The organism is Luteolibacter sp. LG18 (genome assembly GCF_036322585.1).
In the GTDB taxonomy this organism is placed as follows: domain Bacteria; phylum Verrucomicrobiota; class Verrucomicrobiia; order Verrucomicrobiales; family Akkermansiaceae; genus Luteolibacter.
Map to the genome: position 1 here is coordinate 4,204,259 of NZ_AP024600.1, position 230,686 is coordinate 4,434,944.

Below are 230,686 nucleotides of genomic sequence, written 5' to 3' on the forward strand. Positions count from 1 at the left end.
CCGGAGGATGTGGACCGCCTCGGCACCGTGATGCGGGAACTGGCGGACAAGCTCGCTCAGGCCGGTGCGAACGAGGATGAACTCGCGCGCGCCAAGAAGCCGGTGCTGGCCAGCTTGGACAAGTCCTCCCGCGACAACAGCTACTGGCTCGCCACCGTGCTGGCCCAATCGCAGGAAGATCCGAAGCGCCTCGACCTGGCCCGTCAGCGTGACAGCGACTACCGCTCGATCACGCTCAAGGAAATCAACACGCTGGCGAAGAAGTACCTCGGGTCCGCCAACGCGATCAACGTCGGCATCAAGTCGGTGGAGTAATTGCAGCCTCCACCGTGGGAATCCCTCCCCGATCGGGGGGAGGGAGGGTTTTTGCATGCATTGACGGGGCGGGGGCTTTAGCGTGGCCGGAGAGGCCCGGCGCGTCCGCGGGGCTCGTCAGCTTTCGTTCCCGCCATGTTCCCACGCCCTCTCTTGTTCTCCGTCCTCCTGACGTCCATCGCCGCCGCCGCCGACCGCAGTCCGGTGGTGGAGGTGACCGACAAGCCCGCGAAGGTGGAGAACCTCGGCGGCGGGCGCTTTTTCGTGGATTTCGGCGAGGAGACCTTCGGTAACATCCGCATCACCTCAAAGGATGTGCCGTCCGGCACCAAGGTCCGGGTGCACATGGGCGAAAAATTGTCCGCGCCGCAGACGATCGACCGCAAGCCGGGACCGTCCATCCGTTACCAGACCCAGGAGCTGGCCCTGTCCCCGGGCGTGGCCGCCTCTCCGGCGCTGAAGTGGGCGCCGCCGGATTGGATGAAGGAAGGCTGGCTGGAGCTTCAGAAGGGAGCGGGGCAGGTGATGCCATTCCGTTACGTCGAACTGGAAAACATGCCCGCCTCCTTCACCGCGGAGCAGATCCAGCGGGTGTCGTTGCAGGTGCCGTTCGATGAAAACGCCGCCGCGTTCACCTCCTCGAGCCCCGAGCTCAACGCGGTCTGGAACCTGTGCAAGCACAGCGTGAAGGCCACCAGTTTCATGGGCCTCTATGTGGATGGCGACCGCGAGCGGAAACCCTACGAGGCGGACGCGCTGATCAACCAGCTCTCCCACTACTGTCTCGATGCCCGCTACGACACCGGTCGCCTGACCCACGAGTATCTCTTGGAAAAGCCGACCTGGCCCACCGAGTGGCGGCTGCAATCGGTGATCCTCGCGTGGCACGATTACCTGTGGTCCGGCGACGATACCTCGCTCAAAAAGCACTACAACGAGCTGGTGGGCCGCGCGATGGTCCAGCAACGTACGCCCGAGGGACTGTTCCAAGGATGGAACAAGGGAGACATCCGCGACATCGTGGATTGGCCCGCCGTTGAGCGCGATGGCTACGACATGAATCCGCCGGTTAAGACGGTGGTGACCGCTTTCCACTACCGCGCCGTGGTGCTGCTGGCGGAGATCGCCGGGCAGCTCGGGAAGCGTGAGGACGCGGCGAAGTTCAAAGCGATGGCCGAGGCCAGCTACAAGGCGGTGAACGACACGCTATGGGACGAAACGAAGGGCTGCTACGTCGATGGCTTCGACCCCGCGACCAAGAACCGCAGCGGCCATGCCTCCTCACACGCGAACTTCTTCCCGCTCGCGCTCGGCCTGGTGCCCGCCGAGCGGATGCCGCGGGTGGCGGCGTTTTTGAAATCCCGCGGCATGGTGTGCAGCGTTTACGGCGCGCAGTTTCTCCTGGAGGCACTTTACGATTCAGGCGAGGCGGAAACGGCGCTGTCCCTGCTCACTTCGAACGGCCTGCGTTCGTGGCGGAACATGTCCGAGAAGGTCGGAGCGACGATCACGCTGGAAGCCTGGGACCCCTCGCTGAAGCCGAATCTCGATTGGAACCACGCCTGGGCCACCGCGCCGTCCAATGTCATCCCGCGCAAGCTGATGGGCATCGATCCGCTCGAGCCCGGCTTCAAACGCTTCCAGGTGAAGCCGCAGACGGCGGGGCTGAAGGAGGCGAAGGTGAAGCTGCCGACGCCGAAGGGCGCGATCGTCTTGGACATCACCGGCACCAGCGCCGCGGATTGGAAGGCGAAGATCGTGGTGCCCGCGGGCACGGCCGCGGAGTTCGAGTGCCCGTTCGCCGGACAACCGGTGGTGACCGGCAGCGCGAACAAAACCCCGTCCCGGGTGCTGCGTCAGGAGAAGGGGCGTTCGGTGGTCGGGCTGCCGCCGGGAACCTGGGTGCTCGCCCTGAAGTAAGGACGCGCGCGTTCTACCTCGAATGGATTAACCGCCAAAGGGTAACGCCGGGTTGGCGGATGGTGTGAGTTTGTCGTGATCCGGGTCTTGTCGGTCGCAGGGCAATCATGACACTATCTCCCGGATGGACCGGAAAACTCCAGTCAGCGCCTACAGCCACCACTATCTGCCGATCCCGGACGACCTGCTGCACAGCGGCATGTACGTGACCAGCGTGGGGCGTTCCGTGGTGGCGCCTGGAGCTCCGTATCCCGCGCACCAGCATCCCTCGTTGTATCACTTCTCTTGGGAGCAGGGCCGCACCCTGCCCGAGTTCTCGCTGTTGCTGGTGGCGAAGGGCAGCGGTTTGCTGGAGACCCGCGAGATTGGCCGGACCCGGTTGAAGGAAGGGAACGTGGTGCTGGTCTTCCCGGGTGTGTGGCACCGCTACCGGCCGGATCCGGAGACGGGCTGGATGGAGAAGTGGGTGCATTTCAATGGCAAGTTCGCCCACACGCTCATGGAGCAGAACCTGATCACGCCGCTACGCCCGGTGCTGGAGCCCGCCGATCCGGAGGAGGTTGGCCGCAGCCTGGACCGCTTGCTGGGGCTGGTGGACGAGGCGCCGACGTCGAATTCATTGAAACTCTCGCTGCTCGCGATGGGCGCGCTCGGGCTGGCACTTGGTTCGGTGCCGGTGTCCGCACCGCGCTCGCCACGCCGCCAGAAGGGGACCGCGGGAGATCCCGTAGTGGAGGCTGCCATCGATTACATCTGGACGCGCAGCCACAAGGTGTTGTCGGTGCCGGACGTGGCCGCCGCGCTCGGTATCACCCGCCGGACCTTGGAACGGCGCATGATGGCCACCACCGGCCATAGCGTGCTGGATGAGATCATCGGCTGCCGTTTCTCGCGCGCGGAGCGCCTGCTGCGGGAGACGGACCTGCCGGTACGGACCATCGTGGATCTGGCGGGATTCGGTAGCACCGAGAACTTCCGGCAGGTGTTCGTGAAACGGGTCGGCATGTCTCCGGCGGCTTACCGGGCGCAGTACCGCCATTTCCCGAATGGGGAGGGCGAGTCGCCGGCTTGAGCAAAAGAACGACTGGAACCCGGCCGGGTGATGTCGTAATCTGTGCGATGGTGGATCTAGACCAATCCCGCTGTTGCATGGTGAAATCCTTGAATGCCCGTTTGTCCACTGAACGGAGCACCATCCACTTGTCACGACACCCATGAATCCCCTGATCGGCGTTTTCTACCACTGGCTCGGCGGCCTGGCGTCCGCGAGTTTCTACATTCCCTACCGCGGGGTGAAGAAATGGTCCTGGGAGACCTACTGGCTGGTGGGCGGCTTCTTCAGCTGGATCATCGCGCCGATGGGCTTCGCCTACGCGCTGGTGCCGGACCTGTGGTCGGTGATCGCCTCCGCGGAGGGCAAGACGCTCGGGTTGGCGTATTTCTTCGGGATGCTGTGGGGCATCGGCGGCCTGACCTTCGGTCTCACGATGCGCTATCTCGGCATCGCCCTCGGCATGGCCGTGGCGCTCGGATTCTGTGCCGCATTCGGCACGCTCGTTCCGCCGATCTTCGAAGGCAAGTTCGGCGCGCTGCTGGCGAATACGTCCGGCCAGACCATCCTCTTCGGCGTGCTCGCCTGCCTCGCAGGCATCGGCGTGAGCGGCATGGCCGGCATGTCGAAGGAGAACGAGCTTTCTCCCGAGCAAAAGGCCGCGACGGTGAAGGAGTTCAATTTCGGCAAGGGCATGATGGTCGCGACCCTGTCCGGCATCATGAGCTCCTGCTTCGCCTTCGGCTTGGCCGCGGGCAAGCCGCTCGGTGAAATCACCAAGGCCGCCTTGCTGAAATCCGGCGGCAGCGACCTGTGGCAGAACCTGCCGGTGCTGGTGGTCGTGCTGTGGGGTGGCTTCACCACCAACTTCGTGTGGTGTGTGATTTTGAATGTGCGTAACCGTTCGAGCCACGAATACTTGAACCTGCGCCGCAGCGCGGTGGCCGAGGTGAGCGCGGCTGAAGGAATGATGCTTTCCAGCGCGGCAGAGGAGAAAGGTGTGCAGGATCCTTATGCTTCTCCAGCCACAAGCGCTGAGGAAGAGACGCGGCACGATGCCGGTCCGGCTCCCTTGCTTCGGAACTACGTCTTGTCCGCCATCGCCGGGGTGACGTGGTATCTCCAGTTCTTCTTCTACAGCATGGGCGAGACGAAGATGGGGGAATACGGCTTCTCCAGTTGGACGCTGCACATGGCGAGCATCATCATCTTCAGCACCCTGTGGGGCATCGCGCTGAAGGAGTGGAAGGGTACCAGCAAGCGCACCCACGTGCTCATCGGCATCGGCCTGGCCGTGCTGATCGGCTCCACGGTGATCGTGGGCTACGGCACCCACCTCGCGGCCACACCCGCCGCCCACTGAACGGATTTCCTGGGTAATGCGATAAGCCGGCCGTGTCGCGATCCATGCGACACGGCCGGCATTGCTTTGAGGTGCTTTCGATTAAATCCGGCTCAGCGGCCCGCCTGGCAATCGCGGACCCAGCCCGCGAGCAGCTTGTCGTCGTCGTGGGCGGCCCAGACGTGGCGGAGAAAATCGGGGGCCGGGATGTTGCCGTGGTCGCGGAGGAACTTCCGGTCGCCGCCGCAGCCGAACATGATGTCCGGATCGAGCTCGCCGCGCAGCTTCGCACGGGCCTTGGCCAGGATGCGGGGCAGGTAGGCCATGCCCTCCAGCACGTCGCCGAAGGTCGGCAGCTCGTCGCGGGTCAGCACCTCGTTGCTGGTGATGTTTTCCTGCATCACGATGAAGTAATCGCGGCGGACGGCGGCCACCAGCAGCGCGGAGGACGCGGAGGGCTCGCCCTCCTCGCAGAAGTCTTCCACGAAATCGAAGAACTCGCGGGTCTTGTAGCCGATCGAGGCCAGGAAGGCGACGTCGCCGCCGTCGAAGTAGCTGGTGAAATCGGTGTTGCCGCCGCGGTAGAGGGCCACGCAGCGGTCGAAAAGCTCGAGGAAACGGTCGTTCCAAGTCATGCGGACAGGATGGGGGACCACCCGGGGAGTGCAAGCGTTTGTCTAACGGGATTCCGACACGAAAAAGCCCGCTTCCGGGAGCGGAAGCGGGCTTTTCACACGCGAAAATCAGCCCTCGGCCTCTTTCTGCGGCACGCCGGGCGAAACGGCGTCGATCGCGGCCAGCAAGTCGCCGTCCAACGGCGGGGCTTCCAGGCAGGCCAGCGTGTCGTCCAGCTGCTTCACGGTGCGCGCGCCGATGATGGCGGAGGTCACCGCCGGATCGCGCAGCACCCACTGCATCGCCAGGTGGTGGAGTGGCATGCCCGCGGCGGCGGCCAGATCGCCCAGCGCGCGGATCTTTTCCTGCTGCGCCTCAAGCTGGGCCGGTTGCAGGAAGCCCTCGCTGCGGGCGGCACGGGAGCCTTCCGGAATGATGCCACCGAGATATTTCGGAGTGAGCATGCCCTGGGCGAGCGGGCTGAAGACCACGCAGCCGATGCCTTCGTCGAGCAGCCAATCGAGGATACCCTCGGTGTCCGGCCAGCGGTTCAGGATGGAGTAGGGGGGCTGGTACACCAGGCAGCGGATGCCCATGTCCTTGAGGATCTTCACCGCTTTCTTGAGACGTTTGAGCGGATATTTCGAAAGACCGGCGTAGAGCGCCTTACCGGAGTGCACGGCGGTGGCGAGCGCCGACATGGTTTCCTCCAGCCGCGTTTCCGGATCGGGGCGGTGGGAGTAGAAAACATCGACGTAATCGAGGCGCAGGCGCTTCAGCGATTGGTCCAGCGAGGACAGCAAATGCTTCCGCGAGCCGCAGTCGCCATAGGGGCCGTCCCACATCAGGTGGCCCGCTTTGGTCGAGATCACCAGCTCATCGCGGTGGCAGACGAAATCCTCGATCAGGATGCGGCCGACGTTCTCTTCCGCGGAGCCGGCGGGCGGGCCGTAATTGTTGGCGAGATCGAAGTGGGTGATGCCGCGGTCGAAGGCGCGGTGCATGATCCGGCGGCCTTCCTGAAGGTCGTCGACGTGACCGAAATTGTGCCAAAATCCGAGCGAAATGGCCGGGAACATCAGACCGGAATCCCCGCACCGCCGGTAGGGCATGCGGCCGTCATATCGCTTGGGATCGAACATGGCCGGAAGGGTGGGGGAAGGCCGCCCGGCTGCCAAGTTCCATCGGCCTTCCGTGGCGCTTTGTCACAGGTCCGGGCATGAGGCTGGCGCATATTGGGAGGTATTTCGATAGCTGCCGGTGCATTTCCCGGGCAGGGGGACGGGTGGGGGTAAATCCACGTAAATGTTAGTGCCACAAGGCTTGGCGCTAATCGGGCGTGGATGGGGCACTTTAAGGGAATGAGCCCCGTTCATCGGGGAATAAATCTTTCAAATGTCGCATTCATACACCGCTCGTGCCCTTCGATACAAGCGGGATGCATTTTCCACCCTATTGTGGGGGAAGCATCGAACCCAAGTATCCGACCCCCACATGAAAAAAACCTTCGCTTTCGCCTGGTTTCTCGCCGTAACCGCTTCGACGATCGTTGCCTCCTCCACCGCGGGTGGGGCGACTTTGACGTGGGACGGTGGCGGCGTCGGCGGCACCGATTTCGGTACGGCCGCCAACTGGACCACCGACACACTGCCCAGCCCGGCCACCCCGGACACGGCCCAATGGGACAACACCGTCACGGGCAACCTGAGCCTGATTTACAGCAACACCGCGTTCTCGGGAGCAGCCGGCAACGCTGGTATCAATCTGAGCCTGCTCGCGGCCCAGGTCAGCAACCTCAGCATCGACAGCGGCAGCAATACCGGTTCCGCGCGTTTCAACAACGTGACCGTCGCGACCGGAGCCGGTGCGTTCACGCTCGGCGACAGCGCGAACACCTTCAATATCACGCTCGGCGGCGCGGGTGGCCAGACCCATACCTGGACCAATGATTCCGCCAACGCCCTCACGGTGAACAGCGATGTGCTCTTCGGCCTTGGCGGCGGCGGTGCCCACACCCTGGCGCTGGCAGGTGCGGGCAACCTTACCTTCAACAACGCCATCAACCTGAGCACCCTCACGGTGACCAAGGCCGGTGCTGGCACGGCCACCCTGAACGGTTCGGCCACTTTGGCCGGCATCACCGCCACCGCTGGCACGCTCGTCATCAACGGGACGACCAACACCGCGCCTGTCCTCACGATGAACGGCGGCACGGTGGATCTGAAAAAGGACATCAGCCTGACCGCGGCGGCGATCGTTACGGGAACTACTGGCGGCACGATCAGCGCGAGCGGCGGCGGCAAGATCCTCCTGAACGTGGCGGGTGGCGACCTCGGTGTGAACAACGGCGGCACGCTTAACGTCAACGCGGTCATTGCCAACGGCACCCAGTCCTCGATCGATTTCTGGAACACCGCCGGTGGCACGGGCGTGGTCAACCTGAATGCCGACAATACCTTCGACGGTACCACCAACCTCCAGTCCGGCATTACGGCAGGGGGCAAGATCGGGGACGCGGGCGTGGCCGGCTCCTTCGGCAAGAATGGCACCCTCAACATCGGCAGTGCTACCAACGGGGCGCCCACTCTCCGCTACACCGGCACGGGTGAAACCAACAACCGCGTGCTGAACCTCGCTGGCACCACCGGTGGCGCGATCCTCGAGCAGGCGGGCACCGGACTGCTCAAGTTCACCTCCGCCCTCACCGCGACAGGCGCGGGTTCGAAGCAGTTCATCGTGCAGGGCTCGACGGCCGGCACGGGTGAGCTTGCCGGGGCGATCGTCAACAACAGCGCGACGAACGTCACCAACTTCAAGAAGGACGGCACCGGCATCTGGACCGTGTCCGGAGCGAACACCTACACGGGCCAGACCCGCGTCACCAACGGCATCCTCAATTATTCCGGTACGCTCGCGGCCGGTGGGCTGATGTATGTCGCGGATACCGCGAACATCAACTCGATGTTGAAGGTCTCGAACAACATCACCGCATTCCAGATGTTCGTGGGGGACAACAACCCGGCCTATGGTTCGGTGGTCCAGACCGCGGGTAACGTGGTCTTCACCCAGGCGGCGGGCATCGACAACCTCCGCATCGGTTCCGCCACCAACGGCCGCGGTTCCTACAAGATTACCGGCGGAACGCTTACAGCCAATGAAATGGCCGTCGGCGCCAGCCTTGCCGGCACCGTCGGGGTGCTCGATGTGTTCGGGGGCTCCGTCACCTCGAACGGCTGGATCACGATCGGCCGTGGGGGTACGACCAGCTCCGGTGTCATGACCGTGGACAACGGCTCGGTGGAATACAGCAAAACGGCCGGTGCGGCCGATGCCAACAACAGCCGCTTGGCTTTGAACTGGGCTGGCACCGCTGGCGCACAGTCGATCGTCAACGTCCGGAACAACGGAACGATCACCGGTGACGATTATATCGATCTTGCGGCGGCAAACACGGCAGGCACCCTGGGAGAAATCAACCTTCTTACCGGCGGCACGCTGACTGGTTCCCGCGTGATGGCGACCAACGGCAACCCCACCGCGCTGCTCAACTTCAATGGCGGCACCTTGAAGGCGAACTCCGTCAACGGTGGCGCGAACTTCCTGGCCAACGCCAACATCGACGCCGTCAACGTCTACCCAGGCGGTGGCACGATCGACAACAACGGCACCAACATCACGGTGTCCAATGCCCTCATCGTTCCCAGCGGGCTCGGTGTGAGCACCATCGCCGTGACCGACGGTGGCAGCGGCTACCTCGGTGCGCCGATGCTCACGATTTCCGGTGGCACCGGCTCCGGCGCGAGCGCCGTGGCGAACATGATCGATGACGGCACGGGCCGCGGCACCTTCAAGATCGGCTCCATCACCGTGACCAGCCCCGGCAGCTACACCGTGGCACCGACCACCGTGACGCCTTCCGGCGCGGGTGCCACCACCGTGGCCACCATCGGCGCGATCAGCACCGCCACCAACACCAGCGGTGGCATGGCCTTCAATGGCAGCGGCACCACCACCGTCTCCGGGGTGAATACCTATTCCGGTGCCACCTCCATCGGCGCCACCGGCGGCATCAGCCTCACCGGCACGCTCGGTTCGGCGGGCGGCACCGCCATCACCGCGGCGGGCAGCCTCAACCAGTCCGCGGCCGGTTTGATCGTCGGAACCTCCTCGCTCAACGTGACGGGCGGCACCACCACCCTGGCCGGTACCAATACCTACACCGGCTCCACCGCCGTGGGCGCGGCCGGCACCTTGTCCCTCACCGGTACCATCGGTTCGGCCGGTGGCACGGCGGTCAGCACGGTCGGCACCTTCACCGAAAGCTCGGCGGGTGTGATCACCGGAACTTCCTCGCTCGCGGTCAGCGGGGGCACGACCACCCTGGCCGGCACGAACACCTACACCGGCGGCACTTCGGTTACCGGTGGTAAGCTGCTGTTGAACGGCACTGCGGCCATCAACTCAAGCAGCGGCATTCTTGTCAACGGGGCCACGGCCAAGCTGGTCGAAAACAGCTCCATCATGCTCAACGTTCCGGTGAGCCTGACGACCGGCACGGTTGACGGCACCGGAGGGATCGATTCGGTCACGGTCGGTGCCGGCACCGGCGGCGTGATCGCCAATGGCGACGGCACCTCCGCCCCGCTGTTCGTGAACAACTTGACCTACCTCGGCGCCGGCGCGATGAGCCTGAACGCCAGCAACCTGAGCCCCTCTCTGACGGTGGGGAACCTCACGGTCAACGGCGCTGTCACCGTCAACGCCACGAACTCGAGCTGGGCCACGGGTTCCGATTACACCCTGGTGAGTTTCACGAACTTGCTGGGCACGGGTGGCTCCTTCACGCTCGGCACCGTGGGAGGGCTTGGCGCTCGCCAGATCGCCACGCTCAATACCCTTGGCTCCGCTCTCAGCCTGCACATCGCCGGTGATGTTCCGGTGTGGACCGGCGGACTCAGCAACGAGTGGTCGACCAACACGCTGTCTTCTCCGAAGAACTGGAAACTGCAGAACGCCGGCACCAACACCGACTTCCTCACCAACGACGGAGTGGTCTTCGGCGACAGCGCCACCGGTTCCACCTCGATCAACATCGTCGGTGCGAACGTCAGCGTGACGAGCATGCAGTTCACGAACTCGTCGCTGCCCTACTCGATCTCCAGCACCGGCGGCTTCGGCATCGTCGGCACCGGCGGCCTGCAGAAGAGCGGTTTTGGTTCGCTCACCCTCAACACGGCCAACACTTTCTCCGGCGGAGTCACGCTGCAGGATGGCCAACTCAACATCAACAACGCCTCCGCGCTGGGCGGCGGCCTCGTCACGATCGCGGGTGGTTCGTTCGACAACACGAGCGGTTCCGCGATCACGCTGAGCACGAACAACGCGCAGCACTGGGATGGTAACCTGCTGTTCCTCGGCTCCAACTCGCTGAGCCTCGGCACCGGCGCTGTGACGCTCTCGGGCGACCGCATGGTGATCACGAACGGCTCGACCCTCACGGCTGGCGGCTCGATCAGTGGTGCCTACGGTCTGACGAAGGCCGGTGCGGGCACCCTCGTTCTCGGCGGCGCGGCGAGCAACTTCACCGGTGGCGTCAATGCGACCGATGGCGGCCTGGTGGTGAACTCGGCCACCGCGCTCGGCACCGGCACGTTGCACATGAGCGGCGCCACCGTGCTGAACAACACCAGCGGTTCGGCGATCACGCTCACCAGCAACAACCCGATCCTCTGGGACAATGACTTCACCTTCGCCGGTGGTCAAAGCCTGAGCTTCGGCACCGGCCCGATCACCATGGGTGGATCCGGCACGGACCGCACCCTCACGGTGACCGCGAACACGCTGACGGCGGGCTCCTTGAACGGCACCTTCGGCCTGATCAAGGAAGGCGCGGGCAATCTCGCGCTCGGCAGCGCCGGCACCAGCACCATCGGCGGCACCCTCGCGGTGAACGCCGGCAAGCTCCAGATCGGCATCAACGATTTCACCGCCACCGGCTTGACCGGTGCCGGCACGATCGAAAACGGAGGCGCGATCGGACGTTGGCTGTATATCAACAACAACGCCGACAACACCTTCACCGGGGTCATCCAGAGCGGCACTGGCGGTGCCGGCGTGGGTCTGCGCAAGGCGGGGACTGGCAAGCTGACGCTGACGAACAACAACACCTTCAGCGAGCAGGTCACCTCGGCCGGTGGCCTCCTGAACATCAACGGCACCGCGACGGTCACCCGCGCGATCGCCCCCAGCGTGCTGGCTTCCGGCGGCAGCATCCACGTGCCGTCCGGCGCGACGATCACCGCGACCAGTGAGCTCTGGCTCGCCAGCGTGGAGGGCCAGTATGGCTCGCTCACGATCGATGGTGGCACGGTGTCGGTGGGTAGCTGGCTGCCCTTCGGCCGCGGCGGTGGCAATGGTTTGCTCAACCACAACGGCGGCACCCTGACCGTCTCGTCGAACAACATCTCGATCGGATCCTTCGGTGGTTCCACGGTGGCCACCGATCTCCACGGCGTGGCTACCCTGCGCGGGAACAGTATCACGAACGTGACCGCCACCGCGGCCAACCAGGGCAACGTCTACGTCGGCGAGAACACCACCGGGGTTCTCACCATCCAGGACAACGCCCAGTTGACCGTGAGCGGCACCCTCGGTGTCCAGATTGGCAAGCAGAACACGACGCTCTCCAACGGCATCGTGAACCTGAACGGCGGTCTCATCCTGACCCCGATCGTTTCGCCCGGCACCGGCACCAGCCGCTTCAACTTCAATGGCGGCATCCTCCAGGCGAAGGCCGCGAACGCCGCCTTCATGACTGGTCTCGGCCGGGCCAACGTTCGCGAGAACGGCGCGATCATCGACACCAACGGTTTCGCCATCACGGTGGGCCAGGCGCTGGTGGCTCCGAGCGGCTCCGGTGTTTCGGCCACCGGCCTCTCGGTGAGCGGCAGCGGTTACTATGACACGCCGATCGTCCAGATCTCGGGCGGTGGCGGCACCGGTGCCACGGCCGTGGCCACCATCGACTCCGCCGGCAACCTGACGGGCATCGTGATGACCAACGCGGGCATCGACTACACCAGCCCGCCGACCTTCACCCTCGTCGGTGGCGGCGGCACCGGTTCGGTTCTCGGCACCGCGACGTTGGTGACGAATACCAGCGGCGGCCTGAACGTCCTCGGCGCGGGCACGCTCACCTTGTCTGGCGTGAACACCTATGACGGCGTGACGAACATCGGCAGCAGCCTGACCACGAACGTGACCACGGTGGTGGCGAACAACGCCGCCGCGCTCGGCTCCACGGCCGCGGGCACCGTCCTGAACGGCGTGGCCAATGGCACGGGCACCGGCACGCTGCTCCAGCTCGGCTCGGGTATCGTCGTTCCCGCCGGTGAATCGCTCACGATCGCCACGGGCGATGCCACGCAGCGGGCGTCGATGTCCGTCGCCGGCACCACCGATGTCGCCACCTGGAACGGCCCGATCACCCTCTCGGGACTCGGCCGCGCCCAACTCTACTCGAGCGGCAGCACCAGCAGCACCCTCACGATCAATGGCAACATCACCGGCTCCGCCGGCAGCGGATTCGCCGTGCGCGGTGGCACCGTCGCCGCGGCCACCGGGGTGCTGAACGGCACTATCTCGATCGGCTCCACGACGTTCCTGAAGACTGACGTGAGCACCTGGACCATCAACTCCACCGGCAACACCTGGGGCGCGACCACGGTGGCCCAAGGCACCCTGAAGCTCGGCGCGAATGACGCCCTGCCGGTGACCACCGGCGTGACGATCGGCCAGGCGGGAGCCACCGCGGTGCTCGACTTGAACGGCAAGAACCAGACGATCACCGGTATCGCCGGTGTGGCCGGTTCCACCGCGATCAGCGTCACCAGTGCCTCGGCTGCCACCTTCACGGTGAACAACGCCCTGGCCCAGGCCTACGGGGTCAACGGCGGTGTCATCACCGGCGCGATCACCCTGGCGAAGACCGGGGCCGGCACGCTGACCCTCAGCGCCGCCAATGCCTACACCGGCGACACGCTGGTGAACGGTGGCACGCTCAGCATCACGCCGAACGTCGGGGTGACCCCGAACTTCGCGGATGGGGCGGATGTCAAGCTGGCCACGGGTGGTGTGCTCGACCTGAACTACACCGGCACCGACGTGGTGGATGAGTTCTACATCGATGGTGTGGCGCAGGCCCAGGGCACCTGGGGCTCGCTGGCCTCGACGGCGACCAACAAGACCAGCCGCATCACGGGTAACGGTATCCTCAGTGTCACGACCGGCCCGGTGGGTGGAGTCTTCGACACTTGGGCGTCCTCCAAGGGCCTCACCTCGGGTAACAACGGCAAGTCCGATAACCCGGACAACGACGGCCTGAACAACCTCGGTGAATTCGGTTTCGATGGCAATCCGCTCTCGGGCGACTCCAGCGGCAGCAACGCCAAGGTGGTCGTCAAGGTGGCTCCGGTCGGTGGTGTGAACTATCTCACGCTTTCGATTCCGGTTCGTGGCAACAGCACGACCTTCTCGGGCACCACCGAGCAGATCTCCACGCTGGTCGATGGCATCTACTACCACGTGCAGGGTTCCAACGACCTCGGACCGTTCACCGCCACGGTGGTGGAGGTGACGGGAGCGGATGCAACCAGCATCCAGTCCACGCTGCCCTCGTTGTCCACGGGTTGGTTCTACCACACCTTCCGCTCGCAGAATCCGGTGAGCGGCCTCTCGAAGACCTTCCTCCGCGCGAAGGTCACCGAGTGATCTGATTCCCTAGCCGTCTGAAACCTCGGCATGACGTCGCCCCGACCGGTTCACCCCGGTCGGGGCGATTGGTTTTGGTTCCGAGCATCGGAGGCCGGGAATCCTCGTGGGCGAGGATGAGGGGTGACGAAACGTGGCCGCGCTCGTGAGAGCGTGGGTGGGATGAATTCGCCCTCTACCTTGCGGCTCAAGTCGTGGATCCGCCTCCAATTTAGCTAAGCCCGGAGGGCGACGTATCCTAGCCGGTGGCGCGAGCTGCCGGTATGGGACGCCATGAGTCCCAAGCCCCGGTAGGGGCGACGTAAACGGAGGCCAAATGACATTCCCAATGGAAGCCCGCGTCCGATGTTTGATGAGTTCCGAATTGTTTCAAAGCGCTGGAATGATTGATTCGCTGGAAGAGCGTAGGCAGCGCCGTCCCTTGACGGGACTTGAATGGATTTCTCGACCTGATCCGGTGGCTTGCGCCACCGGCTAGGATACGTCGCCCTCCGGGCTCAGGGAGGTTGGTCGTGAATTGGCGACTGGGACTGCAATGGGAAGGGCGAGGTTGCCCAGCCCACGCTCTCCCGAGCGCGGCTACACAGAAACACCCGCCGCTGCTTATTTCCCGCGCTCGAGGGCCGCCAGCCGCTCGATCAGCGGAGGATGCGAGTAGTCCAGCCACACCCGCAGCGGGTGGGGGGAGGGATGGGAGAGTTGGTCGGCGGAGAGTTTCTTCAGGGCATCCGCCAGCGGCATTGGATCACCGGTGACTTCCGCGGCGTAGGCATCCGCTTCGAACTCGTGGCGGCGTGACCACGCGTTGGCGAAGACCCCGAGCAAGCGGCTCACTGGATCGAAGAGCAAGGTGAACAGGACGATACCCATCTGGGGAGAGATGGTCTTCACGCCGAAGGCATCGAAGAGCTGGCGGGCGAATGCCCCGTGTGGATCGGTGGCCAGGCCGAGGAGGAAGAACAGGGCTGCGGATTGGACAATGCCGACGAGCAGCCGCTGGCGGATATGGCCGCGGCGGAAGTGGCCGATCTCATGCGCCAGCACACCGAGCAATTCATCGTCGCTGTGTTTTTCCATCAGCGTGTCGAAGAGGGCGATCTTCTTGCGCTTGCCGAAGCCGGTGAAGAAGGCATTCGCCTTGGTCGAGCGCTTTGAGCCATCCATCACGAACACGCCATCGAGTGGGAATCCGCAGCGGGTGCCGAGTTCCTCGATCCGTCGTTTGAGATCGCCATCCGGCATCGGCGTGAACTTGTTGAACAACGGCAGGATCAGAGATGGGGCCAGCCAGGTGAGCAGGAGCTGGAAGAGGGTGAACGCCGCCCACGCCCACAGCCACGCATGCGGGACGTGCTGGAAGATCCACAGGACCGCCGCGCCGATCGGCAGCCCGAGCACGGCCATCATCAGCAGTCCCTTGATCTGATCACCCCAGAAGGTGCCGGGAGTGGAGCGGTTGAAGCCGAATTTCTCCTCGATCACGAAAGTGTGATACCAGGAGAAGGGCAGGCCGAGCAGCGTGATACCCAGCATACAGAGCGCGAAGAACACCAGCCCGCTGGTCACCGGGCCACCGTGGGCCAGGGCGCGGCTGGTTTCATCGAGCTGCTGGAAGCCGCCCAGCATCCAGAAGGCGATCAGAAGCGCGAGGCTGACACTGGCGCGGATGACGTTGAAGACCGAGTTTGTCCGCAGGTAAGCGCGGCCCCGGTCGAGGCTTTCCGCGGTGATCACTCCAGCCAGGGGCGTGGGCACCGTTTCGGGAAACACCTTCAGGTTCAGCAGGGCGGCCGCAAAGTCGAGATTCCAGAGGGCGAACATCGATACCAGGATTACAACCGCCAGGGCATTCCATTCCGTCATCGCCGCGCAGCATGCACCCGGATGCCGGTGGAGCAAGCGCGGCCTATGAAGGGAAACGCATGGAATGCAGTGGTGGGTTTGTATGTGGCGTATGATGAATGGATTATCGTGTTTTGGATTGGCGTTGCGGCGACCCGGTCCCGCCGCTACATTCCGGCGATGCGTTTCCGCCGCCTGTCGTCCCAACTCCGCGCTCTTGCCGCCTTGTGCGTGGTCGCGACATCGTCCGCCGCACCGGAAGCGCCCGCGGTGGCTTCGAATGGAACGCCTGCCGCTGGCCGCGGTGCCAACGATGCCTCGATCAGCACCCGCAAGGATGCCCGCACGATCACGCTGCGGATTCCCGCGCCGCGCGGCCAGATCGTGGACCGCGAGGGTGAGCCGATGGCGCAGAACGTGGTGGCCTACCAGGTGGCCCTTCAGTTCAAGCAATTCGAGAACCCGGATCGCGATTTCATTGTGAACTGGGGCCGCACCCGAATCGATCTCGCGCGGGCGCTGGTGAAGAACCTCACCGTTCCCTCGGACGATGAGGTCTATGATCACTACCGTAATCGCCGCTGGCTGCCGTTGATCCTTTCCGAGCAATTGTCCGCGAAAGAGGCGAAGGCGCTGGAGTCGAAGATCGGCGCGGATCTGGTGCTGCATCCGGTCTACCGCCGCTTTTATCCGGAGGACGGTCTGGCGGCCCACGTGCTCGGGTTCACCGGCAGCGTTGGCAAGTTGCCGACCGGTCCCATCAATTTCAACGAGCCCTATTGGGAGGAGATCGAAGGCCGCGCGGGACTGGAGAAGATCTACGACAAGCGCCTCATCGGCGAGCCCGGCACACAGAAGCTGCTTTTCGACGAAAGCGGTAACAAACTGCTGAGCGAGGAGACGAAGCGCCCGCGCACCGGTGGCACCGTGGTGAGCACTCTCAATGTCCGTTGGCAGCGTTTGGCGGAGAAGGTCCTGAAGTCCGGCTGCAAGCGCGGGGCCTTCGTGGTGATCGATGCCGTGACCGGTGATGTACTGGTGATGGCGTCGAAACCGACCTTCAGTCTCAACACGATCGACACCGAGTATAAGAATCTGGACGCCGATCCGACCCACCCGATGGTCGGTCTGGCCTACCAAGGCACGTATCCACCGGCTTCCACCTTCAAGCCGATCGTGGCGCTCGCAGCCTTGAACAACGGCACCGTCGGCGAGGACACCCAGATCTACTGTCCGGCCGCGATCGAGATCGGGAACCACGTTTTCAACAACTGGAACAAGAATCCGGAAGGGGAGATCGATGTCAAACGCGCCATCGCCCGCTCGTGCAACCCGTGGTTCTACCAAGTGGGCATCAAGGTCGGTCCGAACGCGTTTCTCAGTCTCGCCCGGCGCCTCGGCTACGGCGAGAAGACCGGGCTGCCGTTGCTCGGTGAGAACTCCGGTCTGGTCCCGAATAACGAGTGGTTCCTCCAGCACGAGAAACGCCGCATCCTCGATGGCGACACCGCGAACCTCTCCATCGGCCAGGGCGTGCTGCTGGCCTCGCCGCTTCAGGTCGCCCAGGCCATGGCGGGAATCGCCAATGGCGGGGCCGTGCCGAAGCTCCAGCTCGTCCGTCAGGTGCAGGATGACCGCGGCCGAGTTGTTGAGGCGAACCGGCCCGAGCGCCGCGTTTGGCTGGGAGTCGATCCGGTGGCCGTCGATGTGGTCCGGAAGGGCATGCGGGACGTGGTCAATGCCGGCTACGGCACCGGCAAGGCGGCCCAGCTGAGTTTCACCGAAATGTGCGGCAAGACCGGCACCGCCCAGTGGGGACCGGCCTCCAAGGAGCAGCGCCTCGCGTGGTTCGCGGGCTTCTTCCCGTTCGACAACCCGCGTTACTCGTTCGCGGTCCTCTACGAAGGCCGCCCGGGGGAAACCGTGTCCGGTGGCCGGATGGCCGCGCCGATGGTGAAGGCTTTCTTCGAACCGCTGAAGGACGAGATCAAGGAGACGATCGCGCCACCGCCGAAGGCCGTGTTGATTGTCGACGACGAAGCCGAGGCTAAAACCGACGGCAAGCATCAGGAAGGCATTCTCAAGGCCATCCCCGTGGAGCCGTTGTCGGGTGAAGGAGTCACTCCTTCACCGAATGCTCCCACGCCTCCGGACGACGAAGCCCCGCCGCTCAAGGCGGTGCCGGTGGATCCGAAGGACCTGCCGGTGGAGACCGATGACGGACCCTGAGCCGGCTCATTTCGTGACCGGAAGCCCGTCTTGGGTTTCCGGTGCCTTGCCCCGGAACAGCAGGCCTGCCTGTCCGGCGATTCGCAGGTAGCGGTCGTTCGGAACATCGGGCTCGCTGACGAAGAGGCTGACTCCGGTCGGGGGATCGTTGCGGGTTTTGAAAATCGCCGTGCCTTCGTCGAGTTCGTCGAACATGGCGATGTAGAGCGCCTTCGCCCCGGCGTCGTGGTATTGGGTGGCCTGGGACCAGAGGAAGCGTCCTCCATCGCGCGCGATCTGGTTGACGGGCAGGTCCCTGCCGCGCCCTGCCATCAGGTTGTGCCAACTGAAGCCGGGAAAGGCCACCGGCAGGTAGTCGAGCCGGTGATCGCGGCACCACGCCAGATCGTCCTTCACGGTACCGGTGGCATGGCGGGTGACTTCCGGGATTTTGCCATAGCGTCCGACCGTCCACGGGCTCACGACATCCGCCATGGCGATGATTTGGAGCAGTGCTGGATCGGCGATGGCATCGCGGTCGAGCGTCCGCCAGCAGGCGGGCACGCCGAGCATCACCGAGCACTTGGCGTCATCCTTGAAGAACCGCACCAGCTCGCGCCACTCGTCGAGCATCGGCGGGCGGTCGTTGAAGCCGAGCCCCCACAGGGCGACCAGCGGCTTGTCCCGGTGCCTGAGGTAGGCGGTGTCGCTGGCATCCGCCACTTTCAGCGTGTTGGCGAGGCGTTTCCAGTCCTCGATCAGCAGCTTGGTTTCGCCGGGCTTCAGGCCGCTGAGGTCGTACATCAGCACCCACTGGCGGCCGGTGGCGGCGGCGGACTTCCGGCAGTTCACCAGCACATCGTCCAAGGCTCGGCGGTAATACGGGTCCTTCATCGTGGTGGCGAAGCGCTGGAGGAAAATCCCGTCGATGCCGTAATCCCGCATCCACTCGAAGTGCTTCGAGATGGCCGCGGGATTCGTGCTGGAATAGACCTCCGCCACGCTGCCGTCGGGGTGCCGGAAATCGGTCTTCACGCGGGCGCTTTCCGGTAGCTCGCGGACGTCCGGCCACAGGTCGATGCCGCAGGAACCGGGGGCGAATGCCCTACCGCCGTAGTGGCTCCAGCCGGTTCTATAGCCGTCCTCCGGGGTGCGGAACCATCCCTGATAGCCGCACATTACCTTGCCTTCGAGGCCCTCGCCATGGAGGAACGACGTCAGGAGGCCTATCAGTGAAAGCGGCAGCAGGGCGATCTTCATGGCGTTCCGCGCGCTACGGTGGCCCCGGGAGCGATTGTGTCAATGGAGAGCGGGGGCAGCCGGGCATTTTGCCACCGAATGGCCGGGGGTGGCGAAAGCGGGAAAACCGCGCTGGAATCGCAAATTTCCTCTTTCCTCGACGCCAATTTCGCGCCAGAGAAGGGACGCCACGGCGTTACCGCCATGGCTATTCCGAACATCCCAATACCCAATCATGGATATCCAGATCGCCACTCTCGCCGACTTCGCCGCCGACTACAACGGCAAGCTCGTGATTTCCGGCACCTTTGACACCCTCGTGGCGCGCGCCGTACCGGTGGTTCACCCGCAGTGCTCGCTCGCCCTGCGCTTCTGCTTCACCCCGGAAGACATCGGCCGTCACAAGCTTTCCATCAACATCATCAACGAGGACGGCGAGTCCCTCGACCCGAACAACATGCCGATCGAGCCGGAATTCGAAGTCCAGCTTCCGAAGGGCACCCCGTTCCTGACCCGCAACATCATCATGAACCTGCAGGGTCTCAAGTTCGACGCCGCCGGCATCTACTCCATCGATCTTGGCATCGACGGCGAGATCCTGATGCGCGTGCCGCTCCGCATCCTCCAGGTCGACCAGGCTGGTCAACCGGTGGTGGCATAATCGCCCGCATGGCGCTAACATCCGCGCCATGCCCTTATCCAAACGCTTTGCGTGTGCCCTCGTCACCGGCGCTTCCGCCGGACTGGGCGAGGAATTTGTTCTCCAGCTCGCGCCACGGGTCGATTCGTTCGTGCTCGTGGCGCGGCGCGAGGACCGCTTGAACGAGCTGTCCGCCGTCATCCGCGCCCGCCATCCCGGGAAGCTCGTGGAGGTCATCGCGGCGGACCTCAGCCGGCCGCAGGACGTGGCCCGCGTGCTCGATCATCTGCCCCAGCGCGGGCTGGTGCCGGACCTGCTGGTGAACAATGCCGGTCTGGGCGACTACGGTGAATTCGCTGATGCCGAATGGCCGCGTGTCGAGGCGATGCTGCGGGTCAACATCGAGGCGCTCACCCGCCTGACCCACGGGGTGATCCCGGGCATGATCCGCCAGAAGCGGGGGGCGATCATCAACATCAGCTCGCTGGCGAGCACGCTGCCGATCCCGGACATCGCGGTGTATTCGGCCACCAAAGCCTATGTGACGAGCTTTTCGGAGGCGATCCGGGTGGAACTGCGCGATCACGACATTCCCGTGCTCGCCGTGTGCCCTGGCCCGGTGAAAACCGAGTTCGGCGAGGTGGCCCGCCGTTCCGAGGAGGATTCGATCCCGATGAACGCCGCGTTTTACGTGAGCAAGGAGCAGGTGGTGGCGGAATCGCTGGCCGCGTTGGATGCCGACAAGCCGCGGGTGTATCCGGGCCTGAAGGTGGCGATCGCCGCCGCCGTGATCACCGCGCTGCCGCTTTTCGCGATCCGGATGATCATCAGCCGCCGCCCGCGGAGGTGAAGATTCCGGTGGAAATTTGCCGGAGCGGTGGGAGGGTGATCAGGTATCATCCACTTTCCGGTTCCGGCCCAGCCGTCGCCCGGAACCCTCGCATCGACGCGGCGGCCATTCCAACCACCCAAAGCCATGGGCGACAAGAATCCAAAAGCCAAACGCAAGATGATGTCCCAGAAGCAGCACAAGGCCGATGAGGCCAAGCGCGAGCACGAGCGGATCGCCGAAGAACGGCGGCACGCCTGGGAACACCGGCATGAGCATGAGCTCGGCCCGGACATCGGCCACGCCTGACCGGGCGTGAATGCCGGTTGATGCCATCAACTTGCTGCACTGCCGCCCATCCCGTCGTCCACCGGACGCGGGAGCGGGCGGTTTTTTAGGGCTGAGGCACTCCCTTTGGTACATCCGGATTCCGGCATTCCTGGCGGTTCCAAGTGCGGAATGCCCATGGGAAGAACAACAGCGCCGCGATGATGAGCATTGGAACCTGCCAGGTCAGCAGGAAGGGCAGGGGTTGCTCCGGATGGGTGATCCGGGCGTGGGAGAGGGCGGTCGAGAAGGCGAGGCTGCACGCTCCATAGCCGAGATTGAACACCAGCCCCTTCACCGAGAGAACGGTGGCGCGGCGCGAGGAGTCCGCCACGGCATGCAGGGAGCGGCTCACCGTGAAGCCAAGGTAGCTGATGCAGGGAATGAGCAGCATCGCCGGAATCAGGCCACCGAGCCCGCTCCAGGCCGGGGCCAATCCGGCGAGCATGAGGATGGCGAAGGCGGCCACCAGTGCGAGGCTGCCGGGGGTATCGAGGTGGCGGTTCACGCGGCGGGCGATTCCCGGGACGAGCAGGGTCAGGGCTCCCGTCAGGGCTCCGATGATGCCGAATGACCACTCGGGGATGTGGATCAGACGGAAGTATTCGCTCTGGATGGTGGTCATGTTCCGCACCACGGCGTCGATCAGCACGCCGCCGGTGACGATCACCAGCGGACGCGGTGTGGTGAAAACCCAGCGCGCGGCATCGAGGGTCACGTGAAACGCGCGTTTCAAGGTGGTGCCGGTTTCGCCGTGCGGATGAGGTGGTTCCACCATCCGCAGGGTGATCGCCACGCACACCAGCGCTTGGATGAGGACCAGCAGCACCGGCAGGCGGTGCGCGACCGCGGTGGGGATCTGAAGGGCCTCTGGCAGCAGCCGGTTCAGGAACGAGGGGTCGTAAAGAAGTCCACCGGCGATCATGGCGACGATGATGCCGGCGGAACGCCACCGCATCGCCGCGGCTAGAACCCGGTCCCAAGCCTCGGCCCGGTTTTCGGCGGGCAACGAGTCGTAGGCCAGAGCCTCGTCCGCGCCACTTGCGGCGGCTTCAGAGGTGCCGGAAAGCACTCGATTCGCCAGGCACAGGCCGAACAACAACATGCCCCCGTCCCGCGGGGCGAACAGCAGGCAAAGCATCTCCGCCACCATCAGCAGCGAGGAAAACACCAGCAGGCGCTTCCGTCCGAGCGTGTCCGCCAGTGCACCGGAGGGCACCTCGAACAGGAAGATGGCGGCGGCCCACACCAGGTTCAGCAACACGAATCGCTCCAGCGTGAGGCCGAGGTCGGTGAAGAGAACAGCGAGCACCGGGTAGTAGGCCCGTGAGTTGTAACAGACCGTGAACAGTATGAAGCGGCGCGGATTTCCGCTCAAGCGGGCCTGGGTGCGTTCGTCCATGGCGTGACCATCGCGGCGGTGTGAGAAAATCTCGACTGTTTTCGAGATATGGGGGTATTGCGGTTCGCCCCGGCCTGTGCGCAGGCTCGTCCGTGGACCGGGAGTTCGAAGACCAGAAGCGGGTGATGAACCTTTCGCTGTGGGTGGCGGTGCTGCTGCTTGGCACCAAGGTCACGGCCGCGGCGATCACGGGTTCCTCCGCGATCTATTCGGACGCCGCGGAGTCGGTGGTGCACCTGCTCGCGGTGGCCTTCGCGGTGTGGGCCCTGCGCTTGTCCCACAAGCCCGCTGACGAAACCCACCACTTCGGCCACGACAAGGTGGCGTTCCTTTCGGCTGGCTTCGAGGGCGCGATGATTTCCGCCGCCGCCCTGCTCATCATTTACGAAGCCGTGCGGCAGTTCGTGTTCGGCTTCGAGATCCACGATATCGCCGTGGGTGCCACGCTCACCGGTGTCGCCGCGGTGATCAACCTCATCCTCGGGCTGATGCTGGTGCGGGTGGGGAAGAGGCGGGGCTCCCCGCTGATCCGCGCGAACGGCATCCATGTGCTCACCGACGTGTGGTCGAGCGTGGCCGTGCTGATCGCGCTGCTGTTGATTGTGCTGACGAAGTGGAAATGGTGGGACCCGATCGCCGCCTCCCTCGCCGCCCTGAACATTCTGCGCGCGGGCATCAAGCTCATCCGGGAAAGCCTCGGCGGCCTTCTCGACGAGGCGGATCCCAAGGTGGAGCGCGAGATCCGCGAGCTGCTGACCCGCGAGACGGTGGCACGTGGCATGACCTTCCACAACCTGCGCCACCGCCACTCCGGTCGTACCCATTGGGTGGAGTTCCACCTTCTTACGGACGATGACCTCACGGTCGGCAAGGCCCACGATCTCGCCACCGAGATCGAGGCCGCGGTGGCCGCGCTGCTGCATCCGGATGGCCGGGTGATCTCGCATCTCGAACCCCGCTCGGTGGGGCATCACGACGAAGCTTGGGAAGGCCGCTGAGGCACGAAAAAGGGCGGGGGAACCTGGTTCCACCGCCCTTTGAAAAAGAACCGTCGTGCAATCAACGCCGCGCGAACAGGTGGCGCGAGGGCACCGCAGGCATCGCCATCACCAGAAACGCGCACAGGGCGGCCACCAGCATCGGAAGCAGGGACACCGGATTGTCGTTCAGGTACTGGCCGAAATAGAAGTAAGCCTGATGCTGTGGCGTGCAGAAAAGGAACGCGGGCACCGTCAGGAACAGCGCGCACAGGATCGCGGGAGCCGCGCCGACGATCATGAACGCCGCCGTGCGTTTCGGCAGCTTGCCGGTGAAAAGCATCCGGGGGCCGGTCCAGAAGGTGGCTTTCAGGGCGCAGAGCAATTTCCGCAGGCGCCGCTTCATCGGGCCTGGACGATGAATGTTGGGATGATCAAGGGACATTGAAGGTCGGGAACGACCATTCATTACGCGCGATCGCGTAGGTTGCCAAGCATCTTCGAAAGTTCAGGTGCCCGAATGTTCAAAAAAAGATAGGAATTTTGGTTTTAGTGCATTTGGGGTGCAAATTGCACCGAGCTGAACCCTTGAGTGATCGTCAAACGAGGGCACGCGAAACCCCGGTGGTGGAATGGATTTTGATCGGTTCGGTATTGGCGACCGCGTGTGGCTGGATTACAAAAAGGTTCAATGCAAGCGCCGCGGATCGAAGGGCTGAGAGTGACGGACCTGACCGGTGCCGGCCCCTGCGGAAATGTTTATGCCGCTCATGATGAAGCGGGTGTGAAACTGGCGGTGAAGGTTTTCCACGGCATGGCGATCAACCGGTCGCTGCTGCAGAAGACGACCGCCAAGCTTGAGGCCGCCGGATGGCCGGCGGGGGTGATGCAGGTGGTGTCCGCCGATTTCGAATCCCGTCCGGCGCTGTTGGTCATGCCGTGGATGGCGGACCCGGCGGAGGGCGGTCATGGCGTTCCCCGGGCTCTGCAAAACAGGCTCGCGGATTACCCCGGCGACCGATCGTGGCCGGTGGTGCTGGAAATGGCCCGCGCCTTGGCGGCTTTCCATAACCTTCAGGTTGCCCACGGTAATCTGAAGCCGAGCAACGTGTTTTTCGACGACGAAGAGAAGCTGGCGATCGGTGATTGGGCGCTCGGCAACATGCCGGGGGTCACCCACGCGGACTACTCCGATGCCTACCTTTACCAGCCGCCGGAGCAACTCCGTGAGCCGGAGGGCTATTTCGACGAAAAGGGTTACAAGTGGGATATCTTCGCCTTCGGCGTGCTATCGTTCCGGTTGCTGACGGGAATGTTTCCACGCTGCAATGAAACCTTCCTGCAGGTGGCACCGCCGCCGGGAGAGATCCGGCGGGATGCCAGCATTCACGCGGATCTCCACAAGATCGCCAAAAAGCTGGAAGCCCAGCCCGACATGGCCTGGCCGGACGAGGCTGCCAACCCAGTGGAAGCGGGATACCGGGAGTGGATCACGCGCTGTCTCGCTCTCGATCCGGCGGATCGTCCCGCGACCATGGCCGAGGTCGTGCGCGGCTTCGAGCGGGTGGAGGAGCTGGTCGCCGCGGAAACGCAGCGGGACCAGTTGCTCGATCAGCGGCGCCGTTCCGACCACGGCAAGTGGCGGGCCGTGTTCGCGATGATCGCTGCCATGGCGGTCGCGCTGGTGCTTGGGATGTTATGGCAGATTTATTTCGGCCTCCTGCGGAACGAAAAGACCGCCCGCGCTGAAGATGTGCGCGAGTTGAAGACCCGGGCGGATGCCGCGATTCAGGCCCGCGACCTAGCGGTGAAGGGTGAAGCGGAGGCCAAGCGTGCGCTCGATTACGAGAAGGACGTGGCGCTTTCCCGGATCGAGGCCTCCCGGGCCATTGGTGACCACTTGTTCGAATGGGCGATGGAGAAGGGCCATCGCAGCCTTCCTCCGCTGGATGGGCGCGAGCTGCGCTTGCTACGACTGGAGCGTTACTTCGATGATTTCCTGCGGCGCACGGCGGACATTCCGTCGCTGGATGACGAGCGGGCGCGGGTGAAGCTGGAGCTGGCGGAGGTCTCGCTGGCGGCTGGGGATGCGAAGGCAGCCCAAACCCGTCTCGGGGACGCTCTCGAAGCGTGGAAGAACCGCCCGACCGACGCGGCGTGGAAAATGCGGATCGGGACCGACCGCCTGTTGCTCGCGCTGCTGCGCCAATCGAAGGAAGATCCGGCGACTGCGGGGGCGTTCGTCGAGGCGCGCCAGTCATTGACGGCGGTGCCGCAGGGAGAAGTGGATGCCGACCGCCTCCAGCAATTGATCGCGGTGCTGGATTTCCACGAGGCCCAGTTGCTGGCGCAGAAGGGGCAGGACGCGAAGGCGCTGGAGCAGCTCATGCGCGCCACCCAGACCTTGAACCGGCTGGTGGACCAGCGTCCGGATGTGGCGGTGCTGCGGTCCGAACTGGCCAATTGCTATCTCTCTTCTTCGACAATCCTCGATGGCATGGGCAGCTTGGGGGACGCGCGCGAGGTCCGGAACCTGGCGGCAGCGGAATTGATCAAGCTGCTCAAGGTGAAGCCGGGCGATCCCACGCTGCGGCTGGAGCTTGCCGGTTGCTACGGCGCGATGGCGGAGGCCGCGGTGTTGTCCGGCGACGTGGCTTCGGCGGAGGCGCTTTCCAATCAAGCCACTGGATTGCTGGAAGCGTTGCTTCGAGAGCAACCGGACAACTCCGAGGCTCTGTCGCGTCTCGGTGCTCAGCGGTGGATCCGGGCCGGATTGCTGCGTGACCGCGGCAAGACGGAGGAGGCGATGAAACTCGTCGACGATGGCATCCGCATGCTGGAGGGCGCGCGCGCCTCGGATGCAAACAATGGCACCGTGGCCTACCGTCTGGCGTTGCTGTGGTGGCAGAAGGGACGCATGGTCGGTGGCGCGGGACAGACGGACCAGGAGCTGGTGCTCATCATGAAGGCGCGCGACGCGCTGGCCGCTCTGATGGAGCGCTCCGAGTATGGCTTGGTCCGCGGGGACCAGTTGAAGAAGTCGGTCGCGTATCTGTTAGGTGACCTCGGCCACGCGCAGCAGTTGGTCGGGAAGAACGACGACGCGAAGAAGACCTTCGCCCAGGCGGTTGCCGCGTGGGAAGCGCTGGTGAAAGCGCAGCCGCGCAGCGAGGAGGCCGAGGAGGCCTTGTCGTGGTGCCGCCAGCGGCTCAAGGAGATGCCGTGATGGCTCAGTGCGTCGCACCGCCGGTCTCACGTTTGTCGCACTTGATCCGGATCGCGGTTTCGATGGCAATGCGGATCGCCGCCACCAGTTGATCGAGGGTGAAGGAGGAATTCCATGGTGCGGGAACATGGATGAAGCCGCCGCGGATGGAGGTGTCCGCCAGTTCGTGCATCAGTCCATAGAAGACGTGGTTGCAGACGAAGGTGCCGGCGGTTTGGGAAACCTGGGCGGCGATGCCTTGTTCCGACAGGGCTGCCACGATCGCCTTGATCGGCAGGGTGGACCAGTAGGCGGCGGGGCCGTTGCGAACGACCGGTTTGTCCACCGGCTGTCTGCCCGCGTTGTCCGGGATGCGGGCGTCGTCGATGTTGATTGCCACCCGCTCCGGCGTGATGGCGGGGCGTCCGCTGGCGAGGCCGAGGCAGATCACCAGCGAGGGTTCCGTGCGCGTGATATGAGCGCGGAGCTGGCGCAGCGACTTGCCGAATTCGCAAGCCAGCTCGAGGCCGGTGATGCGGTGGTTCGCGATCACGGTTCCATCGAGCAGGCGCGCGATTTCGCCGGAGGGATTCGAGTCGTCGCCGCCGAAGGGTTCGAAGCCGGTGAGGAGGACGGTTTTCATCAGAAACGGAACACGCAGGCGTAGAGGATGAGGATGTTCGCGGCGAGCACGACGAGACCGATAGGGACCTGGGCCTTGATGACCGCGTGCGGATCCCGCAGCTCCAGCAGCATCGCGGGCACCAGGTTGAAGTTCGCGGCCATCGGAGTCATGAGGGTTCCGCAATAGCCGCTGAGCATGCCCAGCGAGGCCATGATCGCCGGGTTGCCGTGGTGCTGGTGGACGATGATGGGCAGGCCGATTCCAAGGGTGACCACCGGAAACGCGGCGAAGGCATTGCCAAGGCAGATGGTGAAGAGCGCCATGCCGATACAATAGACGGCCACCGCGACGAAGGGGTATTGGGTGGGAAACGCGCCGGCCACGAGGTCCGCCACCACTTGGCCGACTCCGGCCTTGGTGAAGATGCCGCCGAGGGCCGCGAGCAACTGTGGCAATAGTAACGCCCAGCCGACGGCGTGAAGAAGCCGGCCTCCTTCCCGCAGCGGGTCGCAAGGCCGCGCGCGGGTGAGGCGTAGGCCGATGACGAGCGCGAGCAGGGAACCGAGCCCAAGTGCGGCGAGGGTGGGTTGTTTCGGGTCAAACAGGTGGACCTGGCCGGTAGGGAGCTTCGAAAGCACGACCGTGGCCACCACTGCGGTCGCGGGAATGGCCAGCGCGGGGATGAAGATCCGGTTGCCGAGTCGTCCGGCCTCCGCCGCGCGTTGCTCCGGGGTGGCGGTTTCGGCGGCGGGGGTGGTGATCCGTTTCAAGGCGGCGAGCACCGTGAGCCCGAGCATGATCCATCCCACGACCAACGGCGGCAAGGAGCCACCGAACAGATAGATGGTGGCCAGCGCGCCCCAGAACAGGGCGGTGCCGAAGCGTTGGGCGTGCCCGCGGTTGCGAACGGACGTCACGGCTACGAAGACCAGGATGAGACCAGCGACGATGTAGAGGGCCTCCAGCGAAACGATCGTCATGGCTGTTCCTTTCCGGTTTCGGTGGATGCCGAATCTTCGGTTTCACGGGCGATGCGTTTGTCGAGCAGCCGCGTCCGCCAAGCCATGGCCCCGCAGGCGACGAAGGCGGTCGGGATGCCCCACAGCGCGAGCGACCACACACTCACTTGAATCTGCTGGGCATCGAAGAAGCCCTTCATGAGCAGGACCGCGCCCACGGCGATGAAGACGTCCTCGCCGAAAAAGTTGCCGACGTTTTCCGCGGCGGCGGCATGGGCGCGGATGGTGTCGCGGGTGGACTCCGGCAGGTCGCCATGCTTCGCATGGGCGGCACCTTCCGCCATGGGGGCGACGATCGGCCGGACCGCGCCTGCGTGGCCGCCGATGTTCACGCCGAGCGCGATGCTGATTTGGCGCACGGCGCAATAGAGGAAGATGACCCGGCCCGCGGTGGCACCCCGCGCACGGCGGATCAGGATTTCGGCGCGTTCGCGGAGACCGTGGCGCTCCAACAGGCCGATCACCGGAGCGATCAGCAGCACCGGCAGGGTCATGTAGCGGTTTTCCACGAAAAGCTTGCCGAAGAGTTCCAGGACTTCCTGGAGCGACATCTTCGCGGCCATGCCGGTGGCGATGCCTGCCGCCATGACTACCAGCAGCGTGTTCAGACGAAGGGCGAAACCCACCGCCACGACGAGAATGCCGACGAGCTTGATCACGGGGTGAAGCGTTTGATTTCGATGCCTGCGTCCGACAGCGCTTGCCGGAGGGCGAGCGCGAACTCCACCGCGTGCGGTCCATCGCCATGAAGGCAGACGGTGTCCGCGATGCCGGATCGGATGAGCCGTAGGGTTTGGGCGCAGGCTTCGGCAGGATCCTCGATCAGGGCGTCTGGTTGTGAACGCGGCACCAACGAGCCATCCGGCCGGTAGCGGCGGTCGGCGAAGATCTCGCGCGCGGTGGCGAGACCGCGGGCCTTCCCGGCGGTGATCAGTTCGCTGTCCGCGAGGCCGTAGAGCGCCAGTGCGGGATTGGTTTTGTAGACGGCGCCCGCGATGGCCGCGGCGATTACAGGATCACGCGCTGCCTGGTTGTAGAGGGCGCCATGCGGCTTGATGTGATGGAGTTCCATTTGCTGGAGTCCGGCCAATTCACGGAGAATGAAGATCTGTCCGGCAACCTCCTCGCCGATCTCGTAAGCGGAGAGCCGAAGTTCTTTCCGGCCGAAGTTTTCCGGGTCCGGATAGCCGGGATGGGCTCCCACCGCGGTGCCATGGAGGCGGGCGAGCTCCAAGGTGCGCGTCATGGTTTCGAGATTTCCGGCGTGAGCTCCGCAGGCGATGTTCGCGGAGGTGATGAGCGGCATCAGCTCGGCATCGTGGAGCGCGCCCTCGCCGAGGTCACAGTTGAGATCGATGTGCATGGAAACCGGAATGCCGCGGACCTTAACACCTGCGGCTCCTGATCAGAAAGCAATCTCGCGGCTCAGAGGCGTGGTGTGGCGAGATGTCCGGCGGCCACCGCGAGATCGCGCTCGCGTTCGATCAGCAGCGCGTGGGCCACGGCGGGAAGAATCTCGCGGAAACGGACCGGCTCGCCCGGACGAAGCTGGGCCAGTCGACCCGCATCGGCGGTGGCCACCACTCCGATCCGCGGATAGCCGCCGAGCGTCTGGCGATCGACGCCTAATGCGATCGGTTGGCCTGAGGGTGGAACCTGGACCACGCCGTGCTGGATGGCGCTGGAGACCATCTCGCGGGGGCTGGCGAGCGCGAGCGGCGCGCCTTCCAAGCGGGTGCCCATGCGGTTGCTGTCCTTGGTCACGGCGTAGATGGTGCCGGTGAAACTTTCCTGGGCCTTTGGTGTGAACCAGTCCCATTCCGGGCCGCGGATGACACGCAGCACGCCTTGGCCGTTGGTTTTGCCCAGCCGCTCGGGAACCAAGGACCAGGAGGCTTGCCTGCCGCCATCTAACAGGCGAGTCATCGAGGCGGCCCACTCGGACGGCGAGCCGGTTTGCAAGATGTCGCCGGTTTCCAACTTCCGGCCTTCATGTCCCCCGAAGGTGGCGGACAGATCGGTGGCGCGGCTGCCCATGACTTCCGGTTCCTGAATGCCGCCGGCGATTGCCAACCAAGCCATGGCTCCGCGGCGGGCTCCCGGAAAGTCGACGATGCCTCCCTCCGGGATCAGCACCGGTCGGTTCTTCGGCAACGGGGCGTCGCCGAGTTTCGCTTCGAAATCGGCACCGCACCACGCGACCAGGGTTGCCCGGTCGAATTGGAGCCGTGGACCGGAAAAAGCCATCTCCAGCACCGCGGCGCCATCGGAGTTTCCCACCAGGAGATTGGCCACACGGGCGGCGAAGGGATCGGCGGCGCCACCCACCACCACGCCGAGGTGCTGGTAGCCGGAGCGTCCGTTGTCCTGAACGGTGGTCAGCAGGCCGGGGCGCAGGACGTGGATCATCGCGAGGCCTCCCATCGTTGGAACTCTTTGGCAGGGATCGCTCGGAAGCGGACCCGGTCCCCGGGTTGCAGGAGGGAGGGCGAGTCCGCGTGGGGTTGGAACAATTTCAAGGGCGTGCGTCCGATGAGATTCCAGCCGCCGGGAATTTCATGGGGGTAGATGCAGGATTGCCCGTTCGCGATGCCGATCGAGCCGGCGGCCACCCTGATGCGTGGGGTTTCGCGCCGCGGCAGCGAGAGGCTTGCAGGCAGGCCGTGCAGATAGGGGAAACCGGGTGCGAAGCCGAGCTGGAGCACGAGGTATTCCGCGGCGCTGTGTCGGCTGACGACATCGATCACCGACATGCCGGTGCGGCGCGCGACATCCTCCAGATCCGGTCCATGGTTGCCACCGTAACACACGGGGATCTCTACGAGACGGGAGGGTGCCATCTTGCCGTTATCTGGCAGCGTGGCGAGTCGGGCCAGGATCCGCTCCGCCAGCCACCCGGCGAGGTTGTCCGACGGGGCCCCGGCTTCCAACAGATCGAGAGGGGAATGAAAGACCGTCAGTGAAGTGGAGGCCGGAACGATTTCCATCACGCCGGGCAGGGCGGGGGAGGAAAGCCACGCACGGGCCGCATGGATGCGCCGCGGCGGCACCGCGCCGATGCGGTCCGCCAGTTCGACGATCAGGGCGCTATCGCCCAAGGGTATGACACGTGGCTCCATGAAGGAGCGGTACTGGTAACGTAAATCGCGGTGGGAACAAGCGGGTTCGAACCCGTCGTGTCAGTTGAACCTGGATCGAAGGCCGCGAATGCTTCGAGAGCTCACACCTTGCGGGTGAAAGCCGCCTCGTAGCGGACATGATCCGTGTAGCGACCCACGGGAGTGAGGAACAGTTCCATTTCGCCCAGCTCCTGATGGCGGATGTGGTAGGTGCCGTCCTCCGAAGGACTGCCCTGCGGGGCACGGAAAAGAATCGAGAACGCGGTGTATTTGTCCGCGCCATTGACGAGGGTGCTTTCGGCGCCGACCTCGACCAGGGTCATGTCCACGGTGCTGTTGCCCGTGAGGGACATCGAGAAGCGGCTCTTCAAGTGCGGGAGGAACCACGCGCGGCTGAGTTGGTCCGGCACGCGAATCGGATCGGCTTGCGCGGTGGCCTCATCGGCAGGTTCCGTGGGGACGTCCGCGGGGCGAGCCGGGCGGGAAGGTTTCGCGGAGGGAGTGGCCGCGACGGACGCCTTCTCTGAAGAACCGACCCGGGTGATCCCGACCGCGGCGGCACACGCGCCAACCGCCAGACCTGCAAGAAGGGCCCGGCGTTTTGGGGAGGGGGCGGGGGACTCAGGACTCATCGGCGTTTTCATGGAGGGGTGCCTTGCATCGGCCACACGAGTCCTCGGAGGGGATGCGGGTGGCGAGGGATCGCAAACAGCGTGATCGCGATCTTGCGGATCGACAATGAAATTCCATCATGCGGCCGTGCGCGCGGGAGTGTTGGAATATGTCCAATTCGTCACGTGGTTGGCGTGCAAAATGCCTCGACTTCGAAGGATAAGAAAATTGTAGATTGAATTTATTGACCGGGCTGCCGATGGCGATCTAACAGATAACAAGTTCCATTTCATCCTCCCATGGCTGAACCATTCCTCTCCGAAATCCGTATCATGAGCTTCAGCTTTGCTCCTAAAGGCTGGACTCTTTGCAACGGCCAACTCCTGCCGATCAATCAGAACCAGGGGTTGTTCTCCCTGCTTGGAACGACCTACGGCGGTGATGGCCGGGTGACCTTCGGTCTACCGGACCTGCGTGGTCGCGTGCCGATCCACATGGGTGGTTCCCACACGCTCGGCGAGCGTGGCGGGGAGCAGGCCCACACCCTCAGCATCGCCGAGATCCCGACCCACACGCACACGCTGAACGCCTCCAGCAACCTGGCGACCACCAACTCGCCCTCGAACACGATGGTGCTGGGTCAGTCGACGGCAGCGAACCTTTACGCTCCGGCCAATTCCTTCGCCGCGATGGCACCGACGGCGTTGTCCAATATCGGTGGCTCCCAGGCCCACCTTAACATGCAGCCCTTCCTGACGCTGAGCTTCTGCATCGCGCTCCAGGGCATCTTCCCGTCTCAAAACTAACTCCCCAAAACCATGGCACAACCTTACGTCGGAGAGATCCGCATGTTCGCCGGCAATTTCGCCCCCGCTGGCTGGATGTTTTGTGAAGGGCAGCTTCTCCCGATCTCGGAGAACGAGACGCTCTTCCAGCTCATCGGCACCACCTACGGTGGCGACGGGGAGTCGACCTTCGCCCTGCCGGACCTGCGCGGCCGCCTCCCGATCCACCAGGGGAATAGTTTCATCCTCGCGGAAACCGGTGGCGTCGAAGAAGTGACGCTGACGGTGAACCAGATCCCGGTTCACACCCATCCGATGCTGGCGACCGGAAACCCGGCCACCGCGACGGCTCCGGGCCCGAACGTGGTTCTCGGTGTTTCCTCCGCCTCCACGATCACTCCCTACGGAACGGATGCCCCGAACACCACGCTGTCCACCCAATCGGTGGGGTCGGTGGGGGGGAGCCAGCCGCACACGAATTTCCAGCCGTATCTGTGCGTGGATTTCATCATCTCGCTGTTCGGTATCTTCCCGTCTCCCACCTGATTTTCCTCCGCCCTTTTCCTCAACCCCCAAAACATTTCCATCGTTATGGCTGATCCATTCGTGGCGGAAATCCGCATCTTCCCGTTCAACTTCGCGCCCAAGGGTTGGGCGTTCTGTGACGGCCAACTTCTGCCGCTCTCGCAGAACACCGCCTTGTTCTCCCTGCTTGGAACCACCTACGGCGGCAACGGCAAGTCGAACTTCGCCCTCCCGGACATGCAGGGGAATGCCCCGATGCACCCGGGCCAGGGTCCGGGTCTGTCGCTCCATGACCTCGGTGAGACCGGCGGCTCGGAAACCGTGACCCTCCTGGAGTCGGAGATTCCGGCTCACAACCACATCGTCAGCGTCAGCGTGGCGGACGGCACCGAGCAGACGCCGGTGAACCAGCGTCTCGCGACGGGTGTCGGAATCGGCCAATACACGGCAGTGGCTTCCCTTTCGCCGCTGAATTTCAACGCTTTGGCTCCGGCTGGTGGCGATCAGCCGCACAACAACCTGATGCCGTATCTCACGCTGAATTTCTGCATCGCATTGCAGGGCGTGTTCCCGCCGCGTGGTTGAAATGACCGCTGAGGTAACTTTGCGAAACATTGAGGCGGAGGATATGGATTTCCTCCGCCTCGTTTACGCCAGCACCCGTGAAGAGGAGTTGGCGCTCACCGACTGGGCAGACGAGCAGAAGGGCGAGTTCTGCCGGATGCAGTTCGAGGCCCAGCACGCCCACTACCGCGAGCACTACGCGGCGGCCGATTACCAGGTGATCGATTGCGGAGACGAGCCGGTTGGACGTTTGTACGTCAATCGTGGTACCAAGGAGATCCGGATCATGGATCTGGCGCTGCTTCCGGCTTGGCGGCGGCAGGGAATCGGGACCCGGTTGCTGACGGCGTTGCGGGATGAGGCCACTGCCGTTGGAAAGCGACTGTCAATCCACGTGGAGAAGTTCAACCCGGCCTTGAACTTGTATCAGCGGATGGGATTCGTGGCCGAGGAAGATAGGGGGATGTATCTCCTGCTTGTCTTTTCCGAGGGCTGAAAATTGAGCCGGAAAAGATGTGCCAATTGCTCGGATGCGCGAGGGCGATCTTCAGGTGAAAACCGCCTCGAATTCAGAGCCTTGCGGGCTGCCGCTCACCTGGGTGATGAAGAGGTGCAGTGTGCCGAGTTCGGCGTGCTCGAAGTGGTGGATGCCTTGGGCGATCCGGATGTTGCCGGGGTGCGCGAAGACGAGTGCGAACGCATCGCGCGTGGCTCCCGGATGATGGTGTCCGAGCAGTCGTGCACTTTGCAGTATAAGGGAAAAATCGTTGCCCGCCTGGGGAAGCGCGAAGGCGGTTCCCTCGTGTTTGGCGAAGTCGGCGTGCTGCAGGCTCTCGAGTGCGGTCACAAGTGCAGTGTGTTCATGGGGTCCCGTATGAGGCAAAGAAAAAGCGATTCGCGGGATCGGTTTTTTGGTGGGGATTCCTATGGCCGATTTTGAGGTCATAAAGACGTGTGACAAGACCGTCACTCACGTGATTTTTTATCTTAAAGAGATTGATCCTAACTGACCTGTAGATAGCATGCGCCGCGATGAACGGAAAATGCTTCCGCTTGTCATTCCCTTGCTTGTCCGCTATTGGCCGCGCCCCCTCCTGCGAACCTTTCCTTTTCACGATTCCCCTTCATCGTCATGAGCGTCACGAACCATCCCCACCGTGCAGCGTTACTTTTACTGGCGGCCTTGGGTCTCCAGAGCACGTTGCTCGCCGCTCCAGCCATTACGGCGACCAAGGACGACGGTGTAGCGGCCGGCACGCGCAAGCTGCCGGGTTCGACGGTGACCTACACGAACACGATCACCAACACGAGCGGGACGGACGCGGCGACGGGGGTGACCTACACCGACCCGGATGATGCGAACGCTCCGACGGATACTTCGACCGTTTCGGCGACGGCGGTGGCTGTGGATGACGTTTATCCCGACACGGTCCTGCCGAACATCGGCGTGAACACGGCGACCAGCAGCCAGTTCAGCGTGGTGACGAACGATTTCACCGGCATTACCGCCGGAAATCCCGTGGCGGCGTCCTCGCTGACGCTCACCTACGATGCGGCCAGCTTGAACGGCGGCCAGGTGGTGATGACGACCACCGGCGCGAACGTCGGCAAATTCACCTACACGCCGCCGGCGGGTTTCACTGGAACGGATTCCTTCAATTACGTGCTGTCCACGGCGAACGGCACCGTTCCGAACAAGACCGCGAAGGTGACGCTCACGGTGGGCGGGCCGGTGATCTGGTTCGTGAATGTCGGCGCTGGTGCGGGTGACGGACGTTTAAACACCCCGTTCAATACCCTGGGTGCCCTCAACGCGATCAACGATGGCACGGGGCTCCATCCGAAGATCAACCACACCATTTTCCTCTACCAGAATGCGACGGCCTACACCGGCCCGATCACTCTTCTGAACGGCCAAAAGTTGATCGGTCAGGATGCCACCGCGACGCTGGCCAGTCTCTCGGGGGTGACGCTGCCGCAGGACAGTTTCGCGCTGCCCGCGATGGACACCGCCAATGCCGTGGCGAAGATCACCAACGGTTCAGGCAACGCGGTGGTCTTGAACAGCACGGGTGCGGCGGGCACCAATACGGTGCGCGGCCTCACCATTGGTTCGACCACCTCCGGCAGCGGTATTTCCGGCAGCGGCTTCGGCACGCTGACGGTGGACGATCTCCGGTTCACCGATTCAGCGAGCCGCGCGGGTCAGGCACTCAATCTCTCCACGGGCACGGTGAACGGCACCATCGCCACCCTCGAGTCCACCAGCGGGACCAACGGCATCAGCCTCACCACCATCGGTGGTTCGCTGACCATCACCACGGGAAGCATCAACGGTCCGACCGGTGCCGACATCCTGATTTCGGGTGGTGCCGGTAGCCTGAGCTACGGCGGCACGATCACGAACAGCGCCGGCCGATCGGTCGACATCTCCTCGCACACCGGCGGAGCGATCACCTTGAGCGGGGCCATCACCGATACCGGCACCGGCATTCTCCTCAACAGCAACGGCGGCACGACATTCGCGTTCAGCGGCGGCATCACTGCGAACACCGGGTCCAATACCGCCTTCGCCGCGACCGGCGGCGGCACGGTGACGGTGACCGGCACCAACACGATTGGAGCGACCACGGCACTGACCACCACCGGCGTGAACATCGCGAACACCACGATCGGTGCCAGCGGCGTGACTTTCCGCAGCGTGTCGGTGAACGGCGGCACCAACGGCATCGTGCTCAACACGACCGGCTCGACCGGTGGCTTCACGATCACCGGCACCGGGGACACCTCGGTGGGCGGAAACAACTCGGGCGGCACGATCCAGAACACCTCCGGTCACGGCATTTCGCTGACCAGCACGAAGGGCGTTTCGCTGACCAACCTGAACCTCCAGAGCAACCTCGGCAGCGGCATCAATGGCACCGGGGTGACCGACTTCACCTTCGCCAACGGCAAGATCAATAATTCCGGTGACGTTGTCACGGAATCGAACATCTCGTTCAACGGCGGGGCTCCGGTGGGAACCAACATCAGTGGCGTGGTTTCGATCACGAACAGCAACCTCACCAACGCCTTCAACTCGGGCATCGATTTCGTCAACGACGGCGGGACGATCTCGAACCTGACCATCACCGGCAACACCATCACCAGCACGACCTCCAGCACCACCTCGAAGGGTTACGGCATCAGCTTGGTGGGCGCGGGTACGGCAAGCAGCTCGCCGACCCTGACCAAGGCACTGGTCGATTCCAACACGATCCGGAATTTCCCGGGCGGCGGCGGCATCCAGGTGGTCTATGGCAACGCCACCGCCGGTGGCACCGGCGCGGTCTGCGGCACGCCCGGAAACGCGACCAACATTGTCACGATCACCAACAACGTGGCCCGCGGTGAAACCGCGGCGAACCGCATGAACACCAGCGCGGTGATCGTGTCCCTTTCGGGTGCCACCTCCGGTTCCCGGACCCAGGCGAACTTCAATATTTCCAACAACGGCTCCGCGGGCAGCCCCCTCGGCCATTGCTCCGGCACGGCGATCCTGATCGGTTGCAACGGGTTCTCGACGGCGACCGGCACGGTCAACAGCAACTACATCGTGGCGAACAACACCGTGGCCTCGAACGGCATCGGCGGCGGCAACGGCATCACGGTGAACAACGCGGACACCCCGGACCTGACCCTCACGGTCAACAGCAACAACATCAGCCAGGTGGACGGCAACGGCATCCTGCTGGTGGGCCGTGGCGTGACCGGCACCGCCCGCTACAAGATCCAGAGCAACACGGTGGCGGCTCCGTTGACCGGCACCCGCCCGGGCATCCGCGTGGATGCCGGCAATGCCTCATCCGCGGATGACGCGGTGTTCGTCAACATCAGCGGCAACACCTCCGGCGGCAGCGGTGGCAGCGCCGGTATCGGCCTGCGCAAACAGGGCACCAATGCGAGCGTTAACGATCTGGGTATCCAGGGCCTCTCCCCAAGCCCGGCCAACGGCGTGCAGATGGAAGATTATGTGTCGGGACAGAACCCCGGCAGCGTGGTGGGCCTTGCATCCACGGGCGTGAACAAAGGAGCGATTGCGATTTCGGGAGACAACTTCGTGGCGACCTCCTTGGTGCCGCTGATGTTCGCCGAGGGCGGCGTGGAAGCCGTGGCCCCGGTGGTGGCCAAGGCTCCGGCTGCGGTGATCGACGAGCTGCCAGTGGCGCCGGTGGTCGATGCCGAACCGGCGGTGGCCGTGGTGCCCGAGGTGGCGGCGAAGCGTGCTCCGTTCCAAGGTGATCTGACCGAATCCCAGCTTCAGGCGACGGTGGAGGCCGCGATCGAACGCTGGGCGGCCACCGGCTTGAATGCCGACCAGGTGGCGTTGCTGCGCGGCATGCGCTTCGAGCCTGCCGACCTCCCGGGCCTGCGCCTGGGTGAAGAAGGCGGCGGCCTGATCCGGGTCGACCGCAAGGCCGGTGGCAATGGCTGGTATGTCGACAGCAGTCCGATGGAAGACAGCGGTTTCGCCGGTGCCTCCACCCGCCTCTACACCAGCCCGACCGGTGAAGCCGCCGGCCGGATGGACCTCCTCACCGCAATGCTTCACGAGATGGGCCACGCGCTTGGTCTCGATGACAGCTATCGTTCCGAGGACCGGGACAACCTGATGTATGGTTACCTGACCAAGGGCGAGCGCCGTCTCCCGGTCAGTGGCCAGGCCCGCGGAGCGGTGCCGCACGATCATGACGGAGGCCACTTCCTGACCGCGCCGATCACCATCGGCACGCTGCCTCCGGGCAAGTCGGTGGTCATTACCGCCACGGTCACGATCAGCAACAGCATCAACGTTGGCCAGATCAGCAGCCAGGGCACCGTGGCCGGAACCATGACCGCCACTCCGTTCAGCGTATTGACCGACGATCCGAACGTGGGTGGCACGGCCGACCCGACCGTCACCCTGATCGGCATCCCACCGGCGTTCACGAGCGGCAATGCCACCACCTTCAAGGTCGGCACCGCGGGCACGTTCAATTTCGCGGCTTCCGGCATTCCGGCTCCGACCTTCTCGACCGTCAGCCCGCTCCCGGGCGGGGTGACCCTCGCTTCCAACGGCTTGTTGAGCGGCACCCCGGCCGCCGGCACGGGTGGAACGTTCACGCTGTCGGTCAAGGCGGCCAACACGGTGGCCCCGGATGCCACGCAGTCGTTCACGCTCACGGTGAACGAAGCCCCGACCATCACCAGTGCGACGACGACGACGTTCGAGACGGGGGCCCCGGGCACCTTCACGGTGCAGACCGGCCACAGCTTCCCGGCCAATGCGGCGCTCAGCGTGACCGGCACCCTTCCGAGCGGCGTGATCTTCACGGACAATGGCGATGGCACCGCGACCCTGTCGGGCACGCCCGCCGCGAATGCCGGTGGCAGCTACCCGCTGACTTTCACCGCGAACAACGGCATCCTGCCGAATGGTTCCCAGAGCTTCACATTGGTGGTCAATCAAGCCGCTGTATTCACGAGCACGAATGCCACGACCTTCACCGTGGGTTCCGCGGGCTCCTTCTCGGTGACCACGACCGGTTATCCGATCTCCGCGATCACCAAGACCGGTGCGCTGCCCAGCGGCGTCAGCCTGGTGGACAACGGCAACGGCAGCGCCACGCTGGCCGGCACCCCGGCCGCCCTTACCGGCGGGACCTACCCGATCACGCTCATCGCCACCAACGGCGCGGGTTTACCGGTCAACCAGTCCTTCACCCTGACGGTCAACCAAGCCGCGGCGATCACCTCGGCCAATGGCACCACGTTCACGGTGGGATCCGCAGGCAGCTTCACGATCACCACGACCGGTTTCCCGACGGGAGCCGGAATGACCCTCGGTGAAAGCGGCACACTGCCTTCCGGGGTGTCCTTCACGGACAACGGCAACGGCACGGCCACGCTGGCTGGCACGCCGGCCGCCGCGACCGGTGGAACCTACCCGATCACGATCAACGCCTCCAATGGCATTGGGTCGCCGGCGAGCCAGAGCTTCACCCTCACGGTGAACCAGGCCCCGGCCATCACCTCGGCGAACACGACGAGCTTCACGGCCACCCAGGCGGGCACGTTCACCGTGACCACGACGGGTTTCCCGACCAACGCGTCGATGACGATTTCGTCCTCGGGCTCACTGCCTTCCGGTGTGACCTTCACGGACAACGGCAACGGTACGGCCACCCTGGCGGGCACCCCGGCCAGCGGCACCGATGGCAGCTATCCGCTCACGATCACCGCCTCCAACGGCGTGAGCCCGCAGGCATCCCAAAGCTTCACGCTGGTCGTGAAGCCGCCGGTCGACCACTTCACCGTGACCGCCCCGGCGAACGCGACGGCAGGCACCGCGGTGAATGTCACCGTGACCGCTTTGGACGCGGCCAATGCCGTGGTCGCCAACTACCAGGGCACCGTTCACTTCACCAGCAGCGACGTCCAGGCGGGTCTCCCGTCCAACTACACCTTCACGGCCGGTGACAATGGCAGCCACACCTTCAGCGTGACGCTCAAGACGGCAGGCAACCAGACGGTATCGGTCAATGACACCCTCACGGTGACGGCGGCTGGCACCAGCGGTTCGATCGCGGTGGTGGCGGGTGCCGACGCGAAGCTCGCCTTCCTCCAGCAGCCGTCAAACGCGGTGGCCGGTGTGGCGATCGCCCCGGCGGTCACCGTCCAGGTGCAGGACGCCTTCGGCAACCCGACGACGAGCACGGCGAACGTGACCGTGGCGATCGGGACGAACCCGGGCAGCGGCACGCTTTCCGGCACCACGACGGTGGCGGCGGTGGCGGGTGTCGCGACGTTCAATGATCTCTCCATCAACAAGACCGGCACGGGCTATACGCTGGCGGGTTCCTCCTCCGGCCTGACCGGTGCGACTTCCGGCACGTTCAACATCACCCCGGCGGCGGCCAACAAGCTGGCGTTCGCGCAGCAGCCGTCGAACACGGTGGCGGGTGTGGCGATCGCTCCGGCGGTGACGGTGCAGGTCCAGGACACCTTCGGCAACCTGACGACGAGTACGGCGAGCGTGACAGTGGCGATCGGGACCAATCCGGGCAGCGGCACGCTTTCCGGCACCACCACGGTCGCGGCGGTGGCGGGTGTCGCGACGTTCAGTGACCTTTCGATCAACAAGATTGGGACGGGCTACACGCTGACTGGTGCTTCCTCCGGCTTGACCGGTGCGACCAGCGGCACCTTCAACATCACTCCGGCGGCGCCGAACAAGCTCGCGTTCCTCCAGCAGCCGTCGAATGCGGTGGCGGGTGTGGCGATCGCTCCGGCGGTGACCGTCCAGATCCAGGACACCTTCGGCAACCTGACGACCAGCACGGCGAACGTGACGGTGGCGATTGGCACGAACCCGGGCAGTGGCACGCTTTCCGGCACGGCGACGGTGGCAGCGGTTGCGGGGACGGCGACGTTCTCGACCGTCTCGATCGACAAGATGGGCACGGGCTACACGTTGACCGGTGCTTCCTCCGGTTTGACCGGTGCGACCTCCGGCACGTTCAACATCACCCCGGCGGCGGCCAACAAGCTGGCGTTCGCGCAGCAACCGTCGAATGCGGTGGCGGGTGTGGCGATCGCTCCGGCGGTGACGGTGCAGATCCAGGACACCTTCGGCAACCTGACGACCAGCACGGCGAACGTGACGGTGGCGATTGGGACCAACCCGGGCAGCGGCACGCTTTCCGGCACGGCGACGGTGGCCGCGGTTTCGGGCACGGCGACGTTCTCGAACCTTTCGATCGACAAGACCGGTACGGGCTACACGTTGACCGGTGCTTCGTCCGGCTTGACCGGTGCGACCTCCGGCACGTTCAACATCACCCCGGCGGCCCCGAACAAGCTGGCGTTCGCCCAGCAGCCATCGAACACGGTGGCGGGGGTGTCGATCGCTCCGGCGGTGACGGTGCAGATCCAGGACACCTTCGGTAACCTGACGACGAGCACGGCGAACGTGACGGTGGCGATCGGGACGAACCCGGGCAGCGGCACGCTTTCCGGTACGGCGACGGTGGCCGCGGTCTCGGGTGTTGCGACGTTCTCGAACCTGTCGATCGACAAGATCGGCACGGGTTACACGCTGACGGGCGCCTCCTCCGGCCTCACCGGTGCGACGTCCGGCACGTTCAACATCACTCCGGCGGCTCCCAATAAACTGGCCTTCCTTCAGCAGCCGTCGAACGCGGTGGCGGGTGTGGCGATCGCTCCGGCGGTGACCGTCCAGATCCAGGACACCTTCGGCAACCTGACGACCAGCACGGCGAACGTGACGGTGGCGATTGGCACCAATCCGGGCAGCGGCACGCTTTCCGGCACGGCGACGGTGGCGGCGGTTGCGGGCACGGCGACGTTCTCGAATCTGTCGATCGATAAGGCGGGCACGGGTTACACGCTGACCGGGGCTTCGGCCGGTCTGACCGGTGCCACTTCCGGCACCTTCAACATCACGGCGGCGGCTCCCAATAAACTGGCCTTCCTTCAGCAGCCGTCGAACACGGTGGCGGGTGTCTCCATCACTCCGGCGGTGACGGTGCAGATCCAGGACACCTTCGGCAACCTGACGACGAGCACGGCGAACGTGACGGTGGCGATCGGGACGAATCCGGGCAGCGGCACGCTTTCCGGCACCACGACGGTGGCGGCGGTGGCGGGCACGGCCACGTTCAGCAACCTGTCGATCAACAAGACCGGCACGGGCTACACGTTGACCGGTGCTTCGTCTGGCCTGACGGGGGCGACCTCCGGCACGTTCAACATCACCCCGGCGGCCCCGAACAAGCTGGCCTTCCTGCAGCAGCCGTCGAATGCGGTGGCGGGTGTGGCGATCGCTCCGGCGGTCACGATTCAGATCCAGGATACCTTCGGCAACCTGACGACGAGCACGGCGAACGTGACGGTGGCCATCGGTACGAACCCAGGCAGCGGCACGCTTTCCGGCACGGCGACGGTGGCAGCGGTTTCGGGCACCGCGACGTTCAGTAACCTTTCGATCAACAAGGTCGGCACGGGCTACACCCTGACGGGCGCTTCCTCCGGTCTGACCGGTGCCACTTCCGGCACCTTCAACATCACTCCCGCGGCCGCCACCCACTACACGGTTTCGGCTCCGGCGAATGCGACCGCGGGCACGGCGTTCAACGTCACGGTGACGGCGCTCGACCAGTTCGACAACACGGCCACCGGCTACGCGGGCACCGTCCACTTCACCAGCAGCGATGCTCCGGCCACCCTTCCGGCCAATAGCACGCTGACCAACGGTGTCGGAACGTTCAGCGCCACACTGAAGACCGGTGGCAACCAGACGATCACCGCCACCGATACGGTCGCCGGTTCCATCACCGGCACCAGCGGCAATATCTTGGTCGATCCGCGCTCCGATCTGGCCGTGACGGTCACGGATTCCCCCGATCCGGTGGTGGCTGGAACCAATCTCACCTACACGATCACGGTGGTGAACAACGGGCCGAGCGCCGCGGCGTCCGTGTCGCTGGGTGACACCCTCCCGGCTGGAACGACCTTCGTCTCGCTGTCGTCCGTTGGTGGCTGGTCCCCGACGACCCCGGCGGTCGGTGCCTCTGGTTCCATCACCGTCACCAAGGCCTCCGTGGCTCCGGCGGAAAGCGCCAGCTTCACGCTGGTGGTGCAGGTGGCTGCCTCGGTGGTGAATGGCACCGTGATCAGCAACACCGCGACCGTTTCGACCACCACGACCGAGCTCAATTCGGGCAATAATTCCTCCACGGCCACGACCACGGTCTCGACCAGTGCGGATCTCTCGGTCACGATGACCGATTCCCCGGATCCGGTGACGGCGGGCCAGAACATCACCTACACGGTGAATTACTCCAATGCCGGTCCGAGCGACGCGGCGGGTGTATCGGTCAGCGACACGCTTCCGGCGGGCACGACCTTCGTTTCATCCTCGGCTCCTGGTGGCTGGTCCACCTCGGCTCCGGCGGTGGGTTCTTCGGGAACCGTGACGTTCACGTCCCCGAGCGTGGCCAATGGTGGCTCGGGTTCGTTCACGATCGTTGCCAAGGTGGCGTCCAGCGTGACCGCCGGCACGGTGATTTCGAACACCGCGACGATTGCCGCGACCACGACCGATCCATCGGGCGGCAACAACAGCGCCACGGCCACGACCACGGTCAACCGCTCGTCCGATCTGGCCATCACCATGTCCGATTCCCCGGATCCGGTGAATGCCACCCAGAACGTCACCTACACCATTGACCTGACCAACAATGGTCCGAGCGATGCGTCCTCGGTGTCGATTTCCGACACGCTCCCGCTCAACACGACCTTCTCCTCGGCCTCGGCCCCGGCGGGTTGGAGCACGAGCGCGCCGGCGGTCGGTGCGGCTGGCACCGTGACCTTCACGAAGTCGTCCTTCGCCGCGGCGGCCACCGGCCAGTTCACCATCGTCGCAACGGTGGACCTGCTGGCCCCGAACAACTCGACCCTCACGAACACCGCGACGGTGACGGCGACGGAGAGCGATCCGAATTCTAGCAACAACTCGGCCACTACTACTACTCTGGTGAAGAGCGGCGCGGATCTGGCGATCAGCGGCAGTGCTTCCAGCCCGGCGATCGCGGGCACGGATGTGACCTACACCTTCACCGCCACCAACAACGGCCCGCTCGATGCGGACAATGCGGTGGTGACGGATGTGTTGCCGGTTGGCACGACCTTCGTGTCCGCCGTGGCTCCTTCCGGTTGGACGCTGTCGTCGGCCCCGGCGGTGGGCACCAACGGCACGGTGACCTTCACGAAGGCCTCGTTCGCCAATGCCGCGACGGCTGACTTCACGGTGGTGGCCCACATCTCTCCGAGTGTGGGTTCCGGCACGGTGCTCCACAATGGCATCGCCGCCAGCTCGTCGACGCTCGACATTTTCTCGCAGAATAGCAGCGCGAGTCTGGACTCCACCGTCATTACCCGTGCGGATCTCGCCGTGACGCTCACGGCGACGCCGAACCCGGTGCTGGCGGCTGGCAACATCACCTACACCATCGGCGTGTCGAACATCGGCCCGAGCGATGCCACGGGCGCCAGTGTCAGCCTGCCGCTGCCCGCGGCCACGACCTTTGTCTCGGCCTCCGGTGCCGGCTGGTCGATCAGCTCTCCGGCGGTCAACAGCGGGGGAACGGTGACGTTCTCCGGCGGCTCGCTGGCCCTGGGCGGCTCCACCTCGCTCACCGTGGTGGCCAAGGTGAACACGGGGACAGCCAATGGCACGGCCATCCCGGCCACGGCGACCGTGTCCGGCGGCAGCGATCTTGACCCGGCTGGCGGCAACAACAGCGCCTCCGCCTCGGTGGACGTCGGCACCGTTGACCCGACCCCGCTGCAGCTCGCCACCACCGGTACCCTCAATCGTCAGACCGGCATGTTCGAACTGAACGTGAAGGTCACGAACACCACTCCGTATCCGATCAACGGCTTCCGCCTGCATGTGGATTACAGCGCCTATGTCGGTGCCTACCCAAGCCTGCGTCTCTACAACGCGACCAGCCTCAATCCGGATCCGCATGTGGACTACCCGTTCCCGGTGCCGGTCGATGGCTTCGTGAATGTGAAGCTGGTCTTCTACACCAGCACCCGCACCTTCCCGGCCCAGTTCAACCCGGTGCTGACGGTCGAGAAACTGGGTTCGTCCCAGGTCACGGACACCAATGGCGGCGGTGTGGCGGCCACGGCGAAGAAGTTGACGGATGGCACGGTGCTCATCGAGTTCCCGTCGATCATCGGTCACTGGTATCGCGTCCGCTACAGCTCCGACATGGTGCACTGGCAGGATTGCCCGGTGCCGCTCCAGGCCGGTGGCACGAAGGTCCAGTGGATCGATAGCGGTGCTCCGTTCACCAACATCTCCCCGGCCGATCCGAGCGTGACCAGCCGCTTCTACATCGTGAACGAAATCGCCGCTCCCTGAGCGTGAGCCGTCTGACTCCGAACGTCGAAACCGACCCCCGATCCGATCCATGAATTCCCGTTCTTCCCTGATGATGCTCGCCGCTCTGGTTGCCGTGCCGGTCATGGCACGCGGTGGTGATTTGCGTGATCCCGCCCCGGACGATTCGAAGGCGGCCGCGAACATCTCCGTGCCGTCCGCCCCGTCGCCGTGGCGGGTGGGGGCCAGCTACGCGCCGTTCCTAGGCCTGAAAACCACGTTCTCAGGCCTGGGCCGGTTCAACAGCCCCTTCACTCCGCAGCCGCTGGGGGGCGGACAGAACCGCGACTACGATGATGGCTTTGTCCACGTCGATTCGAGCGGTCCGAACAGCGGGGGAACGTGGAACTGGGGGTATCAGAACAACAGCCAGTACAACCCGGCCGGAGACGGTTCGATCAGTTTCTCGATCACCAACAGCCAGTCCAACGCGAGCGCGGAGGAACGGAACGGTGCCCAGGGCTTCGAGCTCATGGCCTACCGGGATCTCGGCCCGATCGAGTGGGCCACGGTGTCGGCTCGGAAATCCACTTGGGGTCTCCGCGGGGGCTTTCAGTATGGTCGCGTGGAAGTCGGCAACCACGACTTCCTTTCCGCCAGCGCGGTGACGACCACGGATACGTTCGGCCTCGGCGGTTCGTCGCCGGCGGGAGCGCCGTATTCCGGTTCCTTCAGCGGGTGGGGAGTGGTGCTCGATGACAATCCGACCCGCACCACCACGTCCAACGGCCAAGCGATCGTGAGTGGCACCCGCGATCTGGAATCGGATCTCTTCATCGCGAACTTCGGTCCGTATTTCCAGATCCCGGTGACGGATCATTTCGACGTCACCTTGGAAGCGGGAGTGAGCCTCGCGGTGGCCTCCGGTTCCTACGACTACCTTTCGTCCACCTCGCTCGGTGTGCTGGGCACCCAGGTCAGCCGCGGCAGCGGTTCGGACACCAGCTTCCTGCCGGGCCTCTATGTCGGGCTCAGCGGGATTTACCAGCTGAACGAGAAGTGGGCGCTCCAAGGTTCCGGTCGTTACCAGTACATGGAGTCCTTCGAGATCAGTGCCGGTGGCTCGCAGGCCGAATTGTCGTTTGATTCCGCCTTCGTGGTGTCGTTCGGCGTTCTCTATTCGTTCTAAGAACGACGGCTTTCCTCCAAGCGGGACGGGTAAACACCGGTCCCGCTTTTTTGGTTTTGAGGAAGCGACCGGGAGGAAAAATCCGATCGCAGTTCCCGGAGACCGGGAAGAAGAAAAAATAACCGCTGTGCCGTCCAGGCGAGGTGAGCCACGTTCCAGGAGCCCACTAGGTGGGGACGTCCGGTGTTGGTTGGTCGTCCTGTAAAGGCGTGACCTGATTGACCGGAGTAATGTCCCCGTGTTTATAGCATCGGTTCGGGCACGCTTGCCAGAGCGGACGCACACAGCAGTTGGTGGAATGCTACCGCTCGTCGTGCCGCTGGCAACCGAATTCAGTCGGTCTTTCCACCGTTTTTCGACGGACAGATTGCAACGTGAAAAGTTTGATGAATATGCGCACCCATGTCATTCGTCAAAGAAGGCACACCGCCCAAATCCCATGAAACCAAAACGTTTGTTTTCCCTCGCCACCCTGGCAGTCCTGACGGTCACCGGGTGCGACAAATCGTCCACGGGTGACCAGTCCCGTGCGGATCTCGACCGGCAGCTCCAGGAATCCCGCGACCGCGAAGCGGACCTGAAGAGCCAGCTTGAATTGCAGAAGCTGGATGCCGAGCGCGCCGCCCTCGATGCGGAGCGTCAGAAGATCGAGGAAGCGAAGGCCGACCTCGAACGCCGCAATCTTGACGCCCAATCCGCGGAAGCACAGCGGCTGCAGCAGCGCGAGGCCGATCTCGCCAAGAAGGAAGCCAACCTCGACGAGCGCGAGTCGGGCCTGGGGTCCCGCGAACAGCTTCTCAACGACCGCGAAATGGATCTGGCCGGCCGCGAGCCGATCCCCGAGCTCGACCCTACGCCGGATCTGCCGAACGAGGCGCCGGTGTCCGATTACAACGTCTTTTACGACCAGCTCGGCTCCAATGGCGACGGATCGTGGTTTGAAACGCCCGATTACGGCTATGTGTATCAGCCGACTGTGGTGATCCAGGATTCCTCCTGGCGTCCCTACACCCGCGGCCGCTGGGCGTGCAGCAATCGTGGCTGGACTTGGATGTCCGATGAGCCCTTCGGTTGGGCAACCTACCACTATGGTCGCTGGGCGCTGTGCCGTGGCCGCGGCTGGGTGTGGGTGCCGGGTGACGAGTGGGCTCCGTCGTGGGTGACCTGGCGTTCCGGTGACGATTGCATGGGCTGGGCCCCGCTGCCGCCGGAAAGCATGGGCTATCGCCGCCATGGCTGGGGCACCTCGGTGGAGGTGGACCTGAGCATCGGGGTGGGCTGGTTCACCTTCTGTGCGATCCGGGATTTCGGCAGGCCGCTGCGCTCGTATTGCTATCCCCTGAGCCAGAACCAGATGTGGTGGGGGCGCAGCCGGAACTGCACGAACATCACCTACGTCAACAACCAGTTCAACATCGGTGGCCCGAGCTGGCGCGATATCAATCGACGCCTCGACCGCCCGATTCCGTTCTATGAGCTGAATCTCGATCGCTACGATCCGAATCGGCGCAGCGGCAACTTCAATGCCCGGGCCGATGGCAACCGCCTCAATTTCTTCGCGCCGACCGTCAACGCGAATTGGAACGACGGCCTGCGGCCGAACCGCATCAAGGAACGCTGGAACGACGTCCAGATCGATCGTCCGGTGGCGCTGAAACAGGATGTGGCAGAGCGTTTCCGCGAAGCCCGTGAGGACCGCCAGCGCAAGGCGCAGGAAGCTATCCAGAAACTCGGTGGCCAGCAGGAGCTTCAGAAACAGCGCCTCGCCGTGCTTGAGCAGAACCGCAAGGAGGCCCAGGAGAAGTCCAAGGTGGTGTTCCAGGAGCGCCAGAAGGAGATCCAGGACCGCCAACAGCAGGCGCGGGAGGAGATGCTCAAGCGTCAGCAGGACCTCCGCGACAAGCAGGGGCAGGCCAAGGACGATCTCGCCAAGCGTCAGCAGGAGATGCGCGACAAGCAGGGGCAGGGCCGCGAGGACCTGAACCAGCGCCAGCAGGATCTGCGTGACCGCCAGCAGCAGGCAAAAGACGACGCCGAGAAGCGTCGCCAGGAAGCCTCCGACCGCCTGAAGGAAGCGCAACAGCAGCGTCAGCAGGGACAGCCGGATCGTAACGACGGCGGCAACCAGGCGGGCAACATGCAGGAGCGCCTCAAGCAGCAGCAGGAGGAGCGTCAGGCTGACCTTGCCAAGCGTCAGCAGGATCTCCGCGATAAACAAGAGCAGGCGAAGGACGACGCCGAGAAACGTCGTCAGGAAGCCGCCGACCGTCTGAAGGAAGCTCAACAGCAACGCCAGCAGGGGCAGCAAGGACAGCCGGGTCGCAACGACGGCGGCAACCAGGCGGGCAACATGCAGGAGCGCCTCAAACAGCAGCAGGAGGAGCGTCAGGCCGATCTTGCCAAGCGCCAGGAAGAACTCCGCCAGAAGCAGGAGCAGGCGAAGGACGAGGCTGAGAAGCGTCGTCAGGAAGCCGCCGACCGCATGAAGGAGCAGCAACAGCAGCGCCAGAAGGAGCAGGAACAGAACGCCCGCCAGCAGCAGATGGAGCAGGCCCGCCAGCAACAGCAGGAAAAACTGCGCCAGCAGCAGGAAGACCGGCAGAAGCAGCTTGAAGAGCAGCGCCAGCAGCAACAGGAACGCCTGAAGCAGCAGCAGGACGATCGCCAGCGCCAGATGCAGGAGCGGGCCCAGCAGCAACAACAGCAGGCTCAGGAGCAGGCTCGCCAAGCCGCTCAGGAACGGGCTCAACAGCAACAGCAGGATCGTCTCCGTCAGCAGCAGGAGCAAGCCCGCCAGGCAGCTCAGGAACGCGCCCAGCAACAGCAGGAGCAGGCCCGCCAGGCGGCCCAGGAACGCGCTCAACAGCAGCAGGAGCAGATGCGTCAGCAACAGCAGGAACGCCAGCGCCAGATGGAGGAAGCCCGCCAAGCCGCCCAAGAGCGCGCCCAGCAACAGCAGGAGCAGCTCAAGAAGCAGATGGAGGAGCGCCAGAAGCAGCGCAACGGCGGTCAGTGACGCCCCGTTTTCCGCCTGAAACCGTTTGATTCAAAGACCCCGCTCGAAAAGGGCGGGGTCTTTTTGCGTCCGGAATGGTGGCCCTCCGATTTGGCTGGGTGAGGGTGGGGGAGGCCTATGTTCTTGTCGGGAAAAGAAAAGCGCCGGTTTCTTGCGAAACCGGCGCTTCCATGATGTTCAACTAACCGAATTGAAAACCGAAATCAAAAGAAGGTGCGGAACCCGAAGAGGTAGGTGACCGCGTCGGCATTGCCGTCGCCGGCGTTGGTGTTCAGCGTTTCATACTGCACACCGGCCTGGATCTTGAGGTTGTCACCGCAGATGAGCCAGTTCAGGCCGCCGTAGACGGACTGGAGCTCGTCGCCGCGGCCGCTGTTGACCGAGCCACCGTCGGAGGCGCGGAAATAGCGGCTGTTGCTGCGGATGCCTTGGGCGTCCTCGGAGGCGGCATACATGTACTGACCGACGAGCTGGAGCTTGGCCGGGACGATCCAGTAGTAGGGGGTCACGACCACGCCGCCGAAGGTGCCGCGGCGGTCATACTGGCCGGCGGTCTTGTGCTGGTCGATGTTGCCGTTGTCGCCGTAGAAGCCTTCCACGTTGACGCCGGCGTTGCTGGCGAAGGTGTATTCGGCGGAGAGGGTGGTGGCCCACTTGTAGGGAAGCAGGTTGTCGTCCATGCCCGCGATCGAGTTGGTGGACTTGTTGGCACCGTTGTAGAGGAACTCGAAGCCGAAACGGAGGTCTTCCGTGGCGGAGTAGATCACCTCGGTATTGTACATCAGCGCGTCGCCCCAGCCACCGATGAACTCGTTGTTGAAGCGGTTGCCGATGGAGTCACCGACGTCGGCTTCGACCTCGCGGCCGTCCGAGCTGTAGATGCCGACGGTGGCGTTCCACGGGCCCTTCACGGCATTGACGGCGAAACCGGTCGGACGGGCGCTGTCATACAGCTTGTTGGAGAGGGCGGAGCGCTCGACGGTGAGGATCTCGTTGGAGGAAGTGCGGGCTTCCAGGCCACCGTGCCACTTGAAGCGGCCATAGATGAGGTCGAGCTTGTCGAGTTCGTCGATCGCGAACGCCTTCTTGGCGTCGAAGGTGAGGGTGGCTTCGTCGAAGTCCTGGTAGCCCCAGTTCAGTTCGCGGGAGCCAGCGAGGGCGCTGCCGTTGACGCGCTGGTCATCCACGAAGTTGGCGACGGCCTTGAGAGTGAAATAGTTGAGGAAGCCGATCTTGGTGCCGAAGCGGAAGCGGCGGACGTCGGTGTAAGCCTCGTTCCAGTCCTTGCCGTTGGTGCCGGAGCCATCCACGTAGGCCGCGTTGTAGTGGAAGCGGCCGAAGAAGTTCACCTCGCTGAGGTAGGGGTTGCCAGCGTCCTTGTAGACCGTTCCGGGCTTGTTGGCGAGCCAGGAGCAGAAGTTGAAGTCGGAGAACATCGAGTCTCCGCTGGAGGCGGGAGCCGTCTGGGCGGGCGGTTCACCGGCGAGGGCGACGGAGGAGAGGCCGCAGAGGAGGGCGGCGGTCTTCAGGGTCTTGGATTGCTGTTTCATGGATGGTCGGTTGGCCGTCGGCGGGATGAGTCGCTGGCGACGGCGGGAGTTCACGCGACGAACCCGTCACATGGGTAGCTCCCAATTGTGACGATGGTGTCACAATTGGAAATTACCCCTGGAAGGCGCTCCAATCCTTACAGGGGAAAGGAAAGCGAATTCGGCGCGGAAGCATGTCGTGTGACGGGGTGGTTCCAAAAGTGACGACTTTGTCACACGGCATCCATCGACGTTCCGGTCCGGGAACGGGCATCCATCCGTCGTGCGCCAACCGCGGCGCCAATCCACACATTCGATTCATGAGAACCACCATCCGCACCACCATCGGCCTCCTCGCCGGAGCCATCCTCTCCGCCACCGCTGGCGCGCAGACCATCAGCTTGAAGGGCTCCGACACCCTCGGCGCCAAGCTGGTCCCGCAGTGGGCCGAAAGCTTCAAGTCGAAGCATTCCGGCGTGAAGTTCGAAATCGCCGCCGAAGGTTCCTCGACCGCGTTCCCGGCGCTTGCCAATGGCACCGCCCACATCGGCATGTCTTCCCGCAAGGCCAAGCCGGATGAAATCACCGCCGCCCGCGCCAAGGGCATCAAGCTCAATGAAGTGGAAGCCTGCCACGACATGATCGTGGTGATCACCAACAAGGCCAACCCGATCAAGGCCCTCACCAAGGACCAGGTCGCCAAGATCTTCACCGGCCAGGTGAAGGACTGGAGCGAAGTCGGCGGCACCCCGGGCCCGATCTCGATCTACACCCGCAACACCTCCTCCGGTACCTACAAGGACTGGCAGACCCTCGCCATGGGTGGCCGTAACTACCCGTCCAGCTCCCAGAAGATGGCCGGTAACGAGCAGATCGCCCAGGAAGTGGCCAAGAACAAGAACGGTGTCGGCTACGTCGGCCTCGCCTACTCGAAGACCGCCGGTGTGACGGACATCGCCATCGACGGCGTGCAGCCGGTGGCCGCCAACGCGACCAAGTATGCCTACTCCCGCTCCTGCTACCTCTACGTGCCGGAGAACGCCGACGCCCTCACCAAGGAGTTCGTCGAGTTCGCCACCAGCAAGGAAGGCCAGGGCATCGCGACCCGCGTTGGCTTCGTGCCGGTGAAGTAATCCGGGCGCTTCCGCGCTCACCCATCTCCAATCCCGGCGGAACGTTTCCGCCGGGATTGCCTTTTCCGCTCCCGTTAGCCACGTTTGCCTGCCCAGCCCGAGCATGTCGGAATCCACCAAGCCCAGCCCAGTCCCCGCCGGTCATCCCTTCCGATTCAAGGGCCGCAGCACCGAAGGCCTGATCAAGGCGTTCTTCGGCGGCAACGCGGCACTGACGATCATCATCCTGATCCTCATCATTGTTTTCCTCCTGCGCGAGGGTGTCGGGTTCTTCCCGAAATACCGCCAGGAACTCCAGGTCTACCGCCGTTCGGGGCTCGAATTCGTCGATATCGCCCGCAAGGACCTGACCGCCCAGGAGCAGATGGTTTCGCTGCTCAACCGGGCCTACTACGCGCAGGTCAATTCCGCCTGCCGCAAGGAAATGCTCCGCTCGCAGGAGGCCACCGCGCTGGTGAACTACATCGGCGAATCGGTGACCCCGGCCCGTGACGCCCTGCTCCGCATTTCCGCCCCCGCCGATGGTGAACCGGTGGAAGGCGAGGAGCCGAAGCCGAAGCCCGCTCCGCCGCCGGAACTGCTCGCCAAGCTCACCGCGAAATACCAGTCGCAGCTTGAAAACGCCCTCGCCGGAAAGGCAGGCGAAGGCCTTCCGAAGGCACCGCATCTCTCCGCAGCCGAGCAGAAGACGCTGCTCGACCAATTGAAGGCCCGTGATCCGCTTTCCAAGGACGATCCCGCCTTCGCCGTGGAACTCCAAGGCGCGCTGGCCACCAAGCAGGCCGAGGCTGCGGCTCCCTACGCGGCGTTCCGCGAAACGATCAATGGCTACCAGGATTCCTCCTCCGCGCTGGACGGGTTGGTGTCCGAGATTTCCGACACCGTGAAGGCAACCCGCGAGGCGGCGACCCTCAACGAGATCGAGACCGAAAAGCGGGCGACCCTGCTGGAGGCTGCCGCCAAGGCGAAGACTCCGGAGGCCCGGGCGCAGCTCGAAAGCGAGGCCGCCGCGGCGGTGACGACCCCGACCGTGGATTTCAAGGTGTCGCTGGAGCCGGTGCTGGCCCGCCTGCCGGAGTTCAAGGATGCGAATGCCGCGATGTCCAATGGACTCAACCAGGTGCTCCAGCAGTTGCCCGCGCAGTTGAGCGATGAAAAGGCGTCGCACTACCTTTCCGCCTTCCGCAAGGCCGCCCCGGAGATGGCCAAGGAAGCCGCCGACACCGTGCCGAAGCTGGAAGCCTGGAGCGGCGATGCTCCAGTGAGCCTCGGCACGACGATCTGGGGTTTCATCAGCGGTCGGGAATGGATCACCGGTGGTGGCTGGCAGGATTTCTACGGCATCGTGCCCCTGTTCGTGGGCTCGCTGATGATCTCGCTCATCGCCCTCACGCTCGCCATCCCGCTTGGGGTGGGTGCCGCGATCTACACCAACCAGCTCGCGGGTCCGCGCCAGCAGAAGTTCGTGAAACCTACGATCGAGTTCCTGCAGGCGATTCCCTCGGTGGTGCTCGGCTTCGTCGGCATCGCGGTGCTCGGCACGTGGCTCCAGGAAACCTCGATGCACGATTCGTTCTCGTGGATCCCGGGATTCCCGATCCAGCAGCGCCTGAACATGTTCACCGCCGGCTGCCTGCTCGGCCTGATGGCCATCCCGACGATCTTCACGCTGTCCGAGGACGCGATCAACAACGTGCCGTCCGCGTTCTCCGAGGCGTCCGACGCGCTCGGAGCTTCAAAACTGCAAACGATCTTCCGCGTGACGGTGCCCGCGGCCATTTCCGGCATCCTGGCGGCCGTGCTGCTCGGCCTCGGCCGCGTGATCGGCGAGACCATGGTGGTGTTGCTGGTGGCGGGCAACCGCATCCAGGTGCCCGATTTCACCGACGGCTTGGGGGCGTTCTTCCAGCCGGCCCACACGCTCACCGGCATCATCGCCCAGGAGCTGGGCGAAGTGCCCTTCGGCAGCGTCCACTACCGCGCGCTGTTCGTGGTGGGCATCCTGCTTTTCGTGATCGTCCTCCTGATCAACTGGAGCGCCCAGCGCCTCCTGAAGCGTTTCCGTATCGGCCACCACTGAAGCATCGATGAAGAATCCCGAACAACTCATCCGTCGCGGCATCCATCGCAACGGCATCGCCGAAGGAGCGGTGAAGGCCTTCCTCGGTGGCATCACCTGGGCGATCATCGCCATCGCGCTGCTGATCTTCGGCCGCATGATCGTGGACGGCGCGCCGGTCTTCTTCAAGAAGGAGGCTCCCTTCGTGGACATCGCCTTCCTCACCCAGAAGACGGAAACGCTCCACATCTTCGACGATGCCGAGGGCAACCGCCACCAGCTTCCCGCGTCCGAGTTCCACCGCTGGACTGGCGAGCATGGGGAAGGGGCCGTCTTCAATGAACAGACGTTCGCCTACTCCGGCGGCGGCATCGCCGGTCCGATCGTCGGCACCGCGTTGCTCACGCTGCTGAGCGTGGCGATGGCGCTGTTCTTCGGCGTTTGCGCGGCGATCTACCTGAGCGAATACGCGAAGCAGGGCCGCTTCATCGGCTGGGTCCGCCTCGCTATCCTCAACCTCGCGGGCGTGCCGTCGATCGTCTTCGGCCTGTTCGGTTTCGCGGTGTTCGTGTTGGCCGCGCCGGTGTTCACGGACACGCCGTCCGACCGTACGCTGCTGGCGATCCCGCTGGGTTTCACCCACCTGAGCTTCGAAGGCTGGGGCTCCTCGCTGATCGCGGGTGCGGCCACTCTGGCCTGCATGATCCTGCCGGTGATCATCACCGCCTCCGAGGAATCGCTGAAGGCGGTGCCGCAGGGTTTCCGCGAGGCCTCGCTGGCGCTCGGGGCCACCCGCTGGCACACGATCCGCAAGTGCGTGCTGCCCTTCGCCCTGCCGGGCATCCTGACCTCCTCGGTGCTGTCGCTGGCGCGTGCCGCCGGTGAGACCGCGCCGATCATGTTCACCGCGGCGGTGGCCGCGAAGGACGACCTGCCCTGGGAAGGTATCAAGAGCCCCCTCGCCCTGTTTTCCGGGCAGGTGCAGGCGCTGCCGTATCACATCTACACGCTGGCCGCGCGCATCCCGACCTCCGAATACACGGAACGGGCGCAGTTCGGCTCGGTGTTCGTGTTCCTGCTCATGATCTTCCTGTTCTCGGCGGCTTCCGTCGTTCTTCGCAACCGCGTGCGCTCGAAACTCAAATGGTAAGCGACCTTTCCCCAACCGAGGCTGCGGCCGTGCCCGCCATCGAGATCGAGAACTTGCGCTTCAACTACGGCGCGAAGCAGGTTCTCCACGACATCAGCCTCACCATTCCGGCCGGCCAGATCACGGCCTTCATCGGGCCCTCCGGCTGCGGCAAGTCGACCCTCCTGCGCTGCCTGAACCGGATCAACGACCGCATTCCGATCGCGAACATCACCGGTGGCACGATCCGCATCGGCGGGATCGACATTTCCCGCCCGGATCTCGATCTCCAGATGCTGCGCCGCAAGGTCGGCATGGTGTTCCAGAAGTGGAACCCGTTCCCGAAATCGATCTACGACAACATCGCCTACGGTCTTCGGATCCACGGCGAAAAGAGCCGCAGCACGATCGACGATACCGTGGAGCACTGCCTGAAGGTGGTGGCGCTGTGGGACGATGTGAAAGACCGTCTCAAGCAGAGCGCCTTCGGTCTTTCCGGTGGCCAGCAGCAGCGCCTGTGCATCGCCCGCACGATCGCGGTGAAGCCGGACATCATCCTGATGGACGAGCCGTGCTCGGCACTCGACCCGCTTTCCACGCTGAAGGTGGAGGAGCTGCTGATGCAGATGAAGCAGGACTACACGATCGTCATCGTGACCCACAACCTGGCCCAGGCCAGCCGTTGCTCCGACAAGACAGCGTTCTTCTACCTCGGCGAGCTGATCGAATACGGCGAAACCCGCCAGATTTTCCAGGCACCGAAGGTCCCGCGCACCGAGACCTACATCAGCGGTGGTTTCGGTTGATCAGGGGCGCTGAGAGACGCGGTATTCGGACGGTCGCCAGCCGATCCATTTCTTGAAGGTGTTCGAGAAGCTGAACGCGCTCTCGAACCCCACCGCGTGCGCGATTGTTTCGACCTTGTCGTCGGTCGCACACAGCAGCAGCCGGGCGCGCTGGAGCCGTAGGAAAGTGAGGTGCTGCATCGGGCTGCGGCCGATCTCCTTGCGGCAGATCCGGCGGAGGTGCTCCTCGCTGACACAGGTGATGGCGGCGAGTTGACCGAGTGTCCATGGCCGCGAAAGATCGGCCTCGACCCGTTGCCACAGGCGCCACAGGCGGCTGTCCGGCTGATGGGGCTGGGCGAAGCGCAGGACATGGTGGTGGATCAGTTCGCACCAGTGGTGCAGGGCGGCGAGGCTGCGGTCGCCCGAGGATTCGGCATGGAGGCCCTCGACCGCCGCCCGCAGCGGGATGGGGTCTTGTGCGCCGGTGAGCGGGGACAGGGCGGAGACGATCGGGGCGGCTTCGCGGGATTCGCGGTAGCGGACCCAGGCGAAGTGCCAGTGTTTTCCCGGCACGCAGCGCAGCGAGTTCAATACGAACGGGGGCTGGAGGCAGGTTTGCCCGGCCTTGATGCGCTTCCATCCGCCATCGGCCAGTACCTCGCCCTCACCCTCGAAACAGGACAGCAGGAAGGTGCCGGAGAGGTCCACACGGGTGATCTTGAACGGCGGCTCGGCCAGCATGATGCCGGCGTGGGAGATGTGGTGCTGGGACAGTAGATCACACACGGATCCCGGCTGGAGCCAGCCGCGGGTATCGGCGGCCTCCGCCCGGACCACCACGTAGCGCGTTTTTTCTCCCAGGATCTGGATGTCCTGCGGTTTTCCCGGTTGGGGCGCGCGGTCGTTCATGGGCATCAGGGGAAAAGCCGGGTTCGGTCAGCCTAGTAGCAGGGCGGGCCTGCTTCGAGGTGAAAAAGTTGATTCCCGATATTCAAATGTGGGGAGCCAACGGCGATTTCATGTTAAAACGCGGGTGCGGTGGGCGATCTGTCCACCCCAGCCTCCCACGATCATGCCCAATCCCTGGACCGGAACCGGAAATCCCTACACCCGCACCGAGGTGCTCGAACGCCTGCACGACACGCTGTCGAAAGGCCAACCCATCATCGCCGCCGGTGCCGGAACCGGGATCAGCGCGAAGTTCATCGAGAAGGGCGGGGCCGACCTCATCATCGTTTACAACAGCGGCCGTTTCCGTATGGCCGGCCATGGTTCCACCGCCGGCCTGATGGCCTATGGCGACGCCAATGCCGTGGCGATGGAGATCGGTGAATACGAGGTGCTGCCGGTGGTCGACGAGATCCCGGTGATCTGTGGCGTGCACGCCACCGACCCACGCCGCCGGATGTGGCACTGGCTCGGCAAGGTGAAGGACATGGGCTTCAGCGGCGTGAACAATTTCCCGACCCACTGCATCGTCGATGGCAAGTTCCGCCAGATCCTCGAGGAAACCGGGATGAGCGTGAAGAAGGAGTTCGAAATGGTGGCGCTGGCCCGCCGGATGGACCTTTTCAGCATCGTCTACGTGGATTCCCCCGAGGAGGCGAAGGCTATGGCGGAGGCGGGTGCCGACGCGATCATCGCCCATGTCGGCACCACCGTGGGTGGTTCGATCGGCGTGGTGGACGCGACCATTTCGCTGGACGACGCCGCGCGCCGCACGCAGGGGATCATCGACGCCGCCCGTACGGTGCGGAACGACATTCTCTTCCTCAGCCACGGCGGTCCCATCAACACGCCGTCCGATGCCGCGTATATCAACGAGCACACCGATTGCGTGGGCTTCGTGGGGGCATCGAGCCTCGAACGCATGGCGGTGGAGAGTTCGCTCACCAACCTGACCCGCGAGTTCAAGTCGATCCCGGTCAAGCGCCTCCACTGATTTTCCCACCATGGCCACCATTGCGGTTCTCGGGACACTGGACTCGAAAGGGCTGGAACACGCCCATGTCGCGGATCTGATCCGCCAGCGCGGTCATGAGGCCGTGTTGATCGATGTGGGGACCGGCGAGGCGCCGGTGGTGGTGCCGGACATCACGCGTGACGAGGTCGCGGCGGCGGCCGGTGTGGATCTGTCCGAGGTTCTCGCGCGGCATGACCGCGGCGAATGCGTGGTGGCGATGTCGAAGGCCGCGCCGGTGCTGTTGGAGAAGCTGGCCCGCGAGGGCCGCATCCAAGGCGTGGTCTCGCTGGGCGGGGGAGGTGGCACCGCGCTCGCCACCGCCGCGATGCGGGCGTTGCCGCTTGGTTTCCCGAAGCTGATGGTGTCGACACTCGCGAGCGGGAACACGGCGCACTATCTCGGCACGAAGGACATCGCGATGATGCCGGCGATCGTGGACGTGGCGGGCCTGAACCGTGTTTCGCGGATGGTGTTCGCGCGGGCCGCGGGCGCGATTTGCGGGATGGTCGAGGCCAAGGTGGACGACGAGGTTTCGAAGCCAATCGTGGTCGCCAGCATGTTCGGAAACAGCACCGCCTGCGTGAACGAGGCGAAGCGGATCATCGAGGAGGCGGGCTACGAGGTGCTCGTGTTCCATGCCACCGGCACCGGCGGCCGGGCGATGGAATCGCTCATCGCCAGCGGCATGGTCTCGGGTGCGCTGGACATCACCACCACCGAGTGGGCGGATGAAGTCACGGGCGCGACCCTGAGCGCGGGGCCGGAGCGCCTGGATGCGGCGGGACTCGCGAAGGTGCCCGCGGTGGTGGTGCCGGGCTGCGTGGACATGGCGAACTTCGGCGAGCCCGCGACGGTGCCGGAGCGCTACAGGTCCCGAAACCTGTATATCCACAATCCACAGGTCACCCTGATGCGGACCTCGCCCGCGGAATGTGCGGAGATCGGCCGCATTCTCGCGGAAAAGGTCAACCGCTACACCGCCCCGGCCGCGATCCTGCTGCCGAAAGAAGGGGTGAGCGTGATCAGCGAGAAAGGCGGTCCTTTCCACGATCCGGTGGCGGATGAGGCGCTGTTCTCGGCGATCGCCGCGCATGCGGAAAAACCGGTGCTGGCCTATGAGGAAACTCTCAATAGCCCGGTTTTCGCCCGTGCCTGCGCGGAGAAACTTTTGGAGTTGATGGGGCGGCGTTGAGGTGGATTCTGGATATGCGGTGGATGATCGATCCCATGGGATCGGGCGTAGTGTTCCGCGTATCCTTTCGAAACCACGACGTTTCCCATGGTCAGACACTACGGCATGTTCCAGTTCCGCCCGGAGGTCACTCCCGGCCAGATCGATGAGTGCTTCTCCGAAATCAGAGGCATGGTCGGAAAGATCCCCGGCCTTTTGGAAATGGAGCACGGCTCCTACGAAAGCGCGGAGGGCCTGAACGACGGCTTCACCCACGGCTTCATCATGACGTTTGAAACCGCTTCGGCCCGCGATGCCTATCTGCCGCATGACGAACACGAGCGGGTGAAGCTGGTGGTCGTGCCGCGGCTGGCCCGGGTGGTGGTGTTCGATTTCGAAACCCAAGCCCAACTGGCACTGCGATGAAACGACACACGATTGCCGCCCTTTGTCTGGTGACCATGGGAAGCGCGTGGGCCGCTCCGGTTCCGATCTTCGATGGCAAGACCCTCGGTGGCTGGGAGATGCCGAAGGGCGAGGAGAAATGGTGGCGTGTCCAGGACGGTGCCATCACCGGCGGATCGCTGGAAGAGAAGACGACCACCAACCTCTTCCTCTCCACCTCGAAGGACTACCGGAACTTCGAGCTGAAATTCAAAATCCTCCTGGTCAAGGGAGAGGGCTTCATGAACTCCGGCATGCAGGTGCGCAGCATCCGCGAGCCGGGGAAGTCCGCGATGAAGGGCTATCAGGTGGACGCGGGCACCGGCTATTGGGGCGACCTTTACGATGAGGCCCGCCGCGATGCGAAACTGGCGTCGGCCATCGATCCGGTGGCGCTGAAGGCCGCGGTGAAGGATTGGGAGTGGAACGACTACCGCATCGTTTGCGAAGGCCGTCGCATCCGTTCGTGGATCAATGGCGTGCCCGCGCTGGACTACACCGAGCGGGACGGGAAGATCCCGCTCGATGGTGTGATCGGCCTCCAGGTGCACTCGGGCGGAAAGTGCCTTGTGCAGTGCAAGGACGTCATCGTCGATGAACTGCCGGATACTCCCGGCGCACCATCGTGGAAGCCCGCTGCGGTCGATCCGCCTGCTCCGGTGGCGGCGGGATCTTCCTTGCTCTCCCCGGAGGAGGAGCGGAAGAAGTTCCATTTGCCGGAAGGTTTCACCGCCGAACTGGTGGCATCCGAGGAGCAAGGGGTGGGCAAGCCCATCACGGTGGCGTGGGATGGGCATGGCCGGATGTGGACGATGACGGCGCTCGAATACCCGGTCGATGGGAACGAGAACAAGGCGGCTGCCGAGGCGCTCTACGCGCGGGCGGGCAAGGACCGGGTGCTGGTGTTCGATGATCCGTCGGCCCCGTTGCCGCAGACGCCGCGGATCTTCGCGGATGGTCTCGCGATTCCGTTGGGACTGATGCCCGATTTGGAAGGGAAGGGGGCCTTCGTTCATCACGGCAGCCAGATCCGCCATTACGTGGACAGTGATGGCGATGGGAAGGCGGATAAGTTCGACGTGGTGCTGGAGGGTTTCGGCATCCAGGACTCGCATTTGATGCCTCACCAGTTCGAGCGCGCGCCGGGCGGCTGGATCTACGTGGCGCAGGGACTTTTCAACGCGTCGAAGGTACGCCGTCCCGAGGGGAAGCCGTTCGCCGATGGGTCGCTGGAAAAGAGTTTCAACGCCTGCAAGCTGGGGCGCTTCCGTGCCGATGGCTCGGACTTCGAGGCGGTGACGGCCGGGCCCAACAACATCTGGGGCCTGGTCCAGACACGCTCCGGGGAGACCTTCGTTCAGGAGGCGAATGACATGGGCATGCCCGTGGCGGAGCTTGAGCCGGGTGCGCATTACAAGGGCGGCTCACGTGAGAAACTGAAGGCCTATGCACCCTACATCCCGGAATCCACGCCCGGTGTTCAGATGGGAGGAACGGGCCTGAGCGGGCTGGCGGTGGCGGGCGACGAAGGCAGCCGGTTCGCGTCGCACTACGGTGGGGAGGACGTGGTGTATGTCGCCAATCCGATCACCAACCGCATCCAGGTGGTGTCGTTGAGCCGGGATGGAGACGACCGGCACCCGGAATACTACAAACGTCGTGATTTCCTTGTCTCCGACGATCCATGCTTCCGGCCGGTGTCGGTGAAGTTCGGTCCCGATGGATTCCTCTACATCACGGACTGGTATAACAAGATCATCTCCCACAACGAGGTGCCGCGAAGCCATCCCGACCGCGACAAGACCCACGGCCGCATCTGGCGCATCCGCCCGACCGATGCGAAGCCGGTGAAGCCGATCGATGTCGCGGCGATGTCGACGGAACAGCTCGTGGGCCAATTGGGTGGTCCGGGCGCGTTGAACGCCGCGATGGCCTGGCAGCGGTTGGCGGAAACCAAACCGGCGGCAGCGAAGGACAAACTCGTCGCCTTGGCGGTGGATGCCCGCGAGGCATTGCCCCGTCGTCTCGACGCCCTGCATGCGCTGGAGGCCTACGGCCTGCCGGAGGTGGCGGTGTTCCGGACGCTCGCCGTTGATGATCAGCCATCGATCCGCCATGAGGCGCTGCGGATCGCCGGAGAGAAAGGGCTGCCGGCCTCGGACTTCGTGGCGGTTTTCGGCAAGGCCGCGGACGATCCAAACTACCGGGTGCGGGCCGCGCTTGCGAATGCCGTGCGCCATCACCCGTCGGTGACGGTGCCGATGGTGGCCCTGATGGCGCGATTGGGGCGTGAACCGATCGAGTCGCCGATGTGGGCCGCTTATGACCGCCATTTCGAGCGCTATCTCGCGCGTTGGTCGATGGAGCTGCATCCGGAGGAAACCCGGAAGATGCTGTCGGCCACGAACGATCTTGCGCCCGAGGCCCGGCTGTTGGCGATCCTTTCACTGCCGCCCGAGCAGGCGGCGCCGCTGCTGGTGGCGGAGCTTTCGAATATCAAGCGTCCGCTGGACGCCGAGGAACTCGCGTTGCTCGGCGGCCAGATCGACCGTCCGGAGGTGCTCTCGGCCCTCGATCGCCTGCTCGCCGATTCGGTGAAGCGTGGTCCGCTCCTGCTGGGTCTGACCCGGCTGGAGCCGGCGATGCTGACAAAACCCGCGCTCGCCACGGTAGTGACGAAGGCGTGTCGGGCGATCCTGTTGGAGCAGCCGAAGCCCGGGGATCACTCGCTGGTGCTCCAGCTCGCACGCCTTCTGCGCCTCAAGGATCTCGAGCCGGAGATCGCCACGTGGCTCGGTCCCGACAAATCCGTTCCTGAGCTTCTGGCCATCCTTTCCGCGTTGCGCGAAATGGGTTCAACCCGGATCGAGGCATTCGTGGGATACCTCGATCACGCGGATGAAGCGGTCCGGCGGGCGGCGGTAGGGGCGATCGCAGGGGGCGACGATCCAAAGGCGGTGGCGCTGCTGGCGGAGAAATGGAGCGGCCTGCCAGGGGCCCTGCGGACAATCGCCATCGACGGCTTGACCGCGACGAAGGGGAAGGCTTCCGCATTCGCCGAAGCGGCGGCGGCTGGCAAGTTCGGCGAGCTGGATGGCAGCGCGTTCGAGCGTCTGATCCTGGTGCTTGGCGATCAGGAACCCTCGGTGGCCAAGCTGCTCGCCAAGTCTGGCACCCAGCTCGCCCGGGTGATCCATCTCGCCGGGGCGGGTCAAATCGACCGCACGGTGGATCTCGATGGCCCCTTTACGGTTGAAACGTGGATCCGGCTCGCACCGGGTATCGACAACAAGGACGGCCTGCTCGGTGCGATCAACGGCCCGGGGATGAACTTCCACGACTCGCGCCTGCGGGTGTTCGCGGGCAGCGACCACATCATCGCGAACCGCAAGGTGGAGCCGAACCTGTGGACGCACTGCGCGGTCACCCGCGATGCGGAGGGCCGCCTGAAGATCTATCTCGATGGTGAGCTCGACCAGGACAAGGGCAAGCCGCTCAAGGACGCGCTGAAGGGGCTGCGCATCGGTGGCACCACCCTCACGTCCGCCAGTGGTGCCGACTATTACGAGTTCCGTGTTTGGGACACCGCCCGTTCCGCCGATGAGATCCGCGCGAGCTACCAGACCAATATGACCGGGCTTCAGCCGCCCGGACTGGTTTGCCGCTTGTCGGGGGATGATCCGGGCAAACTGGTTCCTCCGGCGGCCACCGCACTGACACGGGATTTTCCCTCTCTCCTGACCTCGGAACAAGCGGCGGCCAAGGCGGCGAAGTTCGAACGCTTCAAGGCCATCGTGTCCCGCAAGGGAGATGTGGCGGCTGGCCGGAGCACCTTCCAGAACACCTGCATGATCTGCCATCAGGCACGCGGGGAGGGGACCCAGATCGGGCCGGACCTCAGCGGTGTCGGTGCCATGGGGCTGGAGGGCGTGCTGCGGAACGTCCTTGATCCGAACGCCCAGCTCGAGAGCGGCTACTACCGCCACGATTTGACGCTGATGGACGGCACGGTGGCGAGCGGGTTTCTCGTTCAAGAGACCACGGATGCCGTCACCCTCCGCCCGATCGGTGGCGAGCCGCGGGTGATCGAACGCAAGAAGATCGCGTCGCACGTGGTCTCGAAGCGCTCGCTGATGCCGGAGGGCCTGCTCGATGGCATGGACGAGCAGCAAGCGGCGGATCTGTTCAACTATCTCATGACGTTGAAATGACGCGAAGAGTGGCGGTTCGAAAGCCGCCAGTCCTTGAAATCCTATTCCTCGCCGCTCTTCTCGTCCTCGTCAGCCTTGGGGCCGTCCTTGCCGAGAGGAGTGGGGAGCTTGGCATCCGTCTTCTTCCACCAAGCGAGGATGTCCGTCATCAACTCGTCGCGCTTGGCATGGTTCTCAGCGGCGAGGTCGTGGTGCTCGCCGGGATCGTCCTTCAGGTTGTAGAGTTCGACGGCGTGGTTGGTGTCGAGCTTGTCCTTGCCGCCATCAAGCAACCACTCCTCATGATAGCAGAGCAGCTTCCAATCTCCCTTGCGGATGGTGGTGACCGGGCGGGTGCGGAAGACCTTGTCGCGGCCGCGCGGCACCGGGTTGTCAAGGTAACCGGGGAAATGCCAGAAGATCGATTCGCGGGGCAAAGTGGACGCTCCCTTGAACAGCGGCAGCAGGCTCAGGCCATCGAGGTTCGCGGCGGGCGTGCCACCGGCGGCGCTGACGAAAGTGGGATAGAGATCCTCGTTGATGACGGGCACCTCGCACTTGGATCCGGGTTGCACGGTGCCGGGCCAGCGCACCACGAAGGGCTCGCGGATGCCGCCTTCGTAGTAGGCTCCCTTCGCGCCGCGCAGCGGTTCGTTCGGCGACTGCGGTGTGCCGCCGTTGTCGCTGGTGAAAATCACGATCGTGTTCTTGTCCAGGCCGAGGTCGGAAAGCTTCTTGAGCAGGATGCCGACGGTGTCGTCGAGATCGTAGGTGCAGGCGGCATAGAGCGGCTTGGCGTCCGCCTTCGCGGTCTTCGCCTTGTCCTGGAACTTCGCCAGGGTCTCCGGCCGGGCTTGCAGCGCGGCATGGATGGCGTGGTGGGCGACGTAGGCGAAGAACGGTCGCTCCTTGTTCTTCTCGATGAACTCGCAGGCTCCGCGGGTGATCGAATAGGCGCGCTTCGGATCGTTCGCGTCACCCTTGCCATCCGGCGGCGGAATCAGCGCTGGATCGCTGGTGTCGAAGCCCTGTTGGAGCGGGCCGGTGCCATTTTTCGCGGAGCCCAGGTGCCACTTGCCGAAATGCCCGGTGGCGTAGCCTTGGGCCTTCAGTGCCTCGGCCATCGTGACGATGGCTGGGCGAAGGTCGGAGGTGTTCGGCACCGGCTCCATCCGGAACTGGGCTTTCGGTCCGCGCGAGGTGCTGCCCACCGCGTAGATGCCGTGGCGCGGTGTGTATTGGCCGGACATCAGGCAGCCGCGGCTCGGCGCGCAATTGGCGGCTCCCGCGTAGGCGGCGGTGAAGGTCATGCCGTCCTTCGCCAGCTTGTCGAGGTTCGGGGTTTCGAAGTAGCCGTTGGTGTTGCTGAAACCGGTGTCGTGCCAGCCCATGTCGTCAGCGAAGATCAGCACGATGTTGGGCGGCCTCTCGGCGGCGAGCGCGGAGACGGCCAGGGACAGCAGGGCGACGAGGGATCTCATGGGGTGGACGCAAAAAGGCGGTGGGAGTGAATGTCGGAAACGGGGAACGTATGACGTTTTTTCTCCCCCGTTTCACCGTCCCGCCTCCGGCTTGTAGCGGTAGTGCGGTTCGAATGGCTTCGCCGTGGCCGCGGATTTCCGCAGCGTGTCTGTTAGAACCTCGATCGCCTTGGAAAGTTGCGGATCTTTCCCAGCCGCTTGGTCCGCCGGGGTTTCCTCCACCGGATAATCCGGGGCCGCGCCATTCAACTCCATGTCCTGGTCGCCATCCGGGATGAACCAGCCGCGGAACGGCAGGCGCAGGCTGCCCGCGTCCAGAACCGGCACGGTGCCGGTGGAGATCACACCGCCCGCGGTGGCCGTGCCGACCAGCGGGCCGCGCTTCAGTGTTTTGATCGCATGGGAAAAGACCTCCGCGTTCGAGAACGATTGCTGGTTGCACAGCACCACGATGGGCTTGTTCCAGGACGCATAGACCATGCGGTCCTGCGGGTAACCCGGTGCCCCGTCCCGGCCAATCGTGGTGGCATGGCGCGGTTGGCAGAGGATGGTGAGCAGGTGGTCGGTGGTGAAGCCGCCGGGGTTGTCGCGCACGTCGATCACCAGCCCGTCCTTGCCATGGCCCGCGGCGTGGATCTGGCGTTCGAACTCCTCGAACTGGTCCCACTGCATCTTCGAGATGTGGATGTAGCCGAGCTTGTTGCCGGAGCCTTCCTCCACACGGCGGCGGCGCTCCTTCACGATCGCATCGCCCGCCAGTTCGCGGACACGGGTCCACGGGATTGCCCGCAGGGTGACATCGCGGTTCTTTCCATCCGCTCCCAGGAGCGTGAACGTTATATCCCGGTCCATGCGGCCATTCAGGAAACGCGTGTCCGGGGTGTTGGCGTCGACCGGTTGGCCGTCCACGGAAACAACCGTCTCCCCGGCCTTCACCGGCGGCTCGCACAGGGCGGCGGGGGATTCCGGAATCACCGAGCCGACCTTCAGCGGACCGCTGCCCGTGCCGTGATCGAACCGGATGCCGACGTGGCGGGTGGTGTGGAACTCGGCGGCGTCATCCGTCCACGGCTTCGGCCACGGGTTCGAGAGGAACGACAGATGGGACGCGTTCAGTTCACCCAGCAGCATCGCCACCACGCGGTCGAACGCTCGCGAGTCGGTCGCGGTGGCGGCCGCCTCCTCATACTTCACGCGCATCGCCTCCCAATCACGGCCGTTCATCCGGCCGTCGTAAAACCAATCCCGCAGCGTGCGCCAGATCTGGCGGAAATAGACGCGCTGGCGGTCGCTGCGTTTCGACTCGAAACGCGTGTCGATCGCATAGGTCGTCAGCTTGCCCTTCCGCAGCACGGCGGGCGTGTTGTCCACGATCCAGAACAAACCCTCCTTGTCATCGGTGCGGATCGGGGTGCCGCGGTTCGAATCGAACAGCTCGGGTTTCGAAGTCTCACCGACCTCGATGCGGTGCAGTCCCTTGATCTTGGTGTCCGCGTTCAAGTAGAGCACGGCCTTCGAATCCTGCGTCCACAGGATCTGCGTCGGCTCCACCGTGCCGGTGTCCAGCTTGTGGATGCGCTCGCTGAGTTCGTCGAAATCGATGCGGACGGGCTCGATGGTTTTCGCGGCGGGCTTCTTCGGCGTGGCCTCTTTCTTCGCGGGCTCGGCGGCGGGTTCCGGTTCGCCCGGTGCCTCGGCGGGCTGGGAAACCTTGTAGAGCGGATCGTCCTTCATCGCGGACTCCGCCTCCTTGGTCTTCTTGTCGCGCGGCGACTTCGCCTCGTCGTCCAAGCGCAGATGCACGTAGAAGAGCCCGGTCTTGTTCGCCAGGCGGCGGCCGGTGAAGGCGATCATGCGGCCATCCGGCGACCACTTCGGCGAGCCCTCGGTGTCGGGATGGCGGGAGAGGTCGTAGGCGGGTTTCGAGCCATCCACCGGCGCGATGAAGATGTCGCGGTTGAAGTTCTCATCCTCCGCATCGAACACCAGCCAGCGGCTGTCCGGAGACCAATCGAACAGGCCGGTGTTGCCATCCTTGTAGATCACCTTCTCGCCGCCGCCATCGGCATTGGCCGTGCAGAGCAAACCGCGGCCGGAGATGTAGGCGAGCATCTTCCCGTCCGGGGAAATGGAGAGCTTCGTCTTCGGCTCCTTGCCTTTGGTGACCTTCTGCTCTTCAAGACCGGAGGCGCGCCACCAGAAGTCCGCGGTCTTGTTGCGGCGCATGCGGAAGTAGTTCGAATCGATCCCGTCGTCCTTGCGGAAATACAGCCACGCGCCGTCTTTCGAGAAATTCGGGTCGCCCTCCCACGCGGGCGTGTCGGTGAGGCGGTGCGGTTCCTTCAGCACCGTGTCCATCGCCCACAGTTCGCCTTCGGCGGAAAACGCGATTTCCAATCCGCTGGGGGAAAAGTCCGCGTCGGTGGTGCCGGCGACCTTCCGCGTTTCATGCTCGAGATCGGGCATGTCCTCGACCGCGTAGACCGTGAGCGCCCGCGGCTCATTGCCCGGCGACCAACGCCACAGGTCGAAGCCGCGGCGGAACACGAAGGTCTTCCCATCGGCGGAAACGGTCGGGAACATCAGCCCGTCATCCTTGAAGCGCGTGAGCTGCTCGTCCTTGCCCGTGGCGGTGTCGCGCGACCACAGGTTGAACGTGCCATCGCGTTCGGAAACGTGAAAGAAGCCCGAGCCATCTGGCTTCCACAGCGGATAGCGGTCCTCGATCTCCGACTTGCCATGGGACTGGAATTTCCCGCTGCCGAACTCATAGCTCCAAACCGAGGTGGCGCGTGAACCGTGGTAGCCTTTCCGGTAGGGCGAATCGCCATCCACGGTGAACAACAGCTTGCCGCCATCCGGGGACACGCGGGCCCATTGCGCGGGCACGTCGAAGAGCAGCCGCTCCGGGGCATCCTTAGTCAGATCGATGGCGATCAGCCGCTCCGGTTTCACGTCGTCCAGGTCGCGTGGGCCGCGGACGATGGCGGTTTTCCCGTCCGGTGTGATGGACTCCAGGATCGCGCCCTCGGAGTGGAAGGTGAGCTGGGTGGCGGTGCCGCCCTCCGCGGGCATCGAGAACAGCTTCAGGCCTCCGGCCCGGCCGCTGGAGAAGTAGAGCGTCTTCCCATCCGGCGAGAAACAGGGATAGGCATCGCGCGCGGGATGGCGCGTCAGGCGTTTCGCGAGGCCGCCGTTCGAGGACGTCGCCCAAAGGTCGTCCTGCCATTCGAACACCAAGGTGGCACCGTCCGGCGACAGCGCGGGGGAGCTGGTCATCGTGATGGCGACCGCGCCTGGAGGCAGCGGATCGGCACCGGCCAGAGGGGCTGCAACCGCGGAAAGCCCCCACACCATCGAAGAAAACCTGAGACTCATAAAACGCGGTGCATACTGGCCAAATCGCCCCGGGTTTTCAACGGGGAAGGCATTCAGCCGCGATCCAGTCAGAGACGGGTAAAAAAATCCGGCCGGGGGAGGATGTCCCCTCGGCCGGAATTCGTTCGGTCACCGTGGCTCAGCTATGGAGCCTTGCCGTGGAGCGAACGGCTGAGCGCCGAAACGATCAGCAGGACCAGGAAGACCACGAACAGGATCTTCGCAATGGTGGCGGCTAGCCCCGCCAGCGCGCCGAATCCGAGGAAAGCGGCGATCAGGGCAAGGACCAGGAATGTGAGGGCCCAACTTAACATAACGTCTCTTTTCTACCGCCGGAAGACTGGGGGATCGGACGGCCTCCGGCGGAACCGTCCGACCGTGGGTGATCAAGCGTCGTCAACCATGAGTTCGAACGCGCGGATCGCGAGATCGACCTCGGAAATGGCTTCCGCGACGAGCGGAGCATGGGCAGGGGTGAGGTTGCCGCTTTCGGCCACCGAGTGGAGCGTGCGGGAGAGTTCCTTTTCCCCGCGAAGGCACTCCTCGACAACCGCACTGGGTTCGTGCTCGGAGAGCTTGTCGCGCATGCGGATCCACCAGCGGTGGACGCCCGCTTCCGTGCTGCCGGTGGTGTCGGGGCGCTGGCCGTCGGAGTGCAGCAATTCTGCGATGCGACCGGCGATGCGTTCCCGTCGGTCAGCGATGTGATGGAAGGTGCGGGTCAGGCCTTCGTCGGCCACGATCTCGGAGGCTTGGAGGTAGCCGTCACGGGAATCGACATACCGCGTGAGGACTTCCTGCAGCGCTTCCGCGTCCTGGAGAATGGTGGAAGGGTCCATGCCATTCTATTTGCAAGGCTGGTGCCATGCTTGATGTGTTGTGCGTAAGTTGCAGATCTTGAATGGAATGAGTGTATTGATCCGGGTTTCGTGAAGCCGTGAATCTCATGCATATTGCATCCCTGATTCGACGGTCTGGCGCATTCGGCGCGACCGGGTGAAACAAAAAACGGCAGCCCCGGAAGGAGCTGCCGTTTGGTGAAATCCATCGATTGAATCCGCTCAGCGGGTCTTGGAATCCTCCTCGATCCACTTCCACAGCGAATCGAGAACGGCCGCGACCTTGGCCTTGGCTTCGGCGAGATCGCCGCCCGGGGCGGCCTTGCCGAAGAGGTAGAACTTGATCTTCGGCTCGGTACCGGAGGGACGCACCGCGAAGCTGCGACCGTCTTCCAGATCCACGAAGATCATCTTCTCCTTGGGCAGCGCGTCGCCTTCCTGGTCGAAGAGGTCGTGGGTGGCGAAGTCGCGGACCTTGTCGACCTTCACGCCGTCCGCGGTCTGCGGCGGGTTGGTCGAGTAGGAGGTGGCCAGCGCCTGGATCTTCGCCGCACCATCGGCACCTTCCATGACGAGCGACTTGCCGCGCTCGAGGTGGTAGCCGTACTGGGTGTAGATCTCATCAAGCAGCGCGACGATCGACTTGCCGACGGACTTCGCGTAGGCGGCGACTTCCGCGAACATCACCGCCGCGCCGTTGGCGTCCTTGTCGCGGACCGAGTCGGAGCCGAGGTAGCCGTAGCTCTCCTCGCCGCCGAAGACGAAGAAGCGCGAGTATTCCAAGCGCAGTGCGCGGGTTTCCGCTTCGGAAAGGGAACGGTAGTCGCCGCCCTTCTTGTCCGCCGGGATGGCGTTCTCGTACTTGCGGAGCTTCTCGGCGATGTATTTGAAACCGGTGAGGGTGTCGACCAAGCCGATGCCGAAGCCGGTGGCGATTTCCGCTTGGAGCTCGGTGGTGACGTAGGTCTTGATGAGCACCGCGCGATTGCGGGTGGTGTCGTTCAGCCAGCCGAGATCGAAGGCGGTCTTCACGCGGTACCAGGCCATCAGCGAGCCGATCTGGTTGCCGGTGAGGAGCTGCATCTTGCCGGCGTCATCGCGCACGGCCACGCCCATGCGGTCGCAGTCCGGGTCGGTGGCGATCACGATCGAGGCGTTCTCCTTCTCCGCGAGGTCGATGCCCATCTTCAGCGCCGAGGCGTTCTCCGGGTTCGGGGAATCGACGGTCGGGAAGCGGCCGTCCTGGATGTCCTGCTCCGGCACGGTGAGGAGGTCGAAGCCAAGGTCCTTGAGCATCGGCTCGATGATGTGGCCGCCGGTGCCATGGAGGTTCGAGTAAACGACCTTGGTGGCGGCACCTTGCAGGAGTTGAGGCTGCATCAGCAGCGTCTTCAGGCGGGCGTGATAGAGGGCGTCGAACGCCGCGCCGAGGACGGTGAGCTTGCCGCGCTCGGATTCCGGCAGGGCGTCATAACGCTCGCTGGCGATAGCGTTCACCTCGTTGATGATCGCGGTGGCGTGCGGCTCCACGATCTGGGCACCGTCGTTGAAGTAGGCCTTGAAGCCGTTGTCGGTGGAGGGATTGTGGCTGGCGGTCAGCACCACACCGGCGTCGGCACGCAGCTCGCGGATCGCGAAAGACAGCTCCGGGGTGGAGCGGGGGCCTTCGAAAAGGTAGGCGTCACAGCCGAAGTCGGTGGAGACCTTCGCGCAGAACTCGGCGAAATCGCGGGAGAAATGGCGGGTGTCGTGGGCGAAGACCAGCACCGCCTTGCGGTCCGGGCCGGCGAATTGCTTCGCATAGGTGATCAGCCCGCGCACCGCGCGGCCGACGTTGAAGAAGTTCATCGTGGCGGTGCCGGCGCAGGGATGCTCCGGGCGGTCGTTCGGGCCGCCCTGGCCCTGTTCGGCGGTGGTCACTACCTTGCCGATCGTCCGGCCGCGCAGGCCGCCGGTGCCGAAGGCGAGGGTCTTGAAGAAACGGTCGTTCAGTTCGGTCCACTCGCCCTTTTCGACGAGTTCGGTCACGGAGCGCAGGGCCACGTCCCCGGTCGCGCCGGCGAGAAGGGCTTCGATGTTGGTTTTCGCGGCGGCGAGGAGTTGGCCACCGGCCACGGCCGATTCGAGTTGTGCGGTGAGAGCGCTCATTCGCGGTTAGGATAGGACGGCGGAAATGATTCTGGCAATCGTCGGGACGTTTTGAACCACGGATGAACACGGATTGGCACGGATGATGAGAAGTCAGGAGAGTGAGGAAATCCGGGCCACGAATCTTTATCCGTGTCCATCGGTGTTCATCCGTGGTTGGATTTCTGGCTGGATACCCGGCTTCCGGCGGTTCATGGCAATGCCGCCCATGCGAGACCTCCTCCACGCCGCCCTGAAACGCCGCGCGCCGCTGCTCACCCCGGACACCGACGCGGTCCGGCTGGTGGACGCGGAGGGGGACGGCTTCCCGGACGTCTATCTGGAGACCTTCGCCGACCGCTGGCTGGTCTCGACCGCCCACGGCGGGTTCCCGCGTGGATTCGAGCGCCCGGACAAGCCGGTGTATTGGAAACGGCTCGACCAGCACCAGAAGGAGGCACCGGTCCACATTTCCGGTCCCTCGGTGGAGGAGCCGTTCCTGATCCGCGAAAACGGCGCGGCCTTTGAGATCTCGTTCCAGTCCGGCTATTCGCAGGGGATCTTCCTCGACCAGCGCGACAACCGCGCCGAGGTCCGCCGCCGCATGCAGCCGGGTTTGCGACTGCTGAATACCTTCGCCTATACCGGCGCGTTCTCGGTGGCTGCGGCGCTGGGTGGTGCGGAAACGACCACGCTGGACCTGTCCCAGCCGTATCTCGACTGGGCGAAGCGGAACTTCACCCACAATGGCCTCGATCCGGCCGCGCACTATTTCTGCAAGGGGGACACTTTCCATTGGCTGAAGCGCTTCGCGAAACAGGGCCGCCAGTTCGATGCCATCGTGCTCGATCCGCCGACCTTCTCCCGCGATGAGAAGGGCAAGGTCTTCCGCGTGGAGACTGACTATGGCGAACTCGCGGGCCTTGCGATGGCCTGCCTGGCACCGGGCGGCTGGTTGCTGTGCTGCACCAACTGCCGGAAGCTCGATGACTTCGGCTTCGACCGCCAGATCCTCGCCGCTTCCCCGAAGCGCTTGAAACTCCGCCATTCGCCGATGCCCGCGGACTTCACCGGTGATCCGTATTTGAAGTCGGTGTGGGTGGAGGGATGAGAGCCCGGAATTGAAAAGTGGAATGGCTGATGAACGATCTGATCGCTGCCGCTGACTCCGTATATTCCTTCATCAATCGCACGGCTGAGAAGGTGCCGGAGGGATATCGTTGGAAGACGGTCGATTACACCGACCACCCTCAGTATCACTTCAATGTCTTCAACGGTGTGGGTGGAATCCCTCTTTTTTTACGGGACTATCATCTTCTCACCGGCAACACGCGGGCACTGGAACTAGCCGAAGGAGCGGTGGCATGGTGCATTTCGGATAACCCCGAAGTCTGCAATCACCAGCGTGGAGTCCAGTTGGGTAAAACAGGCATCGCCTCCGTGTGCCTTTACCTTGATGGCCTGTCGGGATCAGGGACGCTGCATCCGTTCTGCCAATCCAACGCGGCCCACCTCCTCAGCGAGCCGGTGGGGCCCATCACGGATCTGCTCAGCGGTGAAGCGTCCAATGGCTGGTTTTTTCTCAAACTGTGGGAAAGGACCGGCGCTGACTTGTATCTCCAAGGAGCGATCCGTTGTGCGCGCTGGATCTCGGAGCAATTGATTCGCGATGAGCTGGGGACGTATTGCCTGGTGAATCCGGACGGATCGTGGGGGCGCGTTCCCTATGCAGGCTTGAGCCACGGCACCGCGGGTGTGGCTCATTTCTTCGCGTTGCTTTTTCAAGCAACCGGCGACGCCACGTGGAAAGCGGTCGCTCACGAACTGTTGGAGACCTTGGTCCGCCATGCGATTCCCGATCACGGGGGATTGAACTGGAGTATCAAGCTGGGGGAAAAGGCATTGCTCCGATGTCAGCACAGCCACGGGGCTTCCGGGATTGGGGGTGTGTTCGCCAAGGCTTCGGCAGCTCTGGGGGAATCCGACTTATTGAAAGTCGCCGCCATGGCAGGAGAGGCGGCCTATCAATACGGGGACTTTCGCAACAATCCCACCTTATGCACGGGATTGGCCGGCAGTGGGGAATTGTTCGTGGAGCTCTTCAAGTTTACGGGGAATGAAATGTGGTGGGATCGTGCCAAGGAATTCGCGCGGCTGGCCATGGGCTACAAAGCTTCGTTGCCGGAGGGCGATTGCTGGCCCACCGATACCGCGGGTCTTTATTCCGCGGACTACGCCTATGGCGCTTCCGGAACCGGGCATTTCTTCCTGCGAACGCTGCGTCCGCTGGAGTTCGAGATGCCGCTGCTTTGACATCGGCGTAAGTGGGGGAGGCGTCGCATCGTTACTCCGCTTTCGCTTCCGGCTGGAGCTTGAAGGAATGTGTGCCGGGACGAAGGAATGCATCGTTTTCGTTCTCTTCCGTCTGCGCCTCGTATCCTTCTGCTTCCGCTCGGATGAAACGTATGAAGGGAGTGGTGTGACGGAAGGAATAGCGGCCCTTTTCATCCGATACGACCGGTGTGAAGTGATGATCGTCTCCCCAATTCATCTTTTCCCTTTTGTGCATGGAAGGAGCGAGGGTGACCGTGGCTCCGGAGATCGGATGTCCGTCAGGGTCTGAAATGGCGCCCTGATAGAGATAGGGCGCGTTCGTCGCGAAAGTGCAGGTGATCGAGATCTCCTTTTCGTCCGGAAGGGGAGTGATTTCGTCCAGCGGCAGATCCGACGATTTTCCGCGCACGCTGGTCTTCACCCAATAGCGGTCGTGGTCATCGGCCGGAGCGATGATGAAGGTGTTCGGGTAAATGCCTTTGATCGTGAAATTGCCCTTTGCGTCCGTGACGGTACCTTTCTTGAGGATGTCAGCACCGTAGCCGGTGTGGGTTCCCGCGCCGAGATTCTGCCAGATCTGGATGGAGCCTTGGGTGGGATTGCCCTTGGCATCGAGGAGACGGCCTTTGAGTTCGATGCCAGGTTTCAGCCGCAGGGTCAGCGGAGTGATTACATCCTTCAGAACGAGGGGATTGGCGTTCCATTCCTTGCGGTAGCTTTCCAGATAATACGGAACCGCATCCGGTTGCATGTGGACGATCCGGGGACTGACGGCAGTGCTCTTCTCTCCGTCCTGAGCTATGAGATGATAGGGACCCCAGCCCGGAGCTTGATCGTTGTCATATTGGGAGACGCAAGCCAGTTGGAAGCGGGCTTTTCCTCCGGCGTCCGTCTTGACGCGCCATGGGGACGAGGCGGGTTCCGGTTTGTTCTCGTTGTCCGGGTCGAATGCGTTGTGGAGATTGGAACGGTCGGTGCCGATCAGGTCGATGACGATGCCCGGTGCGGGCTTGCCGTCGGGCCGCAGCAAGGTCACGTCGAGGGTGCGTGATTCCGGATCTGCCGCAGCGAAGGAAAACAGCGATGCCCACACGGCGGCGGGCATGAGGAGGTGTCTCATGACGGGTTCATACATCGCAGAATCGCACGCGTTGTCGAGTGGTCTGCATGGAGTTGAGCCTTTAGGCGAGGCGGAGTCTGGGAATGGAGTTTTAGCCGCAAAAAGGCGCAGAAGGCGCAAAAAGAAAACGGCCGGGAGTCCGTGAGGAGTCCCGGCCGTTGCAAAGGATCCGTGTTACGCGAAGTAAGTCACGCCTGCCTTGAACAGCGGCTGGTGCTTGTCGCCCGGGATGTTGCGGGCGACTTCGATGCCGCGGCGCTCGGTGTGGCCCATCTTGCCGAAGACCCGGCCGCAGGGGCTGGTGATGCCTTCGATGGCATACATGGAGCCGTTCGGAGTGACGGTGATGTCCATCGATGGATTGCCGTGCTCGTCGCAGTACTGCGTGGCGATCTGGCCGTTTTTCGCCAGTGCGGCGATCACTTCCGGAGTGGCGAGGAACTTGCCCTCGCCGTGCGAGACCGGGATGGTGTGGAGATCGCCCACCTGCGTGTTGGCCAGCCACGGTGACAGCGTGCTGCTGATGCGGGTGTGGACGTAGCAGGAGATGTGGCGGCCGATGTCGTTGAAGGTGAGCGTCGGTGCGTCGGCTTCCGAATCGCGGATCTCGCCGTAGGGGACGAGGCCGGTCTTGATGATCGCCTGGAAGCCGTTGCAGATGCCGAGGATCAGGCCATCGCGGTTCTTGATGAGATCCATCACCGCGTCCGCCACGCGCGGGTTACGCAGCACGGTGGCGATGAACTTGCCGGAGCCATCGGGCTCGTCACCGGCGCTGAAACCACCGGGGAACATGAGGATGTTCGACTCGCGGATCTTGTCGGCGAAGGCTTTGAGCGACTCCTCGACGTGGCGGGAGGTGAGGTTGCGGAACACCAGGATCTCGGCGTCGCCACCGGCCTGGTTGAAGGCGCGGGCGGAATCGTATTCGCTGTTGGTGCCGGGGAAGGCGGGGATGAGCACCTTCGGCTTTGCAGCGGAATGCACCGAATGGACGGCGGCCGGACGCGCGGCGGAGAAGAAGGTTTCCACCTCCGGGTGGGCCGGTTCGCAGGCGGTGGTGTAGATCGGCTCCAGCGTGCCGGTCCAGGCCGACAGCAGCTCGTCGAGCGGGTAGGATTCACCCGGCAGCGCGAGCACCGCTTCCTCGACCGTGCGACCGATTTCCTGGGCTTCCAGCTCGGCGGGCAGCGGCTCGCGGTGCTCGATGACGAAGGACACGAAGCGCTCGCGTAGCACATCCTCCACGGTGCCTTCGAAACCGATGCGGTTGCCGAAGGCCATCTTCGCCAGCGCCACCGCCAGACCGGCGTGGCCCGGGGCGTGCAGCGAGAGGATCTTGCCCTCCGCGTTCAGCGTGTGGAGAAGCTCGGCCACGGCCTTGAGCTTTTCGAACTCGGGCAGATTCTCGGCATCGCGCGGGATTTCCACCAGCGACACCGTGGTTCCGATCTCCTTGAACTCCGGCGACAGCGCGCGGCTGGCCTTGCCCGGCGCGAGCGCGAAGGATACCAGCGTCGGCGGAACGTCGAGCTCGTTGAACGAACCGGACATCGAGTCCTTTCCGCCGATTGCGGCGAGGCGCAGCTTGTTCTGCGCGTGGAAGGCACCGAGCAGCGCGGCGAAGGGGAGGCCCCAGCGGGCGGCGTCGTTGCCGAGTTTCGGGAAGTATTCCTGAAGCGTCAGGCGGATGTCGGACAGGCGCGCGCCCGCGGCCACCGCCTTGCAGACGGATTCGGTCACCGCATAGACCGCGCCGTGGAAGGGCGACCACGAGGAGAGGTGGGGATTGAAGCCCCAGCTCATGAAGGTGGCGGTGTCGCTTTCGCCATGGATCAGCGGCAGCTTCGCGGCCATCGCGTCGGGCGGGGTGAGCTGGTGCTTGCCGCCGAACGGCCACAGCACGGTGGCCGCGCCGACGGACGAGTCGAAGCGTTCGCCGAGGCCCTTCTGCGAGCAAGCGTTGAGATCGGCCAGCGCGTCCTGAATGGTGGTGAAACGCGGCACTGCATCATCGAACTCACCTTCCGGCGCATTGACGTGCACCTTCGCGCTCTGTTGGACGCCATTGGTGTCGAGGAACGCGCGGGACAGATCGACGATGGTCTTGCCGCGCCAGCTCATCCGCAGGCGGCCGTGGTCACCGACGATGGCGACCTGCACGCACTCGAGGTTCTCCTTGTCGGCTTCGGCGATGAAGTAGGCGACTTCGGACGGGTCGACGCAAACGGCCATGCGCTCCTGCGATTCGGAAATCGCGAGCTCGGTGCCATCGAGGCCGTCGTATTTCTTCGGCACGGCATCGAGATTGATGTCGAGGGACGGTGCGATCTCACCGATCGCCACCGACACGCCACCGGCGCCGAAGTCGTTGCAGATCTTGATCTTCTTCGTCAGCTCCGCGTTGCGGAACAGACGCTGGATCTTGCGCTCGGTCGGGGCATCGCCCTTCTGGACCTCCGCGGAATTTTCCAGTGCGGTGTCGGTGTGCTCTTTCGAGGAACCGGTGGCACCGCCCACGCCATCGCGTCCGGTGCGGCCACCGATGAGCAAGATCGCATCGCCCGGGGCCGGGGAGCCACGGAACACCTGCGAGCGCGGGGCGGCGGAAACGACCGCGCCGATTTCCATGCGCTTCGCCACGTAACCGGGGTGGTAAACCTCCGCCACCTGGCCGGTCGCGAGACCGATCTGGTTGCCGTAGGACGAGTAACCGTGGGCGGCCACCTGGCAGATCTTCTTCTGCGGCAGCTTGCCCGGCAGAGTATCGGCGAAAGGGGTGAGTGGATCGGCCGCGCCGGTCACGCGCATGGCCTGATAGACGAACGAGCGGCCGGAAAGCGGATCGCGGATCGCGCCGCCGAGGCAGGTCGCGGCACCGCCGAAGGGCTCGATCTCGGTCGGGTGGTTGTGGGTCTCGTTCTTGAACATCACCAGCCACTCCTCTTCCTGGCCGTCGATCTCGACCGGCACGACGATGGAGGCGGCGTTGACTTCCTCGGAGACTTCCAGGTTGTCCAGTTCACCGGATTTCCGTAGCTCCTTCATCCCCATCAGCGCGATGTCCATCAGCGTGACCGGGCGGGTGGAGGCGGGGCCGTAGACCTTCTCGCGGGTGGCGAAGTAGCTCTGCCACGCGCGCTCGACCACGGACGCGCCTTCCTCGAAGGTCGCCTCGTCGATGCGGGTCAGGAAAGTGGTGTGACGGCAGTGGTCGGACCAGTAAGTGTCCAACATTTTGATCTCCGTCAGGCTCGGATCGCGCTTCTCCTCGTCGCGGAAATAGGTCTGGCAGAAGGCGATGTCCGCCTCGGACATGGCGAGGCCCAGTTCCTTGCGGAACGCGGCCAGCTCCTCGGTGCTCTTCGCGGTGAAACCGGCCAGCACGGCCACGTCGGCGGGCACGTTGATCTTTGGCTGGAGCGTTTCCGGCGTTTCCAGCGTGGCCTCGTGGGAATCGACGGCGTTGATGACGAAGCTCTTGATCCGCGCCAGGTCGTCGCCGGAGAGGCTGCCTTGCAGCACGATCACCTTCGCGGAGGCCACCAGCGGGCGCTCGCCGCCGGTCAGGATTTGCACGCACTGGGCGGCCGAATCGGCACGCTGGTCGAACTGCCCTGGCAGGAATTCCACCGCGAAGGCGACCTCGTCTTCCGCCAGCGCGAGGGCGGGGGAGACCACGTCCACCTGCGGCTCGGACAAGATCTGGCGGGTGGCCGCGGCGAACTCGGCGTCCGTCAGTCCATCGATGTCGTAACGCTGGATGACCCGGAGGTTCTCGATCTCATCCAGGGAGAGCGATTCACGCAGGTCGTGCAACAGGGTGCGGGCCTCGGCGTTGAATTCGGTCTTCTTTTCGACAAAAATGCGGTTCATGGGGCGTGGAAAGGCCGCACGGCCTTTGGAGGCGTCGTATGCTAGAAACCTGAGCCCGGAGGGCAAGGGGAATGAGCCGGGAGCCGGTTTTCCGATTCCGGGGCGCGAAAAACTCGCGGCAGCGTGTAATTCCCGGCAGGTTTTCCGTCAGGAAAGAATGTGAACCCGGAATCCTGCCCGTCCTGCCACCAACCGTTGCCCGAAAACGCCCCTGCGGGCCTTTGCCCCGCCTGCGTCATGCGGGCGGCCTTCGCCTCCGTCCCGGTTCCCAGCGGGCCCTCGGTGGAGGAGCTCCAGGCCGCTTTCCCGCAGCTTGAGATTCTGGACTATATCGGCCAGGGAGGCATGGGGATCGTTTACAAAGCCCGCCAGCCGCACCTCGACCGCCTCGTGGCGCTCAAGATCCTGGCCCCCGGGCTGGCGGAGGATCCGGGGTTCGCCGAGCGCTTCATCCGCGAGGCCCGCACCCTCGCCAAGCTGACCCATCCCAATCTCGTCGCGGTCCACGACTTTGGGGACAGCGGGGGCTACTACTACCTGCTGATGGAGTATGTGGACGGGGTGAACCTCCGTCAGGCGATGTCGGCGGCCCGTTTCACCCCGGAGCGGGCCTTGGATCTGATTCCTGACCTCTGCGCCGCTCTCCAGTTCGCCCATGACCACGGAGTCCACCACCGCGACATCAAGCCGGAGAACATCCTGCTCGATGCGAAAGGGCGGGTGAAGATCGCGGACTTCGGCATCGCCCGCCTCGCCGGGGACGATCCGCGCGAGGTCTCGCTCACTCTCACCGGGGCGGCGCTCGGCTCCACGGCCTACATGGCTCCCGAGCAGATCGAACACCCGGACGATGTGGATCATCGGGCGGACATCTACAGCCTGGGCGTGGTGTTTTACGAAATGCTCACCGGCGGCCTCCCGCTCGGCCGCTTTCCGGCACCGAGCGAGAAGTCGAACTCCGATCCGAGGCTCGACGAGGTGGTGTTCCGTGCCTTGGAAAAGGAGCGCGATCGCCGTTACCAAAGCGCCGGAGAGGTGAAGAGCGGCGTCGAGGGATACAGTGCGTCCCCAGCGCGCCCGGTGATCGCCACTGCCGCAACGACGGCGAGCGGGCTTCCCAAGCTACCTCCCGCGGTCGCCTGGCCGCTGGGATTGGTAGTAGGAGGGATCGCCTCGTCCTTGTTGGTGCTGATGGCATTGCCGGACGGTTATCCGCGGGTGATCGGGCTGAAGCTGCTCGGGCTCTTCGGCGAGGATTACTCCCTGTTGGCAGATCATCCGGTGCTCAGGTTTCTGTTCATCTTGTCGGGCTTCGCCCTTGGTTCCGGCTGTGTGTGGGGGATTTGGAATCTGAATCTGATGAAGCGGTGTAAACTGCCCTCGGAGGGCCGAAACTGGCTGAATGTCGCGGTGGTCTGGCTGCCGATCGTCGTTTTCAGCATCGTGGTGTTCAGCCGGGCTACGGGATGGGCGTTTTGGACCGGACCTCAAGGGGATGTCAGGCTGGGGAATGCGCCTCGTGAGTTGTATCTGTGGATTCCATTTTTCTGCGTGTATGGAATGACACGGATACTCTCCGCGGTGACCGCCGTGAGGGGGCGGGTTTCCCGCCTCGGGTGGGTGAGTGCGCTCCTGACGACGGTGCTGCTGTTGGCGGCACAACTCCTGACCAGGCACCTCCGGAGCCACTGGAGTGAACGTGGCTTCCAGCCCTGCGATTATTCGGTGGTGGTTGGAAAAACCGAACTTCCCCCTGAGCAGGTTCGGCAGGAGATCGAAGAGGCGGCGCGGACGGCTGCCGGGCCTTATTTCGATAAAATCAAGCCGACCTTCGACGGGATGGTGCTAAGGGCCGGTTTCGTGGATGATCCGTCTCTTTTGGAACTGGCTCCTCTTTTAGGAGCATCATCCGGGACCAACCAAATGCGGTCGTCTTTCAGTATCGCCCAGATCTTTGATCAACGCCTGCGTGCCACTCTGCCTTTCGCGATCTCAAGTCGGCTGCATGCCTCGAATTTGGATCGGGACGAATGGTTTCAAGACCGGAGGGAGATGGCGGCACCTTATCTGGCGATGGGGGCTCTGGCCGTGGTATCGTCTGCTTTGGCGGGACGCAGCCGGTTTTCCATCGGCCTGATTCCGGTAGTCTGTGGCCTGGGTGCTTTGGGGCTTTGCCGCTGGATCCCGCTTCCGGCGCTTCCGGCGGATTTGATCGGACGGATGATTTCGGGTCCCCAGTTGGAAGAGATAGCCGAGGGTTTCTCTTTCCCGCGCGAAACCCTGAAGACCTTGGTCAAAGCGGCAAAGGAAAAGGACGTGAAGACTTTCAGGGAGGGGTTCACGCAAACCTCCGAGACTGCAAAGAAGACGGACGCGGAATTGGCGGCAGGGATGGATCCTCCACCTTACGATTATTCCTCGCCGTCCGCCTCCATCGCTTCGCTCTACCGGGCTGTGGGCAATGGCGATGTGAGCGCATTCGAAAGGGCCTTCTCCAAAGCCACGATGGCGAAAGCCCGCGAACAACAACCGGATCCGGTGGCGAGAATGAAACAGGTGGATCGCGGGCAAATCTTGCTCGCGGAAGTCCCAGAGGGTGCAACCACGGTCCGCGTCGCCATGAAGCGGGAGTCGGATGGCCAGTCCGTCTACGTCCGAATGATTCTGGAGGACGGGGACTGGAGAATTGACCGTTGAGCAGGAGGTCTTTGAAACGCATGACCACTGGTTCCTTTCATCCCACCCGTTGGACGTTGATCCAGCGCGTCCACGGTCGCGGGGATGATGCGAGAGCGGCGTTGTCGGAGCTGTGTTCGATTTACTATGAACCGGTGCGCGTCTTTGTCGCGCAGTGGACCGCCGGCAGGGAAGGTGCGGACGATCTCGTGCACGCGTTCTTTGAGGATGTCTTGCGGCGTGAGAGCTTTGGCCCGGCGGCCGATCCCGCACGGGGCCGTTTCCGCAGCTACTTGCTGGGAGCCGTGAAGCATTTCCTGCTGAAACAACGTGGCCGTGAACAGGCCGCGAAGCGGGGCGGGGGAATCGAGCCGGGGACTCTCGATGAAGCCGCAGCTGGCGAATGGAGGGAATCCGCCGCGGAACTGGCATTCGATCGGGACTGGGCGCTGGCTTTGATCCGGCGGGCGGTGGAGAACTTGGCACAGGAGTCCTCCGCCGCGAACAAGCTGCGGCAGTTCGAGAGCCTCAAGCCGTGGTTGGACGGCGGTTCACCGGGGTCGGTGGAGGAGGTGGCCAAAGAGCTCGGGATGACCGCCAATGCGGTGCACGTGGCGATCCATCGGTTGAGGCAGCGGTTTCTCAAACTGGTTCGTTTCGAGGTGGAGTCCACCACGGCCAGCCCGGCGGACGCAGCGGAGGAGTTCCGGCATTTGGTGAATGTGCTGGTGGTTGCCGGGTAGCGACTACTTCTCCTTGGAATCGGAGTAGGCATGATCCCCGGGAACGTCTTGCCCGGCCCAGATCCGCTTCTGCGTCCAAGGCTCGGCGGGCGCGGTCCAGAACGGATCATTCGCCGGCAGGCCGAGGTGCAGCAGCCCGGCGGTACACATGTAAAGGCTGCCGGTGGAAACGTAGCCGTCCCGAATCGCGGGCTGGTAGCCGACCGCTCCGACCCGCAGCCAGCCCTTGTCATCGAAGGTGCCCGGGGTTTCCAGCGTTTTCCGGATTACCGCGGTGAGGGCACAGCGGGCAGCGGCGGGAGAGACTTCCTTCGGCAGTTCATGCCGCAGGGCCATCAGCGAAAGCACTTGGAACGCCCCGAACCGGTAGGCGCTCGACCGCCCGATCACCGGGAAGGTGCCCTCCGGGGAAATCATCCGCTCCTGCACCTCCGCGTAGCGCCGGGCCCGGCCCACGGTATCCGGCAGCAGCCGGGCGTTCGGATCGCCCTTTTCCTTGCAGACCTCCAGCACAGCGATCAGCGCGGGCTGGATGACATAGCTGTTGTAATAGTCCCAGTGGAGCTGGGGGCCGTCGCCGTAGGTGCCATCGCCCAGATACCACTGCTGGTGCTTTTCCAGCGCGTAGGTGATAGGGCGCATTTCGCATTCACCGGTGAAATGCCAGATCGCGGCCTCCACCAGCGCGGAGAACAGCAGCCAGTTGCTCTCGCCCGGCTTGATCTTCCGGGTTTCCTTCAGCGCGGCGATCACGTTGGTCTGCTGCTGGGGCGTCAGCGGCTTCCAGAGCTGGTCGGGAGCACGCAGCAGCGCCAGCGACAGGAACGCCGTGTCCACCAGGGGCTGGTTTGGCGTGGAGAAATCGAGGCGATCCGGCGAAGCTGGGTCGGTGGCGTTGACCAGCGCTTTTCGGGAAAGCGTGATGTATTCGGAGCGCAGCCGACCTTCCGGCGAGGAATCCGGTCCCAGGGCCAGCCACGGCGCAATCCCGACCATCGTGCGGCCAAAGGCCTCCAGATGGGTGAACTTGCGGCGGCCCTCCTCGCCGGGGCCGAGCGGCATGTTCTTTTTCAGCTCTCCTGCTGCCAGCGCGGACAACACCGGTCGGGCGATGCGGTCGAGCGCCTTCACCGTGTAGATCCGGTCCTGCGCCCCGGTTTGCTGGGCCCGGACGGGGACGACGAATGCCAGGACAACGGCAAAAAGGATCGAAGGGCGCATCTCAATAGGTTCTACCACAGGGAAGGCATTTATTACGACGAAATGGCCATTTTGGCGGGAAATGCTTCAGAAAAACTAAGTAATTCTGCATTTCCATAGCATTCTCCTTGACCAGAGACGCTGCGCTGGCTAATTCCGCGCCCCCACGAACGACCCACGTCCTTCATTATGGCCAACGCTCAAGTCATTCTCCGCGAAAAAATCGAAGGCCTCGGCAGCGAAGCCGATGTCGTCAAGGTGCGTGCCGGTTACGCCCGCAACTTCCTCGTTCCTCAAGGCAAGGCCTACGAAGCGAACAAGTCGAACCTCCGCCACGTCGAGAACCTGAAGGCCGCCCGCGCGCAGCGTGAAGCCGCCGAGCTGGTCGAAGCCCAGGAACTCGCCAACAAGATTTCCAAGATCAAGCCGAAGTTCACCCTTTCCACCGGTCAGGGCGGCAAGGCGTTCGGTTCCGTCACGAACATCGACATCCACAAGGAACTCGAAGCCGCTGGCATCGTGATCGACCGCCACGCGATCGAGCTCGAGAAGCCGGTCAAGAAGTCCGGCAAGACCGAGGTGTCCGTCCGCGTCCACCCGCAGGTCACCGCGACCCTCACCATCACCGTCGAAGCCGGTGAGGAAGAGGAAACCGAGGCCCAGGCCTAAGTTTTCCGGGAAACCATTTCGAAGACCCCGCTTGCTCCGGCAGGCGGGGTTTTTGTTTGTCTGGATATGGAGTGCAGTCGGCCCTCCGATTCCGCCTAGGCATTTCCTGCTTCCTCGCCCATGGTGGCGGAATGAAACGGACTCTTTCCGTGATCGGCGCCCTGCTGGTGGCCACCCCGGCCTTCGCCACCACCATCAACATGGTGCCGATCTTCCAGCCGCTCAGTCTCCATGGCACGGATGGTGACAAGGTGATCACGGACATCGGCGAGGCGCTCCAGGCGACCGTGATGCCCACGCCGATGGTCTTGACCGGTTCGTTTCCGGAAACACTGGTGGACGCGATCAACCAGCCCCACAAGGTTCCGACCAACAACCCGAACTACAAGGTCCCCGAGGCGAACCTGGTGGTGCTCTGCCGCCTCGGAATCGCGGCGGAACTCTCCGAGGGCGGGGCGGGCCTGCGGGTCCGGCTGGATGTTTCGGGGCTGACGATTCCCGCGGAAATCGATCTCACCGCCCGGCAGGTGCTGAAGCTGACCATCGTCGCGATCCGGAAGACGCTGGAGGACTACCAAAAACTCCAAACCTCACCGCTCGAGGTCGCCATCCAGATCGAGGGCGCGGAGGGCGGCAAGGCGCCGCTGCGCGACCTGACGGCGAAGTTCCAGCTGCCCGGTGGCGAGGAGGACTGAATTTCCGTCATTTCACTTTTCAAAGGGTGGGGCGATTGGGTTTGATCGGCGAGAGCCTAACCGCATGAGCGACACCACCCCAACCCCCGCCAAGTTCAAACGTGCCATCCTGAAACTGAGCGGCGAGGCACTGCGCGAACCGGGCTCCACGGACAACATCTCGCCCGAGATCGTCGACCGCATCGCGCTTGAGATCCGGGACGCCGTGAAGAGCGGTCTCCAGCTCGGCGTCGTGGTGGGTGGTGGCAACTTCTGGCGCGGTGCTTCGGCTTCCGCCCGCGGCATGGACCGCGCCACCGCCGACTACGTGGGCATGCTCGCCACCGTGATGAACGCGCTGGCCGTCCAGAGCTCTCTGGAGCACCACGGAGTGAAGTGCATCGTGCAGTCCGCCATTGAGATGCAGAATGTCGCCGAGCCGTTCATCCGCCGCAAGGCCGAGCGTCATCTTGAGGACGGCTTCGTCGTCATCTTCGCCGCCGGCACCGGCAGCCCGTTCTTCTCCACCGACACCACCGCCGCCCTGCGCGCCAGCGAGATGCGTGCCGACGTGATCTTCAAGGCGACCATGGTGGACGGCGTCTATGACTCCGATCCGAAGAAGAACCCGAACGCCAAGCGTTACGAAACCGTCTCCTTCCAGGAGTGCCTTTCCCAGCAGTTGAAGGTCATGGATGCCACCGCCTTCAGTCTCTGCATGGACAACCACATTCCGATCATCGTGTTCGACATGGCGCCTTCCGGCAATGTCACCCGAGCCCTGCTCGGCGACCCGATCGGCACGGTGGTCAACGGCGGCTGAACCGCCGCTCCGCCCCTTTTTCTCCCAACCACACTTCCTTATTCCCATGAGCGCTGAAGACACCCTGCTCGAAACCGACGATGCCATGCAGAAGGCCGTCGAGTATCTCCTCCACGAATTTTCCGCCGTCCGCACCGGCAAGGCCACCCCGGCCCTGATCGAGAACATCGACGTGTTCGTGCGCGCCTACAATAGCGTGATGAAGCTCAAGGGCCTCGCCATCATCACCACTCCGGACGCCCGCATGCTGGAGGTGAAGGCCTTCGACCCCACCACCACCCAGGACATCGAGCGCGCCATCCGCGAGTCGAAACTGGGTCTCAACCCTGCCGCCGCCGGCACCTCGCTCCGCATCCCGATCCCGGAACTGTCCGAGGAACGCCGCCGCGACATGGTGAAGCTGGTCAAGCAGCTCGCGGAGGAATCCAAGGTCCGCATCCGTGCCGCCCGCAAGGAAGGCATCGACGCCGGCAAGAAGCTCAAGGCCAGCAACCTCCTCACCGAGGATGGTCAAAAGGACCTCGAAGCCGAGATCCAGGAATACACCAACAAGTATGTGAAGGAGATCGACTCCCACACCGCCCACAAGGAAGCGGAGTTGATGAAGGTGTAATCCGTATAGATCGGTAGCGACAAAGCCACCGGGACAGGGCATGTTCCGGTGGAGAGATGAATACCAAGCTCCGCTACCTGCTCGCTTTCCTATCCGGCGGAATCGCGGTCTTCGCGTTTCCGCCGTTTTCGTGGAAGGTGCTGGTGCTGGTGGTTTGGCCCCTGCTGTTCGTTGCGCTCCGAGGCGCGGGCTTCAAGACTGGCACGCGGCTGGGAGTGGTCCACGGACTGGTGCTTTACGCCATCGGCCTCTCGTGGTTCTGGCATATCTTTTCCGCCATCTCGATCGCCCTGTGGCTGATGCTCGCCTTGTTCACGGGGTTGGCGGGCGGGTTGATCGGGTGGGTCAGCCTGCGCCACCGTGGTGCCCGGTGGTTGCCGCTCTACGCCGCGGCGGTGTGGACCGGCATCGAGTATTTCCGCAGCGAGTGGTTCTACCTGCGCTTTCCATGGATGACTCCGGGCTTGGCGCTCGGTCCCTCGTGGCTTTCGCCGTGGATCGGCGTGTATGGCGCAGGCTTCGTCGTGGTGCTGGTGGCGGCGTGGTGGGCGTTGGGGAAGGCTCCGTGGCGGTGCCTGGGGTTCGCGGTGCTGGGGCTTCTCATGAGCCCGTTTCCGACCACTGTCTATGAGGCGGGGAAGGAGGTGCCGGTGCTCACCGTCCAGAACGAGAACAACGACTTCGTGTCCTATCACGATGCTTCCCGCACGTCCGGATTCCAGGATGGCGTGATCCTGTGGCCGGAATACTCCACGCCTTACGAGGTCCGCCCGGAGCAGGCGGAATGGGCGAAGTTGAAGTCCCTCGCCGCCGATGCCCGTTCGGTGGTGGTCTTCGGCACGGTCAAGCCGCTGGCGGCTGCCAAGCATTACAACGTGGCCCGCACCATGGATGAGTCCGGCGAGCTCGGCTGGCACGCCAAGAACCGGCCGGTGCACCTCATGGACGACGGCGAGCCGGGGAAAACCGCCGTGCCGGTGAAGACCCGCTTCGGCCATCTCGGGACTCCGATCTGTTTCGATTGCGACTACACCGAGGTGGTACGTCGAATGACGGTCGCAGGCGCGGAGGGTTTCGTGGTGCCCAGCATGGACGCCGCCTCTTGGTCGGCCCGCGAGCATCTCCAGCACGCGGAGTTGTTCCGCCACCGCGCTGCGGAAAACGCCCGCTGGTTCGCCATCGCCTCCACTTCCGGCATGACCCAGTTCATCGATCCCCGCGGCAGGCGGGTGAAGTCGCTGCCGCTGATGGAGCCGGGGATCCTGCGCGGGAGCATCTGGCTGCGCGATGACCGGACCTTTTTCAATCGCGCGGGCTGGGTGTTCCCGTGGATCGTCAGCGGAGCGGCGGTCATCGGGACGGCGGCACTCATCTTCATGGGGAGGAAGCGGAGAGTGGTTTCGTCAGTGGAGGTATTCCCCCCTGATGCGGTTCTTGAAGGGGATGCCAAGCGGTAGTCCTCTCGCGTGGGAGATCGCAAGGGCCTTGCGGGCTCTGGATTTGGAGTGCGGCGAGCAATCGCCGTTTTGGGTGCAGGAGAGAATCGACGGGATTTGAAGCAGGCTGCCGGGCCGGGAATGAACCAGAGATGAGATGGTTCTGGAACGAGGGAGAGGGTTGGCGAACGCAGGTGTTGTACCCGGCGATGTCTCGCCTCCGCTCAAAGCGGCGATTGCTCGCCGCACTCCAAATCGGCTCACGCCAACTGCGTTTCCGCCAGCAGCTTGTAGGTGCCGCCGTGGGCGATCAACTCGTCGTGGGTGCCGCTTTCCACGATCTTGCCGTGGTTGACCACCAGAATGCGGTCGGCGTGGCGGACGGTGGAAAGGCGGTGGGCGATCACCAGGCTGGTGCGACCGGTCATCAGGCGCTCCAAGGCCTCGTTGACGAGGCGTTCGCTCTCGGCATCGAGGGCCGAGGTGGCTTCATCCAACAGTAGGATCTTCGGATCGGCGAGGATGGCACGGGCAATTGCGAGGCGCTGGCGCTGGCCGCCGGAGAGCTTGGTGCCGCGCGGGCCCACCAAAGTGTCGTAACCTTCCGGAAGGGCGGCGATGAAGTCGTGGGCGTTCGCTTGCTTGGCCGCGGCCTGGATCTGTTCCAGCGTCGCGCCCGGGCGGCCGTATTCGATGTTCTCGCGGATCGAGCCGCCGAACAGCAGCACTTCCTGCGGCACGATCGCCAGGTTCGAGCGCAGCGATTCCAGCGAGATCCCGGCGGCATCGCGGCCGTCGAACAGCACTTGGCCGGACTCCGGCTCGTTGAGACTCAGCAACAGTGAGAAGATGGTCGATTTGCCAGCTCCGGAGGGCCCTACGAAGGCCACGCGCTGGCCCGGTTCCACCGAGAAGCTCAGATCGTTCAGCACCTGAACGTCCGGGCGGGATGGGTAGCGGTAGGCCACATGGTGGAAGGCCACCGCCCCCTCCATGCTGGCGGTGGTCTCGCCACCGGCACGTTCCGGCGGCGTGCCGGTGAGTTCGCGGAGGCGGTCGGTGGCACCGGCGGTGAGCTGGAGCTGGGAAATGATTTCCGGGAACGAACCCAGCGAGGCCCCCACGAAGACCGAGAACAGAATGAAGGCCGCGAACTCCTGCGAATTGATCTGGCCCTGCGCGAGCATCCGCGCGCCGAACCACGCGACGCCCGCGATGGTGCCGAACAGCACGAACACGATGAACGACAGGAACGCCGCGCGCACCTTGGCACCACGTAGCGTGACATCGAGGAAATGATCGAGCGCGCGATCGTAGCGACGGGATTCGAACTCCTCGTTGGTGAAGGCCTTCACGTCGGCGATGCCCTGCACCGTTTCCTCGATCACCGTGCCGGCCTCGGCCAGCGAGTCCTGGGCATCGCGGGAATACTTCCGTACCTTCCGCCCGAAGATGGCCACCGCCAGCACCACCACCGGCACGCTGGCGAGCATCACCAGCGAGAGCTTCCACGAGGAGTAGAACACGACCACCAGGCCGCCGATGAGAATGACGCTCTGTCGGGCGAACTGGGGCACGGTGTTGAGGAGCGTGTCCCGCACCACGCCGAGGTCGGCGGAGACTCGGTTGCTCAGGGCACCTGCACGTTGCTCTTGGAAGTAGGAAAGGGGAAGGCGCACCAGATGGCGGAAGATGTCGCGGCGCAGGTCATTGAGCGCGGATTCACCGGAGCGGATGAACCCCTGCACACGGAAGAATCCGATGAAGGCTTGGAGCGCCAGCGCGGCGATCAGCCATTTCAGCGTGTGGTTGATCTTGTCGACGATGGTCGTGGGATCGACGCCTTGGCGCAGCGCGTCCACGGGATTGCCGATCAGGTCTTTCAGGAACCAGGGAAAGGCCAGCGAAAGCGCGGCGGTGACCAGCAGCGCCACCACGGAGGGCAGGAACACCGCCTTGTGACGCATCAGATAGCCGGAGATCCAGCGGAACGAGGAGGAAAGGGAAGACCCGGAGCGCGGCTTCGGCATGCGCGGATGGGAGCGGAAGGGGGCTTTTCCGTCAACCGTTGGAAAGGTCTTGAGGCACCTCCTTTGATTCTTTATGGGAAACGGTGCTGATCCCCATCATGAAACACCCTTTTCACTGGTCATCCCTTGCCGGTGTTCTGTCGTTTTTGGCTCCGCTGGGGGCCTCCGCGGTCGTGATCGCCAGCGGCGACGGTTCAGGAAACACATCCGCGCCGCCCGACGATCCGGGTTTCGCGAATGTTGGCGCCGTCAACGGGGCCTCCGCGGTCTATCTTGGCAATGGTTGGGTGATGACCGCCGCCCACGTCGCCGGTTCGCTGCCCGCGACCGTGAACTTCGGAGGCACCAACTACGCCACCCAGGCCGGAACGTTCCAACAACTCACCAACCACGGCACCGGCGGCATGACGGTGAGCACGGACATTGTCCTGTTCCGGCTCTCCACCGATCCGGGGCTGGCGACCTTGGACATTGGTTCCAGCTCCCCGACGGTGGGCAATCCGCTGATCCTGATCGGGGATGGGCGGGATCGCGCGACCGGAGTGACCTATTGGGACGTGGACACCGGCCCGGACCCGTGGGTTTGGACCGAACTGCCGGACTCCACCGGCGCGAACGCGGCCGGATTCAAGGAACTCGGCACCCAGACGATCCGCTGGGGGGAGAACCAGGTGGAGGCCGTTGGCGTCGATGCGGACGCGGGCTTCGGCACGGTGCGTTCGTTCGTCACCACCTTCGATGACCCGGGGCTCACCCACGAGGCGCAGGCGGCCGTCGGTGATTCCGGTGGAGCGGTGTTCTACAAGGACGGTTCCACCTGGAAACTGGTGGGGATGTTCAACGCGGTAGGGACCTACAGCGGCCAACCGGCAAACACGGCGGTCATCGGCGATGCCACCTACATCGCCGATCTCTCGTTCTATCGGAACGACATCCTCACGATCACCGGCATTCCGGAGCCTGGAACGGCCTGTCTCGCGCTGGCGGGTGTCGGCCTCATGCTGCGCCGACGGCGCTGATCGCGTCCGAGGCAGCGGTGCGGGCCCAGCGGTCGGCGGCGATCACGGCGTCGAGCGTTGCCTCGTGGTCCACCACGTGCTCGTCCATCACCCGGCGCACGGTTTCCCAGATGCCGGGGAAGGGGAGCTTGCCCGCGCGGAAGGCATCCACGGCCACCTCGTTGGCGGCATTGTAAACGGCGGGCAGGGTGCCACCGGTTAGACCGGCGCGGCGCGCGAGTTCCAAAGCTGGGAAGTCGTCGTTGCGCGGGGCCTCGAATTCGAGCTTCGCCAGCGCCGGGAAATCCAGCGGCTTCAATCCACCACGCACACGGTCCGGCCAGGTGAGGGCGTATTGGATCGGGAAGCACATGTCGGTGCGGCTGAGCTGTGCCAGCACCGAGCCATCCACGAATTCGACCATCGAATGGATGATGCTCTGCGGGTGCACCACCACGTCGATGCGCTCCATGCCGATGCCGAAGAGCCAGCGGGCCTCGATCATCTCCAGGCCCTTGTTGAAGAGCGTGGCGGAATCGATGGTGATTTTCGGGCCCATGTCCCATGTCGGGTGCTTGAGGGCCTGCGCCGGGGTGACCGAGGCGAGCTGGTTGGACGGCCAGGTGCGGAAAGGGCCGCCGGAAGCGGTTAGAATGAGGCGCGAGACTTCCTTTTCGCCGCCGCGGTGGCCATCGAGGCACTGGAAGATGGCGTTGTGCTCGCTATCGACCGGCAGCAGGTGGACACCGGCCTTGGTGGCGGCGTGGGTGATCGTTTCACCGGCCATCACCAGGATCTCCTTGCTGGCCACCGCGAGGTCCTTGCCCGCCTCGATCGCGGCGAGCGCGGGATGAAGGCCGGCGGTGCCGACGATGGCGATGAGGACGACATCGGCGCCGGAGAGGGTGGCAAGCGTGATCAGGCCTTCATCGCCGGTGTGGATGCGGACATCGGCGGGCAGCAGCGCGCGCAGCTCGGCTTCTTTCGTGGCATCGTGCAGGGCCACGTCCTTCACGCCGGTCTCGCGGACCTGCTCGGCGAGCTTCACCACGTTGGTGGCGGCGGCGAGGGCGACGATTTCAATGCGCTCCGGCAGCTCGCGGGCGACCTTCAAGGTGGAGGTGCCGATGGAGCCGGTGGAACCGAGGAGGACGACGCGTTTGCGGGAGGTGGACATGCAGGTCAGTGGAGCACCCATTTCAGGTAGAAGAACAAGGCGGGCGCGGTGAAGCAGATGCTGTCGATCAGGTCGAGCGCGCCGCCGATGCCCGGCAGCATGTGGCCGGAGTCCTTGGCATTGAGGCTGCGCTTCAGCACGCTTTCGGCGAGGTCGCCCACCACCGCGAGCAGGGCCAGGATGAAGCCGAGCGCGACCACGTGCGGCCAGCCGCCGAGGATGGCGAGGTCGTGCGGGCACAGGGCGTGGAGGCCGCATCCCGCGAGCTGGGCGAAGAACAACGCGCCGACGAAGCCTTCCCACGTTTTGCCCGGGCTCACATGGGGGATCATCTTGTGGCGACCGATCATCGTGCCGGTGAGATAGGCCCCCATGTCGGTGAACTTGGTGACCGCGATCACCCATAGCAACAGCACCGCGCCCGGCACCTGGCCGTCGCCCGGGACCACGAACACGAGGCGGGCGGCGAAGTGGAACAGCACCGCGACGTAAACGAAGCCCAGCACGTTCAAGGCGACCGCCTGCAGGGCCTCGATGCCCTTGATCGAATAGCGGAGCTGGAGGGTGAAGGCACCTGCGGTGGCGATGAAAATGGCCAGCGTGTCGAGGCCGTCCGGCAGTTCGCGGCCCCCGAAGGAGCCGGGGGGCTGCGGGAAGATGAAATACCAGCCCAGCGCCAGGGTGTAGACGATGGAAAGGAGGATGCCGAAACGTGGGAAACACTTCACCCCGGCGGCCCGGACCATGTTGAAATACTCGATGGTCGAGAGGATCGCGAGCACCGCGATCAGGGCGAAATAGGCCCAGGCCCACCGGCTGGCGAAGGCCGCGCCGACCACGGCCCAGAGCCCGATGGTGCTGGCGGCGCGCCGCACGAAGGTGCGGCCTTTGGATGGAGCGGGTGGTGGCGTGGAGTCGGCCATTTGCCGGGGCATCCAAACCGCCAATGGGGGTGGGTGGCAACTTATTACGATTTTCCGGTGCAACCTTTCACGGAGGGCAGGGTTCCAGAAGATGAACGGCCCCGCCCGCCGCTTCGAGAATCCAAAAAACGAAACCACGATGAAAACGAAGACCACTCTGTTCGCGATGGCCGCCCTGCTCGGCGCCGGCGCGGTTGCCATGGCCCAGGACGCTCCCGCCCCCGGCGGTGACAAGGGACCCCGCCCGGAGCGCGGTGCCCAGCGCCCGCTGCCCCCGGAACTTCTGAAGAAGTATGACAAGGACGGCGACGGCAAGCTGAGCGACGACGAGCGCAAGGCCATGCAGGAAGACATGAAGGCCAAGCGCGAGGCCCACGAAAAGGCCCTGCTTGAGAAGTACGATGCCGACAAGGACGGCAAGCTCAGCGACGAGGAGCGCAAGACCGCCCGCGAGGAAGAGCAGAAGCGCATCCTTGCCACCTACGACAAGGACAAGGACGGCAAGCTCAGCGAGGAAGAGCGCAAGGCCGCCATCGAAGCCGGTGAAATGCTCGGCATGGGCGGTCGTGGCCAAGGCGGCCCCGGCGGCCAAGGTGGTCGCGGTGGCCGTGGCCCCGGCGGCTCGGGTGGCGAAGGCGGTCGTCCGGACGGCCCGCCGCCGGCTCCCCCGGAAGGCAACTGATTTATCGGATACCATTCGATGCTCAAACCGTGGTCCGCTCGCGCGGGCCACGGTTTTTCGTGTCTTGCCCCCTGACCAGTAACGGGTCCACGCATCGTTTGGCCCTGTCGGATAGGTGGATCTGAATCCGCTGGCAGGGTCTCCCGGCGGGCGCTTGTGAGAGTCATATGAAATTCAGGTGAACAGCGGGTTCTGACTTGCCGTCTCAGGGGCGAAAGAGTTGCTAGGCGCGACTTTTTTGTCCCCCAGTGTCGCTACGACTCCTCTTCCTCCCTACCGCTATCGCGGCGTGCCTCGGTTTATCCCACGCCGAAAATACCCCTGTTCCTGTCCTAGGGTCGGATGACCGGTGGCCATGATTGAAAATTTTCCCAAGATTTACAGCATCAAGGATGCGAACCAAAAGGGTTTCGCATGGGCATTTGGTTACGGGCCTTTCGAAGGCATGGATTTCCTTTCCCGCCTGCATCCTTATGTTCATCAACGAAGGATGGATTTTTGGGAGATCAATCCCACCCCGGCAGGTATCTCCTTGGGTGAGACGGGAAGCAAATGGCCGGATGTCATGTTTTGTGGTCATCCGCCTCCTTTTGCATTTTTCAGCGACAGGATTGTCAAGGACCTGCTCGATTTCGGAGTGGAGTTCGAAGGCGTGACGCCCATTCCGCTCGGTCCGATTAAGAGTAAAAAGCTCCGGTCCGTTCCTGCTCCTGCCTATCACGTGCTCGAAGCGAAGCCCGGCATCAGCATTGATTACGAGGCCAGCGGGATCGCCATGGACGACAACGGGCAGCCGATGTTGCCGGTTGGTCAAGCGGTGGTGGTGCATTTGGATCCCGAGACATGGTCGGGCGCGGACGTGTTCAAGTGTTCCAACTGGCCGCGTGGTGGAATGGATCTGTTATGCACGGAGCGCGTGAAACAACTGGCTCTGGCCCAAGGCTGGACCAACGTCGATTTCGTGCGTCAGCGGGTCAAGGGTGTGAATCCCTTCGCTTGATTGCGGGGGAACTTTTGTAAGCGCCATTCGTCGCTGGGTCCATAAGGTGGATCACGATGCGTGGCACAAGGGAGCCAGAGGAGGACTCTATAACACTTGGTGGCTAGCCCTGGAAAAAGCAGAATCTGATATAGGAAGGAGCTTTACCCGGGCCGAGCTCATCGAAAAGATTGTCGAGTGCCGGGCAGTATTTCCCATCACGATGCCGCCGTGAACAATGTATCAAAATGATGAACTTTTATAGAATCGGTTGTTGGGAAGCTGCTCCCCGTAAATACCCTTGGGTTGCTGGTTTTGGCCCCCTTTCCAACATGCCGTTTTTTGAGGCGGCACCAGTCTTTTGGGAGAGTAAAAAGAGATTTTGGCAAGTGAACCCGAGGCCTCCGGGATTGTTTTTTGATTCCGGAGGCCGGGAGTGGTCCGATGTCGTTGGATGCGGCGGAGGACCTCCGGGGTACTTTGTCAGTGAACGTTTGCTGCGGGATATCGAGGAGGCGGGGGTCCCCATTCTCAGAGCGACCGAGATGCCGATTGTTGAAATCAAAGGCAAGCGCTTGCAAAAATTGCCGCCGCCCCGTTATTTCGTGCTTGAAGCGGCTCCCGGCATTGCGACGGCTTATGAAGCGATGGGGATTCGAATTGGCGAGGATGGAAAACCGATATGGACCTCCGAGGATGTGAAAAGGAGGCCGCCCCTGTTGTTCAAAAGAGCCTCTTGGGACGGGTCCCATCTTTTCAGTTTCTACGGCAACATGCCGATGAATGTCTATTGCAGCCAATACGTGGTCGACCTGGCGGAGCGGAAGGGATGGACGAATGTCGACTTCGAACCGGTTGAATGCACGTGAGATAGCGAATGAGCGAGATACAGTCAGGGCGTTCCAAGAGGGAGTTGGGGAACTTGGGATTGCAGGCGAGCGGATTTCTGATGCGCTCGTGACAGAAAGAGCGTCATTGCCTGCTCGATGGGCCATGATTGAAAATTTCCCCAAGATTTACAGCATCAGTGAAGCGAGCCAAAAAGGTTTCGCTTGGGCGTCTGGCTACGGTCCCTTTGAAGGCATGGATTTTTTTCCCCGACTCCATTTGGTAACCCAACGTAGTTTCATGGATTTTTGGGAGGTCAACCACAAGCCGCCGGGCATCTCCTTGGGTGAGACGGGGACCAAGTGGCCGGATATTATGTTTTGCGGGAATCCGCCTCCTTTTGCATTTTTCAGCGACAGGATTGTCGAGGACCTGCTCGATTTCGGAGTGGAGTTCGAAGGCGTGACGCCCATTCCGCTCGGTCCCATCAAGAGCAAAAAGCTCCGCTCCGTTCCTGCTCCCGCCTACCACGTGCTCGAAGCGAAGGTCGGCATCAGCATTGATTACGAGGCCAGCGGGATCGCCATGGACGACAACGGGCAGCCGATGTTGCCGGTTGGTCAAGCGGTGGTGGTGCATTTGGATCCCGAGACATGGTCGGGCGCGGACGTGTTCAAGTGTTCCAACTGGCCGCGCGGCGGAATGGATCTGTTATGCACGGATCGCGTGAAACAACTGGCTTTGGCCCAAGGCTGGACCAACGTCGATTTCGTGCGTCAGCGGGTCAAGGGTGTGAATCCCTTCGCTTGATTGCGGGGGAACTTTTGTAAGCTCCCATTGAGCAGAGACGCGAAAAGGAGAAGTCCCAAGCGGGTTGTAGGAGATCACAGATCCTGCTCGATCGCCTTGAGGGAAAGGAAGAGTTCGTTCCAGCGTTGTAGCCTCGGCTCAAGGGCGAGCTTGTCGTTCGCGACGTGGCGGCGGATTTCCTCGAGGCAGCCGGCGTAGTCTTGGAAGAAGACACGCAGCGCTTCCTCGTAGTCGCCGCGGAGGGCGTTCGCGAAGGTGCCGCAGGCATCCAACAGGCGTTCGCGGAAGGCCTTCACGATATCCTGCTGGCTGGTGCGGGCATAGATCAGGAAGATCGCCGAGCTGGCCGCGGCGAGCAGCAGGCATCCCCATGGGGCCCAAGGGATTTTGAAGATCCCGCACACACCCGCGCCGGTGAGCGAGAGCAGGGTGAGCGCGGTGAAGATCTTCAGCGAGGTGAGGCGTTCACGGGCCGATTGGTCGAGGCCGTGCCGTACCTTGAGGTTGCCGATGCCGAGACGCGCGGCGCGGCCGAGGCGGCGCACGAACTTGGACGAGGCTTTTTCCAAGGGCGCTTGGATGGTGGAGTCGTCCTTCAGCATGATGCCCATTTCGGCGTGGACGCGTTCCTTGAGGCTTTCCCAGTGGCGTTCGCAGGCCTTCACGGTTTCGGCGGCGTCCTCGGTGGCGACGTGTTCGACCGCGGTTTGGAGGCGCTCGGCGAAAAGGCCTTCGGTTTCGGTGCCGGAGCGTTCGCCGGTGAACAGACGGATCAGCGTGTTCCAAGGGCTGAGGCGGCTGCCGAGGCGCTTGGCCACCCAGACGGCCTCGCTTTGGAAGACTTCGGCCACGCCGGAAAGGTGGCGTGGCAGGCGGATGACGAATTGCTCGCGCAGCGAGTCGATCTCGCGCTCTATCTCGGCGAGGAAGCGTGCGCAGCGTTCGACATTGCGGGTGGTTTCCTCGATCCGGTCCTCGATTTTCACGAGGGCGTCCGAGGAATGGCGGCGCCAGGTTTCCAACAGCTTTCGCCGCTGGGACGATTGGCAGACGTTGCGGGAGATGAAGTCCTCGAGCTCCGCGAACCCGCAGGCCAGCCAGGCTTGGCGGCCGAAGGGTTCGGTCTTCTTGGCCTCGATCGCGAGCTTGCCGGAGACGGCGAACATCGGCGGGATGTGGCCAATGCGCTTCATCGAGAGATCGCGCATGTGGCCGAGGATCACCGGGATGTCCGAGGCATCGCGCTGGTCGATCTGTTGGATCACGAACGCCACCCGGTCGAGGGCCTCGGGACCCAGCTTCGAGAGGAAATCCCAGGTCGCGGCCCCCCAGGGGTTGGAAACCGGGAAGACGAAGAGCAGCAGATCCGCGACCGGCAGGAAGCGCTCGGTGATGCTCTGGTGGCCCCGCATCACGGAATTCGTGCCGGGGGTGTCGACGAGGTTGAAGTCCTTCAGGAACTCGATCGGCCGGTAGCGTTCCTCGAGGGTCGGTGTGACCTCGACATCCCGGGCCAAAACCCCGTGGCGGTACCACAGCACCTTATCGGTCTCGGGCAGGATGTTGACCTTGCACAGGTCACTGCCGAAGAGGCCGTTGATCAGGGTCGACTTGCCCGCGTTGACCTCGCCGCAGACGACGAACAGGAACGGGGCGGCGAGTCCGGTCTGGACGGAATCGGACGCCAGTTCCGGTCCGATTTCCGCCTGCGTGTCCGCGGCCAGATCCACGATCCCCCGCATCACTTCCACCAGACGTTCGCGCGTCGCGAAGTAACGCTCGCCGAACATCGTGGGGCAGCTCGTGGGGGAGGGGTGGAACAGCGGATGGAGCCCTCAGGGGGCCGGTGCGACCGGAGCCGGAGCGGCGGGGGCCTGGGCCGGTGCGGGAGCGGGAGCGGCCTGTTGCATGGCCAGAAGCTGGGAAACGGTCACGAACTTGTAGCCGCGGGACAGCAGGGTATCGAGCGTGGCGGGCATCGCGTCGATGGTCTGGGCGTGGATGTCGTGGGCCAGGATGATGCCGCCCGGCGTGGTGCCGGAAAGGATGCGGGAGGTCACCGCGGCGGCGCCGGGGCGCTTCCAGTCGAACGGGTCGACGGACCAGAGGACGGTCGGATAACCGTATTCCGAGTAGGCCCACTCGCGCTGGCGTTGGGTCAGCGCGCCATAGGGCGGACGGAGGAGGTGCGGGGTGACGCCGGTGGCGCGGATGATCGCCTCGTGGGTCTTGGTGATCTGGTCGTGATACTGGGCGTCGCTGAGCTTGGTGAGCAGCGGGTGGTTCCAACTGTGGTTGGCGATCTCATGGCCTTCCGCGACGATCTGGCGGCAGATCTGCGGATACTCGGCCACGTTCTGGCCGACGCAGAAGAAAGTGGCCTTGATGTTGCGCGCGCGGAGCATGTCCAGCAGGCGCGGGGTGTTGGAGGCGTGCGGGCCGTCGTCGAAGGTGATGGCGATGTACTTGCCCGCCACGTTGACGCGCGAGTAGCTGATCGAGGTGCCCTTCGGGAAGTTCGAGGACAGGTTCATGTCCGGATTGCGGCGGACGGGACCCTGCACCGGCGGGGTCTGGTAGGCGGTGTTGCGCGTGGTCTTCACCGGAGCGGCCGGGCCGTTCGGGAAGCGGCCGGCGTCGGCAGCCTTGTCCACGGTGCAGCTTCCGAGGCCGGCACTGAGGAGAACGAGGGTCAGGGAAAGGGAGAGCCGTTTCATGTGGCGGTTGAACTCGGAGCGCATGTTCTAGAGCCGGACTATCCCCGCTGGGGAGATCAATGTCACGCCCGGTTTTGTGACTGGATTTCAGAGGAAGCGGCTGAGAAGCGGGGCCAGATCGGCGGCGGTTTTCTCCGGCCACAGGTGGCGGGCGGTCATGATCGAGCCTTCCAGGGCGGTGTGTTCCGGCCAGTCCGGCACGGTCGGGATCCGCGGGATGGCGGCGGCGAGGATCCGCTTGGCGGCGGCCACGTTGGCGTGGAGGTGGGAGAGCACGCTTTCGGCGGTCACGGCGTCCTCGTCGGTCTTCCAGCAATCGTAGTCGGTCACCATGCAGAGGGTGGCGAGGGCGATCTCGGCCTCGCGGGCGAGCTTGGCCTCCGGGAGGTTGGTCATGCCGATGACGTGGAAGCCAAGCTTCCGGTTCACCTCGCTTTCGGCGCGGGTGGAGAAGGCGGGGCCGTCCATGTTGACGTAGGTGCCGCGATCGTGGACGCGGCAGCCGGTTCCGGCGGCGGTTTCCCGGAGGATGGCGCGCAGGCCGTGGCTGACGGGATCGGCGAAGGCGATGTGGGCGGCGATGCCATTGCCGAAGAAGGTGTGGTGCTCGCGGCGGCTGGTGCGGTCGAAATACTGGTCGGGGAGGACCACGTCGCGGGGGCGGTATTCCTCTTTCAGGCTGCCGACGGCGGTGACGCAGATCAGCCAACGGACATTGAGGCTACGGAGGGCCCAGAGGTTGGCGCGGTGGTTGATTTCGTGGGGCAGGAGGCGGTGGCCACGGCCGTGGCGGGGGAGGAACCAGACGTGGCGGCCGGCGAAGGTGCCGCCGACGAGGGCATCGGACGGGGGGCCGAAGGGGGTGTCGATTTGGCGTTCCTCGGCCTTGTCGAAGCCTTCGAGTTCGTAGAGGCCGCTGCCTCCGATGATGCCGATCGCGGGTTCCATGCGGCGGGCCTAACATGGGGTGGGGCGGAGGTCCAAAAAAACCGCTTTTTACCTCATATGAGGGGGATGAAAGGGGGATAGATGGCCGGGGGGGAGGTGGTATAGGATTACCCAACCGCTGAATTATTGCATGAAACACAAAACCTTCCCTTTGTTGTCCGTTGCCGGTGCTTTGCTTGCCGGGTGCGGGTTGCTCCAAGCCGCCGATTGGTATGTGGCTCCGGCGGGCAGTGACGCGGGGGCGGGGTCGCTGGAGAAGCCGTTCGCGACGGTGCAGCGGGCGCAGCAGGCGGCGAATCCGGGCGATACGGTGCAGATCCGGGGCGGGACGTACCGGATGAAGAACTCGGACATTTCCAAGAGCAAGGGGCCCTATGCCTCGCTGACCTTCCTGGACAAGAGCGGGACCAAGGACAAGCCGATCACCTACCGCGCCTACCGGGATGAAAAGCCGGTGTTCGACTGCACCGACGTGAAGCCGCCGGGCAAGCGGGTGAGCGTGTTTTCGGTGACCGGGTCGTGGCTGCGGTTGGTGGGCCTGGAGGTGACCGGGGTGCAGGTGACGATCACCGATCACACCCAATCGATCTGTTTCCACAACAATGGCAGCAACAATATCTACGAGCGCCTGCTGATGCATGACACCCAGGCGATCGGGATCTACAGCGTGGAAGGGTCCAACAACCTGTTCCTGAACTGCGATGCCTGGAACAACTGGGACTCCACCTCCGAGGGCGGCAGGGGCGGAAACTCGGATGGTTTCGGCTGCCATCCGCCGAAGGGCAGCACCGGCAATGTCTTCCGCGGCTGCCGGGCGTGGTTCAACAGCGACGACGGTTTCGACTGCATCAACGCCCGCGAGTCGGTGACGTTCGAGAACTGCTGGGCGTTCTACAACGGCTTCACGCCGGACATGAAGAAGCGCGCCGATGGCAACGGGTTCAAGGCGGGCGGGTTCGGCAAGACGCCGGCCAGTGAATTGCCCAGCACGATCCCGCGGCACACCGTCCGCAACTGCGTGGCGGTCGGGAACAAGGCAGCCGGTTTCTATGCGAACCACCAACCGGGCGGAGGCGATTGGTTGAACAACTCGGCTTACCGGAACAGCGTGAACTACAATATGCTGTGCCGGCTCATCGACGAGGTGACGGACGTGGACGGTTACGGCCACAAGCTGGTGAACAACCTCAGCTACGGCTCGCGCTGGGACATCCTCAAATACGACGCGTCGAAGTGCCAGGCCAGCGGCAACTCGTTCACGACGGGGCTGAAGCTCACCGACAAGGATTTCGTGAGTCTCGATGACAAGGAGCTGCTGCGGCCGCGCAAGCCGAACGGCGACCTGCCGGACATGGGCTTCCTGCGTCCGGCGCCGCGCAGCGCGATCGTCACGCAGGGGATCGGCGCGTTCGGCAAGTGATGCTTCCAAACAAGGGGCGGCTTTCCACACGGATTCTTGCAGACAAAGCGGGGGGATCGGCTACGTAATGTTCCCTGGTCGCCCTCGTGTGGCCGTTCCCATGCACCCTCACCCCGAAGCGGAGCACCAGGCTCCCAGCCGCGTCGAGTCCGCCCTGTTCTTTTTGAAATCCCGCGTCTTCATCGCCCGGCGTTTGTGGGCGGAGCGCGGGAACCCGGTGGCGAGGCACGGGACTGGCAGCCTATGGCGCGGGGCTCCGCAGATCGGGCACGCCAAGGCCGCGCTGTGGACCCAGCTCACGGCGGAGGAATTTCCGCTGACGGCGGGTAAGGTGCAGAACCTACGGGCGGCCTGCCGTCGACTGCACGGGATCGAGGTTCCGGCAGGGGAGGTGTTCAGCTTTTGGAAACAGCTTGGCCGGACCACCCGGGCGCGCGGGTTCACGCACGGGCGCGAACTGCGGTCGGGGTGCCTGGTGCCGAACCTGGGGGGCGGATTGTGCCAGCTCTCCGGGCTGCTGCATGCGGCGGCGCTCGAGGCGGGCCTGGAGGTGGTGGAGCGGCATGAGCATTCCCGCACGCTGCCCGGGACTCCGGTGCCACCGGAGCGGGATGCGACGGTGTTCTGGAACTACGTCGACCTTCGTTTCAAAGCCCCGTTTGCCTGGCGGCTGGAGGTGCGGTTGACGGCGACCGACCTGGTGGTGGGCATCCGGGCGGTGACCGGAGCGGGTTTCCGCGAGGAGGTTTCGAAGGTGGCGCCGGTGGGATCGCCGGTGCGTGCGGCGGCGGACGGCGATTGCCTGACGTGCGGGGTGACGACCTGTTTCCGGCATCCCTCCGCGACCAAGGCGCACACGCCCGCGGCGGGGCATTCGGCGTGGGTGCTGGATGGCGTGTGGCCGGAGTTCAACGACTGGTGCCAGCGGCATTCGAAGCCCGGCGACCGCTGGCTGACGCCGCTCAACGGGCATCGCTGGAAGAAGGCGAACTACACTTGGAAACCACCGGCGGGCACGGCGATCGAGCATGCGACGATCGAGACGCTGCGGCGATCCTGGCAGCAGCGTCGACTCCCGGCGCAGGGGGCGGTGCGGCAGAAATTTTTACTGGAGGCCCAGCGGCGGTTGGCCGAGACGCTGGGACGGAGAATCGATCCGCAGGCGCGGCATCTGGTGGTCTCGCAAACGCTGCTGCCGCACCTGTGGCGGGCGGGGTATCTCGGTGGCCGGACGTTCGACGTGCTGGTGAACCGTTGGCCGCTGGCGGAGCTCCAATTCCGGCTGGATGAAGCGGCGGAGCGCCATCCGGAGTCCGACACACTGGCGGATTTCCGCGCCGACCCGGAGCTGATCCACGCGGAGAGCGAGGCGCTCGCGGCGGCGGCGCGGCTTGTCACGCCGCACCGGGCGATCGCGGCGCGGTTCGGTTCGCGGGCGCTGCTGCTGGATTGGAAGATGCCGGAGCTGGTGAACCGGGGTGGTGTCGAGGACGGGGAACCGCGATGGTTTTTCCCGGCGTCCGCGCTGGGCCGGAAAGGCATCCATGAAGTTGCCGCGGCGATGAAGGAGATCGAGGGCGAGCTGCTGGTGCTGGGCCGGGCTCGCGAGGGCAGTCATGATCCGCTGGCGGATGTCCGTTTTCGGGCGGGAACGGTGGCGGAGATTCCATCGTGCACCGCGCTGGTGCTGCCGGCGTGGATCGAGCATGAGCCGCGGTTGGCATTGCGGGCCCTGGTGGCCGGAGTGCCGGTGATCGCGAGCCGGGCCTGTGGGTTGCCGAAGCATCCACTGCTGGTGGAAATCGAGGCGGGCGACGCGGAGGCATTGCGCGAGGCGATGGAAGGGTGCATGGGTTCCCGGAGAGCATGCGCCGTGGCCTGATACTGCTGGCTTTGTTCGGGATCGTGGGTTGTCGTCCGAAGGACGCCCGCGCCGAAGGAGCGTCGACAGAAACCCGCCAGTCCGAAATGTCCGTCCAGAACTCCAATCCGTCCCCGATGCCCGGGGTTCCGAAGAGCGCCACTGTGGCTGAAGCGGCGGTGCCCGATCTACCGGGGCCCGAACGGGCGGCCGCGGCGTCGGCGCGGGTGAAGCCGGCGCTGAAGCTGGAGCTGGCGGCGAAAGGGCTGCGGGCGGGCGATCCGGTGTTCATCCGGATCTTCAAGGAGGAGCGGCTGCTGGAGCTATGGATCCGGAAGCGGGAGACGCGGAAGTACGAGTTCTTTCGTAGTTGGCCGGTGGCGGCGATGTCCGGCGAGCTCGGGCCGAAGCTGAAGGAGGGCGACGGGCAGGCCCCGGAGGGATTCTACGTGGTGACGCCGGAGCGGATGAAGCCGGACTCGCAGTTCCACCTCGCCTTCAACATCGGGTTTCCGAATGCCTACGACGAGGCCCATGGGCGGACGGGCACGTTCCTGATGGTGCACGGGAACGCGGTATCGATCGGGTGCTTCGCGATGACGGACCCGAAGATCGAGGAGATCTACACGCTGTGCGCGGACGCGCTGGCGCACGGGCAGCCGTTCATCCGGGTGCATTCGTTTCCGTTCCGGATGACGACGGAGCGGATGGCTGCGGCGGCGGGGGAGCCGTGGGAGGAGTTCTGGAAGAACCTGAAGGAGGGCTATGACCGGTTTGAAACGGACCGGGTGCCACCGAACGTGCGGGTCGAGGGGAAGCGGTATGCGTTCGATCCGTGAGCGGGAGAGGGGAGCGGAATTTGAAATTTGAGAATTAAAATTTCAAAGGCCGATCCGTGGCCGGGCGTTCACGAGGGGGCGAGGAGGCCCTGTTCGCCGTCGAAGAGACGGGCGACGGTTTCGCGGGAGAGCACCATGATGGTGAAGATGCCGAGGACGGTACCGAGGGGCATGGCCAGGCAGCTCAGGCCGGCGACGACCATGCAGAAGGTGCGGTTGCGGCGGGCGGAGAGGTTACGGGCACCGAAGAAGTAGCAGACGGCGGCGGCCAGGCAGACGAAGCCGATGACCGCGCCGTAGGCGACGAAGATCCACATGAATTCCTGGGGCGGGGGGCCGGAGTGGGTCGAGCCCGGGGCGGCGGGGGGCATTTTCGCGAACGCGCGGCCCATGAACAATCCCATCGCGGCATACAGCCCGCCGAAGAGGATGCCGATGACGGAGAGGCCGGACATCACGTAGTGGAAGATGGTCAGCAGCTTGAGATGCTCGGCGTCCCGCATCATGTAGGGGTGCGGCGGCATCGGTGGCGGCGGCGGGTTCATGGCGGGGTTCTAACCGGGGGTGGGGGATGAATCGAGATCGAAATCCCTTGGTTTGACTTGGGGCGGGCGGGTTGGGTAGCCTGCGGCATCGGGCGCCCGTAGCTCAGTTGGATAGAGCATCCGCCTTCTAAGCGGAGGGTCACTGGTTCGAATCCAGTCGGGCGTGCTTTGTTTATTGGCGGCTCTCGGAATTGGTGGTTTGCCTCGGTGCCTAGATGGTGCTCAAATGTGGAGAAGACGTCTCCTCTGCGGATCAGACAGGCAAATAACTGCGAACTGGGGAGGATGTTAAAATACAAGGACCTCCCTCTTTTAATAGAAAATCACAAGTAGATAACCTTGTTCCGGTTTCGGACCGAATTTGTGTGCCATGAATCTTAGAGCCACCAAGTTGGTTTTCATTCTTCTGCTTCCTTTTTTCAGTTGCAACCTGCATGCTGAAGAGCAGCGGAATATTAAATTTGCTCAAGACCTAGTTATTGAGAATCTAGCAACAAAAAATGGGCTGCCTCAAATATTGAAGGTCGGTTCCCTGCAAGAAATGTCCGTCAAAAATCGTATAGTTTTAGAAAAAACTACGTTCAAATCTTTTGATGGGGTCTTATCAATTATTGGCATCAAGAGCGGCGATACGAAAATTCTTGAAGGATCTGGGATGAATGGGTGGCACATTCAGCGGCTTCAGGTGTCAGTACTGTATGATATTTTCATTGAGAGTAATATTGAAAGCGCTAACGGTGCTATGACGTCCCTGAGGCTGCGCTCTATTTTTATCGCGCCTCATCAAAATGGATTGTATGGAACCAATCTAATGACTCCGCAAGGCTGGAGTGCAATTAGGATAATTGATAAAATGGATCATGAAAAGCAGGGTCGGTGATCCCAGTTGTTCCTAAGTAGGCATGGACGATGTTGGCCGGGATTCTAGGTTAGGTATGCGTTACGCCAAGTGCCTTCCGGTTGTCATTGCTGCGTCCCGGTTGTCGTCGTCATCGCCTTGGATTTTGATCGTAATGTCGTCCGCAGAAGAATCGGTCCCTTTTTGGACACGTCGCCATTTCGCGGACGTGTGTATCGATGCTTTCCGATGAACAGGGTTGGCAAGATAGGGAAGAGTGCCTTAAAGGTGTTCTCGTGGTGGTCTGTGCTCATCTGCGGGTGAAATTATTTTTCAGACGGCTTCTTGGCGTGACCTATGACATCTCGAAAATCAATGGCTCTGAATTCGTCGAATATGGTATTATCTCGAGCAATTCTCAGTGTTGCGCCCTCGCGATATCCTTGGTCCTTCCATACCAACAGCAGATCAAGGCCTCCTTTGAAGCTCAGGGCTTCCACCGGCAGACCCTCTCCGATCGCCGCGGATTGCAACATCCCCCGGATCAGGTTGTGGGCGATCATCACCATGAGCAGCGTTTTGCGGGCCATTCCGGGGGGCCGCACTTCGAAGCGTTCCAGCCGCAGAGTGGTTTTCAGATCCCGGAGCTTCAACTCGATGTCCCAACGCCGGGCGTAAAGATCGGCCAGTTCCACCCAGTCGTGCGTGGCGGGATCGGTCAGCGTGGTGACCAGGACCATGCGGGCTTTTTCACCGGCCCGGTTCTCATAGTGGAAGCGGATGAGACGGAGCGTCAGGATGTCGGGGAGGGCCTGCCATTGCGCGTCGTCCAGGGGGCTGCCGGTGGGGCGGGCAGCGGGCTTTCGCCATTCCACGAGGCGTTCGTTGGGGCCAATCTTCCTGCCCTTGCGCCAATCCAGCGTGCGATGGCGGGCGGCGTGCAGGCGCATCAGGCTGTGGGCTCCGCGCTGCCCGAGGGAGGCAACCAGTTCGTAGGAGTTGAAGGCGCGGTCGGCGAGCGCCAGATCGCCTTGTCCGAAATGCTGGAGCAGCCTGGCGGCCAGCCGGGTGTCATGGGTGTGCGCGGGCGCGCTGGCCATGCCAAGCCAGCAGCCCGAGGAGAGATCCAGCACGCCGGCGATGGCCATGATAGGGAAGCCGCACCCGGGTTTCTGGCCGGAGGATTGGGGGAAGGATGCCTGGTTGTCAGAGGTGTCCATGAGTTGCACGGAGCTGCCGTCGATACTTTTGACGGCCATGCCGTGCCAGAGGTCCGCCGTGCGGTGGCGGCGGGTCACAGTGCGGGTGATACGCTCATGGAGCGAGTGGAGGAAGCCGTCATCAAGACGCTGCCTGGCCATGCAGTAGGCTCCTGTGGCACCGGACGGGACGGGTCGGCGCTTCTCCACGCACCAGGCCTGCACACGGGAGACGGCTTTGGAGCAGGAGGCGTTGCCATCGAGGATTTGGTCGGTCCATGCCCAGAAGGTGGCGGAAGGATCGAAGTGGCGGTGGCGGATGTTTCCGTGGAGCGGCTGCATCCACGCGGGCGGCAGGAGAGGGGCGAAGATGCGGGCGTTGTCGGCGATGGGACGGGAGGCGACGAGCACGGCCTCGCGCTTGAGCAGGGCTTGCCCGGATGCCCTGGATCTGCCACACAGACGGGCGGAAAACCCTGTCAGGAAAGGTTGGTTTCTGTTCACACCAAAACACGCCTCCCGGCAGGGTTTTCTAACAGAATTCCAGAATCTTCGGACGGGTCGATCCGCATCGAAGAACCCTCCTAACTAAGCGCCATTCAGGACTGACCCCGTTACGAATCATACGACTCATCCGACAAGAGCGAGGCTCGGAACTGCAAAACGCCTTTGACGTCGGTGAGTGCAAGTGTAGGAAACTCGCTAGTAAATTTCGGAATGGGACATTTACACCGAGTAATTGGCAGGCTTGGTATAATAAACCGGATGGTGTCCTCTACTAGTTGTATGAAAAAAATATCACCTAAATGTTTGGGTTTGGTAACCATGGGTTCACTTGTTTTCGCCATTGTGATATTCATTTTTACGGTGAAAAGGAGCGGTGAGTTCGTTGATTTCAATGATGATCCGGCGATGCTGGTTGAAGTTTCGCCGACGGGACTAGTGAGACTGGATACCTATCAGGGGCAAATCATCGCTGGGTTAGCCGACGTGGACTGGGATGCCGATCAAATTTATTCTCAGGGAGTGCAACGATTAGTGAGAACAGCTCAAAGAGACAAGGTGGCTTTTTCAAAGTCAATGGATGGAAGGCTTAAGATATGGCATGAGACGGAATCGGGAGCGACGAGCCTTAATGAGGAGTTAAATCTGCTTTTTAAGGAAAAAAGGCGAGAAAAGAGCGGGGTTAGATAGTGGGTTTTGAAAGGGGCCAGTGAAAGAGGTGAAAGAAAGTGAAAGGGGGCAGAGTGAAAGGGGGGCTGTCCTCGCAAGTTAATATTCTTCTTGGAAAGAACCGGTCGCCCTGTCTAGGTGGATGCGTGGCTCGTCCGTTGAGATTCCATTACCCGGGGGGCTGCTGCCACCTCATGGCGCGCGGTGACGGAGGGAAGTCCGTGCTCGAAACCGACGAGGACCGACTGGCCTTCCTTTCCCGTCTTGTTCACGTCTGCAAGAGTCACGGTTGGGCATCCATGCGAGTGTGGGGAATCTCCGAAGTCGAACGCGATGGGTTACCCCGGGTCGCTCAGTCGGCTGATTTCCGGCTATCCGGAAGTCAACGAAACACACTGAAGAAGTTGGGTGAAATTTTGGAATTGAATGATTCATCAATTTTGTCATGCTTGTTTTGTTGGGTGTGATGATTGGAAATTGCAATTGAATCCAATGAGGCGGTTTTTGTTGATCATGAGTCTGTTCGTATCCGTGCTTATCTTTAGCAGCTGCGCGGGGAAGAGTGAAAGAGAACTGTGGAACACACTGCCCGGCAAGAACCCAGTTCCAGTGCTGATCAAGACCAGTGGAAAGCTCACGTTTCAGAAGTCGAAAGACTCCGTGGTGGCCACGATCGTGTGTCCCAATTGGCCGTGGTTCGAGATGACGGTCATCTGGCCTGCTGGCAATCCCCGCATTGGACAAGCAGACATGGTAGTCATGGAAGAGAAATGGCTGGGTGGAGGGAGGGAGGTCGTCCGTGTGTTTTCGAGCGGGAAGACCATCTATGATGCGTCAATCTGCGAAAAGCATCAGATTCCGATGGCTCGCGTCGAGGTGGAGAATTTCGACGTCGGCTCGAATCCTGCCCGATACCAAGTTGCGTCTCAAAAAGCATTCCCCAACGACGGCAAGGACTACTATCTGAGTGGATACGGATGTGGATCGGGGCTCACCAAGAGGGTGTGGCGCTGTCCCTCCTGTTACGAGGCGTCCAAGCGCTGGATGGAGTGAAAGGAGGCGGTCGTTGCATTTCAACATTCCTCTTGGAAGGAGCGGGCGGCTTGGCGTGGCGAGTGGGTGGCTCATCCGTTGGGATTCCCGCGGGTGCCTGCTACCACCTCATGGCCCGCGTACAGGGTTATGCTTCCCCCTTCCGATTACTGCGAACGGGGTATTGGCGGAATGGAGGGATTCATCGGATCATCGTGCCTTGATGCCTTCGGGGCCTGATCGGCCATCGGGGAAATCGCTCCGAGTCCATTTGTCACCGTGATCCGCCAATTGCCCACCGTTTATTCCATGATGAAGTTTCCGCTCTCCCTTCTCGCGTTGGTCCTCGCGGTGACCGCCCCGCTCCATGCCCAGGACATGGCGGGCCCGGGGCCGAGGACGAAATACAATTTCAATCCCGGGTGGATGGTGAATGCCGGCGATGCCGCGGGTGCGGAATCCCCCTCGTTCGCGGACGCGGGCTGGAAGAAGGTCACCTTGCCCTACGCGTGGAATGAAGACAGCGCGTTCAAGGTGGACATCGACCAGCTGCCGACCGGGATCGCGTGGTATCGGAAACATTTCAAGGTGCCCGCGGACGCCGCGGGGAAGAAGATCTTCCTGGAGTTCGAAGGGATCCGGCAGAAGGGGCAGTTCTTTCTGAATGGCGAGCTCATCGGGAAGAACGACAACGGTGTCATGGCGTTCGGGTTCGACATCACCGACAAGGTGAAACCCGCGCCGGCGGAGAACGTCCTGGCGGCCCGCTTCGACAACGCTTGGGGCGGCAGGCAATGGAACGACCGGAATTTCTACGCCAACTACGGCGGCATTCCCAAGAACGTCTTCCTGCATGTCACCGACAAGCTCCATCAGACCCTGCCGCTGTACTCGAACCTGGGCACCACCGGCACCTACATCCATGCCGGGAATTTCGACATCGCCGGTCGGGCGGCCACCGTCACCGCCGAGTCCCAGGTGAAGAACGACCATGCGGAGCCGACGAAGTTCAGTTACCAAGTGACCGTCGCCGGGATGGACGGGAAGGTCGTCCAGACGATCCAAGGCGGCGAGCAGACCCTCGCGGCGGGTGAAACCAAGCTGGTGACCGCGAGCGGGCGGGTTTCGAACCTGAATTTCTGGAGCTGGGGGTATGGTTATCTCTACCGTGTCACCACCACGCTCTCGGTGGGAGGAAAGCCGGTGGACTCGGTGACGACCACCACTGGATTCCGCAAGACGGAGTTCGGCCACGGGATGCTGAAGCTCAATGACCGGGCGATCCAGCTCAAGGGCTATGGCCAGCGGACCACGAATGAATGGCCGGCGGTGGGCTCCGCGGTCCCGGCCTGGATGAGCGATTTCAGCAACGGCCTGATGGTGGAGAGCGGTGCCAACCTCGTGCGTTGGATGCATGTCACGCCTTGGAAGCAGGACGTGGAATCGTGCGACCGGGTGGGCTTGATCCAGGCGATGCCGGCCGGGGATTCGGAGAAGGACGTCGGCGGCCAGCGCTGGACGGAGCGGGTGGAGGTGATGCGCGACGCGATCATCTACAACCGCAACAATCCGAGCATCGTCTTCTACGAGTGCGGGAACGCCGGAATCAGCGAGGAGCACATGGCGGAGATGAAGGCCCTCCGCAACCAATACGATCCGTATGGCGGGCGCGCGATCGGAGCGCGTGACATGCACGACAGCAAGGAAGCCGAATACGGCGGGCACATGCTCTACATCAACAAGAGCTCCACCAAGCCGATGTGGATGATGGAGTATTCCCGCGACGAGGGGCTGCGGAAATACTGGGACGACTGGACGGCGCCTTTCCACAAGGATGGCGATGGCCCCATGCACCAGAACAAGCCGGCCTCCGACTACAACCGCAACCAGGACAGCCATGCCGTGGAGAACGTGCGGCGGTGGTTCGAATACTGGCAGGAGCGTCCGGGTACCGGGGAGCGGGTGAATGCCGGGGGCGTGAACATCATTTTCTCGGACTCCAACACCCACCACCGCGGCGCGGAGAACTACCGCCGCAGCGGCGAGGTGGACGCCATGCGGCTCCCGAAGGATGGCTTCTTCGCGCACCAGGTGATGTGGGATGGCTGGGTGGAGGTGGAGAAACCGCGCATCCACCTCATCGGGCACTGGAACTATGCGCCGGGAGTGACCAAGCCGGTGTATGTCGTCTCCTCGGCGGACCGGGTCGAGCTTTTCGTGAACGGACAATCGCTCGGATTCGGCGAGCAGAGCTCGCGCTTCCTCTACACGTGGAAGAGCGTTGCGTTCCGTCCCGGTTCGATCAAGGCGGTGGGCTATGACAAGGGCGGGAAGAAGCTGTGCGAGACGGCGATTCAAACCGCCGGGGCTCCCGCCGCGATCAAGCTCACGCCGCGCACCGGGCCGGGCGGCCTGAAAGCGGATGGTGCCGACCTCGCGCTGGTGGACGTGGAGGTCGTGGATGCCCAGGGCAACCGCTGTCCCACGGCCATGAACTTGATCCAGTTCGATCTCCAAGGACCGGGCGAATGGCGGGGTGGCATCGCCCAGTCACCCGATCGGCCGGACAATTTCATCCTCTCCCGGGAGTTGCCGGTGGAGTGCGGGATCAACCGCGTGATGCTCCGGTCCCAGCCGCAGGCCGGGGAGATCACGCTGCGCGCGAATGCGGCGGGATTGAAACCCGCGACGATCAAGATCCCGTCCGTCGCCTTTCCGGTGCTCGATGGCATGGCGAAGACCCTGCCGGATGCCGGGTTGGCAGCGCCGCTGCTCCGCGGGCCGACCCCTGCCGGAAATTCCCTGGCCCCGGCACGGAAGGCCGTGCACATCGCGGCCGCCACGGCGGGCTCGAACGCGGACCAAGCTGGCATGGCGTTCGACGACAGCGAGAAGACCAATTGGAAGAGTGACGGCAAGCCGGGCACGGGATGGATCGAATTCACGATGGACCACCCGGCGGTGATCAGCGAGATCACGCTGAAGCTCGGGCAGTTCAAGAAATCCTATCCGCTGACCATCACCGTGGATGGAAAGGGCGTCTATTCTGGCGAGACGCCGCCGAGCCTCGGCTATTGCACACTGAAGCTCGAACCCGCGCTGGGCAAGACGGTCCGCATCACCCTGGCGGGCGCCATCAAGGATGGCGGGGCATTCGACATGACGGAGATCACGGGCAAGAAGCTCGACGATGCCGGTGGGAAACCGGTGAAGGGTGCCTTGGAGATTTCCGAGGTGGAGATCTATGAGCCGGTGAAGACCGGTCGATGATTGGAGGCGAGGTCGCGGCACCCTTGCGGGCGGTGCCGCGGTTCCATCCAGCCCGGGTCGTTCCGGGTTTTGAAACTGGTTCCTGAAGCGGACCGGTGGCATTCCGAAACCGGTTGCAGAGGTTTTCGGAAGGCGGTAGGGGCGAGATGGAATGATCAGTTCACGTGGTAATCTACTCATGGAATCGGCGACGGCGACGCTCCGCGACGGGATCCGGGAGGGACGTTGGCATGGGTTCCTGCCAGGAATCCATCAACTGAGGTTGGAGATGGATTTCGGGAGGGCGACGCTGGAGCGGGCCTTGGCGGTGTTAACCCACGAGGGCGTGCTCGCGGAGGCGCGACATGGCCGGCGGCGGGCGATCCTGCGTCTGCCGGCTCGTGAACGAAGGCCGCGGATGCTGAGGCTGGGATTGGTCCTGCCAGTGCACTGGCGTGATGCGGACCGGGAGGATGTGGAGTTCGTGACGAGCCTGCAACTGGCGATCGAGCGGGAGGGATGCGGATTCACGATCTATCCGGGTCACCGGGCCGTGAACTCGGGATTCGAGCCAGTGAGGAAGATGGCGGGAAGGGAGCCTCCTGATGCATGGGCGATTTACCAAGGTGGCCGGAGATTGATCGAGGAGTGCCGGCTGGCGCATCCACGGACGCTTGCGTTGGGGGGAGCGGTGGCCGACCTCGACATGGACGTGGTGGCGTGGGATGGCGGGGTCTTGGTGAAGCGGTCGCTGGAGATCCTGTTGAAGGCCGGTCACCGGCGGATCGTGCTTCCCCTGGTGAAAACGTGGAAGGATGGCGAGCACCGGGGCGTGGCGGCTTTTTACCGGGAGATGCGAGAGGCGGGGATCGCGGTCCAACCATCCTTTCATCTGCCGGTGGTGCCCGGGGGAGCGAGCGGCTTCCGGGAAATGCTCGAGCGGTTGTGGCGCTGGACGCCACCTACTGCGTTTATCGTACAAACGGCGAGCCAGGCGGTGGAGATGCTGTGTTTCGCGGGCAGCCGCGGGCTTTCGGTGCCGGAGGATTTATCGGTGATCGCGTTGTGCTCGAATCCGCTGCTGCGGGAGCTGCGCCCCTCCATCCTGGGATTGGCGGTCGAGAGTTCGAAACTGGTGCCGCACGTGGTGAACTGGTTCGTGCAGCCGCCGGCACCCGCGCGGAAGGTATTGCTGTATCCGAGTCTGGGTAGCGGGGACAGCGTGGGTCCGCCGCCGAGGGGGAACTGATGGCCTATGAACGGAAAGGCGTGCGGGCGCGTTTCCGCACCCGCACGCCGCATGGTCCCGGGAAGGGAGTTCTTCAGGGAGCGACCGTGATGTTGTCGAAGGTCGCCACCGAAGGGGTGGTGGTGTTGTTTGAACAGACGGCGAGCCCGATGTAGATGTTCGCGGCCATCGGTAGCGAGAGATCGGAGCCGCGCTGGGTCCAGGTGGTGCCGTTCGTGGAGGTGAAGGCCTTGATGGTGTCACCGGTGCGGGTGAGGCGCACCCACATCGGGGCGCTGCCGGAGACACTGCCTCCCTGGGTGCTGGAGCCGCTGGTGGTGGCACGGTATTGGAAGGCCGCGCCGCTGCCGGCGGAAACGATCATCATGGCGTGCTTCGATCCGGCGGTCAGCGACTCGCGGATCATCACGCCCGCCTTCGCCCAGGTGTGGGTGTTCTGGACCCCGGTGACGCGTGCGGTGATGGAGCCATCGGCGCTTAGAGGCTGGTAGACGTAGCGGAAGTCGTCCGCGGCGTTCCAGATGTCCGCGCCGCCACCGGCGACGGTGTAGACGCCATCGCTGCGCAGCGAGCTGCCGGTGACACCGAGGGTGCCGATGTCGGTGGCCTGCCAGATGCTGTCGAGCGGGGTGTTCGCGAGCGCCTGCATCTCGGTGGCGGAAAGCGCCCGGGTGTAGAGCCGGGCATCATCGAGGGTGCCATTGAGACGACGGGTGGCCTGGTTGGTGTCCCAGCCGAGATACAGCGGGGCGGTGAAGGTGCCGGGCGAATGGGCGGTGGTGTTGACGGCCGTTTGCATCGCGCCGCCTTCCGGCTGCATGTAGAAGGTGGCCTTGGTTTCCTCGATCACCACGCCGCAGAACGTCCAGGTGTTGTCCGGCACGACCAGGCCGCTGGAGTAGCCCCAGTTGCCGCCGTTCCAGGTGTAGCGCAGGTCGTTTGAGGGACCGAACATCATGCCCGAGGCCGCGCTGCTGCGGGAGAACACGATGCCGGTGTAGGCGACCTGGCTGCCATTCCGTTTCACCCACGCCGAGAGGGTCGTGCGCGGGGTGCTGACACCGGGAGCGGTGATGAGCACGGATTGGGTGGTGCCGTTCATGCCGATGCCGCCGTCGATCTTGCCGGTGGCCCAGGGAGCGGCGTTCTGGACGGTGCCGTTCTGGGAGGTGCGGCCGGTGGCCTCGGCGGCGGTGGTGCCGGTTTTTTCATCGAGACGCCACCAGGCGTGGAGACCGCTGTAGAGGGCCGCGGGTCTGGAGGTGGCCGACGAGGTGCTGGAGCCGAGCGCTGTTTCCAATGCGTCGGAGAAACCATCGGCATCGGTGTCCACCGGGGCGCCGGGATCGGAGTTCGCGACGGAAACCGTGACCGTGGCGGTGGAGCTGCCGCTGGTGTAGGTGAAGGTGTCCGTGCCGTAGAATCCGGCGATGGATTGATAGACCAGCGCGCCGCCGGAACCGGTGACGACGGTGCCGCTGCCCGGCTGGGTGTAGGACGTCACCGCGATGGTCTTGCCATCGAGGCGGTAGTCGTTCGCGAGCACGTTGATGCTCACGGCGGTGCCGGTGGTGGTGGACGCGGTGTCGGCGGCGAGCACGCCGACCGAGCAATCGACATCGGTCACGACGCCGTCCGCATTCAGCGTGAGGAGGTAGGTGGAGCCATCGACGGCGATTTTCGTGATGCGGCCGTTGTCATCGCGGGTGAGATCGGCGTAGTGGTTGATCCAGTTCACCTGTTCCGGGGAGGCCTGATACTTCGTCTCGACCAGGTTCACGCGGTTGAGTCCGGCGGAGAGGAAGTCGATGTAGGTGACGACCTCGTTGATGTTCGCCCTCATCGGCCCGGCACCGGTGGCGCTGGAGCGGCGGAAGCGGTCGACGGCACCGATGAGGCGGCCGGGGCCGTTGGCGAAGTGGTGGTTGGCCTGGGTCGAAAGGGATTCCTGCGAGTTGTCGAGGAACCAATCGATGCTACCGCGCATGAACGAGGTGTTCCGGAACACGGATCCGGGACCGGTCGCCCAGTAATTGGACCAGGCGGTGGCCCAGTTCGCCTCCACGCCATCCCACAGGCCCTTGCTGAGGAAGTTGGCCTTGGTGGCGGCGACGTCGCGCCAGCCATTCGATCCGGCGATCACGTCCGGACCGGCGGCGGTGGTGAGGATGAGCCCCCAGCGCTTGCGGAGGTTCTGGTTGGCTCGGGAGTTCACGTAGCCATCCAGTGAGTGGGCGACCTCGTGGCCGGTGACGAAGCTGAAATAGTCGCCGCTGGCGGCACCGGCTCCGAGCACGGTGTTGATGGCGGTGGTCAGGTCGCCGGCCCATTCATTGGCGGAGCCGAGTGCCCAATCGCCGAAGGTGTTCTTTGTGCTGTTTGGCGTCCAAATGAAGCCGCCGCGGGCATCGCCGTAGAGCTGATCCATGGACAACATGGCGTCCGGGAACAACTCGCGGGGATGGCGGCGCATGAAGTCGCGAATGGTGCCATAGGCGGCCGGGACGGATTTCGCGTTGTCCCCGAGGGCGAGCCCGCATTCCAGGTAGATCGTGCGCGCCGTGCCGGTGAGGTTCATGATGTCCGCGATGGCGGTGCGGTTCGCGGGCGTGTCCTCCTTCGCGTAGGTGAGGATCACCCAGTTCTGCAGGGCGATGCTGGGGACGTGGTGGTAGACCGCGGTGTCCAGCGTCTGGTATTTCAGGAACGAGTATTTCGCCACGTGCGCGGCGAGCGCGTTGTAAACGGCATCGCGCACGCCGAGGGTGCCGGTCTCGAGGTGGGCGATGAGGTTGCGGTTGGCGTTGTTGACCAGGTTGAGCAGCTCATTGCTGTTCGCGGACAGGGCGGTGCCGAGGTCGGTGGGGTGCGCGTCGTAGATCGCCTCGATGGCGGCTATGCTCTGGGCGATGGTCTGCGGCGCGCCGTAGGCGATGAACATCTGGGTGCCGCTGTGGCCGCCGATGACCATGTCCGGATAGCCATCGGCATTGAGGTCCGCGAAATCGACGATCGCCCCGTTGGTGAGCGCGTGGAAATCGGGAGTGGTGCCGGCGCTGGTGGTGATGGAGAAAGTTTTGGTGGCCGTCATGGTGGCGGTATCACGGCGGTAGGTGATGTCGCCCCAGTTGATGCCCCAGATCAGGTCCATCGCGCCGTTTCCGTTCAGGTCATGGAGCCTCGGATAGAGGTTGTAGGAGCTGTTGAAGAGCACCGTCGGGGTGCCGAACTTCGGAGCGCTGGCGGTGCCGACGTTCTGGTAGCGCTGGAGGTTTCCCGAGCCGGTGCCGGTGACGATGTCGACGAGGCCGTCGCCCTCCCAATCGCCGATGTCGAAACGGCGGTCGGAGAGGACGAGATCGGTGTTCGAGGCATCCTTCGCGATCGTGTAGGCGGCGAAGACCGGCGCTGCTCCCGCGGCGGCGGTGTTCGGGTAGATGCGGAGCTTGTTCGCGGAATCCGCCATCACGAGATCGCGGACGCCATCGCCGGTCATGTCGACGAAGGCGATGGGCGAGCTGCTGGTGCCGGCGTAGATGTCGACGCCCGCGGCTTGGACCTTGGTGCCGGAGTCGAAGGAAGGCGCGGTGGTGGTGCCGGTGTTCAGGTAGCGCCAGACGTAGCCGCCAGCGCCGATGAGGAGGTCTTTTTTTCCGTCGCCATTCCAATCCAGCACCCGGGGAACGCGGAGACCGCTCTGGGAGATGTCCACACCGCCGGACTGGAGGGTGGTGAGGCCGCCGTAGGTGAGGAGGGGAACGCCTCCGCCCGCGGGTTCGGTGACCACTTTCACGTTCATGGTCGCGCGGTGGTAGCCGCCCGCGCCGTCCTCGACGACGACGGCGAAGCTGTCAGTACCGAGATAGCCGGAGGAGGCGGTGTAGGTGAACGAGCCGTCGCCATTGTGGGTCACCGTGCCGTGGGACGGCTGGGTGAACGAGAGCACGGAGAGTGGATGGTTCTCCACGTCATAGGCGCGGGCGAAGACGCTCCTGGTGGTGAAGGGATGGGTGTTCACACCATCAGTGGTGGTGTCCCACACCTTCGGCGCGTGGTTGGTGTAGAGGGTGGTGACAGTGGCGGGCGAGATCACCTGGTTGAAGGCCGTGACCTGGTCGAGTCGTCCTTGGTAATAAACCGCGGCGGAGCCGTTTTCGAGGCGGCCGAGGCTGGTGAACGAGGTGGCCTTCGTGCCGGCGGGTCCGGTGGCGGATGCGGAGAGTACGCCATCCACGAAGATCTGGGCGGCGCCGGTGGTGGCGTTGCGGGTCATCACGATGTGATGCCAGGTGTCGTCGTTCACCGGATTCGCGGAGCGGGCGACGAAGGTGTTGCCGACCGAGAGGGCGATGCGGCCGGTGTTGTCGATCCAGCCGAACTGGACGCCGCCGGTTGTGGCGGAGCCGGTGATACCTGGAGCGGTGGTGACGGTGGAGGTCCCGACCTGGGTGGTGCGGATCCAGAACGACAGCGAGGTGGTGCCGCCTAGGCCGGTGGCGAGGTTGGTTCCGGCGTTCACGTATTGGTTCGTGCCGTCGAACGACAGCGCGGTGAACTGGCGACCGGAGACCCAGTTTGCCGCGCCCATGTTCTGGAGTGTGGCGTTGGGCGAGCTGCCGTAATTGTAGGCCGTGGTGCCGGTGTAGGCGGTCTGATAGGGGCTGTCGTGCCAGTCCGGGCCTTCGTCGAAGTTCCAGTGGTGGATGAGGCCAGGCAAGGGGGTGGCGTGGAGGCCGAGCGGCGCGAGCGCCGTCAGAAGTCCACCGACGAGCGGAAGCTTCCGCTGCAAAGAATGGGTGTTTTTCATGGGTTTGTGAACGAGTGCAGAGACCGGGGCAAGGGCCCACGGGTAGCTGGGTCAGCTAGACCGGGCGCGGCGGCAGGTCCAACAAGTCCGTGGTTCTCCACTGTGCCACGAACGGCACAGTGGAGCGCGGATTGCACGATCCGGGGATATGGACTGGCTCGATTGGTGAACCAGATGGGCCCCTAGGGGAGCCGGGAGCCCGGGGCGGGTGGCACGGGCGTTGCTGCGGTGAAGGTGGATTTTTCCCACAGCGGGATTTCCTCACTAACCTGCCCGAAAGTGTTGTCATTCGTAGTACGGTTTTCCGCTTGCTTCCCCGCTTGACCCGGGAGGTTTGGAATCATTAGTCGGCTGGATACCCACTGTTCGAACTCGATCAAAAGCCCCTTGCATGACCCCGGAAGCCACCTTGTCCCCCGCCGCCGCCGGTGAGAAACTGGCGCAATTCATGTTGGACCGCGCCGCGGCGCTGAGGTCCGAGCTTTCCAAGGCCATCGTGGGCCAGACGGAGGTGGTGGACGATGTGCTGCTGACGCTTTTCTGCGGCGAGCACGCCCTGCTGACCGGGGTACCGGGGCTGGCGAAAACGCTGCTGATCCGCTCGCTGGCGGAATCGGTGCACCTGGGTTTCAACCGCATCCAGTTCACGCCGGACCTGATGCCGACGGACATCACCGGCACGGATATCATCCAGGAGGATCTCTCCACCGGGCACCGTGAGAAGCTTTTCCTGAAGGGGCCGGTGTTCACGAACCTGCTGCTGGCGGATGAAATCAACCGCACTCCTCCGCGCACGCAGGCGGCGATGTTGCAGACGATGCAGGAGCGGCAGGTGACGGTGGGCGGCGTGACCTACACGCTGCCGAAGCCGTTCCATGTGTTCGCGACGCAGAACCCGATCGAGCAGGAAGGAACTTATCCGCTGCCGGAGGCGGCGGCGGACCGCTTCATGCTTTCGATCGAGATCGGCTATCCGACGGTGGAGGACGAGGTGCGGATCGTGACGGAGACCACGGGCACGCGGCAGGCGGCGATCCAGCCGGTGATCACAGGCGAGGAGCTTTTGAAAATCCAGCAGGGCGTGCGCGCGATGCCGGTCTCGCAGGACGTGGTGCACTACGCGGTGCGGTTGGCAACGGCGACTCGGCCGGGCAGCCCGCATTGCCCGAAGGAGCTGGCGGAGCTGCTGCGCTGGGGCGCGGGCCCGCGTGCCTCGCAGTATCTCATTCTCGCGGCGAAGGGACGGGCGGCGATGCTCGGCCGGCCATGCGCGGATTTCGAAGGCGTGCGCTCGGTGGCGCGTCAGGTGCTGGGACACCGCATCCTGCCGGGCTTCAAGGCGCGGACGCAGGGGATCGGCTCGGCGGAGCTGGTGACGAAGGTCCTGTCCGTGGTGGGCGAAAAAGCCTGACCGCCGCCGCCATGCCGGAACCTGTCATCCAGCTCGACGAGGAGCTGCTGGAAGCGATCCAGGATCTTTCCCTGGCCGCGCGGCACCTTGTGAACGGATTCCTGCAAGGCCAGCACCGCAGCGCGCAGCGCGGGTTGAGCCAGGAGTTCGTGGCTTACCGTCCGTATCTGCCGGGCGATCCATTGAAAAACGTGGATTGGAACGTGTGGGCGCGGAGCGATCATCTTTTCGTGCGGCAGTTCCGGCATGAATCGAACTTCCGCGGCTATCTCGTGCTGGACGCGAGCCGGTCGATGGACTTCGGGGACGGGGCGACGAACAAGTTCACCTACGGCAGGCTGCTGGCGGCGTGCCTGGCCTCGCTGATGCTTGCGCAGATGGACGCGCCGGGGTTGGCGATCACGGGCCTTTCCGAACGGATGCCGTGGATCCCGCCGAGCACGCGGCAGGACCAGATCGACCGGCTTTTCCACGAATTGGAAACGACGCGGGCGGATGGAAGGATTCCCGGGCTGGGGGACATCGGCCCGCTGACGTCCGAGTGCCGGCGGCATTCGCTGGCGGTGTGGATCACGGATGGATTTTTCGATCCGGAGGAGGGCATCAATTTGCTCCGGCAGTTCCGGCTTCAGGAGACGGACGTGCTGGTGTTTCACCTGCTGCATCCGGACGAAATGAACCCGCCCTACCAGGGCGAGGTGCTGCTGACGGATAGCGAGACCGGCGAGGAGATGCTGGTGGATGGCGCGCAGCTCCGGCGGGACTACGCGCCGCGGCTGGCGGAGTTCCTTTCCGGGATCGAAAACCTGTGCGTGGGGCACGAGGCGCATTACTGCCGGATCATCACCAACGAACCGCTCGATGTGGCCCTGCATCGCTACCTGGCGGCACGTGAACAGCTCTGAACGATGACCTTGGCGAACGTCCTGCTTTTTTCCCTGGGAGTGGCGGCCATCGCGGCGCCGCTGTGGGTGCACCTGCGGTTGGGGAAGGTGAAGAAGCGCGCGGTGGTGAGCACGCTGCGGCTGATGAAGGCCACGCCGCAGACCTCGAAATCGCCGCGGCGGTTGGTGGATGTGCCACTGTTCCTGCTGCGGGCATTGATGGTGCTGCTGGTGGCGCTGGGGTTCGGGCGGCTGTTGATCCCCGGGCTGCGGAGCGCGGACGCGCAGGAGTATGCGGTGTTCGTGCTGGATGTTTCCGGCAGCATGCAGGCGCGGAATGGCAAGGTGTGGGAGGAGGCGCGGCGGGAAACGCTGGAGGCGCTGGGACGGCTCAACCAGAGCTCGCGGGTGGCGGTGGTGCTTTCGCCTGCCGGACTGGACAAGACGGAGTGGCAGACGCCATCGCAAGCGGTGTCCAAGGTGAAAGCACTTTCGGCGGGCTACGGCGCGAATCGTATTTCAACCTCGGTGCGGGAGGCGGTGACGCTGTTGGCGGAGATGCCGGAGGATCATGCGAAGGTGCTGCACGTGGTCAGCGATTGCCAGCACGCGGCATTCGCGGACATCGACCGGGCTACGATCCCTTCGGATGTGGAACTCCGGGTTTCGAAGGTGGGGGAAGAGCGGCTTTCGAACCGGGGCGTATCGGTCTCGGTGGTGGCGGCGGGCATGACCGACCTCGGGCTGTATGCGCTGTCGGATGGTTCGGGCGGGTCGTTGAAGCTGGAGGAAAACGGCAAGGCCAGCCAACTCCCGGTGGGTAGCGGCCAGGACGCGGCACGGATGACCCACGCGGGAAAGAAGGATGAATGGGTGGTGCGGAAACTGGAACTGGAGGACGCGGACGCCTTGATGGCGGACAACACGGCCTACGATGTCTACCAGGCGCAGGACGAGATTCCGGTGTGGCTGTGGGAGCCGGCGGGCGAGCCCTCGCAGGCCGAACCGGCGACCCGGTCGGCGGGGCGGATTCCGGGGCAGACGACCGGGCCTCGTGAACGGCATGTCTATGAACAGGCGTCCTACTACGTGGGTCGTGGATTGCAACCGGCGGTGGAGGAAGGCGGTGCGACGGCTTCGCGCTATCGCCCGATGACGCTCACGGACAAGAACGTGGCGGAAGCAGCGGCGAAGGCGGGGGAGAAATCCGCGCCGCGGTTGTTGATCGTGCCCGCGGGCAAGGTGGTGCCGGACGCGTTGAAGGACCTCGTGAAGGCCGTGGTGGAAGCGGGTGGATCGGTGGTCTTTTTCGGCGGACCGGAGTTGGATAGGAACGCATTCGACGCGGCCTTCGGAGAGCTGTCCGGGGTGAAACCGGGTGCGATGGAGGACTGCAAGGGGTCGCCGGTGCTGGCGGAGATCACGGAGGGAAATCCGCTGTGGGGCGGGCTGGATGCGGCCTCGCGGCGGCAGTTGACGAAGGCCCCGCTGAAGTTCCGTCATGCGCTGGAGACGCGGTTGAATGCACGGACACTGGTTTCGTATGCGGACGGGGTGCCGTTCGTGGTGGAGCACGCGAGCGGACGCGGGCAGGTGTTTTTCGTGAATACTTCGGCGGACCGCGCGTGGGGTGATTGGTCGGCCTCCGCGCCGTTGTTTGTGCCAGCCCTGCATTTGCTGGCGGCGCGGGCGCTGGGCGACGATTCGTTTTTGCCTGCGCACGAGCCGGTGTTGGCGGGAGAGCCGGTGACGCTGCGGCTTTCTCCAACATTCGCGGGGCGTTTCCTGAAGGTCGGATCGGGCAAGTGGCCGGTGGGATCGGACGGGCGCGTGGCCGGAGTGGTGTTCGAAAAACCGGGCGTGATGGACCTGACGCTCGAGGACGGGACAAAGGCGGGGAAACTCGCGGTGAATTTCCCGCCGGTGGAATCGGCGCTGGAGTTTTATTCGGGGCCGGTCGTGCGGCAGCGGTTGGAATCGCTGCGGCAGAAAGGCGGCGGGTCGTCGATCCGTTGGGAGGGAGAAGCGCAGGGCGGACTGGCATGGCGGTTGTGCCTGCTGGGTGCCGCGCTGCTGATGTTGATTGAACCGGTGATCGCCAACCAGAGGGCCAGAGCATGAATGCCGAGTTGAAACCGATCCTTGCCGGGCAGCGGAAGCTGCGCCGCTCCGCCTCGATCTCGCGCTGGGGCATCCTCGGCGTGATGGCGGTGGCGTTGCCGCTGGGCGCGTTCGCGTGGTGGGATCGCGGGATGGTGCTGTCGCCGCAGTGGCGGTGGACGGGATTCGTGCTGTGGCTCGCGGGTGTGATCTGGATGATCGCGCGGGCGGGCAAGGCTTTCCGGATACCGGCGCAGCGCGAGATCACGTCGCTGTTGGACGGACATGCGGCCTTGAAGCATGGCTATGTGATTTCGACGGCGGTGGAGATCGATGCTCCGCGCACGGACAAGCCGGAGGAGGCCGCACTGCTGGCGCGGTTGCACAGCGAGGCAGGACGTCTTGCCTCCGAAACAGTGACGGCGCATCCGCGGCCACGGCTCTGGCAGGTGACGCTGGCGTGCCTGGGAGTTGTCCTCGTGGGATCGGCCGGACCGTTTCCGGTGGCACGGCTGCTTCAACCCTGGAAGGAGCTTCCTTACACCACGATCACTTTGGTGGGGCCGGAGCGGAAGCCGATCGAGCGCGAGCCTTTCACCGTGATTGGTCAGGTGAATGGCCGGGTGCCGAAGAACGCGGTGCTTCAGGTGAGTGGCGGCGTGGAGATCCCCGTGATCGTGGAGGCGAGCGGAGCCTTCCGCCACACGTTCACGAATGGCGTGCTGGCACCGGTGACGTTTGTGGCGCGTGGTGCGGAAGACGGGATTTCGGCTCCGCTGGCGATCACGTTCCGCGACCTGCCGCATCCGGAGGTTTACGATCATCGGATCACGCCGCCGTCCTACACCCGTCGGCCGGAGTTCGCGGAGAACCAGGCGGCGTTCTCGGTGCTGCGCGGCAGCAAGATCCACTACGGCGTGGTGTTCAATCGCGAGACCACGGGGGTGAAGCTGGTGTTCGATGACAACGAAGCTCCGGTGGAACTCACGCGCGATGCGTCCCGTCCGCTGGCGTGGGGAGCCGACTTGCCGGTGCTGAAGCGCACCGTGGGCTACCACCTGGAAGCGATCGATGGCGAGGGCGTGTGGCGTCAGGCGGTGGAACTGGCCCAGATCGTGGTGATGCCGGACAAACCGCCGGTGGTCGATCTCGGCGCGCACAACGAGACCAAGCTCAAGTCGCCGCATGACACCTTCGCGATGGATTTCAAGGCCAGTGACGACATCGGTTTGATGGATGTGCGGGTGCGTTACCAGCGGGTGGGGGACAAGGAGTGGAAGGAGAAGGTCATCCGATTGTCCGAGCCCGGCACGCGCCAGCAATCGGCCGAATGGAAGCTGCCTCTGGATGAACTCGGCGTGGTGCCGCACGACATGGTGGCGGTGGTGATCCAGGCGCGGGATGGCAACACGGTGGACGGCCCCGGCAAGGGCAGCCCGGAGCCGATCCTGATCGAGGTGCCGGAGGAACCCAAAGACAAGGACGAGCACGCGGGTGGTGGCGGTGGTGGTGGCGGGGAAAGCCAGCAGGTGAACCCGCTCGATATCCAGCGCCAGATCTATCGCGACACGCTGCGGCTGTCGGTGGGGCGGCAGGCCCCGAGTGCTGCGGAGCTGGTGCGCCGCCAGGAGGAGAACGTGAAGAATCTCCAGGAGATGGCGGACAAGATGGCCGGGCAGGCTCCGCCGATTTTCGCAGGCTTGCTGGAGAATGCCCGCAAGAGCGCGGTGCAGGCGACGGAGGAGCTTCAGATGCTGTCCTACCGGCACGGGAATTTCCAACCGGCGATGGAGAAGCAATCGGCGGTGATCGACGCGCTGGTGAAGGCCGCACGCATCCAGGCCGAGCAACAGCAGCAGGGTGGTGGCGGCGAAGGGGGGCAACCCGCGACCGGGAAGCAGTTCACGTTGAACAGCCCGAATTCGAAATCCGCGCCTTCGCCGGAAGAGCAAAAGGAGCGGTTGGAACAAGCGCTCGCCGATTTGCGGAAGCTGTTGAAGGAGCAGGAGGACCTCAACAAGCAAATGGGCCAGCAGCCGAACAAGGGGCAGCAGCCCGGTCAGCAAGGCCAGCAAGGATCCTCGCCGGGTGGCCAATCGCAGGGCAGCGGGGCACCGGATCTCGCGGCCCGCCAGCAGGACGCGCGCGCACAGTCGGAGCGGATTCGCGGGCAGCTCGAATCGCTGCAGAAGAGTGAGAACGGCGGCGATCCCGCTTTGGCCGCGGAGCAGATGAAACAGGCGGAGCGCCAGCAGCAGGCGGCGGCCGCGGCGATCGCGCGGGGTTCGGCAATGGCCAGTCGCAATGGCGAGGCCTCGTCCGCGGCCTTGGAAAAGGCGCGCCAACTCGCGGAGTCGCTGCAAGGGCAGACGCCGGGTGAGAGCACCGAGGCGGAGACGCGCGCGCCCGGGTACCAACACCTGATCCAGGAATATTCGAGACGGCTTTCGTATGACCAATAGGCATTGCATCCGCTTCAGGCAGGGAGGTGCGGCATGATCGCGCTCACCTATGTGGTCCCCGGCTGGTGGCCATGGGCAACCGCGGTCTTCGCGGTGGTGGCGGTTGTTTCCGGATGGTTGCTGATCCGTGGAACGCATCCGCATTTGCCGCGGCGGATGCGCGTTTCGCTGTGGGCATTGCGGGTGATCGCGGGGGCGTTGCTTCTGCTGTGCACGCTCGATTGGCGGAGCGAGAGCACGCGCGAGGACTCGGACAAACCGATGCTGCGGGTGCTGGTGGACAAGTCCGCGAGCATGGCGGTGAAGGACGCCGCGGGTGGTCGTTCGCGATACGAGGACGCGGTGGATCAGGTGGCGACTGTGGTGCGTCCGAAGTGGAACGACCCGGCGCGCCTCGAAACGTTCTTCGCCGGAGACGGCCTGTCGACGGGCGATCCTGTCACCGTGGTTCCGGATGCGCCGCGCAGCGCGCTCGGTCGATCGCTGCGCGAGGCGCTGGAGCAGACCGGCGTGCAGTCGTTGGGAGGGGTGCTGTTGCTCACCGATGGCGCGGCGAGCGATCCGGAAGACCTGCGGGCGTCGGCGCGGCTGTATCGCACGGCCCGTGTGCCGGTGTTTCCGTGGATAATGGGGACCACGTCGCAACCCGCCGACGTGCGAATCGTTTCCGCGCGCCTGCGGCAACCGAGTCCGGCCCAGGCGAGCGTGCACCTGGAGATGACGATTGAAAGTCCCGGGAACGAGGGCAAGGAGACCTCGCTCACGGTCAAATTCAGCGGCCAGACCCTGCTTCAGCAGACCGTGCGTTTGGACGGCAAGCGGCAGGAGGTGAGCGCGGATTTCGTGTCGCCGTATCTCGGTTGTCATTTCTACGACATCGAGCTGACGCCGCTGGAGGGCGAGAGCGTGGTGGAGAACAACCGCACGCGGGCGGCGTGCGACCTTCATCGCGATCCGATCCGCGTGCTCTACATGGAAGGAAGCGAGCCGCATGAATCGTCGTATCTGCGCGACGGCCTGGAAGCCGATCCCGAGATGTCGGTGACGTGCCTGCATTTCCCGGGGCAGGGCTCGGTGGAATCGCTGGCGGCGCAGGCGATCGCGATCCGCGGCAAGGACGAACGCGTGTTCTACGACGGCCAGGGGCGCGAGGTGCCGAGCGTGTGCCACAAGACCCGCGGTTTTCCGGCGACGCTGGAGCAATTGCTGAAGTATGACGTGGTGATCGACAGCGACATCATCAAGGAGGCGTTCTCGCCGCAGCAACTCGCGGACACCGTGGCCTTCGTCGAGCAATTCGGCGGCGGCTTCGTGATGGTCGGCGGCCAGACCTCGTTCGGGGCCGGTGGTTATGAGACCACGGTGATCGACAAGCTGATGCCGGTGGAGATCGCCAATAAGAGCGACCCGATGTGGTTCCCGTTCCAGGTGAAAGTCACCGAGGCGGGATTGACCCATCCGGTGATGAAGGTGGGCGCGAATCCGGCGGAGACGACGGCGGCGTGGTCGGCGCGGTTCCCGGGTTTCCAAGGGGCGAATTACGCCCGCCGTGCCAAGCCGGGCGCGCATGTGCTGGCGCGGGTGGAGGCACCGGGCACGGCGATGAACGAACTGGTGTTGTTCGCGGTGCAGAACATCGGGCACGGGCGCACGATGGCGTTCATGTCGGACACGACGAGCAGTTGGGGATCCAGTTTTGAAACGGTATGGGGTGAATCGCGGACCGACGCGAAGTATTACCGGAAGTTCTGGAACAACGCCATCCGCTGGCTGGCCGCGGACCGCATCGCGCGGAAGGGCGGCCAGGCGGTGATCGAAACGCCATCGGCCGAGGTGACGGTTGGCGACACGGTGGCAGTCCGGGTGGCCGCGCTTTCCGCGGCGGACTTGCCGGGATTGGAACTCAACGTGCGCGAGGGCGAGGAAGCGCCGCGCGTGGTGCCGCTGCAATGGGATGGCGCGCGCCGGAGCTGGGAGGGATTCTTCACTCCGAAGGGCGCGGGCGATGTGTTGATCGAGGCGGCCTACAAGAACACCGAGGGAACGCCGGTGGTCACCCGCTCCGGTGTGGTGGTCCGGGCGAAGGGCGATGAAACCATCGCCGTGGCGGCACGTCCCGACCTCATGGCGGAACTCGCGCAGGAGACCGGCGGCACGGTGATGGATGCGGCGAACATCGACAAGGTGCTCGGTGACTTGGCATCGCGCTCGGTGCCGGTGGTGTGGAAGCGGTCTCTGCCGGTGTGGGACCGGTGGTGGGTGTTGCTGCCGCTGTTGTTGGTGGTGGTGGCGGAGTGGTTGGTTAGAAGAAAGCTGGAGCCGGTGGGGAGAAGGTGAGTTGGTAGAGGGGGCGACGTTCCTCGCCCGGTCATTTCGGCGAAATGACCCTACCTTCGCGCTTGAGATGCCGCCCGTGCAACCAGAGGAAGATCACGGGCGTCACGATGAGGATGTGGAGGAGGCTGGAGATCATGCCGCCGATGACCGGGGTGGCGAGAGGCTGCATGATTTCCGTGCCCTGGCGGTGGCTCCACATGATCGGCAGCAGGCTGGCGACGATGGTGGCCACGGTCATCACCTTCGGGCGGAGCCGGAGCCGCGCACCGTCGATCACGGCCTGGACCAGATCGGCGTGGGTGAAGGCGTCGCCGAGTTCGGCCATCCGCTTCCGCACCGCTTCCTCCAGATAGACCACCATCACGACGCCGGTTTGCACGGCGGTGCCGAAGAGGGCGATATAGCCAACCCACACCGCGCCGTTGAAATTGTATCCCAGCAGCTTCTGCAGGAACACGCCGCCGCTCAGGGCGAAGGGCACGGCAAGCATCACGTGGGCGGCCTCGGCGAAGCTGCGGTAGACGATGAAGAGCAGGATGAAGATCACGCCCAGCACGGCGGGCACCACGAGCAACATGGTGTCGGCGAAGCGTCGCTGGTTCTCGTATTCACCGGTGAGGGCGGGGATCATGCCTTCCCACTCGACCTGCTTCAGCCGCTGCTCCACTTCCGCGACGAAACCGCCGAGGTCGCGGCCCTCGACGTTCGCCTGGACGTAGGAACGTAGCTTGCCGTTCTCGCTGGCGATCTCATTCGCTCCGGTCTCGCGGGTGATCCTCGCAACCATGGCGAGCGGGATGGTGCCGGTGGCGGGAGCTTCGGGTGCCGGGGCGGTCGCTGCGGGAGCGGTGGTGCCTCCCATGGATGACATGCCGCCGCCACCGGAGGCTGCCGGGGCAGGGGCGGCATTCATGCCCGCGGGCAGGGCGACGGGGATGCGGCCGACTTTTTCGATGTCATCGCGCTCGCCGCGCTCCAACCGGACCTGCACGGGATAGCGTTCGCGGCCTTCGATGGTGACGGTGACGTTCTTGCCGCCGAGCCCGACTTCCACGGCATCGAGCACGTCCTTCGCGCTGAGCCCGTAGCGGGCCATCGCGCGGCGATCGACCTCGATGTTGAGGTAGGGCTTGCCCTGCACGCGGGACGGCGAGACGCCGGTCGCGCCGGGGATCTCGCGGATGATCTTCTCGACCTCGAAGGCCTTGCGCTGCACCGCCGAAAGGTCGTCGCCGAGGATCTTCACGCCGACCTGGGCGCGGATGCCGGTGTAGAGCATCAGGATGCGGTTCTCGATTGGCTGGAGAAACGCGGGCACGTAGCCGGGCACCTGTTTCATCGCCTCGGTGAGCTCGGCCTTGAGTTTGGCCACGGTCATGCCCTCGCGCCACGCCGGATTGCGCTTCACGCCCCATCGCCCGTCCGGGATGTATTCGGGTTTCAGCGTGATGGTGGTTTCCAGCATCTCGATGGGCGCGGGATCGGTGGCGGTTTCGAAGCGGCCCATCTTGCCCGCGACGGTTTCAATCTCGGGCACGGAGGCGAGCACCTTGTCCTGCCACGCCATCACGCGCTGGATCTCGGTGGCACCGGTCTTCGGCAGCAGCACCGGCATGTAGAGAAGGCTGCCTTCATTGAGCGGCGGCATGAACTCGCGACCGAAGCCCGAGAACCATCCGGCCACCCGCGGATAGCCGCGGTCGTCGAGCGACTTCAGCCACGGGCGCGGCAAACCGAAGGCGGTGAGGATCGCCGCGGCGAGCAGCAGGAAGGCTCCGGTGATCACGGTGCGGCGGTGGTTCAAGGCCCAGCGCAACGCGGGATCGTAGAGGGCGAGCAGGAACCGCATCAGCAGGTTCCGGTCCTCGCCGTGGAAGGGCCCGCGCACGAAGATGCTGCACAGCACCGGCACGAGTGTGACGGCGAGCAGCGTGGAGCCGATCATCGCGAAGGTTTTCGTCCAGGCGAGCGGGTGGAACAGTTTGCCCTCCTGGCCCGCGAGCGCGAAGACCGGCACGAAGGCGAGGATGATGATCGCCATCGCGAAGAAGATCGGTCGACCGACCTGGTGGCAGGCATCGAGCGTGACCTGCCAGCGTTCACCGGCATCGAGCGGCGAGCCTTTTTCCCGCTCCGCGATCTCGGCGTGGCGCAGAACGTTCTCCGTGACCACGATGGCGGCATCCACCAGCACGCCGATGGCGATGGCGATGCCGGTGAGCGACATGATGTTGCTGGTGATGCCGGTCTCCTTCATCAGCAGGAAGGAAACGAGGATCGAAACCGGCAGTGGCAGGGTGACGATGAGGATGCTGCGGAAGTGCCAGAGGAAGATGATGTGGGCCAGGGTGACGAGGATGATCTCCTCGATGAGCGCGTGCTTGAGCGTGTCGATGGTGCGGTCGATCAACGTGCTGCGGTCATAGAACGGCTTGATGGTGACGCCGGGGGGCAGGGTCTTCTGGAGGTCGGCGACCTTGTCTTTCACGCGGGCGATCACATCGCGGGCGTTCTCGCCGGTGCGCATGACCACGGTGCCGCCGACGGATTCGTGGCCGGCGATGTCGAGCGCGCCGCGGCGGAAATCGCCGCCGGTCTGGATGGAGGCGAGGTCCTTCAGGTAGACGGGCGTGCCCTTCTCCTGCTTCACGGCGATGAGGCCGATGTCCTCGGTGTTCCGCAGCAGGCCCACGCCGCGCAGCACGAACTCCGCGCCGTTTTCCTCCATCACCTTGCCGCCCACGTTCAGGTTCGCGTTTTGGACGGCCATCATCACGTCATTGAGGGCCACTCCGGCGGAGCGCATGCGGGCGGGGGAAAGCTCGATCTGGTACTGCTTCACGTAGCCGCCGATGGAGGCCACCTCCGCGACGCCCTGCACGGACGCGAGCTGGTAGCGGATCCGCCAGTCCTGAAGCGAACGCAGTTCCGCGAGATCGTAGCCGCCGGACGGGGCCTTGGAGGCATCGACATCGAGGTAGTATTGATAGACCCAGCCGAGGCCGGTGGCATCCGGGCCGAGCTGCGCGGTGACGCCGGAGGGCAGGGTGCTCTGGAGGAAGTTCAGGCGCTCCAGGACGCGGCTGCGGGCGAAGTAGGTGTCCGTGTCGTCTTTGAAGATCACGGACACCAGCGAGAAGCCGAACATGGAGGTGGCGCGCACTTCCTTCACCCCGGCGAGTCCCTGCAGGCCGGTGGAAAGCGGATAGGTCACCTGGTCCTCGACCTCCTCCGGGCTGCGGCCCGCCCAATCGGCGTAGACGAGCACCTGGTTCTCGGTGAGGTCCGGGATGGCGTCGACCGGTGTGGTGACCAGCGCGCGGATGCCGAAGGCGATCAGCACGAGGGTGCCGCAGAGGACGAGGAACCGGTTGCGAAGGCTCCACTCGATGATGCGATGGATCATGGCGGTGGCTCAGGGTTGGATCTCCTCGCCGCAGTCCGGCATGGTGCTGCCGAAGAACGGGTTGTTGCCGGGTCGGTCTCCGGTCTGGATCCAGCGGCCTTTCGCGGCGCTGCCCGGGATGGCCTCATGGACCATCGGGCACTCCCAGACGTGGAACGAGGGCGAGCCCGCGGTGTGGCGCAGCGGTTGCAGGATCACCTCGGCGGCGGTGATGAACGCGTGGAAGCGCAGGCGCGCGTCCTTCAGCGTGGTGATGTTGTGGAAGTGCTGGTTCTGCTCCAAGTCGACGAGGGCAGAGGACGGCTCCGGGCGGGCCTTCATCGCCGCGATGAAACGCGCGGTGGTGTCCATGGCGGTGGCGGCCTCCTTGTTGAAGGATACGAGGTCGTCCTTGCCGAGGGCGGCGGCGAGGGCGTCCGAGAGCGCGAGGAAGTCCTTCACGGCGGTGGCTTCCTCATGGGTGAGGGCTTGTCCGGCGGGGGTGGTTTCGGGCTCGATGCCGCGGTTGATCTCGGCCTGGCCATCGAGCAGGAGATTGCCCTGGGTCACGACCTTGTCGCCGGGCTTGAGGCCGCCGAGCACCTCGATGAGATGATCGCCGGAGCGGCCGATCTGGATCACGCGCTGCTGGTAGGCACCGCCGCCTTGATCGACATAGACGATGGCGCGTGGTCCGGTGCGGAGCACGGCCGAGCGGGGAATGGCGAGCACATCAGGCACCGCCACCCGGACCTCGCCATCGGCGGAGACACGGTGGGAAAGCTGGCGTTTGCCCTCGACGAGCGGGTTCGCCAGCTCCACGCGGATCTTGGTGGCGCGGGTGATTTCATCGAAGTTCGGATCGATGAACGCGATCTTGCCGGTGATGGATTGGCCCGGCAGGGACTTGGCGTGGACGTCGACAGTCTGGCCTTGCTTGAGCCACGGCAGGTCCGATTCGTAGGCGTCGAACATGAACCACATGGTCGAGAAATCGGCGATCTCGAAGAGCGGGTCGCCTTGCTTCACGTATTGGCCCTCGTAGACCTTTTGGGCGACCACGCTGCCGGACATCGGGGCATGGAGGTCGGAGGTCAGGACGGAGGCGGGCTTGGAGAGCAGGGCCGGGATTTGCTCCGGGCTCAGGCCCATTTGCCGGAGGCGGATCGAGGCGGACTCGCGGCGCTGGGGTTCCAGCAGGCGATACTCGCCCTCGGCGACGAGCAGCATCTGGCTGTAGAAGGAGATCATCGGCTGGCCCGCGGTGATTTCGGCACCGACGTGGTTCACATGGAGCTTTTCGATGCGGCCATCGACGTAGGCGGAGACGATGCGGTGGCGGGTGGCGTCGTCATCGATCGTGCCGGCCACGGTGAGGGTGCGTTCGAGCGGCTGCTTTTTCGCGACAGCGGTTTCCACCCGCAGGACGCGCACATTGGTGGGATCGAGCATGACCATGTCCGGCCGTGCCTCGGTACCCTGCTGCCCCTCGTATACGGGCGTCAGTTCCATGCCGCAGATGGTGCAGCGGCCGGGTTTGTCCGACTTGATCCACGGATGCATGGTGCTCTGGTAATAGAGCACCTTGCGCTCGGAGGCGGCGGCAACGGGAGTGGCGGTGGCGGTGGCGGTGGCGGGTTCGTGGCGGGTGAGCCACCAGGTGGCGGGAATGGCGATGGCCGCAGTGAGAAGGATGGCGGGGAAAGTTTTCATGGTGCATTCGAGTCGGTGGATGGAAGGTCCAACCACGCCCTTTCCGGACCCAGACAGTGGGTCAACGGGATATCCGGGCGCAGTACGCCTGGGCAGGCATCCGGCTCAAATGAGGAAACTGCAGAACGCGACGGGCAGGGAGACACCGGCGTAACCGGCGGCGCGTTCACAGAAGAGAGGGGGAAGGTGGCGCGAAGCGGTGGTGCCGATGGTGATGCCAACGGTGGCCACGGGATCGAGCGCGGGCAGGGCGAGCTGGGCTTTCAGCTCCGGTGCCGGGGGTGCGATCGGGGTGGAGCGATCGTGCTCCTTCTGGTTCGTCGCGCAGGGGCAGGCGTCCGGTTTGTCGCAGCAGCCGCAGGTTTCCGACCGCGTGGCCGTTGACGGGGTGCAGGTGGCGGCGAGGCACGGGGCGATCTGCGCGAGCTGGAAGACCAGCGCGAGAAACAGACCGATGACCGCTTTTGGAAACACCAACCGGAAGATAACGAACCAACCGGGTTTATTCCAAGGAATTTCCCGATGGGGCTCAGGGCACCCAACGGAAGCGCTTCTTGCGCCGGGAACCGCCACGGTACTGGGGATCGTGCGGGGGCACGGGGATCTCCTCCAGGAAGACGCCACCGAGTTTCTCGATGGTGCGGATCGAGGCGGTGTTGTCCGGATCGGTGGTGATGATCACCGAGGGGTAAACGGTCCGGATGAAGGGGGCGGCGGCGAGGCAGCCCTGGCGCGCGTAGCCGAAGCCCCGGTAGAGCTCATGAACCGCGTAGCCGATGTGGCCGGCGTAGAGGTTGATGTGCTCGGTATCGCCGACCCGTAGGTTCACGTGGCCCGCGTCCCAGCCATCCGGCGTGAGGATGCGGAAGTGGTAGTAGGGCGCGAAACCCTGGACCAAGTCCGCGGGGACGAGTCGGTCGAAATACAAGCTGACATCCCCGAACGCGAGTCCGTCCGGGGGCAGGGGAAGGGGCGGTTCGTGGGACATCACGGGATGAGGGAACCGCCCGGGTGGCTCAGGCGGTGGCTTCCTTCACGCGCTCGAGGACTTCGGCGTAGGCCTCCATCACGTTGCCGAGGTCGCGGCGGAAACGGTCCTTGTCCATTTTCTCGCCGGTCTTGAGGTCCCAGAGGCGGCAGCCGTCCGGGCTGATCTCGTCGGCGAGGACGATGGTGGCTGGATCGGCGGCGAGGCGGCCGAACTCGAGCTTGAAGTCCACGAGCTTCAGGCCGCACTTGGCGAAGAAATCGATGAGGATCTGGTTCACCTTGAGGGCGGACTGGCGCAGGAAGGCGAGCTCGTCGGCGGTGGCGAGGGCCAGCTCGCGGATGTAGTCGTCGTTGACCAGCGGGTCGCCGAGTTCGTCGCTCTTGATGCAGAATTCGATGATCGGCTGGGAGAACTGGCGGCCCTCCTCGATGCCGGTGCGCTTGCAGAAGCTGCCAGCGGAGAAATTGCGGATGATCACCTCGACCATCAGGATGTCGACCTTCTTGACCTCGACATTGGTTTCGTCGATTTGGCGGACGAAGTGCGTCGGAACTCCTTCTTTTTCAAGGAATCCGTAGATCAGGGTGCTGATCGCGTTGTTGAGGCGGCCCTTGTTTTCGAACTGGGCCTTCTTCTCGCCGTTGAAGGCGGTGGCGTCGTTTTTGAATTCCATGCGGAGGACATTCGGGTCCTCGGTGGCCCAGAGACGCTTCGCCTTGCCTTCGTAGAGCGGATTCATGGGATTTACGTACGGGCGGGCCGTGCCGGGGTCAAGCCAGACGGGGAAAGGGAAGCGAAATCCCGGGGCGTTTCTGCCCTTTCCATTCCCCGGTTCCGGCCCTACTTTCCGCGCCGGAATGCTCCGCCGCCTTTTCATTTCCCTGTTTTCCGCCGCCGCGCTGCTTCACGCGCAGGACGAGCCCCCCGCACCGGTGCCCCAGTCCACGGCTCCGGAGGCCCCGCCCGCGATCCAGGATGACGCCACCCGGATCTCGGTGCTGGGCTACCACGAGCTGTCCGAGACCCAGCCGGAGACGGCGATGCGGATCCGCACTTCGAAGTTCCGCAAGCAGATGGAAACCATCCGCCAGCTCGGGATCACGGTGATCTCGCTGGACGATTACCTGGCTTGGAAACGTGGCCAGAAGACGCTGCCGGAGCGCTGCATCCTGATCACCCTGGATGACGGCTGGAAATCGGTCTACACCGACGCCTATCCGATCCTGAAGGAGTACAACTACCCCTTCGTGCTCTATTTGTACAAGGAATACGTGGACATCGGCGGCAAGTCGATGAGCACCGCGATGATTGAGGAGATGCAGAAGAATGGCGCGGCCATCGGCAGCCACTCGGTCAGCCACCCGTTCCCGGCGGTGGTGAAGTCCCACGCCAAGAAGGGTCCGGACGATTACGACGCCTTCCTCCGCAACCAGCTGGGGGAATCGAAGCGGTTCCTCGAAGGGAAGTTCAACTGCAAGGTCACGACCTACGCCTATCCCGGCGGCTACCACACCGACGAGATGTTCAAGCTGGCCGACGAGTTCGGCTACGACAACCTCTTCACCGTGATCCCGGGGAAGGTGAAACGCTCGACGCCGGGCATGACGGTGCCGCGCTACATGATTTTCGGGAACAACGACAAGATCTTCGACCTGGCCGTGTCCTTCCGCGAGGGCGGGGCCGTGGCCGGTGCGCCGGGAACCGCTCCGGGACTGGTGCAGACCACACCGGTGCCGGTGTCCCCCGAGGCCGGCGCGATGATCAACAGCCGCCTGCCGCTGATTACGGTGGATCTTTCCACCATCGCCGACCTCGATCCGGCCTCGCTGGTGATGAAGGTGGCGGGCTTCGGCGATGTGCCGGCCCAGTTCGATCCCAAGGCGAAGCGCCTGTCCTGGCGCGTGAACCGCAAGCTGCGCCAGCCATCGTGCATGGTCACGGTGAACTGGAAGGACACCAAGGGCAAGGCACCCGACATGCCGCTGCGCTGGTCGTTCCAGGTCGACCGCGACGCCGCCTACCTGCCCGAGGATTCCCAACAGTAATCCGCTCCTCGCGGCCTCTAGATTTTCCACCGACCGATTTTCGATCCCATGTTCTCTTCCCTCTCCGACAATCTCGACAAGACCTTCCGCAAGCTCCGCGGCGTCGGCCACATCTCCGAGAAAAACATCGCCGACGCGCTCAGCGAGATCCGCATCGCCCTGCTCGAGGCCGATGTGGAATTCAGCGTGGCGAAGAACTTCATCGCAAGCGTGAAGGACAAGGCGATGGGCGTGGAAGTGCTCAAGTCGATCAAACCCGGCGAGCAGATCGTCAAGATCTTCCACGACGAACTGGAAGCGCTGCTCGGCGGCGACCAGATCCCGCTCGATCTCAACCCACCCGCCCGCATCCTGATCTGCGGCCTGAACGGTGCTGGCAAGACGACGACCTCCGCGAAGCTCGCGGCCCGTTTGAAAAAGGAAGGCCGCCGCCCGCTGCTGGTGGCGTGCGACCTTTACCGCCCGGCGGCGATCGACCAGCTTGCGACGCTGGCGAAGCAGGTCGACGTGCCGGTTTACACGCCGGACGCCTCCGAAAAGGACGTGGTGAAGGTGGCGAAGGACGCGCTGGCCTGGGCCGAGCGCGAGCATGGCACCGTGATCCTGTTCGACACCGCCGGCCGACAGGAAATCGACGAGCGCCTCGTCGAGGAGCTCAAGCGCCTGCACGCCTTCCTCCAGCCGAAGGAAACCCTGCTCGTGGCGGATGCCGCCACCGGCCAGCAGGCCGTGTCCGTGGCGAAGCATTTCGATGATGCGGTGGGCATCACCGGCATCATCTTGACGAAGCTCGATGGCGACGCCCGCGGTGGTGCCGCGCTTTCGATGCGCGCCGTGACCGGCAAGCCGATCAAGTTCGCCGGTGAGGGCGAGAAGCTCGACCAGCTCTTCGAATTCCACCCGAGCCGCATGGCGGACCGCATCCTCGGCATGGGCGACATCGTCGGCATGGTGGAGCAGGTCGCGGGCAAGCTCAACGAGGAGGACGCGATGCGCTCGATGCAGCGCATGCAGGAGGGCAAGTTCGACTTCACCGACTTCCTCGACCAGATGAAGATGATCCAGAAGCTCGGACCACTGGAAGGCCTGCTCGGCCTGATGCCCGGCTTCAACAAGATCAAGAAGCAGCTTCCCTCCAACGCCTTCGACACCCGCAAGCTGAAGCGCACCGAGGCGATCGTGCTGTCCATGACGCCGGACGAGCGCCGCCGCCCGGAGATCATCAAGGGCACCCGCCGTGCCCGCATCGCCGCCGGTTCCGGCACCACGCTGCCGGAGGTGAACACGCTGCTCAAGCAGTTCGGCGAAATGCGGAAGATGATGAAATCCCCGAACAAGATGAAGGGGATGATGAAGCAGATGGGTGGCATGGGCGGAGGCGGCATGGGCGGCCTCGGCGACATGCTGAAGGGCCTCGGCGGGAAGTTCCCGTTCTGATCCCACAGGGCATATGACCCGCTCGACTCGTCCCGAGTTGAGCGGGATGGAAAGGGCGTGACTCCCGAGTTGGGATGAGTGTATCGCTCTATCATGAGCGATGACGCTTCCAATCCCTACGCCGCCCCCGCCAGCGTCGAGAGTCCCGCCGTGCCGGTGACGGATGCGGGCTTGGAGTATGTCAGCGCCTCGGCGGGTCTTCGTTTTGCGAACCTGATCGTGGACCAGATCACGGCCATCGCCCTGATATTTGTCGCGGGGTTCGTGTATGCCATCGTGTCCGATGGTGTGGAAGAGAACGCGATCTTTTTCAGGCTCGTCGGCTATGGCGTGTTCTTTGGCTATTACGTTCTCATGGAGAGCGTGTTCGGGAGGACGGTGGGCAAGTTCGTCACCGGAACCAAGGTGGTGGATTGGAACGATGAGAAACCCTCGTTCGGACGGATTTGCATCCGTTCGCTGTGCCGCTTCATTCCGTTTGAAGCATTCTCATTCCTGGGGCAATCCGCCTCCGGATGGCACGACTCGATCTCGAAAACCCATGTCGTGAAAGTCACGCCGGTGCAGCGCGTGCAACCGGTCATCGCGCCGGTGGTGCCGGGCAAGCCGCCGGTCTATCGACAGCCGCTGCCGCCGGTGAAAACTCCGTCCCCGCCTTCGCCGCCGTCCTGGGAATGATCAGGCGTGGATCGAAGCCCCGATCTCGTCCGACAGTTCCTGGCCGCAGAGCTCCGCGACCAAGACCAGGCCGAAGTCCAGCGCCGTGCCCGCGCCGCGCGAGGTGATGAGATTGCCCTCGATGACCACGCGTTCGCCGGGGATTGCGTCAGGCAGTTCGCGGAGCGCGCTGGCATGGGCGGTGAACCGCTTGCCGCTGAGAATCCCCGCGTCCTTCAACACCAGCGGTGCCGCGCAAATGGCGGCCACGCGTTTGCCGGACTCGGTGAAGATGCGGGCGATGGCGGCGGGGCGGCCGTCCTCACGCAGCTTCGCCACGCCGGGGCCACCAGGGAGGAACAGCAGGTCGTAGGCGTCCGGCAGCTCATCGGCGAGCCGCGTGTCCGCGAGGATCTGAATCCCATTGCGGCCGGTCACGGTCAGCTCACCCAAGGCGGCTGTCGTGACCTCCACGCCCGCGCGACGCAGCAGATCGATCGGCGTGACGGCCTCGATCTCCTCGAAACCATCCACCAGCAGGCAAAGGACACGCGCGCTCATGCGGTCTAACATGCCATGGCGCCGGACACGGGCAAGGGAGGATTGTCCTGTGCTGCCTCGCCTACGGCCGCAGCAGCCCGGCGATGCTTTCCGGGCTCTCCGGCTTTTCGTCCTTCAACTGGAAATTCATCCTCAGCCGCAGCCGGGTGGTCTTGTTCTCGGTGTCGCCACCGGTTTGCAGGAAGAAGCCGCCCGCCAGCGGGCCGGCGTCGATGTTGCCGGAAGGGGTGGTGTCGCCGGTGAATTTCGCCTCCAGGATCGGCACCCACTTGCCGGTCAGATCCATGACCCAGCCGTTCGTGTAGGACGCGCGGTGGATCACCCGGGCGGAGTCGTAGTTGCGGCGGAAGTCCTCGATGAACGAGTAGAGCCCCTCGAAACCCGGCGCGGTGGTCCGGGTGCGGAAGGTGGCGATCAGTTTCCACTTCAACAGGACGGGATCGAAGATCCGGGCGGTGAAGTCGGTGAAGCCGCCGATGGGCTTGGCTTCGAGGAAGAAGCGCACCGGTTTGCCGGTTTCCCACCGGAAGGGCAGGCGGGATTGGCCGGTGGCGTCCTCGCCGCCCCAGAAGCCGTCGAAGACATTCTCACCCTTTTCCACGAGCACCACCTGAGTGCCGGGTTCCTTCGGGCCTTGAAGGAGCGTTTCTCCCGTGTAGCCGGGTTCCCATACCGTGAAAATGGCCAGCCGCTTGCGGTCGCCCAGATCCTGGATGCCGAGGTAGCCGGTCTTGAATCCCAAGGCGCAGAAATAGGTGCCCGCGCAGGTCTTTTCCGGAGTGACCTCGATGTAGGCGGCCTTCGCCGTGGGAACGGTGTAAACCAGATGCACGCCACGGCATTGGCGTTTCGTCAGGTCCACGTCCTTCCGGGCTGCCTCCTCGGGTTTGTTCTTCCCCGCGGAGCCCTCGTCCGAGGGTTCCTCCGGAGTGGCGCAGGCCAGCGGCAGCGCCAGAAACAGCCCCAAGGAAATCGCCTTCATGGCGACCCTCAGAGTCGCCTACTTTTGGGCCCAGCGCAACTTGGCCGGAATGCTCCGTGGATTGTCCCGTCGCTCCTGGGGCCCGGCGGTGACGATCTCTTCGCAGATCCCGGTGTAAAGGCCGTCCCGAAGGCCCGCTTGAAACGCCTTTTTGACCCTCCGGTCCTCGCCTGAATGGAACGTGAGGATCGCGGTGCGGCCACCCGGTTTCAAGCAGCCGGGCAGGGCGCGGAGGAAGGCATCGAGGGCGGTGAACTCCTCGTTCACGGCAATGCGGACGGCTTGGAACACGCGGCGGATGGTGAGATCCACCACTTCCTCGTTGAGCCCCGGAAGGCGGGCGCGGATCGCCTCGGCGAAGGCCCTGGTGCCGCTGAAACGCTTGCCCGCGAGCGCCTCGGCCAGGCGTTCGGCGCGGGGTTCGTCGGAATGATCGGCCAGGGCGAAGGCCAGTTTGTCTGGTTTCACCCGCTCGAGCCATTCGGCGGCGGAAAGCCCGCGCTCCGGGTTCATTCGCATGTCCAGCGGGCCATCGGTCTTGAAGGAGAAACCGCGGGTCGGATCGTCGAACTGCATCGAGGAGCAGCCGAGGTCGGCGTAGATGAAATCGACCTGTTCGACGCCGCGGGTGGCCAGCACCTTGGCGATGCCGGCATAGTTCGAGCGGACGGCTTCGAAGGCCTCCGCATCGTAACCCGCCGCCCGGATCCGGGCCTCGGTTTTCGGCTGCTCGATGGGATCGACGTCGAAGCCGAGAAGCTTCCCGCCCGGCGTGATCTGTCCGAGGATGGCGAGCGAGTGCCCGCCGTGGCCGAGCGTGGCATCGATGCCGGCCATGCCCGGCGCGAGTTGGAGCGCCTCCAGTGATTCCGCGACCATGATTGGCACGTGCGAACCCGCCGGGGTCTTTCCAGAAGCGAGCACCTTGGCGACGGTGTCCGGATACTTCTCCGGATGGTGCTCCTTGTACTTGTCCTCGAAACGGCGCGGGTTCTTGCCCGAGTAGCGCTTGCGGCGGGGCGGGCGGGGTGTTTCGCCGGAAGGCGGCAGGTCGCTCACAGTTCGGAATACTTCAGGTTGTTGCCGCGCGCCTTTTCCACCGGATAGCGCGACTCGTTGTAGGCGATCTTCCGCTCCATGACCTCGCCCAGCGACAGACCGAGGTTGTCGGCCAGCTCAAACAGCAGGATCGCCACGTCCGCGATCTCCGAGGCGATCTCCTCGCGCCGCGCCTCCACGCGGGCCTCGATCTGCTCGTCCTGCTGCCACACGAAGTGCTGGAGCAGTTCCCCGGCCTCCGCGGTGATCGCCACCGTGAGGTCCTTGGGGTTGTGGTAGCGGCGCCATTCCCGCGCGTCCACGAAGGACTGGATGCGGGCGGTGAGGCCGGAGATGGAGTCAGACATGGCGGAGGGGTAGCAGATCAGGGCAGGGCGGGGGAGGGAAAATCCCGCGGGTTACGTGGTCGCCGGTTCAGGTGGTGGCGTCGGCCGTCACGCATCCTTCGATCTCCAGATCCGGGTGGGCCGTGCGCAGGAACTCCAGAAGCGCCGGACGGCTTTGGTAGGAAAGCACTGTTTCGAGCACGTAAAGCGGGATCCGCTCGCCCTGCTTGGTGATGATGCAGAAATTGAAACCATCGCTGTCATTCCAATGGAACCTCCGGACTTGTTCGATGGGCAGGGTGCGTTCCTTTCCGAACTGGCCCCAGGTGATCTCATGTTCGTCGATGGAAAAGACGAAGCGGTTCGGCTGGGTCGCCGTCATCCAGACCCCGCGGACGAAGATGATGAAAAGGGGAAGGCCCAGCAACAACATGGGCGGGTGAACGAATCCCAGGAGCATGGCTCCGGACGACAACACGCCCAGGATGGCCAGGCCGAAGATCAACAGGATGCGTGATTCACTTCCAGATCGCTGGAAGCGGGTGGCGGGGAGGATGTCGGGCGGGGTGTCATGGCCTGTTCGAGAAATCAGGCTTCCTTGTTTGGGTAGCCCGGTTTGGACAGGATTTACAGAATTCTCAGAATTCACAAAATGAAGAGGGGGGCTGAATTCCTCGTTTGAAGGTGCCGCTGCGGATCTCCTGTTAATTCTGAGAATTTTGTCAATTCTGTCCGAATCGGCCCGAGATCACTCATTCTCCACAAACACATGCGGGAACACTGGCCGCTCGTCCCGGCAGGTAGCGACGTAGGCGTCCCAAGCCGCGAGTTTCGGTAGGTCGCGGGTTTCACCGCGGGCGACGATCCGCTCCCGGCGCAGCGCGGGCGGGCACCACACGAAATGGACGGTGGTTTCCGCACCGAGGCGTTCCCTCAACTGTTCCGGCCAACGGGGATTGCTCCCCTCGGAGGTGAAGGGGCCTGCGATCACCACCGGCACCCGTGGCAGGTTCGAGCTCGCGAGGTCGAAGAGCGTCTCATACACGGCGTCGCGGTAGGCCTGCTTGTAGGCCGGGGAATCGCGGTCGTTCGGATCGAGCCCGGCCAAGGCCATGCCCGCGCGGACCAGGCGCTCCGCGACCTCGTCGCTATCGAGCAGGCAGGCTCCGAGTCGGTCCGCGAGCTGGCGCGCGTAGGTGGTTTTTCCAGCCGCGGGTGGTCCGCAGACGAGGTGGGCGCGGGTGGTTTCCGGCATCGCGGGCAAGGTGGGCGGTGAAGGCGGGGACGGGCAAGCCGAAGATCCGTGGCGACCCATGACGAAAGCGATATCGCAGTTTGCTTGCATGAACAAGTTTCCTGCGCCATGCTCCGCGCGTGCGCGGCTCACCCCTCTTCCGGACCCTGATGCTGGCCGGTGGACTCCTGCTGGTCGGATGGGCGATGCTGCGTTTCGGCGGTGCCTCGGTGGAGCGGCCGCCGGAGGATCACGCGCATCCGGTCGCTCAAACGACCACCGCGGTCACCGGCTTCGCGATGAAGCTGTCCACGCCCGCGGAGTCCGTGGAGCTGAAGGATCGCGCGGGCCGGGTGCTGTTTCGCGCCGGGGCGGCCGACCCGCTGACCGGCATGCTGTCGCTCGATGCCGCCGATCCGGTGGTGTTCGTGTCGCTGCGCTGGAAAGCCCCGATGGCGGAGGGCCTGAACCATTTCGCGAAACTGACGCTGGAACCGGCCGGGAAACCGACCCTCGTGCATTACTTCGAAGCCCCTGGCGATCTCGACGACGTCTGGGAACTCCCCACCGAATGAGCGAATCCCACCACGACCATCACGATTGCTGCGCCCACCACGCGCATCACCACGAGCTGGTGATCGCGGATCTCACCGTGCACTACCGTCGCGTGCTGGCCCTGGACCAGGTGTCGTTCGCGACCTCCTGCGGCAACCGCGTGGCCCTGATCGGGCCGAACGGCGCGGGCAAGAGCACGCTGCTCAAGGCGATTGCCGGGCTGGTGCCCCGCACCTCCGGCACCATCCGCTGGCGCGGCACCGAGGTCCGGAAGTGGTCGCGCGAGTTCGCCTATCTGCCGCAACGCGAGGAGGTGGACTGGTCGTTTCCCATCACCGTGCGAGGGCTGGTGGAAATGGGCCGCTACGCCCAGACCGGCTGGTGGCGGAAATTCAGCGCGGCGGACAACGCGGCAGTGGACGAGGCGCTCGAGTCCCTCGCGCTGGCCGATCTCCAGCACCGCCAGATCCGCGAGCTTTCCGGTGGCCAGCAGCAGCGGGCCTTCCTCGCCCGCGCCATCGCCCAGGAGGCGCATGTGCTGCTGCTCGATGAACCGTTCACCGGTCTCGACCGCAATGCCTCGCGGCTGCTCGCGGACCTGCTGGGCAAGTTGTCCCATGAGGGTCGTCTGGTGATCGCGTCCCACCATGACATCGACACCGCGGGCAAGCTCTTCGACGAGGTGCTGGTCCTGAACACCCGCGAACTCGCCTTCGGTCCGGCCGTGGAAACGCTGACCGTGGATCTCATCACCCGCACCTTCGCGGCCCAGAAGGCCGCCGTCTGACCCCGCCGTGGAACTCCTCGCCAATCCCTTCTTCCAGCGCGCGCTCGCCGCGGCGGCCTTCATCGGCTTCGCCAACGGGTTCTTCAGCGGCTTCGTGATCCTGCGCCGCAGCGCCCTCTCCGTGAGCGCGCTGTCCCACACCATGCTGCCGGGCATCGCGCTGGCGATCCTGGCCACAGGCGCGCTGACGCAGTGGAACGCCTTCGCGGGCGCCATGTTCGCGGCGCTGCTGGTGGGGCTCGGCTCGGTGGCGGTCGCGCGCGGCAACCGCATCGAGCAAGGTACGGCGCTCGCCGTACTTTACACCGCGTCCTTCGCCGCCGGAGTGGCGGTGCTGCCGCTGCTGAACACCCGCCGCCAACTGGAGGACTGGCTCTTCGGCAACATCCTCGCGGTGGGGAACCACGATCTCGTCGTGTCCTTCGCCACCGGCGCGGTGGTGCTGCTTTCGACCAGCCTGCTGATGCGGCCGATCCTGCTGACCTTGTTCGAACCGAACGTGGCCGCGGCCCAGGGCGTGCCGGTCCGCTTCGTCCATTACCTGCTTTCCGGCCTGCTCGTCCTGTCCCTCGTCTCCTCCCTCCAGGCGGTTGGCTGCGTGTTGTCGGTGGGCCTGCTGGTGGCTCCGGCCGCCACGGTGTCCCTGCTGACCGACCGCACCTCGGCGTTGTTCTGGGGGGGAGGGTTGATCGGTGCGGTCGGCTCCGCGGGGGCCGTGGTGGTTTCCTCGGTGCTGGGGATCTCGCCGGGTCCGGCGATCGTGATGTTGCTGGGGCTGCTCTTCGTGGCGGCCTACCTGTTCAGCCCGCGTTACGGACTGCTGTGGCGCAAGCGCCATTGAGACCGCCGCCGAAGCCCGGGGGGACATGGCCGGCGCGGCCGTTCAGCCAGCGTTCCGCTTCCTCGCGGTTGTGGAAGATCCGGGTGCGGTCGGTGGCGCGCGTCCAGTGGCCGAGCATCCGCACCAGCCCGAAGGCCGCGGAATTCCCGACAATGAAGGCGAGCCAGCCATTCGAGCGGTAGCCGTCGCGGCGCAGCAGCAGGGCCAGCCGCAGGACATCGTTCGAGGACAGGTCCAGATAGGCTCCGCTGAAGTCGATCAGTCCGTGGAGTTCCGGTGACCAGGCCGGGTCGCAAACCGCGGCTTCGGCCGTGGCGCGCAAATCGTCCAACCCGACCGATCCCTGGTACTCCTCGATACGCAGCCGACGTGCCGGGTCTATCCGGTACCGGCACGTCGGCGCTGGGGGGGGAAAGTAAAAGTTAGAGAGATTCATGATATTCTTAAATATCTGACCCGCGCATCAGTCGTTCGTTCAAAAAATCTTCAAATTCCGTCGCTCTAACCGCACCTATTTTGGAGGTGTTATTGAAAAATGAATGATAAGGATTTCTTAATTAAATCGGCAGGCCGTTCTGCATGAATGGAAAGTGTTGGATTACCGGTCCAAAAAGAGGTGCGTCCGGCGGTGTCGCAAAGTAGGGTGCCGGGGGATGTCGATGTTCGAAAAAATCGCCGAGGCGCGGATCGATGAGGCGATTGCTTCCGGAGAGCTGAAACCGCCGTCCGGACCGGCCGGTCCGTTGGACCTCGACGCGTACTTCGCCACTCCCGCGGAATGGCGGTCCACCCATGCGATGCTGAAGGGCCACGGCTTCGTGCCCCCGGAGGTGGATCTGATGAAGCGGGTGGACGAGCTGAAGGAGGCGCTGGAGGGCGAGAGTGATCCGCGCGAGCGGGCGCGGCTGTCCCTGGAGCTCCAGACCTGCCGGACCGCCTTCGCGATGGCGATGGAGCGGATGCGCGGGAAGTGAGGCCAATCCAAGGATTCCGGAAACTTTCCGCTGGCACCCGGCGTCCGCGCCCGTATCACTCCCTTGAGCAATGATCACATTGACCGAACGCGCGGCCGCGGAGCTGCGGAGCATGCTGGAGAACAGGGGCGCGTCTCCGGAGACCGGGCTGCGTCTCGGGGTCAGCCGCGGCGGCTGCGCCGGCTGGCAGTATGAAATGGGCTTCGGCGTGGCCGAGGAAGGCGATGTGACCGTGGAGGCCCATGGAGCCCGGGTGATCGTGGCGGCGGACAGCCTCGACCGCCTGCGCGGCTGCGAGATCGACTACTCGGACGCCCTTTCCGACGCCGGATTCAAAATCCACAATCCGAATGCCGCCCGCTCCTGCGGCTGCGGCACTTCCTTTGAGACGGCGGACGAAGCGCCGGGAGCCAACGCCGTGGCGGACGGCGAAGCCTGCGGGTCCTGATCGCCGTGCCACGCGTCGTCGAAGAACCGGCACCCCGCCGCCCGGCCTATTTCTGGTGGCTGCTCGCGAACATCCTCGCGGCCTGCTTCGCGCTCACGAGCTGGGTGGTGTGCCTGAACATCTTCCGTCATCCGGAAAACCCGCGGAACTATGAGATCCTGCGCAAGCTGAAGCGGCTGCCGGAGTTGAAACGCTACAAGGCGCTGGATGCGCCGACGGCGAACTCGCTCTCGCCGCGAGACCTCTACAAGAAGTTCAACGGCTTCGACGATGCCAAGCTGGCCCGGCTCAATCCCGCGCTGCTGCGGAACTACCTCACCAACTTCGAGCGCCCGCTGCTGCTCACCTACGTGGAGGGCAACTACAAGGTCCAGAGCGTCCGCCCGCTGCATGACGATACCTCGAAGGATGCGGACTTCTTCGCACCCGGATTCGTGGTGCGGGGCCGCGCGATGGTGAAGCCGGACGAGTTCACGCCGGTGCAGCCGTATCCGGTCATCATCGAGTATCTGTTCCCGACCGCCGATCGTGCCGCGTTCTCGTGGTTCAAGCCGGATGACATGCTCACCGTGACCAAGGCGCAGAACTGCGCCGCGGTGCTTCACGTCTCGAAGGTCGAGGAAAAGGACGACCAGGGGAAACCCGAGCAGATCCTGTGCGTGACGGTGGTGCCGATCGTCTATGGCGATTATCAGGTCGGCGACGACCGGGTGCTGAGCCTCGATCCGCCGGACCACTTCAAGCCCGGCGCGAAGTTCCCGCTCTTCAAGTGAGCCAGCGTGAAAACGGTGTGAAGCCCCGGGGCGTTCTTGTCCGCGGGTGCATCCATGGCACGATGGGAGGATGAAAGCCTTCCTGCTGTTCTGTGCGATGCTCGTCTCCGCCGCGGATCTCCATGCCGTGGAGGTCAAGGAAGAGGCCATCGTGCATGCAGGCACCCGCTTTCGTGTCGTCAAGCTGGAGCCCGCGGCCCTGCAGGTGGTGTGGAAGGATGAGAAGGGCGTTCCCTATCGGACCTTCGACAAGGTCCAAGCCCGCTTCGCCCGCGAGAAGAAGACGGTGAAGTTCATCGCGAACGCCGGGATTTTCGAGATGGGCGGCACGCCCTGCGGCCTGCATGTCGAGAATGGCAAGCTGCTCCATCCGCTGAACACCCGGGAAGCGGCTGGCAATTTCTATCTCAAGCCCACCGCGGTGTTCTCGGCTGGATCGGTGTTCACTCACGAAAAGCAATCCGCCTCGATCACCGAAACCGGCATCAAGGCGGCCCGCGAAAAGCGGATGGAATTCCAAGGCGGTTGGATGCGCACGGCGAGGCTGGAAGTACAATCGGGCCCGGCATTGCTGTTAGAGGGCAGGCGCCATCCGGCATTCAAGGAGGGCTCGGAAAACAAGCTCGTCCGCAACGGCGTGGGCATCGATGACAAGGGCCGCGTGGTGTTCGCGATCACCGCTCCGGGGCAGGTGGTGAACTTCTGGGACTTCGCTGGGCTCTTCTTGAAACTCGGCTGCAAGGACGCGCTCTTTCTCGATGGCGACATCTCCCAGATGGCGGTGAATCCCACCGCCCCGATCGAGAGCAACTCGTTCGGGGCGATGTTCGTGGTGGCGGAGTGAGCGGATCAGTTCGCGTCGTAGCGGAAGGGATCGGAGAACTTCGCATCACTCGTCACCGCGGTGTCGGTGAGCGTCTTGAGGAAGGCGACCAACGCGGCCTTCTGTCCGGCGTTCAGGTTCAACCGGCGGGGATTGCCCGCGCCGGGGTTGCCCGGTGGCACGCGGAGCTGGGGCGAAAGGTTGGGGTGGTTGACGACGCCGGAGTTGTAGAACTCGACCACCTCCTCGAGCGTGGCGAAGCGTCCGTCGTGCATGTAGGGCGCGGTGAGCTCGATGTTGCGGAGCGAACCGACCTTGAAGAAGCCCTCGTCCGCAGTGAGTCCGGTAATGCCGCCGAGGCCCTTGTCGACATACGGGTTTTCGAGCCCGTTGTTGAAGATGGCGTTGCCGGGTACGAAGTTGTCGCTGCCGTGGCAGGCGGCGCATCCGCCCTGGCCGGTGAAGATCGCGCGGCCCTGGTTCTCCTGGGCGGTGAAGTTGGCGAAGTTCTGTGGCACGCCGAGGTCATACTTGCTCGCACCGGACGCGATCGACCGGACGAACTGCGCCAGCGCCTTCGAAATGCGGTCGCTGGTCACCGTGGAGCTCCCGAAGGCCGAGGTGAAGAGGGTGGCGTAGTAGGGTTCGGCGGAAACCTTGCTCACCAGCTCGGTCAGCGTCAGACCCATCTCGGTGCTGTTCTGGATCGGCATCAGTACCTGGTCTTCCAGCGTGGCGGCGCGTTCGTCCCAGAAATAATGGCCGCGGAGATAGTAGCGGTTGCTGGTGAGGCCCATGGAATTCCGTGAGGTCTTGCCGCCGGCGAAGCCGGTGCTGAAGCGCTCGGGATCCGAGTAACCGTGGGCCGCCTGGTGGCAGGACGAGCACGAGACCGTGTTGTTCGCCGAGAGCCGCTTGTCGTAGAACAGCACGCGGCCCAGCGTGGCCCCGGCATTGGTCACCGCGTTGTCGAAGGGCGTGTTGTCCTGGCCGCGGATCTGCGGGGTGAGCAGGTGCGCGGGCAGCGTTGGGTTCGCGTAGTTCGCGGCGGTGGCGGGGAGAAGCAGGGCATCGGCCACGTCATTGGCGGCGGTCTGCGCGTCCGAGTTGTAGCGGAGGCGGTAGAACAGTTGGGTGCCGTTGGTCTTCGGCAGTTGGATGCGGAGCAGGCTGTTGCGGACCTTCAGGGTGCCGGTGTCCGACCAGGTCGAAAGGTTCGAGGAAGCTTGCAGCGTCCAGACGCGGTTGCCGGTGTCGGTGAGATCGAGCCGGGCGAACGACGTGGTGCCGTTTCCAGGTTGGGTGGCGACCGATGATCCGGCCGGGAGCGGATCGGCGGTGGCGGCTACGGGTGAAAGAAGCAGGGCGGCGAATGTGAGGGTTTTCACACCATACTTCCGCCACGATCCGTGCTGCGAAACTAGGAAGTTTACCTCTGCTTAACCTGTGCCCGGCAGGTTTTACCATCCGCTAACACAGGAGCCTTGCAGGCATCGAGGTAGAAGCGGCAGAGGTCGGCGTAAAGCTCGTTCGACCCGGTGGCCAGTACGTTGCCATGACCGGCGGTGTGGACCACGCGGAAGGCTTTCCGAGGGCCGGGGAGGGCATCGTAGATCGCCTTTCCGGAGGACACGGGAATGAACTCGTCCTGATCGCCGTGGACGATGAGGGCGGGGATTTCGATGTGCTTCGCGGCATCGATCGGCCGGACGTCCGACGGGGTGAAACCCTCGCGGCAGAACACGCCGGTGGCACACGCGCCCGAGGCGAAGGGCGCGATGCAGGCAAGCTGGTGGATGGCGCCCGCCGCTCGACCGACCGGTTGATCGAGGGACGCGAACGACGCCACGCTCACGATGGAGGACCAGCGGTGATCGTCCCGTCCGGCGGCTTGCAGGGCGATCGCTCCGCCTTGGGAAATGCCGAACAAGGCGGCCGGGGCCGGGGCAAAGGAGAAGCGCTTCGCGGCATCGTCGAGCAGGTCCGCGGGCAGTGAATTCTCGCGATGGCCGAAGGTGGCGCTGGCGGCCGGATTCTCCCCGTGGCCCGGCAGGTCCGGAAGAATGCAGCGGAAACCCACGGCGCAGAGTCGCTCGGCGATCGGCAGGTTGTCCTCCTTGCGTCCGCAGAAGCCGTGGAGCAGCACGATGGTGCCGCGGATCTCCCCCCAGGGGCCGATCTTCACTCCACGCTTCGCGAGCGCATCGCGGACCATCCGGCCCTTGTTGGCGGGGCCGGGACGGGGCGAGGGGGTCACCAGCAGGCAGGGCGTGCCCTCCGCGCCGGTGTAGGATTGGATCCGCAGGCCGAAGTCGGAAGGAGCCCGCAAGATCTCGCGGTGGTAGTCCTGCAGCGAGCGGCGGTTGGGATGGAGCAATTGATCCGAGCCCCAGCACGCCAGACCGGCGAACGCGGTCAGCGTCAGCACCAGGGTGGCAAGGGTAAGGCGGCGGAGGAACTTCTTCATTCCTAAGGACGGTGGCAGGATAGCGGTGAAATCCCCGTGGAGGGGAGAAGAATTCGAGATGAAAAGCGCCTTTGGGCGGGAAAACGGTGGGAAAATGTTCCGGGAAAATCACTCGCCCGGCTCCGGATGGGGGTTGCCAGCGGGGGCGAGCGGGGGTAGAGGGGGCGCATGTCGATCTTAGCCGAAGAATCCACCGTGATCAGCAAGACCAAGGAACTGTGCGCCCAAATCGTGGCCGAGCCGCGCTTCAAGGAGCTCCAGGGCCAGGTCGAGCGCTTCCTCGATGACGATGCCGCCCGTCTCCAGTACCAGAGCGTGCACGAGCGCGGCGAAGAGCTTCATCAGAAGCGCCACGCCGGTGTGGAACTCGGTGCCGCGGAAATCCGCGAGTTCGAGGCCGCTCGCGATGCCCTGTTCGCCAACGAAATCGCCCGCGGCTTCCTCGAAGCCCAGCGCGAACTCGAGTCCATCCAGCAGACCATCGGCAAGTACGTGGGCATGACCCTCGAACTGGGCCGCGTGCCGGAAGCCGAGGACTTCGCCGAAGCCGAGGACGGCTGCTGCGGTGGCGGCGGCTGCGGCTGCCACTAAGCGATCCTGATTTTACCACTGCCGCCACAGCAGGGCTGTGGCGGCGGTCAGCGTCAACCCGACTAGGAAGGTCCGGTAGGCGTAGCGGAGGTAGCGGTATTTGTAGCGGTGGAGGACGCAGCCGAGCTGGTAGATGTCCTCGGCCATGGCGTGGGTGATGCTGCTGTCCGAGGACAGGATGGCATCGAGCTCGCGGTGGAAGTCCTCGCGCGGATGTTGCGCGAAGGAGCCGAAGAACAGGGGATTCGGTGTGCGGTCCTTTTCCTTTTTCGCCCGCGGGAAGATCGCCAGCGCGGCGAAGAAACAGGCCGTGAAACAGGTGCCCGAAAGCATGCCCAGGGTGGGCGTGAGACCGTGCTGGCTCACCTCATGGAAGAGGATGGAGAGCACCACGAAGGAGGCTCCGATCAGCACATTCGCCTTTTGATCCGCCATCTGGCTGAGCGCCACGTGGTGGTTCTGGACGGTGCGGAGGAAGGTGGCGACGGCATTGTCGAAGCCGCGCGGGGTGGGTGTGCCGGAATCCATCGTGGGACTCCAATTTGGCACGGCCCGGGAGGGGAAGGGAAGCCCGAAGGGGCTTCTGCCGGACGTCCACCGCAAGGGCACGGTGGACGTCCGAAAGAACGATCAAGGCTTGATGCGGGCGAGCTCGAGGAACTTGTCGAGGCTCATCGCCACTTGGATCTGCGGCGTGGTCTGGATGACATGGAGGCCTTCGGCACGGGCCGGAAGGGCGCTGAACTGGAGGTTCAGTTCGGAAATTTCGCGGGGCACCTCCTCGCGGATTTCACCGGTGAGGAGGTCCTTGGTGATCTTGACGTCGAAGCCCTTGCCGTGGAGGACACGGTAGAAGGTCTCCTGGCTCGGCGTGGCGGAGGGAGCGCTGGTGCTGGATTCGGATTTCGCGGCGGGGCGCTTGATGCCGCTGCCCGCGTCCTTCTCACCCGTGGCGGGGCAAATGCCGGCCTGGGTCAGGTACTTCCCGGAGATGTAGATCGGGGCATCACCAGCGCGGCGGTAGCGCGGCGTGTCCTCCAGCGTCCACTTGCACTTGGCGGCTTCCAGCGACGCTTCCAGGGCTTCCGGGGTTGCATCGAGGCCGTTCTTCGCACGCAACTCGAGGATCTTCTCGAGGGTGTTGTTAGGGATGTTCAGCATGGGGCGGCAGGGTTCTCCGGGACCTGCTGGCTGGCAAGGAGTTTCACACTCCCAAAGTGTATTTCGGTCTATTTTCAGGCACGGAAATGCCTGAAAACAGGGGAAAAGCGATCCTCCCGCCCTCAAACACGGGAGGATCGTGCCAAAAAGGCGGCTTTACTGCTCGTCGCGGGCGGCGAGGACCTGGGTCCGGCGCAGCGTGCGGTTGCGGAGCTGGTGGCGGAACGGATGGTCCGGCAGAGTCTTCGCGATGCGGAGAACCAGCGGGTTCAGCTTCAGCTTGCGGCGCTCGACGCCGGTACGCTTCTTCGGCTTCCGCTTCTTCGGCTTGCGCTTGCGCTTCTTCTTCGCGGGCGCTTCGCCGGTGGCGGAAGCGGCGGCTGGAGCTGGTGCCGGGGACGGCTGGCGGCGCTCCGGCATGACCATGCGGTCGTTCGCGTAGAGCAGCACGTGGCCCTGGGTGAGCAGCCAGAAGAGATCGGAGAGCCACTCCTGGGGAGCTTCCTCGGTGCCTTCCGGCAGCACGCTCTTCCAGAGATCGGCGAGCTTGGGATCCTTCTTGCCCTGGAGCCAGTTGACGATTGCGGACGGGCGCTCGGCGAGCACCGCATCGGTCGCCAGCGGATGCGGACGGGCCGGGCCGGTGAAGAGCTTGCCCTCGCGCTTGAAGACCGGCAGGTGCTCGGCTTCCAGCATGCGGCACACGGCCGGGATCAGCACCGCGGGGTGCTTGCGGGCGTGGGAGCCGGCGACCTTCAGCGAGGCCAGAAGGGACGGCGAGAGGTGCTTGGCGGGAATGCCGGCGGAGATGTCGGCCTTGCGGGTTTCACTGAAGGCTTCCTCGAAATACTTGGTCGCGAAGAGACGCTCGGCCTCGGCGGAGTCCTCGATCCAGGCCGCTTCCTCGTCGCCCTTCGGACGCCAGCGGACGCGCTTCTTCGTGGTCTCCAGCCATGCGTTCACGGCTTCCTCGCCGCGCTCGGTGCGGACCTTGGAGGAATAGACCTCGAAGGGAAGGTGGGAGAAACGTTCGCGATGGAGGCGGCGCAGGTTCGTCTGGTAGGAGTGGAAATTGGGCGGGCCGAGCCATTCGCCGCTCATGCCACAGCGGGCGACGCTCTGGAAATTGCCGCTCGGAGGATCGACCTCCACGGTTTCTTCCTCGAACACGGAGCCCTTCGCGTCGGATTGCCAGAAGTGGCGGATCGCCTCCTCCTTGGTCTGCCACAGAGAGCCGTCGTGCTTGCCGAGGAACAGGGCGTTCTTGCCTTCGGAAACCTCGAAGATCGCGCGGCAGCGGTCGCGCTGGGCCAGCAGGATCTGGGCGATGTCGTAGAGCGAATAGACGCGGGCGACGTGGTGGACTTCCTTTGCAACCAGATGCACCGCCTGGGTGTCCGGGTGGAGCTGCACGCGCACGCCGGCGGCGGGCACGGCTTCCTCGAAACGCGGCGGCCCGCTACGACGATCCTCGTAGTTCCCGCGCTGGCCACCGCCTCCGCGGCGGTCGTCACGGCGGCCATCGAAGCGGCGTCCGCCACCGCCTCCGCGGCGGTCGTCATCCCTGCCTTCGCGCGGTTCGCGGTCGCGGTTTTCACGCCGGGGCGCGTCGGAACCCGCGCGCTCGCGCGGCTGTTTAGAAGGCGCGTCGCCGCGTGCCCAGGCCGGCCCCAGATCGATGCCGGACAGGAGATTGCGGAGAGGATTGGATTCAGAGTCGCTCACAGGCGGTTGACGTTATCGGTTTCTTTGGAAATGACAAACCCGGCGTACAGCCAAAGCACGGGGTCTTTCGAGGATAAAATCCACGCGGAATCAGGCTTTGAGAAGGTCGACGGTGCGGGCGGTGGCTCCTTCGTGGCGGATCAGCACGCCGGTGGCGGCGGCGATGCCCTCGCGGAGAGTGGAATCAGGGCGCAAACACGCACGGATGGACGTCACCAGAGCGCCGGTGTCCACCACCCGGATGCACCCGCCGGATTCAACCAAAGCCGACGCAAGCGGCTCGAAATTCTCCATATGGGGGCCGAACACCACGGGTTTACCGGCGAGAACGGCCTCGCAGGGATTCTGGCCGCCTGTGCCGAGGAAACTCTTTCCGATCACCACCACATCCGCGTGGGCGGTCCAATCGCGCAGCTCGCCCGTGGAATCAATCACCAGACAGGCCCGGGCGGGATCGACCGGGGCGCTGTAGACGGACCGCAGGACGACTTCGAATCCCTCCGCCAGCAACGCAGTCTTCACTTCCGCGCGTCGTTCGGCATGGCGTGGCACGATGACCGGCAAGGCTTCCGGATCGGCCTCGCGGATCGCTGTGGCAATGAGACTTTCTTCCCCGGTGTGGGTGCTGGCGGCCATTGCGATCCGGCGTCCCGGGCCGAAGGCTTCGAGCATGGTGGTAAATTCCGCGCGCGGCTCGGGACGGGCCCCGGTGCCGGGATCGAATTTCAAACTGCCGGTGACAGCGATCTTGTCTGCAGGAAGTCCGAGATCCTGCCAGATCGCGGCATCCGCGGGTTCCTGCACGCCCACGCGGTCGAACCGCGAGAAGACCGGGCGGATCCACGGCGCGAACTTGCGGTAGCGGCGTTGCGAGCGTGGGGACATGCGCGCGTTCACCAATCGCACCGGAATGCTCCGGCGCTGCGCCAGCACCATCAGGTTCGGCCAGGCCTCGCCTTCCACCAGCACGATCTGGGATGGTTCGAAGCGGCTGAGATAACGGCGCACCATCCAGCGGAAATCGAGCGGGGCGTAGACCACCCGCACGCCTTCTGGAGCATGCTCGCGAGCCACGGCCTGGCCGGTGGCGGTGCCCACCGCGAGAACGAACTTTTGATCGGGCACGGATTTCCGCCACTCGCGGAGGAGTTTCAGGGCGAGCAGGGATTCACCAACGCTGACCGCATGCAGGTGGACTGCGCCGCAGGGCTCCTGTTCGAGCGGGCAGCGGTAGATGGAGAGGCGTTCGCGCAGGCCGCTGCCGAAGCCGCCGCGGCGCACCATTTTCACCACCCAGGCCGGGAACGCGGCGACAAACAGGACCGGCAACAACAGCCGGTAGAGCGCCATTCCAAGAAATCCATGCATCGGGCGGGACGCTAGGCGGCGGCCACGGGGGCGTAAAGCAGGATGGCACAGCCGCCATACTCGCGGCGGTCCAGTAGTGACCAGCCTTCGGCCAACGGTGATTTCTGGGAGGACGAGATTTCCGCAATGAACCACCCACCCGGCGCGAGACGCAGCGACAGGTGGGGATTGGCCAACAGCTCCTTCACGTGGTCGCGGTCACCGTAGTTTTTGAAATAAGGCGGATCGGCGAAGATCAGGTCGTAGCTGCCGGGGTCTGTCCGCAGGTATGATGAAACCTCCGAGCGCACCACGCGTCCGCCTTCCAGCCGGGACTTGGCGAGATTCTCGCCAATCACGGACACCGCCTGGCGGTGCTCATCCACGAACACGCACGAGGCGGCCCCGCGGCTGAGGGCTTCCAAGCCGATGGCGCCGGATCCGGCGAAGAGATCGAGCGTGCGGGCATCGTCCACCTTTTCCCCGAGGATCGAGAACAGGGCCTGCCTGACGAAATCCGTGGTGGGCCGGGCGACGGCTCCCGGCACCTTGATGGCCAAACGGCCTGCTTTACCCGCGATGATGCGCACGCGGGATTCGTGGCATCCCGGAGCGTCCCTGACAATCACGGGGATGATGGGGAGTGGTCTTTGAGCAAACGGAACACTTCTCCCGGAGGAACCGTGTCACCCTGGGCTCCCAGTTGGATGGCGGAGCCGCTGGTATTGGCGATCCACTGCACGTCCGCTGCCAGGCGGTCGGGGGTGCCAAGTTGGGCGAAGGCCATTCGCCTGCCGCCGTGTTGGAACCGTGCCGTGATGCCCGACGCGATCGAAGGCTCCGCCACGATCCGCAGCACCCCGGCGAAGCGTCCATCGGGAATCGCGGTGGCATTGCCGAGAAACGAAAGGGTGTCCCCCACCAGGCGGGCGTCCGGGCAGGTGACCACACCGCCACGTTGGAAGGCGGTGAGAGCGGCGCGGTCGAATCCGATGACCGGCTGGGCGGGAGTGGATAGCCGGATGTCCGCGGCTTCCGCCTGGAGGTCGCCCTGCCAACTCGAAGCCGTGGCGAGATAGCCGGTGAACCGCCCGGCGGCCCGCAGGTGGTGGACTTCCATTTGTCCAAGCCCGGGGGCGTTCCATTTGAGATCGGATTGAGCGGGGATCTCACCCTCCGCCAGGATCGGGAGTCCCGGAACCAGTCCGATTTTCCCTCCGAAGCGGGCCGAAATCCCGGCGATCGAATGGCCGGGTGTGGGCCCCCAATAAAGAACCGGAGCCTGCCAGCGGAGGGGAATCTGGATCGGGGCATTGCAGATGGTGCCCAGCGAGCCCAGGGTACTGACCTGCAAGCTGGAGTCCGCTGGCCCGCCCGCGGCTGGAACGGACGTTTGAATCCCCGCTGCCTCCAGCAAAGGGATGGGATTGCCTGCCGAGACGATCGCCACGGAGCCGCCGCGGATGCTGATCCAGCAGGTGGGAACGAAGCAGGATGGGGCTACTGGATCGGGAGGTGGTGCCAAGGTGACCTTGAGCACGGGCGGCGTCGTGGACGGTGCTGCCAGCGGCGACGGGACCGGAATGGTGAAGAGCGGAATGACCGGAGTCTGTCCGAGCGGCAGGGAAACCACGGGGCTGGTGGGTTCCATGGGCTTGTTCACCGCGACCACCGGAGGCGGAGGGGGAGCGAGCCTTGAGAAGTGGAGGGCCAATTGCAGGGGAATCACCGCGCGCGGGGATTCCAGTTCGACGGAGGACACTTCCCATCGGCGGTGAAGCCATGCCTTCCAGACCGGCCAAGCCCGTGCGGACGCGATCGAAAGAAGGGGCTCGGCCACTTCGGCCTTCAGGGGGGGCGGTTGCTCCAAGGTCAGCCCTTTGACATGCAGGCCACCCCAGGGAGTGAGGCTCACGCCTCCGAGGCGCGTTTCCAAGCCAAGGCGGCTGGAGATTTTTCCAGCGACCCAGGAGCGGCCCCAGGGGGTGGCGAGCCAAAGGCTGGTCGCCAACCAAACCCCCAAGGGCGCGGCAAGCGGGAGCGCCGCCGCGAGAAACCGTCGACGGCGGAACCACGGGCGCTTTCTTCCCGGACGATCCGCCGTGTCCATGGGGTTACTTCTTCTTCGGAGCCGGAGTCGGAGTGGCCGGCGCCGGTTTTCCGGGAGCAGGAGCCGCGCCAGGGCGCTGGGCGTTCTCCGAAATCTGGCCGGCCTTGCCCAGCGGGAAGCGGATCACCATGCTCTTGTCCTGCAGGCGGGAACCTTCGGTCGAGATCTCCTGCACTCGGTAAACGACGATGCCGTATTTCTTGTCGGCGAACTGGCCGAACGCGAAGTTCTCCTTGGTGCGGGCGAGGGTGGTGGTTTCCTCGAACTTCCACTCGTGGCCGCTCCAGGCACCGAGAATGCTTTCGGCGTCCGCGTTGATGTCCTCAAGGCGCTTCATCTCGCCGTTCGGGGAGGTGAAGATGTCATCCTTCGGGGAATAGCGGAGGGTTGAGATGACCTGTGCGCCGCCTTCGCCACCGCCCATGCCGATGATCGTCCACTTGTCCGTGCCGGACTGGCGGAGGGTCAGGATGACATCGGCCATCGGTTTGAATTCACGCTTCGCCCACAGCTCCAGATACTTGTCGTATTGCTCCTTGGTCAGGCCGAGTTTTTCGTCGTAGGGCAGGGGAGCGCCGGACTTCGCGGTGGCGCTGTGCTTGCGGAACCAGTCGGGATCCTTCTTCGCGGCCTGCTCGACCATGGCCACGTACTTGTTGATCTCCTCGGGCGGCTGGACGACGCCGATCTGGCCGCGCACCGGGACATCTTTTTCAAAGAGTCCGGCGAACACCTTCGGCACATCGGCGGCGGAGACGTGTGCGAACAGGGCGGCTGCCAAAGGTAGGAGGAGACGTTTCATGGATGGGGAAAACGGCGGGAGGCTGCCCCCGGCGGAGGTGAAAGACAAGCGGCAATCGATCCAGTCCGGGGTGGATCAACCGGGCTCGCCGTCCGGGAAGATTTCATGGATGGTCGATTGCTGGTGGTCGTCGATCCAGCGTTCGAGCGCGGCCTTCATCGGCACCAGGATCTCCGGGTGCTTGTCCGCGCGATCGATGCCGCCGGATTCATCGGTGGCGAGCCGGTAGAGCGCGAAGTGGCGGGTGCCCTGTTTGGTGGGGGTGCAAACGAGCTTCCAGTTTTTTGTGATCAGGCAGCGCTGCTTCGCCGCCACCAGGCGCTCGCGATACTCTTCCTTCAGGACGAACTGGTAATTGTAGTCCTCGTCGATGGTGGTGAGCTCGTCCATGGTCGGCAGCTTGGGTCGCTCGATGCCCGGCACGGTGAACTGGATGAACGGGAAGCCGGTTTCGCCGAAGAAGGGGATCGTCTCCGGGGTTTCGGTGCCCTTGATCCAATTCGCCACACTGCGGCCCTCCCAGCGGTCCGGTTTTTCCGCCCCGACGAGGTCCGCCAGCGTGGGCATCACATCGACGGTGCGGATGGTTTCCGGGATGACCTTGCCCTCGAGTCCCGGGACATGGACGATCATCGGGATGTGATTGGCTTGGCCGCCGCCATTGAACGTGAGGCCGTGACCGAGGGTCACGCCGGGTTCGTAAAGATCGTCGCCGTGGTCCGCGGTGATGACGACGATGGTGTGGTCGTCCAGGCCGTTGCGTTTCAAGGCGTCGAGGATACGGTCAACGCAGTGGTCGAATTGGCGGGTGCAGCCGTCGTAAAGCGAGCGGATCTGGTTGACCTCGGTGGCGGGCAGGGCCTTCCACTTGGATTCGAGGTCGGTGCCGCCGATGAACTTGTTGATGTCGAAGGCCACGCCATGGGAGTTTTCACCGCGGTAGTCCGGATTGGTGAACATCCGGTTGTAGGGCTCGGAGGAGCGGTAGGGCAGGTGATTGCAGGAATAGAAGACGTGCCAGAAGAACGGGCGTCCGCTCGCCGCCTGTTGCTCGATCCTGTTTTCGACGCGGTCGGTCACGACGTCCGGTGTCACGAACTGGGCGAAGGACGCGATCTGGGGGAAGAGCCGGTAGCCGAGCGCGTTGTCGAAGTAGAGCGGGATGACGAAGTGGGCCATCACCACGGCCTGGCTCATGTAGATCTTGAAGCTGTCGAAGTTCGAAACCGAGATGTCCTGGAATCCCAGCGGCACCACCTGGTAGTAGCCCGCGCACCAGTCGCCGATCGCGGCGGTATCGTAGCCCTTCGCCTTCATCACGGAGGCCATCGGCAGCACGGTTTCCTCCATCCGCTTCACGGTGTCCTGGTCCGGATACATCTGCCGGATCCCGTGGGTGTGCGGGAACTGGGAGGACATGAAGGTGACAGAGGACTCCATCGTGGAGGCGATGGGGGTGTAGCAGCGGCTGAAGCGGATCGAGCGGGCGGCGAGTGCGTCGATGGCGGGCGAAACCCCGGCCGCGGCCGGGCCATCGCTGCGGGCGGGACGGTAGCCATCGCAGCCGAGGCGATCGCCGCGCAGCGAATCGGATGCAATGATGAGGACGTTCCAAGGCCGTTTGTCATCCTTGGCGACCGGTGCCGCTGTCTTCGCGGGCAGGGCGGAAATGGCGAGCGGCACAAGGGTGACCACCAGCACCCCAATGCCGATCAGGCGGGAGATCCGGTTGCTGCGGCGGATGTACCACCATGCCACCCAAGCGACGAAAAGGAGCGGCAGGATGACGAAGAGGATCAGACGCAGGGCCGGCTGGACCGAGGCCGGCCAGTCGAGCACGCGGTAGTACCAGGCTCCGAATTCGGCGTCGTTGAGGAAATAGGGCCGGGTCTTGGTCAGCCGCAGCATGAAATAGCCGTGGATGAAGCCGACCAGGAAGAACGCAATCGCGATGGCCTTGGTGCGGCTGGGTTTCCTGAGCCGCTTGCACCAGGTGGAGACGAGCGGGAGCACCAGGGTGACGGCGGCGATGCCGAGCAGGACGTAGGCGATGAGGACCTCGAGGTTCTGGCCGATCAGGAACTTCAGGTAATGGGTGCGGGCCAGCGCGCTGAACTTGTTGTCCATCTCCTTCGAGCTGTGGGCGAGCCGCCAGATCGCGCTGGCATACTGCACGAAGAGGAACAGGGCCGTGCCGGCGACGGTCGGCCACAGGAGTTTCCGGGGAGCGGCGGAAGGCCGTGCAAGCGCTGGATCGGAGGTCCGGGACATCGGGGGCGGAACGCTTGCAGCATCCTGCCCCGGCATCAAGTGCCGGGTGGCTCCAGATAGAGCCAATGCGGGGACAAGACCTTTTCAATCACCACTCCACGGGGGGATTTGAGGTCCGGAGGAGTGGAGAGTTTCAGGACCAGCGCTACCGGGGCGTTGGCGTTTTTCTCAATGAGTAGCTGGATCTCCCGGGCGGTTTCCGACTGCCGGTCGACATAGCCGTAGAGGGTTTCCTCGGCGCGCACGGTGGTCAGGCGGAAGCTGAGCCAGTGGTTGGAATCGGAAAATTCATGGCTGTAGAGGAAGCCGGGTTCCACCCGTGCCCGGAATTCGAACGATCCCTGGGGTCTTTCCTTCGCGTAGGTGTCCCAGTCCATCGGCTGGTAGGCGACGTCCGTTTCCCAGTCGATGGCGACCTTTCCATCCGGCATTTCCTCGACCAGGAACTGGCGGGTGGTGCCGGTGTCCACTTTGCAGGCGATCCTCCAGAACGAGGCTCTGGCGGCCAGGGTGAGGGGCTGGAACGTCTCCAATTGGACAAAACGACCGGGGACAAGCGGATGCCGGGAATACCAGGACTCCATCAAGGGGCGTACGCGTTCGGGCTGCCGGATCAAGGGGACGAGCTTGTCCACGTTGTCCGCTGCCAAATAGGCTTTCACCGCGGAAATGATCCGGTTCACCCGGACCTCGGCGGCGGCGTTCTCCTCCTGGTCCTTTTCCAAGATTGCGAGGGACTCGTCGCGGACGAGGGTGGCCTTTTCTTCGTTGCTCTTGGTGTTGTAGATCGACCAGCCGACGGCTCCGGCGCAAAGAAGCCCGACCAGCACGAACCAGCCCCAAGGGAGCGGGTGGCGGGCGCGGGTCTCGTCGCTCCACGTTTCTTCAAGGGGTTTGGCGAGCGGATCGATCTCCTCGATCAGCGCCTCGATGCCGGGTTCGTGGGAACGCCGCTCGGTCATCTTTCGATCGATTTCCAAGCGTTCGGCTGGTGCCACAGGAGACGGGGGATTTTTCGTGGTCCGTTGAACCTGTGGCGGTTCGAGAACAGGGGTGGAGTCTCCAGACGGCTTCAGGCGCACGACTTCGTCGGACGGGGCGGCGACATCGTCCACCACCTTCAACCGAACCTGTTCCGGGTCACGCGCCATTTGCAAAAAGACAAAAGCCTGAAATGCCCATCGACGCAACGTCCGGATGCTTCTAAAAACCCGGGCCAAGAGCCTCCGAATGCCGCCCAGACTGCTCATCATCACCGCCGCCTTCGGGGAAGGCCACAACAGCGCCGCCCGCAATCTCGGTCTCGCGCTGGATGCCCAGGGCGCGATCACGAAGGTCGCCGATCCCTGCAAGCTGGGGGCACCGTTTTCGACAGATCTCCTGAGCCGGGGCTACCGCTTGGTGACGACCTACAGCCCGCGGCTGTGGGCGCGGATCTACCGCTCGACCGATCGCCAGGATTTCCGCCGCCAGCGGATGCCGCTGATGCGGAAGCCGGAGAACTGCCTCGGCCGGATGGTGGAGGAATTCCAGGCGGACGCGGTGATCTGCACCTATCCGCTGTATCCCTATTTCCTGGAGCGCATTTTCGAGAAGAGCGGGAAGAAAGTCCCGGTGTTCACGGTGGTGACGGACTCCATCGAGATCAATGCCGCCTGGTTGAACGCGCCGACGGACTATTGGCTGGTGACCGATCCGGCGACGCGGGAGTCGATGATCCGGAGCGGCCTGCCCGCGCATCGCGTGATCGACACCGGCTTCCCGGTGAACCCGGCGTTTTCGACGCTGGAGCCGGTGGAATGCTCCGATGCGTGCGACGCGTTCCGCATTCTTTATTTCCCGACGGCGAAGCTGCCTCACGTGCGCCGGATCAGCCGGGCGCTGCTGGAGGCCTCCCCGAAGGTCCATGTGACCATCGTGCTCGGTCGCAACGTGCGGCTGCTGTGGAGCCGGGCGAAGGAAATCCGGGACACGTTCAAGGGCCGGGTGAAGGTGATCGGCTGGACCCGCCGTGTGCCGCAGTTGCTGAACCGCCACCACCTGATCGTGGGCAAAGCGGGCGGAGCGACCGTGCATGAGGCGATCGCGGCCCGCTGCCCGATGCTGATCCACCACCTGGTGCCCGGCCAGGAGGAGGGAAACCTGCGGCTGCTGGAATCCATCGGCGGCGGCAATCTGGCCTCCACGCCCGCGGAACTCGGCGCGGCCACCGCGGACCTGCTCACGGACGGCGGCTCGCGCTGGCGGAAGATGAAACAGGCGCTGGCCCGGCACGGTCGGAACGCGGGGGCGCTGCACGCCGCGCGCTTCATTCTCGATACCCTCGCGGGGCGGAAAGAGACGCCCGGGTCATGAATTTCCTCTACGACATCGGGCGGGTGCTGCTCGACTTCGATTTCGAGAGCTCGCTGGCGCGGTTGCTGCCGGAAGGCATCGATGATCCGCACGGCCGGCTCGAGCGGCTGCTGGAACGGAAGGACGATTTCGAAGCGGGGCGGATTCCCGAGGACGAGTTCATCGCGTGGGCGATCGAGCGGCTGGAGACGAGGGCCACGCCGGACGATTTCCGCCATGCGTGGCGGAACATCTTCACGCCGAACGAACCGATGTGGTCGGTGGTGGACCGCCTGGCCGACGCCGGCCACCGGCTGATTTTGTTTTCGAACATCAACTCGATCCACTGCCCGTGGATCTTCGAGACGTATCCGCGGTTCAGCCGTTTCCACGGCGCGGTGCTGTCGTTCGAAGTGGGGGCGATCAAACCCGAACCTGCCATCTACGAGCATGCCATCCAGACCTATGGCCTCGTTCCGGAGGAGGTCATTTATATCGACGACATGGAGGCGAACGTGACCGCAGGTCGGGCGCTGGGCATGCGGACCTGGCAGTATGATCTCAGGAACCACGAGGCCTTCGAGAGCTGGTTAAACCTGTGACGACGGTGGGGCATCCAGCTTCCAGCCGCGGTGACCTCTGACGGCCAACGACCGATTCGTTGGCCCTCTGCCTGGCCGTCCGTGGGGGGAGCAGACGGCCAGGTGGGCGATGTCGCTTTCGGTTGGTATGGAAACCTCGGCGACGAAGGTTGAAGATTGCGATGCCTCCAGTAGGGAGGGGTTGGTCTCTTTGGAGGAACAGACCTCATGGGATGACCGGACTATGGTCTCGATCTCCAAGGGTTCATTGTGGGGGGATCGTCCGGATAGGTGGTGATGAGGTTCGTGACGCCCTTGACGCCAGGGAGATCGTGTACCGCGTAGGCGGCCGCATTTTTCTGAAACCACCACTCGTGCTCTCCCTCCAGTGTGATCCATCCATCCTGAACCGAGACTCTCACCGTGCCTTTGGGAAAGATCGGAGAGGCGTCGAGGATGATAGCAGCGGCGGAGGCGATTTCATCGTCCGCACGCGTCGGGAAAATGGTCGGGCATGTTTGCATGAGGTGCCCATTTCGGGCATGTCATTCTCACCCCTGCGCCCTGGAAGTGCCATGGGGCATTTACCTACTTCGGTAATCCGAGGGAAACGGAGGCTGCGGGATGAACTTCGCGTATGGCGGCGACGGATTTGCGAAGGGCTGATGGTAGGGTTAAACCCCATGGCATTGGGTGGAGCCATGCCCTATCGTTGAGTTGCCCCAACTGCCGTTCACCCGCGTCAACCAACGGAATCAGAAGGATGATTATATGCTACGCAACCTTGAGGAACTGGATGGCAACAAGCTTATTGCCACGGACGGCCCCATCGGGCATGTGAGAGACTTTTACTTCGACGATGAAACATGGATCATCCGCTACCTCGTCGCGGATGCCGGAGATTGGCTCCCCGGCCGCGAGGTGTTGCTGAGTCCCCATGCGTTGGGCGATCACGACCGGGACGGGAGAGTCCTCCATGTGAATCTGAGCCGACGTCAGATCGAGGAAAGTCCTCCGATCGAACTGCATCAGCCGGTGACACGAGAATTCGAGAAGGACTACTACGACTATTACGGGTGGCCTCCTTATTGGAAGGGCGGAGCGATGTGGGGTGAGATCGGCTTTCCCCTCCCGTATTTGCCGCGATCCGTCGCGGTTTCGCTTCGTCATTCCCGGCGGGAGGACCCTGTTCACCTGCGCGGCACCGAAGCCATCACAGGTTACAACATTCATGCGACTAACGGACCGATTGGCGCGGTTTCCAGTTTCGTGGTGGACGACCAAAGCTGGGCGATCGGAGCGCTTGTTCTCGAGGCTGGATACTGGTTTTCGAGCAAGGAAATCCTGATTCCCATCTGCAACCTGGATCGGATCAACGACGACGAGTCCACCGTCTACCTGAACCTGCCCAAAGAGAAAATCCAGGTCACCAGCCGGAACGGGGGAGTCAGAACCGCCACCTGATCCTCCTTTGTAGAATGAATGCCATGTTCCCAAGAACATCCATGAGCAGCTTCTCTCCAAACAAAGTGCCCGAAGCCGGTCCTGTCACACGGGAGATGGTTTATTCCAGGACCAGGGAGTTGGCAGCTTTGGCGGGGCGCCCGCCCCTTCGCGTCACCCAGGCGGATTATGAGAGGGCCAAAAGCGAGTTGACCGGCGAATCGGATCCGGAACGTCAGGACGCGGTCCTGGATGTGGTGATCCGTCGGTAAGCATGCGCCGGTCGCGGGAGCCGCGTCGCCGTTTTTGAAAAAGTGATCGCTTGTGAGGTGCCCCTGAGGGATGGTGAAGAGTGATTCGCTGCACGGGCAGAGGTGATCGGAATGTCTTTATGAAAATCCCTCCTTCATCATTGTCTCCAGCCTACCTCAGGGAACTCCGCCGATCCTTGAAACGAGGGGCGGCTGCGGAGTGGGAGGGAGCACGAAGGTTGGGACTGCGGGCTGTAAAAATGGGGCTCGGGGCGACGGAGATGGTGAAGGTTCACGAGGATGCCTTGACTGCCCTGAAACTACAGCGCCATCGGGAGCCGGACAGCGATGGAGCCCTTCGTCAAGCCGGAGAGTTTTTCGCACGGGCCCTCGCTCCATTCGAAGAGGCGCACCGGGGAGCACGCGAGACCAATGCCCGTTTGGAGTCGGTGGTCGGCAAGCTCAGCCAACGCACCGTGGAACTCGCGGCATCGAACGCGGAGCTGAACCGGGAGATCGTCCGGAGAAAGCGGGTCGAGAAGTCTCTCCGGACCAGTGAGACGACCTCCAGCCAGTTGCTCGCCAAGTCGCGTCGAATGCAGGAGGAACTGAGGCTTTTATCGAGGCGCTTGCTCTCGGCACAGGAAGAGGAGCGGAAGAGGATCAGCCGGGAACTCCACGATGTGATCGCACAGGCCCTGACGGGGATCAATGTCCGGTTGGCCACCTTGACCCTGCAGAACACGGCGAACGCCCAGGAGCTGCACGAGAAAATTTCGGTCGCCCAGAGGTTGGTGGAGAAGTCGGTGGAAATTGTCCACGCGTTCGCCCGGGATCTCCGGCCGACGGTGCTGGACGACCTGGGATTGGTTCCCGCGCTCAAATCCCACTTGAAGTCGTTCACGGAGCAGACCGGGCTGCCGGTGAGGCTCACCACGTTCACGGGGGTCGAAGACCTGCCCGGCTCCTCCCGCACGGTGCTTTATCGCGTCGCCCAGGAAGCCCTGACCAACATCTCCCGCCACGCGAAAGCCAGCCGGGCGAAAGTACGGATCCTAAGGATGGACCAGGGCGTCCGCATGGAAATCTCCGACGATGGAAGGGGCTTTCCGGCGAATGGGATCGCATCCTCTAGACGAAAGAAAGGTCTCGGCATCCTTGGCATGCGGGAACGAGCTGAAATGGTCGGCGGGGTTTTTACCCTGGAATCCACACCCGGCAAGGGAACCACCGTCCGGCTGGATCTTCCCGATGGATATCCTGCCGAGGGAAAGAAGCCTGCTCCTTGGAGGGGCAAAGTCTCCTTGCTCGCATGAACCCGATCACGGTACTGCTGGTTGAGGATCACCTGATTGTCCGGGAAGGCCTGCGGGCGTTGCTCAAGATGGAAGCCGACATACTTGTGATCGGCGAGGCGGAAAACGGTAGGGAAGCCGTGGACATGGTGCGGAAACAGACACCCGACGTCGTGGTGATGGACATGGCCATGCCGCTGCTCAATGGCATGGAAGCTACCCGCCAGATACTCCGCTTCATCCCATCCACCAAGGTGCTGATCCTCTCCGCCCACAGCGATGATGCCTACGTGGAAAAGGCGGCGGAGCTCGGCGCACACGGTTATCTCACCAAGCAGACGGCGGCGCACGTGCTGCCGGAGGCGATCCGGAATCTCCACAGGGGCAAAACCTTCTTCAGCCCCGCGATCTCGAAACGCTTCAGCCAGCCTTTGAAACGGCTGCGCGATCAGGGGGAATCGCCCGCGAAACCGGAGATAGTCCGCTTGAGTCCACGGGAGATGGAGGTTCTGCAACTCATCGCCGAAGGGAAGGCGAACAAGGAGACCGCTGGTGAACTCCACATCAGTGTCAAGACCGTGGAAAAGCACCGGCAGAGTCTCATGGATAAGTTGGGTATACACGACACGGCGGGGTTGACGCGCTATGCCATTGCAACCGGAATCATTGAGAACGGTATCCGGCCATTCTAAATGAGATTCCGAATGTTGGGGGCTTTCAGATCGCAGCCTCCATGCAGGGGTGGCCGGTGTAGGGAAATCCACCGATTGAAAACCGGACCTTTTTGGGAGGACTGAACACCTAGGTGTCTTCCGGGAGCTGGCCGATCTCGCGGGAGAGTTCGGCGGCGTGTTCGGCCAGCAGGCGGCGCTCGCGTTTCGAAAAACGGCGCGGCTTGGTGTCCATCAGGCACAGCGAACCGATCGGCTGGCCATCGCTGGCGTGGATCGGGGCCCCGGCGTAGAAGCGCAGGCCGTGTTGTTTCAGGAACAGGTTGTTCGCGAAACGGCGGTCGCGCAGCAAATCCTCCACCACCATCAGTTCGTCGTGGAAGACGACATGGCCGCACACGGAAAGGTCGCGGGGCGTTTCGCGGAGGCTCGCGGGCAGGCCGCTGGAGGACTTGAAGAATTGCCGGTGGCGGTCGACAAGGGTGACGGAGGCGACGGGGATTTCGAAGACGCGGGCGAGTTTCGCGGTGAGCCGGTCGAGGGCGGGGGAGGGTTCGGACGATAGCAGGTGGAGCTCCTCCAAGCTGTGCTGGCGCTCGTCCTCGTTGTCCGGTCGCGGGGCCTCCATCACGTCATCGGCCCATTGCAGCGCGAAGCCCTCGCAGAAGGCCACCGCCTCCGCGATGGTGGCGAAGACCTCGTCGGCCCCGGACATTTTCAGATCCTCCGAAACCTCATCGAGGTCACCCTCGCGCCCCCACAGGCCGACCACGATTTTCTGGTCCGGCACGCTGGCTCGGATGCGTTCGCACAGCGACCGGGCATGGTTGGCCGTGGACGGTTCCACCGCGGAGATGAACACGATGTCGGTGGGATCCTCGCTGAACTGGGAGACCATTTCCTTCGCCATCCGGCGGCCCACGGAATGGCGGGCGTCGAAGCCCTCGTGATGGAGCGCGTTGGCGAGCATCGCGCCCACCAGTTCATCGCGCTCGGCGCGGGCGGGGATGCAGTAAACGCGGCACACCGGTTGCGAGGAGGATTCTCCGGAGGATGCGGGCTCGTTGTGGTCGAGGTCCTCCACGATCGAGCGCAGCGCGCGGATCACCCATTCGCGTTGTTCTTCATCGACCATGCCACGGGCGTAGTCTTCCTCCGCGGCGATCATCACCGGGATGAGCACGGTGTCGTAGAGGTCGTTGAGCGGGCTTTCCTTCAGGTAGGCTTCGATTTGGTCGCTCTCGTCGTGTTCGCCACGCCGCAGCAGCCGGTGGTAAAGATCCTCCGCAGGCGTGAGCGCGTCCTCCTCGCTGAGCAGCACGCTGAGGAAGGAAAGCTGCGGAATGTGGCGGCCCATCACCACCAGACAGACGGTGAGCGGGGTGGAGAGCACCAGCCCCACGGGGCCCCACAGCCAGGTCCAGAACACGGCGGCAACGATCAGGGCGATGGAGGAAACGCCGGTGCTGGAACCGTAGAGCCACGGTTCCAGGACGTTGTTCGTGACCAGTTCGATGGCGATGAACAGGGCCAGAGTAAACGCCGGGGTCCACCACGAGGGAGAGACCACCAGTGACAAAAGCATCGGAAACGACGCCGCGATCCAAGGACCGATGTAAGGGATGAAACGGAGGCCGGCGGCCAGGGCTCCCCACAGTAAGGCGTTCGGGACCCCAATGAAATACAGGCCGACGAAGAGCGCGAAGCCGTAACTGAGATTCACTACCAACTGCATCAGCAGATAGCGGCGGATGCGCATGCCCGCGTCATCCAGGGCGCGGGTGGTGGAGCTGATGCGCCCCTGGCCCATCAGGCGGATGAAGCGGGAGCGCAGGTCCTCGTGCTTCAGCAGCATGAAGGTCACGAGCAGCAGGACCAGCGAGGCGGTGCCCAAGGGGCCGAGCACGGGGGAGGCGAGCGATTGCACCAACTGCAGTGGATGCGCGCTCTGGTCCTCGATCACTTTCACCCGTAGCGGTTGGGATGCGCCGTCGGCGGGCTTGGCCTTTTCCTCCGGCTTCGCGCCCAATCCCGCGGGCAGGTCCTTCTTCAGATCCTCGAACGTTTCCGACAGGCGTTTGAACCCCGCGCCGCTGGGAAGCTGGATCGACTGGAGCTTCGCGCGGAGGTTCTCCTTGTATTCGGGGAGGCGGCTCGCCAGATCGACGGCCTGGTGGGTCAGCGACCAACCCGCTCCGATGGTGCCGCCGAGAATCATCAGCATGGTGAGGATCACGGCGGCCACCCGGCCGATCCAGCGTTCCAGCCAGTCGACGAGCGGGATGAGCAGGAAGGTCAGCAGGGCGGCGAGCGCCAGCGGCACGATGATTTCCCGTCCGAACCACGCGATGCCGATCACGAACGCGCTCAGCGCCAGCGCCCAGATTCCGGACAGGGCATCGGCCGCGGATTTCCGTTTCTGGGGCGGGCGCGATCTAACAGCGCGGAGGGTGGGCTCGTTCATCCGGGATGTCCGTTATCCTGTCACATTCCGCAGCGGATGCGCGAAAAATTTGCGGCGGTCTGGAGCGGTGTTAGTGCCGACGCAAAATGCACTCCGGCATTTTGGAATGCACCGGGGAAAGGGCATGGATGCAATGGGGAAGGAGTGGTGAGAAACAATATAATGAATTTGATTTAAAGTGGTTGTGACTTGAATGGGTGAGGCTGGCATGAGCGGAGCTAGAAAGAAATTGAACCACCTTTCCGCGATGAAAACTCCCATCATCTTCATCCACGGCATGTTCCTCAACGGGAAGAGCTGGGCCAACTGGATCCGCTTCTTCGAACAACGTGGCTACCCTTGCAGTGCGCCTTCCTGGCCTTTCCATGAAGGCGAACCGAGCGAACTCCGCGACGGTCCTCCGGCCTCCCTGGGCGGGCTTTCGATGGAAGAGGTGATCCGCCATTACTCGGCGATCATCGCGCGGATGCCGGACAAGCCGATCCTGATCGGTCACTCGCTGGGCGGTCTGATCGCGCAAGAGCTGATGGGTCGACATCGGGCTGCGGCGGCGGTGGCGATCTGCTCGGTGGCCCCGAACGCGATGGCGAGTTGCGACTGGGGTTTCCTCCGGAATGTGGCGTCGATCGCCAATCCATTCGCGGGAGATTCCCTCAGCCGGATGACGGCGGAGAAATTCCATGCCGCCTTTGCGAACACGCTGGAGCGGGAAGAGAGCGATCGTTTGTTCGAACAGTTCGCGGTGCACGAAAGCCGCAATGTCCTGCGGGACGCCTTCGGGGACGACGGCCAGCTCGATGTGGAATTGCCGCACGCCCCGCTGCTGATCGTCGCCGCTCAGGAAGACGAGATCGTTCCGGACTCGCTGGGACGCCGCAACGCCGAGGCTTACGAAGACGGCCAGAGCGTGACCGCCTTCCTGGAGTTTCCGAAACGCGGCCATTTGATCTGCGGCCAACCCGGCTGGGAAGAGGTCGCCTCGGCCATCGCCGATTGGCTGCATGCCTACGTCCCGGAAAAAACGGCTGCCGCCTGAACCACTGTCCCATACCACCAGCCATGAAAACACGTTCCTACACTCATGATGATCCGGTGTTCGAAACCTCTCCGCGTGGTCATAGCGGCTACGGCATGGTCCACGTCGCCGGCCTCGCCACCGTGGCCGCGGTCTTGGCCTCGGCGATGATGATGAGCTGAGAACGGGCCGGGATTCGGATCGTGCATTCGGCGGGAGGATCGTCTAACATCCCACGATCCATGTCCCACGTGATGTCACTCGATGCCGGCACGACCAGCGTGCGGGCGATTGTGTTCAACGAACACGGCAGTCCGGTCGCGGTGGCCCAGAAGGAAATCCGGCAGATCTATCCCCGGCCCGGCTGGGTGGAGCACGATCCGCAGGAGATCTGGTTCTCGCAGATGGCCGTCGCCGTGGAGGCGCTGGGGCGGGCGAGGCTGCGTCCCAGCGATTTGAAGGCGATCGGCATCACCAACCAGCGGGAGACCACCGTGGTGTGGGATCGGAAGACCGGCGAGGCGATCCACAACGCTATCGTCTGGCAAGACCGCCGCACCGCGGGTCGCTGTGACGAATTGCGGGCCGCGGGGCATGGACGGATGATCCAGCAACGTACCGGTCTGGTGCTGGATGCCTATTTCTCCGCGACGAAGATCGAATGGATTCTCGATCACGTTCCGGGCGCCCGGGCGCGTGCCGAGCGCGGCGAGCTGGCCTTTGGCACGATCGATTCGTGGCTGGTGTGGAAGCTCACCAGCGGCGCGAACCTGCACATCACCGATCCGGGCAATGCCTCGCGCACGCTGCTCTACAACCTCCGCACCGGGGCGTGGGACCGGAAGTTGCTCGACCTTTTCCGCGTGCCCGCGGCGATGCTGCCGGAGGTCCGTGCTTCCAGCGAGGTGTATGGAGAGGTGAGCACGTCGCTAGGCCTCCAGGGCGTGCCGGTGGCGGGAATCGCGGGCGATCAGCAGGCGGCACTCTTCGGGCAGATGGGCGTGAAACCCGGTCGCACGAAATGCACCTACGGCACCGGTTGTTTCATGCTCCAGAATGTCGGCACGGAACCGGTGGCCTCGAAGAACCGGCTGCTCTCGACGGTCGGCTGGCGTGTCGGGAAGAAGACCGAATACGCGCTGGAAGGCAGCGTGTTCATGGGCGGCGCGGTGGTGCAGTGGCTGAGGGATGGTCTTCAGCTCGTGCGGTCCGCCGCGGAGGTGGACTTGCTCGCGGCCTCGGTGCCGGATGCAGGCGGGGTGTTTCTGGTGCCAGCCTTCGCGGGCCTCGGCGCGCCGCATTGGGACCCCTATGCGCGCGGCACGCTGGTCGGGATGACCCGCGATACCACCGCGGCCCACATCGCCCGCGCCGCGCTGGAGGGGATTGCATTTCAAGTGGCGGACCTGCTCGATGCGATGCACGCCGACACCGGCCGGAAGATCCGTGAGCTGCGGGTGGATGGCGGCGCGGCGCGCAGCGAGCCGCTGATGCAATTCCAAGCGGACGTCCTGGGGGTGCCGGTGGTGCGTCCCGCGTGCGTGGAAACCACCGCGCTCGGAGCGGCGTATCTCGCCGGGCTCGCGACCGGCTATTGGAAGAACGTCTCCGCCATCGCCAGCCAATGGCAGGCGGAGAAGGTCTTCGAACCCCGGATGCCGCGAGCCCGGGTGGCGGAGCTTCGCGAACGCTGGGCCGAGGCGTTGGGGCGGTCCAAGGGCTGGGTGAAATCGGACAAACCATGAACCGCGAACGCATGCTGGAGCAGGCCCGTGTGCGGGCGGAATGGGACCTGCTGGTGATCGGCGGCGGCGCGACCGGCATGGGCATCGCCGTGGACGCGGCCACCCGTGGCTACGAGGTGTTGTTGCTGGAGCAGCACGATTTCGGAAAGGGCACCTCGAGCCGCAGCACCAAGCTTGTTCACGGTGGCGTGCGCTACCTGGAGCAAGGGAACGTCGCACTCGTCATGGAGGCACTCAAGGAGCGAGGCCTGCTGCGGAAGAACGCGCCGCATCTGGTGCACGAGCTGCCGTTCGTGGTGCCGAGTTACACGTGGTGGGAAGGGCCGTTTTACGGGATCGGGCTGAAGGTATACCAAATGCTCTCCGGCAAGCTGGGCTTTGGGACCTCGCGGTTCATCTCGAAGGAGGAGACGCTGGAACGGTTGCCGAACGTGAACCCCGATGGCCTCCGCGGCGGGGTGATCTATTACGATGGCCAGTTCGACGACACGCGGTTGCTGATCCATCTGGCGATGACGGCGGCGGAGCAGGGGGCCGTGCTTTTGAACTACGCCAAGGTGACGGCCTTGGAGAAAGGCGACGACGACCTGGTGCATGGCGTGCGTTGGCTGGATCAGGAGACGGGGGAATCGCACGTGGCCCGTGCCAAGGTGGTGGTGAACGCCACCGGCCCTTTCACCGATGGCGTTCGCGGGCTCGCGGGAGAAACCGCGGAGCCGATGATTTCACCCAGCCAGGGTGCCCATCTGGTGCTGGATCGTTCGTTCCTGCCGGGGGCCACCGCGATCATGGTGCCGCACACCAGCGATGGGCGGGTGATGTTCGCGATTCCGTGGCATGGCCGCACCTTGCTGGGGACCACCGATGTGGCAGTGGAGGAAGCCGCGTTGGAGCCGGTGGCGATGGAGGAGGAGATCGGGTTCATGCTCACCACCGCGGCGCTTTACCTGCACAAGAAGCCCACGCGGGACGATGTGCTCAGCGTCTTCGCGGGCATCCGGCCACTGGTGAAGGGCGGGGTGGGGAAGAACACGGCGGCGCTTTCGCGCGATCACACGCTCCACCTTGATGCGAATGGATTGCTCTCGGTGACGGGAGGCAAGTGGACCACTTACCGCCACATGGCGGAGGATGCGGTCAACCACGCGGCGACCCTCGGTGACCTTCCCGAGCGGCCGTGTGTGACGAAGACCACGAACCTTCACGGCTACCATCCGCACGCGCACGATCTCGGCGATCTGGCGGTGTATGGCACCGATGCGGCGGCGATCCAGCGGTTGATTGACGAGGAGCCGGAGCTCGGCCGGAGACTCGATGACGCGTTGCCGTATCTGGCGGCGGAGGTGGTGTGGGCGGCTCGCTCGGAAATGGCGCGCACGGTGGAGGATGTGCTGGCGCGGCGGACGCGGGCGCTGTTCCTCGATGCCCGGGCGGCCTTGAGGATGGCGCGGCCGGTGGCGGCCTTGCTGGCCCGCGAGCTGGGGCGGGATGCAGCTTGGCAGGTGGCGCAGGTGGACGCGTTTGGAGAGGTCGCGGCCGGGTATTTGCCAGCGGGCGCGTGTCGCAATCCGGGAGGGGTCGAAAAGTAGCACAAGTTTTCAACTTGTGAGTGGGTCGGTTTCCGCCGTTCCCTCACGGCTCCAGTCCGCCTATAAAAAAACCCCGATGATGGGTTCTTCAATGCCGGACTGGCGTTGCAACGGCCTTCGGGGATTCTCCCACCCACAAGTTGAAAACTTGCGCTACTTCTCATGTCGCAATCCAGCGGTCCGGGATCATTGATCCGGCGGCCGGGCGGGTGCATGATGGCACTTCGAAAACCATGCGCGATTCCCTCTATCCCATCGCCCGCGAGCTGTATGCCGAACACGGCGTCGATACCGAAGCGGTCCTTTCCCAACTCGCCTCCGTGGCCGTGTCCCTCCATTGTTGGCAGGGCGACGATGTCGGCGGCTTCGAAGGCGACGGCCTCACCGGCGGCGGCATCCAGGCGACCGGAAACTATCCCGGCAAAGCCCGCACCCCCGGCGAACTCCGCCAGGACTTGGAGAAAGCCCTGTCCCTGATTCCCGGCAAGCACCGCCTCAACCTGCATGCCTGCTACGCGGATTTCTCCGGCGGCAAGGTTGACCGCGATGCCCTCGAGGTGAAGCATTTCCAGAGCTGGATCGACTGGTGCAAGACCCAGGGCCTGGGCATGGATTTCAATCCGACCTATTTCTCCCACCCGCTGGCGAACGATGGAGCCACGCTGACCCACGCCGACGAAGGCGTGCGCGCGTTCTGGATCCGCCACGGCATCGCCTGCCGCGAGATCGGCGCGGAAATGGGCCGCCAGCTCGGTTCCGCGACCGTCACCAACGTTTGGATTCCGGACGGCTCGAAGGATCTGCCGGTCGACCGCAAGGGGCCGCGCCAGCGCCTGGAGGCTTCGCTCGATGAAATCTTCCGCAAGGAGCTGCCGACCGAGCATCACCTCGACGCCGTCGAGTCAAAGTTGTTCGGCATCGGTTCCGAGTCCTACGTCGTCGGCTCGAATGAATTCTACCTCGGCTACGCGGTCTCGCGTTCGAAGCTGGTCTGCCTCGATGCCGGTCACTTCCACCCGACCGAGAGCGTGGCGGACAAGATCTCGTCCGTGCTCCAGTTCGTGCCGGAAATCCTGCTGCACGTGAGCCGCGGCGTCCGCTGGGACAGCGACCACGTCGTCATCCTCGATGATCCCACCAAGGCGATCATGGAGGAACTGGTGCGCGGCGGCTTCCTCGGCCGCACCCACATCGGTCTCGATTTCTTCGACGCCAGCATCAACCGCGTGGCCGCCTGGGTCATCGGCACCCGCTCGACGCTCAAGGCGCTGCTGCTCGCGCTGCTCGAACCCGCCGCCAAGCTGCGCGGGCTGGAAGCCGAGGGCGACTTCACCTCCCGCCTCGCGATCCTCGAGGAGATCAAGTCGCTGCCGTTCGGCGCGGTGTGGGACGAGTACTGCCGCCGCCAGGACACGCCGGTGGGCGAGGACTGGCTGCGCGAGGTGAAGCGCTACGAGAGCGACGTGCTTTCGAAGCGCTGATCGGAGTTTTCCAACGCAAAAGGCCCTCTCGCTTGAGAGGGCCTTTTTTGTGGAACTAAGGTGGATCGACATTCATCAGCCCCAACGGGGCGTGATGTGACAGCCCAGGGCATCGCCCTGGGATTGGACGTGGACCTCAGCGAGCCCTGAAAGGGCGGAATGATTGGGCAAACGGCTCCATTGCCGACATCCCGCCCTTTCAGGGCTCGGCTCTCTTGCGATTCGTCCCCCGGGGCGATGCCCCGGGCTATCTCATAGCGCCCCTTTGGGGCTCCGTATCCCCGTCATGAATACTCGCAAGAAACAGCGGCCAAGGGATGGTCGATGAATGTCGATTTAGCTTTGATGGAAGGTGGTTCAGGCCTTCACCCGTTCCAGCTTGATCGGGTAGGTGCGGCCGGAGTTCCACTGGGCGATGTAGATGCTCTGCTCGTCATCGATGAGGATGCCGTGCGGGTAGGTGAAGACCTTGGTGTCGCTGCCGAGGCGGGCGAGCTTGCCATCGTCGGCGTAGGCCGGGGCGGGAGCCGCGAGGTTGGAGATGAGCTTCCGCTGCGGATCGAGGATGCTGAGGAATCCGTTGATCGGAAGCGCCTTGTCCGGCTGGTTCTGGTTGCCGCGGAGATGCGGGATCACGGTGTGGTCGCCGAAGGGCACGATGAAGTTCGGGGCGCCGCCGGGCAAGTCGAGCACGTCCACCAGCGCGCCATCCAGGGTGTAGCGCTTCAGCTTGCCCTCGGAGCGGGAGGTGATCCAGAGGAGGTTCTTTGAATCGCGGGTGTCCACCCACGCGCCGTGCGCGCAGACGAGCTTGGCGTCGCCGGGCTCGTTGCCGCCGAAGCACTTCACCCACTCGCCCTTGGCATCGTAGCGGTGGCACCAGCTCTTGCCGTAGCCGTCCACCACGAAGAATCCGCCATCGGGGGCGAGGGCCACGTGGGTCGGCTTGAACTCGCCCGCCGACTTGTATTTGCCGCTCTGCTCCGGGTAGTCCCAGGTGCGCAGGACCTTGCCGTCGAGCGTGGTCTTGTAGAATTGGTGGCGGTCGTGGTCGGTGACGTAGAAATACTCCTCGCCGTTCTCGACGAGCAGGGTGAAGCCGTGCGCGCCGGGCCATTCGGTGCCCCACTTGCCGAGCAGCTTGCCGGCCTTGTCATAGATGATGACGTTGTTCTTCGTCTCGTTCGTGAGGAGGAAGATGCGACCGTCCTTGGTCTGGATCATGCCGTGGCAATCCTTCACCGGGGTGCTGCCATCGAGCACGCCCCAGCCCGGCACCACGCGCCATTGGTATTTCCCCTGGCCGAGCACGGCGGCTCCGGTGGAGGGATCCTGGGATTGGCCGAAACCGGTGGTGGTCAGGGCGGCCATGGCGGCGGACATCGATAGCAAGAACTCGCGGCGATCAAAATTCATCTTGGCAAGCACAGCGGAACCATTTTTCCGCTCAAGGAAATATCCTCCAAGAAATGCGACAGGCGGAGGAGGGGATTTCGAAGCGCCAAACCACGATTCCACCCGGATGGCATTCAAGGACGGGATGGGAGGATGTCAATCCTGTGTGGAGTTCGTCGCACTCCTCCTCTTGTCCGGGAGATGGGGAATCCCTTTGGTCGCGAGTCATGGCATTCACACTCATCAAGGGAACGTTCCAGGTCCTCAACTACTCGCCGGACGGCGATTCGATCCGCTTCGAGCCGGAGGACCGCTCGTTGGTCGAAGGTCTCCAGAACGGCGGCCGGGCCAAGTTCAACGCCCGCGGCCACGTCCAGCTCCGCATCGAGGCGATCGACACGCTCGAAACCCACTTCACCCCGCCCAGCGGCGGCGCGATCCTGCACCAGCCGCGGGAACTGGCGAAGGCCGCGGCCGAGGGCCTGCTCGAGTTCACCGGCATCTCGGACGTGGTGTGGGATGATCGCCGCAACACGGTGATCAGCGCCAGCGATGGCACGCCCGGTTACATCCTGGCCCGCGCCGTGGAGAAGAACGGCCGCCCGATCGCCTTCGTGTTCACCGGAGAGCCGGAGCAGGCCGATGGCACCGATGTCTTCCTCGACGTCGAGCTGCTGAAGACCAGCTACAACTGGCAGGCGATCTCCAACGGCATGGCCTATCCAACCTTCTACAAGGGCCTCTTCAGCCAGCTCCGCAACGCGCTCTCTGTCGAGGCCGCCGCCGCCCGTGCCGCGGGACTCGGCGTTTACGCGAACGACGGCACGCTCGATGGCTTCGATGCCTCCACCTTGAAGGCGATCACCGACGAGGTGCCGATCCTCCCGAAACTGTTCCGCCGCCTTTCGGACTATATCGTCAACCATTCGAGCGCCTTGGGCTTCAAGGAAGCGCTCGAGGAATCCCGCGAGCCGGTGCTGGATCTCCGCGAGACCAACTTCACCCACTTCGGCAACCTGGTCGAACAGGAGCCCGGCTCGACCTTCATCCGCCTGAACCGCCTGCCGGAGGAAATGGTCTTCGACGAAACCATCCCGCAGCCCGGTCCGAAGTTCGCCCGGATGGTCGCGGGAGAACTGGAAGAGCTGGCGCTCGCCTGAGCCGCTGCCTGAAAAAACGCGTGCCGCAGCCCCTCGCGGGATTGCGGCACGGTCTTCATGGAGGCAGGAAAGGGGAGTCGATCAGCGGAGGAAGGCCTCGTGCAGGCCGCCATCCACGGTGATGATCTGTCCGGTGGTCTTGCTCAGGCGGTTCGTCACGAGCAGGAAGTAAGCCTCGGCCTGGTCGGCCGGGGTGATCGGCGCCTTGGTCAGGGTGCGGTCGGCATAGAACTGCGCGAGCTTCGAGACCAGCGATTCGGTCGCCTCATCCTCGGTGTAGGGGATGTTGTACTTCGCGAGGCTGCCGATCACGCGGTCGCGCGGGAACATGGCGGAACCCTGCACCACGGTGGCCGGGGCCACGCCGTTCACGCGCACCAGCGGGGCGAGTTCCATGGCGAGCTCACGGACGAGGTGGTTGGCGGCGGCCTTGCTGGTATCGTAGGCGAGGCTGCCCTTCTTCGCCACGGCGGCATTGGCGCTGGTGGTGAGGACGAGTGCGCCGCGCAGGCCCTGTTCCTTCCAGGTCTTGTAGGCCTCGTCGGCCACGTAGTAACTGCCGGTGACGTTGATGTTGAAGGTGAGCGCCCACTTGTCGTCCGGGATGTGGCCGGTGGTGTCGCTCGGCACGAAGATGCCGGCGGTGACCTCGATGGCATCGAAGCCGCCGTAGGCGAGCGCCACCTGGTCGAGCATCTCGCGGATGCTGGCGCGGTCGGTGATGTTCGCGCGCAGGCCGATGGCCGGACCACAGCCGGAAATGCCGCTGCCCGCCACGCCGATGCCGACGCCATACTTGTCGGTGATTTCCTTCGCGGTGGCTTCCGCGGCCTCGTGGTTGAGGTCGACGCAGACGATGTGCGCGCCTTCCTTCACCAGGCGGTGGGCGGTTTCCTTGCCGATGCCGCTGCCGGCGCCGATGACGATGTGGATCTGGCGGGCCAGTTCCTTCTCGGCGGGCATGCGCTGGAGCTTCGCTTCCTCGAGCAACCAGTATTCGATGTCGAAGGCTTCCTGCTGCGGCAGGGCGATGTATTCGTCGATCGCCTCGGCGCCGCGCATCACTTCCACGGCGCAGTTGTAGAACTCGGCGGTCACGCGGGACTCGGACTTGTCCTTGCCCCAGGCTATCATGCCGATGCCCGGGATCAGGATCACGGTCGGGTTCGGGTCGCGCATCGCCGGGGAGTTGGCGTGCTTGCAGGCCGCGTAATAGGCGGCGTAGTCCTTGCGATACTGCTCCAGGCCGGTTTCAAGCAGCGCCTTGAGCTGCGCGACGTCCTGGGTCTGCGGGTTCCACGCGACGTAGAGCGGCTTGATCTTGGTGCGGAGGAAATGGTCCGGGCAGGAGGTGCCGAGCTCGGCGAGGCGCGGGGCATCGGCGGAGTTCACGAAGCGCAGGATCTTCTCGTCGTGCTGGACGGTGCCGACGAAACGCTTCTGCGCGGACACCTTGCCGCGCAGCCACGGCAGGATGGCGGCGAGGGTGGCATCGCGCTCGATCGCCGGGAGCGGCTGGCAGGTCGCGCCGCCAAAGGCCGTGGCGTCGCCGCCGTTGGCCTGGTATTTCGTTTCGATGTAATCGGCGGCCTTCTCGATGAAATCGAGCGTGCGGATGTAGCACGCCTTGTCGTCGTCATCCCACGAGATGAAGCCGTGCTGGCCCATCATGATCGCCCGGGTGCCGGGGTTCTGCTTCTCGATCTCCTGCATTGCGAGGCCGAGCTCGAAGCCGGGGCGCATCCACGGCACATACTCCATTTCACCACCGAAGATCTCGCCGGTGAGCTCCTGGCAACGGCGGCTGGCGGCGATCGCGATGATCGCGTTCGGGTGCATGTGGTCGACATGCTTGCCGGTGAGGAAGCTGTGCAGCGGGGTGTCGATCGAGGACGCGCGCGGGTTCAGGTTGAAGGTCGTGTGCGTGAACATGCCGACCATCGAGTCCTCCGCCGGGGTCTTCAGGCCGTTGTCCGGCAGCGCGGCGTAGATGCGCTGGAGGCCGATCAGCTTGTCCTGATAGAGGGACGAGAAATTCTCACGCGTGCTGGTGCGCAGGTCGCCGCCGGAGCCCTTCACCCACAGGACTTCCACGTCCTTGCCGGTGAGCGGATCCTTCTCGATCACCTTCGAGGAGGTGTTGCCACCGCCGGTGTTGGTGATGCGCTGGTCGCTGCCGAGGAGATTCGAGCGATACACCAGGCGGCCGACCGGATCGAGGTTGGCCGCGGTGGAATCGTCCCATTTGTAGCTCACGTGTTGATAGGCTTCTGGTTTGACCATGGTATGCAGGTTTGAGAAGGATGGCTGGAGGTGAATTGACCGATTAAATCCAATTAATCAACACAAATTCCCACCATTTCCCACAAATTCCCACATGTTGCCCGTCGAACGCCAAAATCGCATTCTGAAACTTGCCCGCCGTGACGGCACCGTCCGGACCATCGACCTCGCCAAGGACTTCGATGTGGCGGAGGAAACGATCCGCCGGGATCTCGACTTCCTGAGCCGCCGCGGCCACCTGAAGCGGACGCACGGCGGAGCGATGGACAACTCCGGGCCCCTCGCCGAGCTGCCGTATTCCGAGCGTGAGGCGCGTCAGCTCAACGAGAAGGTCTCGATGGCCAAGGAAGCCGCCCGGGTGCTGTGCGCCGGGGAAACGATCCTGCTCGATGCCAGTTCCACCTCGCTCCAGCTCGCCTCCCACCTGCCCGCGGGGCTGCCCCTGCGCGTGGTGAGCCACTCGCTGGCGGTGATGGAACGCCTCGCCAGCAATGACAGCGTGGAGCTGATCCAGCTCGGCGGGACCTATGAGCCGCGTGGCCGGCGCTACAACGGGCTCATCACCGAGCTCGCGGTGCGGGCGCTGCGGATCGACCGCTTCTTTTTCTCCGGCGGCGGCCTCGATCCGGTCCGCGGCCTGAGCGAACCGAATTCCGAGCAGGCCCGCCTGAAGCGGGTGATGCTCGATCATTCGGCGTGGAAATGCGCGCTGATCGACCACACCAAGATGGGCGTTCAGACGGACTTCTTCTTCGCCCAACCCCAGGAAGTGGACCTGGTGATCACGGACAACGAGTCTCGTGAATACGCCAAGGAACACCTGAAAAACCCGCCGTTCACGCTGAAATACGGTCGTTGAAGCCGGTCTGATCACTGCATTCAACTATTGGGAAAAAGTGCGATTTTGCCCGAAAATGTGAATTTTCTTCCGTTTTTGAGCGTTTGGTTATGAATCGCCCTCAACATGACTGAAATGCAATCGATCCACGGTGAACCCTCTTGGATTCTCTCCAATGATTCGGTGGAACTCGCCGTGAGCCGACGGGCGGGCCATATGGCTCCGGTGGTTTTCCGGACGGGAGGTCGTGAATTCTCGCCGTATTCGCTCTCGCCGTGGACGCGGGAGGAATCGAATCCGGAGCTGCCGGAATTGCTGCGCGTCCTGCGGGGAGACTTCTTTTGCATGCCATTCGGGGTCTCCAAGGAGTTCCCGCCACATGGCCATCCGGCGAACAGCGATTGGGACCTGATCTCGCAATCCGCCGATGAGTTGCGCCTTTCGATTTCCGGCGGAGTGGATGGAGCCACGATCGAGAAGGTCGTTTCCGTTCGCCGAGGCGAGACGGCGGTGTATCAGGATCATATCATCCGCGGCTGGGAAGGGCGCTACAACTACGGCAACCATCCCATCTTGGACTTTTCTGGGATTCCCGAAGGGCAGGGGCGTTTGAGCGTTTCGCCCTTCCGCTGGGGCTCGGTCTACCGCGGCGTCTTCGCGGACCCGTCCATCGGCGAACACGGCGTGATGGAATCCGGCGCGCTGTTCACCGATCTCAAAGCCGTGCCGCTGGCGGCCGGCGGCACCACCGATGTGACCCGCTACCCGGTGCGCTCCGGTTGCGAGGACCTGGTGATGATGGTCAGCGAGCCCGCCACCGAGGCCCAGCCTTTCGCATGGTCCGCCGCGGTGATGGATGGCTACGTGTGGTTCTCGCTGAAGAACCCCGCCGACTTCCCGACCACGCTGTTCTGGCTCTCGAACGGTGGTCGCCAGGCCGAGCCGTGGAGCAGCCGTCACTTCGGCCGCGTCGGCATCGAGGAGGTCTACTCCCATTTCTTCGACGGCCTGGAAATTTCCCGCGAGGACCGTCTCGCGCCCGAAGGCATTCCCACCACCCGTGAGTTCCACAAGGACGAGGCGGTGTCGGTGCGGATCGTCCAGGGCATCGTGCCCGTTCCCGCGGGCTTCCAAACGGTGGCTTCGATCGTTCCGGACGGCCCTGGCCGTGTCACCCTCCAGGATGAGAACGGGCAGACCGTCACCGCCAAGGTCGACTGGTCCTACGTCCTCTGAATTTCCCATTTGTTTTGATCCTTATCGCACTTCCATACCCATGACCCAACCCCGCACCACGAAAGACCTGACCACCCGGACAGGCAATGTCCGCGCCGCTGTTGAAGCCCACCTCGAGGAAACCGGCGGCCTGCTGCGCCTGGCCCCTTGCTGGGTGCCGCGCTCGTTCCTCCAGCCCGGCAAGCGCTTGAAGCTGCATCCGGACGACCTCTACGCCTTCGGCCTGAACCGCGGCGGCATCGACGAGCGCTGGTTCGCCTCCACCACCGAGGCCGCGAACGACAACCGCACCGAGGACGAGGGCCTGTCCTACGTCGTCGTCGGCAACGAGCGCTTCACGCTGAAGGATGCCGTGGCCGAGTGCGGCGCGGAGCTGATCGGCGAGGCGATCTGGAACAAGTATGGCAAGTGGCCGGTGTATTCGAAGTTCTTCGACAACATGGGGCCGATCCCGCACCACATGCACCAGGACGCCGCGCAGGCCGCGCTGGTGGGCCAGGAAGGCAAGCCGGAATCCTACTACTTCCCGCCGCAGCACAACAACGTCGGCAACAATTTCCCCTACACCTTCATGGGCTTCGAGCCCGGCACCACCAAGGAGCAGGTGCGCGAGTGCCTCGCGAACTGGAACAAGGGTGACAACGGTATCCTCGACCTCTCCAAGGCCTACCGCCTGAAGCCGGGCACCGGCTGGCTGATCGACCCGTGCATCCTCCACGCGCCGGGCTCGCTCTGCACCTATGAGCCGCAGTGGGGCTCCGATGTCTTCGGGATGTACCAGTCGCTCGTGGAAGGCCGCGAGGTGCCGTGGGACCTCCTCGTGAAGGACATGCCGGCGGACAAGCACCAGGACCTCGACTTCATCGTCGACCAGCTCCACTGGGAGAAGAACGTCGACCCTAACTTCAAGGACAACCACTACCTCGAACCGGTGGTGGCCGAGGAGAGCGAAGGCCACGTCGACAAGTGGATCGTCTACGGCAAGGTCGACAACTTCCAGTACTTCACCGCCAAGGAGCTCACCGTGAAGCCCGGCGCGAAGGTCACCGTGAAGGACAACGGTGCCTACGGCCTGATCGTGGTGGCTGGTGAAGGCCACGCCAACAAGCTGCGCCTGAACTGCCCGAAGCTGATCCGTTTCCACGACCTCACGCAGGACGAGTTCTTCGCCACCGAAGCGGCCGCCAAGGCGGGCGTGGTGTTTGAGAACACCTCGGAAACCGAGGACCTCGTCTGCCTGCGCTACTTCGGCCCGGAGGTGAATCCGGACGCCCCGGCACTCGGCGCTTACAAGAAGTAACCCACCATCGCGAACGGACACGAATTCCAGCTAGGAAGAGTGGAGTCGCAATTTCACGGGATGGCGAAAATTGACTTTTGAATTTCCGGAATATGACTCTTTATCTGCGAAATCAGCGACATTCGCGGTCACTTCTTCTCTTCCTTCCTGTGAGTTTGTGTCCATTCTTGGCCCATCCCCTTTGATTTATCGCACCCCATGAAACTCCATAACGCCATGTGGCCTGGTCTGGTCGGCAAAGAGCCCGGCACCGACCATCCGCCCATCTCCCTCGATCACATGCTCGATCTCACGGCCGCCGCCACGGTGGGCGGTCGCAAGTTCGATGGCATCGACCTGTTCCTCTTCCACCCGCACATCGATCCGGACGCGTCCGAGTTCGAGCTCCGCGCCATGGCGGATCGCATCGCCTCGCGCGGGCTGTCCGTCGGTTCGCTGGTGGCTCCGGTCTGGCCGGGCACCGTCGGTGGCTGCGCCTTCGGCAGCGATGACGACCGGAAGAACTTCGTCCTCGCGGTTGAGAAGGCCTGCCGGATCGCGAAGATCCTCAACGAACACGGTGTCCGGAAGTCCGGCATCATCCGCATCGATTCCGCGGGCGGTCCCGAGTCCTTCCTCCAGGATCCGGCGGGCAATACCAAGAAGCTCGCCGAAACTTTCCGCGAAGCCGGCAAGGTGGCCGAGCAGCACGGTGAGCGCCTCGCTGCCGAAGGCGAAATCTGCTGGGGCGGCATGCACTCGTGGAAGGCGATGGTGGATACCCTCGAAGCCACCAACCTGCCCGGCATCGTCGGCTTCCAGGCGGACCTCGCCCACACCTACCTCTACCTGCTCGGTTACAACGCACCCGAGGCGGCGCTGCTGGCCGCCGATTACACCGAGGAGGAATTCTGGGCCGCCTACGCCAAGATGACCGACGTGCTGCGCCCGTGGACGATCGATTTCCACGTCGCCCAGAACGACGGCTCGGTGCACGGCACCGGTTCCCACGACAAGACCGGCCGCCATTGCCCGGCGGACGATCCGAACGGCAAACTCGATATCCCCCGCGCCTCCGCCTATTGGCTCAAGGGGGCCGCCGACCGCGGCATCGACCACATCTGTTGGGACGGGTGCATGTTCCCGAACGAGACGCTCGAAACGCCCGCCACCTGGGAAACCATCCTCGCCACCATGATCCAGGTGGACCAAGCCCTCTAACACCCCTTCATTCATGTCCAAAAAGGAAATCCGCATCGGCCTCATCGGTTACGGCTTCATGGGCCGTACCCACTCCAACGCCTACTCCCAGCTCACCCATTTCTTCGACACCGAGCACGTGCCCGTCCGCCAGGCCGTCTGTGGCCGCGACGAGGAGAAGGTGAAGGCCTTCGCTGAAAAGTGGGGTTACGCCTCCTACGAAACCGACTGGCGCGAGCTGGTGAAGCGCGAGGACATCGACGCCGTCGACATCTGCACGCCGAACGATTCCCACGCCGAGATCGCGCTGGAGTGCATCAAGCACGGCAAGATGATCCTCTGCGAAAAGCCGCTCGCGCTGAACGGCCCGCAGGGCGAGAAGATGGTCGAGGCGGTGGAAGCCTCCGGCCTGCCGAACCTCGTCTGGTACAACTACCGCTTCCTGCCCGCCGTCACGCTGGCGAAGAACATCGTCGCCGCCGGTGAACTCGGCCGTGTCTTCCACTACCGCGCGAACTTCCTGCAGGACTGGACGATTTCCCAGGATCTCCCGCAGGGCGGCGCCGGCCTGTGGCGTCTCGATGCCGCGGCGGCGGGTTCCGGCGTGACCGGCGACCTCCTGGCCCACTGCATCGACACCGCGCGCTGGATCAACGGCGAGATCGTGCAGGTTTCCGCGATGACCGAGACCTTCATCAAGGAGCGCGTCCACACCGCCACCGGTGAGAAGCAGGCCGTGACCATCGACGACGCGTGCGCCTTCCTGGCCCGCTTCGAGAACGGCTCGCTGGCGATCTTCGAATCCACCCGCTACGCCCGCGGCCACAAGGCGCTCTACACCTTCGAGATCAACGGCGAGAAGAAGTCGCTGGCGTGGGATCTCCACGACCTCAACCGCCTGTCGTACTTCGACCACGGCGTTCCCGGCGACCGCCGGAGCTGGGGCAGCATCCATTGCTCGGATGGCGATCACCCATACGCGGGCAACTGGTGGGTGCCGGGCCTGTGCCTCGGCTACGAGCACTCGTTCACCCACGCGCTCTATGAGTTCTTCAAGTCGCTGGACAACCCGTCCGCCGAGAAGGCCTATCCGGACTTCCGCCACGCGCTCGGCACGCAGTATGTCTGCGATGCCGTGCTGGAATCGGCGAAGACCGGCCAGTGGGTCGAGGTGAAGCGGGCGTGAGTTAGATCACATCGCCCGGACACCTCACCGGGGCGTCCTTTCAGAACCGGCGCGGGCCATGCGGCCTGGCGCCGGTTTTTGTTTGGGCGGCGGGCTGTTTCACCGCGTAGGGCTCGTCGGCGGTGCCTGCGGCGAACATCACCAGCACCACGGGGCGCTTGCTGTTGTTGCGGCCGTTGTGCATCACGTTGACGGTTTCCGCGAAGGCCTGCCCGCCTTTGAGATGCTTCGTCTCGCCGGTTTCCAGTTTCACATCGAGTTCGCCCTCCAGGATGTAGGCGAAGCACGGCACGGGATGACGGTGCCAGCCGGTCTCGGCTCCGGGCGGGATCACCACCCGCACCGCCGAGACTTCCGCCGGATAGGCCGGCCAAGTGATCGGCTGGCCGGCGGCATCGACGCGGGTCTTCATCAGCGGCGTGACCGCGATGGTCTTCGAGTAGGCCTTCTCGGCATCAGGACCGGCGGCGAAGAGCGGGCTGGCGAGAGTGAACGCGGCGAGGGAAACAAGGGCGGTTTTCATGGGTGAGGGTGCCGGTAGTTAGAACACCGGCACCGACCGGGACAAGGCAGGAGAATGTCCGGGTTCCGGAAGGAGATCGGACAGCTCACTTGATCGAAAACAGGTGGCCGTAGCGATCCAGCTTGGGATCGCCGGGACTCAGGTCGGTCCATTCCCTCACGCTGATTTCATCCAGAGGAAGGTCCAGTTTGCCTTTGGATGCCGCCTCCGCGTCATAGAGCTTGTCCGACTCGATGACCATGACGCTGGGAAGAGGGGATTTGCTGTCCGCGGCTACGGAGAAGGTCACGTAACGGTAGGTGGAATCGTAGTTGAAGAACTCTTCCATCTCCTTCCTGAGGTTGGAAGACAGGCCGGTCTTCTCCACGAAATCCCGGTCTTCCGGGGACAGGGATTGGAGGTATTGATCGAACATCGTGTCGAGTTCCTCCGCGTCCGGCTTCTTCAGCAGCGAGCAGCAGGTGGAGTTCCCTGCGTCATCCACATATTGGGAAAAGGGTTTGGCTCTCTTGCCCTCGAGATCCTTCAGGTGCTGGCGGGATTGATCGTGGATGGCGAATGCCCGGGGCGCGTCGCTGCCCGAGAGATTGAGCACGGGCGGCTCCTTGGCGTTCCGGGGATCGGAGATCCGTCGCGAACTGTCCTCCGTGGCGATCTCTGTCTGCCCGGCGTGGTCTTTCGAACGATCGGGATGGCCCTCATGGCCCGCCTGCGGCTTCCGGCTGCCCGTTCGTGAAATGAAGAGCGCGGCGAGGAGGAGCGCTGCCGCGATTCCCACCATGCCGTTTCGAATGCCGTTCCGAGAGAGTTTCAACGCGGGTGTCGACTCCTGTTGGGGAGACATGGGAGGGATAGCGTTTCCGGCCGCAAATGGATATTCCAAAATCCGACGTGGAATCCACGCGCGGAGGGTGCGCGTGGCACCCTCCTTTGGGTGGATTCCGGCTCAGTGACCCGCGCGCCGTTGCTCACTCTCAAGGATCATTTCCGAGAGATCGGCGGCGGGACGGATTTCGAACGGACCGGCCTTCACGCCCGGATGCTTCGACATGATCTGGATGGCGTGGTTCAGGTCGCGGGCTTCCAGGATGAGGATGCCGCCGATCTGCTCCTTGGTCTCGGCGTAGGGGCCGTCGGTGATGGCCACCTTGCCGTTTTCCCAGCGCAGGGTGGCGGCGGTTTGCGGTGGTTGCAGTGCCTCGCCACCCGCGAAGTGGCCGTTCTTCCGCAGCTCGTCGTCGTAGGAGAAGCACTCGTCGACCATGGCGTTGCGTTCGCTTTCGGTCAGGTTCTCGAATTTGTTCGGCTCGATGTAACCAAGGCAGATGTATTTCATGGGATGGATCGGGTTGGTGGTAGTGGCGGTTCAGGATGACCGCCTCATCAGGTGGTCGATTGGCCGGAGCGCGATTCGACAGCGGGCGTCACTTTTTTTCGTCGAGTTCCCGCAGGCGATTTTCGAGGAACCGCCGCTCGGGCTCCAGTCGGGTGAGGGACAGGGCGCGCTCGTAGGAACTCCGGGCTTCAGTCGTCCGGTCCAGCCGCCGGCAGAGATCGGCCCGGACGGAGTGGGCGAGATGGTAGTCGGTCAGCTCGCCGCGCGCGAGGATGGCATCGATCAACGCGAGGCCGGCCGCGGGACCATCCCGCATCGCCACCGCCACGGCGCGGTTCAGCTCGATGACGGGGGAGGGCTCGGTCCGGGCCAGCAGGGTGTAGAGGGCGACGATCTGCGGCCAATCGGTCTCCGCGGCCGCGGGGGCTTCCGCATGCACCGCGGCGATGGCCGCTTGGAGCGTGTAGGGGCCGAACCGTTTCGACCGCAGCGCGCGCTCCACCAGTGCCACCCCCTCGGCGATCAGGTTCCGGTCCCACTGCGAACGATCCTGATCCTGCAACAGGATCAGTTCACCGCTTGCTGAGGTTCTCGCCGTGCGTCGCGACTCCTGCAGCAGCATCAGCGCGAGCAGCCCCATGGCCTCCGGTTCTGGCAGAAGCTCGATGACGAGCCGTGCCAGCCGGATCGCCTCGGACGTGAGATCCGCCCGGGTGAGCGAGGTGCCGGAGGACGCGGCATAGCCTTCGTTGAACACGAGGTGGATCACCTGGAGCACCGTCGCGAGGCGGTCGGGCAGCTCCTCCGCGGACGGCACCTCATAGGGAAGCTGGAGGTCACGGATCTTCGCTTTCGCCCGCACGATCCGCTGGGCCAGGGTGGGCGCGGAGGTGAGAAACGCCCGCGCGATTTCCTCGGTGGTGAGGCCGCAGACCTCGCGCAGGGTCAGCGCCACACGGGCCTCGGGATTCAGCGAGGGATGACAACAGGTGAAGACCAATCGCAGACGGTCGTCTTCGAGGGTATCGTCGGTTTCGTGCGCGGTGGAGGCGGGTGGCGTGAGTTCGTCGGCGATCTTGTCCTGCGAGGCATCGAAGCGGGCCCGGCGGCGCAGGGCATCGATGGCCTTGAAGCGACCGGTGGAAACCAGCCACGCCCGGGGATTGTCCGGGATGCCGGATTCCGGCCAATGCCTCAGCGCGGCGGCGAAGGCATCGTGCATCGCGTCCTCCGCCAGATCGAAGTCCCGCAGCAACCGGATCAACGTCGCCAGAATGCGCCCGGACTCCGCGCGATAGAGGGCATCGAGATGAGCCCGGATGGAGTCGTTGGCGGGGTCCGGCATTGGGAAGAAGCTAGCCGGAGGAGTGGGCGGGGAGCAAGGAGGCGGTATGGGGTTGCCATCCGCTCCGGGTGGGATTGCCTCCGGCTTTGCTAGCCAGTTGGCTTCGCCAAGGATTGGCTCGTCGCTTAACGCTCCTGCCGCAGTCGAACCCAAGAGGCCTTGCTGCGCGGCGGCTGGGTTCTCATCCCACCCGTCGGCTTGGTGGGTGGATCAACCCTAATGGGGTGAGTGAACCTGTTATTGATAAGCGCTGGCGGAGAGGGTGGGATTCGAACCCACGGACAGTTTCCCGTCTTCGGTTTTCAAGACCGACGCGATAGACCACTCTGCCACCTCTCCCGGTTGCGCGTAGCGGTGTTCGTATGCGGCTCCGGGCGCTGGCTTTCAAGGGAAAACCACCGTTGGTCCGGCCCGGACAAATGGCTCCATCGGCTTTTTGTCCGGGCGGGCCCTTTCCTTCACCCGGATGCCGGTTAGGTTCCGGCATGTTTCAACGGCTCCTGCGATCCTTGCGGTGGATCATTCTCGTCGCGTGCCTGCCCCTGGCGTCGTGCGTGACGCATGAGGGTCGGGTGGGAGCTCCGGTGCCGGCGGTGAAGACGGCTTACACGGTGCGGCGGGACATCACCTACACGCCGAAAGGATGGACGGAGGCGTTGCAGGGGGATTTGTATCGTCCGGTGTTGGGGGAACCGGCTCCGGCGGTGCTGCTGCTCCATTACGGTGGTTGGACGGGGCCGGACCACCGGCAGCGGATGGCACCGATCGCGCGGCGGCTCGCGGAGCGGGGGTATGTGGTGTTCAACGTGACCTACCGGAAGGCCCCGAAGTGGATCCATCCGGCGCAGGTGGAGGATCTCCACCAGGCGCTGGGTTGGATGCGGCGGCATGCGAAGGAGAACGGCATCGATGCCACGCGTCTCGCCACCTATGGCTATTCGGCGGGCGGACATCTGGCGGCGCTGATGGGCCTGATGAAGCATCCCCACGACGAGCACCTGCAGGCGATCGTTTCCGGGGGCAATCCGGCCGATCTGACGATGTCCGAGGGCGGGGGATTGGTGGCGGATTTCCTGGGCGGGAGGAAATCGCAGATGCCGAAACGCTATGTCGAGGCCTCGCCGGTGTATCACGTGACGCCGGACAGCCCGCCGGTGTTCATCTATCACGGCGCGGCGGATTGGTTCGTGCCCACCGAGCATGCCAGGCGGTTCGCCGCGGCGCTGGAGAAGAACCATGTGCCGCACGAGCTCTATTGGCTGGAGGGCCGAGATCACTTCACGGCCTTCCTGATCCCGGGCCGGGTGCACGAGGAGGCGATCGATTTCCTCGACCGGGTGCTGAGGAAGAAGCGGTGACCAATGTCTCAGCCCAACGCCGCCTCGATCTTCCCGTCGGCGATCGCCTTGGTGAACGTGGTGTGGTCCTTTTCGACCTGGTCCGCGTAGGCGAGCGCGAAGGCGGTGAGGGCCCGGGCGAATTTCCCGGACTTGCCGAGGTAGCCTGCGAGCAGGGCCGGTTCGCCGGTGCGGGCGTGGGCTTTCGCGAGGACCTCGCCGCAGACGAGCGCGTATTGCAGCAGGGCCTTGCCCTTGAGGTCTTCCGGCTCGATGGCGGCCTTCCGATCCGCGATCTGGCGGACGAGGAAATGCCGGTCCTCGATGGTGGTCCAGCCGAGGAAGGGATCGCTCACCGTCTGCATCCGCTGCTGGCCCTGGGCGACGCGCTGGCCGTGGTGGGCGGGAATCTTCACGTCCGGCAGGTAGGGGGCATGGCAGGAAGGAAAGGCTTCCTTCACCTGGAGGAACAGGGGATCGCCGGTGCCGTTTCCGAACAGCAGCACCACGTAGTCGCGCGACCCGACGCTGCCGGTGCCGGCGATCTTGAAGGCGACATCGGACGGGTGATAGGCGTCGAAAATCGATTGGCGGTTCGCCGAGAGGGTTTCGCGGTAGTGCTTCAGGGAGGAAATCACGCGGCTGGCCACGGCTTCCGGAACGGGCGTTTGCAGCGGCAGTTCACGGAAACGGGGCAGGCCGTGTTCGTCCGGCGCGGTGCGTTTTTCCATTTCCTGGGCGGGTGTCTTGCGCTCGGCCTTGCGCAGGATCCGCTGCACCGGGCCATGGCCCACCGAGCGGGCGATGGCGTGGCGTGTGAGATCGAGCACAGGCATGCGGGCAAAGGCGCGCACGGATTTCCGGTAATGGTCGGCCATCTCGTGGACGGCATCGGCGCAGGCGTCGTCGTTCTGCCCGGCTTCCCGGCCCACCACGATGATCGAAGCGGCGAGGCGTTTCAGGTCCAGTTCCCACGGGCCGGGCGTGGTCTCGTCGAAATCATTTACATCGAAGAGGAACACGTCGTCCTGCGTGGCATAGGCTCCGAGGTTCCGCACGTGGGCATCGCCGCAGATCTGGGTGTGGAGGCCGGTCGTGCCATAGGGCGCGAGATCGTCCGCCATGAGGAAGGCGGTGCCGCGGTAGAAGGAAAACGGCGAGGCCGCCATCCGCGCCATTTTCAGCGGGATGAGCTTGTGGACGCGGTGGTCGTTGGAACGCCGGATCAGCTCGACCACATCCCGATCTCCCGGTGCCCACAGGCCAAGCTCGCGCCGCGGGAGCTTCAGGCGCAGCGTGCGGCCGGCGGCGAGCCGTTCGCGGTGGTCGGCGAGGTGGGGCGGTTTCATGGGATCAACCGCGACCCTAACAGCGGATGCGAGCGGACGCGAATCCGAAAGGGGTTTCCCGCGGAAATGTCACCTTGCGCCGGGCTATTTCGCCCGCATCGCCTGGTCGAGGCCCTTGGCCAGGGCCGCGCCGAGGCGCAACTGGCCCTGGGCGACGTAATGGACCGTGTCGGTGCCCATGGGGAAACCATCGGTGGAGACCATCCGGCAGCGGGGAATGGCGAGCGGGCTGCCGGAATCCATGTCGCAGGCGACCATCTGGCGGCGGATCAGATCGCGGGCCACGAAAACGGGTTTGGCGGGCGAATGGGGCAGCACTTGGCCGAAGGCCATCGGCAGATCGGCCACACGCAGGTCCTCGGAGAGCCGGTGACGGAGCAGTCTGAGATTGGCGGGATAATGTTCCGCGGCGGTGGTGTTCTTCGCGTCCTGCTCGCCCTGCATCCAGAGGAAACCACGGACCACCGGGGTATGGCCGTGCTTGTAGAGAAAGCCGAGCGCATCGCCGTAGGTGGTGAGCATCTCGGTGTAGAGCTTGCCGCGGTTCGGGTCGGTCCGGGTGTCACCGGGGAAGAAGTTCACGCGTCCGGGTTTCCTCCCGCCGAGCCAGGTGTCCTCATTCCATCCCGGATCGAGCGGCATGCCGCTGGCGGAGTATTTGACCAGGAAGACCGGGCGACCCGCCGTCGGGATGGAGCGGGCAAAGGAGAGTTCCGGTCCGAAATCGCCCTTGTGGCGGGAGGATCGGGTCTTGCCAGGGACCAGCGGCTCGAACTCCGTGCCGTTCCAGAACAGCACGCCCGGGGCCGGAGTGAGCTCGCGCGGCGGAAGGTCGGCCAGCTTCGCGATCCCCTGCATGTTCGATTGGCCGCCGAACAAATAGACGTCCACTTCCCGGGCGAAACCGGGGAGGATCAGGCAGAGCAGGACCAGCAGCGGACGGATCATGGATTCCGGAAGACGAGGAGATGTTGCCACGGCAGGGTGGTGGAGTTCGAGACGAAGCGGAAGCCCGCCGCTTCGAATTCCAGCCGGGCCTGCGCTTCGGTCATCTTGTGGAGCACCTTGATCGGAACCTCCGGATCCTCGCCGCGGAACTCCAGGAGATAGATGGTGCCGCCGGGTTTCAGGGCGTGGCGGAGCGAGGCCAGCATTTCCGCGGGGTGGGAGAACTCATGGTAGGCGTCCACCATCAGGGCCGCATCGAGGGAGGCGGCGGGCAGGTTGACGCCATCGACCGCGCCGAGGTGCGGTTCGACGTTGGCGATGCCGAGCTCACGCGATTTGGCCCGAAGGAAGTCGAGCATCTCCGGTTGGATGTCCACCGCCACCACCTTGCCGCGGGGAACGTGCGGTGAAATACGAAAACTATAGTAGCCAGACCCGGCACCGATGTCCGCGATCACCGCGTCCGGAGCGAGATTGAGCGCGGCGATGGCCTTCGATGGGGCTTCCTCCTTTTCGCGGTCGTCGCGCTCCAGCCAGCCGATCGCCGGATGGCCCATCACCTTCGCGATCTCGCGGCCGTGGTGAAACTTGCCGATGCCGTCGGGAGAGGCGTTGGAATAGGTGTAAGGTTCTGGAACGGAAGGGGATGCCGGAAGCGGTGTGGCGACGACCGGCTCCTCCTTCCGGCAGGCCGGAGACAGAGCGGCCACGATCGCCAGGAGGCCTATTGCATGCATTCGGAATGGACAAAGCCTCATGGGATGAATGGATGGTAGCATGCTACGCGGTCTCATTGCCTGCCTTTTCGCCGGAACCGTCACCGGATTCGGCGCTCCGCAGCCCCTCGTCGTGAACCCTGCGGACGGCAAGGCGTTTCCGACCATCAAGCAGGCGATCGATGCCGCGGTGGCGCGGGCCGCGAAGCACAAGGGCGAAACCCGGATCGTGATCAAGCCGGGCACCTACCGCGAGAAACTCATCGTCCCGAAGGAAGCGGGCGAGATCAGCCTGGAGGGCGAGGATGAAACCAAGACCGTGATCGTCTTCGGCGACGGGGCCGACACCCCGCGTCCGGACGGCGGCACGGTGGGCACCTTCGACAGCGCCACGGTGACCTTCCGCTGCCCGGTGATCCGCGCCAGCCGCCTGACCTTCGAAAACTCCCGCGGCAAGGGCAGCCAGGCGGTGGCCGTGTCGCTGGTCTCGGAGCGCGGCGAGTTCCGGAACTGCCGCCTGCTCGGTTGCCAGGACACGCTGCTCATCCAATCCGGCGCGCATTGGTTCGACCGTTGCCGGATCGAGGGCGATGTCGACTTCATCTTCGGCGCGGGCATCGGTTGGTTCCGCGGCTGCGAAATCCATGCGAAGGACAGCGGCTACCTCACCGCCGCGTCCACACCCGAGAATCAGCCCTATGGCTTCGTGTTCGACCATTGCCAAGTGACGGTCGCGCCGACGGCGAAGCGGATGTTCCTCGGCCGTCCGTGGCGCCCGCACGCCGCGGTGGCCTACCTGCAATGTGCGCTGGGGAAGGGGATCGATCCGGCGGGTTGGGACAACTGGCGGAACCCGGAAAACGAAAAAACCGCCCGCTACCTGGAATTCCAGAACACCGGCGAAGGAGCCGCCGAGCCCGGGAAACGGGTGGCCTGGGCCCGCCAGATCGATACCAAGGAGGCCGCAGCAATCACTCCGAAGGCCGTCCTCGGCTGGGAGCCGAAGCCGTGAGAGCGGGCCTTGCCAAATCCGTAATCCGCCACTCGCTGAACCTGAACGGGCGGCGCGGGCCGGGACGGGGCAGCGTCGATTTTTGATTTTCAAACCCCGGGATCCGCCTAGGTTCCGCCTCCCGTCGCCATGGCCAAGATCCGCTTCACTTCCGCCTCCGCCACCCGTCTCGTCCTCGCCAAAGTGGGCCACCCCCAGCGCGACGAGCCGCTCCAAACTTCCAAGCAGGTGTTTCAAGTGGACGAGGCCGACCAGGAAACGCTGACGGCGATTTTCCTGAAGCCGTTCAAGAACCTCTCCGGCCACCGCTTCAGCCACCACTCGTCGCTCGACCAGCACGAGATGAACGCGCTCTCCGCGGCGATCTTCAATTCCGAGGACGGCCTGCTCGAGCGCGGTTGCGACATCGCCAAGCGCCTCTACTCGAAGACGAACCACCCGAACATCAAGTCCGGCGATCTCTGCATCTCGTTCATCAAGGACATCGAGATGAACGGCGAGCTCACCCAGGGCATCTGCATCCTGAAGTCCGAGAGCGTGGTGCCCTTCCTCAGCATCTCGACGAAGGACGGCGATCTCCAGCTCCACACCGAGCAGGGCATCAACCCGGAGAAAATCGACAAGGGTTGCCTGATCCTCAACCACCACGCGCAGAAGGGCTACTACGTGCTGACCTTCGACCGCTCCGGCGCGGATTCCCGTTTCTGGGTCCGCGACTTCCTCGGGGTGGTGCCGATGTCCGACCCGTCCTTCCTCACCAACAAGTACGCCGACATGGCGGTGGCCTTCGTGAAGAAGGAGGAGAAGGCGAAGAAGGAAGCCCGCAAGGAGCAGGTTTCCGAGTCCTCCGATGTCGCCGTGGCCGAGGATGACACCCCGCCGTGGGGTACCCACAGCGCCGCCCGCGACGCGATTTCCTACTTCGAGGAGAAGGAGAATTTCAGCATCCAGGAGTTCGAGGAGGAAGTGCTCAAGACCCCGGAAGCGGTCGAGAAATTCAAGCGTCACCGTGCGGAGATCGAGCGCGAGCAGGGTCACCGTTTCGACGACTCCTTCCAGATTTCCAAGAAGGACGTGAACAAGGCGAAGAAGAAGATCGCCGCGGTGGTGAAGCTGGATACCGGCGTGGAGATCCACCTCAAGCCGAGCCTTCAGGCCGAGACCGAATCCGTGCTGGAGCGCGGCTTCGACGAGGAGAAGAAGATGAAGTTCATCAAGGTGTACTTCAACGAGGACGTGTCCTGAGCCAGGAGTTGAGCCTTTAGGCGAGGAAGGTCTTCAGAGGGAGGCGGAGTCTGGTGGGCCGTTTTCGTGACGGCACCCGACGCCGATAGGTTCACGGCGACCCCGGCGTAGGACGGAGGTTCCATGGGCTTTCCTCGCGCGCTTTCCTGTCTTCTGGTTTTCGGTCCGCTTCTTCCGTTCGCGGTGGACGCGGAGCCGGCTCCCGTCGCACGGCAACAGGCGGGGGAGGATTTCAACTTCGAGGTGCGGCAGGCGGAGACGGCGATCCGGGTATTCGGCTACCGCCCGTCCGGCTGGAAGGACGGCCCGCTGCTGGTGCTGTTCCATGGCGCGAACCGGGATGCGGCGGGCTATCGGGATTTCTCCAGAAAGCTCGCGGACATGCTGGGCGTGTTGCTGGTGGTGCCGGAGTTCGACCGGGCGAGGTTCGATCCGCAAGCGTATCAGGAAGGCGGGGTGTTTTTGAAGGAGGTGGAGCGACCGGAGGCCGAGCGCACGTTCGCGTTCCTGCCGCCTTTGCTCGCGGAGATGAACCGCCGGGAAGGACGGACGCTGCCGTATTATCTGGTGGGGCATTCCGCGGGGGCGCAGTTCCTTTGTCGACTGGCCGCGCTTTACCCCAACGAGGCCAAACGGATGGTGGTGGTGAATCCAGGCTCGCTGCTCTTTCCGGATCGAAGCCAGGACTATCCTCACGGTTTCGGAAATCTGTCGGACCGGGAGGCATCGGACGAGTCTCTCAAGCGTTATCTCGCCGCGCCGCTGACGCTTTACCTCGGCACCGGCGATGTCGGTTCGAAGTATCTCGATATCGGAGCCGCAGCGATGAAACAGGGGGCCACCCGCATTGAACGCGGTCGACATGCGTATGCGGCGGCGAAGAAGCTGGCGGTCGAAAAAGGCTGGCCGTTCGAATGGAAGCTGGTCGAAGCCGAAGGGCTCGGACACGGCTGCGGGCCGATATGGGAGCACGCGCGGTGCCGTGAGGCGATCCTGGGCCGGTGATCAAGGCTGGCTCACGCGGAGGCGAATGAAGGTCTTGTCCGTCGCATCCACCGGAGCGGCGACCTTGGCGACCACCGTTTCGGTGAGGCCGTTGCCATCGTTCACTGGACTGCCCACCACCGTGTAACCGCCGCCTTCGTTCCAGTGGACGAGATCGGTGGTGGTCTCGACGTGGCAGGTGGAGTCCACCATGCCGAGGTGGCGGTGGAAGGTGAGGTTGAGATACTTTTTGCCGTCATTCGGATCCACCGTGTTGGCCCCGGTGATGCCGGGACGTGAGGCCGAATCGGAAGGGTTCGAGCCGAGTGCGTATTCGGCGAGGTTCGGAATGCCATCGCCATCCGGGTCGGCGTTCGGGCCGGAAAGGGTGTCGTCGCTGGCCGCGGCGGGGGCGAAGTTCTGCGAGCGCCAGGTCAGGAACGGATGGTTGTTCCGCCAATACTGGAGCAGCGTGCGGAGGGCCTCGGGCTTGTTCTGGGGGGCGGTGTTGCCGGCCTGGTCCTTGTCATTGAGGCCGTGGCAACTGGTGCAGGTGCGAACCTCGCCGGGCTGGAACGTGACCCAGTAGCGTTCCTTCACCACGCTGGTCTTCGCGGCGTCGTTGTCGAGCAGATGCCAGGTCAGCGCGCGGCGGGCGGGCACCACGGCGGCCATCGAGCCGTCATTGCCCACCTTCACGCTGCCCGCGGGCTGGCCGGCTTCCGACGGTGGGTTTTCGGAAACGGTGTCGTGGAGCTGGGTGGCGAGCACGCGGCGACCGGGGAATGGCTGCGCGCCGCCATTGGTGAAGCTGCGGCGCAGGTCGGCCTGGAGGATCTGGAGCCAGCCGATGGTGTAGATCTTGCCCGGGTTGGCACTGGGAATGATCGTCTGGGTGTTCGACCACGCGACCTTCAGGTTGAACGGCTGCTGTTTGTCCGCGTCATCGCGGGTGGTCATGTTCCGGCTCACGATCAGCGCCTCGTTCTTCTGGGTGAGATCGCGTTGGAAGAGCGAGAGGTTTACGCCCTCCTCGGTGAAGACCTGCGATTCGATCGCAGCCACCGAATTGGTGTGGGATGCCGGCAGGGTGCGCGATACCAGTTCGACGGGATACAGCTCCCACAGCGGGCCGTTGTAGTGAACCGAAATGCCATTGGCATACTGGGTGACGTTCGCGGTGAAGCCGTTCGTCAACAGCGTGCCCGGAGCCATCGACGGTGCGCTGCCGGTGACGGTGGTGAGGCGGTAGGCGTAGAGCGCGGTGGGGGCTGCGGCGGAACCGGTGTTGGCATCCTGCGCCACCAGACCGCTGTTGATGGTGGCCGTGGTGTGGGCGGCCACGAGGTTGCCGTCGGTGAGGGCGATCGGATTCCGGTAAAGGTGGGCGGTGCCACCGGAGGGCAGCGGCGTGAGGTAGCTCACGTGCATGCTCTCCGGGTTGACGGGAGCGCCCTGTGCGGTCAGTCCGCCGTTGAAGCTGATGATGTTTCCCGATCCGTGGTAGCCGACATCGGGGCCGTTGACGGCGACATAGGTGCCGCCTGAAAGAGGGTTTTCGCTGAGCCAGAACATGTTGTCTGCAAAAGTGCGGACATTCGGTGCCACGTTCGGGTTGTTCGTCACCAGATTCGGATCATCGTTGAAGCTCGGTCCGATCGTACCGCCGAGTTCGTGGCGGCCGGCATGATTGATGAACTCCTCGTCGGTGCCGTTCTCATTGATGACCCAGGGCGAGAACTGGTTGAACGATTGCCCATTCAGGTTGGTGCCGGCGCGGCCGGAAATGTCGAAGTTGCGGGGCTCCGGGAAGAAGTCGTCGAGCACTCCGGCCTGGAAGGTGATCGAGGCCTCGGTGGGATAGGTGCCGCAGCCGTTGGTCGTCTGAACGTAGGTGTCACCGGTGCCGGGAGGGCGATCGGTCACGGCCTGGGGATCGCGGGAGAGGTGGTCCCAGCGATCGAAGACCACCCGGCCGAAGCTATCGATGAACGGGCCGAATGAGCCGGACGGGGAATGTTCGAGAAGGAACAGGTCGGAGCTCGCCGGATCGAGGCTCCACAGGCCGGTGACGGTCGGGCGGAGCAGATACTCCTCGCGCTGCGGGTAGAGGTTCGCCTGGCCGTTGTGTGGTCGATCGCTGGCGAAGATGATCCGGCCATTGGTGCCGTAGCACGGGCAGATATTGTTGTAGGCGAGCGGCTGGTTCGCGACCTTGGTGATCACCGGTGTCTGGCCGGTGGCGAGGTTCGTGACCTCGTAAAGCTGCCAGACGAACACGGTGGTGTCGCTGGCGCTGGAGGGCACGCCGATGACCATGCTGAACAGGACGATGCCGCCGTTCCAATGCACGCTGGGATCGCGGACCGCCACGGTGGCGAGGTTCGGTTTCCCGCCGGGGATGTTCCAGGTGGCGGTGTTCAGGAGATCGACGAACTGGTTCGCGCCGCTGGCGCTGCGGCGCAACCAGAGCGAGCCACCGCGAGGAGCGGAGTAGGTGTCGCCGAGATGGTTGCCGAATACCGAAACCGAGGTGGTCACGGAACTGACGGCGGTGCGCGAGTTTACCTCGACCGGGCAGGGGACCTGGGTGACGAAGACCAGATCATGTGCGGGCGTGGCCGGTGGGGTGGCGAGGGCCAGCGAGCCCGGCAGCAAGATTCCCGCGGCAATGCCAAGGCCACCGTGCAAACGTCCTTTTCGGAATCCGAGCATGGAGGACTATATTTCGCATTTCGCAACGAATCGCACGGAGAATCCCATTGCATTTTTGTCATCCGGATTATCAGGAAGCAAAAAAGGACGCACCCACGCCGGGCGCGTCCTTTCGGTAACGATGGAGCCGAAACTCAGGGCGTGGTCACCTTCATGCGCATCATGCGCTTCGGGTGGTCGCCATCCGCCGGGACGCTGTCACCGACGATGAAGGTGATGGAACCGGAGCCATTGGCCGCGCTGATCCGGGACTCGCCGCCGCCGAGCCAGTTCCAAGAACCGGTGCCGGTCTTGGTGGCGATGTTCGTCCAGGTCACGAGGTCCTCGGTGCCCTGCACGAGGTAGGTGACGTCGGCCGGATTGGGCGAGGGCAGCGTGAACTGGAGGGCGAGGCGGTCCTCGAACGAAGGATCGTTGTAGCCTTTCAGCAGTGTCGGCAGGGCGGCGAGGCCATTCGCGCCGGTGGCGGAAGCCGGGTCGATGCCAAGGCCGTATTCCACCAGGTTCTGCACGCCGTCGTGGTCGTAGTCGGCGTTGTTGGCGAGCAGGCCGTCCTCGCTGGTGACATTGAAGTGCGTCTCGCGCCAGGTGGTGACAGGGGCGTTCGGCTGAGTGATGCGGACACGGTAGGCGAGCACCAGGGTGTCGTTTTCCAAACCGCCGTTGTAGCTCTGGATCGCGCCGTTGGCGTCCATGTATTTGCCGCCGGAGGTGAGGAAGTCGTTGTCGTTGCCGACGAACAGGAAGAAGTCGTTCGGATAGGCCGGGTCGTTCACGGACACCAGGCCGAGCGCTTCCCACTTCTCGCAGATGCTGTTGATGTCGCCCGGGGCGGCATTGAGATTGAGCCCGAACTTGGCGACTTCCGCGATGCCGAGGTCGAGCTTGCCGATCAGGTTCAGCGCCTCGGTCCACGACACCGGAGTGACGCCCGCGGTGAGCACGCCGCCCGGGGCGACCGCCGCGGCTTCGTTGTCATAGGTGCCGTTGATGTTGGTGGCACCGTTGAGCTCGGCGAGCAGGATCGACTTGAACACCGGGGAACCCGACGCGCCGCGACCGTTGCCATCGCGGGACAGGATCAGAAGCTGGTGGTTGTTGAGCGCCACGATCGAACTCTGGGCACCGGTGCGGTCGACGCTGCCGCCGGTGGTGGCGATACGCGGAAGCTGCACGACATACTGGGCGACCGGGGTGGTCGGCGTGGCGGACGACGACACGTCGTAAACCAACAGGCGGGCGTTGGAACGGCCCTGGTTGCCGCTGCCGGAGTCCTGGATGGTGGCGCTCTGCATCAGGCCGAAAAGGCGGCTGCCGTCCGGGCTCTGAGCGATGCCTTCCATGCCCTGGTTGTCGCGGCGGCCGTTGTTCGGCGTGCCGTTGAAGTTGATCGTGCCGACCGGTGTGTGCGGCACGAGGACGGCCGGAAGCTGGACCTGACCATCGATCTGCTTCGCGGCGTTGAAGTGGTAGATGTAGGCACCGTATTCGTCGCCAACCCAGCCGGAGCCGGTCTTGTCCGGACGGCGGTCGAGGATCAGGCCCTCGGAATCGAGCGTCAGGCGGTTGCTCACCGATCCATCGCTCTGGGTGCTGGTGCCGGAAACGGAGGGGACCGTGGTGCCGAAGAGCGTGGTCTTGCTGTCCGCGTTCAGACCGGTGGTGAAGACCGGCGCGGTGCCCGCGTTGCCATCGTGGTCGTAGGTGAAGCGGGTGGAACCGGCGAAGCTCAGCGCGATCTGGTTCTGCGCGGTGGTGGTGGCCGTCGCGGTGTAGGGCGTGAACGTGAAGTCGAAGGCGTTGATGCGCGCCGCGTAGTTCGAGAAGATCGAGCCGCTGTTGTAACCACGGTCCGGGAGGAAGTTGAAACGCCCGCTCCAGGTACCGTTGTGGTTGTTCACGAAATTCGTGACCTGCATGTCCGAGATCGAACCGAGCGATTCGCCGGTGGCGGGATCGATGGAGTTGGCCGCGAAACGCCCCACGCCCTGGAGCCCGAGGTTCACGAACTGGGTGCTGCCAACGGTCACGCCGCCGGACGGCCAGACGCCGGTGTTCGGCGTGAGAATGTCACGGCTCACACTGCTGTAGGGCACGCTCGGCGCGGCATCGTCATTGACGATCGTGCCGTTGCCTTGCGCATCGGAGATCGAGGCGGTGCCGGTGGTGTTGACGAGGTTGGTCAGGTTGACCACCAGCGTTTCATCGGTCTCCACGGTGGTGTCGCCGGTGATGGTGACATTCACGGTCTGTGTCAGCGCGCCGCCCGCGGTGAACGTGAGCGTGCCGGAGGCGGCGGTGTAGTCGCTGCCCGCGGTGGCCGTGCCATTGGCGGTGGCGTAATCGACCGTGAACGCGCCGGTGTTGTCCGAGCGGGAAACCGTAAAGGCCAGTGTGGCGGTGCCGCTGTTGCCCTCGGTCACGGACGCGTCGGAAATGGTCACGCTGGCCGGACCGGCACCGGTGGTGAAGGCGGTGGTGGAGAAGGGGAGGTAGCTGGTGCCATCGCCACCGCCGACGTCTTCCCAGTTCGCCGCGACATTGCCGATCAGGGACAGGTAGGCGGCGAAGCTGGACTGGCCGGAGCGGGCACCCTTGTAGCGGGCACCGTCCGCGCTGGACGGCAGCACCACCGCGGTGGCCCCGGCGGTGAGGCCGGTGCCGCCGATCTCGGCATCCGCGCCGGTGGCATTGGTGATGGAGGCGAGGAACACGGTCGGCGTGCCGGAGGTGCCCTGGAAGGCATAAACCGTGTCGGCACCGTTGCTCATGCCGGGGTTGGTCGAGTCGGTGTAAACCACGCTGCCGGTGGAGGCGGTGATCGTGCCCGAGATGGAATTCAGCGTCACGATGGTGCCCGCGGTCACGCCACCGGCGGGAGCGGTCCAGCGGTATTCGCTTTCACCGGTGTTGAAGGCTCCGCCCGAGCCGATGGCCGAGCCGTTCCATTCGTTGTCGTTGAAATAGATCTGGGTGCCCGCCGGAATGTCGGCGAGGGCGACGAAGGCGAGGTCGTCGGTGCCATCGGCGTTGAAACCGGTGAAGGCGATCGCGCCGGTGGCCAGCGTCGGGCCATTGCGGGTGACCGTCACCGTGTAGGTCTTGGTGGTGGTGCCGTTCGGCGCGGTCACCACGACCGTGATGGCGTTGTCACCGACGTTGAGCGGGATATTGCCGCTGGCCGGGCCGGAGGTCACCGCGGTGCCATTGACGGTGATCGTGGCGTTCACGTCCGACTTGGTGGGCGTGACGGTGATGCCGGTGGTGGCGTTGGAAACGCCCGCGGTGTAGGCGAGGGTGCCGGTGGCGAAGGACGGCGAGAGCGTGCCGGTGGAAAGCGTGAGCCCGGCGAGATCCGCATTGGTCAGGCTGGAAACCGTGATGGTGGCGGCGCTGCTGTCCGCGGAGCCCTGGCTGTTGGTGGCGCGGACCCAGTAGGACGTGGTCGCGTTCAAGGCCGGGGTCGTAAGGCTGGCGGAGGTCGCCCCGGACACCGGATTGGAAGTGTCACCGGCGTTCCCCTGATACCACTGGTAGGTGGGGGCGGGATTGCCGCTGGCGGAGGCGGTCAGGGTGGCCGTGGCACCGGTGGAGATCGTCTGGCCGGTGGGCTGAGTGGAGAACGACGGGGCGCTCAGGGTGATCGCCACCGGGGCGAAGGCCACGCCCTTAACCGTGGCACCGGAGGGCGCGGTGTAAAGGGTGACGTTGTTCGCGGTGGTGATGTTGATGGTGGCGTTGTAGCCCGCGGTGTCGGTGAGCTTCAGCACGCTGTTCGCGGCGGTGCCCCCGGTGCCGGTGCTCACGTAGAGGAGAGCACCGCTGCCATTGTCCACGGCGGCCAGGCCGAAACCGCCGCCACTGAGGGTGTAGCTGCCGTTCGCGGTCCACGAGCCGCTGACGAGCGAATACTTCGCGATGCCGGTGGAGCTCAGGACATAGAGCACGTCGAAGGCCGCGCCATTGTCGCCGGAGGAAACGAGGTAGAAGTCCTGCTTGTTGCTGTCGCCGATCGGCAGGCCGGGGAGGCCCACGAGGGTCGAACCGCTGGGGGCGGAAAGGGTGCTGACCGGGGCGGCCGAGGCGCTGGCCTGGAAGATGTAGGCCGCGCCGCCGAAGCTCTTCACGCTGCGGAAGTTTCCGGACGGGCTGGCCGAGGTGGAGCCGTTCGTGTAAACGCCGCCTTGGTCGCCGATGAACCACGCGGTGTTGTTCAAGCTGATGGCGCTGCGGGTCTGGTTGCCACTGCCACCGGTGTAGGTGGCCTGCAGGGCATAGGTGCCGGAGGGATCGAAGCTCCCCACGCCGCGGGCGAGGATGGTGTTGGCGTTGCCGCTGGTGGTCGTGGAATTGTGGCCGGTGAAGCAGACCAGGGTGCCATCGTTCGAGTTTGCCAGGTAGCCCGTGCTGGTGGCGGAACCGCTGATGCGCAGGGCGCTGGAACCCGTCGAGGGGATCGCGAGCGTGTTGGCGGGCGTCTGGTTGGCGGTCGCGGGATTCAATTCCACGATCGTGGCCGTGGTGTTGTTCGCGCTGGCGTTGTCCGCCTGGAGGACGGCAATGTTGCCCGCGGTGAACGCCGCGGCGTGGGCCAGCGGGGCGAGGGGCATGGCCGCCAGACCGGCGGTGCCAATCAGGACGGCGGCCTTGCGGCCGGGGGAGGATGGGGAGGCGTGCATGAGCTCGGGAGGCGCTGTTAGGAAAGCAGCGCATCCTTGCCCTCCTCCCGGAGCCCTCAAACCCGCCGTGGTGACACCTTGGACACAATGGAGCGTCTCCCACCCGGAAGCCTTGCGGCCCGGCCCGGATGGGGATACAACAGCGGACCATGTCCTTGCTGCTCGGCGTCAATATCGACCACGTGGCCACCCTTCGCCAGGCCCGCTACGCGCTTCTCCCGGATTCCCCGAATGCCGAGCCTTCGCCAGTGGATGCCGCCCACGACTCCATCGAAGGGGGCGCGGACTCGATCACCATCCACGTCCGCGGCGACCGCCGCCACATGCAGGACCGGGATGCCAAGCTGATCCGCGCCGAGATCGGCGTGCCGATCAATTTCGAAATGGGCATCACCGAGGAGATGATCGCGCTCGCCCTGGAGCTCCGCCCGCAGTTCGCCTGCCTGGTGCCGGAGACCCGCGAGGAGGTCACCACCGAGGGCGGGCTGGACGTCGTCGGCCGCCGCCGGGAAACCGGTGACTGTATCCGCCGCCTCCAGGCGGCGGGCATCCGCGTGAGCCTGTTCATCGATCCGGATCTCGATCAGGTGAAGGCCTCCGCCGAGTTGGGCGCGGAAATGGTCGAGCTCCACACCGGCTGTTTCGCGAACGCGGAAGGCGACGCGGTCGAGACCGAGGTCCAGCGACTGGCGGACGCCGCGCGGCTGGGCCACTCGCTCGGCCTCCAGATCAACGCCGGCCACGGCATCAACTATGGCAACCTGTTCCGCCTCTTCGCGGTGCCGCACCTCACCGAGCTGAACATCGGCCACAGCATCGTGTCCCGCGCCATGCGGGTCGGCATGATGGAGGCCGTGCGCCAGATGAAGCAGCTCATGGCCACCTATCCGACCGGCGCATGCGACTGATCGGCATTGGCATCGACGTGGTGGAGGTCCAGCGGATCGCCGAGGCGCTGGAGCGTCACGGCGAGGCCTTTGGCGAACGGATCTTCACGCCCGGCGAGCGCGCCTACTGTTCCTCCCAAAAACGACCGGCGCTGCACTACGCGGCGCGTTTCGCGGCGAAGGAAGCGGTGGCGAAGGCCTTCGGCACCGGCATCGGAAAGGACCTCGGCTGGCTGGACATGGAAATCATCCGCCGCGAATCCGGTGAGCCCGCCGTTGTCCTCACCGGCACCGGCAAGGTCTACGCGGAGTCGGTTGGCATCACCGAGGTGAAGATCAGCCTGACCCACGCCCGCGACTACGCCGCCGCGAATGCGGTCGCGCTGGGGTGAGGAGTTGAGGCTTCAGCCGAGGAGGGTCTTCAGGGGGCGGAGGCTGGAGAGATTTCAGCCGCAAAGAGGCGCAAGAAGAGACGCAAAAAGGGAAGACCTTCGTTACAGCATTTTGTGTTAAAGCGTAGCCGCGCGCGCTGCTCTGAAAAATGGCGGCACCAAATCAAATGTCGCTCTTTAGGCCGTGGAGCGAAGGAACCACAGATGAACTGATTACGCTGATTAGAGGTGGTTTCAAAAGTGTCTAACGAGGATCATGATGCAGGCGAGCTTGAAGAATCCGCTATATAGCTCGATGCGCCGTTCGTGGCGTACGATCAGTCGCCGCCAATTTCCTATCCAGGCAAAAAGCCGTTCGATTTTCCATCGATGCCGATAACGGCGCAACGCCCTCCCATCCTGCATCGAGGCTCGCTTGCGGTTGCGGCGGTGCGGGCAGATCAACTCTCCATCGAGGTGGCGCATGAAGCGACGGAGATGGTCGGCATCATAGGCTCGATCAACGATCAATCGCCTCGGAAAACGACCGGTCTTCTCCTTGCAATCCGCCAATGTTGGCAACACCAAGGTCACCTCTGCGGGCGATGCCGAGGCAAGGGTGCTTCCCAGAGGAAGACCCTGGCCGTCCGCCACCACCATCCACTTCGTTCCCTTTCCCTTCTTGGTTTTTCCGACGCAGAGCCCCCTTTTTTGGCCGGAGCGAAACTGCCGTCCATGAAGCATTGCTCCCAATCGAGCAGATCCTGAGCATCGAGTTGGGCGATGAAAGCTCTCCAGAGTCCATCCCACACGCCGTCCTCCTCCCAATCCCGGAGCCGTCTCCAGCAGGTGGAGGCACTGGGCAGGTGCTTGGGAAGATCTCGCCAACGGGCACCTGTTTTGAGCACCCAGAGGATTCCTTCGAGCACATCGCGGTCGGCGCAACGTGGGCGGCCGAAAGAGTTGGTGTCTGGCAGAAGCGGAGAGACGCGTCCCCACACCCCATCGATCATGAACTCGTAGAGCACGCTCTCTGTTCATAGACACAAGGCCGGGCCGTACAAGCCCCGATTCAGACTTTTGAAACCACCTCTACACAGATTGAAGAGTTTTTAAATCACTCTTAATCAGTAAATCAGTGTAATCAGTAGTTCTCCTTCCGAAGGCGAAGAGAGTAGGATTCATCTTCCATGCGGAGACGTGGAGCCTCGGCAGATGCCCAGAATCACCTCTGGGAATGGGTGGAGCGAGACGCGATTTCGATGAACCTCCGGCTACGGTATTTTGAAAAATGCTGTAGCGGATTTGGCGGAAGCCCGTCTTCTCTTCCTTAAAACTGAACACCAGCAAACTTCTCGATAGCCTCCCCCCCCCCCCTGAAGACCCTCCTCGGCTAAAGCCTCAACTCCTCAGAGCTCCTCAAGCCGGGCCTTCACGAGGTCCGTGATCAGCGCCCCATCCACCTCCCAATCCACCGGGATCTGGAAGCAGTTCTTGAAGACGACGAACTTCTCCAAACGCTCTTTGAACGCCGCCATGACTTCCGCGCTCCACGGCGCGAATGTGAGGTGGCGCTTGTAGGCGGCGAGGCCCGCAATGTATTGGCCCTGCCGGTGGATCATCGGCAGGTTCCACGCGATTTTCGCCTCCAGTTCCGGAAACTCCGTGAGAATGAGCCCAATGATCCGGCGGAGAGTCTTCTCCTTCACCGGGTCCTGGGAGGTCACGTAGTCCTCGATGGATTGGAAGCGCGGCGTGCCCATGAGGTGGTCAGCTTCTCAATCTCCGGACTTCATCGCGCAGCCGCTCGAGTTCGCTCACGAGGTTCAGGATCAGCGGCAGGGTCTTGAGGTTCACGCCGTGGTGGTGGCGGTAGTGCTCGATCCGGCGGATGGCATACACCGCCTCGTCATCGAACACCGGCTCGGGATTTTCCACGACCCGTGCCGCGCCGAGCAATCCCGCGCGGCAGTAGTAACGCAGCACCTCCGGATGGATCGTCGCGCGACCGGCGGCTTCGTCCAGCGAGTAGTGCTGCCGTTCCTCCGGTTCCACCTCGATGGTCACGGAGGATTGGATGAGGACGAAATTGATCATGACGGGTTCCTCGGGTTGAAGTTCGATATCCCGGCGAGTTTCTGCCACAGTTCCTGCTGGTCCGGGGTGACGGAGGCGGGCACTTGGATGCGGACGGTGGCGTAGAGATGGCCGCGCTGCTTGTCCCGCCCCATCAGCCCGCGGTGTTTCAAGCGCAGCCGCGTGCCGGCCTCGGTGGCGGGCGGCACTTTCAAGGTCGAAGGGCCATCGAGCGTCGGAATCCGCACCTCCACGCCGAGCACCGCTTCCCATGGAGCGAGGTCGAGATCGTATTCCAGATCGATGCCGTCGACGTGGAAATCGGGATGTCGCGCGAAGCGCACGTGGAGGTAAACATCGCCCGCCGGAGCACCGCCGTGGCCGGGCGCGCCCTTGCCCGCGAGCCGGATCTTCTGTCCCTCCCGCAGCCCGGCGGGGATGCGGATGTCGAAGGTGTCTGCCTCGCCGGTGGGACGGCGCAGAGTGATCGACCGCTGGGTGCCATGGAGCGCGTCCTCCAGTGAAACGAGGATATCGGCCTCGACGTCGTGGCCGCGCTGCTGGAATCCGCCGCGCCCGCCAGCCCCGCGCGGCGAACGGCCGAAGCCCTCGTGGGTGCCGCCGAAGTAGCGCTCGAAAAAGTCGCTGAAGCCAGTGCCGCCGAATTCGAAGGCGGCCTCGCCGTCCTCCGGTTGCCACGACCACCCGCCGGGGCCCGCGTCGGGCGGCGGCGGACCGCCCGGCTGGTTCCAGTGTTCGCCGAGCTGGTCATAGCGTTTCCGTTTCTCCGGATCGCTGAGCACCTCGTAGGCCTCGTTGATCTGTTTGAACTTCTCCTCGGCCCCGGTCTTGTCCTTTGCCACGTCCGGGTGGTGGATGCGGGCCAGCTTGCGGAAGGCCTTCTTGATCTCGTCCTGGCCGGCATCGCGGGCGACACCGAGCGTTTCGTAGTAATCCTGGAACTTCACCGACATGCAGGGATAAGAACGATTCCGGTCCTAACATGGCATGCCCGGCCTCCCGGGCAAATGGATTCCATCTTCTTTGGAGTGCGGCGATTGCTCCTGCCCTTTACCCACATCGCGCGACGTGATGTGGCCGCGCTGGTGACAGCGTGGGCGGGGTGGGGCCACCCACACCCTTGTGGCTCCAGTCCCCATCCAGCGACCGCCAGTTCCAAGCCCGGAGGGCGACGTAACTTAGCCGGGGCGCGCAAGCCCCCGGATCGCATCGCGGCGGAATCTTCAAGTCCCGGAAGGGACGACGCGGCCTGCGCTCTCCAGGCGGATCCGCCCGTCCTGTTTCTTCGGGTGATCCGGCACCCTTTGAACGGCGGATGCGGATGTTCATTTGGATTGTCGCTTGGCCTCCGGTTGCGTCGCCCTACCGGGCTTCTTGCTCCTACCCCTCAACTACCGGGGGCTTGCGCGCCCCGGCTGGATTGCGTCGCCCCTCGCCGGGGCTCAGGAGGGTTGGCGCGAATCCAAAGCGAGAAACCGGATGCACAGGCTCGGGTGAATCCTCCCTGCCCACGTTGTCACCAACGCGGCCACGGTTTGCTCCGGAGATGTGGGTAAAGGGCAGGATTGCTCGCAGCACGCCAAAGTAAGAACCTACAACCCCGGTCCGGCGTGGTGCCCGGCCTCGGGCAGCTCGATGTCGCAGACCTTCCGGATCTCCCAGGTGGCGTCCTTCCCGATCTTCATTACCCAGTCGTGATGCTTCAGCAGGGTCGAGCGGTGGCCCACGCTGACGTAGGTGTAGCGGTGTTCCTTGAGATAGGCGTAGGCCAGTTCCTCATTCGGCTCGTCGAGCGCGCTGGTGGACTCGTCGAGGAAGGCGATGGCGGGTTTCTTCAACAACAGCCGGGCGAAGGAAACGCGCTGTTGCTCACCGAGCGAAAGCATGTTCGCCCAGTCCGCCTCGCGGTCGAAGTCGTTGTCGACGCGTCCGGCGAGGTTGCGGAGGTTCACGGTCTTGAGGACGGCGCGCAGCTTCTCGTCGTCCGGCTTCTGCCTCGCGCCCGGATACTCCAGCAGGTTCCGCAGGCTGCCGGGGATCATGTAGGGCCGCTGCGGCAGGAACATCATGTTCCGGTAGGGCGGCCGGCCGATGAAGCCCTCGCCGCAGCTCCAGAGACCGGCGATGGTGCGCAGCAGCGAACTCTTGCCCGAGCCGCTTTCGCCCATGATCAGGAGGCTGCCGCCAGGAGGCAGCTTGAAGGTGAGGTCCTTGAGCAGCACCCGCTCGCCCTGTGGGGTTTTCACCGTGAGGTTCTCCAGGATCACGGTGCGCTCTTCCTCGCTGATGTCGATGTTCTCGCCCTCGGTGTCGAGGTCGTCTTCGGCGTCCCGTTCGTCGAGATAGTCCCACAGGTCGCCGAGACGGGTCACGCCCGCGGCGAAAGCACTGAGTCTCTCGAACTGCGTGATGACCATCGACACCGCGGCCAATACCACCGCGAAGGCCCCGGTGGCCTTGGTGATGTCCCCGAACGATACCTCGCCCCGGAGATAGAGCGGCGCGACGAAGAGCACCGGCAGGATCAGCGCCAGCGAGTTGTAGCCGGTGGTGAAGAACGCCAGGTTCCGGTTCCACTTGATGAGGACCAGCATGTTCCCAACCACAGCCCCGAGGCGGCCGCGAAGGTCGTTGAGCTCGCGGCGCTCGCCGCGGTAGAAGGCGATCGATTCGGCATTGTCCCGGACGCGCACGAGGCCGTAGCGGAAGTTCGCCTCGCGCTGGTACTGCATGTAATTCAGCCCGATCAGCCGCTTCCCGATGAAGTAGGCCCCGGCGGTGCCGAACAACGCGTAGGCGAACAGGACGCCCACCAGACGCGGGGAAATCGCCATCAGCACCCCGGTGTAGCCCACGATCTGGATCACCGAGTTCATGATGATGAGCAGGAACGAGAGCGTGGTCACCGTGAAGTTCTTCGCGTCCTCCGAGATACGCTGGTCCGGGTTGTCGATCGTGTCGCTGGAGCCGAGGTGAAAGTAGGCGCGGTTGTGGAAGTACCGCTGCATCAGCGTGCGGGCGAGCACGTCGCGCCAGCTCAGGCCGAGCCGTTCCTCGCAGTAGCGGTAGAACGCGGCCAGCGGGATCGAGAGCGCGAAGGTGGCCAGATAGACTCCGAGCCAGTAGGTGTAGCCCGGGGTGTCCCGGCCCTGCAGGGCGTTGACGAACTCGCCGTTCGCCCGGTTCGCCCGGATGCCCACGTAGGTCACCAGCAGGGAGAGGGTGAGCAGCCCGCCCAGGAGGAACCACGCCCGTTTCCATGTCTTGCCGAAGAAAAACGGCCTCGCGAGCCGCCAGAGCTGCGACCAGACATGGCGGGTGAACTTGGGAGGGGTCTCCATCCGAGGTTCTGTTATTTCAGCCGGATCCGGGTGGAATGCCAATGAAATCGACCGTTTGCGACCCGAATGCATGATTCCCCGGTCTGTTCCGAGAATCAGGCTGGCGGTTCCCCGAAGCTCCGTTAGAGTGCAGGCGAGGATGAGCGACGACGCGGCCAGACGGGGAGAGCGGAAGATCGAGCCGGTATTGGGAACGGTCGGGCTGCTCCTGCTCCTGCTGGGCTGCTTCTTCGTGCTGCGGCCGTTTCTTTCCGCCCTGATGTGGGCGATCGTGCTGGCCTACTCGTTGTGGCCGCTCCAGCAGCGGTTCACGAAGTGGTTCCGCGGCTCCCGCACCTTCGCCGCCATCCTGGTGACGCTTACACTCACGCTGGTGACCGTCGGCCCGTTCGTGTTGATCGGTTTCAGCATCGCGGACGACGCCAAGGCGCTCGGCACCGCGACCCGCAAGTGGTTCGAATCCGCGCCGGACGAGCCGCCGGAGTGGATGAAGAAGACCCCGGTGGTGGGGGATGAGATGACGGCCTACTGGCGGGATTTCGCCGAGGACCGGAAACGCTGGATCCACAGCTTCGACGAAGCCGCGAAGGAGCGCCCGCCGCGCCCCAAGATCGCGGAGCCGAATGGCGATGAAATGACGCTCCACGAGCCGCCGCCCGTGGTGCCGAACGCACCGGCCACGGAGACTGGCGTCCTCTCCGATGAAGCGACGGCCGGCAAGAAAGAGGCCGAATCGTCCCGTTTGGTCGAGCGCATGGCCGGTCAACTCGGCCAGGCCACTGTATGGCTGCAACGCGCGCTCTTTACCGCCGGCCGGGTGCTTGGCACCGGTGCGATCGAGATCCTGCTCAGCGTCTTCCTCGCCTTCTTCCTGCTGCGGGATGGTCGCGCCCTGGCGGAACGCCTTTCCACCGGCATGCACCGCATCGCCGGAAAGCGCGGCCAGCACCTGCTCCACGTCGCGGGCGGCACCGTGCGCGGGGTCGTTTACGGCATCCTGGGCACGGCCTTGGTCCAGGGAGTGGTGGCCGGAATCGGCTTCGCCATCGCGGGGGTTCCCGGAGCGGTGCTGCTGTCGGTCCTAACGTTCTTTTTCTCCGCTTTGCCAATCGGCCCGCCGCTGATCTGGATTCCGGCGACCATCTGGCTATTCGCGCAAGGGCGGCCGGGGTGGGGGATCTTCATGGCGCTGTGGGGCACGCTCGGCATCAGCGGGGTGGACAACATCGTGAAGCCTTACCTCATCAGCCACGAGAGCAAGACGCCCTTCGTGCTGATCTTCTGCGGCGTCATCGGTGGTGCCTTCGCCTTTGGATTGGTGGGGGTGTTCCTCGGTCCGACCCTTCTGGCGGTGACCTTCCGCCTCATCGAGGAATGGTCCGCCACCCGGGCCGTGCCAGCGGGCGCGAGTGGTATCGAGGACGAGGAGTCCTCGATTTGAGCGACGGCAACACCGTCCTACGGTTCACATGGGGCAGCGCACAAGAAAACGACACATCTTGAATTGGCGGAACGCGAAGTGGTGGCAGGTGCTGCCAATCTTGTTCCTGTGTTCCGTCGCCGTGCTGATCGATCCGCTGCTGAACCGGGATTGCGGTTGTTCTTGGGATCTAAAGGAGCAGGGACTGACGATCATCATCTTCTCCCTACCACTTCTGGTCATGGTTGCGCGGCGTCTGGCGATCCGGGTGGCGGTGGAGATCCGGGGTGACGAATGCCGAATTTCGGAGGGATGGATTTCCCCGAGGACCGTGGAGTTCACCAGAGGTGAAGTGGTGGTCCGTCACGTGAGCACGATCCGGCCCGGTAGCCCGACGTCCGAATATCTGGAGGTCCATGTGGATGGAAAAATCCGGAAGTTCGGAAAGCTCCTCTGTTCCAACAAGCTGGACTTCCTCGAGGCGCTGTTGAGGCCGGAAACCGGCGTGGTCGTCGCGCAAACCGCGCACGCCTGAAGCCTCACAACGCGCCGAAGCGGCGGTGGCGGCGGCGGTATTCGTTCACCGCCTCGAAGAGGTCGCCTTGGCGGAACTCCGGCCAGAATTTCTTCACGATTACGATCTCCGCGTAGCTGATCTGCCACAGCAGGAAATTGGAAACCCGCAGCTCGCCGGAGGTGCGGACGAGCAGATCGGGATCGGGGATGTCGCCGGTCCAGAGACGGGAGGCGAAGAGACTGTTGTCGATCTGCTCCGGCGTGATCTTGCCTGCGGCGGCATCGGTCGCGAGCGAGCGGGCCGCTTCGACGATTTCCTCGCGGGAACCATAGGACAGCGCGAGCACCAAGGTGATCGAGCGGTTGTTCGCGGTCTTCTCCTTGAGCCGGTCGAGACGCTTGCGGGTGGAGGCGGGGAGACGCTCGATCTGGCCGATGGCCAGCAGGCGCACGTCCTGCCGCATCAGGTCCTTCTCGCGTTCGTCCAGGAAGCGATCGAGGAGCGCCATCAGCGCCTTCACTTCTGCCGCCGGGCGGTTCCAGTTCTCCGAGGAGAACGCGTAGAGTGTTAGATACTCCACACCGAGTTCCTTGCAGGCGTCGATCGCCTCGCGCACCGATTCCGCGCCGGCGCGGTGGCCTTCACGGCGCGGCAGTCCGCGTTCCTTGGCCCAGCGGCCGTTGCCATCCATGATGATGGCGATGTGTCGGGGTGTGTCCTGGTCGGAAGGCATCGGCGGGCGGCCCGGTTGAACCATGGATGCGGAGGATTGCACAGCGGAAGTTTCAGCGGAAGGCACGAAGGACAGCATATCCGAACGCAGGGGGCGCATGGGTGAAATTCGCGTGAATTCCCCGCCATGTCCCGGAACGGAAAAGGGGGAGATTCCATTGGAACCTCCCCCTTGGAGAACGGTAAAACGAGCTCAGACCACCAGCGTCTGGGCGCGGTCCGGGCCGACGCCGACGAAGCTCACGGGCGCGCCGCAAAGCTCGGCGAAACGGGTGAGGTAGGCCTTGGCGTTTTCCGGAAGCTGGCTGTATTCCGTGCAGCCGGTGGTGTCGCTCTTCCAGCCGGGCAGCGTTTCGTAAACCGGCACCGCCTTGTCCCACGCGGCGCGGCAAGCCGGCGGCAGGTCGTGGCGCTCACCGTCCACCTCGTAGTGGGTGCAGATTTGGAGGGTGTCGTAGGCGTCGAGGCCGTCGACGTTGGTCACGGCGAGATCGGTCACGCCGTTCACCATGCAGGCGAAGCGGAGCAGCACCGTGTCGAGCCAGCCGCAGCCGCGCGGGCGGCCGGTGGTGGCACCGAACTCGCGGCCAAGGCCGTGGAGATACTCGGACAGGCCCTCGTCGCCGGTCGGGAAAGGACCGGAACCCACGCGGGTGGTGTAAGCCTTGCAGACCCCGATCACGCGCTGCACCGATGTCGGCGGCAGACCGGAGCCGGTGCAGGAACCACCGGCGGTGGTGTTCGAGGACGTGACGAAGGGATAGGTGCCGAAGTCGATGTCCAGCAGCGTGCCCTGCGCGCCTTCGAACAGGAGCACCTTGCCTTCCTTCCACGCCTTGTGGAGTGGGGGGATGGTGTTGGTGACATGCGGGCGGAGGCGCTCGAACGCGGCGTAGACTTCCGCGATCACCTGCTCGGCGGTGAAGGTCGGCAGGTCATACTTCACGAGGATCTCGTTGGCGTCCACCACGCGGCGGGCGATCTGCTCGTGGGCGAAGGACTCGTTGAGGAGGTCCGCCATGCGCAGGCCGCAGCGGTTGATCTTGTCCGCGTAGGTCGGGCCGATGCCACGCTTGGTGGTGCCAATCTTCTGGTCGCCGAGCGAGGCCTCGCGGGCGGCGTCGAGTTCCTTGTGGAAAGGGAGCACCACATGGGCGCGGTCCGAAATGAGGAGCTTCTCCGGGGTGATGGACACGCCCTGGGCTTCGACCTTGGCGATCTCCGCGACGAGGCCGACGGGGTCGACGACGACACCGTTGCCGATGACGTTCAGCTTGTCGTCCCACAGGATGCCGGACGGGAGAAGGTGCAGCACGTATTTGGTGCCGCGGGCGATCACCGTATGACCGGCGTTGTTACCGCCTTGGCCGCGGATGACCACATCGGCCTCCTCGGTGAGATAGTCGACGACCTTGCCCTTGCCTTCGTCTCCCCATTGGAGACCTGTGACGATGGTATTCATGGAAGAAAATTCAAAATTCTAAGCACTAAATTCTAAACGAAAGAGGAGCATGCATTCCCTGTTGGATCCCGGAGGCCAACTCTTCGTTTTGGATCTTATGCTTAGTGCTTGGTTTGATCGATCATCGCCGCGAACTCCTCGAAGAAGTAGGTCGCGTCGTTCGGGCCGGGGGCGGCTTCCGGGTGATACTGGACGGAGAACACCGGGTGCTCCTTGTGACGCATGCCCTCGACGGTGCCGTCGTTGAGATTGATGTGGGTCACCTCGACATTGTCCGGCAGCGAGTCCGGATCGACGGCGAAACCGTGGTTCTGGGAGGTGATGGTCACCTTGCCGGTGCGCAGGTCCTTGACCGGCTGGTTGCCGCCGCGGTGGCCGAACTTCAGCTTGAAGGTGGTGCCGCCGAAGGCGTGGGCGAGGAGCTGGTTGCCGAGGCAGATGCCGAAGATCGGCTTCTTGCCGATGAGCTTCTTGAGCTCCTCGTGGATGTAATCCAGAGCTGCCGGATCCCCGGGGCCGTTGGAGAGGAAAATGCCGTCCGGGTTCTTGGCGAGGACTTCCTCGGCGGTGGCGCGGGAGTTCACCACGTCCACCTCGAAGCCAGCCTGGCGGAGGCGGCGGAGGATGTTGAACTTGATGCCGAAGTCATAGGCCACGATGCGGTGGCGGGCCGGCGGCAGCTCCTGGTAGGGGCCCGGTTCGCCGGTGGAGGCGTTCGGGATGATCCAGTTGCGGGATTCCTGGTCCCAAGCGTAGTCCTTCTCGGTGGAGACTTCCTTCACGAAGTCGGAGCCTTCCATCGAGGGCGAGTTCTTCGCGGCCTCGATCGCGGCCTCGGCATTCAGCTCGGTGGTGAGGCAGGCGCGCATCGCGCCCAGCGAGCGGAGGTGCTTGGTCAGGGCGCGGGTGTCGATGTCCTCGATGCCGAGGATGCCGTGCTGTTTGAAATAGCTGTCCAGATTCTGGGTCGAGCGCCAGTTGGACGGGACGTTGCAGAGCTCGCCGATGACGAAACCGCGGACGTGCGGCTGGGCGGACTCATTGTCCTCCACGGTGATGCCGTAGTTCCCGATCTGAGGGTAGGTCATCGCGACGATCTGGCCGCGGTAGGAAGGATCCGTCACAACTTCCTGATAACCCGTCATCGAGGTGTTGAAACAAATCTCCCCGGTGGTGGTGCCGGTGGCTCCGAAGGCTTTTCCTTCGAAGGTCCGGCCGTCTTCAAGAGCAAGAATGGCTTTCATGTCGTGCGCGGCGCGCGGAAAGTAGGGAGCACGCCCGGTCGATGCAAGAGAATGCTGGTCCTGGAAGGCGAACCGGCTGGAAAAGCGCCATTTCGTGACGACTCCGCCAGCCGGTCCAGGCCGTCAGATGTCCGTTTTGGCCTTGCTGGTCACCTTCCATGGCATGCCGGTCGGGTCCAGTGGCACGGCGCTGGTGTCCGCGGGCACGCTGTTGTCGGTGCGGAACAGGGGCAGGATGGGGGAGCCATTGGCGGTTTTCTTGTAGGTCGCCCCGACCTCCTCGATGAGCAGCATCGCGCCGAACGAGCCCCCCGGAATCTCGCTGATGAGGATCTCAATGGGATAGGAGGTGCCGACCTTCGCTTCGAATTCCGCTCCCACGGCCAGGCCGCAGATCAGGTCGTTCCACTTCGGGATGCCCGGATATTGGTAGAAGGTCATGGGAAGGGGCATCGGGTAATCCTTCTTGAGCTTGCTCTGGATCTCCGGGTTTTCCTTGGTGCCCTTCAGCACGGAGAGGTTTTTGGAAAGCTGGATGCCGGTGGTGCCGGACGTCCAGCCGTAGTCGAACACGTGCTGGTTGTTGAAACGGATGACCATGCAATCGTCCCCGAGTCCCACGAACCGGTATTTGCCGGATTTCGGCGGGGTCACCACGCCACGGTAGACCACCATCCAGCGGCTGGGCTTCACCTCGTTCTCGCAGTTGAAAGCCTTCGGGCCTTCTCCCGCGGGCATGGTCGGGATGTAGAGCTTCGTCTGGTAGAGCTTCTGGGGAGCCCGGTAGTACTTCGAGAGCGAGCTTTCGCGCCATTTGTCATCCGTGAATTCCTTGATGATGGCCGGCAATTGGTCGGGATAGATCTCCGTGCTCTTGTGGGACCGGGTCTGTTTGAAATCGTAAAAGGTGCCGATGAGCGCGCTGCCGGTCAGGTCCTGGGGGAGACCGAAGGGGCTGTTGGCGCCGGTGCCATTGCTGAGGCCGGGAGCGGTGCCGCTGCCAAAGCCGATCCCGTTTCCGGTGCCGCGGCCGCCGCCACTTCCGCTGCCTCCGAGCCCGCCGGATAGGGCTCCGGAACTGAGCGATCCCACCGAGGCCATCGAGGCACCCGCATCCACGTCGGGAAGGGTGAAGGTCGAGCTGCTACCCTTGGCCGCCAAGCGCGGCGCGTTGGGCATGGTGGTCATCGTCGCCCGCTTCTTCTGGGTGGTTTGGCTGGCCGCCGAGGCTCCGCCGCCACCGCTTTTCGGCATGAAATCGACCTCTTCCTTCCTCTGGGCCGGGATGATCTGGAAGATCCAGACCACGCCGATGGCCAGCAGGATGGCGTGGACGATGATGGAAATGGAGAGGGAGCCGCCGCCCAGCTTTCGCCAGAAGGAGGTTTTCGCGGTCTGCCGCTGGGGCGGGTAATAAGGGGGGTAACTTGGGTCTTCGTACATGCGTGAACGGGCGGGTGGCCCAAACGCATGATGTTGCAACTCGCCCGGCTGTTCCCCGGGGACCCGCTATTTGCTGGTGGAAATGATCGCCCCGCCGGTGGGATTCACGATCAGGTCCCGCACCGCGGAGAAGTATTTTCCCTCCACTGAGGCGTGGGCGTAGAGCTTCTGTTTCTTCGCCTTCAGCTTCCGCATGATGTCCCCGGCTTCCTCCGGATCGACGTTGTCCTGGAAATCCGCGAACCAGTAAACGGCCTCCACATCGCGCAGTTCCTTGGCCATCAGGGCGGTCCAGGCGAACTCGTCGCCCTCGTAGTCGATGTAGAAGGTGTTCTTGCGGGCCGCCAGCAGACGGAACAACGGTTCGGCGGGCAGGGGCGTGCTGAAGTCGACCTTCTCACGACCGCTGCCTTGGGCAACGGTCATGTATTTGCCATTGTGGTTCAGCCGCCAGAACCGTTCGAAGCGCTTTTGGTCCATGTCGGTGGTGGAATAGGACCGCTTTTCCGGTCGACCCGGGCCGATGCCGCAACCGACGTAGAGGATCAGCGGGCTGCCCTCCGCCACGCGGTCGAGTTCCTTGATGACCTTCGCCAAGTGCGGGGTCATGGAGCCGGAAACATCGAGCACCACGCCAATGGTGCGGGCCTTCACTTCATTCCCGAACATCATGCCGGTGAACGGTTTGATCCCGCTGGCACTTCCGCCCAATCCCGGGCCGCTGCCACTTCCGAAGCCTCTGCCGGAACCATCGCCCCGGCCTCCTCCGGAGCCGCTGCCGCCCAGCCCGCCGGAGATCGCGCCGGAGGACAGGGCTCCGACGGATGACATGGCAGAGGCAGCCTCCGGCTCGGGCAGGGTGAAACTGCTGGCCACACCCTTTGCCGCCATCCGCGGCATGTTCGCCGTGGTCATGGTGGCCCGCTGCTTCTTATTGCTCACTTCCTTCACGCCCGGGGATCCGCCGCCACCGCCCTTGGGCATGAAATCAACGTCGTCCTTCTTCTGGGCCGGCATCACCTGGAAGATCCAGACCACGCCGATCGCCAGCAGGAGGGCGTGAACGATCAGGGAAATCGAGAGCGAGCCGCCGCCCAGTTTCTTCCAGACGGACGGACGTGCGGCAGGGGACGGAGGGGGTGTTTCAGAAACGGGAATTGCGGGCGGCTGCATGGAGAGGGGCTTTCTCCCAACCATGGCCCGTGCCCGGTGGCTTGTGATGAGCAAAAGAACCAATCATGATGGCAATTTCGCCGAACGGGGGATGCCGTTATTTCGCCGAAATCACCGTTCCACCGGTGGGATTCACCAGCAGGTCGCGCACCGAGGAGAAGGACTTCCCTTCCACCGAGGCATGCATGAAAAGCTTCTGCTTCTTCGCCTTCAGTCGACGTGCCACGTCCTCGGCTTCCTTCTCGTCGACCTTGTCCTGGAAGTCGGCGAACCAATAGACCGCCTCGGCGTCCTTCAGCTCCTTCGAAAGCAGGGCATTGCCCGCATATTGCACGCCATCGAACTCGATGAAGTAGGTGTTCTTGCGGGCGGCGAGGATGCGGTAGAGCGATTCGGCGGGCATGGGCTCGTTGAGGTCGACCTTCTCCCGGCCGCTGCCCTTGGAGACCGTGATGTTCTTGCCATTGTGGTTCAGCCGCCAGAATCGCTCGAAGCGGTCCTTGTCCATGTCCACGGTGGAGTAGGTGCGGCCCTCCGGGCGACCCGGGCCGATGCCGCAGCCGACGTGGAGGATCAGCGGGCTGCCTTCCGCCACGCGGTCGAGTTCCTTGATGACCTTCGCCAGGTGCGGGGTCATGGAGCCGGAAACGTCGAGCACCACTCCGATGGTGCGAGCCTTCACCGGATTGCCGAACATCACTCCGGCAAACGGTTTCATGCCGCCGCCACCGCCGAGACCTGGGCCCATGCCGGAGCCGAATCCCGTGCCGCTGCCATCGCCACGGCCGCCACCGGAACCACTGCCACCGAGGCCGCCCGACAGACCACCCGAGGAAAGAGAACCCACCGACGACATCGCCGCCGCGGCGTCCGGCTCAGGGAGAGTGAAGCTGCTGGCCACGCCCTTCGCCGCCATCCGCGGCATGTTCGGGTTGGTCATGGTGGCGCGCTGCTTCTTGTTGCTGACTTCCTTCACGCCCGGCGAGCCGCCGCCGCCGCCCTTTGGCATGAAATCGATCTCCTGCTTCTTCTGGGCCGGGATGATCTGGAAGATCCAGACCACGCCGATGGCCAGCAGGATGGCGTGGACGAGGATCGAGATGGAGAGCGAGCCGCCGCCGAGCTTTTTCCAGATGGAAGGGCGTGCGGCGGCAACGGGACGGGGGCTTTGCTCCGGATCGGAGTCGGAAACGGGATGCATGATGAAATGGGGCTTTCAATCAGCATTACCCGATTTCGCCCATTTGTTACATGCAAATGCGGCAAATATTGCGACAGCTCGAAAGGTTTGCGGCGATCCAGCCGTGGGGGCGTCAGGGCTCCTCCCGAACCTGGCCGCTTTCCTCGACGATGGTGAACTTCCCGCCGGTGCCGTGGGCGAGCTTCTTCATGTCCTCTCCAGCCTTGGGTTCCATCATCGCGATGGTGTTGATCACGGTGCCTTTCACCTTCGCCTTGGCGATGATGGCGCGCATTTCGGTGGTCTCTGCCACGCCATCGGTCATGAAGAAAATCACGTTCGGCGCGGGGTCCATCGCCAAGGCCATTTCCAGCGAAGGCGTCCAGCAGGTGCCGATGCTGAGCGGGGTTTCCTGGATGCGGCGGGCGGCGATGCCCTTGAGCTCGGAATTGGCGTTCATCCACTCCGGCTTCTGCCGTTTTCCGACGGTTTTCCAGTCGCCGCCCCAGCCCTTGGGCTTCACGGTTTCCCACTTGTAGCCTTCACCGCCGGCGGATTTCACCTCGACCTTGCCGCTCTGATTGTCGCCCTCGATGGTGTCGCCCGCGACCCAGGCGGGGCCGGAGAAGAAGATGAGCTGGAACTTCGACAGCGGCGAAAGTCCGGCCACGGAGGCGGCGAGTTCCTTGCGCATCAGCTTCTCGCGCTTGCCGGCCATAGACTGGGAGTAGTCGATGACGTAGGCGACGCGTTGGGCGTCCATCTTCTGGTTGAAGAACATCACGCCTGGACCTTGGCCGCCGAGGCCGGGCCCCATGCCGGAACCGATCCCGGTGCCGCGGCCATCGCCGCGTCCGCCACCCGAACCGCTGCCGCCGAGACCGCCGGACAGACCACCGGATGAAAGCGCGCCGACCGAGGACATCGACGAGGAGGGATCGATCTCCGGCAGTGAGAAGCTGGAGGTCGCTCCTTTTGCCGATAGACGCGGGGCGTTGGCCGTGGTCATGGACGCGCGCTTCTTCTGGGCTGCCTCGCTTTTCGCGCCGCTGCCACCGCCGCCGCTGCTCGGCAGGAAGCTCACATCCTCCTTCTTCTGGGCCGGGATGATCTGGAAGATCCAGACCACGCCGATCGCCAGTAGGAGGGCGTGGACCAGGATCGAAATGGAGAGCGAACCTCCGCCAAGTTTCCGCCACACTGAGGATCGGGGCGGGGAGTAGGCAGGTGCGAACGATGGCGGGGTGGTGTCGGGTAAATGCATGGCTGGAATGAACGTTCCGCTGGGGAGTGTGCTGGGGGAGGTGAACCACCACGTCAAAGTGAAATTCGATTCATTATTCAGTCATTAAAAAGTATGCAAATGCAACCCTCCGGAAACCCAAAAGTTGTGTTTTGGCACTTGGATGGGGCGGGGCCGGGGGTAGCATCCGGCCGATGCGCGCCCGCCTGACCAAGCTGTTCCGTTTCGAAGCCGCCCACACGCTGCCGAGCCTGCCGGAAGGCCACAAGTGCCGCCGCATGCACGGCCACAGCTTCAAGGTCGAGATCTCGATCGAGGGCGAGGTGGATGAAACGGTGGGCTGGGTCTACGACCACAAGCTCATCTCAAACGCCATGAAGCCGCTGCTCGAGCTGCTCGACCATGGCTACCTCAACGACATCGAAGGGCTGGAGAGCCCGACCATCGAGCGGCTGGCGGGCTGGTTCTGGAAGAAGCTGGCACCGGATCTCCCCGGTCTGGCGGAGATTGTGATCTACGAGACTCCGACCGCGCGTTGCTCGTTCAAGGGCGAGTTCTGATTCTATATGGTGCCCTGATGGGCTTGAGGAATAGGGGAACCTCCATTGGGGGGCTGGATCTGCATGGGCATGCGGGAATGGGCGCTGCCCACGTTCTCACGAACGCGGCTACGAAGATGGACGCATGCGATCCTTCATCGGAGTGAAAGAACCGGCAGGCCGCGTGCTTACCCACGGCTGACCGGAGAATGTTGCGTGCGTATTGCATCGTGGCGGTGGCTTTGACCGCGGACATCGCGAGGGCGGATGAGTTCGCCGACCGCGCGCGTCCCTTGCTGTCCAAATATTGCTACGAGTGCCATGGCGAGAAACGCCAGAAGGGCGGCATCGAGGTGAACCAGCTCACCTCCACCGAAGAGGCGTTCAAGTATCACCGGTTCCTCAAGACCATCGCCGACCAGGTGGAGGCCGGGAAGATGCCGCCGGAAGACGATGCCGACGACATCCCGACCGACGCCGAGCGCAAGGCGCTGGTGGCCGAGATCCGCGGCACGCTGGCGCGGCTGGAGGAGGGGAAGTTTCCCCGCAATCCGGGGCGGCCCACGGTGCGGCGGCTGAACCGGAATGAATACAGCCGCACGGTGCGCGATTGGCTCGACGTGGATTTCGACGCGGGCAGCGAGTTTCCCGCGGATGGCGCGGGCGGAGAGGGATTCGACAACGTGGGCGACGCGCTCTTCATCCAGCCCTCGCTGATGGAGAAGTATCTCGCGGCCTCGCGGCGGGTGATCGACGCGGTGTATGCGAAGCCGGAGCGGCTGGATCGGGTGGTGGCGGTGAAGCCCGCCGCGGACCGCGCGCCGGAGCTGGCGGCGAAGACCGTGCTGCAAGCGCAGGCCGCGCTGGCGTTCCGTCGTCCGCCGTCGGATGCGGAGCTGGCACCGCTGCTGGCGTTGTTCGGAAAGCGGCTCGCCGGCGGGATGCCGTATGAGGAGGCGCTGAAGGCTCCGCTGCAATCGCTGCTACTGCATCCATCGTTTTTATTCCGCGCCGAGCACGACGAGGCCGGGAAGAAGGAGTGGGCGGTGGATGGCCACGAACTGGCGACGCGGCTTTCGTATTTCCTGTGGGCCTCGATGCCGGACGCGGAGTTGTTCCGGCTGGCGGGCGAGGGGAAGCTGGCGGAGCCCGTGGTGCTCGCCGCGCAGGTGAAGCGGATGCTCCAGGATCCGCGGGCGGAATCGCTGTCGAGGTTCTTCGGTGGCGAGTGGTTGGGTTACGATGAGTTGCTGGAGTTTTCCGAGCCGGATTTGAAACGTTTCCCGGAGTTCACCCAATCGCTGCGGAAGGCGATGTACCGGGAGTCGGTGGAGTTCTTCGCCAACGTGGTGCGGGAGAACCGCCCGGCCACCGACCTGCTTTCCGCGGACTACACCTTCCTCAATGAGGAGCTGGCGAAGCACTACGGCATCCCGGATGTGAAGGGCGGCGAGATGCGGAAGGTGGCGCTCACCGACAAGAACCGCGGCGGCGTGATCGGACAGGCCTCGGTGATGACGGTGACCTCGCTGCCGCTGCGCACCAGTCCGGTGAAGCGCGGAAAATGGATTCTCGACACGCTGCTCGGCACCCCGCCGCCCCCTCCGCCACCGGACGCGGGTGTGTTGCCGCCGGACGACCGCGCGGGCGGCAGCAGCTCGATGCGTGAACGATTGGAGAATCACCGCTCGCGGGCGTCGTGCGCGGCCTGCCACGCGAAGATCGATCCGCTCGGGTTCGGGCTGGAAAACTTCGATCCGCTGGGACGCTGGCGCACGACGGATGTGAAGGGCAACGCGATCGATTCGAAGGCCACGCTGCCCGGCGGCTTCACCTTCGATTCACCGGAAGGACTGAAGCGCTACCTGCTGTCAGACGACGAGCTGTTCCTGCGCAACCTCGCCCGCAAGATGCTGGCCTACGGCCTCGGTCGCCCGCTCGAGTATTACGACGAGCCGGTGGTGATCGACCTGGTCCGGCAGCTCCGCGGCGATGGCTTGAAAATCCAGTCGCTGATCACCGGTATCGTTCAATCGCCGCCATTCCTCCGCCGCTCCTCCACGCGCTGAAAAACCCGAAACCCCGCGAACCCATGGCCCACTTCCAATCCCAACGCTGGCTGATGCCGCGCCGCAGTTTCCTCCGCGGTGCCGGTGCCACCCTGGCGCTGCCGTTCCTCGACGCGATGCGGCCGTTGATGGCGGCGGGCACGGCGGCCTCCTTTCCGGTGCGGATGGCGCTGCTCTACATGCCGAATGGCGTGCGCGCGGACCGCTGGACGCCGCAGGGCGAGGGAGCGGGATTCGAGCTTTCGCCGATTCTTTCGCCGCTCCAGCGCCACCGCGAGGACCTGCTGGTGCTCACCGGGCTCCAGAACAAGGCGTCCTTCACCGGTGACGGCCATTACGTGAAGACCGGCGGCTGGCTCACCGGCACCACCATCACCAAGACCACCGGCTCCGACATCAACGCCAACGGGATCTCGATGGACCAGCTCGCCGCCAACCGCATCGGGCGCGGCACGCGGCTGCCCTCGCTGGAGCTCGGCACCGAGCCCGTCGCCCATGGCATCGACACCAACGTCAACTACACCCGCCTCTACGCCTCCCACATCTCGTGGAAAACCTCGAACGTGCCGCTGCCCTGCGAGATCAATCCGCGGGTGGCGTTCGACCGCTTGTTCCGCGAGCGTTCGTCCACCGCGGAAAAGCAGGCGTCCGACGACCGCTCGGTGCTCGATCTGGTGAACGCCGACGCGAAGCGGTTGCAAGGGCAGCTCGGCAGCGAGGACAAGCAGAAGCTCGACCAGTATCTGGAATCCGTCCGTGAGGTGGAGCGCCGTATCGAGCAGGAAGCCCGCGTGCTCGCCGCGCGCGAGAACCTGTCGCCCGATTTCTTCTCGAACCTCGACGCCCTCGACAAACGCATCACCGCCGCGATGGGCAAGGCCTCGCGCGAGGAGGAACTGAACTCGCGCCCGCGCTTCGATCACACCGAGCACTGCCGGATCATGATGGAGCTGATGGTGCTCGCGCTGTGGTCGGACACCACCCGCGTTTCCACCTTCATGTTCGGCAACGACGTGACCAACCGGAACTTCTCGTTCCTCGATGGCGTCCACGGCGGCCACCACGAGATCTCCCATCACAGCGGCGATGCAGCGAAGCTCGACGAATACGAGCGGATCAACCGCTGGCACGTCGACCAATACGCCGGCATGCTGGACCGCATGAAGTCGATCAAGGAAGGCGACGGCACCTTGCTCGACCACTCGATGGTCGCCTTCGGCTCCCCGATCCGCGATGGCAACGCCCACGATCCGAAGAACGTTCCGATCGTGGTCGCGGGGAAAGCGAATGGAGGGCTGAAGACCGGCCGTCATGTCGTCAGTCCACAGGGCACGCCGCTGTGCTCGCTGTGGATGGGGATGCTTGAAAAGGCCGGCGCGAAGGTGGACGGCTTCGGCGATGCCTCCGCGCCGTTGGCGGGATTGGGGTGAACGACTTGTCTCGCCAAGGTGGTGATCGAAGTTTCTGAGCCCGGAGGGCGACGTATCCTAGCCGGTGGCGCAAGCCATCGGTATGGCACAACATGAGTTCCAAGCCCCGGCAGAGGCGACGCAAACGGAGGCCGAATGACATTCCAAATGGAAGTCCGCATCCGACGTTTGAAGAGTTCCGGATGCTTCCAAATCGCTGGTATGACGGATTCGCTGGAAGAGCGCAGGCAGCGCCGTCCCTAACGGGACTTGCATCCATTCCCGGGCCTGGTCCGGTGGCTTGCGCCACCGGCTAGGATACGTCGCCCTCCGGGCTCAGAGAGGTCGGGAGCAAACCCGGGATCGGCAATGCATGGGGTCGGGCGAGTTTGCCCCGCCCACGCTCTTCCGAGTGCGGCCACGGCGCGTGTCGGAATTACACGAAGCGCTGGACTCCGTCTCTTGGATAGCAAGCTTGATGCGTTGGGGAGAACGATGGTCCTCCCACTCACAAGTTGAAAACTTGTGCTACCGCTTAGCGGCGGCGTTTCTTGCCACCACCGCCGCTCATCTTGCGGCGCACCGGCTTCGGCGGGGAATCGTCGAGGAGCGCGGTGTAGATGTAGTCGAAGCCTTCCAGCTTCTTGCGGTCGATCTTGCGGTCGATGAAGACCTCCACGGACTTGGCGTAGTCCAGTTCATCCGCGGTGAGCAGGGTGAAGGCATCGCCTTCCGCTTCCGCGCGGCCGGTGCGTCCGATGCGGTGGACGTAGTCCTCGGCGTTTTCCGGGACGCGGTAGTTGATGACGTGGGAGACGCCGGAGATGTCGATACCACGGGCGGCGACGTCGGTGGCGACGAGGACCTCGTATTTGCCTTCCTTGAAGCCCTGGAGCGCCTTCATGCGATCGGCCTGGGCGATGTCGGAGTGCATCGCGGCGACCTTGTCGTGGCCCTGGGTCTTCAGCAGCGAGGTGAGCTGGTCCGCTTCCTTGCGGGTGCGGGTGAAGATCATCACCGAGTGGTAGTCGGTCTTGTCGAGCAGGGCGATGAGCAGTTCATCGCGCTGGTCCATGGCCACCGGGTAGAAGGCGTGGGTCACGGTGGAGGCCACGGCGCGGCGGGCGATTTCCACTTCGACGGGGTCCTTCAGGCACCACTGGGCGAAGGTCTGGATCGCCGCCGGCATGGTGGCGGAGAAGAACAGCGTCTGGCGCTCGTCCCACGGGCAGAGGTTCACGATCTTGCGGACCTGGGGCAGGAAGCCCATGTCCAGCATGCGGTCGACCTCGTCGAGGATCAGGACCTTGAGTTCGCCGAAGCGCATGGTGGCGCGGTAGAAATGGTCCATCAGGCGGCCCGGGGTGGCCACCACGATGTCGGCGCCCTTCGCCAGTTCCTCGGTCTGCTGGCCGTAGCCGACGCCGCCATAGAGTAGGGCGACCTTGAGGCCGGTGTGCTTGCCGTATTTGATGAACTGTTCGGCGACCTGGTGGGCGAGCTCGCGGGTCGGCTCCAGCACGAGGATCTGCGGCTTGCCGAGCGGCGTGAGCTTGCTGAGGGACGGCAGCGCGAAGGCGGCGGTCTTGCCGGTGCCGGTCTGGGATGCTCCGATCACGTCCTTGCCGTCCAGCACCAGCGGGATCGCCTGCGCCTGGATCGGGGTGGGGGTGGTGTATCCGGATTCCTCAATGGCTTTCTGGACGGCTTCCGAGAGCCCGAGTGTGTCAAATCCCATGCGCGGCGTTCCTAGTGGGGTGGGGCAATGCGGTCAAGGCGAGACCTGATTAATTCCGTTTCTGGAAGGAGTTGGAGCGGAAACCGGCGGAAATGGGTCCGTTAGGCCGCGTGCGCGGGGGCTTGGATCAGCAGGCAGTCCTCGAGGAAGGGCTGGAGATCCTTCATCAAGGGCGGGCCGCCGGGGGCGAAACGTTCGCGGAAGTGGTCCTCCAGTCGTTTCAGTGAAAATTCGAGATCGGCGGTCACCAGTTCATTGCTGCGGCCGCGGACGATGGCCACCAGCACGGCGAAACGGCCCTCGCGGGAGACGGCGAAGCGGTGCTCGGGGAGCTCGAATTCCGAGCGGATGTGGCCATCGGCGTCCCGGAGCTGGAGCGCGAGCCGCTGGACCGTGCCCTCGACGCGCTTCGCCGAGGCGTGGCGACCGGGTTGGTTCGAGGCAAAGGAAACGAGAGCCAGCGAGTGGACATCGAGCAGGAAGACCTCCTCGACCTGGAAGCGGTGGGTCTTTTCGAAAACGATGTCCTCGTAGGTGCGGCTGGTGAAGAGGGCCTGGAGCCGCCACAGCATGCGGTCGAGCGTGCCGGGTTCCTGAAACGGGCGCTGGGTGGGCGTGTATTCCGCCAGGGCGCGGCGGATGGTGGCGCGGAGCATCGGCTCCAGGTAGGTGTCGATGCCATTTTCCCGGGCATAGACGGCGCTGCGTACGGCCTGCTCGACGATCGGGCCGAAGGCCTCGCGGAGGTCATCGTCGTTGAAATCGGCTGCGGGAGCGGCGTTTCCCTCCTTTGCCAGCGGCTCCAACCGGGTGACCAGCGTTTCGTGCGGCTGCGGCACGTGGGGGAAGTCCACGGGTGCGGGCCGGAAGACGCGCGGCTGCGGTGTTTCCACCGGCGCGGTCGCGGGCGCGTCCGGCAGCACTGCGAGCGGCACCGGCCAGGAGGGCGGAAACTCGTGTTCTCCCTCCGCCGGTAGACCGGGCAGCGGTACCCGGGCGAAGGGCGTGGGCACGAAGGCGGACGCCGGGGTGGCGGTGGGATCGGCCGGGTCAAAGGGCTCGAACGGCGCGGGCGGGCTGGACCACAGCGGGGAAGGGTTGCCGTGGGAACTCGGGACGGGCGTGGGAGCGGGGAGGGGACGGAGGGCAGCGGACATCAAGGCAGTGGGGGGAGGTTGCCAGGAAGGGAGCCGGGTTCTGCCGCTTCCGCGAGCGCGCGGGCGGCCTTGGCGATTTGGGCGAAGCGTTGTTCCAGCCCGGCGCGCTCACCGTGCTGCTGTTGAAGGGAGGAAAGCTGGGTGGTGACCCACTCGCGCAGGCGGATGAGCTCGTCCTGAAGCAAGGCGGTCAATTGCCGGTCGCGCGCCTCCGCCTGCTGGTGGGCGGACTGCTGCCAATCGGTGAGCCATTGGCCGAGCTTCGATTCGAGCTGGGCGCCGCGGTCCGGAACGATGCGCGCGGCCAGGGTTTGCTGGATGTGCTCGGACAGCCGCTGGACGTCCTCTTCATGGCGGGTCTCGCGGGTTTCCGCCTCCAAGCGCAGGCCTTCGGACAATCGTTGAAAATGGTGCTGGAGCGCCTCGACTCGGGCTTCGATGCCGCCGATCCGGGTTTCCGAATGGCCCACGACGGCCTGCGGCTGCTTTTCGAGAAGCGCCACGCGTTGCTCCAGCCGGTCCAACTGGCGGCCCACGATGATTTCGCGGATCCGCTCGACCGTCTGCGAGGGATTGGGTGTTTGGGTGTTTGAGAGCATGTCGACTCGCCGTGGGGGAGGCCCCGGGGTGAACCGGAGCACGGGAGGAGAGGATGGACCGGGAAATCTAACCCCACCGGACTGTCGATGTAAACAACATCGCTTAAAGTTCGCTCCTCCGGATCTTACGGATTTCCAAACAGTTGCCCCGAAAATCCCCGATCTTCCGCTTGCGCCGCCGGAATGAGTGAAAGACTTTTGTCACGGAACCTGTTATTGGAGGCCGGATGTCCGACGACGACGATGACAAGCAGCGCGACGAAATGCTCGCGCAGGCGTACGCCAAGACGCGGAAGAGCCTGATCGCCCGCCTGGACAACTGGGAGGACCAGAAGACCTGGGACGAGTTTTACCAGACCTACTGGCGGCTCATTTACGCGGTGGCGATCAAGTCCGGCCTGCGGGCGGACGAGGCCTCCGACTGCGTCCAGGAAACGATCCTTTCCATCGCGAAGCAGAGCAAACGGAACCTCTACGATCCCGAGCAGGGCTCGTTCAAGACCTGGCTCATGAACATGACCCGCTGGCGCATCAACGACCAGTTCCGCAAGCGCAAGAAGGACACGGCGATGAGCGGCGGGGATTGGGAGGACGACCGCAAGACCGCGGTGATCGATCGTTTCGAGGACCCGAAGGGCGACCTGCTGGCGCGCCTGTGGGACGTGGAGTGGAAGAAAAACGTCGCGGACGCGGCGTTGGCGCGGGTGAAGGCCCAGGTTTCGCCAAAGCAGTACCAGATCTTCCACTATTACGTGGTGAAGCAATGGGACGCGAAGAAGGTGCAGGACCACCTGAATGTGAGCATGGCGCAAGTCTATCTCGCCAAGCACCGGGTGGGTTCTGTATTGAAAAAGGAGCTGTCCCGTCTGGAAGAAGATGCCGAGTAAAACACGTCCCGATCCGATCATTCCCGACCATGAGGTCCTGCGGAAAATCGGTGGCGGAGCGTACGGTGAGGTTTGGCTGGCCCGCGGGGTGACCGGGGCGTTGCGCGCGGTGAAGATCGTGTGGCGGGAAGACTTCGAGGACGCTCGCGGTTTCGAGCGCGAGTTCGAGGGCATCCTCAAGTTCGAGCCGATTTCCCGCGACCACCCGGGGCTGGTGAACATCCTGCACGTGGGCCGCAGTCCGGACGGCACCTCGTTTTATTACTACGTGATGGAGCTGGGCGACGATGTCCGCTCCGGCTCCGACATCAACCCGGTGGAATACGAGCCGCGCACGCTGCGCGCGGACACCAAACAGGCCGCCGGGGTGCGGATGGAGACGAACCTGTGCATCGACGTGGGCCTGCGTCTCGCCGAGGCACTGGACCACCTGCACGAGCGCGGGCTGGCGCACCGCGACGTGAAGCCGGCGAACGTCATTTTCGTCAACGGCAAGGCGAAGCTCGCGGACATCGGCCTGGTGGCCACGCGCGACCAGCGGACGTTCGTGGGCACGGAGGGCTTCGTGCCGCCGGAGGGCCCGGGTTCGGCGCAGGCGGATGTCTACAGCCTGGGCAAGGTGCTCTACGAGATCGCCACCGGAAAGGACCGCCTCGATTTCCCGGAGCTGCCGGACGAGTTGCCACCGACGGAGGAGCGGAAGCGCTGGCTCGATCTCAACAAGATCATCTGTGACACCTGCGATCCCCACCTTTCGCGACGAAAGATCAGTAGTGCCTCGGAGTTGGCGGACGCCCTGCGGCGGCTCCAGCGTGGCAAGCGCCGCCGCCGGTCCGGGATGGGGGCGTGGGTAACCTCGCTGATCCTGGGCTCCTTCGTGGTGCTTGGCGGCTGGGAGGCATTCAAAGACACGCCGTGGGTCCAGCAACTGGTGGCCGACGCACCGCCCGACGTTCCCCCGGAGCCCGTGCCGGTGCGCATGGGCCAGATCCGGATCGTCAGCTATCCGGAGGGCGCGGACGTGATCGGCATCGGCGGGCAGCGGCTCGGCGTGACGCCGCTGAACCAGTCCGAGCCGGTGGGCACGGAGGTGGAGTACACGGTGGTGAAGGACCACTACACCAGCCTCAAGCTGAGGGAGACGGTGCCGGCATCGGCGGTGAACGAACCGTTGCGGCTCGGTGGCGAGATGCAGAGTTTCACCCCGCCGGAGATCGGCCAGACGTGGAAGAACCGGAACGAGAATTTCCTGCCGGTGGGCGAGGGTCACCTTTCGACCGGTTTTGTCAGCGAGAAGAACTGGAAGGAGTTTACCAGCAAGTCGAACCAGCCGAACTTGGTCTTCAAGATCCTGACGGCCTCCGAGAACGGCCAGCCGGTGAAGGTGGTGCTGGCCGACCAGAAGAGCTCGGACTCGTATTGCGACTGGCTCCGCAGCGATGCCATCCAAGGCGGGCGCCTCACCGACCAGCATGAGATGCAGGTGCGCCCCGAGGAGAACTTCAACGACCCGGCCGA

The 230,686-nt window shown here is 64.1% G+C and carries 177 protein-coding genes and 2 tRNA genes (2 of these 179 cut by a window edge); 94 read left to right on the forward strand and 85 right to left on the reverse strand.

The window, feature by feature from the left end:
- The 4 genes from llg_RS16585 to rhaT form a co-directional block, all read left to right on the forward strand.
- Positions 1-315: the end of an insulinase family protein gene (locus llg_RS16585; RefSeq protein ID WP_338285848.1), read on the forward strand. The gene continues 2,637 nt to the left of window position 1, outside the view; only the last 315 of its 2,952 coding nucleotides appear in the window; the start codon falls outside the window, past its left edge; it ends in the stop codon at positions 313-315.
- Positions 316-450: 135 nt separating this feature from the next.
- Positions 451-2,235 carry a family 78 glycoside hydrolase catalytic domain gene (locus llg_RS16590; RefSeq protein WP_338285850.1) on the forward strand — a complete coding sequence of 595 codons (1,785 nt, stop codon included), beginning with the start codon at positions 451-453 and terminating at the stop codon, positions 2,233-2,235.
- 124 nt (positions 2,236-2,359) lie between these two features.
- The gene (locus llg_RS16595) at positions 2,360-3,307 is read left to right on the forward strand and encodes an AraC family transcriptional regulator (protein ID WP_338285851.1); all 948 of its coding nucleotides are present in this window, start codon (positions 2,360-2,362) and stop codon (positions 3,305-3,307) included.
- Between the two features lie 142 nt (positions 3,308-3,449).
- Positions 3,450-4,649: an L-rhamnose/proton symporter RhaT gene (gene rhaT, locus llg_RS16600; protein ID WP_338285852.1), complete on the forward strand. Its 1,200-nt coding sequence runs from the start codon at positions 3,450-3,452 to the stop codon at positions 4,647-4,649.
- 92 nt (positions 4,650-4,741) lie between these two features.
- Here rhaT and llg_RS16605 read toward each other — a convergent pair whose 3' ends face one another.
- Positions 4,742-5,263 (reverse strand): DUF5069 domain-containing protein, encoded by a 522-nt coding sequence (locus llg_RS16605; protein ID WP_338285853.1) that lies wholly within the window; start codon positions 5,261-5,263, stop codon positions 4,742-4,744.
- A 108-nt stretch (positions 5,264-5,371) separates the two neighbouring features.
- On the reverse strand, positions 5,372-6,385 hold the full coding sequence (locus llg_RS16610; RefSeq protein ID WP_338285854.1) for an aldo/keto reductase: 1,014 nt from the start codon (positions 6,383-6,385) through the stop codon (positions 5,372-5,374).
- A gap of 352 nt (positions 6,386-6,737) precedes the next feature.
- On the opposite strand from llg_RS16610, the gene llg_RS16615 reads away from it, so the two are divergent.
- Positions 6,738-14,012, forward strand: coding sequence for an autotransporter-associated beta strand repeat-containing protein (locus llg_RS16615; RefSeq protein ID WP_338285855.1), 7,275 nt, complete (start codon positions 6,738-6,740; stop codon positions 14,010-14,012).
- 603 nt (positions 14,013-14,615) lie between these two features.
- Here llg_RS16615 and llg_RS16620 read toward each other — a convergent pair.
- Positions 14,616-15,833, reverse strand: a complete 1,218-nt coding sequence (locus tag llg_RS16620; RefSeq protein WP_338285858.1) for a M48 family metallopeptidase — start codon at positions 15,831-15,833, stop codon at positions 14,616-14,618.
- A 201-nt stretch (positions 15,834-16,034) separates the two neighbouring features.
- On the opposite strand from llg_RS16620, the gene llg_RS16625 reads away from it, so the two are divergent.
- Positions 16,035-18,083 (forward strand): penicillin-binding transpeptidase domain-containing protein, encoded by a 2,049-nt coding sequence (locus llg_RS16625; protein ID WP_338285860.1) that lies wholly within the window; start codon positions 16,035-16,037, stop codon positions 18,081-18,083.
- Positions 18,084-18,089: 6 nt separating this feature from the next.
- Here llg_RS16625 and llg_RS16630 read toward each other — a convergent pair whose 3' ends face one another.
- A complete protein-coding gene (locus llg_RS16630) occupies positions 18,090-19,322 on the reverse strand; it encodes a glycoside hydrolase family 71/99-like protein (protein ID WP_338285862.1) in 1,233 nt (410 codons plus the stop codon).
- A gap of 214 nt (positions 19,323-19,536) precedes the next feature.
- Between llg_RS16630 and llg_RS16635 the strand changes: the two genes are divergently transcribed.
- From llg_RS16635 to llg_RS16645, 3 genes are all read left to right on the forward strand, one after another.
- Positions 19,537-19,962 (forward strand): hypothetical protein, encoded by a 426-nt coding sequence (locus llg_RS16635; RefSeq protein WP_211633289.1) that lies wholly within the window; start codon positions 19,537-19,539, stop codon positions 19,960-19,962.
- 28 nt (positions 19,963-19,990) lie between these two features.
- The gene (locus llg_RS16640; RefSeq protein WP_338285864.1) at positions 19,991-20,791 is read left to right on the forward strand and encodes an SDR family oxidoreductase; all 801 of its coding nucleotides are present in this window, start codon (positions 19,991-19,993) and stop codon (positions 20,789-20,791) included.
- 126 nt (positions 20,792-20,917) lie between these two features.
- Positions 20,918-21,079, forward strand: a complete 162-nt coding sequence (locus llg_RS16645; RefSeq protein WP_338285865.1) for a hypothetical protein — start codon at positions 20,918-20,920, stop codon at positions 21,077-21,079.
- An 85-nt stretch (positions 21,080-21,164) separates the two neighbouring features.
- Here llg_RS16645 and llg_RS16650 read toward each other — a convergent pair whose 3' ends face one another.
- Entirely contained in the window at positions 21,165-22,499 is a 1,335-nt protein-coding gene (locus llg_RS16650) for an MFS transporter (RefSeq protein WP_338285867.1), read from the reverse strand.
- Between the two features lie 92 nt (positions 22,500-22,591).
- On the opposite strand from llg_RS16650, the gene llg_RS16655 reads away from it, so the two are divergent.
- Complete coding sequence (locus llg_RS16655; RefSeq protein ID WP_338285868.1) at positions 22,592-23,497, forward strand: cation diffusion facilitator family transporter; 906 nt, start codon at positions 22,592-22,594, stop codon at positions 23,495-23,497.
- 61 nt (positions 23,498-23,558) lie between these two features.
- Here llg_RS16655 and llg_RS16660 read toward each other — a convergent pair whose 3' ends face one another.
- A complete protein-coding gene (locus llg_RS16660; RefSeq protein ID WP_338285870.1) occupies positions 23,559-23,882 on the reverse strand; it encodes a hypothetical protein in 324 nt (107 codons plus the stop codon).
- Positions 23,883-24,167: 285 nt separating this feature from the next.
- Here llg_RS16660 and llg_RS16665 point away from each other — a divergent pair, with 285 nt between their 5' ends.
- Positions 24,168-26,702 carry a protein kinase gene (locus llg_RS16665; protein ID WP_338285871.1) on the forward strand — a complete coding sequence of 845 codons (2,535 nt, stop codon included), beginning with the start codon at positions 24,168-24,170 and terminating at the stop codon, positions 26,700-26,702.
- Positions 26,703-26,706: 4 nt separating this feature from the next.
- Here llg_RS16665 and pcp read toward each other — a convergent pair whose 3' ends face one another.
- From pcp to llg_RS16700, 7 genes are all read right to left on the reverse strand, one after another.
- Positions 26,707-27,324 (reverse strand): pyroglutamyl-peptidase I, encoded by a 618-nt coding sequence (gene pcp, locus llg_RS16670; RefSeq protein WP_338285872.1) that lies wholly within the window; start codon positions 27,322-27,324, stop codon positions 26,707-26,709.
- Positions 27,324-28,286 (reverse strand): DUF979 domain-containing protein, encoded by a 963-nt coding sequence (locus llg_RS16675; RefSeq protein ID WP_338285875.1) that lies wholly within the window; start codon positions 28,284-28,286, stop codon positions 27,324-27,326. Before llg_RS16675 ends, pcp begins: the two co-directional genes overlap by 1 nt.
- Positions 28,283-28,984: a DUF969 domain-containing protein gene (locus llg_RS16680; protein ID WP_338285876.1), complete on the reverse strand. Its 702-nt coding sequence runs from the start codon at positions 28,982-28,984 to the stop codon at positions 28,283-28,285. The genes llg_RS16675 and llg_RS16680 overlap by 4 nt, the downstream gene beginning before the upstream one ends.
- The gene (locus llg_RS16685) at positions 28,981-29,688 is read right to left on the reverse strand and encodes a 5-oxoprolinase subunit PxpA (protein WP_338285877.1); all 708 of its coding nucleotides are present in this window, start codon (positions 29,686-29,688) and stop codon (positions 28,981-28,983) included. Before llg_RS16685 ends, llg_RS16680 begins: the two co-directional genes overlap by 4 nt.
- A gap of 62 nt (positions 29,689-29,750) precedes the next feature.
- Positions 29,751-30,749: a biotin-dependent carboxyltransferase family protein gene (locus tag llg_RS16690; RefSeq protein WP_338285878.1), complete on the reverse strand. Its 999-nt coding sequence runs from the start codon at positions 30,747-30,749 to the stop codon at positions 29,751-29,753.
- A complete protein-coding gene (pxpB, locus tag llg_RS16695; RefSeq protein WP_338285880.1) occupies positions 30,731-31,444 on the reverse strand; it encodes a 5-oxoprolinase subunit PxpB in 714 nt (237 codons plus the stop codon). The genes llg_RS16690 and pxpB overlap by 19 nt, the downstream gene beginning before the upstream one ends.
- 101 nt (positions 31,445-31,545) lie before the next feature.
- Positions 31,546-31,854 (reverse strand): hypothetical protein, encoded by a 309-nt coding sequence (locus llg_RS16700; RefSeq protein WP_338285882.1) that lies wholly within the window; start codon positions 31,852-31,854, stop codon positions 31,546-31,548.
- A gap of 501 nt (positions 31,855-32,355) precedes the next feature.
- Here llg_RS16700 and llg_RS16705 point away from each other — a divergent pair.
- The 4 genes from llg_RS16705 to llg_RS16720 are packed head-to-tail and all read left to right on the forward strand — an operon-like array spanning position 32,356 to position 34,426.
- Positions 32,356-32,862, forward strand: coding sequence for a tail fiber protein (locus llg_RS16705; RefSeq protein WP_338285883.1), 507 nt, complete (start codon positions 32,356-32,358; stop codon positions 32,860-32,862).
- A gap of 12 nt (positions 32,863-32,874) precedes the next feature.
- The gene (locus llg_RS16710) at positions 32,875-33,387 is read left to right on the forward strand and encodes a tail fiber protein (RefSeq protein WP_338285884.1); all 513 of its coding nucleotides are present in this window, start codon (positions 32,875-32,877) and stop codon (positions 33,385-33,387) included.
- Positions 33,388-33,432: 45 nt separating this feature from the next.
- Positions 33,433-33,951: a tail fiber protein gene (locus tag llg_RS16715; RefSeq protein ID WP_338285885.1), complete on the forward strand. Its 519-nt coding sequence runs from the start codon at positions 33,433-33,435 to the stop codon at positions 33,949-33,951.
- Positions 33,952-33,994: 43 nt separating this feature from the next.
- Positions 33,995-34,426, forward strand: coding sequence for a GNAT family N-acetyltransferase (locus tag llg_RS16720; protein WP_338285886.1), 432 nt, complete (start codon positions 33,995-33,997; stop codon positions 34,424-34,426).
- 51 nt (positions 34,427-34,477) lie between these two features.
- Here llg_RS16720 and llg_RS16725 read toward each other — a convergent pair whose 3' ends face one another.
- On the reverse strand, positions 34,478-34,777 hold the full coding sequence (locus llg_RS16725) for a hypothetical protein (RefSeq protein ID WP_338285887.1): 300 nt from the start codon (positions 34,775-34,777) through the stop codon (positions 34,478-34,480).
- 285 nt (positions 34,778-35,062) lie between these two features.
- Between llg_RS16725 and llg_RS16730 the strand changes: the two genes are divergently transcribed.
- The 3 genes from llg_RS16730 to llg_RS16740 all read left to right on the forward strand — a co-directional run bounded on the left by llg_RS16730 (position 35,063) and on the right by llg_RS16740 (position 50,067).
- Positions 35,063-45,904, forward strand: coding sequence for a hypothetical protein (locus llg_RS16730; protein WP_338285888.1), 10,842 nt, complete (start codon positions 35,063-35,065; stop codon positions 45,902-45,904).
- Positions 45,905-45,953: 49 nt separating this feature from the next.
- Entirely contained in the window at positions 45,954-47,051 is a 1,098-nt protein-coding gene (locus llg_RS16735) for a hypothetical protein (RefSeq protein ID WP_338285889.1), read from the forward strand.
- A 439-nt stretch (positions 47,052-47,490) separates the two neighbouring features.
- A complete protein-coding gene (locus tag llg_RS16740; protein WP_338285890.1) occupies positions 47,491-50,067 on the forward strand; it encodes a DUF6600 domain-containing protein in 2,577 nt (858 codons plus the stop codon).
- A gap of 203 nt (positions 50,068-50,270) precedes the next feature.
- Here the strand turns inward: llg_RS16740 and llg_RS16745 are convergent, their stop codons facing one another.
- Positions 50,271-51,617, reverse strand: a complete 1,347-nt coding sequence (locus llg_RS16745; protein ID WP_338285891.1) for a porin — start codon at positions 51,615-51,617, stop codon at positions 50,271-50,273.
- A gap of 299 nt (positions 51,618-51,916) precedes the next feature.
- Between llg_RS16745 and llg_RS16750 the strand changes: the two genes are divergently transcribed.
- The 4 genes from llg_RS16750 to pstB all read left to right on the forward strand — a co-directional run bounded on the left by llg_RS16750 (position 51,917) and on the right by pstB (position 56,723).
- On the forward strand, positions 51,917-52,729 hold the full coding sequence (locus llg_RS16750; RefSeq protein WP_338285892.1) for a PstS family phosphate ABC transporter substrate-binding protein: 813 nt from the start codon (positions 51,917-51,919) through the stop codon (positions 52,727-52,729).
- Positions 52,730-52,832: 103 nt separating this feature from the next.
- Complete coding sequence (gene pstC / locus llg_RS16755; protein ID WP_338285893.1) at positions 52,833-54,809, forward strand: phosphate ABC transporter permease subunit PstC; 1,977 nt, start codon at positions 52,833-52,835, stop codon at positions 54,807-54,809.
- Positions 54,810-54,816: 7 nt separating this feature from the next.
- Positions 54,817-55,938: a phosphate ABC transporter permease PstA gene (gene pstA / locus llg_RS16760; RefSeq protein ID WP_338285895.1), complete on the forward strand. Its 1,122-nt coding sequence runs from the start codon at positions 54,817-54,819 to the stop codon at positions 55,936-55,938.
- Positions 55,932-56,723 (forward strand): phosphate ABC transporter ATP-binding protein PstB, encoded by a 792-nt coding sequence (gene pstB / locus llg_RS16765; RefSeq protein WP_345789179.1) that lies wholly within the window; start codon positions 55,932-55,934, stop codon positions 56,721-56,723. The genes pstA and pstB overlap by 7 nt, the downstream gene beginning before the upstream one ends.
- On the opposite strand, the gene llg_RS16770 is transcribed toward pstB, so the two are convergent.
- Complete coding sequence (locus tag llg_RS16770; RefSeq protein WP_338285897.1) at positions 56,724-57,614, reverse strand: AraC family transcriptional regulator; 891 nt, start codon at positions 57,612-57,614, stop codon at positions 56,724-56,726.
- Between the two features lie 163 nt (positions 57,615-57,777).
- On the opposite strand from llg_RS16770, the gene llg_RS16775 reads away from it, so the two are divergent.
- The 4 genes from llg_RS16775 to llg_RS16790 all read left to right on the forward strand — a co-directional run bounded on the left by llg_RS16775 (position 57,778) and on the right by llg_RS16790 (position 64,494).
- Positions 57,778-58,647 carry a phosphoenolpyruvate hydrolase family protein gene (locus tag llg_RS16775; RefSeq protein WP_338285898.1) on the forward strand — a complete coding sequence of 290 codons (870 nt, stop codon included), beginning with the start codon at positions 57,778-57,780 and terminating at the stop codon, positions 58,645-58,647.
- A gap of 10 nt (positions 58,648-58,657) precedes the next feature.
- Positions 58,658-59,860: a Tm-1-like ATP-binding domain-containing protein gene (locus tag llg_RS16780; RefSeq protein ID WP_338285900.1), complete on the forward strand. Its 1,203-nt coding sequence runs from the start codon at positions 58,658-58,660 to the stop codon at positions 59,858-59,860.
- Between the two features lie 87 nt (positions 59,861-59,947).
- Positions 59,948-60,265: a Dabb family protein gene (locus llg_RS16785; protein ID WP_338285902.1), complete on the forward strand. Its 318-nt coding sequence runs from the start codon at positions 59,948-59,950 to the stop codon at positions 60,263-60,265.
- Positions 60,262-64,494, forward strand: coding sequence for a PVC-type heme-binding CxxCH protein (locus tag llg_RS16790; RefSeq protein WP_338285903.1), 4,233 nt, complete (start codon positions 60,262-60,264; stop codon positions 64,492-64,494). Before llg_RS16785 ends, llg_RS16790 begins: the two co-directional genes overlap by 4 nt.
- A 41-nt stretch (positions 64,495-64,535) precedes the next feature.
- Here the strand turns inward: llg_RS16790 and llg_RS16795 are convergent, their stop codons facing one another.
- The 5 genes from llg_RS16795 to llg_RS16815 form a co-directional block, all read right to left on the reverse strand.
- On the reverse strand, positions 64,536-65,954 hold the full coding sequence (locus llg_RS16795; RefSeq protein ID WP_338285904.1) for a sulfatase: 1,419 nt from the start codon (positions 65,952-65,954) through the stop codon (positions 64,536-64,538).
- 72 nt (positions 65,955-66,026) lie between these two features.
- Positions 66,027-69,332, reverse strand: a complete 3,306-nt coding sequence (locus llg_RS16800) for a S41 family peptidase (RefSeq protein ID WP_338285906.1) — start codon at positions 69,330-69,332, stop codon at positions 66,027-66,029.
- A 143-nt stretch (positions 69,333-69,475) separates the two neighbouring features.
- The gene (locus llg_RS16805; RefSeq protein ID WP_338285908.1) at positions 69,476-69,646 is read right to left on the reverse strand and encodes a DUF1328 domain-containing protein; all 171 of its coding nucleotides are present in this window, start codon (positions 69,644-69,646) and stop codon (positions 69,476-69,478) included.
- 72 nt (positions 69,647-69,718) lie between these two features.
- Positions 69,719-70,171 carry a PA2169 family four-helix-bundle protein gene (locus llg_RS16810; protein WP_338285909.1) on the reverse strand — a complete coding sequence of 151 codons (453 nt, stop codon included), beginning with the start codon at positions 70,169-70,171 and terminating at the stop codon, positions 69,719-69,721.
- 222 nt (positions 70,172-70,393) lie between these two features.
- On the reverse strand, positions 70,394-72,319 hold the full coding sequence (locus tag llg_RS16815; protein WP_338285910.1) for a phospho-sugar mutase: 1,926 nt from the start codon (positions 72,317-72,319) through the stop codon (positions 70,394-70,396).
- 208 nt (positions 72,320-72,527) lie between these two features.
- Between llg_RS16815 and llg_RS16820 the strand changes: the two genes are divergently transcribed.
- Both llg_RS16820 and llg_RS16825 read left to right on the forward strand, forming a co-directional pair.
- Positions 72,528-73,409: a class I SAM-dependent methyltransferase gene (locus llg_RS16820; RefSeq protein WP_338285911.1), complete on the forward strand. Its 882-nt coding sequence runs from the start codon at positions 72,528-72,530 to the stop codon at positions 73,407-73,409.
- Positions 73,410-73,438: 29 nt separating this feature from the next.
- Positions 73,439-74,611, forward strand: coding sequence for a lanthionine synthetase LanC family protein (locus llg_RS16825; protein ID WP_338285912.1), 1,173 nt, complete (start codon positions 73,439-73,441; stop codon positions 74,609-74,611).
- A 31-nt stretch (positions 74,612-74,642) separates the two neighbouring features.
- Here the strand turns inward: llg_RS16825 and llg_RS16830 are convergent, their stop codons facing one another.
- Together llg_RS16830 and llg_RS16835 are read right to left on the reverse strand one after the other, a co-directional pair.
- Positions 74,643-75,872, reverse strand: coding sequence for a hypothetical protein (locus tag llg_RS16830; RefSeq protein ID WP_338285913.1), 1,230 nt, complete (start codon positions 75,870-75,872; stop codon positions 74,643-74,645).
- Positions 75,873-75,926: 54 nt separating this feature from the next.
- Complete coding sequence (locus llg_RS16835) at positions 75,927-79,628, reverse strand: phosphoribosylformylglycinamidine synthase (protein ID WP_338285914.1); 3,702 nt, start codon at positions 79,626-79,628, stop codon at positions 75,927-75,929.
- Between the two features lie 237 nt (positions 79,629-79,865).
- On the opposite strand from llg_RS16835, the gene llg_RS16840 reads away from it, so the two are divergent.
- Positions 79,866-82,325, forward strand: a complete 2,460-nt coding sequence (locus llg_RS16840; RefSeq protein WP_338285915.1) for a serine/threonine-protein kinase — start codon at positions 79,866-79,868, stop codon at positions 82,323-82,325.
- A 20-nt stretch (positions 82,326-82,345) separates the two neighbouring features.
- A complete protein-coding gene (locus llg_RS16845) occupies positions 82,346-83,047 on the forward strand; it encodes a sigma-70 family RNA polymerase sigma factor (protein ID WP_338285916.1) in 702 nt (233 codons plus the stop codon).
- Positions 83,048-83,050: 3 nt separating this feature from the next.
- Here llg_RS16845 and llg_RS16850 read toward each other — a convergent pair whose 3' ends face one another.
- On the reverse strand, positions 83,051-84,268 hold the full coding sequence (locus llg_RS16850) for a DUF2264 domain-containing protein (RefSeq protein ID WP_338285917.1): 1,218 nt from the start codon (positions 84,266-84,268) through the stop codon (positions 83,051-83,053).
- 168 nt (positions 84,269-84,436) lie between these two features.
- On the opposite strand from llg_RS16850, the gene rplI reads away from it, so the two are divergent.
- The 5 genes from rplI to llg_RS16875 all read left to right on the forward strand — a co-directional run bounded on the left by rplI (position 84,437) and on the right by llg_RS16875 (position 88,483).
- Positions 84,437-84,916, forward strand: coding sequence for a 50S ribosomal protein L9 (gene rplI / locus llg_RS16855; RefSeq protein WP_338285919.1), 480 nt, complete (start codon positions 84,437-84,439; stop codon positions 84,914-84,916).
- A 131-nt stretch (positions 84,917-85,047) separates the two neighbouring features.
- Positions 85,048-85,611 carry a hypothetical protein gene (locus tag llg_RS16860; protein WP_338285920.1) on the forward strand — a complete coding sequence of 188 codons (564 nt, stop codon included), beginning with the start codon at positions 85,048-85,050 and terminating at the stop codon, positions 85,609-85,611.
- A gap of 64 nt (positions 85,612-85,675) precedes the next feature.
- On the forward strand, positions 85,676-86,413 hold the full coding sequence (pyrH, locus tag llg_RS16865) for a UMP kinase (protein ID WP_338285921.1): 738 nt from the start codon (positions 85,676-85,678) through the stop codon (positions 86,411-86,413).
- 46 nt (positions 86,414-86,459) lie between these two features.
- Positions 86,460-87,026, forward strand: coding sequence for a ribosome recycling factor (gene frr, locus llg_RS16870; RefSeq protein ID WP_338285922.1), 567 nt, complete (start codon positions 86,460-86,462; stop codon positions 87,024-87,026).
- Positions 87,027-87,082: 56 nt separating this feature from the next.
- Positions 87,083-88,483, forward strand: a complete 1,401-nt coding sequence (locus llg_RS16875; RefSeq protein ID WP_338285923.1) for a nitrilase-related carbon-nitrogen hydrolase — start codon at positions 87,083-87,085, stop codon at positions 88,481-88,483.
- A gap of 239 nt (positions 88,484-88,722) precedes the next feature.
- Here llg_RS16875 and llg_RS16880 read toward each other — a convergent pair whose 3' ends face one another.
- Positions 88,723-90,492 (reverse strand): ABC transporter transmembrane domain-containing protein, encoded by a 1,770-nt coding sequence (locus llg_RS16880; RefSeq protein WP_338285924.1) that lies wholly within the window; start codon positions 90,490-90,492, stop codon positions 88,723-88,725.
- A 98-nt stretch (positions 90,493-90,590) separates the two neighbouring features.
- Here llg_RS16880 and llg_RS16885 point away from each other — a divergent pair, with 98 nt between their 5' ends.
- The gene (locus llg_RS16885) at positions 90,591-91,511 is read left to right on the forward strand and encodes a trypsin-like peptidase domain-containing protein (protein ID WP_338285925.1); all 921 of its coding nucleotides are present in this window, start codon (positions 90,591-90,593) and stop codon (positions 91,509-91,511) included.
- Here the strand turns inward: llg_RS16885 and llg_RS16890 are convergent.
- Together llg_RS16890 and llg_RS16895 are read right to left on the reverse strand one after the other, a co-directional pair.
- Positions 91,489-92,667 (reverse strand): 1-deoxy-D-xylulose-5-phosphate reductoisomerase, encoded by a 1,179-nt coding sequence (locus llg_RS16890; protein ID WP_338285926.1) that lies wholly within the window; start codon positions 92,665-92,667, stop codon positions 91,489-91,491. The genes llg_RS16885 and llg_RS16890 overlap by 23 nt on opposite strands.
- A gap of 5 nt (positions 92,668-92,672) precedes the next feature.
- A complete protein-coding gene (locus tag llg_RS16895; protein ID WP_338285927.1) occupies positions 92,673-93,590 on the reverse strand; it encodes a CDP-archaeol synthase in 918 nt (305 codons plus the stop codon).
- Positions 93,591-93,729: 139 nt separating this feature from the next.
- On the opposite strand from llg_RS16895, the gene llg_RS16900 reads away from it, so the two are divergent.
- From llg_RS16900 to llg_RS16915, 4 genes are all read left to right on the forward strand, one after another.
- On the forward strand, positions 93,730-94,272 hold the full coding sequence (locus tag llg_RS16900) for a hypothetical protein (RefSeq protein WP_338285928.1): 543 nt from the start codon (positions 93,730-93,732) through the stop codon (positions 94,270-94,272).
- A gap of 355 nt (positions 94,273-94,627) precedes the next feature.
- Positions 94,628-95,272 carry a hypothetical protein gene (locus llg_RS16905; protein ID WP_338285930.1) on the forward strand — a complete coding sequence of 215 codons (645 nt, stop codon included), beginning with the start codon at positions 94,628-94,630 and terminating at the stop codon, positions 95,270-95,272.
- Between the two features lie 227 nt (positions 95,273-95,499).
- Positions 95,500-96,120, forward strand: a complete 621-nt coding sequence (locus tag llg_RS16910) for a hypothetical protein (protein WP_338285931.1) — start codon at positions 95,500-95,502, stop codon at positions 96,118-96,120.
- A 124-nt stretch (positions 96,121-96,244) separates the two neighbouring features.
- A complete protein-coding gene (locus tag llg_RS16915; RefSeq protein ID WP_338285933.1) occupies positions 96,245-96,889 on the forward strand; it encodes a hypothetical protein in 645 nt (214 codons plus the stop codon).
- Positions 96,890-96,963: 74 nt separating this feature from the next.
- Here the strand turns inward: llg_RS16915 and llg_RS16920 are convergent, their stop codons facing one another.
- From llg_RS16920 to mtnP, 3 genes are all read right to left on the reverse strand, one after another.
- Entirely contained in the window at positions 96,964-98,679 is a 1,716-nt protein-coding gene (locus tag llg_RS16920) for a dynamin family protein (RefSeq protein ID WP_338285935.1), read from the reverse strand.
- Between the two features lie 45 nt (positions 98,680-98,724).
- Positions 98,725-99,606 (reverse strand): polysaccharide deacetylase family protein, encoded by an 882-nt coding sequence (locus tag llg_RS16925; protein ID WP_338285936.1) that lies wholly within the window; start codon positions 99,604-99,606, stop codon positions 98,725-98,727.
- Positions 99,607-99,693: 87 nt separating this feature from the next.
- Positions 99,694-100,554 (reverse strand): S-methyl-5'-thioadenosine phosphorylase, encoded by an 861-nt coding sequence (gene mtnP / locus llg_RS16930; protein WP_338285937.1) that lies wholly within the window; start codon positions 100,552-100,554, stop codon positions 99,694-99,696.
- Positions 100,555-100,684: 130 nt separating this feature from the next.
- Between mtnP and llg_RS16935 the strand changes: the two genes are divergently transcribed.
- The 3 genes from llg_RS16935 to llg_RS16945 all read left to right on the forward strand — a co-directional run bounded on the left by llg_RS16935 (position 100,685) and on the right by llg_RS16945 (position 104,674).
- On the forward strand, positions 100,685-101,974 hold the full coding sequence (locus llg_RS16935) for a DUF4990 domain-containing protein (RefSeq protein ID WP_338285938.1): 1,290 nt from the start codon (positions 100,685-100,687) through the stop codon (positions 101,972-101,974).
- Positions 101,975-102,074: 100 nt separating this feature from the next.
- Positions 102,075-103,856 carry a VanW family protein gene (locus llg_RS16940; RefSeq protein WP_338285939.1) on the forward strand — a complete coding sequence of 594 codons (1,782 nt, stop codon included), beginning with the start codon at positions 102,075-102,077 and terminating at the stop codon, positions 103,854-103,856.
- Entirely contained in the window at positions 103,841-104,674 is an 834-nt protein-coding gene (locus llg_RS16945; protein WP_338285940.1) for a murein L,D-transpeptidase family protein, read from the forward strand. Before llg_RS16940 ends, llg_RS16945 begins: the two co-directional genes overlap by 16 nt.
- A gap of 68 nt (positions 104,675-104,742) precedes the next feature.
- On the opposite strand, the gene llg_RS16950 is transcribed toward llg_RS16945, so the two are convergent.
- Complete coding sequence (locus tag llg_RS16950) at positions 104,743-105,219, reverse strand: hypothetical protein (RefSeq protein WP_338285941.1); 477 nt, start codon at positions 105,217-105,219, stop codon at positions 104,743-104,745.
- A 92-nt stretch (positions 105,220-105,311) separates the two neighbouring features.
- Here llg_RS16950 and llg_RS16955 point away from each other — a divergent pair.
- Both llg_RS16955 and llg_RS16960 read left to right on the forward strand, forming a co-directional pair.
- Positions 105,312-105,385: transfer RNA gene (locus llg_RS16955), tRNA-Arg, on the forward strand.
- Positions 105,386-105,589: 204 nt separating this feature from the next.
- On the forward strand, positions 105,590-106,099 hold the full coding sequence (locus llg_RS16960) for a hypothetical protein (RefSeq protein ID WP_338285942.1): 510 nt from the start codon (positions 105,590-105,592) through the stop codon (positions 106,097-106,099).
- Between the two features lie 284 nt (positions 106,100-106,383).
- Here llg_RS16960 and llg_RS16965 read toward each other — a convergent pair whose 3' ends face one another.
- Entirely contained in the window at positions 106,384-107,667 is a 1,284-nt protein-coding gene (locus llg_RS16965; RefSeq protein ID WP_338285943.1) for an IS4 family transposase, read from the reverse strand.
- A 414-nt stretch (positions 107,668-108,081) separates the two neighbouring features.
- Here llg_RS16965 and llg_RS16970 point away from each other — a divergent pair, with 414 nt between their 5' ends.
- From llg_RS16970 to llg_RS16985, 4 genes are all read left to right on the forward strand, one after another.
- A complete protein-coding gene (locus llg_RS16970) occupies positions 108,082-108,450 on the forward strand; it encodes a hypothetical protein (protein ID WP_338285945.1) in 369 nt (122 codons plus the stop codon).
- Positions 108,451-108,855: 405 nt separating this feature from the next.
- Entirely contained in the window at positions 108,856-109,482 is a 627-nt protein-coding gene (locus llg_RS16975; RefSeq protein WP_338285946.1) for a hypothetical protein, read from the forward strand.
- Between the two features lie 288 nt (positions 109,483-109,770).
- A complete protein-coding gene (locus llg_RS16980; protein WP_338285947.1) occupies positions 109,771-112,731 on the forward strand; it encodes a DUF4982 domain-containing protein in 2,961 nt (986 codons plus the stop codon).
- 424 nt (positions 112,732-113,155) lie between these two features.
- Positions 113,156-113,959 carry a substrate-binding domain-containing protein gene (locus llg_RS16985; RefSeq protein WP_338285949.1) on the forward strand — a complete coding sequence of 268 codons (804 nt, stop codon included), beginning with the start codon at positions 113,156-113,158 and terminating at the stop codon, positions 113,957-113,959.
- 73 nt (positions 113,960-114,032) lie between these two features.
- Here llg_RS16985 and llg_RS16990 read toward each other — a convergent pair whose 3' ends face one another.
- Positions 114,033-118,766 carry a LamG-like jellyroll fold domain-containing protein gene (locus llg_RS16990; protein WP_338285951.1) on the reverse strand — a complete coding sequence of 1,578 codons (4,734 nt, stop codon included), beginning with the start codon at positions 118,764-118,766 and terminating at the stop codon, positions 114,033-114,035.
- A gap of 391 nt (positions 118,767-119,157) precedes the next feature.
- Between llg_RS16990 and llg_RS16995 the strand changes: the two genes are divergently transcribed.
- From llg_RS16995 to llg_RS17015, 5 genes are read left to right on the forward strand one after another with little or no spacing between them, the layout of a single operon-like run.
- On the forward strand, positions 119,158-120,177 hold the full coding sequence (locus tag llg_RS16995) for a MoxR family ATPase (RefSeq protein ID WP_338285952.1): 1,020 nt from the start codon (positions 119,158-119,160) through the stop codon (positions 120,175-120,177).
- Between the two features lie 11 nt (positions 120,178-120,188).
- Complete coding sequence (locus llg_RS17000; protein WP_338285953.1) at positions 120,189-121,082, forward strand: DUF58 domain-containing protein; 894 nt, start codon at positions 120,189-120,191, stop codon at positions 121,080-121,082.
- Positions 121,083-121,085: 3 nt separating this feature from the next.
- Positions 121,086-123,182 carry a BatA domain-containing protein gene (locus tag llg_RS17005; protein ID WP_338285954.1) on the forward strand — a complete coding sequence of 699 codons (2,097 nt, stop codon included), beginning with the start codon at positions 121,086-121,088 and terminating at the stop codon, positions 123,180-123,182.
- An 8-nt stretch (positions 123,183-123,190) separates the two neighbouring features.
- On the forward strand, positions 123,191-125,623 hold the full coding sequence (locus llg_RS17010) for a DUF4175 family protein (RefSeq protein ID WP_338285955.1): 2,433 nt from the start codon (positions 123,191-123,193) through the stop codon (positions 125,621-125,623).
- A gap of 33 nt (positions 125,624-125,656) precedes the next feature.
- Complete coding sequence (locus tag llg_RS17015; RefSeq protein WP_338285956.1) at positions 125,657-127,960, forward strand: glutamine amidotransferase; 2,304 nt, start codon at positions 125,657-125,659, stop codon at positions 127,958-127,960.
- A gap of 31 nt (positions 127,961-127,991) precedes the next feature.
- Here llg_RS17015 and llg_RS17020 read toward each other — a convergent pair whose 3' ends face one another.
- The 5 genes from llg_RS17020 to purC form a co-directional block, all read right to left on the reverse strand.
- A complete protein-coding gene (locus tag llg_RS17020) occupies positions 127,992-131,366 on the reverse strand; it encodes an efflux RND transporter permease subunit (RefSeq protein WP_338285957.1) in 3,375 nt (1,124 codons plus the stop codon).
- A 9-nt stretch (positions 131,367-131,375) separates the two neighbouring features.
- Positions 131,376-133,058 (reverse strand): efflux RND transporter periplasmic adaptor subunit, encoded by a 1,683-nt coding sequence (locus llg_RS17025; RefSeq protein ID WP_338285958.1) that lies wholly within the window; start codon positions 133,056-133,058, stop codon positions 131,376-131,378.
- A 105-nt stretch (positions 133,059-133,163) separates the two neighbouring features.
- On the reverse strand, positions 133,164-133,532 hold the full coding sequence (locus llg_RS17030) for a hypothetical protein (RefSeq protein WP_338285959.1): 369 nt from the start codon (positions 133,530-133,532) through the stop codon (positions 133,164-133,166).
- Between the two features lie 55 nt (positions 133,533-133,587).
- A complete protein-coding gene (locus tag llg_RS17035) occupies positions 133,588-134,046 on the reverse strand; it encodes a GNAT family N-acetyltransferase (protein ID WP_338285960.1) in 459 nt (152 codons plus the stop codon).
- A gap of 28 nt (positions 134,047-134,074) precedes the next feature.
- A complete protein-coding gene (gene purC / locus llg_RS17040) occupies positions 134,075-134,788 on the reverse strand; it encodes a phosphoribosylaminoimidazolesuccinocarboxamide synthase (protein ID WP_338285961.1) in 714 nt (237 codons plus the stop codon).
- 118 nt (positions 134,789-134,906) lie between these two features.
- Between purC and llg_RS17045 the strand changes: the two genes are divergently transcribed.
- The 3 genes from llg_RS17045 (at position 134,907) to llg_RS17055 (ending at position 138,209) form a co-directional block, all read left to right on the forward strand.
- Positions 134,907-136,094 (forward strand): polysaccharide deacetylase family protein, encoded by a 1,188-nt coding sequence (locus llg_RS17045; RefSeq protein WP_338285962.1) that lies wholly within the window; start codon positions 134,907-134,909, stop codon positions 136,092-136,094.
- A gap of 48 nt (positions 136,095-136,142) precedes the next feature.
- Positions 136,143-137,531: a signal recognition particle protein gene (ffh, locus tag llg_RS17050; protein WP_338285963.1), complete on the forward strand. Its 1,389-nt coding sequence runs from the start codon at positions 136,143-136,145 to the stop codon at positions 137,529-137,531.
- Positions 137,532-137,624: 93 nt separating this feature from the next.
- Positions 137,625-138,209: an RDD family protein gene (locus llg_RS17055; RefSeq protein WP_338285964.1), complete on the forward strand. Its 585-nt coding sequence runs from the start codon at positions 137,625-137,627 to the stop codon at positions 138,207-138,209.
- Here the strand turns inward: llg_RS17055 and llg_RS17060 are convergent, their stop codons facing one another.
- The 6 genes from llg_RS17060 to llg_RS17085 form a co-directional block, all read right to left on the reverse strand.
- Entirely contained in the window at positions 138,210-138,749 is a 540-nt protein-coding gene (locus llg_RS17060; protein WP_338285965.1) for a DJ-1 family glyoxalase III, read from the reverse strand. It lies immediately after the preceding gene.
- Positions 138,750-138,810: 61 nt separating this feature from the next.
- Positions 138,811-139,731, reverse strand: coding sequence for a DUF3472 domain-containing protein (locus tag llg_RS17065; RefSeq protein ID WP_338285966.1), 921 nt, complete (start codon positions 139,729-139,731; stop codon positions 138,811-138,813).
- An 18-nt stretch (positions 139,732-139,749) separates the two neighbouring features.
- The gene (gene rsmH, locus llg_RS17070; RefSeq protein WP_338285967.1) at positions 139,750-140,790 is read right to left on the reverse strand and encodes a 16S rRNA (cytosine(1402)-N(4))-methyltransferase RsmH; all 1,041 of its coding nucleotides are present in this window, start codon (positions 140,788-140,790) and stop codon (positions 139,750-139,752) included.
- Entirely contained in the window at positions 140,787-141,137 is a 351-nt protein-coding gene (locus llg_RS17075) for a nucleotide pyrophosphohydrolase (protein WP_338285968.1), read from the reverse strand. Before llg_RS17075 ends, rsmH begins: the two co-directional genes overlap by 4 nt.
- A gap of 67 nt (positions 141,138-141,204) precedes the next feature.
- Positions 141,205-141,765 (reverse strand): hypothetical protein, encoded by a 561-nt coding sequence (locus llg_RS17080; RefSeq protein ID WP_338285969.1) that lies wholly within the window; start codon positions 141,763-141,765, stop codon positions 141,205-141,207.
- A gap of 99 nt (positions 141,766-141,864) precedes the next feature.
- Entirely contained in the window at positions 141,865-142,371 is a 507-nt protein-coding gene (locus tag llg_RS17085) for an ATP-binding protein (RefSeq protein WP_338285970.1), read from the reverse strand.
- Between the two features lie 119 nt (positions 142,372-142,490).
- On the opposite strand from llg_RS17085, the gene llg_RS17090 reads away from it, so the two are divergent.
- Genes llg_RS17090 through llg_RS17100 form a run of 3 tightly spaced genes read left to right on the forward strand, consistent with a single transcriptional unit; the run spans position 142,491 to position 144,533 of the window.
- Positions 142,491-142,925, forward strand: coding sequence for a hypothetical protein (locus tag llg_RS17090; protein WP_338285972.1), 435 nt, complete (start codon positions 142,491-142,493; stop codon positions 142,923-142,925).
- Positions 142,922-143,692, forward strand: a complete 771-nt coding sequence (locus tag llg_RS17095; RefSeq protein ID WP_338285974.1) for a metal ABC transporter ATP-binding protein — start codon at positions 142,922-142,924, stop codon at positions 143,690-143,692. The genes llg_RS17090 and llg_RS17095 overlap by 4 nt, the downstream gene beginning before the upstream one ends.
- Before the next feature lie 7 nt (positions 143,693-143,699).
- Positions 143,700-144,533: a metal ABC transporter permease gene (locus tag llg_RS17100; protein WP_338285975.1), complete on the forward strand. Its 834-nt coding sequence runs from the start codon at positions 143,700-143,702 to the stop codon at positions 144,531-144,533.
- Here the strand turns inward: llg_RS17100 and llg_RS17105 are convergent.
- Entirely contained in the window at positions 144,493-144,864 is a 372-nt protein-coding gene (locus llg_RS17105) for a hypothetical protein (RefSeq protein ID WP_338285976.1), read from the reverse strand. The genes llg_RS17100 and llg_RS17105 overlap by 41 nt on opposite strands.
- 328 nt (positions 144,865-145,192) lie before the next feature.
- Between llg_RS17105 and llg_RS17110 the strand changes: the two genes are divergently transcribed.
- The 4 genes from llg_RS17110 to llg_RS17125 all read left to right on the forward strand — a co-directional run bounded on the left by llg_RS17110 (position 145,193) and on the right by llg_RS17125 (position 147,572).
- Positions 145,193-145,507 (forward strand): DnaJ family domain-containing protein, encoded by a 315-nt coding sequence (locus llg_RS17110; protein ID WP_338285978.1) that lies wholly within the window; start codon positions 145,193-145,195, stop codon positions 145,505-145,507.
- 70 nt (positions 145,508-145,577) lie between these two features.
- Positions 145,578-145,955, forward strand: a complete 378-nt coding sequence (locus llg_RS17115) for an iron-sulfur cluster assembly accessory protein (protein ID WP_338285979.1) — start codon at positions 145,578-145,580, stop codon at positions 145,953-145,955.
- Between the two features lie 5 nt (positions 145,956-145,960).
- A complete protein-coding gene (locus tag llg_RS17120) occupies positions 145,961-146,728 on the forward strand; it encodes a hypothetical protein (protein WP_338285980.1) in 768 nt (255 codons plus the stop codon).
- A 70-nt stretch (positions 146,729-146,798) separates the two neighbouring features.
- Entirely contained in the window at positions 146,799-147,572 is a 774-nt protein-coding gene (locus tag llg_RS17125) for a phosphodiester glycosidase family protein (RefSeq protein ID WP_338285981.1), read from the forward strand.
- 5 nt (positions 147,573-147,577) lie between these two features.
- On the opposite strand, the gene llg_RS17130 is transcribed toward llg_RS17125, so the two are convergent.
- Positions 147,578-148,939 carry a cytochrome c peroxidase gene (locus llg_RS17130; protein WP_338285983.1) on the reverse strand — a complete coding sequence of 454 codons (1,362 nt, stop codon included), beginning with the start codon at positions 148,937-148,939 and terminating at the stop codon, positions 147,578-147,580.
- A 41-nt stretch (positions 148,940-148,980) separates the two neighbouring features.
- Positions 148,981-150,018, reverse strand: a complete 1,038-nt coding sequence (locus llg_RS17135; protein ID WP_338285985.1) for an alpha/beta fold hydrolase — start codon at positions 150,016-150,018, stop codon at positions 148,981-148,983.
- A gap of 168 nt (positions 150,019-150,186) precedes the next feature.
- Here llg_RS17135 and llg_RS17140 point away from each other — a divergent pair, with 168 nt between their 5' ends.
- Entirely contained in the window at positions 150,187-150,609 is a 423-nt protein-coding gene (locus tag llg_RS17140; RefSeq protein ID WP_338285986.1) for a YlbF family regulator, read from the forward strand.
- A gap of 12 nt (positions 150,610-150,621) precedes the next feature.
- Here the strand turns inward: llg_RS17140 and llg_RS17145 are convergent, their stop codons facing one another.
- The 9 genes from llg_RS17145 to llg_RS17185 form a co-directional block, all read right to left on the reverse strand.
- On the reverse strand, positions 150,622-151,158 hold the full coding sequence (locus tag llg_RS17145; protein WP_338285989.1) for a Pycsar system effector family protein: 537 nt from the start codon (positions 151,156-151,158) through the stop codon (positions 150,622-150,624).
- An 81-nt stretch (positions 151,159-151,239) separates the two neighbouring features.
- Complete coding sequence (locus tag llg_RS17150; protein ID WP_338285991.1) at positions 151,240-151,770, reverse strand: hypothetical protein; 531 nt, start codon at positions 151,768-151,770, stop codon at positions 151,240-151,242.
- 156 nt (positions 151,771-151,926) lie between these two features.
- On the reverse strand, positions 151,927-153,495 hold the full coding sequence (locus tag llg_RS17155; protein ID WP_338285992.1) for a hypothetical protein: 1,569 nt from the start codon (positions 153,493-153,495) through the stop codon (positions 151,927-151,929).
- A 90-nt stretch (positions 153,496-153,585) separates the two neighbouring features.
- A complete protein-coding gene (locus tag llg_RS17160) occupies positions 153,586-154,863 on the reverse strand; it encodes a glycosyltransferase N-terminal domain-containing protein (RefSeq protein ID WP_338285994.1) in 1,278 nt (425 codons plus the stop codon).
- An 11-nt stretch (positions 154,864-154,874) separates the two neighbouring features.
- Positions 154,875-155,471, reverse strand: a complete 597-nt coding sequence (rsmD, locus tag llg_RS17165) for a 16S rRNA (guanine(966)-N(2))-methyltransferase RsmD (RefSeq protein ID WP_338285997.1) — start codon at positions 155,469-155,471, stop codon at positions 154,875-154,877.
- Positions 155,468-156,778 carry a hypothetical protein gene (locus tag llg_RS17170; protein ID WP_338285998.1) on the reverse strand — a complete coding sequence of 437 codons (1,311 nt, stop codon included), beginning with the start codon at positions 156,776-156,778 and terminating at the stop codon, positions 155,468-155,470. Before llg_RS17170 ends, rsmD begins: the two co-directional genes overlap by 4 nt.
- A 178-nt stretch (positions 156,779-156,956) precedes the next feature.
- Entirely contained in the window at positions 156,957-157,754 is a 798-nt protein-coding gene (locus llg_RS17175; protein WP_338286000.1) for a hypothetical protein, read from the reverse strand.
- 75 nt (positions 157,755-157,829) lie between these two features.
- Entirely contained in the window at positions 157,830-160,025 is a 2,196-nt protein-coding gene (locus llg_RS17180) for a sulfatase (protein ID WP_338286001.1), read from the reverse strand.
- Positions 160,026-160,060: 35 nt separating this feature from the next.
- Positions 160,061-160,987, reverse strand: coding sequence for a hypothetical protein (locus tag llg_RS17185; RefSeq protein WP_338286002.1), 927 nt, complete (start codon positions 160,985-160,987; stop codon positions 160,061-160,063).
- A gap of 268 nt (positions 160,988-161,255) precedes the next feature.
- Between llg_RS17185 and llg_RS17190 the strand changes: the two genes are divergently transcribed.
- Both llg_RS17190 and llg_RS17195 read left to right on the forward strand, forming a co-directional pair.
- Positions 161,256-162,380 carry a hypothetical protein gene (locus llg_RS17190; RefSeq protein ID WP_338286004.1) on the forward strand — a complete coding sequence of 375 codons (1,125 nt, stop codon included), beginning with the start codon at positions 161,256-161,258 and terminating at the stop codon, positions 162,378-162,380.
- Positions 162,377-162,961, forward strand: coding sequence for an HAD family phosphatase (locus llg_RS17195; protein ID WP_338286005.1), 585 nt, complete (start codon positions 162,377-162,379; stop codon positions 162,959-162,961). Before llg_RS17190 ends, llg_RS17195 begins: the two co-directional genes overlap by 4 nt.
- 221 nt (positions 162,962-163,182) lie before the next feature.
- Here llg_RS17195 and llg_RS17200 read toward each other — a convergent pair whose 3' ends face one another.
- Positions 163,183-163,464 (reverse strand): BON domain-containing protein, encoded by a 282-nt coding sequence (locus tag llg_RS17200; protein WP_338286006.1) that lies wholly within the window; start codon positions 163,462-163,464, stop codon positions 163,183-163,185.
- A gap of 193 nt (positions 163,465-163,657) precedes the next feature.
- Between llg_RS17200 and llg_RS17205 the strand changes: the two genes are divergently transcribed.
- The 3 genes from llg_RS17205 to llg_RS17215 all read left to right on the forward strand — a co-directional run bounded on the left by llg_RS17205 (position 163,658) and on the right by llg_RS17215 (position 166,621).
- Positions 163,658-164,404, forward strand: a complete 747-nt coding sequence (locus tag llg_RS17205) for a PRC-barrel domain-containing protein (protein ID WP_338286007.1) — start codon at positions 163,658-163,660, stop codon at positions 164,402-164,404.
- 370 nt (positions 164,405-164,774) lie between these two features.
- Entirely contained in the window at positions 164,775-165,950 is a 1,176-nt protein-coding gene (locus tag llg_RS17210) for a sensor histidine kinase (RefSeq protein ID WP_338286008.1), read from the forward strand.
- Positions 165,947-166,621 (forward strand): response regulator transcription factor, encoded by a 675-nt coding sequence (locus tag llg_RS17215; protein WP_338286009.1) that lies wholly within the window; start codon positions 165,947-165,949, stop codon positions 166,619-166,621. The genes llg_RS17210 and llg_RS17215 overlap by 4 nt, the downstream gene beginning before the upstream one ends.
- Before the next feature lie 109 nt (positions 166,622-166,730).
- On the opposite strand, the gene llg_RS17220 is transcribed toward llg_RS17215, so the two are convergent.
- Complete coding sequence (locus llg_RS17220) at positions 166,731-169,064, reverse strand: AI-2E family transporter (RefSeq protein ID WP_338286010.1); 2,334 nt, start codon at positions 169,062-169,064, stop codon at positions 166,731-166,733.
- A gap of 247 nt (positions 169,065-169,311) precedes the next feature.
- Here llg_RS17220 and llg_RS17225 point away from each other — a divergent pair, with 247 nt between their 5' ends.
- The 5 genes from llg_RS17225 to llg_RS17245 all read left to right on the forward strand — a co-directional run bounded on the left by llg_RS17225 (position 169,312) and on the right by llg_RS17245 (position 174,894).
- Positions 169,312-170,100, forward strand: coding sequence for an alpha/beta fold hydrolase (locus tag llg_RS17225; RefSeq protein ID WP_338286011.1), 789 nt, complete (start codon positions 169,312-169,314; stop codon positions 170,098-170,100).
- A 23-nt stretch (positions 170,101-170,123) separates the two neighbouring features.
- Positions 170,124-170,261: a hypothetical protein gene (locus llg_RS17230; protein WP_338286012.1), complete on the forward strand. Its 138-nt coding sequence runs from the start codon at positions 170,124-170,126 to the stop codon at positions 170,259-170,261.
- 60 nt (positions 170,262-170,321) lie between these two features.
- Positions 170,322-171,824: a glycerol kinase GlpK gene (glpK, locus tag llg_RS17235; RefSeq protein WP_338286014.1), complete on the forward strand. Its 1,503-nt coding sequence runs from the start codon at positions 170,322-170,324 to the stop codon at positions 171,822-171,824.
- Positions 171,821-173,413, forward strand: a complete 1,593-nt coding sequence (locus llg_RS17240) for a glycerol-3-phosphate dehydrogenase/oxidase (RefSeq protein ID WP_338286015.1) — start codon at positions 171,821-171,823, stop codon at positions 173,411-173,413. Before glpK ends, llg_RS17240 begins: the two co-directional genes overlap by 4 nt.
- A gap of 233 nt (positions 173,414-173,646) precedes the next feature.
- Positions 173,647-174,894, forward strand: a complete 1,248-nt coding sequence (locus llg_RS17245) for an L-rhamnose isomerase (protein WP_338286016.1) — start codon at positions 173,647-173,649, stop codon at positions 174,892-174,894.
- Positions 174,895-175,251: 357 nt separating this feature from the next.
- Here llg_RS17245 and llg_RS17250 read toward each other — a convergent pair whose 3' ends face one another.
- Entirely contained in the window at positions 175,252-176,310 is a 1,059-nt protein-coding gene (locus tag llg_RS17250) for a hypothetical protein (RefSeq protein ID WP_338286017.1), read from the reverse strand.
- Between the two features lie 206 nt (positions 176,311-176,516).
- Here llg_RS17250 and llg_RS17255 point away from each other — a divergent pair, with 206 nt between their 5' ends.
- Positions 176,517-177,449 (forward strand): hypothetical protein, encoded by a 933-nt coding sequence (locus tag llg_RS17255; protein WP_338286019.1) that lies wholly within the window; start codon positions 176,517-176,519, stop codon positions 177,447-177,449.
- Between the two features lie 81 nt (positions 177,450-177,530).
- Here llg_RS17255 and llg_RS17260 read toward each other — a convergent pair whose 3' ends face one another.
- Positions 177,531-179,732, reverse strand: a complete 2,202-nt coding sequence (locus tag llg_RS17260) for a bifunctional rhamnulose-1-phosphate aldolase/short-chain dehydrogenase (protein ID WP_338286020.1) — start codon at positions 179,730-179,732, stop codon at positions 177,531-177,533.
- 94 nt (positions 179,733-179,826) lie between these two features.
- On the opposite strand from llg_RS17260, the gene llg_RS17265 reads away from it, so the two are divergent.
- The 5 genes from llg_RS17265 (at position 179,827) to llg_RS17285 (ending at position 185,471) form a co-directional block, all read left to right on the forward strand.
- Complete coding sequence (locus llg_RS17265) at positions 179,827-180,591, forward strand: DeoR/GlpR family DNA-binding transcription regulator (RefSeq protein ID WP_338286021.1); 765 nt, start codon at positions 179,827-179,829, stop codon at positions 180,589-180,591.
- 114 nt (positions 180,592-180,705) lie between these two features.
- Entirely contained in the window at positions 180,706-181,806 is a 1,101-nt protein-coding gene (locus llg_RS17270) for a hypothetical protein (protein ID WP_338286022.1), read from the forward strand.
- A 40-nt stretch (positions 181,807-181,846) separates the two neighbouring features.
- Complete coding sequence (locus tag llg_RS17275; RefSeq protein ID WP_338286023.1) at positions 181,847-183,106, forward strand: hypothetical protein; 1,260 nt, start codon at positions 181,847-181,849, stop codon at positions 183,104-183,106.
- Positions 183,107-183,304: 198 nt separating this feature from the next.
- Positions 183,305-184,306, forward strand: a complete 1,002-nt coding sequence (locus llg_RS17280; protein WP_338286024.1) for a TIM barrel protein — start codon at positions 183,305-183,307, stop codon at positions 184,304-184,306.
- A gap of 13 nt (positions 184,307-184,319) precedes the next feature.
- Complete coding sequence (locus llg_RS17285; RefSeq protein WP_338286026.1) at positions 184,320-185,471, forward strand: Gfo/Idh/MocA family oxidoreductase; 1,152 nt, start codon at positions 184,320-184,322, stop codon at positions 185,469-185,471.
- Positions 185,472-185,511: 40 nt separating this feature from the next.
- Here llg_RS17285 and llg_RS17290 read toward each other — a convergent pair whose 3' ends face one another.
- The 5 genes from llg_RS17290 to llg_RS17310 form a co-directional block, all read right to left on the reverse strand.
- A complete protein-coding gene (locus llg_RS17290; RefSeq protein ID WP_338286028.1) occupies positions 185,512-185,994 on the reverse strand; it encodes a cupin domain-containing protein in 483 nt (160 codons plus the stop codon).
- A gap of 85 nt (positions 185,995-186,079) precedes the next feature.
- Positions 186,080-186,838, reverse strand: a complete 759-nt coding sequence (locus llg_RS17295; RefSeq protein ID WP_338286029.1) for a hypothetical protein — start codon at positions 186,836-186,838, stop codon at positions 186,080-186,082.
- Between the two features lie 102 nt (positions 186,839-186,940).
- Entirely contained in the window at positions 186,941-187,330 is a 390-nt protein-coding gene (locus tag llg_RS17300) for a YciI family protein (RefSeq protein ID WP_338286030.1), read from the reverse strand.
- 88 nt (positions 187,331-187,418) lie between these two features.
- Complete coding sequence (locus llg_RS17305; RefSeq protein ID WP_345789204.1) at positions 187,419-188,651, reverse strand: RNA polymerase sigma factor; 1,233 nt, start codon at positions 188,649-188,651, stop codon at positions 187,419-187,421.
- Between the two features lie 275 nt (positions 188,652-188,926).
- Positions 188,927-189,014: transfer RNA gene (locus tag llg_RS17310), tRNA-Ser, on the reverse strand.
- A gap of 170 nt (positions 189,015-189,184) precedes the next feature.
- On the opposite strand from llg_RS17310, the gene llg_RS17315 reads away from it, so the two are divergent.
- Positions 189,185-190,033: an alpha/beta hydrolase gene (locus llg_RS17315; RefSeq protein WP_338286032.1), complete on the forward strand. Its 849-nt coding sequence runs from the start codon at positions 189,185-189,187 to the stop codon at positions 190,031-190,033.
- A gap of 8 nt (positions 190,034-190,041) precedes the next feature.
- Here the strand turns inward: llg_RS17315 and llg_RS17320 are convergent, their stop codons facing one another.
- The 3 genes from llg_RS17320 to llg_RS17330 form a co-directional block, all read right to left on the reverse strand.
- Entirely contained in the window at positions 190,042-191,361 is a 1,320-nt protein-coding gene (locus tag llg_RS17320; RefSeq protein ID WP_338286034.1) for a DUF2252 domain-containing protein, read from the reverse strand.
- Between the two features lie 84 nt (positions 191,362-191,445).
- Positions 191,446-192,309: a sialate O-acetylesterase gene (locus llg_RS17325; protein ID WP_338286036.1), complete on the reverse strand. Its 864-nt coding sequence runs from the start codon at positions 192,307-192,309 to the stop codon at positions 191,446-191,448.
- Positions 192,306-193,019 (reverse strand): class I SAM-dependent methyltransferase, encoded by a 714-nt coding sequence (locus tag llg_RS17330; RefSeq protein ID WP_338286037.1) that lies wholly within the window; start codon positions 193,017-193,019, stop codon positions 192,306-192,308. Before llg_RS17330 ends, llg_RS17325 begins: the two co-directional genes overlap by 4 nt.
- Before the next feature lie 67 nt (positions 193,020-193,086).
- Between llg_RS17330 and llg_RS17335 the strand changes: the two genes are divergently transcribed.
- The 3 genes from llg_RS17335 (at position 193,087) to llg_RS17345 (ending at position 196,287) form a co-directional block, all read left to right on the forward strand.
- Positions 193,087-194,037, forward strand: a complete 951-nt coding sequence (locus llg_RS17335; RefSeq protein WP_338286038.1) for a pectinesterase family protein — start codon at positions 193,087-193,089, stop codon at positions 194,035-194,037.
- 129 nt (positions 194,038-194,166) lie between these two features.
- A complete protein-coding gene (locus llg_RS17340; RefSeq protein ID WP_338286039.1) occupies positions 194,167-195,282 on the forward strand; it encodes a nucleoid-associated protein in 1,116 nt (371 codons plus the stop codon).
- Between the two features lie 123 nt (positions 195,283-195,405).
- Positions 195,406-196,287, forward strand: coding sequence for a hypothetical protein (locus llg_RS17345; RefSeq protein WP_338286040.1), 882 nt, complete (start codon positions 195,406-195,408; stop codon positions 196,285-196,287).
- Here the strand turns inward: llg_RS17345 and llg_RS17350 are convergent, their stop codons facing one another.
- Both llg_RS17350 and llg_RS17355 read right to left on the reverse strand, forming a co-directional pair.
- Positions 196,288-198,981 (reverse strand): hypothetical protein, encoded by a 2,694-nt coding sequence (locus llg_RS17350; protein ID WP_338286041.1) that lies wholly within the window; start codon positions 198,979-198,981, stop codon positions 196,288-196,290.
- 134 nt (positions 198,982-199,115) lie between these two features.
- Positions 199,116-203,660 (reverse strand): esterase-like activity of phytase family protein, encoded by a 4,545-nt coding sequence (locus llg_RS17355; RefSeq protein WP_338286042.1) that lies wholly within the window; start codon positions 203,658-203,660, stop codon positions 199,116-199,118.
- A 149-nt stretch (positions 203,661-203,809) separates the two neighbouring features.
- Here llg_RS17355 and llg_RS17360 point away from each other — a divergent pair, with 149 nt between their 5' ends.
- Positions 203,810-204,568: a pyridoxine 5'-phosphate synthase gene (locus llg_RS17360; RefSeq protein ID WP_338286044.1), complete on the forward strand. Its 759-nt coding sequence runs from the start codon at positions 203,810-203,812 to the stop codon at positions 204,566-204,568.
- Positions 204,559-204,939 carry a holo-ACP synthase gene (gene acpS / locus llg_RS17365; RefSeq protein ID WP_338286046.1) on the forward strand — a complete coding sequence of 127 codons (381 nt, stop codon included), beginning with the start codon at positions 204,559-204,561 and terminating at the stop codon, positions 204,937-204,939. Before llg_RS17360 ends, acpS begins: the two co-directional genes overlap by 10 nt.
- Before the next feature lie 234 nt (positions 204,940-205,173).
- On the opposite strand, the gene llg_RS17370 is transcribed toward acpS, so the two are convergent.
- From llg_RS17370 to llg_RS17390, 5 genes are all read right to left on the reverse strand, one after another.
- Positions 205,174-205,662 carry an IS5 family transposase gene (locus llg_RS17370; RefSeq protein WP_338286048.1) on the reverse strand — a complete coding sequence of 163 codons (489 nt, stop codon included), beginning with the start codon at positions 205,660-205,662 and terminating at the stop codon, positions 205,174-205,176.
- A 665-nt stretch (positions 205,663-206,327) separates the two neighbouring features.
- Positions 206,328-206,681 carry a DUF1801 domain-containing protein gene (locus llg_RS17375; protein ID WP_338286049.1) on the reverse strand — a complete coding sequence of 118 codons (354 nt, stop codon included), beginning with the start codon at positions 206,679-206,681 and terminating at the stop codon, positions 206,328-206,330.
- 7 nt (positions 206,682-206,688) lie between these two features.
- Entirely contained in the window at positions 206,689-207,015 is a 327-nt protein-coding gene (locus llg_RS17380; RefSeq protein WP_338286050.1) for a MerR family transcriptional regulator, read from the reverse strand.
- Entirely contained in the window at positions 207,012-207,968 is a 957-nt protein-coding gene (locus tag llg_RS17385) for a J domain-containing protein (protein WP_338286051.1), read from the reverse strand. The genes llg_RS17380 and llg_RS17385 overlap by 4 nt, the downstream gene beginning before the upstream one ends.
- A 639-nt stretch (positions 207,969-208,607) precedes the next feature.
- Positions 208,608-210,356 carry an ABC transporter ATP-binding protein/permease gene (locus tag llg_RS17390; protein WP_338286053.1) on the reverse strand — a complete coding sequence of 583 codons (1,749 nt, stop codon included), beginning with the start codon at positions 210,354-210,356 and terminating at the stop codon, positions 208,608-208,610.
- 139 nt (positions 210,357-210,495) lie between these two features.
- On the opposite strand from llg_RS17390, the gene llg_RS17395 reads away from it, so the two are divergent.
- Together llg_RS17395 and llg_RS17400 are read left to right on the forward strand one after the other, a co-directional pair.
- Entirely contained in the window at positions 210,496-211,797 is a 1,302-nt protein-coding gene (locus llg_RS17395) for an AI-2E family transporter (RefSeq protein WP_338286055.1), read from the forward strand.
- 121 nt (positions 211,798-211,918) lie between these two features.
- Positions 211,919-212,311, forward strand: coding sequence for a hypothetical protein (locus llg_RS17400; RefSeq protein WP_338286057.1), 393 nt, complete (start codon positions 211,919-211,921; stop codon positions 212,309-212,311).
- 4 nt (positions 212,312-212,315) lie between these two features.
- Here llg_RS17400 and llg_RS17405 read toward each other — a convergent pair whose 3' ends face one another.
- The 7 genes from llg_RS17405 to llg_RS17435 form a co-directional block, all read right to left on the reverse strand.
- Positions 212,316-213,026, reverse strand: a complete 711-nt coding sequence (locus llg_RS17405; protein WP_338286058.1) for an isoprenyl transferase — start codon at positions 213,024-213,026, stop codon at positions 212,316-212,318.
- A gap of 192 nt (positions 213,027-213,218) precedes the next feature.
- Positions 213,219-214,487 (reverse strand): adenylosuccinate synthase, encoded by a 1,269-nt coding sequence (locus llg_RS17410; protein ID WP_338286060.1) that lies wholly within the window; start codon positions 214,485-214,487, stop codon positions 213,219-213,221.
- Positions 214,488-214,588: 101 nt separating this feature from the next.
- Entirely contained in the window at positions 214,589-215,731 is a 1,143-nt protein-coding gene (gene carA, locus llg_RS17415) for a glutamine-hydrolyzing carbamoyl-phosphate synthase small subunit (protein WP_338286062.1), read from the reverse strand.
- 123 nt (positions 215,732-215,854) lie between these two features.
- Positions 215,855-217,174 (reverse strand): hypothetical protein, encoded by a 1,320-nt coding sequence (locus llg_RS17420; RefSeq protein ID WP_338286063.1) that lies wholly within the window; start codon positions 217,172-217,174, stop codon positions 215,855-215,857.
- A 66-nt stretch (positions 217,175-217,240) separates the two neighbouring features.
- A complete protein-coding gene (locus llg_RS17425) occupies positions 217,241-218,347 on the reverse strand; it encodes a hypothetical protein (RefSeq protein ID WP_338286064.1) in 1,107 nt (368 codons plus the stop codon).
- Positions 218,348-218,444: 97 nt separating this feature from the next.
- Complete coding sequence (locus llg_RS17430; RefSeq protein WP_338286065.1) at positions 218,445-219,548, reverse strand: hypothetical protein; 1,104 nt, start codon at positions 219,546-219,548, stop codon at positions 218,445-218,447.
- 112 nt (positions 219,549-219,660) lie between these two features.
- Entirely contained in the window at positions 219,661-220,791 is a 1,131-nt protein-coding gene (locus llg_RS17435) for a hypothetical protein (RefSeq protein ID WP_338286067.1), read from the reverse strand.
- A 173-nt stretch (positions 220,792-220,964) separates the two neighbouring features.
- On the opposite strand from llg_RS17435, the gene queD reads away from it, so the two are divergent.
- The 3 genes from queD (at position 220,965) to llg_RS17450 (ending at position 224,808) form a co-directional block, all read left to right on the forward strand.
- A complete protein-coding gene (gene queD, locus llg_RS17440; RefSeq protein WP_338286068.1) occupies positions 220,965-221,330 on the forward strand; it encodes a 6-carboxytetrahydropterin synthase QueD in 366 nt (121 codons plus the stop codon).
- Between the two features lie 188 nt (positions 221,331-221,518).
- Positions 221,519-223,378 (forward strand): DUF1592 domain-containing protein, encoded by a 1,860-nt coding sequence (locus llg_RS17445; RefSeq protein WP_338286070.1) that lies wholly within the window; start codon positions 221,519-221,521, stop codon positions 223,376-223,378.
- Between the two features lie 23 nt (positions 223,379-223,401).
- Positions 223,402-224,808 carry a DUF1552 domain-containing protein gene (locus tag llg_RS17450; RefSeq protein ID WP_338286072.1) on the forward strand — a complete coding sequence of 469 codons (1,407 nt, stop codon included), beginning with the start codon at positions 223,402-223,404 and terminating at the stop codon, positions 224,806-224,808.
- A 514-nt stretch (positions 224,809-225,322) separates the two neighbouring features.
- On the opposite strand, the gene llg_RS17455 is transcribed toward llg_RS17450, so the two are convergent.
- The 3 genes from llg_RS17455 to llg_RS17465 form a co-directional block, all read right to left on the reverse strand.
- The gene (locus llg_RS17455) at positions 225,323-226,525 is read right to left on the reverse strand and encodes a DEAD/DEAH box helicase (RefSeq protein ID WP_338286073.1); all 1,203 of its coding nucleotides are present in this window, start codon (positions 226,523-226,525) and stop codon (positions 225,323-225,325) included.
- A gap of 101 nt (positions 226,526-226,626) precedes the next feature.
- Positions 226,627-227,682, reverse strand: coding sequence for a hypothetical protein (locus tag llg_RS17460; protein WP_338286075.1), 1,056 nt, complete (start codon positions 227,680-227,682; stop codon positions 226,627-226,629).
- Positions 227,682-228,281 (reverse strand): hypothetical protein, encoded by a 600-nt coding sequence (locus tag llg_RS17465; RefSeq protein WP_338286076.1) that lies wholly within the window; start codon positions 228,279-228,281, stop codon positions 227,682-227,684. Before llg_RS17465 ends, llg_RS17460 begins: the two co-directional genes overlap by 1 nt.
- Before the next feature lie 227 nt (positions 228,282-228,508).
- Between llg_RS17465 and llg_RS17470 the strand changes: the two genes are divergently transcribed.
- Together llg_RS17470 and llg_RS17475 are read left to right on the forward strand one after the other, a co-directional pair.
- A complete protein-coding gene (locus tag llg_RS17470) occupies positions 228,509-229,168 on the forward strand; it encodes a sigma-70 family RNA polymerase sigma factor (RefSeq protein WP_338286077.1) in 660 nt (219 codons plus the stop codon).
- A protein-coding gene (locus tag llg_RS17475; protein ID WP_338286078.1) for an SUMF1/EgtB/PvdO family nonheme iron enzyme crosses the window boundary here: on the forward strand, positions 229,158-230,686 show its 5' portion. Its footprint extends 1,105 nt past the window's final position; the window shows 1,529 of its 2,634 coding nt (coding positions 1-1,529); the start codon lies at positions 229,158-229,160; the stop codon falls past the right edge of the window. Before llg_RS17470 ends, llg_RS17475 begins: the two co-directional genes overlap by 11 nt.

Bases quoted from the DNA above. Each gene is read 5' to 3' on its own strand.
- llg_RS16590 (WP_338285850.1), top strand. From the start codon at position 451: ATGTTCCCACGCCCTCTCTTGTTCTCCGTCCTCCTGACGTCCATCGCC.
- llg_RS16595 (WP_338285851.1), top strand. From the start codon at position 2,360: ATGGACCGGAAAACTCCAGTCAGCGCCTACAGCCACCACTATCTGCCG.
- rhaT (WP_338285852.1), top strand. From the start codon at position 3,450: ATGAATCCCCTGATCGGCGTTTTCTACCACTGGCTCGGCGGCCTGGCG.
- llg_RS16605 (WP_338285853.1), bottom strand. From the start codon at position 5,263: ATGACTTGGAACGACCGTTTCCTCGAGCTTTTCGACCGCTGCGTGGCC.
- llg_RS16610 (WP_338285854.1), bottom strand. From the start codon at position 6,385: ATGTTCGATCCCAAGCGATATGACGGCCGCATGCCCTACCGGCGGTGC.
- llg_RS16615 (WP_338285855.1), top strand. From the start codon at position 6,738: ATGAAAAAAACCTTCGCTTTCGCCTGGTTTCTCGCCGTAACCGCTTCG.
- llg_RS16620 (WP_338285858.1), bottom strand. From the start codon at position 15,833: ATGTTCGCCCTCTGGAATCTCGACTTTGCGGCCGCCCTGCTGAACCTG.
- llg_RS16625 (WP_338285860.1), top strand. From the start codon at position 16,035: ATGCGTTTCCGCCGCCTGTCGTCCCAACTCCGCGCTCTTGCCGCCTTG.
- llg_RS16630 (WP_338285862.1), bottom strand. From the start codon at position 19,322: ATGAAGATCGCCCTGCTGCCGCTTTCACTGATAGGCCTCCTGACGTCG.
- llg_RS16635 (WP_211633289.1), top strand. From the start codon at position 19,537: ATGGATATCCAGATCGCCACTCTCGCCGACTTCGCCGCCGACTACAAC.
- llg_RS16640 (WP_338285864.1), top strand. From the start codon at position 19,991: ATGCCCTTATCCAAACGCTTTGCGTGTGCCCTCGTCACCGGCGCTTCC.
- llg_RS16645 (WP_338285865.1), top strand. From the start codon at position 20,918: ATGGGCGACAAGAATCCAAAAGCCAAACGCAAGATGATGTCCCAGAAG.
- llg_RS16650 (WP_338285867.1), bottom strand. From the start codon at position 22,499: ATGGACGAACGCACCCAGGCCCGCTTGAGCGGAAATCCGCGCCGCTTC.
- llg_RS16660 (WP_338285870.1), bottom strand. From the start codon at position 23,882: ATGAAGCGGCGCCTGCGGAAATTGCTCTGCGCCCTGAAAGCCACCTTC.
- llg_RS16665 (WP_338285871.1), top strand. From the start codon at position 24,168: ATGCAAGCGCCGCGGATCGAAGGGCTGAGAGTGACGGACCTGACCGGT.
- pcp (WP_338285872.1), bottom strand. From the start codon at position 27,324: ATGAAAACCGTCCTCCTCACCGGCTTCGAACCCTTCGGCGGCGACGAC.
- llg_RS16675 (WP_338285875.1), bottom strand. From the start codon at position 28,286: ATGACGATCGTTTCGCTGGAGGCCCTCTACATCGTCGCTGGTCTCATC.
- llg_RS16685 (WP_338285877.1), bottom strand. From the start codon at position 29,688: ATGCACATCGATCTCAACTGTGACCTCGGCGAGGGCGCGCTCCACGAT.
- llg_RS16690 (WP_338285878.1), bottom strand. From the start codon at position 30,749: ATGGGAGGCCTCGCGATGATCCACGTCCTGCGCCCCGGCCTGCTGACC.
- pxpB (WP_338285880.1), bottom strand. From the start codon at position 31,444: ATGGAGCCACGTGTCATACCCTTGGGCGATAGCGCCCTGATCGTCGAA.
- llg_RS16705 (WP_338285883.1), top strand. From the start codon at position 32,356: ATGGCTGAACCATTCCTCTCCGAAATCCGTATCATGAGCTTCAGCTTT.
- llg_RS16710 (WP_338285884.1), top strand. From the start codon at position 32,875: ATGGCACAACCTTACGTCGGAGAGATCCGCATGTTCGCCGGCAATTTC.
- llg_RS16715 (WP_338285885.1), top strand. From the start codon at position 33,433: ATGGCTGATCCATTCGTGGCGGAAATCCGCATCTTCCCGTTCAACTTC.
- llg_RS16720 (WP_338285886.1), top strand. From the start codon at position 33,995: ATGGATTTCCTCCGCCTCGTTTACGCCAGCACCCGTGAAGAGGAGTTG.
- llg_RS16730 (WP_338285888.1), top strand. From the start codon at position 35,063: ATGAGCGTCACGAACCATCCCCACCGTGCAGCGTTACTTTTACTGGCG.
- llg_RS16735 (WP_338285889.1), top strand. From the start codon at position 45,954: ATGAATTCCCGTTCTTCCCTGATGATGCTCGCCGCTCTGGTTGCCGTG.
- llg_RS16740 (WP_338285890.1), top strand. From the start codon at position 47,491: ATGAAACCAAAACGTTTGTTTTCCCTCGCCACCCTGGCAGTCCTGACG.
- llg_RS16745 (WP_338285891.1), bottom strand. From the start codon at position 51,617: ATGAAACAGCAATCCAAGACCCTGAAGACCGCCGCCCTCCTCTGCGGC.
- llg_RS16750 (WP_338285892.1), top strand. From the start codon at position 51,917: ATGAGAACCACCATCCGCACCACCATCGGCCTCCTCGCCGGAGCCATC.
- pstC (WP_338285893.1), top strand. From the start codon at position 52,833: ATGTCGGAATCCACCAAGCCCAGCCCAGTCCCCGCCGGTCATCCCTTC.
- pstA (WP_338285895.1), top strand. From the start codon at position 54,817: ATGAAGAATCCCGAACAACTCATCCGTCGCGGCATCCATCGCAACGGC.
- pstB (WP_345789179.1), top strand. From the start codon at position 55,932: ATGGTAAGCGACCTTTCCCCAACCGAGGCTGCGGCCGTGCCCGCCATC.
- llg_RS16770 (WP_338285897.1), bottom strand. From the start codon at position 57,614: ATGAACGACCGCGCGCCCCAACCGGGAAAACCGCAGGACATCCAGATC.
- llg_RS16775 (WP_338285898.1), top strand. From the start codon at position 57,778: ATGCCCAATCCCTGGACCGGAACCGGAAATCCCTACACCCGCACCGAG.
- llg_RS16780 (WP_338285900.1), top strand. From the start codon at position 58,658: ATGGCCACCATTGCGGTTCTCGGGACACTGGACTCGAAAGGGCTGGAA.
- llg_RS16785 (WP_338285902.1), top strand. From the start codon at position 59,948: ATGGTCAGACACTACGGCATGTTCCAGTTCCGCCCGGAGGTCACTCCC.
- llg_RS16790 (WP_338285903.1), top strand. From the start codon at position 60,262: ATGAAACGACACACGATTGCCGCCCTTTGTCTGGTGACCATGGGAAGC.
- llg_RS16795 (WP_338285904.1), bottom strand. From the start codon at position 65,954: ATGAGATCCCTCGTCGCCCTGCTGTCCCTGGCCGTCTCCGCGCTCGCC.
- llg_RS16800 (WP_338285906.1), bottom strand. From the start codon at position 69,332: ATGAGTCTCAGGTTTTCTTCGATGGTGTGGGGGCTTTCCGCGGTTGCA.
- llg_RS16805 (WP_338285908.1), bottom strand. From the start codon at position 69,646: ATGTTAAGTTGGGCCCTCACATTCCTGGTCCTTGCCCTGATCGCCGCT.
- llg_RS16810 (WP_338285909.1), bottom strand. From the start codon at position 70,171: ATGGACCCTTCCACCATTCTCCAGGACGCGGAAGCGCTGCAGGAAGTC.
- llg_RS16815 (WP_338285910.1), bottom strand. From the start codon at position 72,319: ATGAGCGCTCTCACCGCACAACTCGAATCGGCCGTGGCCGGTGGCCAA.
- llg_RS16820 (WP_338285911.1), top strand. From the start codon at position 72,528: ATGCGAGACCTCCTCCACGCCGCCCTGAAACGCCGCGCGCCGCTGCTC.
- llg_RS16825 (WP_338285912.1), top strand. From the start codon at position 73,439: ATGAACGATCTGATCGCTGCCGCTGACTCCGTATATTCCTTCATCAAT.
- llg_RS16835 (WP_338285914.1), bottom strand. From the start codon at position 79,628: ATGAACCGCATTTTTGTCGAAAAGAAGACCGAATTCAACGCCGAGGCC.
- llg_RS16840 (WP_338285915.1), top strand. From the start codon at position 79,866: ATGCGGGCGGCCTTCGCCTCCGTCCCGGTTCCCAGCGGGCCCTCGGTG.
- llg_RS16845 (WP_338285916.1), top strand. From the start codon at position 82,346: ATGACCACTGGTTCCTTTCATCCCACCCGTTGGACGTTGATCCAGCGC.
- llg_RS16850 (WP_338285917.1), bottom strand. From the start codon at position 84,268: ATGCGCCCTTCGATCCTTTTTGCCGTTGTCCTGGCATTCGTCGTCCCC.
- rplI (WP_338285919.1), top strand. From the start codon at position 84,437: ATGGCCAACGCTCAAGTCATTCTCCGCGAAAAAATCGAAGGCCTCGGC.
- llg_RS16860 (WP_338285920.1), top strand. From the start codon at position 85,048: ATGAAACGGACTCTTTCCGTGATCGGCGCCCTGCTGGTGGCCACCCCG.
- pyrH (WP_338285921.1), top strand. From the start codon at position 85,676: ATGAGCGACACCACCCCAACCCCCGCCAAGTTCAAACGTGCCATCCTG.
- frr (WP_338285922.1), top strand. From the start codon at position 86,460: ATGAGCGCTGAAGACACCCTGCTCGAAACCGACGATGCCATGCAGAAG.
- llg_RS16875 (WP_338285923.1), top strand. From the start codon at position 87,083: ATGAATACCAAGCTCCGCTACCTGCTCGCTTTCCTATCCGGCGGAATC.
- llg_RS16880 (WP_338285924.1), bottom strand. From the start codon at position 90,492: ATGCCGAAGCCGCGCTCCGGGTCTTCCCTTTCCTCCTCGTTCCGCTGG.
- llg_RS16885 (WP_338285925.1), top strand. From the start codon at position 90,591: ATGAAACACCCTTTTCACTGGTCATCCCTTGCCGGTGTTCTGTCGTTT.
- llg_RS16890 (WP_338285926.1), bottom strand. From the start codon at position 92,667: ATGTCCACCTCCCGCAAACGCGTCGTCCTCCTCGGTTCCACCGGCTCC.
- llg_RS16895 (WP_338285927.1), bottom strand. From the start codon at position 93,590: ATGGCCGACTCCACGCCACCACCCGCTCCATCCAAAGGCCGCACCTTC.
- llg_RS16900 (WP_338285928.1), top strand. From the start codon at position 93,730: ATGAAAACGAAGACCACTCTGTTCGCGATGGCCGCCCTGCTCGGCGCC.
- llg_RS16905 (WP_338285930.1), top strand. From the start codon at position 94,628: ATGATTGAAAATTTTCCCAAGATTTACAGCATCAAGGATGCGAACCAA.
- llg_RS16910 (WP_338285931.1), top strand. From the start codon at position 95,500: ATGATGAACTTTTATAGAATCGGTTGTTGGGAAGCTGCTCCCCGTAAA.
- llg_RS16915 (WP_338285933.1), top strand. From the start codon at position 96,245: ATGATTGAAAATTTCCCCAAGATTTACAGCATCAGTGAAGCGAGCCAA.
- llg_RS16920 (WP_338285935.1), bottom strand. From the start codon at position 98,679: ATGTTCGGCGAGCGTTACTTCGCGACGCGCGAACGTCTGGTGGAAGTG.
- llg_RS16925 (WP_338285936.1), bottom strand. From the start codon at position 99,606: ATGAAACGGCTCTCCCTTTCCCTGACCCTCGTTCTCCTCAGTGCCGGC.
- mtnP (WP_338285937.1), bottom strand. From the start codon at position 100,554: ATGGAACCCGCGATCGGCATCATCGGAGGCAGCGGCCTCTACGAACTC.
- llg_RS16935 (WP_338285938.1), top strand. From the start codon at position 100,685: ATGAAACACAAAACCTTCCCTTTGTTGTCCGTTGCCGGTGCTTTGCTT.
- llg_RS16940 (WP_338285939.1), top strand. From the start codon at position 102,075: ATGCACCCTCACCCCGAAGCGGAGCACCAGGCTCCCAGCCGCGTCGAG.
- llg_RS16945 (WP_338285940.1), top strand. From the start codon at position 103,841: ATGCGCCGTGGCCTGATACTGCTGGCTTTGTTCGGGATCGTGGGTTGT.
- llg_RS16950 (WP_338285941.1), bottom strand. From the start codon at position 105,219: ATGAACCCGCCGCCGCCACCGATGCCGCCGCACCCCTACATGATGCGG.
- llg_RS16960 (WP_338285942.1), top strand. From the start codon at position 105,590: ATGAATCTTAGAGCCACCAAGTTGGTTTTCATTCTTCTGCTTCCTTTT.
- llg_RS16970 (WP_338285945.1), top strand. From the start codon at position 108,082: ATGGGTTCACTTGTTTTCGCCATTGTGATATTCATTTTTACGGTGAAA.
- llg_RS16975 (WP_338285946.1), top strand. From the start codon at position 108,856: ATGATTCATCAATTTTGTCATGCTTGTTTTGTTGGGTGTGATGATTGG.
- llg_RS16980 (WP_338285947.1), top strand. From the start codon at position 109,771: ATGATGAAGTTTCCGCTCTCCCTTCTCGCGTTGGTCCTCGCGGTGACC.
- llg_RS16990 (WP_338285951.1), bottom strand. From the start codon at position 118,766: ATGAAAAACACCCATTCTTTGCAGCGGAAGCTTCCGCTCGTCGGTGGA.
- llg_RS16995 (WP_338285952.1), top strand. From the start codon at position 119,158: ATGACCCCGGAAGCCACCTTGTCCCCCGCCGCCGCCGGTGAGAAACTG.
- llg_RS17000 (WP_338285953.1), top strand. From the start codon at position 120,189: ATGCCGGAACCTGTCATCCAGCTCGACGAGGAGCTGCTGGAAGCGATC.
- llg_RS17005 (WP_338285954.1), top strand. From the start codon at position 121,086: ATGACCTTGGCGAACGTCCTGCTTTTTTCCCTGGGAGTGGCGGCCATC.
- llg_RS17015 (WP_338285956.1), top strand. From the start codon at position 125,657: ATGATCGCGCTCACCTATGTGGTCCCCGGCTGGTGGCCATGGGCAACC.
- llg_RS17020 (WP_338285957.1), bottom strand. From the start codon at position 131,366: ATGATCCATCGCATCATCGAGTGGAGCCTTCGCAACCGGTTCCTCGTC.
- llg_RS17025 (WP_338285958.1), bottom strand. From the start codon at position 133,058: ATGAAAACTTTCCCCGCCATCCTTCTCACTGCGGCCATCGCCATTCCC.
- llg_RS17035 (WP_338285960.1), bottom strand. From the start codon at position 134,046: ATGTCCCACGAACCGCCCCTTCCCCTGCCCCCGGACGGACTCGCGTTC.
- purC (WP_338285961.1), bottom strand. From the start codon at position 134,788: ATGAATCCGCTCTACGAAGGCAAGGCGAAGCGTCTCTGGGCCACCGAG.
- llg_RS17045 (WP_338285962.1), top strand. From the start codon at position 134,907: ATGCTCCGCCGCCTTTTCATTTCCCTGTTTTCCGCCGCCGCGCTGCTT.
- ffh (WP_338285963.1), top strand. From the start codon at position 136,143: ATGTTCTCTTCCCTCTCCGACAATCTCGACAAGACCTTCCGCAAGCTC.
- llg_RS17055 (WP_338285964.1), top strand. From the start codon at position 137,625: ATGAGCGATGACGCTTCCAATCCCTACGCCGCCCCCGCCAGCGTCGAG.
- llg_RS17060 (WP_338285965.1), bottom strand. From the start codon at position 138,749: ATGAGCGCGCGTGTCCTTTGCCTGCTGGTGGATGGTTTCGAGGAGATC.
- llg_RS17065 (WP_338285966.1), bottom strand. From the start codon at position 139,731: ATGAAGGCGATTTCCTTGGGGCTGTTTCTGGCGCTGCCGCTGGCCTGC.
- llg_RS17075 (WP_338285968.1), bottom strand. From the start codon at position 141,137: ATGTCTGACTCCATCTCCGGCCTCACCGCCCGCATCCAGTCCTTCGTG.
- llg_RS17085 (WP_338285970.1), bottom strand. From the start codon at position 142,371: ATGCCGGAAACCACCCGCGCCCACCTCGTCTGCGGACCACCCGCGGCT.
- llg_RS17095 (WP_338285974.1), top strand. From the start codon at position 142,922: ATGAGCGAATCCCACCACGACCATCACGATTGCTGCGCCCACCACGCG.
- llg_RS17110 (WP_338285978.1), top strand. From the start codon at position 145,193: ATGTTCGAAAAAATCGCCGAGGCGCGGATCGATGAGGCGATTGCTTCC.
- llg_RS17115 (WP_338285979.1), top strand. From the start codon at position 145,578: ATGATCACATTGACCGAACGCGCGGCCGCGGAGCTGCGGAGCATGCTG.
- llg_RS17125 (WP_338285981.1), top strand. From the start codon at position 146,799: ATGAAAGCCTTCCTGCTGTTCTGTGCGATGCTCGTCTCCGCCGCGGAT.
- llg_RS17135 (WP_338285985.1), bottom strand. From the start codon at position 150,018: ATGAAGAAGTTCCTCCGCCGCCTTACCCTTGCCACCCTGGTGCTGACG.
- llg_RS17140 (WP_338285986.1), top strand. From the start codon at position 150,187: ATGTCGATCTTAGCCGAAGAATCCACCGTGATCAGCAAGACCAAGGAA.
- llg_RS17150 (WP_338285991.1), bottom strand. From the start codon at position 151,770: ATGCTGAACATCCCTAACAACACCCTCGAGAAGATCCTCGAGTTGCGT.
- llg_RS17160 (WP_338285994.1), bottom strand. From the start codon at position 154,863: ATGCATGGATTTCTTGGAATGGCGCTCTACCGGCTGTTGTTGCCGGTC.
- llg_RS17175 (WP_338286000.1), bottom strand. From the start codon at position 157,754: ATGAAACGTCTCCTCCTACCTTTGGCAGCCGCCCTGTTCGCACACGTC.
- llg_RS17180 (WP_338286001.1), bottom strand. From the start codon at position 160,025: ATGTCCCGGACCTCCGATCCAGCGCTTGCACGGCCTTCCGCCGCTCCC.
- llg_RS17185 (WP_338286002.1), bottom strand. From the start codon at position 160,987: ATGACCGAGCGGCGTTCCCACGAACCCGGCATCGAGGCGCTGATCGAG.
- llg_RS17190 (WP_338286004.1), top strand. From the start codon at position 161,256: ATGCCGCCCAGACTGCTCATCATCACCGCCGCCTTCGGGGAAGGCCAC.
- llg_RS17195 (WP_338286005.1), top strand. From the start codon at position 162,377: ATGAATTTCCTCTACGACATCGGGCGGGTGCTGCTCGACTTCGATTTC.
- llg_RS17200 (WP_338286006.1), bottom strand. From the start codon at position 163,464: ATGCAAACATGCCCGACCATTTTCCCGACGCGTGCGGACGATGAAATC.
- llg_RS17210 (WP_338286008.1), top strand. From the start codon at position 164,775: ATGAAAATCCCTCCTTCATCATTGTCTCCAGCCTACCTCAGGGAACTC.
- llg_RS17215 (WP_338286009.1), top strand. From the start codon at position 165,947: ATGAACCCGATCACGGTACTGCTGGTTGAGGATCACCTGATTGTCCGG.
- llg_RS17220 (WP_338286010.1), bottom strand. From the start codon at position 169,064: ATGAACGAGCCCACCCTCCGCGCTGTTAGATCGCGCCCGCCCCAGAAA.
- llg_RS17225 (WP_338286011.1), top strand. From the start codon at position 169,312: ATGAAAACTCCCATCATCTTCATCCACGGCATGTTCCTCAACGGGAAG.
- llg_RS17230 (WP_338286012.1), top strand. From the start codon at position 170,124: ATGAAAACACGTTCCTACACTCATGATGATCCGGTGTTCGAAACCTCT.
- glpK (WP_338286014.1), top strand. From the start codon at position 170,322: ATGTCCCACGTGATGTCACTCGATGCCGGCACGACCAGCGTGCGGGCG.
- llg_RS17240 (WP_338286015.1), top strand. From the start codon at position 171,821: ATGAACCGCGAACGCATGCTGGAGCAGGCCCGTGTGCGGGCGGAATGG.
- llg_RS17245 (WP_338286016.1), top strand. From the start codon at position 173,647: ATGCGCGATTCCCTCTATCCCATCGCCCGCGAGCTGTATGCCGAACAC.
- llg_RS17250 (WP_338286017.1), bottom strand. From the start codon at position 176,310: ATGAATTTTGATCGCCGCGAGTTCTTGCTATCGATGTCCGCCGCCATG.
- llg_RS17255 (WP_338286019.1), top strand. From the start codon at position 176,517: ATGGCATTCACACTCATCAAGGGAACGTTCCAGGTCCTCAACTACTCG.
- llg_RS17260 (WP_338286020.1), bottom strand. From the start codon at position 179,732: ATGGTCAAACCAGAAGCCTATCAACACGTGAGCTACAAATGGGACGAT.
- llg_RS17265 (WP_338286021.1), top strand. From the start codon at position 179,827: ATGTTGCCCGTCGAACGCCAAAATCGCATTCTGAAACTTGCCCGCCGT.
- llg_RS17270 (WP_338286022.1), top strand. From the start codon at position 180,706: ATGCAATCGATCCACGGTGAACCCTCTTGGATTCTCTCCAATGATTCG.
- llg_RS17275 (WP_338286023.1), top strand. From the start codon at position 181,847: ATGACCCAACCCCGCACCACGAAAGACCTGACCACCCGGACAGGCAAT.
- llg_RS17280 (WP_338286024.1), top strand. From the start codon at position 183,305: ATGAAACTCCATAACGCCATGTGGCCTGGTCTGGTCGGCAAAGAGCCC.
- llg_RS17285 (WP_338286026.1), top strand. From the start codon at position 184,320: ATGTCCAAAAAGGAAATCCGCATCGGCCTCATCGGTTACGGCTTCATG.
- llg_RS17290 (WP_338286028.1), bottom strand. From the start codon at position 185,994: ATGAAAACCGCCCTTGTTTCCCTCGCCGCGTTCACTCTCGCCAGCCCG.
- llg_RS17295 (WP_338286029.1), bottom strand. From the start codon at position 186,838: ATGTCTCCCCAACAGGAGTCGACACCCGCGTTGAAACTCTCTCGGAAC.
- llg_RS17300 (WP_338286030.1), bottom strand. From the start codon at position 187,330: ATGAAATACATCTGCCTTGGTTACATCGAGCCGAACAAATTCGAGAAC.
- llg_RS17320 (WP_338286034.1), bottom strand. From the start codon at position 191,361: ATGAAACCGCCCCACCTCGCCGACCACCGCGAACGGCTCGCCGCCGGC.
- llg_RS17325 (WP_338286036.1), bottom strand. From the start codon at position 192,309: ATGATCCGTCCGCTGCTGGTCCTGCTCTGCCTGATCCTCCCCGGTTTC.
- llg_RS17335 (WP_338286038.1), top strand. From the start codon at position 193,087: ATGCTACGCGGTCTCATTGCCTGCCTTTTCGCCGGAACCGTCACCGGA.
- llg_RS17340 (WP_338286039.1), top strand. From the start codon at position 194,167: ATGGCCAAGATCCGCTTCACTTCCGCCTCCGCCACCCGTCTCGTCCTC.
- llg_RS17345 (WP_338286040.1), top strand. From the start codon at position 195,406: ATGGGCTTTCCTCGCGCGCTTTCCTGTCTTCTGGTTTTCGGTCCGCTT.
- llg_RS17350 (WP_338286041.1), bottom strand. From the start codon at position 198,981: ATGCTCGGATTCCGAAAAGGACGTTTGCACGGTGGCCTTGGCATTGCC.
- llg_RS17355 (WP_338286042.1), bottom strand. From the start codon at position 203,660: ATGCACGCCTCCCCATCCTCCCCCGGCCGCAAGGCCGCCGTCCTGATT.
- llg_RS17360 (WP_338286044.1), top strand. From the start codon at position 203,810: ATGTCCTTGCTGCTCGGCGTCAATATCGACCACGTGGCCACCCTTCGC.
- acpS (WP_338286046.1), top strand. From the start codon at position 204,559: ATGCGACTGATCGGCATTGGCATCGACGTGGTGGAGGTCCAGCGGATC.
- llg_RS17370 (WP_338286048.1), bottom strand. From the start codon at position 205,662: ATGCTTCATGGACGGCAGTTTCGCTCCGGCCAAAAAAGGGGGCTCTGC.
- llg_RS17375 (WP_338286049.1), bottom strand. From the start codon at position 206,681: ATGGGCACGCCGCGCTTCCAATCCATCGAGGACTACGTGACCTCCCAG.
- llg_RS17380 (WP_338286050.1), bottom strand. From the start codon at position 207,015: ATGATCAATTTCGTCCTCATCCAATCCTCCGTGACCATCGAGGTGGAA.
- llg_RS17385 (WP_338286051.1), bottom strand. From the start codon at position 207,968: ATGTCGGTGAAGTTCCAGGATTACTACGAAACGCTCGGTGTCGCCCGC.
- llg_RS17390 (WP_338286053.1), bottom strand. From the start codon at position 210,356: ATGGAGACCCCTCCCAAGTTCACCCGCCATGTCTGGTCGCAGCTCTGG.
- llg_RS17395 (WP_338286055.1), top strand. From the start codon at position 210,496: ATGAGCGACGACGCGGCCAGACGGGGAGAGCGGAAGATCGAGCCGGTA.
- llg_RS17405 (WP_338286058.1), bottom strand. From the start codon at position 213,026: ATGCCTTCCGACCAGGACACACCCCGACACATCGCCATCATCATGGAT.
- llg_RS17410 (WP_338286060.1), bottom strand. From the start codon at position 214,487: ATGAATACCATCGTCACAGGTCTCCAATGGGGAGACGAAGGCAAGGGC.
- carA (WP_338286062.1), bottom strand. From the start codon at position 215,731: ATGAAAGCCATTCTTGCTCTTGAAGACGGCCGGACCTTCGAAGGAAAA.
- llg_RS17420 (WP_338286063.1), bottom strand. From the start codon at position 217,174: ATGTACGAAGACCCAAGTTACCCCCCTTATTACCCGCCCCAGCGGCAG.
- llg_RS17425 (WP_338286064.1), bottom strand. From the start codon at position 218,347: ATGCAGCCGCCCGCAATTCCCGTTTCTGAAACACCCCCTCCGTCCCCT.
- llg_RS17430 (WP_338286065.1), bottom strand. From the start codon at position 219,548: ATGCATCCCGTTTCCGACTCCGATCCGGAGCAAAGCCCCCGTCCCGTT.
- llg_RS17435 (WP_338286067.1), bottom strand. From the start codon at position 220,791: ATGCATTTACCCGACACCACCCCGCCATCGTTCGCACCTGCCTACTCC.
- queD (WP_338286068.1), top strand. From the start codon at position 220,965: ATGCGCGCCCGCCTGACCAAGCTGTTCCGTTTCGAAGCCGCCCACACG.
- llg_RS17445 (WP_338286070.1), top strand. From the start codon at position 221,519: ATGTTGCGTGCGTATTGCATCGTGGCGGTGGCTTTGACCGCGGACATC.
- llg_RS17450 (WP_338286072.1), top strand. From the start codon at position 223,402: ATGGCCCACTTCCAATCCCAACGCTGGCTGATGCCGCGCCGCAGTTTC.
- llg_RS17455 (WP_338286073.1), bottom strand. From the start codon at position 226,525: ATGGGATTTGACACACTCGGGCTCTCGGAAGCCGTCCAGAAAGCCATT.
- llg_RS17460 (WP_338286075.1), bottom strand. From the start codon at position 227,682: ATGTCCGCTGCCCTCCGTCCCCTCCCCGCTCCCACGCCCGTCCCGAGT.
- llg_RS17465 (WP_338286076.1), bottom strand. From the start codon at position 228,281: ATGCTCTCAAACACCCAAACACCCAATCCCTCGCAGACGGTCGAGCGG.
- llg_RS17470 (WP_338286077.1), top strand. From the start codon at position 228,509: ATGTCCGACGACGACGATGACAAGCAGCGCGACGAAATGCTCGCGCAG.